Here is a 230,686-nt window from a genome sequence, read left to right as displayed (position 1 = left end):
GAATTTTAACAAAGGCCACTTCACCGGCAGGGCCGCTTTATTAAAAGAAAAACAAGCGGGTAAACATAGACGCTTATTAAAACTGGATATAGAAGGCAACAAAGCCGCCGAAAGCGCCATTTTATACCGCGATGCGGCCTGCCAAAAACAAATTGGCTATGTCACCTCGGCCATGTGGTCGCCGGTGGTTAAAGCCAATATCGCTTTGGGATTGGTAGAAGGGAAATATGCCGACGGCCCTATTTATGCCGAGGTGTATCACCAAAAAGAATTACGTTGGATACGTAAAGTGTGCAAATGCACTAAAAAAACAAAACCTTTTTGGGCCCCCGCTAGAGCCAAGCAAACGCCGCCTGCGGATACTTAAGCCAAACAGCAACAATGGTCACTCTTTGCCCGCATCAGTTTTACTATGCGGGCTTTTTTTGGTTTATCAATAACCATGATGCTAACCGGTAGCTGCAGGCCATTACCTACCGCATAGCACTTAACCATGGTATTGCTTTATTAAAGCGGCCAAAGCCTGGTGATCTATAGCTGGCAATATATAGCCTGCCGGTTTAACCACCGCCATAGTCTCAGCGGCAACCATGGCATTAATAATGGCCTCTTCTACTGCCTGTACTGCCGCTAAATATAAGCTATCTAAATATTCTTCATTGAGCACATCTAATTTAAAACTGGCCGGTTGCGGCTGGCCCTGCTTGGGCAGCTCTAAACCATTGGCTACGGAAAAGGCCAGCACCAAATCGCCAGAGTGATGGCCACCGGGTGAGCCAGTTCTGGCTATGCCCATAGCGCCGCGTTTAGCGAGTCGCTTAAGCTGCGATGAGGACAGCGGCGCATCGGTGGCGATATTGACAATAATAGATCCCTGCTCGTGGCCCATGACCTCACTTAGCCAGGCCCCCTCGGTTAAATGCTCACCTACCGGCACCCCAAATAAATTACACTCACTGCGCATACCAAAATTGGATTGCACCAATACCCCTACAGTGAATTGTTGCGCTGCCGCTTTAAAAACGCGCGAGCTGGTGCCAGTGCCGCCTTTAAACTCATAGGTTTGCATACCCGTGCCGCCGCCTACGTTACCTTCGGCTACTGGCCCGGTAGCGGCGCTGTTAAGCGCATCCATAACATGCTGCGCGTTAATATGCTGGCCGCAAATATCATTGGTGGGGCCATCATAGGTTTCAGCCACTACCGGCATGGCCCAGCCGTGACCAGCAATAAACATGTCGGGGTATTGCTGTATCATCCATTTGGTCGTGGCGTGATGCACCATGCCTACGCTGTGAGTATTAGTAATGCAAACCGGGCCAAAAAAATAACCGGCATCGTCTATCCAGTGGCTGCCGGTCATTTCACCATTACCGTTTAAATCAAAGGTGGCCGCCCATACCGGCTGGGGATTTTTTTCGCGGCCGCGGGGTAATATGGCAGTCACGCCGGTATTAATAGGCCCTACCCCCACCTCTAAATGCGGGTGAGATTTTTGTACCGTGGTAAAACCTACCTCTACCCCAGCCACATCGCTGATGGCATTGTAAGGCCCAGGTTGACCTTTAAAGGGTAGGCCCAAATCGCGGGCGCGTTTTTTTGCCTTCGTAGTTTGTTGCTTAACCGACATAGTTTGCTCACTTATCCTGTTTTTATAGCTATCAAATAACCGCTAGTGTTTTTTTGCCCAGAGCAAAGGCCATTACAAAGCAACACAAGCTCAATAACACGGAAACCGTAATCAACCACAACACCGCGCTAAAATCACCCTGCACCATTAATAAGGCCGCCAACCCAGGCCCCAGTGCCGCCCCCATAGAGTGAAAGGCAGGTGCCACTGCAACACTGCAGCCCGAACGATCTACCGCATTTACTGCCGCATACTGATAGGCCAGCGAATAATTCCACACAAAGTTATACAAGGCTGCACTGGCAATAAATAGTGCCTCAGTAATCACCCCCGCCAACATTAACACCGCAATCACCGTACCCACCGCACCTATGGCTAAAGGGATACCACGGCCATAGCGTTCGCCCTTCCATGCCGCTAATAAAGCACCGGCAATACCCACTGCCACACCTATAGACAAACCCCAGCCCATAAAGCTAGCAGCCAAACCAGACGCCGCCCCCATGCGCTCTATATAGGTCCAGTAGCAGCCGACATTAAAAAAGAAAAAGAAGCAGCCCATTAAAGCTAATAAAGAGCCGGGCTGCATAATGCTACTTAGCTTTATTAACTGCGATACTGTTTTGCCAGCGCCAGGTAATAACAACACCGCCAGCATAGCCACAAAATCTAACAACAATAGCACTGTCAACAAACCCAACAAGCCCGTTTGCGCAATTAGCCCCGGTAACAGCGCCAAACCTAACACCTGAAAAGCCACTTGCGCTGCGATGGAAAATCCAAAATTTCTATCGGGCTGGCTGCTGTCCGAGAGCACCGTCAACATTAAAGAGTAGGCTGAGCCACCACCAAAACTGGCTAGCGCTAATGCCAGCACGGTAAGCATTGCCTGTTCAGAAAAAATAGCCACACTGTGGCCTAATATCATAAACCCAAAAGATACTGCCCCCGCTAAGCGCCAATTGATTTTTCTCACCCAAAATACAGCCCCTACCGAACTAATGGCAGAAGCCAACAATACAAATGAAGATAAATAACCTAACTCCTTATCATTAAACGATAAGGCGCTGCTAACTGTACCCACCAATAAAGGCAGCAACAAAAAACCTGCAGCAGAAACTACCGTCATAAAAACCACTGCAGCAATCACTAGCGGGGATTTAATAGCCAAGGCTTCTGTACTCATGGTGATCAAGCTCTATTTATTATCTAGCTTTCAGTTGCGCCCTAATACGCTTGTATTATCATCTATCTCTGGGTATTAATATTGACCACAGATGACAACATTGGCACGTAGTGTGTAGGGGCTCTTAAACAACATGGCTAAAAATAACAAGCGCCCTCTACCCCTTAGCAGCTCACTTACTACGCCTACCATTAGCAGCCGTTTTCTGGTACCGGTTTTTCGCTATTTGCATAAGCACCACCCGATACAGGCTAAGCAATATCTCAAGCTATACGCATTAGCTGAAGAAAGCTTTGCAAGCGAGGGCGATATTACTATGGAATGTTTTCAAAACATTCTGGAGCAAGCCGCCATAGACTGCCAAGATCCTAATATAGGCTTACACATTTACGAGGAGCTAGCATTTAGCGACTTAGGGATTTTAGGCTATGCCATTAATAGTATCGCCACTGTAGGCCAGGCCTTAAAGCTACATACCCGCTATTACCATTTATATCAATCTAATATAGAGGTAGCGCTGAACATTACTAGCGATCTGGTTCAACTGTCCTATCGTATCCTATCGCAGAACCTCAGCTATAGCCGCCAAGATTCAGAAATCAGCTGCATGTATAGCGTTTACCTAATTAGAAAATTAGCGCAGGCGGACTGGCGCCCACTGGCAGCGCATTTTCAACATGCAGAACCCGAAGATACCAGTGAACATAAGCGCCTTATTTGCGAGCAACTACTGTTTAACCAAGCTACTAATAAAATCATTTTTGACAAGTCCACCTTAGACTTAAGCATTATTAACGCCAATGAGCCATTGGCCAATACGCTGGAAGAAGCACTACGCCGTATAGATAAAGTCACCGACAACAGTGAAGATTCTTTAATAGAAAAGGTGCAGCAAAGCATAGTAGCTTCATTACCCGAAGCACTACCCAGTATAGAAGATATGGCCAGCACGCTACATCTTACAGCCAGAACCTTGCAACGCAGGCTATCAGAACAGGGCTATAACTACAGCCAACTGTTAGACGCCACCCGAAAAAGCTTGGCCACTCATTATTTAACCAACACCAGCTTAGCCGCAACAGAAATAGCTTATTTGTTAGGCTATTCTGAAAGCAGCGCCTTTGACCGAGCCTTTAAACGCTGGTGCGACATGACGCCGATAGAGTACCGGCGCAGCAACAGCTAAACACAAACAACCATTTATTTTAAATCAACAGCAGCTACAGGGCTGTTATTTTTATAAAACTTCTTGATCAAGCTTAGTCAGCATCTCTGTGAAAACAGTCTCTAACTCTGCGTAGGGTTTGGGCTTAGAAAATAAATAGCCCTGATAATAGTTACAACTATTACCTTCCAAAAAACGCAACTGCTCTTCGGTCTCCACCCCTTCGGCAACCACTTGTAGATGTAGTTTTTGAGCCATAGAAATTACTGCCGCGGTGATTTCCATATCATTATTATCTTCTGGAATATCCTTCACAAAAGAGCGGTCTACCTTCAAGAAATCTAAGGGCAAACGTTTTAAATAACTTAACGATGAATAGCCTGTACCAAAATCGTCTATGGCGATGACTATACCCATTTTCTTTAGCCCTTTAAGGGTGTTAATGGCTTTTTCTAATTGCGAAATCAACATAGACTCGGTGATTTCCAGTGTTAAGAAACGACCTGGCAAGCCCGTTTTATCCAACACGGATTTAACTTTTTTAACCAATTCCGGGTTTGAGAATTCTCCCGCAGTTAAATTGACCGCCATCTGAACCTCAGGGTGGGTCTTATGCATTTGCACTAGATCTGTACAGGCCTGCTCCAACACCCAGGCTCCTATACCTTCTATTAACCCCAGCTCTTCGGCGACCGGTATAAATACCACCGGTGACAACAGGCCCTTAGTGGGATGCTGCCAGCGTATTAGCGCCTCTAACTTATGGATACGATGGGTTTTAGCATCGATAATGGGCTGGTAATACAGCACAAATTCTTTATTAACCAGGGCTTGCCGTAAATCATTTTCCATATCCAAATAATCAGCGCTAAACATATTAATGCGCTCATTGTAGATTTGGTAGTTATTGCGCCCCTCGCTCTTCGCGTGATACATGGCCATATCTGCCATTTTCATCAACTCTATAGAATCTTTTTCGTGATCAGGATAAAGGCTAACGCCTATACTGGTCGTGGTGGATAATTTTTTACCTGCCACAGCTATTGGCTTTTGAATTACGGCAATGATTTTTCTGGCTAAGGCCTCTACATCAGAGATATTTTTTATATCGGGGACCAGCACGGTAAACTCATCGCCACCTAATCTAGCCACGGTGTCTTGCTCGCGCATGGAAGTCTTTAGCCTATCAGCAATAGCCACCAGTAGCTGATCACCTACATCATGCCCCAAGGTATCATTAACCACTTTAAATCTATCTAAATCCAAGTATAAAATGGCTGCCTGGGTACCATGGCGCTTGGCAAAACTAATATGCTGCTTTAAACGCTCTTTAAATAAGCGCCTATTGACCAAGCCCGTTAACGGATCATAGAAGGCTAGCTGCTCCATCTCTTGGTGAGCTAACTTAATATTACTTATGTCTTCACACACCCCCACATACTCTATAACGCCCCGCTCATTATTAACTACTGGGGTAATTGAAAACAAAATCCACAAGGCATGGTCGTGTTCTCTTTTAAATTCTAACTCGCCGCGCCAGGCTTCGTTTTTAGCAATGGCATTAAGCATAGCAACTGCATCATCAACTGAGCTATCTGAAAATGGCAACTCGTTAACCTTTAGCCCTAATATTTGCGAGGCATCTTTGTTTAATAATTTTAAAAACTGATTATTACAGTAATTAATACGCCTATCTTGCTGTGCAATAAAAACAGCACTGGAGCTATTTTCTACCGCGCGCGACAGCATATGTAGCTGGTGACTGGACTTCTTGCGCTCGTGATTTAAAACCAGCAAAGAAACTTGGTTGCTTATATCCGAAAGCAATCCTTCCTCTTCTGAACTCCACTGGTGCAGCTCACAGTAGTCTATACATACACCCCCTACGAGCTTGCCGTATACATACACCCCCACGCTGGCCGAAGAGACAATACCGTCTGCCATTAACAGGGTATCCGCAAAATCACTGTAGGCCTCACTTTCATAAACATTCGCACTACAGATAAGGCGATTTTTTTCCAAGGCTTTAATATAATTAGGGTAGCTTTGCAGCGTATAATCATAACGTGCACTATTTTTATCGTGCGTTTTTTGTGTAGCCAGATAAGCACTCACACATTTCATGCTGTGATCATCACTGGCTAACAGCCATATACAAACCGAATAAGCCTCGGGCGCCACTTGCTCACCAACCACTTTGGTTATTTGATCACAGCCCTCTTGTATAACACCTTCGGCTATAGACTCATCATGCATCAGGGTGAAAACCGCATTATGATGCCGTTGCATAAGCTGATTCTTTTGATCAAAACTTTCTTGCATCTTACGGTAGTTGCTGTTTCTTACCGTTAGCATAATTAAATCGGCAACCTGATTGTGAAAGCTGATTTCATCCACAGTCCAGCTTCGTTCTACAATATCCTCGCTGGTGATCACACCGATAATTTCGCCATTTTCAATGACTGTGCTTTCTATAGACGACTTAATATTCCACTGCTTACGTTCTTCATCAAACTCTTGCTGGGTAGCATAGTTAGACTCGGTAACCGTATCGTGCACCAAGGATCTGCGACCTTCAAACTCGGCAAACCAGGCTGGAAACTCTTCTGCAGAGTATTCATATTCAGGTTCGTGTAAATCCTGGCTCAACACATATTCATCTATACAATTGAGGTAATTCTTATCTTCATTCAGCAACCAAGCCCCCGTAAATTCTGCATGTAAAACCTGTGAGGTTGTTTTACATATTAACTGCACGGCCTGCTCTATATAGCCGTTGATAATGGCATCGGATTTAGCTAGCTGCCGTAGTGCTTTTTTCTGCAAGGACTCGCGCTGACGGCGTAAATCTTCATCTGGCCCCTGGCTGTATTCATTGAGTAGGCACTGTATATTGAGGGTGTTGAGCAGTATTTCCAGCTGCGCTAGCGACAGATTGTCTAAACCTTGTTCAAAATCCTGCACTTGCTTAAGCTCTAGCCCGCACATATGCGCTAACTGCCCCTGACTGAGGCGCATAGCAATACGCTGCGAAGTACAGATATCGACGATATAGTTAGAAAAATTTTTACGGGGTTGGGCCATAGCAAGCCAATACCTAAGTTAACATCCAAAAATAATGAGTATAGCGGCTAACTAATACCTAGGCAGGCGCGCAGGCGCCGCTTAGGACTATAGTAAAGCCATTAACATTTTAGACTATATAACTTATACCACTATAACCTTAATGGTATATATTGGGCTGCAACAGCAAAGACAATAATAGCAAGGCCTGGGCTTAGACTAAGAGCTAGGCCAAGCTCACAGGGCAGCAGGCATTGCCAATACTAGCGTTAATAGCACAGCAAGCCACCACCTATCACTAGTGGGCAGCCTGCCATCTCCCGCATTAACTGAAAAGCAAATAATGAGGGCTTAGCGCAACTGCGCCCTCACCCAGTTTTGAAAATCATGCACCGCATACTCCTCGGGCATTAAGCTGCCTTTTTTATGGCGTATAGAGCGCATACCCGCTTGGTTTAACTCCGAGACATGGGCATCTTCGGCCATCACCTGTTTCACAAAATCTACTGCGGGGGCAATATCTACGTTTGGGTCATTTAAAGTTTCTTCCATAAACAGCCACTCGGCCTGTATTTCGGTTTTCTCTGGGCCTAGCGGCATAATGCGCACAATACGCATATAGTCGACGTGGCCGACAATAAAGGCTGTTGGCTGCACATCCACATAGGTAAAGGCGCGCGCTCTTTCCTCATCACTTAAATTGGGGAATACATTGCCTATAGGCTGACCATCTGTAGTCCAGGTTTGCGCCCCAGTACGCATACCACCACGCAGAGCAGGGTCGTCGCTAGTGAGGTTTTGTTGCCAGTTAGGATCGTCATAGGGTGTCATGTAGTTGCGGCGGTAAATGGGTACCAGTTTACTTAAATCTTTGTGTACGCCGGGGCAGTGTAGGCACTCATTATAATTTTCCCAAAATACTTTCCAGTTGCAGTCCATGGTTTTGCTATAGCTGGCCCCCACTTTTAAATCTGCCGCCGGCCAATTGGCAAAGGCATTAGCGCCTGCACCTATGCATTGCTCTATAGCTTGGGCATCTTGGCCCGCTAAATTAACAAACACAAAGCCATTCCAGTCCACCACGGCTACGTCATACAGTGAGTGTTCAGCCATGTTGAATGCGCTAGGGCACTGCTTTGAAGGGGTACGAATTAATTCACCCTGCTGGTTATAGGTCCAATTATGATAGGGGCACATAATATTTTTAGAGCGCATCACACCTTCGGTTTCTGTTACTAATACCGAACCTCTGTGGCGACAGGTATTGTGGAAGGCTTGCAAGCTGCCCTCTTCGGTACGCAACACTAAAATATTTTGGCTACCAATTTGCTGGGTGCGAAAAGCGCGAGGCTGAGCCAAGGCGTCAGCTCTGCAGACGTAAACCCAGTTTTTATACCAAATCACCTCCAGCTCACGCTGGTAGTGTGCTGGGTCAAAATACCAGTCTACCGGCAGGGTTTCTTTGAGTTCGGTGAGGCCGTTGTATCGCAATTCTTGTTTAGACATATTTCACTCCCCTAACTGACTTTAAGCATGCTAGGCACAGGTTTGATAATCAATAGTAGAATATAAATTAACTAGGGCTATGTCTTACTAGCGGGAGCGGGTGTAAAAAATAATTGGGCTTTATAGCTGTTGCATATAAAGTTTGGGGGTTAAATCGGTTTTTTGTTTAAAAAACTTATAAAAAGTCGTCATAGAACTAAAGCCAGACTCCGTCGCTAATGCGGTAATATTGCGGCAGGGCTGCTGTAATTGGCTAATAAAATAATCAACTCTGGCGTTATTAATATATTGATAAAACGACAAGTCAAAAACCTGGTTAAACACATAAGATAGCTGATTACGGCTGTAGCCTGTGGCCTTAGCCACATCGTCTAAACTCAGCTCAGGGTTTAAGTAGGGCTGAGTTTTAAAATACGCCTGGGTGTCTCTTACTATCGCATTAATGCTAGCCTCATCTAAGGCGATTTTACCCAAATCACTGCGCCCGCCCTCTTTGCCCAGCTCAGCAAAAGAACTGTATTCGTGCACGCGTATGATTTTGCCATCGCGTATAGTCATCACGTCACAGCCACGGCAACTACTTTTTTTGCCACTAATGGGCGAGATATAAACAAAGCTATAAGTAGAAAAAGCAGTATCGCCATCCACTCTTACTTCATCGTGATAAATATAATCTAGCAGTGCGGTAGGCAAGGAAATTTTAACGTAGGTTTGCACGTCTTTAGCGCGCACTTGTTTGGCCCCAGAAAAGGTAATGTATTCGGCATTGGGTGAGAGTATAGAGAGTATGCCGTCCAGATCGCCCTGCTGCCAAAACTTACGGTATTGCTGGGCAACTTTGCGGGTTTGTTCGGTTAGAGTGGTCATTAGGAAAGCAGCCTCTTTGAGGCTGAGCTGTAAGTATTAAGCTTTAAGCGGCAAGAATGTAAAAGCAAAAACTTTAACTCCGGTCATGCCCAAAACATTCACTTTGCTTATGGGGCAGGCTCTGCCGGGCTACTACCCGGCATCCACGAAAACATAAACATCCGAATGGAACACATCTAGCTATATGGCGCAGGATTAAAATAGTTAGTTCTATCCTGTACATCCTATCCTTTAGACTCCGGCTTTCGCCGGAGTGACCTGGAAGTTTAAACCGCTCGTAAATACCACTCGTAATCCACATTGGATACGATGGCACGGAAGGCATCGCATTCATCGCGGCGTATCTGCGAAAACAAACCGCAGTATTCCTCACCCAAATAGCCCTTAACAATAGTGCTGGCATCAAAGGCGTCCAGTGCGGCTTCCCAAGTGATGGGGATGTCTACATCCATCTCACCTAAAAATTCACCCCCTTGCACCATCTCGCCATGGGGCTGGCATTTATTTTCCATGCCGTAATCTATGCCCATTAATACACAGGCCATGGCGAGGTAAGGGTTGGTGTCGGCACCGGCTACCCTATGCTCTATGCGTAAGTCTTTGCTGCCCGATGTGGGTATGCGCAGCGACACATCGCGGTGGTTGTAACCCCAGGCGGTAGACACCGGCGCATAGGCACCCGGCACCAAACGGCGGTAGGAGTTGGCATTAGGCGCAAACACCGCCATGCAATCCGACATGGTATCGGCCAGGCCACCAATAGCGTGGCGCATGGTATCGTTTAGTGGTGGCACTTGCTCTGAGCCGGGCTCAACAAAAATATTATTACCGTCTTTATCGTACACGCTAACATGCATGTGCATGCCATTGCCCGCTAGCTCGGCATAGGGCTTGGCCATAAAGCAGGCCGCCATACCGTGTTGTAAGGCCACGCCTTTAATAATGCGCTTTAGTAACACGGCGTGGTCACAGGCTACCAGTGGATCCTCTACATGATGCACGTTAATTTCTAACTGGCCGGGCGAAAACTCGGAATGTATGGTGGTCATAGGCACGCCCTGCAACTCACAGGCTAAGCGTACGTCATTTAAGAACTCGTCGTTTTCCCACAACTCATCGGCCATGGCATATTGCACGCCCTGCTGTTTTAAACCGGTGCCATGTATGCGGCCTAGCTTAACTCTGGGCTTGGCATCATCACTTTGCTCCAGCAAGTAAAATTCCATTTCGGTTGCCACTATGGGTTTTAAACCTTTGGCGTAGAAACGGTCTTGCAATAGTTTTTCTAAAATATTTCTGGGGTCATACATGCCCGGCGTACCATCGAGGTTAGTAATGCTCGCCATCACCTGACCGGTGGGCGATTTTAACCAGGGCACAGTTGCCAGGGTATTGGGTATGGCCTTCATGGATTTATCAGGGTCGCCACTGAGGTACTCTTTGCCTATATCGGTGTTGTAATCACCCATAGTATTGACTAACGGCATAGTGGTAACGGCTTTTAAGTTTCCTTTAAAGAAGGTCGCAAACTCCAAGCGAGGTATACGTTTAGTGCGCAAAATACCGTTCATATCCGGTATTAGCACCTCCAGCATTTGTATCTCGGGGTTGTTCTCTAAAAAAGCCTCTAACTCAGGGTTTGCTGTTTTGCTCATAATTTTTTAACCATCACATACGTATAAAATGCAGCCGCTCTCAACAGAGCGGCTCGCTAAACCACAACACTGGGCGCCGCTATTAAAAGGGTGCCGGCGGTGTTGCTCTTCTTCTTGGGGGATCGTACATAGGCCCTTTTACTACCACGCTTTTAGCTAATACCTTAGTCCAGTGTAGCTCACGCTCGTAATATATCTCGGTAATTAACTCTTCACCTATCTCGCCGTACTTGGCATCCACCTGCCCAAAGGCCACATTGGCCTTGGCGCTGGGGCACCAGCCTGCCGAGGTGACAGTGCCTATGACTTTACCTTTTTTGTTGAGTATAAAAGAGTTGTTAGCCGGCTTATTACCTTCAATATCTAACATCACAAAACGATAGCGGGAACCGTTTTCTTTCTCTTTAAGCAAAGCCTTGCGGCCATTGAAAAAGGGCTTGTTAAAATCCACCAACCAACCCAAGCCTATCTCAAAAGGCGAGCGGGTTCTGCCTACGCGCACCTGGTCTTCGGCGGGCACAAAGTCTACCGCGGCCTGTATAAAGCCAGCCTCTTTGCGCGCCATATCCAAGGCGTATAAACCAAAGGGGCGGATCAGGTATTGCTTACCCGCGGCAAATAACTGATCCCATAGCGCTTCGGCTAGTGCAGGCTCTACCCATAGCTCATAACCTAAGTCACCCGTAAAACCGGTGCGGCTAACCATTAACTCACCGCCTTCAAATGGGAAGGTGGTGAGACCAAAAGGCTTAAGATTTTCTATACCTTCTAAACCCATGGCCATTAGGCAAGAGCAAGAGGTGGGGCCTTGCACCGCCAGTGCGGCTACCTGTTTGGTTTCATCAACTATCTCTACATCAAAGCCTTCGGCCGACCACATTAACCAGTCTATGCAATGGGTGTAGGAGCATAAACGGTACTCATCTTCCGCTAAGTGAAAAATCGTGCCGTCGTCCATCACCTGGCCATCAGAGTTACACCACACGGTGTAGCCTACGCGGCCCACTTTAATTTTAGTGACGTCGCGCGTCACCAGCCGATTTAAATAAGCTTCTGCATCGGGGCCGGTGATGCGGTACTTGGTCATGGGGGTTAAGTCCATAACACCGGTTTGGCTGCGTATGGCAAAGTACTCTAACTCATAATCATCGTATTCATGGGCAACCATAAAGCCTTTCCAGTTTTCCCACGAGTTCAATTTGTTTAAGGCTGAAGAGCGCGAATGAAACGGTGTATGTATTAACATCGTTTCTCTATCATTAGCTTGTTGAACGCTGACCTCACTCATGCGGAACCTCCTCTTTTTATAATTTCATTGGCAGCATTTTTACCCGCCAAGCCCATCACATTACCACCCGGATGTGCACCAGCACCGCAAAGGTAGAGGCCATCAACTGGCGTGCCGTATTGCTCCGAGCCTGGGAAGGGTCGCATCATGACTACTTGATCCAAGCTAATATCACCGTGATGCCAGTGGCCATCGGTCATATTGTATTCACCCTCTAAATCAGCAGGGGTTAACAATTCGCTGGCAATGATTAGCTCTTTAATACCGGGGGCATAATCAGCAATGGTATTGATGGCTAATTCTTTAAAGGCATTTTTAGTTGCTTCCGTCCAACCTGCTTTTAATTGCCCCGGCGCAAACTGCACTATCGCCGACAACACATGCTTACCCTCAGGCGCCAAACCTTTATCGTGCACGGTGGCTATGCTGATATCCAACACCGGCGCCGTGGAAAACTCACCATACTTCGCACAGTTAAACGCGCGCTCTATGTGATGCATATCCGGTGCTATCACTAAGCGGTTGCCCACTTGCCCAGCGCTTAGGCCGGTAAACTCTGGCAAGCCATCTAACGCTAGATGTAATTTGGCGGCACTAGCTTTGGTGCGGAAGTTTTTAACCCGGCGTACGGTATTCGTTTCTAGGTTGCGTCTACCCACTAAGTTATTAAAGGTGGTTTTAGGATCGGCATTGGATACCACTAGGGTAGCGCTAATGCTTTCGCCATTTTCTAAGGTTACGCCGCTAGCGCGCTCGGCGGTTAGGTCTATGCTTTTTACTCTGGCGGCACTGCGTATTTCTACGCCGGCAGCCGTAGCAGCATTGGCCAGGGCCACACCTACGCTACCCATACCACCTTTTACTAAGGCTGGGCCGTTAAAGCCGTAAACATCACCCATGTGGCGGTATAAGTAACCGTAAACCGTACCCGGTGAGCGCGGCCCCATGTGTGCGCCTAATACGCCATCAAAACTGATTAATGATTTTAATAGTTCATCATCAAAAGTTTCTTCCATCACATCAAACATATTGATTAAGCCCAGACGCAGTAACTCGTACATGTCGGCCTTGCCTAATAACTTAACACCTAAACCTATTTTTAAAAGGTTGATGCGGTCGGTCCAATTGTTTTCTATCACTTTCGGTGGGCGCACGGTAAAGAGCTTATCTAATAATTTAGAAAACTTGCCCATTTTACGGCGAAATTCCCTGTAGGCGGCTTTATCTTGCGCCGACACACCTTCCACTCCGCCTTCACCGGTAATGGTGACGTGCTTAGCATCTTTGGCCAAAGCGATAGAATGTAAATTTTTAGCCGCGTATTGCAAACCATGGCTAGCTAAATTTAAATCCTTGGCAATGGTGGGGTTTAGGGAGTACATCCACTGCGCACAAGCCGACACTGAAAAGCCCGGGTGAAATTCACGGGTAGCAGCACCGCCGCCCAATTGTTCATTGGCCTCTAACACCAATACTCGGCGACCGGCTTTTGCCAAATAGGTCGCACAAATTAAACCGTTATGGCCACCACCGACCATCACGACATCGTATGATTTAGTCATCTGCATAGCCCTCTGGAACTGTATTATTTCGTTTTAAATCTATCAGTATTTCACGCGCGGCATTGGCACCAGGTGCCGCCATTACACCACCACCGGGGTGGGTGCTGGAGCCACACATATACATGCCTTTAACCGGGCCTCTATACTGACCGTATCCAGGGAAGGGTCTATTTGAGAACAGCTGATCGAAAGTTAATTCACCTTGGAATATATTACCTTCGGTTAAGCCTATCTCGGCTTCAATTTCACGGGGGGTACGAACTTCCGCGTGTAAAATTAAATCTTTAAAATCGGGGCTGTAATTCGCGACCTGGTCAATAACCGTTTGGCCAAAGGCATCTCTATCGGCATCCGTCCACTCACGGCCCTGTATTTTAGGCGGACAGTACTGCACAAAACAGGTCATCATATGCTTACCCGGAGGCGCCATGGTGGGGTCTGTTAAAGTGGGGATTAAGGTATCCACATAGGGGTCGCGCGAGAAGTTACCATCTTTCCAATCGTCGTAGGCTTTTTCCATACGCGTTAACGAATCGGTAAAGTGAAAGTCACCGGCCATCAGTGGCGTGCCCTTGGGGAGCGCAGGGAAAGTGGGCAGGCCATCTAAGGCAATATTAACCTTGCCGGAAGAGCCCCGCGACTTAAAGTTTTTGGCTCTTTCTATTACGTACTCAGGCAGGTCTTTCTCATCCATAATGCCCAAGAAGGTACGCTTGGCCTCTAGGTTAGACACCACGATGTCGGCGTAAAACTCCGTGCCATCCTCTAAGGCCACACCGGTAGTCTTACCGTTTCTAACCATAATTTGTTTTACTTTGGCATCGGTACGTATCTCGCCGCCAAAGGATTTAAAAGAGCTAGCCAAAGCATTGGCCACCGCGCCCATGCCACCACGGGTAAAACCCCAAGCGCCAGCGGTGCCATCTACGTCGCCCATATAGTGATGCAGCAATACATAAGCTGTACCCGGCGAGTAAACCCCCAACGCGGTACCGATGATGCCGGTGCCGCCTAAGTGGGCTTTAATAATGTCGGACTCAAAATACTCATCCAAAAAGTCGCCCACCGACTTGGTCCAGTACTTTAGCGTATCGCCAAAGTTAACATCGGTTTTCATATCCATCACGGTTTTGGCCAGCACCATCATCTCTTTGATGTCGCTCATTTTCCAAGAGGCGGGATCGGGTGGCGTGCGCAATAAAAATTTACGTATAAGGCGGGTTTGTTTGGTTACGTCGGCGCCGTAACGCTCGTAAGCATTGGCATCGCGTACTGAGTGCCTGGCCATTTCACGGTGCTGGCGATTATGGTCAGAGAAGTTGCCATAGTAGTCGCCATTTTCCATAAAGGTCACACCGCCACCATAGGGCACGACTTGCAGGCCGTGACGGGGCAATTCTAGGTCGCGGTTAATTTCGGGCCTTAACAGACCGCACACATAAGAACAGTTGGTGTACTTCCAATCTTTGTGCAGCTCACGGCTAACCGTGGCACCACCGATGTAGGAGTTCATCTCCAACACCAATACATCTAACCCAGCCTTCGCTAGGTATGCTGCATTGGTGAGGCCGTTATGCCCTGCACCGATGACTATAGCATCATATTTTTTCACTCTTTGGACTCCTTTAATTCGGGCCATTTAGTACGTTTTGTAGTTATTAGTTCTAACGCGATAAAGCATGCCACGACTTTTTTTAGCTGTCTACAAGTTAATGAACGTTCATTCATTGATATATAGAGCAACATTAGCTATACAGTGTATTGTTTCCACACAAGCTACCCCCATTAGCCCGATGATCGGATATAATGGCCGCTATTTGCGCCCTATTGGCCTATAGCTTTATTACCTAATAACAACTGGACCCGGACCAGCCACACATGACTAAAACCACCGCCAGCCCTAGCCGCAAGCGCCGCGCCATGCCTAAACAGGACCGCCGCATACAGTTGATCAAAGCCACGATTAGCTGCATCGCCAATAAAGGCCTATCCAATATCACCATGGCCGACATCACCACCGAGGCAGGGCTGAGTCTAGGCATAGTCAACTTACATTTTCAGAGTAAAAACAATCTATTAGTAGAAACCCTGCGCTTTGTGGTGGACGAATACAATGAAGGCCAAGCCAAGATACTCAAGAAGCGTAGCACTAAAACCACGCAAGAGATTTTAGAAGATCACCTGGCTTTCGACTTTAGTGCCAAGGTCTGCCAAAAAGATAAACTGGCGGTGTGGTTTGGCTTTTGGGGCGAGGCCAAGTCCCGCCCCACTTACCAAAAAATCTGCGCGGAATCAGACTCCGCCACTGAGTCCTCTATTAGTACCCTGTTTCAAGAGATTATTGAAGAAGGCAACTACCAGGGCCCCGATGCCGACACTGTTACCAAGGGCTATACCGCCATAGTCGAAGGCCTGTGGTTAGACCTATTAATCACCCCCGCCGCCTTTAATCGCAAAAATGCCAAACGCGTGGCCAGAGCCTATTTAGCAGCGATGTTTCCGCAGCACATAGACTTATAAAGCACACAGCACAGGCTCCATACCATGACGGATAAATACGACCCCATTACCGGCAAGCCCAGCGCCGTCTTTTTTCGTTACGCCATACCCTCGGTGCTGGGGCTACTCTCTATCTCCTCGGCGCAAATGATAGACGCCATGTTTGTGGGCAACTATGTAGGCAAAGAAGCACTGGCCGCCATTAACCTCACCATACCCGCCTCCACCCTTATCTATGCCATAGTCTTTATGTTAGCGGTAGGCGGCTCAGTGGTAGCCGGTAAATTTTTAGGCGAGAACAATCCGCAGGCCGCCTCTGATAGTTTCACTAAAATCATACTCACGGTACTGCTGCTTAGCCTGATGCTATGCCTACCCGGCATGATTTTTATCAACCCCGTCGCCAAAGCCCTGGGAGCCACTGCCGAGATACTACCATTAGTCGATACTTATTTATTTTTACAGTTACTGTTCACCCCCATGATTATGGTGGGCGCAGCGCTAAGCTATTTTGTGGTAGCCGATGGCCGCCCCTTACTTAGCTCTAGCGCTTTTATGATTAGCGCCGCACTCAATGTGCTATTGGACTGGCTGTTTATAGTAGTAATGGATAAAGGTCTGGCTGGGGCGGCACTAGCTACCGGCCTATCGGGCTGCATTATTATTTTTATACTGCTGCCACACCCTTTTTCAAAAGCAGCCAAACTCAGATTTGTTAAACTGCAAGGCTCTTGGATGCCGGTGCTAAAAGCCGCCATCAATGGTATTTCAGAATTCACCAACGAAGTCTCGGTAGGCATAGTCACCCTGCTATTTAACTGGATAATCATCACCCAGCTAGGCACCGAGGGTATAGCCGCCTTTACCGTTATTATTTATGTACTGTATTTAGGGGTAATGATCTCCTACGGTTTTAGCGAGGCACTGCAGCCCACCATTAGCAAAAACTTAGGCGCAAAAAACTACGGCAATATACGCAAGTACCTCAACATAGCCATCTCCTCATCTATTATTGTGGGTGCAGTTTTCTGCCTGGTGCTACTGCTAAGCCCAGACCCTATCATTGCGTTATTTCTACAAGCTGATGAAACCCAGACCATAGCCATAGCAAAAACTTTTATTGGTTATTTTTGGCCTACCTTTTTATTTGTGGGCGCTAATATTGCCTTTACCTCTTACTTTACTGCCATACACCAACCCACACCTTCGGCCATACTAGCACTGGCCCGCAGCTTAATATTACCTGTGATATTTTTGTTTACCCTGCCACTATGGCTGGGCAACAAGGGGATTTACTTGGCCATACCGCTAGCCGAAGCGATAACCTGCCTGTTGGCTATAGCACTGCTTTCACGCTGCAAATACGCCAGGCACCAGCACCAGCCCGTAGAGCTATAGCTTACACAAGTACCCTAGCTATTCAGTTGCTATCGTTTTATTATCGGGCTAATGCATCGCAAGCAAACCTGTAGATGCGACACAATAACGATAAAAATACGTACCACACCCTGCAACAAAACCGAGAAGTAGCCCATGCAAACTACCGCCTCCCAAGAAGTTTTTAATGAAGCCATCGAATATCTCAACACTGGCAAGGCACAAAAAGCCATAGACTTATGCCTGCGAGCCATAGAGCGTAATAATGAAGACGTCAACATGATCGCTCTACTGGGGGCGATTTATCTTCAAATCAATGACATAGAAAAAGCCGAGCGTAACCTAAAACAGGCTATAGATTTAGCTCCTACTTTTGCCAAGCCCTATGAAGACTTAGGAATATTAATGGTCACCGAGGAGCGCTTTGATGAAGCCTTATCTTACTTAGAAAAAGCTGTGCGCTTGGACCCTAGCCTGGCAGATGCTTATTTTAACCTAGGCAAAACACTAGCCAACTTAGGCCGAGGCAGAGAGGCGGACAAAGCTTACGAACAGGCCTTCAACTTATCGCCAGAACGAAAAGCCATGGCGAAAGCCGCTAAAGCTCAAAAAGAAGGAAAACTCGACGATGCCGAGAAAGGCTATCGCCAAGTGCTTAAAAAAAACCCAAATAATGTCGATGCCCTACGCTTTTTATCACAGATTGCAAGCACTCAAAACCATTATGATGATGCCGAGCGTTTTCTAAAAAAAGCGATAAAATTAGCGCCGGATTTTTTATTAGCCGTGATGGACTTAGGAAAGCTATACAAAGATCAAAACCGTTATGCAGAAGCCATAACTCAGTTTAGGCATGCCATCAGTATAGCCCCCAATCGCCCTATGCCCTACATGCAACTTGCTAGCACGCTGGCCCCCATTGCCGAGCTAGATGAAGCCATAGCTATGTATAAAAAATGTCTAGAGCTGGCCCCCAACCACCCAGGCGCCTTATTAAATTTAGGGCATAACTTAAAAACTATAGGTCAGCTGCAGGAGGGCATAGCCGCGTATGAAAAATGTATAGAAGTATTACCCAGCAGCGGGGAGACTTACTGGAGCTTAGCTAATTTAAAAACTTATAAATTTACCGACCCTCAAATAGAAACAATGATTAGCGAAAGTAAAAAAGAGGACCTCAATCCTGTGTCTAGAGTTAATTTTTTATTCGCTCTAGGAAAAGCTCACGACGATAGAAAAGAATATAACAAAGCGTGGCACTATTATCAGTTGGGTAATAGCGAACAAAGAAATTTAATTAACTACGACCCAGTTCACACCGAGGTTACTAATGATAGAATTATTCAAACCTTTAATGCTGAGAATATTAATACATTAAGCCAAAATGGAAATTCAGATCCAGCGCCTATTTTTATTGTAGGCCTACCGCGCTCGGGATCCACACTACTAGAACAAATTATAGCCAGTCATAGCATGGTAGAAGGCACTGCTGAACTCCCCTACCTAAATAGAACAGCGCTGTCTTTAAATAAGAATAGAATAGATGGCGTCAACTACCCCGAAGCCGTTATGGAGCTGCAAGAACGTCATCTAAAAAAGCTAGGGCAAGATTACTTAGACGCAGCGCAGACTCATCGCCTAGAAAACAAACCCTATTTTATTGATAAAATGCCTAACAACTTCCCACACCTAGGTTTTTTACACTGCATATTACCCAACGCCAAAATAATAGATGCCAGGCGTAACCCCATGGATGCCTGCGTAGGCAACCTGCGCCAGCTCTATGCAAACGGCCAGACTTTTTCCTACGATCAAACCGACATAGGTGAATATTACCTACAATACCAACGCCTAATGGATCACTGGCATGAAGTAATGCCCGGTAAAATATTAACCTGCCAATACGAAGAAACCGTGGCCGATTTAGAAGGCCAGGTACGCCGTATACTGGATTATTTAGAACTGCCCTGGGAAGACGCCTGCCTAAACTTCCACAACACTGACAGAGCCATACGCACGCCCAGCTCCGAACAAGTACGCCAACCCATATACACCCGCAGCATAGGCAAATGGCGCCGCTATGAATCAGAACTAGGCGAGCTTAAAGAGGTATTGGAGGATATATTGCCTAGGTATGAGAAATATCTAGGCTAGTCGCTAGTTCATAGCCTCTAGTCGCTAGAAAAAACTAGAGACTTTGAACTAGCGACTAGAGACTGCTAAAACGGCCACACTTCCAAACCATGTATAGCATTACGTATATCCATGGTTAGGTTAACCTGCGCAAAGGTCTTACGGGTATCGACGTTATGCAAGGCAATGGTTGACGGTGACGAGCCAGCCGCTATCACTCCGTTACCCACATCACAGAGGCCGCGACCAAAGCCTGCCCTAGCTATGCGGGTGTCATCCATCTCGGTGTTTAATAATTTTTCTGGGGCATATTGCGGCACTTTAAAACACAGATGCTCATCATCTTCTATCACGTAACGCACTACATCTGAGGCAGTATCATTGAAAATGACGCCATTGCGATACGGTCTGGCATTGTGCATACCTTTGGGTAGCGACATAATTTTTTCTACCCGCCGACCATCAAAGCGTAAGAGGCCGCGAGTTTTTAAGCCGCTAAGATACAAGCCTTTAGCATCACAATACACATTATTAAAATGCAGCTCATTACTTTGTGAAACTGCCTTGGCTAAGTTGGGATTAAAAGTGCCGCCGCCATAGCCGCCACCATTGGACAACTCTTTTATTTGTAAGCCAAAACAAAACTGGTTGTTATCTAAATCGAAAGCCAAAATCGCATCAAAGCCAGTAGAGGTTAAATACAAACGGCGCTTATATACAAAAATCTCATGGCAGTGCATTAGCGCCGGGCATTTATAGGAGGCTACTTGTTTAAAGTCTGGGGTGTACTCAAATAATTCATTACTGGCGGCAATAAAAACTCTGTCACCATCAAAGGCTATGCCGCGCAAGCCCCTATCCCAACCACGTCCCTGCCAATCTATATCGGCAGTATTCCAATCTACCACCTGCACGGTTTTTTCATTATCAAAATCTACTAAATAGACACCGCCGTGGCTTTCACCCTGATGACTGCCACGCACTACCGAGGTAGCAATTAATTTAGTCATAATACTCTCAAATCTGGTTTATATATTATTGGCTGGCCTGTTGCATTTGCTGCATTCTTTGCAATTGTTCTGGAGGTACATAATCAAAAATGAAAGTAATTCTATCTTCCTTACCCTTGTTCATAACGCTGTGCTGCTTTTGATTATTGATTTCATAGGCGTTGCCCACCGCTAAACGATTAGGCTTGCCGTCTATCATAAAACGCACCCGCGAATTAGTGGTAATGGGAATATGAATTCTATGCCCCACATGAAAGGAAGGGTGGGCATCAACATGGGGCTTAATAACTCCGCCTACTAACAGTTTGGCAGCCATAGCGCGGATAATCGTACCACCCGGTGGGTAATGCCGTTCAATTATTTTATGCATTAAGGGCATAGCCACGTCGGCCAATAAGTCCCACCCTGACTCTTTGGACACTTCTATATTGGGCCAGCCTTTACCATCGGTAAAAATCATCACCACCGACTCCGTCAACGTATGGACGTCGTATTGCTTTTGCCTATAAGAGTTCTCTACCCATGCTTGCTCATCAAACCCCAATACGCGTTCGATTAGGGCAGTGCTATCCACTTGGCCTAAATCCCGCAGCGCAACACCTATATCCATCACCTTTCTCCTACTCTTTATTATTATCACTGCCAAAACCATAATCACCGCAGCCAGCCAGGTCAACTGTAAATTACTAAGCGCTATTAAAACTATCCATAGCTATATGAAAAAATTTCATAGCTAGCGGAATACGGCCCAGTTTTGGGCTCTATGTACCTCTGTAAATACAGTGTTTCCAACGATTTTACTGACTGAACAGGCATTCACTATGTTTATTTAATACTCTGCTATTGGCAATCAAAAAATAATCAACTAAGGTGAAAAAAGGTACGAACCTATAACAATAAATGCACACTGGAGATATAATGAAAGACAAGCTCCCCCCTACTAACGCCCTACCCTATAGACGCAAGACCCTAGCCGCACTTATATCTAGCTCGGTCTTTGCTTTACAAACCGCCCACGCCGCTCCGGTACTAGAAGAAGTGATCGTAACTTCGACCAAGGAGATGCAAAACCTGCAAGATGTACCGCAGGCGATTACTGCGTTCACTACAGCTGATATTGAAAAACAAGGGTTTGTAGGCATAGATGAATATGCCAAAAAAATCCCGGCTCTATCTTTTTCACGGCGTGAACCCGGTGGCACCTCGGTAGTGTTCCGCGGTGTGGCTACCTCCCCTATTTCTTTTGGCACTAACTCATCCAGCTCGGTGTATTTGGATGAGCAGCCCATCACCTCTGACGGTGCTAATGCCAACCCACGCATGATTGATATAGAGCGCCTTGAAGCCTTGAGCGGCCCACAGGGCACGTTATTTGGAGACTCTTCACAATCAGGCGCGCTTCGCATTATTACCAATAAGGCAGATCCCTCCGGCTTTAGTGCCTGGATCGAAGGCGAACTGGGTCATGTAGAGCACGGCAGTGACGAAGGTGGCATTAGCGCCATGGTCAACATACCAATTAATGACAATATGGCCATACGCCTAGTTGGCTTTAGTTTTGAAGAAGCTGGCTATATAGACAATGTCTTACAGAGCAGCCCTGGGGGCCTATACAGCCCCGGCGGCACGTTTGACAACCGCGACAACCTTGAAAAAAATATCAACTCTGGCACAGAAAGCGGTGCTAGAGCCGCCTTACACTGGGATATCAACGACGATTGGTTAATGGATGCCATGGTGGTATACCAAAAAACCGAGCTTGATGGTTTTGGTGACACCAATCTAGATGTAGGCGAACTTGAGCATGTACGCTATAACGATGAATACTCTGAAGACGAGTGGTATCAAATCGGCTTAACGCTTGAAGGCGACTTAGGTTTTGCTGAACTAGTAGTCAGTGCAGCTTATTTTGAGCGCGACAGCTTTTATCAAGCAGACTCTACAGATTACTTTGCAGACTTTCAGAGTATTTCTGACCGGGACCAAGTTAATTACAATACAAGCAATCCTCCCGCCTATTACGATGTCGATTTCATGTTTTATGATTTTGGCAATATCAATAATTATAGCCCAACGGATTTTAGCGGTGATCCTAGAGGTAAGGCGACTGAAGACTCCGAAGAAGATCGCTTTAGCCTAGAGGCCCGCTTAAAGTTTGAAGGTGACGATGGTGAGTGGAATGCCATAGCTGGTATTTTTTATAACAAGACTACCAGCCGTACGGTATTTAGATCAGGCGTCAATGAAGGTTTTGAAGATACTAAAGCATTCTACTATCTTAACAATCTTGCCTGTGCCGAATTTGAACGTGACTCCAACGGTGATAGGATTGGGGCTAATTACGACGCCACACCAAACGCCCACCCCGCTTACTATGCGTGCGAGCAACACTCCCTCAATGGAAAGGATTACGGATCTTGGAGTAACACCAACAATTGGTTCTTTGGTGTTTATGACTCTGAAATCGAAGACATGGCAATATTTGGTGAAGCCAATATAGACCTAACTGAAGACTTTACCGTTACCGTAGGTGGTCGCTGGTACGAAAACAAACGTGACCGTAAACTATTCCAAGGGGGCTTAGCCCCTGATGACAGGGACCCAATTTTTTCCGAAGATTTAGTTAACAACGTCGGAGACGACAAAGTATCTGAAGACGGTTTCGTTGGAAAACTAGGTGTTAAATACTATATAGACTACGACAAAATGGTCTTTGCCACTTACTCTGAAGGTTTCCGCAGTGGTGGCGGCAATTCGGTCAAACAACGATCGGTGATTCCTGATTCATATGACTCTGACTTCCTGATCAACCATGAAGTCGGCTTTAAAACGTCATGGATGGATAACCGACTGCGCGTTAACATGACCTATTATCAGATGACTTGGGAAGATATACAGCTGCAAGTGGATGATCCGCAAGAAGATGTATTCTCCACTGGCGTGATAAATTTTGCTGAAGCCGAGATTGAGGGGCTAGAAACTGAAATTATTTTTGCCATCACTGAGGGCCTAGAGGCCAGCTTAACTCACTCCTATCTTGACGCGGCCTTATCGAAAGATGATACCGTTATTTCGCAAATTGATGGCGCACCTGTTGTTGTTGCACAGGTAGAAGATGGCACCAGACTGCCAATTTCACCGGATCAAAAAGGTAGCTTAGGGCTAGAGTATAACTTCCAAAACCAATGGTTTGGTATGGACCCCTATGTGAAGTTTGATTACAGCTACTATGGTGACTCCGTCAACTCTATTGAAGGTTTAGGCGCCACAGCAATTAAAGGCTCAGTGGTTAAGCAAGAAAGCTATGAAACTATGGACTTTGCCATAGGCATGTCCAACGAGGAGTGGAGCGGCAGCCTTAAACTGGAAAACATCACCGATGAGAGGGCTCAGCAATTCTTTAACCAACGCTGGGGTACTACGCAACGGGTTTCTATCAACAAACCCAGAAACCTAACCTTAACGGTAAGGCGTAGTTTCTAATATTTACCCCTGACTAAAAACCAAAAAACCCCTTATCAAAGGGGTTTTTTTTCATCTGCTATTTTTACCTTGCGACTCTACCCACAAGCAGTTAGGACAAAGCCGCGATCAACCTACGCATAAAAGCATTCATGGCAGCCACCTGGTCTACGGCGATAAACTCATTGGGCTTATGGGCCTGCTCTATATTACCGGGGCCGCATACCACCGTAGGTATGCCTAAGCGCTGGGTGAATAAACCGCCCTCGGTACCAAAGGTGATTTTCTTTAGGCCTTGCACATCACTTAAGCTTTGCACAAAGTTAACCACTTCGGCATCGGCCGGGGTAAACATACCGGGGTAACCGGATAGTTGCTCAAACTCAAAGCCACAACTGGCATCCAGTTTTTTCATTTGCGGTTCTAACTCGGTAATAGCAAATTGCTGTATGCGTTCAAATAAGGGCTGCGGGTCTTGGCCGGGGATGTTGCGTATTTCAAAATCAAAAGTGCATTGCTTGGGCACTATATTTAAAGCGGTGCCACCAGCGATTTTGCCAGTGTGCAAGGTGGTATAAGTCACCTCAAAGCCCTCTTCAAAAGGCCCTTGTTCAGCTAAATCTTGCGCCAAGCGGCGGATAAATACCACCAGCTCGGCAGCATAGTCCACAGCATTAACGCCTATATGTGGCAAACTGGAATGCGCCTCCAAGCCATTAACTGTAACCCTGTGCGCCAGCTTGCCTTTATGGGCATTAACCACCTGCATGCTGGTAGGCTCACCCACTATGCACATGGCGGGGCGCAGCGGCATATCCTCCATCATTGTTAATAAATGCCTAACGCCTACACAGCCTATTTCTTCATCAAAAGAAAAGGCTAAATGTATAGGCGTTGTTAAATTAGCACGCTGCATTTCTGGCACAAAAGCTAAAGCTATGGCGATAAAGCTTTTCATATCCGCGGTGCCGCGGCCGTAGAGCAGGCCATCCTTTTCTACCACGGTAAATGGATCGGTATGCCAGTTTTGGCCGGTAACCGGCACCACGTCGGTATGGCCGGATAGCATCACGCCGGGTTTATCTTGCGGCCCTATGGTGGCGTATAAATTAGCTTTGCTTTGCTCGGGGTTGTATACCAGTTGCGACTCTACGCCAAAACTGAGTAGATAATCGCGTACAAATTCAATCAGTTCTAAATTGGATTTATAGCTGGTGGTATCAAACTGTATCAACTTTTCTATTAATTCTATGCTTGCTATATCGGCCATATTATCTCTTAACACTTAAAGGCTGTACCTGTGATGTGCTTAAGCCGGATCTCCGGGCACACCATAGGGATCTGAGTTTTCAGGGGTTACTGAGCGGACTATGTAAGCTTGCATTTGTGGCAGGTAATTGCTCCAAACGCTGCGCAATTTGGCAATGGCATAATCGGGCTCGTCTTCCCAATCCACTCGCAAGTTAACCACCGGCCAGCTCATATCGGCGGTGGCAACTAATAAACCGGCAGAGTGTATGGGGCCGGCCTCCCCACCGGCTGCCAAACCAGCCTCTATACCCATTAATAAACGCTCTGCTAATGTGCCTACCGCTTGCTCAAAAGCTGCCACCATGGCTGCGGGTATTTCGGTATTGGCTAGCATATTACCCATAGCCACACAGTCTTTACCCTCTGCCATGGCGTGTATGCCTAAAGTTTCGCTGCCACTAAAGCAAGCCGTACCACCGTTTTTATCAACCACACCGAGCTGGCGCCATTGCACTTTTTCGGTCTCTTTCACTACCTGCGCCATGGCCTCTTGGGCAGATAAACCCTGCTCACATAAATCCAACAATCTGGGGCCTAACTCGGGGTCGGTAATGTTTTGGCTTTGCGCGGCACCCACCGCAGGCCTTACAAAAGAGCAGCGGCTAGCCACACAAATACTGGATGAAGTTACCACAGTGCCAAACATACCGCTGTCGGGGCATCTCGCGACTAAAGAGAAGGTCATATCAATTCCTATAGCTTGTAAACACAAAACCAGGCGATGCAAATAATGGCCTGGTTAGGGAGTTAATTATCCACAAATGTTTAGCGTGGACTCTATTAATCGGGTATTACCGCAATCACATCGATTTCCATCAACCATTGGGGCTGAGCTAAACCCGACACCACCAATCCAGTAGAGATGGGGTATACCCCTTTTAACCACTTGCCCACTTCACCGTAGACATCTTCACGAAAACGCGGATCTGTAATATAGGTCGTGGTTTTAACAATATGAGTTAAATCAGAGCCAGCTTCTTCCAACAGCTGCTTAACGTTTTTCATGGCTTGCTCGGCCTGGGCGGCAGGATCGCCCAAGCCAACCAAGTTTCCTTCAAAGTCTGTTCCTACTTGGCCGCGGACGTAAACGGTATTTCCCGCCCTAACCGCCTGACAGAGATCATTATCCAACTTTTGGTTGGGGTAGGTCTCTTTAGTATTGAACATTCTTATCCGTTCGTGTGTAGGCATTGCTGTTTCCTCTAAAAATTAATGCTGGGCAGTGCCGCTATTAAATGACTCAGTAGCGAGCCTGCAAATTCGCATCAAATTGGACTGGCAACATGCAACTCGCAGGCTAGGTTTAGCAGCCGGTTTGCATGCCGCGGTTGTTATGACTTGGCGCAAGAATAAGTAGCTGCAGTTAATTAATAAAATATTATTAACTGATCAATTAGATAACCTTAGCTAATTCACCAGCTAACGCCAGCTATACCCTAAACCGTAGCTTAAAAACAACAGGGCTTAGCGCTTATCTATACCCATATGTATTGACTTTAAACCCAGCCATCTCTGGATTACTTTTTTTAATACACTTAGAAAGTTAATGATATTTTACCAATGCAGCATTTCCTCATAAGCTAAATCAGCAATCAAAGCAGGCTATTACCACTATCTACTTGCCACACCATAAGCACTCTTCGAGCTGCATATAGGCCTAGATAGAACGGCAGCCCAGTGATGACCATACCGGCCGCCTAACGCTAGTTTGCAAACAAGATTAACCGCATACGGCGCCATTAAAACGCCCTATGCAAAAAACATTTACGCCAGTATTAGCTTGAAAAATAGATAAAGTACTTATAAAGGACACAGACATGACAGTTGAAAAAACAGATACACTTGTTGTTGGCGGCGGCCAAGCCGGTGTAGCCATGAGCGAACACTTGAGCAAGCTAGATGTGCCCCACATCGTTTTAGAACGCAATCGCATTGCCGAAAAATGGCGCACTGGCCGCTGGGACTCACTAGTCGCTAATGGCCCTGCCTGGCATGACCGTTTTCCCGGTTTAGATTTTGACGACGTAGACCCCGACGCTTTTGCGCCCAAAGATCGTATTGCCGATTATTTTGAAGCCTATGCCAAAAAGTTTAACGCCCCCATACGTACCGGCGTAGAGGTTAAAAAAGTTGAACGCAATGTTGGCAAGCCCGGCTTCACGATTGAAACCTCAGAAGGCGTTATCGAAGCCAATCGCGTGGTGGCCGCAACAGGGCCTTTCCAGCGCCCAGTTATCCCACCCATTGCGCCACAGTATGACAATATTCAACAAATACACTCGGCAGATTATTACAACCCCGAGCAGCTACCAGCGGGTAACGTGATGGTAATAGGCGCGGGGTCTTCGGGCGTACAAATCGCTGACGAACTGCAACGCGCAGGTAAAAAAGTTTATCTTTCGGTAGGCCCTCACGATAGACCCCCACGCGCTTACCGCGGCCGTGATTTTTGCTGGTGGTTAGGTGTATTAGGTGAATGGGATGCAGAAGCAATGAAGCCTGGCACCGAGCATGTCACCATCGCCGTCAGTGGCGCCCATGGCGGCAAAACCGTAGACTTCCGCGAGTTAGCTCACCAGGGCATTACCTTACTGGGTATGACTAAATCTTTTGATAACACCCGCGTGACTTTACAGCCTGACTTGGTAGAGAACATAGCCAACGGCGACAAAAATTATTTAGAGTTGTTAGATGCCGCCGATGCTTATATAGAGCGCAATGGCCTAGATCTACCCGAAGAGCCCGAAGCCAGAAAAATGCTAGCCGACCCCGACTGCCTAAGCAATCCTTTACTAGAGCTGGATCTAGCCGAAGCCGGTGTAACCAGCATCATCTGGGCAACAGGTTATGCTGTTGATTACAGTTGGTTAAAAGTAAACGCTTTTGACGAACAAGGTAAGCCTAAACATCAGCGTGGTGTTTCTAGCGAGCCGGGAGTTTATTTTGTGGGCCTACCCTGGTTATCACGCCGTGGCTCAACTTTTATCTGGGGTGTTTGGCATGATGCTAAACATATTGCTGGCCATATCGCCACGCAACTTACCTACTCCAACTATAAAGATCCCTCACAGCGTTAAGCTGTAGTGATTGGGATTGGCAAAGGGTGAGCCTTATGGCTCGCCCTTTTTTTGCCTAGTGAAATATCTGTTGCGCAATGCTAGTGTGAGGGTCCATCTTCTCTCTCTAATTTCTCAATCTATTTTCTCTATCCGTTTTCTCTAGCTAATCTAAATCAAACTATGCCTTGCAATACCAGTATGGTTAAACCTTTACTGTCAGGTATTTACTCCAACAAAGTGACTCCTTAGCGCAGTTATAAAAATCACCTTCAACGCACACAAAAAAGGCCTGCATACCTTGGTATACAAGCCTTTTTAATCAACTAACTTTTTACCGTTAGCAATAGACCACTAAGTCGTTAGCGTTTGCCTACGCGGCTGGGTCATATTTTCTGGCTTCAAAATATCCGCCAACTGCTTATCAGTTAATAAGGCGTCGCGCTTAATCAAGTCAATAATATTGGCCCCAGTATCTAGGGCCTCTTTTGCTATGCGTGTTGACGTTTGATAACCCAAGTAAGGGTTAACCGCCGTCACTATACCTATGCTGTTATACACCATGTTTTTGCAGTGCTCTCTATTAGCAGTAATACCGGCTACGCATTTAGCCGACAGGGTATTTAACGCATTGGTTAAAAACTGCATAGAGCGCAAAATATTAAAGACTATAACCGGCTCCATCACATTTAACTCTAACTGCCCTGCTTCGGCGGCCATGGTCACGGTTAAATCGTTGCCTATAACTTGGTAAGCAACCTGATTCACCACTTCGGGGATTACCGGGTTAACCTTGCCCGGCATGATGGATGAACCAGGTTGCATAGCAGGTAAATTGATTTCATTTAAGCCCGCCCTTGGGCCACTGCTCATCAAACGTAAATCATTACACATTTTTGAAACTTTAATCGCCGTGCGCTTTAACAAGCTAGACAGCAGCACAAAGTCACCCATATCACTGGTAGCTTCTATCAGGTTACTAGCCTTGATAAAGTGCATATCAGCTATCCAGCACAGCTCTTCTATAGCCAAGCTGGAGTACTCAGGGTCGGTATTAATGCCGGTACCTATAGCGGTAGCGCCTAAATTAATTTCTCTAAAACTGCCCGCCACTTCTTTAAGCTTTTCTAAATCTTCTTTTAAGTTGGCGTAGTAGGCCTCAAACTCTTGGCCTAAGGTAATGGGCACAGCATCTTGCAACTGGGTGCGGCCCATTTTTATCACATCCGAAAAATCTACCGCTCGCTGCTTGCATTGATAACCTAAACCCGCAATAGCTTCGTATAACTCCGGCGCACTTAAAATTAAGCACAGGCGTATAGCCGTGGGGTAAACATCGTTAGTAGACTGCGACAAGTTAACATGATTATTGGGGTTAACTATGTCGTAGCGGCCCTTCTCATGCCCTAGTATCTCTAGCGCTCGGTTGGCAATCACCTCATTGGCATTCATATTGGTGGAGGTGCCTGCTCCGCCTTGTATCATATCCACCACAAATTGATCGTTATAGTGACCAGCAATAACATCGTCGCAGGCACTGGCAATGGCCGTGGCAATTTTTTTATCGATTAAGCCCAGTTTTAAATTAGCTTTAACACAGGCCTTTTTTACCATGGCTAAAGCTTTAACAAAGTGAGGAAAGTCTCCTACTTTGATATGGCTAATCGAAAAGTTTTCTACGGCGCGCAGCGTTTGCACACCGTAATAGACATCCCAAGGTAGCTTGCGCTCACCCAAAAGATCAGACTCAACACGAATATTGGATTTTTTCTTAGACACAATAACCTCTTACGATACACGTAATTATAAAAAACACATTCACAACAAATCATCAAAGGCTGACTAGAAGCGCCAGCCTGTTTATCAATACTGGCTAGTCGTTTAGCGCTTCGCTTACGGTGCTGGGCTCAAATAGCCCTCGCTTCATCACCAACTTCACCCATAAGGCAGCCAACACACAACCTATTAACAAAACTGAACCGGCTATCATCATAATTTGAAACTCCAACTCTTCAGAGGGAGCCGCATAAATAATGCCGTAGATCATGCCCGCTATGCCCAATATCTGTGGCAGCGGATAAAAAGGAGTTTTAAAAGGACGAGACTGATTAGGCAGGCGATAGCGCAGCACGATAACATCCACATGGGCAATAATATAAGCCACTAACCACGAGATAGCCGCACCGGTTAGCAACAGTAAAATCGCATCGGCATTGCGACCATAAATCAATATGGGCAAGCCAGTAACCGCCGCAATAAACACAATTGCAATCCAAGGGGTTTGATACTTTTTGTGTAAGGTTTTAAATGCGGAGAAAGTTTGGCCGTTGTGGGCCATGCCGTAAATCATGCGCGGCACAGCTGCCAAAGAAGTATTAACCGTGCTGCAAGTTGCCGTAATAGCAGCAACGGTTAAAAACACCAGGCCTTGCTCACCAAATACGGCTTTTACAAACTCTAAGTGTGGCAAAGCGGCAGAGGCCAAAGTTTCACCGGGCACAAATAACATGGCCCCCAAGCAATATAAAATATAAATCACAAAAATAATGCTAACCCCAGCCAGCATAGACCTGGGGACATTTTTTTCGGGCTGTTTGGTCTCTTCCACTAATGGGCAAACAAACTCTGCACCCACAAAGCCCCACACGGCCAAAGCCACTAAAGATAAGACACCTATGCCCATGGGGTTGATGTTTTCAGTAAGATTAATACCCGCCTGCGGCTCCGCTATACCACCATAGGAGGCGACACCACCGATTAATAACAAAAACAGTATCATGGTATAGGCCAGCACCGATTGTAACTTGGCGAAGATATCTACCCCTTTAATGTTTAGCAGCGTAAATAGCAGCAACATACCAAAGGCCACCACATAAGGTGGTATTAAGCCGGGGAATAAATGCTCCAGTAATAAATCTATCAACACTAGCTCGGCAGAGGTGGCAAACATAGCCACCACTACATAACCAGAAAACACTGAAACTATGGCGGGGAAATGCCCTATGGCTACTTCGGTATAGGTACTTAAGGTGCCCGCGCGCGGAAACATTAAAGCCAGCTCCGAAAACGAAAACACATAGGACACTGCCAGCAAATAACCTATAGCCATGGCAATAAAAAAACCCAGCCCTGCAAAGCCTGCACCCTGCAGCATAATCACCATCACACCCTGTGATACCACTAACCCTATGGCTACGGCTAATAAAGCCTTAAAGCCCAGGGTACGTTTAAAACTGTCTTTTTTTATTATGGTTTCTTGTTTCATTTTCATACCCTGGCTGCGCTTAGCTTAACTAAAGTCTATCCAAGTGGTTTTCACTTGCGTGAACTTATCAAAAGCATGTATCGATAAATCCCTACCTATGCCCGACTGTTTAAAACCGCCAAAGGGGGTCATGGGGCTTAGGGCGTCAACGGTATTGACCGACACCGTACCGGCCTTGATTTTTTTCGCGACTCGATGCGCTCTATTTAAACTATCCGTCCATACCGAGGCCGCCAAACCATAAGGTGTGTCGTTGGCGATGGCGATGGCTTCCTCTTCGGTGTCGAAACCTATCACCGATAATACTGGGCCAAAAATTTCTTCGCGGGCTATAGTCATATCATTATTAACACCATCAAAAATGGTGGGCTGCACATATAAGGAAGAGCCGTTTATGCTGCTATTAGTACCGCCTGCCACTAGCTTGCCGCCTTCTTTTTTACCTTGCTCTATCAATGACAGCATGCGGTCGGCCTGCTTGCGATTGACTATAGGCCCCATGGTGGTTTCTGGATTAAGTGGATCACCTAATACTACCGCCTTGGCGCGAGCTACCATTTTTTCTACAAACTGATCTTTAATCGAATTTTCAACCAATAAGCGTGAGTTAGCTGAGCACACTTCGCCCTGATTAAAGAAAATACCAAAAGCCGCTTTATCCGCCGCTTTATCTAAATTCTCACAGTCGGCAAAAATAATATTGGGGCTTTTACCGCCGGTTTCTAACCACACGGGCTTCATGTTTGATTCGCTGCTATAACGTAAAAATAGTTTGCCCACCTCAGTAGAGCCAGTAAATGTGGCAACATCTACATCGTTATGTAAGCCCAGCGCCTTACCAGCCACATGGCCGTAGCCGGTGACCACGTTAAATACGCCCTTGGGTACACCCGCCTCTATAGCCAGCTCCGCTAAACGCAGCACCGAATGGGGTGACTGCTCCGCAGGCTTAATAATCACGCTGTTGCCCGCAACCAAGGCTGGGCCTAGCTTCCAAATGGCAATATCTAGGGGGAAGTTCCAAGGCACTATAGCCGCCACTACGCCTATGGCTTCGCGGGTCATGGTGGCTAAAGCGGTGTCGCCGGTAGGGGCGATTTCGTCGTAAATTTTATCTGCTGCTTCGGCATACCAAGCCAGGATGGCAGAGGCACCCATTACATCAACATTAAGGGCATCCATGACAGGCTTACCCATATCTAAGGTTTCTAACAGTGCTAATTCGTCTTTATGCTCAAGAATAAGCTGGGCCAGCTTTAGCACCACCGCCTTGCGCTCAGCAGGTGAACGGTTTGCCCATACGCCGCTATCAAAGCTGCTGCGGGCACAAGCTACCGCGGCATCCACATCCGCCTCATCACAGGCACTAACCTGCGCGAGCAACTCTTCGCTAGCCGGGCTAATAACATCGTAAGTTGCACCCGACTGGGCGGCACGGTATTCACCGTTAATAAAAGACTGGTTTTTGAATTGGATGTTTTTGGCTTGGGTTTGCCAATACTCGTAGCTGTAATCGGACATGGACAGGCTCGCTCTTTATTATCTTGCGGTAATAATTGGGCTGTTAAACCCTTGATGCATCGAGTGTGCGTGATTTGCTAGCATATTTAAAATATAAAAAGATGTTGTCATAGATAACTAAAAACTATTTAAATCCTGATCAAAACACCGCCCACCCAGCGTTTCTCAGCCAGGCACAATTATCGGTAAAGGGAAATAATCCTTTATTATCAATACGATAGAATAGCGATTGAGCAAAGATGCTGCCCAACCCTCTATATACCAAGACTATTTTACTTATTCTTAATTTAGCGGCATGTTTAAACAACTCACCCCTGCAGTGCTAGCAAGTCAGAACAAATTTCCTTAAACGCCTCGGCCTTACGAGATAATCGCAAGCCCTCTACAGCTGCCAACACCACCGCAATATCAGCACAGGGGTTTTGTAATGCAACACATGCAACCTCCCCCTCGCCATAATAGGTTGTGGCATGCTGGGGACGCATAGCCAGAACAGAATAGCCTTGCTCCGCCGCCACCATAGAGCGCACCAACTCATAACTACCCGTACGCATAAAAATATTAGGGATAATATCGGCAGCATCAAAGATAGATAAAAAGTACTCTCGGCTTAATGGCAAATCTAACAGAATATAGGGCATGTCCTTCAGCTCACTTAGCTTTACTTTTTCATTTTGAGCCAGGGTATGATTTGCAGGAAGCACAACATAGGGCGGCGCTACCTTCTTAACTTTAATATCCAGGCTGGGGTTTAAAGCCAGGTCATACATAAGCGCCAGCTCTATATCGCCGTTCATCAGTGCCGCTTGCAACTGCTCAGCATTACCCTCTAGCACTTTCAAACTAACCTTGGGGTACTGCTCTTTTAAAGCTTTCATTAAACCCGGCAGAAGAAAAGGAGCCAAAGTAACAAAACAACCAATAGAGAGCTCTCCACTTAACGCCTGCCCCAAATCACGCACTTGATTTTCAACATCCTCAGCATAACTCAGTAATGCTTTCGCCTTTACGGCAAGATCTTTACCGGCCTCGGTTAGTGATACCCCTTTAGCATGAGAACGAATCAATAGCTGAACATCCAGATAATCTTCCAACTGTTTGATTGCATTCGATATTGCTGGCTGGGAGATATATAAGTTCTGGCTAGCCTTAGTGACATTGCCCACTTCTACCACCGCCAAAAAATAGCGTAATTGCTTTAAGTTCATAGTCATAATTAAAATTTATCGCAGGACTGATTATTTAATATTATACAAATGACTGGGCAGTCAGCAAACTAAGTTTTCAATACATCACCAACCATAAGCCAAACAACAGGGCTTATAGAGTAACGACGATAAAGGTGTCGATGACAATGAAAACTAGCAGTGCAGCCAACAAACCACTACAGCAACTACTTGATGAGATTAGTGAAAACGCCAATAAAAATATCCAGAAAGCCCACTCTCTTTCCCCTCAAGCGTATACCTCACAGGCCTTTAATCAGCTGGAGCTTGAAAAGATATTTCGAACAGACTGGATATGCATAGGCCGCAGCTGCGAGCTACCCGAAGCTGGCGACTATCTAACCTCCGAGATCGCAGAGCAACCCATTTACACCATACGTAACGCTGATAATGAAATTCGCAGTTACTCCAATGTTTGCCTGCATAGACTGATGGTATTGCTGGAAGGCAAAGGCAAACAAACCCGGCCCATTGTATGCCCCTATCACGCCTGGACTTATCAAACCGATGGCCAGTTAGTGCGCGGCCCAGAAATGCATTGCCGCGAGGGCTTTGACCCCAGCGAACATCGCCTGCCCGAAGTTAGAACTGAACTATGGGAGGGCTGGATATATGTCACCTTGAACGACGATGCCTCAGCCATCAGCGATCAGCTAGAGCCCTTACGTGAAATACTGGCTCCCTACCATATGGAAAACTATGTACAAATAACACAGTCCGACAGCACCTGGGATACTAACTGGAAATGCCTGGCCGAAAACTTTATGGAAAGCTACCACCTACCCAGAGCGCATAGGGGAACAATAGGGCCTATATCGCCTCTGGCAGATATGGAAATGACCCCAGGCACAGAGCATTTTAATTATCACCTGATCAGAAAAAAAGAAGGCGTTGCCGGCATAGCCCATCCCGACAATACAGCCTTAACAGGCCAGTGGCGCAACACTACCGTTCTCGCCAGCATTTATCCATCACATTTAATTGCTGTAGCCCCCGATTATTTTTGGTACCTATCGCTACAACCCAAAGGCGTAGACAAAGTACAAGTGCGCTATGGAGTTAGCATTGCCCCTGAAGTTTTAGCCGAAAAAACCGAAGAAGATAAAAAAGACTTTATAGAAAAAACTATTAGCTTTTTCAACTCTGTCAATGAGGAAGACAAACTTGTTGTAGAAGGTATTTTTAGGGGAGCCAAGGGTATGCTATCTGGCGGCGGGCCTTTATGCAGACTGGAAGAGTCTAACCTGGAGTTTTATCAATATTTAGCAAGAAAGCTAAATTAAAAATGCCTGATTAAAAACAGAAATACCGTCTATCGACAACTGGCGATAGACGGTATAAAAACCAAGGTCTGTCACATGAACTACAAAAACACAGCTGATCTTAATAGCAAAATATCCATATTAGTAATAACCACATTATGCTCCATACCCTTTGTAATCATTATTATGGTTCCCGTACTGGTTTCTGGCATTGTTGAATCTTACAACGTCAGTCCGCAAAAGGCAGGATTTATTGCCAGTGCTGATATGGCCGGTTACACCTTGGGTACATTCTTATCTTTTTTAATAATGAGAAAGCTTTCATGGCGTTCTTTATGTACAAAGGCCCTATTATTAATGGCCTTAGCTAATGGTTTGTCTATTATTTGTAACGACTATTATCTGATAATGGCTGCCAGATTACTTTCTGGCTTAGGGGCTGGCACTGTCACTGCAATACTGCTAGCCACTATAGGAAAAATGCATGATTCTGATTCAGCTTATGGCTGGTGGCTAGTCGCACAAAGCATTATTTCTGGGATGTGTTTCTATTTATTCCCAAGTATTAACCAGCACTACGGCATCGACGGCATTTTTCTATTGTTTAGCCTTTTATGTATCACAGGTTTATTATTTATGGGTTACGTGCCCAGCAACAGATCACAGCAAGCAACACCACACGCACCGTCAAAAAAAGCAGGCAACTATAAAATCGCAGCCTGGGGCATGCTGGCACTCTTTTTATTTGAATGCGGCCTGATGGCCCCCTACACCTATGCAGAGCTATTAGGCCGAGCAGGCGGGCTAAGCATTGATAAAACCAGCTTAAGCCTATCACTATCCATGATAGGTGGAATATTAGGTGGGCTAATTGCTGCCAAATTAAGCACTAGATACGGCCGCATGCTTCCCATTTTATTGGGTAATGCTGTACTAATAATCTCTTTGCTAATGCTTAAACTGGAGCAACAAACTTTTTACAACTATGCCACTGCCATATTTTTATTATTTGGTGTATGGAACTGCGTACTACCCTATCTTTTAGGCATACTGTCAGACTCAGACCCCAGCGGCAGCTCTCTAGCCTTAGGCAATGGTGCAATAGGAATAGCTTTAGTAACTGGGCCTTTTATAGCCGCCCTGCTCGTTGGTAATAATGTCAACCAACAATTAACTAGCCAATCTTATCACCCCGTATTGTTTTTTGGCATGGCGCTACTGACCGCCGCAACGATTTGCATTTCGCCAGCGCTATACCAATTCAAAAAAATCTACCAATCACCTTTAGTTAGATAGCAACAATAATCACTACCGATAATTATGGAGCCTGTTTTAATGACTCAACTTAAATATAACACGGAAGCTTTACGCAAAAAGGATAAAGACCACTTTATACATCCATTTACTGATTTCTCAACCTTTAACAAGGAAGGGTCGTTAGTTATGGCTGACTCTGAAGATATCTACGTTAGAGATTCTGATGGGAAAAAGTATATAGATGGAATTGGCGGGCTATGGTGCGTTAATGTTGACTACGGCCGTAAAGAAATCGCTCAAGCAATGGCCGACCAGGCACTAGAACTTTGTTTTTATACCCCTTTTGGTCATGTTACAACCCCGCCAGCAGCAGAGCTTGCTGCCAAGCTTGCCGAATTAGCGCCCGACACTCTCAATCATGTTTTTTATGGCTGCGGAGGCTCAGTCGCCAATGACACCGCTGTGCGCATTGCTCACTTTTACTTTAACCAGCTAGGTAAAACATCGAAGAAAAAAATCATATCACGCATAGATGGCTATCATGGTAGCACCTATATGACAATGTCTATTACCGGCGTCAAATTTGATCACATAGGCTTTGACCAACACGAAGACTTAGTGCATAACATTTCTTGCCCCAACCCCTACCGACGACCAGAAGGTATGAGCACCGAAGCTTTCTGCGATCATTTAGTACAAGAGCTAGAGGACAAAATATTAGAATTGGGGCCTGATAACGTGGCATTATTTTTTGCCGAACCTATATTAGGCGCTGGCGGTGTTATTGTGCCGCCACAGGGTTATCATAAACGTACTTTAGATGTCTGCCGAAAATATGATGTTCTTTATGTTTCGGATGAAGTGGTTACAGCTTTTGGTCGGCTGGGTCATTTTTTCGCCTCAGAGGATGAATTTGGCATAGTGCCAGACATGATTACCTGTGCTAAAGGGCTAACTTCTGGCTATGCCGCGTTAGGAGCAACGATTCTTTCCGATAAAATTTATGATGTTATTAGCGTACCTCAAGCAGAAGGCTCACTTTTCACTCATGGATTCACCTACTCCGGTCATCCGGTATCTTGTGCTGCAGCACTAAAAAACATCGAGATTTTAGAAAAAGAAAGCATCTGTCAACATGCAAAAAATGCCGGCGACTACTTTGAAGAAGAGCTGAAATCCTTAGCTAGCCTACCCATCATTGGCGATGTACGAGGAAAGCGCTTTATGATTTGTCTTGAAAGCGTTGCCAACAAAGAAACTAAAGAGCTATTTCCTCCGAAAGCAGCTGTTGGCGATAGAATTTCAAAGCGCTGCCAAAAAAGAGGGCTAATTGTTCGACCTCTCGCACACATGAACGTATTATCTCCTCCGCTCACCATGAGCAAAACTCAAATAGATGTACTAGTCTCTATTTTAAGAGAAAGTATTATTGAAACCACTCACGACCTAAAAGAAGAGGGCTACCTATAATACTATCCCCCCTCGCTCTATTAACAACCTCAAACATAGAGGCCGTTAATAGAGCGAGCCACCAAACTACAAGTTTATATAAACACAGAAAGCGGCTATATTCTTATCCATACCCCCCCTAATATTGGGATTCAGGAATATAAATTATTAGCCCATCCATATCTTCTGTTACTTTTATTTGACAGCTTAGCCGACTCCCACTCCTAACACAGCCAACCATTTCTAAAGTTTCTTTCTCTATCTCATTTGCATCAGCGACTTTCTCCAACCACTCTTCGCCCACATAGCAATGGCAAGTTGCACATGCACCAGCACCACCACATTCAGCAACTATCCCCTCTATCATATTCGACACAGCTCCTTGCATAACTGTATTTCCAGCAGGAATATCAACATCACACTCAAAACCATCATGCTGAACATATTTAACAGCAACCATAATTAGCACCTTAAGCATTTATAATAAAAACAAGAAAATTCAGCATCTAAAAAGCCACATAGCTTTTCACTAAAAAACATTAACAACCATAAAATCATTCTGCTTTTAATAGAGATGACTGAAGAAAGGAAATTATCAATAGATAACACAGGACTGTAAAATATTATTATCTTTTTATTGCAATAATAACTCTTTATCAACAGGCAACACATAAAGATAAAGAAAAGTTATTACACAACATTTATTTTAATATTATACAAACCCAAAAACATAAAACACAATACAAATAACCAATCAAAAAACCAACTTCAACAAAGAGAACAACATGCTTAAAACATGCATTATTATAGGAGGAAGCCACACCGCATCTCAGCTAGCCTCCAGTCTTATACAAGAGGGATGGGAAGGCAACATCACTATAGTCAGCAACGAATCACACCCACCTTATCACCGCCCGCCTCTTTCTAAAGACTTTCTTTTAGGAAAGAAATCACCTAAAGACATACTGATAAGACCAGATGAATTTTATAAAAAAAATAATATTGAAGTAAGACTAAACTCAACCGTAAAAGCCATTGACAGAAAAAACAAGACGGTGACACTAGAAAACGAAGAAAAACTTTCTTATAACAAGCTAGCCATTTGCACTGGCTCAAGAGCTAGAAAATTTAACATCCCTGGATCTAAGCTAAAAGGCGTCGCCTATCTTCGCTCCATTGATGACGTCAACGTAATTAAAAACTCTATTGACCAATATCATAAAGCCATTATTGTAGGTGGCGGCTATATAGGTTTAGAAACTGCCGCCATGCTAAAAAGCATAGGCCTTGATGTTACCGTATTAGAAATGGCTCCGCGCATACTCGCTCGCGTTGCCGCCCCAGCGCTATCTGAGTTTTACACCCGCATTCATGAAGAACAAGGCGTAAGCATTAAAACAGGCGTTACTGTTTCTGCTTTAACAGGAATTGACAGAGTCAACAAGGTTATCTGCGAAGACGGCCGCGTATATGACGCAGATCTTGTTATTATTGGCATTGGAGTAACTCCTAACATAGAGCTAGCCAACGAGGTGGGCCTGGAGATAATGAATGGGATAGTTGTTAACCAGCACTGCCAAACCATAGACCCAGATGTGTTTTCTGCTGGTGACTGCGCCAACTACTTTAATCCTTTTTATCAACAGTACACACGCTTAGAGTCAGTAGCGAATGCTAATGAGCAAGCCAAAACAGCTGCATCAAGCATATGTAATAACCGCAATATTCATAATACCGCCCCCTGGTTTTGGTCAGATCAATATGACTTAAAACTTCAGATGGTTGGCCTTAATCAAAACCATGATGAAATGGTGTTACGCGGAAACCCAAATACCAATCGCAGCTTTTCAGCCTTTTATCTGAAAGAGGGAAAAGTTATTGCCGCAGACTGCGTTAACAGGCCTCAAGAATTTATGCTTGCCAAGCAAATAATCAATAAGAATCTTTCTATCCCGCCAAAACTACTTGCCGATGAAACCATTACACCGAAACAACTAATGGACTTTGCGGAATAAGCTTCCCCCCCCCAGTCGGTTATCAGCACCGGCTGGCCACCCCCTCTCAATCTGACTAACGAAATATTGCTCTTATATACCACATTAACTGCCCCCTCGGGGCAAGAGAAAGCCTTTCCCAGGCCAATAGGTGAGCTGCTCATAGGATGATACTTATTTACCACATTTTGCTGCCCATAAAAAAAACCGAGCCGGCTCTGAGTCTTAGCGGGCTCGGTTAACGGGCAACAATACTGAGGCACTAATGTCGCTTATTGACCAAACTGATAATTAACACTTAGGCCTATGTAACGAGGCGCACCGGGCTTAACTTGTTTGGTACCCAAAAAGTCCAGCTGAAAGCCCGAGCCATAGTACTCTTTATCCGTTAGGTTTTTGGCAAACAAAGCGGTAGTCCAGCGGCTATCGGCCGAGCGGTAGGACACCCGCGCGCCCCACAGGGCGTAGGCATCTTCTTCTAAAAACTTCTCATTAGTAGGCTGGAAATAGGTTTTGCTCTGCCAGGACACATCGGTTTGCAAGGCCACTATGGCCCCGCTATCCAGCTCTATGTCGTAACGCACCAAGCCTGAAAACTGCGATTTTGGTGTCAATGAAATTTGATTACCCGAGTTATCGGGCTCAAATTTATCGTATTCAGCATCCAACCAACCGGCATTAAATTGTAAATACCAGGCATCATTAGGTGTTGCTATCACCTCAATCTCCATACCGGGCATTTTAGTTTCACCGGCATTAGTCAGCGAGGTGGTATTACCGCCACCCGCCGCCGCGCCAGGTACGGGGATTAGGTTGGTGTTTTGCTGGTCGGTGTATTCGTAATAAAACACCGCGCCATTAACGCGCAAGGCACCGTCCATAAAGTCGCCTTTAAATCCTATTTCTATAGCATCCAATAATTCAGGATCTACCGGCTCCAGCTTGGCATTAAAAGCATCTACCGAACTTTGACAGCGAGTAGAGCCTGCTGCGGTTGGGTTGATGGGGTCGCCAGCACTACAGCCATTAACACCTGCGGGTACATATTCATCCATAAAAGCCGCACCATTAACATCGCCGCCCTTAAAGCCTCTAGCTATAGAAGCGTAGATTAAGTGCCCCTCTTCGGTGTTGTAATCCACCGAAATACGGCCGGTAATTTCGTCCCAATCTTTGGCGGTAGGCGTGCCCACGGTCACACCGTGAGACTCGTCTATACCACCGGCAGCACGGGCATCGGCCAATGAAAAGATAGGGCCATCGCCCTCGTTACCGGGGTTGTTAATAAAGGGTAAAAAGCCATTGTATTTATGTACTTCTTTTTCTTCATAGCTCCAACGCAAGCCTATGGTCGCCCCCCAGGTTTCATTAAAGTCATAATCGTACTGGCCAAACAGGGCATAGCTGGTGGTTTCTATTTCATGCTCGTTACCTTCGCCGGTGCCAAAGATAGGGTTAGTCCACAGTTGCGCACCATGTACTTTTTCGTTGTAGTAATAGGTACCCAAGTGCCACATGGCGGTATCACTTTGGTTAGCTATACCCAGCTCTTGGCTATACCAACGAAAATCATCGGCGTAGTAATCATTCTCTAAACCAAAGGGGCCGTCATCGGTGTCATCATAGCGGCGCAGCGAGGCTTCATCGTAGGAAGAGGCCGAATAAAGCGACATGTCGTAATTGATTTCATAATCTATACGTACCAATAACCCTTCGGTATCCACATGCTCAAAGTCATCGGCTTTTTGAGTTTTGAAAATATCACTGTCTTCCACAAAGCCGGTATAAATATCACTACAGCCCGTGCGGCCCACACCGGGGTTAGCACAGGGCTGGGAGGGATCGGCGGCATCTTGCAGGCTCAATTGTTTAAAGGGCGCGGTATCGGGCTCGGCCTTACCGTAGTGGTAATTCGTTAATATGGTTAGGCCCTCGTTATTATCAAATAGCAACTGAGCGCGGGCGGCAAAATCATCTATCTGGCCCGCCTCGCCATTGCTTTCAGGGTTGATATTATCGAAAGGGCCATCACTGGTGGCGCGCAGCACCGATACGCGACCAGCAAACTGATCACCCATACTAAAACCAAAAGCACCTTCAAAGTTTTTGGTGTCGTGGCTGCCGACTTCTACATTGATATAACCTGAAGGCTCTTGACCTATCTCAGGCTTAACAGAGATAAAATTAATTAAACCACCGGTAGAGTTACGGCCATATAAAGTACCTTGCGGGCCTTTTAACACCTCTACCCGCTCTACATCAAAGGTGGCAAAACCTTGCGCAATATTAGGGCCTATAAACACACCGTCTTGATAAATGGCGATGGGGCCGTTGTTAATAGGGGCAAAATTATTGGTGCCTATGCCGCGCATATAGGGCTGCGGCGAGGCGCGGCCAAACTCGGTATGCCAAGTAAAGTTGGGCGTATATAAGGCGATGTCGCCTGCCTCACTCACCCCTAAGCTGGTCATCATATCGCCGGAAATGGCGGTAACGGCTATGGGTACATCTTGCGCTGTTTCGGCCTGTTTACGGGCAGAAACGATTAACTCTTCTAGCGCTAATGAATGGGCCAGTGGTGCCAATAGCGCCTGCGCGCCTAGGCCCACGGCAACGGCTAGCGGTAATTTTTTATTGAGTACTTTATTTATCATATCCCCACCCTTTTAATTATTATGCAGTGGCTTATAGCGATACCTTAGGAAAGCTTTAACGCTAAGGAATGCGCTTAACCCATGTGTACTACCTGAGAGTGCATGAGATGGGGGGATAGTTAAAATACAAAATAGATAGGTATAAGATAACTTAAATTTATCTTAATATTGACCGCTATTGCTAGCGGCTGTGAACATGAGTAGCCGCTCAAACACCAGCTATCACTTATAAAAAAAGGGGCTAGGGTTGACGCCCTCACAGCAACTACCCTAACCCAAACACCTTACTCTTTATTGTCGACTATCTAATCAGCTAATACGGCTGCTCAGTATTAGCCCCCAAATTTATAGTCCACACTTAAACCTATATAGCGAGGAGCGCCGGGTTTAAGAGCAAGGTAGCCCAGTGAGCTAACATCAAAGCCAGAACCGAAGTACTCTTTATCACCCAGGTTTTTGGCAAACAGCGCTGTAGTCCAGCGATCATCCGAAGAGGTATAAGAGAAACGCGCACCCCACAGGGCATAAGCGTCTTGCTCTAAGTGCTCTTTATTAGTGGGCTGGAAGTAGGTTTTGCTCTGCCATGACACATCGGTTTGCACAGCAATTATGGCACCGCTCTCCAGATTAAAGTCATAGCGCACCAAACCAGAGAACTGTGTTTTAGGCGTTAATGAAATCTGGTTGCCGGTGTTGTCGCCAAAATCATCGTATTCGGCATCTAACCAACCACCGTTAAACTGCAAGTACCAATTCTCTGTGGGAGTGGCGATAATTTCAAATTCCAGGCCGGGCATCTCGGTGCTGGCCGCATTAGCCAATACCGTGGTGCTGCCCTGAGGCCCCGTTACGCCAGGTACCTGAAACAGTATGGTGTTTTGCTGATCTTGATAATCGTAGTAAAACACCGCACCGTTAACACGCAGGTTGCCATCTAAGAAATCACCTTTAAAACCGATTTCAAAGGCATCCAATAGCTCCGGGTCTACCGGCTCTAGCTTGGCTTGGAAAGCCGCTACCGAATCGGCACAGCGGGTAGAACCTGCCGCCAACTCACAGCCGGGGTTAAGACCATTATCGCCAGCTGTAGTGGGAATATAATCATCTAAGAAGGCCGCGCCATTTACATCGCCACCTTTAAAGCCGCGCGATAGCGAAATATAAACCAGGTTGTCGTTATCGGTGCGGTAATCAAACGAGATACGGCCGGTAATTTCGTCCCAGTCTTTGGCGCGCGGGGTACCTACAGTAATACCGTAAGACTCATCTATGCCACCAGCGGCTCTAGCTTCAGCTAAAGAATATAAAACACCGTCACCGTAGTTACCGGGGTTGCTAATTAACGGCATAAAGCCATTGTATTTTTTGATGTCTTTTTCTTCGTAAGTCCAACGCAGGCCACCGGTAAAGCTCCAGCGCTCGCTTAGGTCGGTACCGTACTGGCCAAAAAAGGCATAGCTGGTAGTTTCAATCTCGTGCTCATTACCTTCACCGGCACCAAAAATGGGGTTGGTCCAAATTTGAGTACCTTCGGCGGTTTCGTGGTAATAGTAAGCACCGGCATGCCAAATGCTCTCATCAGTGTTGCTGGATAAACGCAACTCTTGGCTGTACCAAGTAAAATCATCAGCGTAGTAATCGTTCTCTAAGCCTATAGCACCATCATCAACATCATCAAAGCGACGCAGCTCGGCCTCGTCATAAGAGGTGATAGAGTGCAGCGATTTTTCACCATCGATATCGTAATCAACGTTAACAAATATACCTACCGTTTTAACTTCTTCAGAGTCATCAGCCTTAGAAGTTTTGTACAGGTCTTTGTTGTCTACAAAGCCGGTGTACAAATCCGTACAACCGCTACCCAGTCCGGGATTGGCGCAGGGATCTTCAAAAGAATAGGTAGCCGGGTTATAGCTGTTAGGGTCTTGCAGGCCTACATTTTTAAACGGCGCAGTATCGGGGTCAGCCTTACCGTAATGCACATTGGTTAATATGCTCAAGCCATCGGCCGCATCAACCAATAACTGGGCACGCAGCGCTATATCATCGACTATGCCAGCATCGCCGCTGCTTTCAGGGTTAATGTTTTTCGTGTAACCGTCATTTTCAGCACGTAAAAACGAGACACGGCCAGCAGCAGAATCGCCCAAGTCAAAACCAACCGCACCCTCAATATTGCGGGTGTTATGGCTACCTATCTCGGCGTTAACATAACCGGTGACACCCGCGCCTATCTCTGGTTTCACGGAAATAAAATTAATTAAACCACCAGTAGAGTTACGGCCATATAACGTGCCCTGCGGGCCTTTTAGCACCTCTACACGCTCTACATCAAAGGTAGCAAAACCCTGCGCCACATTGGGGCCTATAAACACGTTATCTTGATAAATAGCGATAGGGCCGTTGTTAATAGGGGAGAAGTTATTGGTACCTATGCCGCGCATATAAGGCTGTGGTGAAGCGCGGCCAAACTCGGTATGCCAAGTAAAGTTAGGGGTAAACAAAGCTATATCGCCGGACTCAGAAACCCCTAAGTCGGTCATTAAGTCGCCAGAGAAAGCGCTAATCGCAATAGGCACATCTTGCGCTGACTCAGTTTGTTTACGGGCAGTAACCGCCACTTCTTCCATTTGCAAGGCATGAGCCAGCGGCGTTATCGCGGCTTGTGCTGCAACGGCCATAGAAACTGCCAGCGACAGTTTTTTTAAATTCACTGTATTTTTCATTATCTATCCCACATTATTTTTTATTTATAACTCTTGTCATAAAAGATGATTACAGCTTTTATAAAACACCTTTAACACGATGCAAAACAAACCTAAAAGTAAACTGCACCTTGCTTTGCAATCATTTCAGACTACGGATGGATAACGATTATTTAAAATACTATTTTATTTAAGACTAGATACATTAAACTTATGTATGCATCTTTTTACATAACAGCGGCTTGTCAGAAAAGCTTAGAGTGTGTTTATACTGCGGCATAGCCCCTAACAAAAAGATCAGAGCATGAGTGATGTATTAAAGCTAATTGATAATGGCGAACTAGAAGCTGCCTTGTCACAGCTGCAAAGCGAGTTACAAAAACACCCCAGGCATGCCCCCAGCTGGTTTTTAACCGCTATAGTGTACGAACGCCTTAATAATTTAGGCAAAGCCTATTTCTGCCTAGAGTCAGCGATAAAACTAGCAGCCAATAACAAGCACTACCTAGCCTACCAAGCCAAGCTGCTTAGCCATGGCAATGCCATCGTTAATATTTCATGCCACGCCCTGAGCATGGCTAAAGAAATTGTCGATGATTTAGATATAAACAGCATAAACACCACTGAAACCCTAATACTTATTGCCACCACCTATAGAAAACTCAAAGATTTTAAGCAGGCCTTAGCGTTTTATAGCAAAGCCGCCAGCCTTAGCAGCAAGCATCAAGCCCCTGCCAATATTCACAATGACTTAGGGGTGATATACCAGCTTTATAACCAAAACAAAAAAGCGCTTAAGCATTTAAACCTAGCCATAGAGCATAATCCCCAAGACTATATGGCCTGCTGGCAGCTCAGCCAATTAACGCTAGACACACCAGAACTGACTATTAAACAGTTAGAAAAAAAGCTAAGCGATAATAGCAACAATGCCAATGCACAGATTTACCTACATTACGCCCTAGCTAGAATCAAAGAAAAACAACAGGACTACCGCAGCAGCTTTCAACACTTGCAGCAAGGCAGCCTGGCCTATCAACAACTACACCCTTATGAGGTAGAGGATGACTTAGCTCTTTTTAAACACCTCGCCAGCAGCTATACACAAGCGTTTTTACAGCAGCCCGCAACTAACCACAGCCATCCGGCCCAGCCCATTTTTATTGTAGGCCTGCCTCGCACCGGCACCACCTTGGTAGAACAAATTATCAATGGCAGCCCACAGCTTAGTACTGCTGGCGAGCTACTACACTTTAATCGTTTTTTTGAAGCCGCCTGCAGCCAGCTTAATCCACAACATAGCGGCATAGAGCGCTACCAAAATCTTGCAAATGTGAATCACGCACTACTGGGCAAGCTCTACTTACAAAGCTGCATCCCCCTAGCGGGCAACACCCCTTATTTTATAGACAAATACCCTTTTAACTTTATATTAGTAGGCGCAATTGCCAAGGCCATACCACAGGCCAAGTTTGTGCATATTAGGCGCAACCCTATGGATGCCTGCTTTAGCAACTATAAGCACCTGTTTCGCTTTAACTCGGCCAACTACAGCTATTCACTAACAGACCTAGGGCATTACTACCAAGGCTACAAAGAGCTTACTGACCACTGGCAGCAGTGCCTACCTCAGCGGTTTTATACCCTGCACTATGATGAGTTGGTTAGCGACCCCATTGCCCAAAGCCAAGCGCTAATGCGTTTTTTAAACTTAGACTGGCAGCCACAACTACTGGACTTCCACCAATCCAAACACGCAGTCTCTACCCCCAGTGCGGCACAGGTAAAACAAAAAATTTACCGCAGCAGCCAACAGCACTGGCGACATTACGAAACAGAGCTAGCGCCCTTAGTGAAGTTATTTGAGCAATAAGCACCCGCTAACTCACCAAGCAAAATATTTAAAGCGGTATAAAAAAGGCCCATAAGTGCAACACCTATGGGCCTGACGAACAGAAGCTATACTAGCCTTTCCACAAGCCTTCGCGAATCAACTCATCCTGCACATCGCAAATACCTTTGTGTAGGGTTTCTACGATAGTATCCACCTCTTGCACATTTAAAATTAATGGCGGAGACATAATGTTTTTGTGCGCTAAGGGGCGTATCAACACACCTGCCTCTTCACACTTGGCAGCTATGCGGTTACCAATTTCAGCTTCTGCAGGTAGCAGCTCTTTAGTTTCTTTATTGGCTACGTTTTCTACGCACATCATAAAGTGACTACCGCGAACATCGCCCACTATAGGCAAGCTAGAGATTTTTTCTTTAAGTTGGTTTTCAAAATACTTACCCACTTTTTTAACATGGTTACATAAATCCATGCGTTCCATAATCTCTATATTTTTTAAACCTACTGCACAGCTAACCGGGTGGCCCGAGTAAGTGAAACCATGAGTAAACATAGCGCCCTTAGCCTGCGGCACACTGATAACATCGTAAATTTCATCGGAGATTAAATTAGCCGACAGTGGAATATAACCTGAAGTCAAACCCTTGGCACAGGTGATGATATCAGGCTGAAAACCAAACACGCTTTCAGAGCTAAACATTTCACCTAAGCGGCCAAAAGCGGTAACCACTTCATCCGACACCAAAAATACTTCGTATTTTTTACAGACGTCGGCAATGCGCTTGTGGTAGCCCGCAGGTGGAACTAACACACCACCGGCACCCGCTATAGGCTCAGCAAAGAAAGCCGCTACCCGCTCTGGGCCTATGGCTAAGATTTTTTGCTCTAGCTCGTCTACTAAAAAGTCACAAAACTCAGCTTCGGTCATACCATCTGGGCGGCGGTAAACATTGGGGGCCGATACGCGGTGTACTAAGTCCGGGGCCAAATCAAAACCGATATGGTCGTATTCAACACCCGTTAAGCTCATGGCCAAGTAAGTGCTGCCGTGGTAACCGTCGGTGCGAGTAATGATTTGTTTTTTATCTTTTTTACCTAGGCGGTTAAAGTAAAAATGTATCATACGTACGGCGGTGTCATTAGACATGGAGCCGCCAGTGCCATAAAACACATGGTTTAAATTACTAGGCGCTAGTGATACCAGCTTTTCTGACAACTCTACCGCAGGTGGGGTAGTTAGGTGACCAAAGCTAGAGTAATAGGGGATACGGCGTGTTTGCTCGGCCATGGCCTCGCCCATTTCTTCGTTAGCGTAGCCTATGTTTACACACCAGAGCCCAGCGATACCATCCAGGTACTTATTACCTTCGGTGTCATACACATAGGCACCTTCAGACTCAGCCATAATCAAAGAGCCTTCCTCTTTAAAAGTGGCAAAATCGGTAAAGGGGTGCATATTGTGTTTTAGGTCTTTGGCATGCAGCTCTTGGGTTTGATACTTAGAAAAGTCTTTCACTTGTGTCACCTAATATTGGTTAATCATCATCTATCACCCCTTAGTTCACAGGATGAAATCAAAATCTGTAACCGAGTGTGAATACTGTGACTAAATCTGTAAAATATTTTATTTATCTACCTTAAATAAGTTTTTATTATGCAAATCTGGCTAGCTAAATCCCTTGATAGATAATATTCTTTGATCATATCTGTTCAAGAAATAACTAATTATTATGAAATTTACCCTCAAACAACTACGTTATTTCCTCGCCGTGGCGGAATACGGCAATGTCACGACTGCCAGCGAACACCTGTTTGTATCCCAGCCGGCCATCTCCAATGCCATCAATCAACTGGAAGAATACTTTGGTGTACAGCTACTTATACGCCATCACGCCAAAGGGGTATCGCTAACCCAGGCCGGCAGCGATTTGCTCACTGAAGCCACCCAGCTACTGCGCCATGCGGAAGACGTGCAAACCCATATTAAAGAGCATAGCCAGTCGCTATCGGGGGAGATTAACCTAGGCTGCTTTGTGACTTTAGCCCCGTTATACATACCCAAGCTCATAAACCAGTTTAATGAACTCTACCCCGACGTTAGCTTTGTACTGAATGAAGGCAATATAGAAGAGATCAGCCAATCGCTACTCTCGGGTAAAACCGAGCTGGCCTTTGTGTATGATTTGGGCCTAGGCGATAGAATTAAAATACATGAGCTGGCGCAGCTCACCCCCAAGGTATTACTACCCGCCGACCATGAGCTAGCGAAAAAGAAAAGCTTGAAGTTTAAAGACTTAGAGCACGAAACCATGGTGCTACTCGATTTACCCCATAGCCGAGAGTATTTCCAATCGCTGTTTGATGGCCACGGCTTTAAGCCGCAAATTCGCCACCGCACCGGCAGCTATGAGTTAGTGCGCAGCTTAGTGGGCAATGGCTATGGTTACTCTATAGTGAATTTATCGCCGCAAACCAATATATGCTACGACGGCTCCAGCATCGTCGCTATACCTCTGGCCGAAAATGCCAGGCCCTTATCACTGGTAGTCGCTAGGGCTGCCAATGTGCGCCTACCCAAGCGCTCGGAAGTTTTTCTGGAATTTTGTAAGGAAAACTTTCACGCCTAGCCTTACAAATTGCTGACATTGCCAGGGTTGATACTTAGCTCACCCTCTATGCGGCCTTGTAGCAAGCTATTCATATCATCAACACCGCAGGGGTGAGCATACAAAAAGCCCTGATAATATTCACAGCCGTGCTGGCTTAATATATCTTCCTGCGCCTGTTGCTCTACCCCTTCGGCGATTACATTAAGCTTTAAGCTATGGGCCATATCGATAACTGCTGTGGTTAAATCACAGTCATGCTTATCGGTGTGTATATGCTCAACAAAGGTTTTATCTATTTTTATATTATCTATAGGCAGGCGCTTTAAATAACCCAGCGATGAATAACCCGTACCAAAATCATCTATAGATATAGACACCCCCTGCGCGCGGATATTGTGCAGCACTTCTACGGAGTGTTCTATATCCTGTATCAACATGCTTTCGGTAATTTCTAAAATCAGCGATTCACCCGAGACCTCGGCAGCCAATAAAGCCTCAGCAATTTTCTCTACAAAATTTACCGCATTAAACTGACTGGCCGCCAAATTAACCGACATTTTCAGTTGCGGCTGTAATTGCTGCATTGCTTTTAAATCAGTACAGGCCTTTAGCAATACCCAGGCACCAATATCATTAATAATGCCTATGTCTTCGGCTATAGGGATAAAATCTAAGGGCTGAATTAGGCCCTTGCTAGGATGCTGCCAGCGTATTAAGGCCTCTACCGAGGTAATACGCTGGGTTTTAGAATTAATAATAGGCTGGTAGTGAATAATAAATTCTTTATTGTCTAAAGCCTGCCTCAAGTCATGCTCTAAACCCAAGCGCTCTTTGCTGAATATATCTAAATTTTTGTGGTAAAAATCAAAGGAGTTTCTACCTTTGGTTTTAGCGTTATACATGGCCATGTCAGCCATTTTCATTAACTGCGAGCCTTCCTCACAATTTTCGGGAAACAGGCTAATGCCTATGCTAGTGGTGACGCTAATGGTTTCTTGCCCTATAACTATAGGCGAGCGCACCGCCGCAATAATTTTTTTGGCGGTTTCTATGACTGCATCTCTACCGGCCACATCATTCAGCAATATGGTAAACTCGTCGCCACCTAATCTGGCGACGGTATCGCCCTCACCCACACAAGACTCTAAGCAGCTCGCCACCTCTTTTAATAGTTGATCACCCACCTCATGCCCCAGGGTATCGTTAATTAACTTAAATCTATCCAAGTCTAAAAACAGTACCGCCAACTCTGTTTGATAGCGCTGAGCTGACAATATACTTTGTGATAAACGCTCTTTATAAAGGCGGCGATTAACCAAGCCTGTTAAAGAGTCATAAAAAGCCATGCGCTCCATTTCTTTATGGGCGGCCTTCAACTCGCTAACATCATCACAGACCAACACAAACTCATTAACTGTATCGGCCTTGCTGTTCATAGGCGATAGCGTGGCTAATAACCACCTGCTTTCACCGTCCTTGCTCATTAACTCTAATTCACCGCGCCAGTTTTTCTTTTTAGCAATCGCGTTTAATAGGTGAAAATGTTCAGAAGCAGAGTCTTTAGACACGGCAATATCGCGTAAACTTAACCCTACTAAACTTACACCCTGCCTATCCAACAGCTCCTGCGCCTTGCTATTGCCATAAATCACGGCCAAGGCATCGTTTACCACTACCAATGCCGAAGTTGAGCTTTCTACCGCGCGGGATAGGCGGTACAACTGATGCTCGGCCTGACGACTTTTTTGATTAGCCAAACACTGTGAAATTTGCTCTGTTACTTCGCCAATAAAAGTTTGCTCATCACTATGCCAAGATTTTTGCACATAGGAGTCCACCGTTAACACGCCAACTAACTCACCGCCCTCACGCACACCGGCATCTACTGAGGAAATAATATTTTTATCTATCATTTCTATATGGGCCAATTCAGCATAGCGCGGGTCATCATTAACATTGCTGGCGGTAATAAATCGATCATTTATTAACGCATTTTTATACACGGGCACATCAGCTAATGGCAGGTCATAGCACTGTTTTTTCGGCAATAAACCCTGGCCATTATGATCATAGGCAGATCGCGTAACTAAAACATTGCTTGCTTTATCTATCAAACCTATAGAGACACTGCTTTGCAATAAACGAGATACGTTAATACAAATATAATCAAAGGCCTTATCTATATCGCCAGCCACCACCGCAGGGTGGCGAATAATATCCATGACCAGATGCTGCTGCTTACTGACTCTTTCGCGCTGATCATTTAATTGCTGGCTTAACTCTCGGCTTTTCTTATTTGTAAGCACCCGTGAAACCAAATCGGACAGCTGGGTATGAAAGCTAATTTCATCACCATGCCATTGCCTAGGCTTATTATCTTCATTGGCTATAATTCCAACGATTTCACCTTCAAAAAAAATATTGGTCTCTATGGTAGCTTCTATGCCCCACTTCTCGCGCTCTTCGTCAAACTCATCATCTTCGTAGTTGTTAATCGTGGAGTCTGTAATTACATTGCGCTGGCCATTAAAGCTTTTAAACCACTCAGGGAATTGATCTTTGTTGTAATGATCCTCTGGCTCATGGCTATTTCTACTGAGCACATACTCATCTATAGCCTCTAAAAAATCCCGCTTATCATTTAACAACCACACTCCGGTAAATTCGTTTTGCATGGTTTTGGCTGCAGTTTCACAGATTAGCTCTATGGCATTTTTGAGATCGCCTTGGTTAATAGCATCATGTTTGGATAAAAAACGCATAGCCTCGTTTTGTTTAACAATTCTTTTTTGTAATAGCTCATGATTTTCATTATTACTGGTAGGTAGTTTGCTATGACGTTGCGACTCCAAAAAGCGGCTCATTCTTTTTACTTCATCCTCACTAAGAGAGTCTTTACCCTTCTCAAAGTCTTTAATTTTAACTTCAGCCACATCAATAAACCCAGATAACTCAGCAATGCTTAGGGGCACCGACAAACGTAAAGCACGCAGGGCATGGCTTAAACAATCAACATAGACAGAATCTGATTTCGACATATGGAATGTACTGGAGGTGCTCAATCAATGAGCCACTCTATCCCTATAAAAATGGCTAATAATAGTATAGAAAGCTGTTGTTTCTATCTTAGCTTAGAAACTCGCTATGAGGTAATTAGAAATAACTGTGCGAGCTAAACAAAATTAACACACGCCATCACAGGCAGCTCAAAACTTATACAGCGTTTATTTAAACCGCTAAAAGCAGTCTATTACTGCGCATTGGCAATAGCAGGAGCAGAGCGTTTTAAGATGGAATACACCAACAAATACAGTATAAATGCGGCGAAACTCCCCAAAGCTCCCATGATCATCACCGAACCGTAGCCCATATTGGCGGCCAACATGCCCCCCGCCATACTGGGGCCTAAGGTTTGGGCAAAGCCTTGCGCGGCAGGCACTAAGGCCACATAGCGACCACTGTGATCGATATTACTCAAAGTGCCCAATTGGTAGATATCGGTAAACAGCCACATAAAATTAAACAACATGGTGCCAGCTATATAACTTAGCGCATTTATCCCTGTAGCTAACATTAGCAGTGTTAGCGTCATACCCAACAACGCTGCAATTAAGGGCTTGGATTGCCCCAGCCTAGTGCTTAGGGCAGTAGCGGCAAAACAGCCTAATAAGGTGCACACCGTACCTGCGGTTAACACATTGGCGATAAAACTATCACTCAAGCCAGCATCTACCCCCGCCCGCTCTATAAACGACCAATAAGAACCTATGGTGATATAAAAACAAGCTACCGCTAATAGGCATAGCCAAGGCAAATAAACCGGCACCACTGGGCCTTGCTTATCGCCCACCGCAGCCAAAGATTGCTCGGCAGCACGTGCCGGTAACCACCCAATAAAGCACAGCGCCAATATAAAGGAGCCAGCAAAAGCCAGGAATATGCCATTCACCCCCCAGTGCGCCGACAATATAGGGAAGGAATAGAGCTCTAGGGCATTAATTGCCACCAAGGCAAACATTAAAATACTGAAATTGCGGCCGGTGTTATGGCTACCCGCCAAGCTGGCCACCCCGGTGGCATAACAAATACCACTGCCAAAGCCCGCCAACACCCGCAATGAAACCAAACTCTCAAAATCGTGAAACAGGCTAGCGGCATAGTTAGCCAATACCGCTATCACCACCCCCAACGCCACTAAATAGCGGCGATTAACCCTAGCCACCAGCAGTGAAGTCAGTATGGAAGAGGCACACATACCGCCTAAATCTGCTGAGGCCAGCCAGCCCACCTGCTGCTCAGTAAAGCCCAAATTATCGGATAGCGCCCCTACCAGCATAGGCATACCCATAAATACGGCATTGCCGATAAAGCTAAAGACTATGGCAGCAGTAATGGCCTTGGCAGTATCAAACTCAGCGGTATTATTCTTCATTATTAAACTCAACATCTAAAGCGAGGCGGCGCGCTATAACCAGTAGCCAGACAATGTAAAGCCAGGGCCAGCCCGCGGGTATAACCCCTTAGGGTGACATCCCAGGCTTTAGTGCAGCCATAGGCCAGTGCTATCATGCCGCTATCACCCTACGAGCCCCAGACCATGAGCCAACTGATACGCGACCAGCTCTGCAGCCCCCAATGGTATCAACATATAGCCAACACCACCCAGGCTATAGGCAGCGCCCAGTGGGGCAAACAATTGCTAGATGCCATAGGCTTTTTGGTGGCAGTCGATGCGCCGGTGCTTATCATCTACCCCCATAATAGTGCACCCAGCACGGTTTACCTGCCCGATAACGATGGCCCCTGGGCGCCAGCCGCCAGCTTAGCTAATTATTATGAAGGGGCTTATTTGCTAGACCCGTTTTACCAAGCCAGTTGTAACGGCTGCGCCACTAAGCTGTATCGTTTGAGTGAGGTAGTGCCTGACTTATTTCATAAGAGTGAATATTATTTTAATTATTATCAGCACTGCCAATTAGTGGATGAGTTTAATTACCTAGTGCAACTGCCACAGCAGCAAACCGCTTCGCTGTCGCTGGCCAGCAAAACCCCTTTTAGTGACGAGCAGGCAGAGATACTGCACATCATCGCCCCTTGGGTAACTAGCGTAATAGCACAGCACTTTAGCGCCCAACCACAACCCCAGGGCAAACCCGGTTTTCATCAAAATATTGCCTCGGCATTTACTCACTTTGGCAGCAGCGTGCTTACCGCCAGGGAATGTGAAATTGCCCAGCACATACTGCATGGCTACTCCACTAAGGCCATGGCCAACAAATTACAAATATCTATGGAAACCGTAAAGGTACACAGACGCCACCTGTATCAAAAGCTGGATATTAGCTCGCAGCCAGAATTATTTTCTTTATTTATAGGCTCACTGGCCTCAGGCGAAAAACAATTAGGGGTAGACCCGCTAAAAGATTATTTTTGATACTTTCCTCTCGCCCTATTCATAAAGATTTAACAGTCTATTGGCATACTAAATGAACCTGATACACTAACGCCACACAACCACAGGGTGCAAAATGACTTTAGCTTTTTTACAAACCTTCCATTGGAGTAACGCCCTAAGCTTGGGCTGGTTTTTATTATGCTGGGTGGGCTACAGCTATTTTGCCCACTATATGGCTAAGCGTACCCATAGCTTATCGTCGGTATTACACGATCACCGGGTAAACTGGATGAAGGCATTATTAAACCGCGAAGCTTTGGTGGCTGATGCGGCATTAATTTCCAATATTGAACGGCAGGTAAGTTTTTTTGCCTCCACCACCATACTGGTGCTGGCGGGTTTATTGGCAGTTATCCCCAATATCGGCACTATTAACCTACTGCTGACTGAGATACCTTTTTTTGAAAAAACTAGCGAGTCCGAAATACAGCTGCGCGTGATGGTGCTGTGCTGTATTTTTGTATACGCCTTTTTTACTTTTACCTGGGCCATGCGCCAGTTTGGTTTTTCTAGCGTACTGATGGGCGCCGCGCCACTACGTAAAGATGAAGGCAGCTCGCAAAAACAGCGCAATCAATACGCACGCTATACCGCCAAAATGATAGACCAAGCCAGCCACACTTATAACTACGGTTTGCGTGCCTATTATTTTGCCATGGCCATATTCCCCTGGTTTATCAGCCAGTGGTTATTTGTGGGCGCTACCGCGCTGGTTGTGGCGGTGCTCTATCACCGCGAGTTTCACTCTAAGCCCTTGGTGACCTTACGGACTTTGGCAAAGATGAATAAAGACTAAGTAGTAAGAGCTAGGCAGATATGGAGATCACGCCAATAACTCAGCAATTATTCAGTACGCTGTGGTACCTCATCCCACTGGCAATAACAGCGGGGATATTACAGTCGCCGTGGTTTAAAGGCCTTTTTGGCGAGTTACAGATCAACTTATTGCTTAAGCTCTTTTTATCCAAAAATAAATATCATCTTTTTAACAATGTCACCTTAGCTTCGGAGGATGGAAGCACGCAAATTGACCATCTTTTGATTTCAAAATACGGTGTCTTTGTTATAGAAACAAAAAACATGAAAGGCTGGATATTCGGCTCTGCCTATAAAAAAACAATGGACTCAGAAAATATATAAGCGTTCATATAAGTTTCAAAACCCGATTCATCAAAACTATAAACACCTAAAAGCTCTAGACCATCTTTTAAACATTCCTACTGACAGTATTTTTTCAATCGTGGTATTTATTGGCGACAGCAGCTTTAAAACAGCAATGCCTAGCAATGTCACTTATGCAGGAGGCTGCATTAAATATATCAAGTCCAAAAACACTGAAACCTTGAGCCAGCAACAAGTACAAGCAGCCATCATGGCCATAGCGCACGGTCGACTCAAGCCAGGCCTAAAAACTAATCGTGAACATGTGAACCACGTTAAAGACATTATCAGCGTAAAAAATACCGCTAACCCCTGCCCCAAGTGTGGTTCTGATATGGTAATAAGAACCGCTAAAAAAGGCGCTCATATAGGCAGTAAGTTCTGGGGATGCACAGACTACCCAAAATGCAGGGCTATTTTTAACATAAGCCAATGAACCAGCCAAAAGTATCACTGCGAGAGTAAAGCCACTGCCCCGCCCTATTCGATTTGGTTTTAGCGCCCTAGAAAAAAGGAAATCAGCACATCTATAGAGCGACTCGCAAAACGACTGTCGCAAGATTAAGCCCTAGCCAAACCACACACTCACATGGCTAAGCCAGGGTAAATGCCCAGTACCTTGTTGCAGGCTTTCTTGAAACTCTACCCTATCAAAGCCCTGATCAGTTAACACCTCGGCGGGCATAAACACCTCTGCCTGTACGCTGTCGCGCAGGTAGTGCAGATTAATTTTTTTAATATTTTCGGTGTAGGCTATGCCATCCCAGGTTTCATTAAGGGCGGCCATTACATCACCGCGCAGGGGTAACAACACCACCTTGCCCTCTATGCGGGTGTCGTCGTTGTCGTCGTCTTCTGGGTCTATATGAAAGGTGACATCGGTAATACTCTTGACATTTTTTAACAAGCTATCGGTAACCCACACGCCTATATTATGGCCCTCGGATACGCTGACTTTAGAGCCCACTTGTATATGTATATCCAGCAAGGCATCGGCACCCATTTTGCGACTGCGCAGCTCATGCACGCCTACCACACCTTCAATTTGCATAATTATATCTTTCATCTCGGCCACTTCTTCAGCCGATAAGGCGGTGTCTACTAGCTCCTGTACACTCTCCCAGGCTAAGTCCCAACCTATTTTGGCTATCATAATGGCCACCACTAAGGCGGCGACACTATCCAACCAACTAATACCCAGCATGGCGCCAGCCACGCCCACCAAAACCACTATGGAGGAGATAGCATCGCTGCGGCTGTGCCAGGCATTGGCAATAAGCATTTTGGAATTATATTTTTCGCCCACGGCTTTGGTATAACGATATATCCACTCTTTACTAACAATGGACAGCCCCGCCACGACTAAAGCCGGCCAAGCAGGCACTGGTAATTGCTCGCTATAGAGCAACCTATAAATACTGTCGTAAGCCATAGCGCCAGCCACTGCTATCAATAGCGCGCCCAAGACTACGGTAGCAAAGGTTTCAAAGCGGCCGTGGCCATAGGGGTGATCTTCATCGGGGCCGTGGTGTGAAAACTTGGCCACCACTATCACCATGGCATCGGTGAGCAAATCTGAAAAAGAGTGTATGCCATCGGCTATCAAGGCATGAGAGTTAGCCAACACACCGACTATGACTTTAGCCACACCCAGCACGGCATCTAACACTGCGCCTATAAGGGTGACTTTTTGAATTTCTTGCCGACGTTGCTGAGCTTGTGCATCCATAGTGTTGCAAATTAGCCTTGGGATAAATAAAAGCGTATTTAAGCACAGTCCGCCTTTAATGATTAGTAAAAACGAAAATGCCGGTGCAAGCCCGGCATTTTTCAACAATATATTAGACGGCGAAAACTTAGCCGGCAGCCGACAACTCGGTTACGTTGCTATCAGCCTCACTGTCACCCTCACCTAAGCTGAGCAGTACCTCAGGCTTGCCTTTACAAGCAGCAATTAATTGCTCTTTGTTTTTGGATAGTAATAGGCCTATGGTTTCAGCATCTTGCTCGCTAATACCTGCGGCATGCTTTTCTAAAAACTGGGTAAAGCTTTCGGCCAGCTCCAGCATTTTATCGTAGGCATCGGCGTCTTTTTTGTTATCAAACATACTGTCATCCCGGTCACATTTCCACATTGCCACAACGGCCATAAGCTCACCTTCTATGTTTATAGTTAGTCGTCAATAAAACGCGGTATTTATTCTTTTATAAAAACGCCAATAACTGTATATAAATACAGTTAATTTGGCAATAACTAATTCCATAAAAAAGGCCGGTGTTACCGGCCTTAGTGCTTACTCGTTAATGCTGCGCTGCCTGTGCAGCTCTACCGCTTCGGCCAGCAGGCCTCTATGCTCCTCATCAAGATGGGGGCTGAGTACGCTTACCGCTTTTTTCAAGGCGGCAGAGCAAGTGGCATCAATATTGATATGGCCCAGCTTGCGGCCAGGACGCACCTCTTTGCCATACCAGTGGTAGCTTACTCCGGGCAGGCTGATACAGGCGGGGGAAAATTCGCAGCCAATTAAATTCAGCATTAATGTTGCCCTGCAACTTTGGCTTTGCGGCAGGGGCAAACCAACTAAAGGTAATACCTGCATGGCGAACTGGTTGGTCACCGCACCCATTTGAGTCCAGTGACCAGTGTTGTGTACCCGCGGGGCCAGCTCATTGACTAATAAGCCCTGCTCGGTGACAAAACACTCCATGGCCATAATACCCACAAAGTTTAGATGCCCCAGTATGCTGGCTAAAGCTGCTTCGGCCTGCTGCTGCAGTGCCTCATCCACTGCTATATTGGCCAGGCTATAACGCAAGATGCCTTCTTTGTGTACGTTTTCAGCCATGGGCAAAAAGTAACAGTGGCCGCTGGCATCTCTAGCACCAATCACTGACACTTCGCGCTGAAAGGGGATTTTTTGCTCGGCAATTAATTGCCCAAACATAGCTTCGGGTAATTGCTCGCCGTTATCGGGGTTAACCCGCCACTGGCCTTTGCCATCATAGCCACCGGTAGTGGACTTAACGATTAGGGCATCACCTAATTGCTGATGAGCTTGCGCCACATCTGCACGCTCTGCCAATAAGCACCAAGGCGCGGTGGGCACCTGTAGCTGATCCAGTAAGGTTTTTTGGCTAAAACGGTTGGGCAGCAACTCAAAAGCTAGGCGGTTAGCCCACTTATCGGAAGCATAAATACGATCCAACCACTCGCTATGGGGCAGATGCTCTATTTCGGCGGTAATCACATCGTAGCTGGCGATTAACGCATCAGCATCTATGTTTAGCCGTTGTGCGGTAGTACCACGCAGCAACTCACCGGTTTGCATATCTAGCCTATCAACCACTAAGCCTAAACGAGCGGCTTCGGCAGCCATCATTAAACCCAGTTGGCCGTGGCCTAATATCAGCAGTGACTTCATCTTAAAACTCTATTTATGCAGGTAAACGCGGATCGGCGTTGGCTAATACAGTATCGGTTTGCTGCTGGCGGAAGGCATCGATTTTAGCCGCCACATCAGCATCACCCAAGGCAATAATTTGCGAGGCTAATAGCCCGGCATTGGCCGCACCGCTGGCACCTATAGCCAAGGTACCTACCGCAACGCCTTTGGGCATTTGCGCAATAGACAATAAGCTGTCCATACCGTTTAAGGCCTTGCTTTGCACGGGTACGCCTAATACCGGCAATGCGGTGCTGGCCGCTATCATGCCCGGCAAATGAGCGGCGCCACCGGCACCGGCAATAATCACTTTTAGGCCGTTATCTTTAGCGCCATTGGCAAAAGAAAATAGTTTTTCAGGCGTGCGGTGAGCCGATACCACATCAACGGTATAAGACACACCAAAGGTATCTAACATTTCACAGGCTGCAGACATGGTTTCCCAGTCACTGCGCGACCCCATAACTACGGCGACGACTGCATCAGTCATAATTGCTTCTCTCAATAAGCACCGAGGATAACCCTCGATAGTGTGGCCCCAAACACTATGATCAGGGGGGCTCAGAAAAGCGGCCAATTGTAACAGAGTCACGGGCTGCCTGTGAATAACCCCCAGACCGCTGATAATGTAGCCTATTTTTTCACCAGCACGCATGGCGATATAAAAAGAAAATATTTGCGCCATGCAGCAAAATCCACATTCGTTATAAGCTATCATTAGCTTTATTCCCCAGCAGCGAGTAAGGCTAACGCCAGCATGTATAACCACTACCAAATGCAGAGTTTTCTCAACACCACCCTAGAGCACCTTAAAAAACACAAGCTGCACCCCATCCCCGAAAACTACAAGGTATGGTACGAGTACACCTGCACCAGTAATACTGAGCTTAATGAGGAAATTGATGCGCTAATGGCCCAGCAAACGGCGATTAGCGAAGAAATTTGTCATAAGCTGTTAAAAAAATATTTTGTGAGTAACGAGCAAAAAGACTTCGATGCAGCCCGGCTGGCCTTTAGCCACCTGCTCAATGTTGTTATTAGCCAAATCTCTAACTGGAGCAGTAACCACGGCAGCTTTTGCCAAGCCTTAGAAAAATGCACCCAAAAGCTCAACAGCGACCCCAGCATCAGCGAAATCAAAGACATTATTACCGACCTCACCCAAGAAGCTAAGAGCATGGCAGACGCCAGCAACGATATTAACTCAGTGCTGGGCTCGCTAAACAACGAAGTAAAACAGCTGCGTAAAGATTTAGAACAGGCTGGCAGCGAAGCTGTCACCGACAGTTTAACCGGCGTTAGTAATAGACGCGGTTTAGATGAGCGCTTGCGCAACGCCATAGCTGAGGCCCAAAACCAGCACAGCGACCTGTCGCTGATCATGATAGATTTAGACCATTTCAAAACCATCAACGATAGTTTTGGCCATAATACCGGGGACAAAGTCCTAAAACTGGCTGCCTCTATTATGAAGAAAAACCTGCGCAGCAGTGATTTTTTAGCGCGTTATGGTGGCGAAGAGTTCACGGTTATATTACCTAACACCAACTTAAAAAGTGCGGTTAAAGTTGCCGACCATCTACGCAAAGCCATATCCGCTAAGCAGCTATCTACTGGCAGAAACGGCCAGATTATTGGCCGCCTTACCATCTCGGCAGGGGTGACTCAGCATCGTCCGCAGGAGAACGCCGAGACATTACTAGACCGCGGCGATAAGTACATGTACAAGGCCAAGCACAGCGGCCGCAACCGGGTAATAAGCGATAGCGATTTGTCTAGCTATTAAGCACAAAGCTAAGAATCTAAGTCTAAAACTTAGCCTTAAAAAAAAGCCCCGCATTGCGGGGCTTTTTTTACAATCAATTACGCTAAGGCTTAATCAAAAGCGTGACGCAATACGATGGTTTCTACCCGGTCCGGGCCGGTAGAAATAATATCTATAGGTGCACCTACCACCTCCTCTATACGCTTGATATAAGCGCGAGCTGCTGCCGGTAAAGCGTCTAAGCTCTGGGCACCTAAAGTAGATTCCGTCCAACCGGCAACTTCCTCATACACAGGCACCAGCTTGGCGTAATCATCGCTATCCACAGGCGCTGGTGCAGGGTTGCCATCGGCATCGTTATAGGCCACACAAATTTTAATCGTCTCTAAACCATCTAACACATCTAGCTTAGTCAGGCATAGACCAGAAACACTGTTAACGCGCACAGCTTGGCGCAAGGCCATAGCATCAAACCAACCACAGCGACGAGCGCGGCCAGTGGTGGCACCAAACTCATGGCCTTTTTCGGCTAAGTGCCTGCCTACATCATCAAATAACTCGGTGGGGAAAGGGCCAGAGCCAACACGGGTGGTGTAAGCCTTGGTAATACCTAACACATAATCTAAATACAGCGGGCCAAAACCACTGCCCGTAGCGGTACCACCGGCCGTGGTGTTGGATGAGGTTACAAAGGGGTAAGTACCGTGATCTATATCCAGCAGTGAGCCCTGCGCACCTTCAAACATAATGTTTTTACCGGCTTCGCGGTAGTCGTGCAAAATGCCGTTAACGTCGTCTATCATGGGTACAATTTGCTCGGCCATTTTCATGGTTTCGTCATGCACTTGCTGATAATCAATGGCGTCGGTTTTATAGTATTGGGTAAGCTGGAAGTTATGGTATTCCATCACTTCTTTTAATTTCTTAGCAAAACGCTCGGGGTGTTTTAAATCGCCTAAGCGTATGCCGCGTCTGGCCACTTTATCTTCATAGGCGGGGCCTATGCCGCGACCAGTGGTGCCGATTTTTTCTTCGCCCTTGGCGATTTCACGGGCTTGATCCAAGGCAATATGGGTAGGCAAAATCAATGGGCAAGCAGGGCTTAAACGCAGGCGCTCACGCACGGGTACGTTTTTCTCTTCCAGCTCGGCAATCTCTTTTAGCAGAGCGGTGGGGCAAACCACCACGCCGTTACCTATTAAACAGATAACGTTTTCGCGCAAAATACCGGAGGGGATTAAGTGCAATACGGTTTTTTCGCCGCCTATTACCAAGGTATGGCCAGCATTATGACCACCTTGAAAGCGGGCCACGGCCTGCGCTTGATCGGTTAGCAAATCAACGATTTTGCCCTTGCCTTCGTCACCCCACTGGGTACCTAGTACAACTACGTTTTTACTCATGCTCATTACTCAAGTTTTCAAATTCACAGGCAGTTGCGCAGCACTATAGCGGCTTTACAACCCATGTACCCTGCTCTAACACTAATTGACGGTCACAGGCTGCAACCGCGGTTTGCTCGGATAAGGTTTGCAGCACGCGCTCACCTTGGGCACGCAACTGCTGTATGGCCTGCCATAGGGCAAGATCATCGCTATTGGGTGCTGCTATTGCTTTATGGCTTTGCGCTGCGGTCGCTGGTAATAATTGCAGCAGCGCTTTTAGGTCGGTACTAAAACCAGTTGCCGGACGGGCGCGGCCAAAAACCTTGCCCACATCATCGTAGCGGCCACCGTTGGCAACCGCCTGGCCCAAGCCTGGCGCCAGAGCGGCAAACACTAATCCGGTGTGGTAGTGGTAGCCACGCAGCTCACTTAAATCAAAATAAATGTTCACATCGGGCATTCTGGCGGCGATGCTATCAGCCACTTTACCCAGCTCGGCCAGTGCCAGCTGTACTTGCTCGCCGGCAGCAGCCAACACAGTGGCGGCTTCGCTTAACACTTCACGGCCACCGTTAAGCTGAGTTAGCGCCTGCATCATGCTGGCCACTTGTGGCTGGCAGACATGAGCGGCGATCAGGGCGTTAATTTCTGTGCCTGACTTGCGCTGCAAGGCATCAAACAAGGCTTGCTTGGCCTCTTCCTCTAGGCCAGCCTCGGCCAGTAGCGCGCGGTAGATGCTAACGTGACCTAAATCCAAGGTGATGTTTGCTATACCGCTGGCGCGCAGGGTCTCTAGCATTAGGCTGATAATTTCTATATCGCTGTCTATGCTGCTATCGCCATAGAGCTCTGCCCCTAATTGTATGGGCGAGCGTGAGGCCATCAGTGTTTTGGGGCGGGTGTGTAATACACTGCCGGCATAACAAAGGCGCACTGCACCATCGCGCTTAAGGCAATGGGCATCGATGCGGGCAATTTGGGTGGTCATATCGGGGCGTATGCCCATGGTGCGACCGCTGAGTTGGTCCACCACTTTAAAGGTTTGCAGGTCTACGTCTTTGCCTAGGCCCACTAATAAGGAGTCGGTAAACTCTAGCAGTGGCGGCATTACCAGCTCGTAACCCCAGGTGTGGTATAAATCTAATAATTTTCGACGTAGGGCCTCGACCTGTTCTGCCTGTTCGGGCAACAGCTCTTCGACACCATCGGGCAACAGCCAGCGATCAGCTATGGTCATGAATAACGCCTTTGATAGTAAAATTAGATTCTATTTCAATAGTGTTAGCAGGAATAACCCCGCCAGCATACTCGCCAAGCCCATGATACGTAGCTGCCGCTCACTGAGCTGAGCTACTTGCATAATCATGTCACGCCATGAGCGAGGGCTTAAAAATGGCAGTATCCCCTCGATCACCAACACCAAGCTTAGTGCGATGGCCAGATCCTGCCACATAGTCACCTCTATCGGTATGCTTGAGGCCTAGTGCCCCAATGTTTACACATAAAAAAACCGCGCAACCCTATGCTCTCGCATAATGTTGCCCGGTTAGCGCATTCTACCATAGAAAAACCCCGTAAACCTAGTGGCTATGAGCAGCTAGGCCGGGGCTATACAGCTTACTTGGCAGTGCTGCTCTTTAGGTATTTGAAGAAGTCACTTTCAGGGTCGACTATCATCATGTCGCCCTTATCCTTAAATGCGGCCTTATAAGCCGTTAAGCTGCGCACAAAGGAGTAAAACTCTGGGTCACGATTATAGGCGCTGGAGTAGATAGCCGTTGCTTTGGCATCACCTTCACCGCGTATTTTCTCAGAGTCTCTATAAGCCTCAGCCTCGATAACGGTACGCTTGCGATCGGCATCGGCGCGTATCACCTCGGCCTGCTCTATACCTTTAGAGCGATGCTCGCGAGCCTCGCGCTCACGGCCGGTGCGCATACGGTCAAATACCGCGCCACTCACCCGGTCGGGCAGGTCTATGCGCTTAACCCGCACATCGATGATCTCTACACCTAGCTCACCTTGCGTCAGTTTATTGAGGGTATCTACCAACTCATGCATCAATTGGTCGCGCTCACCGCTAACCACTTCATGCAGGGTACGCTTACCAAACTGGTTGCGCAGGCCTTCATTAGCACGCTGGGCAATCAGACGCGCAGCACGCACCTCCTCACCATTGGTAGCGGTGTAATACTTACCCACATCGATAATGCGCCATTTAACAAAGGAGTCTACGCTCATGCCTTTTTTCTCGGCATTCAGAAACTCTTCTGGGGCCGCATCAACGGTTAAGATACGCGCATCAAACTTACGTACTTCATTGATTAAAGGCTTTTTAATATGCAAGCCCGGCTTAATATCGGACTCCACCAAGCGGCCAAACTCTAACAATACCGCACGCTCGGTTTCTTTAATGATATAAAGCGTGTTGGATAGCACTATCAACACCAAGCCTATAATGGCCAATACGACTATAGATCGATTAGACATGATTATCTGGTCTCCCTACGACGACTGTTAGTTGAGGCTTCCCTACGCAATTGGCTAACAACTTGCTCGCTAATTTCACGTATAGAGTCAGAGGAAATAGACTGGCCGCCACCGCTGCTACCAATAGCAGAGCTAGCGCCCGCTGTAGACTGCATGATTTTGTCCAAGGGCAAATACATCATGTTATTGCCGCCTTCAACATCGACCAAAATTTTAGAGCCGTTAGTCATCACCTCTTGTACGGCATCTAGATACAAACGCTCTCTAGTTACCCTGGGTGCCTTTTTATACTCGGCCAGTAAGTTTTCAAAACGCTGGGCTTCACCTTCAGCTCGGGCTATCACTTGGTCGTGATAAGCGCTGGCTTCTTCCAGTACCCGCTTAGCCTTACCGCGTGCCTCTGGAATAATGCCGTTGGCGTAGGTTTCGGCCTGGTTGCGATAGCGCTCCTCATCTTCACGGGCCTTGTTCACATCATCAAAGGCGTCCTGCACTTCTGGTGGAGGCGAGGTTTTCTCTATGTTAACCGTGGTTAAACGTATGCCGGTTCTATAGCTATCTAAGTAATCCTGCAAACGACGCTGCACTTCTATAGCCACCTGGCTACGACCTTCGGTTAACACGCTGTTCATAATACTGGAGCCTACGACATGGCGCAGTGCCGAATCGGCGGCCTGCTCCAAGCTGCGCTCGGGGTTAACCACCGCCAGCAAGAACAGTTTGATATCGTCTATGCTGTACTGCACCGACAACTCAACCTCTATAATATTGAGGTCTTCGGTTAGCATACGACCTTTGGTGGAATACAAACGTAGACGCGTAGTATTTTCTATAATCACGTCATCAATTAAAGGCGGGTTCCAGTGCAGGCCAGGCTGCACCACGGAGTGGTACAAACCAAAGCGCAACACCACGGCGCGCTCTTGTTCATTGACCTGGTAGATACCAAACAGCGCCCAAATAATAACCGCAATACCTGCAAGGGCAGCAAGAAAACCACCGCTAATGCTGGGCGATGAGCCGCCACCATTGCCGCTAGGCTTACCGCCAAAAATGCCGCTGAGTTTTTCTTGTAGCTTACGTAGGGCTTCATCTAAATCAGGAGGACCTTGGTTTTTATTGCCACCACTGCCCCACGGATCTTTATTGTTGCCACCACCCGGTTCATTCCAGGCCATTATTCTCTCCTATGTTACCTGCGCCCGTAATGGACGGCATGAGTCATACATCAATGATTGCCGCGAAGTCTAACAAACTTTTAGTTGTTGCGTCGCTATTAACTCGGCGGCGTTGAGATTTTCGGCAGCGGCCAAGCGGTTGAAATCGCTTTTTGGTAAGCGAATTTCCAACTCGCATAAGCCCTGCTCGTTATAGTGCTCGGCTGAGACTACATCTAATTCATACAAAGCTGCCCGCAAGCGCCCCTGCTGCGCGGTTAACGCTAAAGTGCCCGCCACCAACTCTTCGCCTAAGCGCTGAGCCAAGGCCTCTAGCAATAAGTCTATACCTTCGCCCGATTGCGCGGATAGCCAAACCCGCTGTGGTTCGCCCACATCGTTGTAATCTATACGGGGCTGGGCGATAACCAGGTCGACCTTGTTATACACTTCCAGGCGTGGAATTTTATGGGCACCGATCTCTTTGAGTACTAACTCCACCTGCTCTATATTGGCGGCCCTGTCCTCATCGGCACAATCTATGACATGCACCAAAAAGTCGGCCTGCGCCGCCTCTTCTAGGGTAGCCCTAAAGGCTTCTACTAGCTTATGAGGTAAGTGACGAATAAAGCCCACGGTATCGGCCAGCACTATGGGGCCTAGGTCAGGCACTTTTAAGCGCCTAAGTGTAGGGTCTAGGGTGGCAAACAGCTGATCGGCGGCGTACACCTCAGAGTTGGTCATATTATTAAACAGCGTCGATTTGCCCGCATTGGTATAGCCCACCAATGACACGGTGGCTATTTCATTGCGGCTGCGGCTGCGGCGGCCCTGCTCGCGCTGGCCGCGTACTTTGGCCAAACGCTTGGTAATGGACTTAATACGCGCACGCAGTAAACGGCGGTCGGACTCTAGCTGAGTTTCACCCGGGCCGCGCAAGCCTATACCCCCTTTTTGCCGCTCCAGGTGGGTCCAGCCCCGTATTAAGCGAGTAGACATATGGTGCAACTGGGCCAGCTCAACTTGCAGCTTACCCTCGTGGGTGCGGGCGCGCTGGGCAAAAATATCCAGTATTAGGCCGGTGCGGTCCAATACTCGACACTCTAGTGCCGCCTCTATATTGCGCTCTTGGCTGGGGGACAGGGCGTGATTAAACAACACCAGCTCGGCATCGTGATCGATGATTTGCTGACGTATTTCTTCTAACTTGCCTGTACCCACAAAAAATTTGGAATGAGGTGCATCACGGTGACCACTGACATATGCCACTGGGTCACCGCCTGCCGATAGAACTAACTCTTGAAATTCGCTGAGGTTTTCTCGTTCATCTTCCCGTCTCAAATCTAAATGAACTAAAACGGCCCGTTCACCGGAATCTGGACGCTCAAATAACAATTAAATACCTCAGTTTATTCTTCATCCGGACCCGGCTGTGGCATGCGCACAACACGAGAGGGAACAACAGTAGAAATAGCGTGCTTATAAACCATTTGGCTAACAGTGTTTTTTAGCAAAATAACAAATTGGTCAAATGATTCAACTTGGCCTTGTAGCTTAATGCCATTCACCAAGTAAATTGATACTGGAATGCGCTCTTTGCGCAAAACATTTAGATAAGGGTCTTGTAGCGTATGCCCTTTTGACATGTGACTCTCCTTCTAAGCCCAACTCGGGCCATAAATATAATGTGTGAGACCTTATAGTTATCCAGAATATTATTGTGCATAACTATTATTGTTGGGCTTGCCAATATGGCGACCCGAATATCGCAGCCTGGTGTGGCTCAAAGCGCGGCCACAAGTACCAGACGAAGCTAAGTATAACTCAATTCACCGTGAGTGAGATATTTTGTCTAGATATTTTATCGCCAAGGCTATGGGCTTTTGGCCCTCTAAGCCGGCCGCCGCCATAGCCGTTTCAGGGCTAAGTAGCAGGCGATTTTCAGCATCGGTATGTATCCAGTTAAGATCAGGCCAGTTACGCAACCACGTAAACTGACGTTTTGCCAGCTGCCGAGTGGCAATAATGCCCCGCTCCACCATCTCCTCTTCGGTCCATAGGCCATCCAAATACTCCCAGGCCTGCCTATACCCTACTGCCCGCATGGAAGGTAAATCCAAGTGCAAATCCCCCCGCGCGCGCAAAGCTCTGACCTCATCAATAAAGCCTTGTTCCATCATTTTTTGAAAACGTTGCGCTATACGCCTATGCAACACCGCTCTATCTAAAGGCGCTATCGCCAATTGGATAAGCTCATAAGGGAACTGCTGCTGCGCCTCGCTAGCCTGCTGCTGATGCAGCTCGGTCATGGTTTGGCCACAGCTTCTATAAATATTTAACGCCCGCTCTATACGCTGCGAGTGATTGGGATGTATACGCGCCGCCGAAGCCGGGTCTACCTCTGCCAGCTCGGCATGCAGAGCTGGCCAGCCCTTTAGCTCGGCCTCGGCCTCTATTTGCGCCCGCAAAGCCAAGTCGGTTTCAGGCATATCAGCTATGCCCTCTAACAAGGTTTTAAAATACAGCATAGTGCCACCCACCAATAAAGGGATGCGGCCGCGGCGGCTAATCGCCTGCATTTCACCCAGAGCATCGGCCCGGAATTCCGCCGCGGAATAGGCCTGTGCGGGGTCGCGCACATCGATTAGCCTATGCGGCGCCAGAGCTTGCTCTTGAGCGCTGGGCTTGGCGCTGCCTATATCTAAACCCTTGTACACCAATGCGGAATCGACACTGATAATCTCGCAGGGCAACTGCTGACACAGGGCTATGGCCAAATCGGTTTTACCCGATGCGGTAGGGCCCATTAAAAAAATGGCGGGGGGTAATTGGCTATCACTCATGGGCGCATTGTAACTCATCGCCAGCCATAAAGTACGCAAGCCTCTATGAACTTAGGCTATGCTGTAGAGTCTATAAAACCGCAGCCAATTGCCTAGACTGGCCTGCACACTAACAGCAACAATAAAAACTGTTTTTCCGGGAGCAAACACAATGTTGACCTATTACGGCGCGAAAGACTCGTGCAGCATACCCGCTCAAATTATTTTAGAAATGAGCGGCCAGCCTTATGAAAACGTATACCTCAGTTTTGACCAAGGCCTGCCCGAACACTATCTCAGCCTCAACCCCACCGGCCAAGTCCCTACCTTAGTAGAGGACGAGCAAGTCTTCACCCAGTGTGTGGGCATCACTACCTACTTGGCCGACAAATGGCCCCAGCTTAATATGACCCCAGCCCTGGATTCGCCACAGCGCGGCCATTATTTAAAGTGGATGCACTTTTTAAACTCCTCCATGCACGAAGCCTATTTACGCGTGTACTACCCCAATAAATACGCGGTATCCAAACAAGCCTGCGATGAAGTACGCGAAATGGCCAAGCAAGCCATAGACAAACACTACGACATAGTTAATAGCTGGCTAGAACCCGGCCCCTATTGCCTGGGCGAAACCATACAAGCTTGTGATTTATACTTGGCCACACTGATTAGCTGGCAGGAAGATAGAGAAGCTTTATTTACACGCCTGCCGCGGCTGCAGCTGTTGTTTGAAAAAGTAACGACACATCCAGTGGCGAATAAAGTGTTTGTTGAGCACGGCGTGGCCCTGTAAAAAGACTGAAGCCGGGCTAGGCCCGGCAAGACTAGGTTGCTATCGTCGCCCTCAAAACACTAGCGACTGACAATCACTGCCCTCTTAAAAACAATTTATCCAACTCATCCAAACTCATTTGCGTCCACGTAGGTCTACCGTGGTTGCACTGGCCGCTGCGTTCGGTTTCTTCCATGTCGCGCAATAGTGCATTCATTTCTGGAATGCTTAAACGGCGATTGGCGCGTACCGAGCCATGGCAGGCCATGGTGCCGAGAATTTCGTTGATATGCGCTTCGATTCTATCGCTGCTGCCGTGCTCTATAAGATCAGCCAGCACGTCACGCACCAACTGCTCCACGTTGCCGTTTTGCAAAATAATAGGCACCTGCCGAATCATTATGGTTTCGGGGCCAGCGCGTTCAACACTTAAACCCAGCTGAGTAAATAGCTCCGTGTTTTGTTCGGCATAATCGGCCTCGCGCTGGCTCACTGCCACGCTTTCGGGCACTAATAAAGGCTGGGCTTTAATGCCCTCACCGGCGCGCGCTTGTTTCATGCGCTCATAAGTGATGCGTTCGTGGGCGGCATGCATATCCACCAATACCAAACCGTTAGCATTTTCGGCGAGGATATAAATACCTTTTAACTGGGCAATGGCAAAACCTAAGGGCGGGATTTCGTCAGTTTCTAAATCACTTAAATTGATTGGCGATGCGTTGCTGTTAGCCGTGGTAAAAGTTGTGGGCGAATAAGCACCTCTATCGCCTGCACTAGGCGGCGCTGACTGCAGGTTACTGGCGTCGGCAGTATTGCGACTATACAGCTCGCCATAACCTGCCAACTGCTCTTGCACCTGCCCCATACTGGGACGAGCATCATCGCGCAAAGACATAGCCGACTGGCCAGCAAACTCGCCAGCAGCTATGCCGCTCACCGCGGGCTGGGCGTTATTGTCACCGGTGGGCATATGCTGGGCATCGGGGCGCACGTCGGCTAATAAGCGATGCAAACTGCGAAATAAAAAGTCGTGTACGGTGCGGCCATCTCTAAAACGCACTTCGTGCTTGGTAGGGTGCACATTGACGTCGACTATGGCGGGGTCGCACTCCAAATATAAAACAAAGGCCGGATGGCGGCCGTGAAACAATACATCGCGGTAGGCTTGCCTCACCGCATGGGTGACTAACTTATCGCGTATTACCCGGCCATTAACATAAAAGTGCTGCAGGTCGGCCTGGCTGCGTGAAAAAGTCGGTAGCGCCACCCAGCCCCACAGCCGCAAGCCCATGGCTTCGGTGTCTATGTGTAGAGCATTTTGCATAAAGGCAGGGCCACATACCGAAGCGACTCTGCGCTCTTGCTCTAACTGGCTATCACAGTTTTTTAAGGCGTGTATCACTTTGCCGTTGTGGCGCAGGTGAAAGCCCACATCAAAGCGCCCTAACGCCTGCCGCTTAATCACTTCTTCCAAATGATTAAATTCGGTTTTTTCGGTACGTAAAAATTTACGCCTTGCTGGAGTATTAAAAAACAAGTCGCGTACTTCTACGGTGGAGCCTTTGGGATGCGGCGCAGGGCCTACCTCTACCTGCATATCGCGGCCTTCGGTTTCAGCTTTCCAGCCCGCACCCTGCTCTTGGGTGTTGGATAAAATACACAGCCGCGATACTGAACTGATAGAAGCCAGGGCCTCGCCTCTGAAGCCCATGCTTACCACTTTTTCCAAATCGTCCAGCTCATAAATTTTGCTGGTAGCGTGGCGGCTTAAAGCCAATGGCATATCTTCTTGGGCTATGCCGCCGCCGTTATCGCGCACCCGCATGAGTTTTACGCCGCCGCTTTCTACATCCACATCGATACGGCTGGCACCGGCATCCAAACTGTTTTCTACCAACTCTTTGATAACGGAAGCGGGGCGCTCGACCACCTCACCGGCGGCAATTTGGTTAGCCAGTCGCGGGCTTAATAATTTTATACGTGACATTCAATTTTCTATGCTATGAGGATGGGATAATAATTTTTTGCCCTACTCGTATAGAGGAGGAGGCTAAACCATTGGTTTTTTGTATATCGGCGACGCTCACACTAAAGCGCTTGGCAATGCCGGATAAGGTATCACCGCGGCTAATGGTATAGGCCACTGTTTTATTGCGCTGATTTTTTTGCCAGGCGATCAAGGTTTCTGAAGGCGGGCTGGCCGCGAAAAATGTTTTTATACCATTAAAAATAGCCGCAGCCATTTTACGTTGATAAGCGCTGCTTTTTAAGTTGCGCTCTTCAGTGGGATTAGAAATAAAGCCCGTCTCTACCAAAATGGAAGGAATATCTGGCGACTTTAATACCGCAAAGGCCGCCTGCTCCACCCGCTTGCTATGCAGATGTGCTATGCGCCCCATTTGCCCCACCACTTTACTGCCTACTTGCAGGCTGGAATCCAAGGTAGCGGTCATAGAAAGGTCGGCCAGCACCCCTGCCAACAACTCATCTTTTTCACCCAGATTAACGCCACCCACCAAGTCGGAGCTATTGGCCTCATTGGCTAAAAATTTTGCCGTAGCACTGGAGGCTCCACGGCTGGACAAGGCGTACACCGAGGCACCCTTGGCACGATGGTTTTTAAAAGCATCGGCATGTATAGAAACAAATAAATCAGCCTGGGCGCTGCGGGCTAGCTTGCGGCGTTTTTCTAAGCCCACATAATAATCACCGCTGCGTATCATCACCGGCTCATAGCCCAACTCTTTTTCAAACAGGGCATTAAGCTCTTTGGCGATAGCTAGCACTACATGTTTTTCGCGCACCTTAGTGGGGCCGGTAGCACCGGGGTCTTCACCGCCATGTCCGGCATCTATGGCAATAATAATATCGCGTTTTTTGCCACTGTTATTCACGCGTTTAACCGCTGCTGGCTGCTGACTATCCATTAAATCGATAACCAAGCGGTCGCCATACTCGCCACTGGCTTTAAGCATAAAACTGCGCGGCTTTACCGCACGATTAACATCCAACACTACCCGCAGATTGGTTTTGTCTTGCACGCCGCTGCGCACACGGGTAATAGGGGTATTGGCTAAATCTATAGTCGAGAGTTGGGTTTGTGATTTTAACGCTGTATTGTCTATATCCACCACTATGCGGTCGGGCTTACTGAGCAACATCACCTTGTGCTCTACCGGCTTGGACAAATCCAATACCACGCGGGTGTGATCGGGCGCTCGCCATACGCGCACATCGTTCACACTGGCGGCTTGAACCGCTAGCGACAATAATAGGCTGGCGATAAGTAGCGTCTGCGGCAATAACCGGTACAACATGTTTTATAAGGCCTATTACTTTATTGAATAGTTTCACTAAATTATTTTAACTTAATGCTTAGGGCTGAATCTGCTGGCAAGCATCATAGCACTGCGCCAACTTATTGTTATTGCAAGTACCCATTACGCGACCAGTTTGGCAATGATACTGCGGCCCTTATCGCTGTGCGCGTTCAGTTGTAGCTGACGGCCATCCTGACCACCTTGGTGTAAAGCTATCCTAACGATTAAATCTGCCGGGGGCAAAACTCCCTGCCCTTTTTCGGGCCACTCTACCAAGCACAGTTTTTGATCGCCAAAATAATCGCGTATGCCCATATATTCCAACTCTTCGGGGTCAGCTAAACGGTAGAGGTCGAAGTGATAGGCCTCGCGCTCGCCCAATAGATAAGGCTCAACCAAGGTATAGGTGGGGCTTTTGACCGCCCCTTGGTGACCCAAGCCCTGTAATATGCCGCGGCTAAAGGTGGTTTTACCCATACCCAAATCACCCTCTAAAAAGATCACCGCGCCCCCCTCGCAAGCTTGCGCAAGCTGACGACCAAAATCCACCATAGCCTGTTCGCCTACTAAGGTTTGCTGCAAGCTCTCTACTGCCATTTACTGTATACCTCCGTTAATGATGCGCCTGAGCACTGGTATTAAATCGCTGGCCATTGTGCCACACATGCCCTGCTGTGCGGCAATATCTCCAGCATAAGCATGTAGGCAAACACCCAATTTTGCCGCCTCAGCCACCGTTAAGCCCTGCGCCAATAAAGCACCTAACACGCCGCTAAGCACATCACCCATGCCCCCTGTAGCCATACCTGGATTGCCATAGCTGCATAAGCTCAGCGCCGCTTCGTCACTGGCTACTAAAGAGCCCGCGCCTTTTAGTATCACGGCACCGCCATAGCGCTGCTGTAACTCGCGCACGGCGGCAAAGCGGTTGGCCTGCACCTGCTCGGTGCTACAACCCAGCAATCTAGCAGCTTCTGCCGGGTGAGGAGTTAGTAACCAATCACTACGATAAGGTTTTTTCAACACCCTGCCCGCGCTGATCATATTCAGGGCATCGGCATCGACCACCATGGGTTTGCCACTATTATAAGCTTGCTGTAGCAACTGCTCGCCCCAGGGGCGCTTACCTAAGCCCGGGCCCAGCACCAGTACACTGGGGTGTACTAATAAGGGCTCTAGCTCCTGACCCGAGACTACCCCGTTGGCCATAATTTCAGGGCTGCGGCTAATAAAAGCCGCCGTATGGTTGGGCTGAGTCGCACAAGAAACCAGGCCAGCACCGCACCGGGCTGAGGCCTCGGCAGCCATAATTGCCGCCCCGCCCATGCCGGTATCGCCGCCTATAACCAGCACATGGCCGTGGCTACCCTTATGGGAGGATAGCCTGCGCCCAGGCAGAATAGACAAGCACTTTGACAACAGTAAGCGCTCACATTGATGATCGACAGCGGCATAGGTAGGCGTCATCGTACCCAGGCCATCAAAGTAAACATCGCCGGCCACATCTGGGCCAGCCGCTGTCAGCAAGCCCTGCTTTAAGCCTATAAAACTGACCGTGATATCCGCATTGACGGCCTCACCCAAAATTTGGCCGGTATCGCTGCACAGGCCTGAGGGAACATCCACCGCCAGCACCGGTAATGACAGCTGATTAAGCCAGTTTATGGCCTCAAGCTGCGGCGCGCGCACCGGGCCATTTAAGCCCGTACCCAAGATCGCATCTACGACTACCGCATCCTCTAGTACTATCCCGGGGGTAAAAGCTTGCACGCTCACCGCATCCTGCAGGGCACGCTGCCTAGCCAATAAAGCATCACCCTGCAAACGACTGGCATCGCCTACCTGCAGCACTGATACCGCTAAGCCGTATTGTTTGGCAAGGCTGGCCATAACATAACCATCACCCGCATTATTGCCACAGCCACATACAATGACTATGGGCTGCCGCCGACCCGCCTCAGGCCAACAACGCAATAACTGCTCAAAAGCCGCCCGCCCAGCACGCCGCATTAAGGTAAAACCGGCAATACCTTGCTGCGCCATAGCTAGGCGGTCCAACTCGCGCACCTGAGCTGCGGTGTATAACGCAGTGGGTAAATCATCGCCGCAGCGTAAAGGCTTAGTAGTATTCATAGGGTTCCTGTTATTAATTGCCGGGCATAGCCTATGTTGCCATGCTAATAATAAGCTAGGCCGTGTTATTATGCGGCCAAGCAGCCTACTGATTTTAAATTATAGGCTGGCCAACACTAAGCTACCACGCCTTAGGCTGATGCCCGCAAATTTTAGACCGCCATAAGCAACCTTAATGAGTCATACCGTGAGCGAAAATGCCCCCACAACCTTGCAGCAATTACCCGCGCTTATACGGCAGTGGAGCGGTGAACTGGGCTTTGAGCAAACTGGCATTAGCGATGTGGATTTAAGCCAACACGGCCAACACCTGGATGATTGGCTGGCCAAAAACTTTCACGGCGAAATGGATTTTATGGCCAAGCATGGCAGTAAACGCTACCACCCCGAACAATTACTGCCCGGCACGCTAAGAGTTATTAGTGTACGCTTAGACTACCTACCCAACGAAGATCAACTACAGGCCCAGCTAGACAATCCCGACCAAGCCTATATTTCGCGCTACGCCCTAGGCCGCGACTATCACAAGTTGATGCGCAAAAAACTCGCTAAGCTGGCCGACAAAATTTCCGCCGTTGCCGAACAACATCAATGCCGTGCCTTTGTAGACAGCGCGCCAGTATTAGAGCGCGGCCTAGCAGAAAAAGCGGGGCTGGGTTGGATAGGCAAAAACACCATGCTGATTAATGCCAGCGCGGGCTCTTGGTTTTTTTTAGGGGAGATCTACACTAACCTGCCGCTGGCCGCCGACCCCGAACAAGAAACCATGCACTGCGGCAGCTGCACCGCCTGCTTAGACGACTGCCCCACCGGCGCCATAGTAGCGCCTCATCAGGTGGACGCCCGGCGCTGTATATCTTACTTAACCATAGAGTTAAAAGGCAGCATCCCCACGGAGTTACGCCCATTGATGGGTAACCGCATCTATGGCTGTGACGACTGCCAACTGGTCTGCCCTTGGAATAAATTTGCCCAGCATAGCCAGCAAGATGATTTTCAGCCGCGCCACAATTTGGATAGCGCCAGCCTGATAGAATTATTTAACTGGAGCGAGCAAGAATTTTTACAGCGCACCGAAGGCTCGGCCATACGCCGCATAGGTTATGAGCGCTGGCTGCGCAATATAGCAGTGGCCTTAGGCAACGCGCCTAGCAGCATACCCACCATAGAAAGCTTAAAAGCCCGCCAACAACACCCCTCGGCCATTGTGCGCGAGCATGTAGAGTGGGCCTTGCAACAACATCAGGCCCATTAAACCGCCCACCCAAGCATAAAAAAGCCCAGCGCTATTCAGCACTGGGCTGGTCTTGAGCTAGCAGCAATGTTATTAGGCTATAGCGGCCTCTAGAGCCTCTATACCTGCCTGTGCCACATCCTCATCCTGATCGGGGCTGCCCGAGCTGCAGCCTATACCCGCTACTATGTCACCATTAACAAACACCGGCAGGCCACCCGCCACTATCATAAAGCGACCTTGATGTGACACATTCAAACCAAAGGTAGGCTGGCCGGGGCCACTGGTTTCGCCGTAGGCTCGGGTAGATTTACGAGCAGCGGCAGCCGTAAAGGCTTTATCTATAGCAATGTGGATACTGGTAATGCGGGCACCGTCCATGCGTTGGAACATCAATAAATTCCCGCCGTCATCGACTATGGCTATATCCATGTCTACACCTATGGCCAAGGCTTTTTTTTCTGCCGCGGCCATCATTATGCGGGCATCATCCAAGGTTAATTTAGCAACCGTCTTCATTGATTAACTCCCAAGCTTGTTAAATGTTTTATTAGTATCGCCTAAAGGTGTGTTGCTAAGCCGCTATAGCTATGCAGCAATCACTTTACGGTCTCACTTAAAAGAAAGCAAAAAACAAATTATGTTCACTGAGAGACAATTAATTGCCAGACTTAAATTTGCTTAGACTCCATGGCATTAATCACCGCCACTAAATCACTACCTGACACTGGCCGGCTGTAATAATAACCCTGGGCAAAATTACAATCGTTTTGAATCAAAAAACTTTGCTGCGCTAACTCTTCCACACCCTCAGCAACAACATTTAAATTAAGTTTATGAGCCATAGCGATTACCGCGGCGGTGATCTCCATGTCATTTCTATCGCCGGGTATATCACGCACAAAAGAACGATCAACCTTAACCGTATCTATGGGCAGCCGTTTAAGATAGCTTAACGAAGAATAGCCCGTACCGAAATCATCTATAGACAATGAAAAACCTAAGGCCTTTAAACCTTTCAGCGTCACAATCGCGTTTTCTACCTTGTCCATCAATAGACTTTCGGTAACTTCCAGGCCTAACTGCCCCGCCTCCAGACCAGCATCTTGTAGATACTGCGTCACCATGGCCAGTAAATCGGGGTCGTGAAACTGCCTGGCCGAAAGATTCACCGCTATTTTTATATTGCCCAAGCCAGCCTGCTTAAGCTTAGCGGCCTGCTCGCAGGCCATCACAAAAATCTGCTCACCCAGCGGGATGATCAAACCGGTATCTTCAGCAACGGGGATAAACTCATCAGGCGGCACCAAGCCTCGCTCGGGGTGGTGCCAGCGCACCAAGGCTTCAACACTCACGCAACGTAAACTGCTTAAATCAATGATGGGCTGAAAATATAACTCAAACTGCTTTTGGCTCAACGCCTGTCGCAACTCTGCCTCCAGTTGCACACGCTTGGAAATTTCCGAGTCTAAATCCTCGGTATAAAATTGAAAGTTATTGCGCCCCAAGGCTTTGGCTTTATACATGGCCAAATCGGCATTTTTCATCAGCAATGTACTGTCCACCCCATCCTCGGGGCACATAGTAATGCCTATGCTAGGACTAATTATAAGTTCTTGATCGTTTAGCCTAATCGGTTTAGTAAACACATCAATAATTTTTTCTGCTGCCCGCTTAGTACCCGGCCTACCCTTCACCTCGGTTAATAATACGGTAAACTCATCGCCACCTATACGGGCAACGGTATCATCTTCACGCACACAACCCAGTAAGCGATCAGCAACGATTTTTAACAAGGTGTCACCGGCGTCGTGCCCTAGTGTATCGTTAACCATTTTAAAATTATCAACATCTAGGTAAAGCAAAGCCACAGGCTTACGTTGCCTATGTGAGGTTTTGATCGCGTGCTCTAGCTGCTGTTTAAACAGGGCTCTATTTTCTAAACCAGTCAGTGCATCGTAAAAAGCCATGCGCTGCATTTTTTCTTTAGATTCTAGCAGTGATTCTTCTATCACTTTTCGAGAAGTAATATCATGTATCACCGAGTAGTAACGCAGCACGCCGTCATCTTCATCACGCACAACTTGCGCCAATTCCTCTATCCAGCGCGCTTCGCCATCTTGGGTTAATAGGCGGTATTCAAAGCTGAGCTTGTCTGTATTTTTATCAACTTCAAACTCTTTTAGCCTGCGATCCACCTCTCTGGCATCATCTGCGTGTATGCGATCAAAAAAACTAACACGGCCCTGGTAAAAATCATCTGCCTCATAGCCAAACTGGCTAATACTTTTGGAAATAAACCGAATCTTCCAGCTTTCACCTACCCAATCTATCAACACAAACTGGCCGTGATTAACCATATGCTCCAGTTCTTGGCGCCGTTTAGCCACGCTTGCATAGGCATCACTTTCTCTACGCATTTCATCGGCCAGCATCACCTGGGCAATATGGTCTGCCACTGTGCCCATATAGGCCATTTCATCTTTGTGCCATTCACGCTGTTCGGTATGCTCAACATTTAACACCCCTACCGAAACACCATTAACTCTAATCAAGGTATCGGCTGATGCCTGCACGCCATCCTCCTCTATATAGGAAAGCCCCTTAAGTCTTTCATCATTTAAACAATCGCTAGAGGTTAAGGTTCTATGCTCTTCTAGTTCACGATAATAATCCTGCGCTTCACTAATGGCATATATATCTTTTTCTGTCCAAAAAACCTGACTAGACAAACTATAAAGCGACTCGGAATACAAATGTTCTTTTTTATCATCGAATAAGTACACGCCTGCGTACTCAACCTGCAGCACTTCCGCAGTTAACTTACATACTTCTTCTATGGTTTTATGCCTATCGTTATCAATAGAGGCCCTACCTTTTAGCAGAGTTAAAACAGCCTGGTTTTGTAATTTTTCACGCTGTAGCTGCTGTTGGTATCGTTGCTCTGCTTGATGCTTTTCATTTTTAGCTAATATATGGCTAATTTTTTCTGCCGCACTGATACACAGCGCCACCTCTTCATCTAGCCATTGCCGCGGTTCTTTGATGTGCTCAACTGTCAGCATGCCCACCATGTCATCCCCCTGACAGACGGCCACTTCAATCAAAGCTCTAATGTCTTGTTCACGGTGCGATTCGTCAAACTCAGCAAAACGCTTATCATTTTGGCAGTCATGACAAATCATTGCCTTCTCTTTGGCTAGCAAGCGATAGTATTGCTGGCCTTCTTGCCACTGATAATTATTAGGGTAGGAAAAATCTTTTTTAGAAAGTTGATACAACGCCAGCCCATTGATATTGTTTTTCTTGGCATCCAGGAGATAGGCACTAACAAACTCAGCCTCTAAAACCCCCGACAACAGACGGCACACCTCCTCTATACTTTTGCGATAATCCTCCTGCTCATACAAACTATTAACTAACAAGCTTTTAGTTGCTTGTTGGCAGTTTTTTTCTATGGTCTTACGACGTTTGCTACTGATATCTTTTTTAGCATGGTTATAATTAATCACCAGCTGTGAAACTTGTTCAGAGACCTCACCGGCAAAGGCAATTTCATCTGGTTGCCAGTTTTTGGGCTCACCCACATGTTCAATAGACAGCACGGCCACGGTTTTGCCCTGCGCTCTAACTGCCACACAAAGTAGCGATGAAATCCCCTCACTGGTAAACAAAGCCATATCTTCATTTACCCGTATATCCGAGCGCACATCATTAGCAACAACTACCCGCTCCTGCTCTATGGCTTGAAAAAGTCTAGGGAATTTTTTACGACTATAATTTTGCGGGCGCTGATGCTGTTGGTCATCGCTATGATATTCATCCAAACCTAACAAAGTATCCTGACTAGGATTCATCAACCAAATATCAACGACGGCAACTTTTAAAACTTGTGCAACCCTTTCAGTAATAACCGGGACAGCAGTAGCGATATCGCCGTTAATTATTGAATCCATACGGGATAATTCGAAAATAGTGCTGTGATACAAACGCTGTTTTTCCAGCAATATAAGTCTGCTGGCTTTGCTCTCGGCATTCATATAAGCCAAGGTAATAATATTAGCGACCTCTCCGTGAAAAGACACTTCATCACTGTGCCAAAGCCGCTTGTCACCCACGTGCTCAGTAAACACTATGCCCAAAGGCTCATCGTGCAAATAAATGCTTGTACATAAAGCAGCGCTTGCCCCCCAACATGTAAGCTCTTGCTGACAGAACTCACTAATAACAGGGTTAGGTTTAGTAAAATCTGCTACCCGCGTACGTTTGCTACCAGCATGTTTAAAATAATCGGGAAAGTTTTTTAGACTATAAGCTTCAGGTGGAGCGGCCGCCGCTGACAAACTATAGGCAGCAGCGCAAAATAACGACTGCTTACCCTCATCAAACAACCATATCCCGGCATATTCCGCCGCTAATGTTTTAGCCAACTCAGCTACAATAATGGCCGCTGCTGCATTAAAGTCGCTATCATAGATAGCCTTTTGACTCACCAAGCTATTAATAACTAATTGCTGTTGATTAATGCGGGTAATTCTCTGGCTGTATTGATCGAGGTTGCTTTTATGAAACTGCTCGGGAAAGACCACTTCTAGCAACTGCAAAACATTCGCCACTTCTATTGCAATTGTTTGCTCATCCTCCAAGGCATAAACCAACTCAGCGGGCACATTGGCCAAAATGGCCAGCTCATCAACGGTTAAGCTTTTATTTTGACGGCAGGCCTTGATTGCTGTCGCTAAATAATGCGGATCTAAGAGGCCGTCTAAAGCTGATGGTGTGGTCGTAATAGCCATATAAAAATGAATACTAGCAATGCATGAATGTATATTTTAGTGAGCTGTAGTTTAGACGCGGTTACGTCTTATGAATAGCCTTGCTGGCTTTTTAATTAAATTAAAACAAGGATTTAGCCTTGCCAATTGCCTCATGCACGCCACATTAAAAAGACAGCCACAGCTAATATTTTTGTTTTCTATTCCACTATCAGCTCTCCTATAATATGCTCCTTACCTTCACACCTCGCTAGGATAAAACCATGTTTGAACAACTAGCCCTGTTACCTGATGACCCTATTTTGAGTTTGATCGGCGCTTTTTTGCAGGATAATAATCCACTAAAAGTCGATTTGGGTGCTGGCGTTTATAAAGATGAAACCGGCATAGCGCCCATTTTAACCACCGTAAAAGCGGCCGAACACAAGTACCTCAGCGAACAAACCAGCAAAACCTACACCGGCATAGCGGGAGATATGGAATATAACCACTGCATAGAGCAGCTTATTTTTGGCCAGCAACACCCTGCATTGCAGGCACAGCGCATCAGCACTATACAAACCCCTGGCAGTAGCGGCGGCTTATACCTGGCTGCGCAGCTAATTGCCCGCAGCAACCCCAACAGCAAACTATGGTTAAGCCAACCTACCTGGGATAACCACTACGCTATTTTTGCCAGCGCAAACATAGCCACGGCAGCCTACCCCTATTACCGTATAGGGCAACAGACTATAGACTTTGAGCAAATGCTAAATACGCTCAGGGACGAAGCCAAAGCAGGGGATGCCGTATTACTGCACGGCTGCTGCCACAACCCTTCCGGCGCCGATTTATCGCCACAGCAATGGCGTGATTTAACGGCCTTAGTTTTAGAAAAAGATCTAGTGCCAGTAATAGACCAGGCCTACCAAGGCTTTGCCCACAGTCTGGAAGAGGACGCCTACGGCATACGCTATATGGCCGAGCATTTGCCTGAACTTATAGTCAGTGCCTCCTGCTCTAAAAACTTCACCCTGTACCGCGAGCGCACCGGCAGCATTAGCGTGTTAAGCAGCAACAGCAAGCAAAACCGCTCTATAGTCAGCCAGCTGCTGGCCATTGCTCGCGCTTGCTACTCCATCCCTCCCGCCAATGGCGCCGCCATTGTTAAAACTATTTTAATGGATGAAGCGAGTCGCCTAGCCTGGCAGGCAGAGGTTGAGACCATGCGCCAGCGCCTTTTAGCTATGCGCACCCAGCTAGCCGAGCAGCTACAGCAAAAACAGCAGCAAGTAGATTTTAGCTACTTACTTAAGCAACACGGTATGTTTTCATTTTTGCCTTTAAATACAGCACAAATCACCGCGCTGCGTGAACAGCACAGTATTTATATGGTGGGCTCGGGAAGAATCAGCTTTACCGGTTTAACAACAGCCAATATAGATTACGCTGCCGACGCTATAGCAGCGGTGATCAAATAAGATCAAAGCTGCAAGCTTCAAGAGCGAAACCACAACACCTGAGCCTTACCACTTGTCGCTTGCAGCTTGCCACTTAAAGCTTAACCTTTATAATTTAAAAAAGTGCTCACGATAGTATTGCAGCTCGGCGATAGATTCGCGTATATCGTCCAAGGCCAAGTGAGCACCTTTTTTGGTGAAGCCCGCCTCTAAATCGGGGCGCCAGCGTCGCATCAGCTCTTTAGGGGTGCTGACATCCAAATTGCGATAGTGAAAATAAGCCTCTAGGGCTTTCATTTCGCGCACCATAAAACGCCTATCTTGGCCCACGCTGTTGCCACACATAGGCGACACCCCAGGCGCCACATATTGCTGTAAAAACGCTATGGTTTTTTGCTCGGCCTCGGCAGCAGTAATAGTACTTTTGCGCACCCGCTCAGTTAGGCCAGAGGCGCCATGGTGGCTGGTATTCCACTCATCCATAGCCGCCAGCACTTCGTCGGGCTGATGTATGGCCATCACGGGGCCTTCGGCCAAAATATTTAAATTGCTATCGGTCACAATAGTGGCAATTTCAATAATATGATCGGTATCGGGCTCTAAACCGGTCATTTCTAGGTCTATCCAAATTAAATTTAAGTTATCAGACATGCATCTTTCCCAGTAATTGTACGCTTAAGCAATTAAATCAGGCCTAAGTGTAGCAAAGCACGGCTTGAGGATTAATAATAGCCCCACCTATTTTTGCAATGAACTCTTATGTCTAAGCGCAAACTCAATCGCCGCCAAAACTGGCGTATACAAAAAATTCAAGATGAACGCAGCGAGCGGGCCAACAAACGCGCCCAGCGCATAGACGAGCAAATCAATGAAGGCGAGTTAGGGCCAGAACAAAACGGTTTAATAATCGCTCACTACGGCCAGCAAGTAGATGTAGAGCCCTTAGATCAGCCCGGCCCGGCACAGCGCTGCCACCTACGGGCTAATCTAGGCTCGTTAGTCACCGGCGACAAAATCATTTGGCGCGAGGGCAAACCCACCGGCGTGGTGGTGGCCACCAGCGAACGCAGCAGCGAGCTATCACGCCCCGATAGCCACGGCAACCTGCGGCCAGTTGCTGCCAATATAGATTACATCGTCATCGTGCTGGCTCTGCACCCCGAGCCCCATGCCAATTTAATCAACCGCTACTTAGTCGCAGCCGAAGCGGTCAATATAGAGCCGTTAATTTTGCTCAACAAAGTCGACTTATTAGATGAAGCAGGTCGCCAACAAATGGATGACTTGCTCAAGATTTACCCGCAAATAGGCTATAAGATTTTAGAGGCCTCTACTAAAAGCCAGGATGGGCTCAGCGCTTTAAAATCCACCCTTAAAGATCGCACCAGCGTATTTGTAGGGCAATCGGGTGTAGGGAAATCCTCTTTAATCAACGCTTTACTACCTGGCGTGGATATTAAAGTGGGAGAGCTATCACAGGCTCGCAACAAGGGCACCCACACCACCACCACCGCCAAACTGTTTCACTTCCCCGAGGGCGGCGACTTAATCGACTCACCGGGCATACGGGAATTTGGCCTATGGCATATGAGCCGCGAGCAAGTGGCCGATGGCTTTGTGGAGTTTCGCCCCTATCTAAACAACTGTAAGTTTAGAGACTGTAAACACGAAGGTGAGCCCGGCTGCTCGTTGCAAGCAGCCATAGCAGAGGGGAAGATTAGCCCTGAGCGCATAGCGAGTTATGCGTCTATTGCTAACTCTCTAGAGCAGTTATAAGCACTAACTTTAGTGCGTATTAACGTCGAAAGTGACTGTGCCACTGGCGGAACTAACCGTACCTTTAATGCTGTTGACCGTATTATTTTGTAATGTAATTGCAACGCTTTCGTCATCAAGATAATAATTTAACGGCGTATCCACTTCGACTAAGCTTGCAGCCTCACCATCGACATCCACCTCAAAAGCGGTAAACGAAGCAAGGTCAAAAGAATCGTCATAACCATCAATAAACAGTAGCTCTGCGCTAACCGGCACTAAAGTCCCGTCTATATAGTCCTCGCCCGACAAGCTGACTTGCTCATAACAGCTCACTGCAAAGCTTTCAGAGCTAGGTTCAAAATCTAAAGTGCCAAAATCGACCCATGGCCCAGAATCATAAGATTCCAGCTTATGTAAAGTCACTGTACTGCGTAAAAACTCAGCACCATCACTCACGCCAGTAAAACTACCTTCTATATGGTTATTATTAACGGCAGTGCCATTAAAGGTGTAAGCACCTACATTAAACGAGACATCATCAGCACTTAAATTAATACCGTAATCTTCTGTATAAAGCCCGCCATCCATACAATAAAAAGCATCAACCCCATACTCATCATCATATAAATACACCAAAGTACGTCGATAATACTGCAGCTCAAAAAAGCCTTCTAATGATGAAAAGTCATCCAAGTCAAACTGCAAAGTAGAGTTTTCTATTAATACCCAAGTACCCTGCAGGCTACCGTCATAGACTTCAGAATTTATATAATTATCAGGCTTATAAATTGCAGGCGTAGAATCAATAGCAACACTAGCCGCAGCTTCAGAGCTACCGCCGCCACCGCCGCCGCCACAAGCAGAGGTGGCAGCTACGACTATCAATAGGGGGATAGATAAAAATAGAGTCTTCATATTGCTTCCTTTCTAAAAGCGTCCTAGATTGGGAACGATAATAGCGGAATAGCAGCGAACAACTCAGCAATTATTTTTGGCAATATGTCACAAAACTATTGGCGATTAGCACTTTACAGCCACTACTAAATAGGGCCGGCTAATTGCCTTCATGGCATAACTCATGCAACTCGCACTCCACCATTTCGGCAAAACTTGCTAACAAGGCCTTGTTTTCAACATCAAAGCTGCGAGGTTTGTCGTCAATAATACAAAGGGTGCCCAGCTTATAACCTTGGGCGGAATTCAAAGGGCAACCGGCATAAAAGCGTATATTGGGGGGGCCTGTCACTAGCGGGTTATCTCTAAAGCGCTCATCCTCTAAGGCATTTTCTACCGCAAAAACGCTGTCGCCTAAGATTGCGTGACCACAAAATGAAATATCTCTAGGGGTTTGCTCCGCATCCAAACCGCAGCGCGACTTAAACCACTGCCTATCTTTATCAACTATGCTCACCAAAGCGATAGGCACCTTAAAGGTGCGCTGGGCTAGGCGTGTGATGCGATCAAAGCGCTCCTCCGCCTTGGTATCCAGTATATTATGCGCGACTAAATCTAATAGCCGTTGGGCTTCGTTTTCCGGTATCTCTGGCGTTTTCATGTACTCTCCCTTTACCTGCTTAGTGACCATAAGCTGCAAAAACTTAACTGCATCCCTGTAATATAAACCACCACCAGCTATTCGCCAGCGCCTTTGCATGTGCTTTTAGGGTGACATTTAGTACAATCCCCCTCCTTATTACCCGTCGCTATGACCCAAGGACTCTTTGTGAAAATACTTTTTATTATCGCTCAATACCTTACCCCCCAGCATTTACTATCCCGCCTAGTGGGCAAGGTCGCTGACTGTGAGTGGCCCTGGGTAAAAAACACCTTTATTACCCGCTTTATCAGCCATTATGGCGTCAATATGAGCGAGGCCGCCGACCCCGAGCCGCTAAACTATAAAAACTTTAATGCCTTTTTTACCCGCGCCTTAGCACCCGATGCTAGGCCCATAGTTGCAGGTGATAACACTATAGCCTGCCCCGCCGATGGGGCGATTAGCCAGCTGGGCGATATTGAAAATGGCCGTATCTTTCAAGCCAAGGGTCAAAGCTACAGCCTGCTAGAGCTATTGGGCGGCGATGTAGAAGCCGCGCAGCCTTTCGAGGGCGGTAAATTTGCCACGGTTTACCTATCACCAAAAGATTACCACCGCGTGCATATGCCCATGGCGGGCACTCTCAAGTCCATGACTTATGTGCCTGGCGACTTATTCTCGGTGAACGGCACTACCGCCGACAATGTGCCGCGCCTGTTTGCGCGCAACGAACGCGCCGTGTGTATCTTTGACACTGACATAGGCCCCATGGCCGTGGTGTTAGTGGGTGCCATGATAGTGGCTGGCATAGAAACTACCTGGGCAGGCCAAGTCGCACCGATTAAACGCCAAATTCAAACCCACCATTACCAGCAAGACGGCCAAGCAGCGCCGCAAAACATACGCCTAGAAAAAGGTGAGGAGATGGGCCGCTTTAAGCTGGGCTCTACTGCCATAGTGATCTTCCCCAAAGGCGTAATGGAGTGGGATGACAAGTTCTCGGCCGATTACCCTACGGTAATGGGTGAGCTATTCGGCGAAATCACTTCTGCATAAACAACAGTAAACTTAGGTTGTTATTTTGGCAGAACTCAGTGATCTGCAATACGGGCTTATCGCCCTAAGCTTTGTTTGGAGCGGTTTTGTACGCTCCGGCCTGGGTTTTGGCGGGGCGGTGTTATCACTGCCCTTTATGCTATTAATACACAATGATCCGCTGGTTTACTTGCCGCTAATTTCGGTTCATTTATTATTTTTTTCTGCCTTAAGTATTTGGCTGGATCAACGCCAGCTTAAACACAGCGCCAAGGCCGCACCTTCCAACACAACGCATACCAGCACCATAGACTGGGCCTATTTAAAAAAATCCATGGCGATCATGATAGTGCCCAAGCTGGTAGGCGTGTTTGGCTTGATCACCTTACCCGCCAATATACTCAGTGGGATTATTTTTATTATCGTGGCCTGTTATGCGCTGAGTTATATTATTAACAAACCTTTTAGCAGCAAAAATAAATGGCTGGATGTATTCTTTTTATGTTTGGGAGCCTATGTCAGCGGCACTTCGTTAATAGGCGCGCCTTTAATTATTGTCGCCTTTGTGAATCACGTTGCCAAAGAGCAGCTGCGCAACACGCTGTTTATGCTGTGGTTTATTTTAGTAGCGATAAAAATGGCTGCGTTTATTTACGCAGGGGTAGACTTACAGCTGATCCATCAACTCTGGCTATTGCCTTGCGCAGGCTTGGGCCACTGGCTGGGTTTACTGTTACACAAAAAATTATTACAGGCCGAAAGCCAAGTGTTTTTTCGCTTAGTGGGCAGCGCCTTATTATTAATTAGCCTCATCGGCCTATGGCGCATGTTCGCCTAATATTTCTTTTTCTTTCAACTTGCAACTTGCAACTTGCAACTTGCAACTAAAAACTTAAGCCTTATCGCTAGTAAAGCTCAACACCTCATCGATGCGCTCACACTGCAGGGCCAGCATCACCAAGCGATCAAAGCCCAAAGCCACACCCGCACACTCAGGCAGGCCCGATTCTAGAGCCGCCAATAAATAAGCATCGCTAGCCATCGCAGGCTGATTCAATTGCTGGCGCTGTTGCTGCTCTTGCTGAAAACGCCGCGCCTGTTCAGCGCTGTCGGTTAACTCAAAATAACCATTGGCCAACTCTATACCCTGCACATACAGCTCAAAGCGTTGCGCCACAGCATGGCCGTTAGCGTCTGTGGCGAGCCTTGCCAGGGCTGCCTGGCTGGCGGGGTAATCGTAGATAAATAGCGGGGTATCAAAGCCCAGCTTGGGCTCTATCACTTCGGCTATTAACAGATTTAACCAATCGTCACGCTGATCACTGTGCATTTGTATATCAAGCTGCTGACGGGCCAATTGCTCTAATTGCGTTGCGGTTGCGGTATGGGGGTTGATACCCAAGTGCTGCTCAAATAATTCCCCATAAGAAATCTGTTGCGCCGCAGGCACAGCCATTAGCGCTATTAATAAATCCGATATTTCGTCCATTAATTGGAAATGATCAAAGCCCGGCCTATACCACTCCAACATGCTGAACTCAGGGTTGTGACGGCGGCTTTGCTCACCGCCCCTAAAGGCTTTACACAATTGGTAAATAGGGCCGCTGCCCGCTGCCAATAAACGCTTCATGGCATATTCGGGGGAGCTTTGCAGATAATAGGGCTGCTCGCCCAATAAGGGGTTATCAGCCGCCAAAATGGGCATATGGGGGTCGGTAACTGCGTGCTGGCATAGCAACGGGGTTTCCACTTCCAATACCCCGCGCTCAGCAAAAAACTGCCGCGTCTGCGCTAATAATTGCGCTCGATGCTGTAGTCGTGAGATAGCCGCGGAGGGTTGCCAAACTGACATAGGCTGCACTAACATGAATACATAAAAACAATAACGGCCCTGCTAAATCAGCAGAGCCGTGTGAGGGAGTTTAGCCTTTAGCGCGGCTAACATATTCGCCAGTACGTGTATCTATACGCAAGACTTCACCAATATTAATAAATAGCGGTACGCGTACTACCGCACCCGTGCTAAGGGTCGCCGGCTTGCTGCCACCTTGGGCGGTATCGCCTTTTTCACCGGGATCGGTATCGGTAACTTCCAAGTCTACGAAGTTGGGCACTTGTACGGCTAGAGGCGCTCCATTAAATAGAGTAACCACGCACTTATCTTGCTCTTTTAGCCAGTCTTTAACATCGGCTACCGCATTGGCATCGGCCTGATACTGCTCATAAGTATTGGGCTCCATAAAGTGCCAAAACTCACCGTCGCTGTAGAGGTACTCGGCCTCTATATCCAGTACATCAGCGCCTTCCAGCTTTTCGCCAGACTTTAAGGAGCGCTCCCACACTCTGCCAGTTTTTAAGTTGCGAAACTTAACCCGGTTAAACGCCTGACCTTTACCTGGGCGCACAAACTCGTTCTCAAGTATGGTGCAGGGGTCGCCCTCTAACATCAGCTTGAGACCGTTTTTAAACTCATTAGTTGAATACGTAGCCATTTCACATACTGCCTTTACAGATATATTTGTAGTTTAGATAAACTGTTGATTTATAACAGCTTATTGGTAAATCCTGGTATTAGCCCTAATCCCAAAGCTGTCACAGGCAGGCACTAAAAACACTTAGCGACTATAAAACCTGGGCATAGCGGGCTGGAGATACAAAGAGATAAAAACCCCTGGGGCTAGCTAGTTGCGGGCGATTATACCGCAGTCTTGCCTTGAATTTAACCAAGGCGGACGCAGCATAGGTTTATTTAAAGGCGGGGGCTAAAAACACAGGCGCAAGGGCAAGAGTGGCTCTCACGCATATAGGGGCAGGCTAACGCGGTATTTGGCTGTAGTACTCCGCCACATCGGCTATCTGTTGATCACTAAAACCCTTAACGATGACCTTCATAATTTCGCTATGACGGCTGCCATCGCGAAAGGCGGTTAATTGCTTGGCTAAATACGCCTGTTGCTGGCCGTTAATATTGGGCCACTGCGAGTTTACCGGCTTGCCTTCCATGCCGTGGCAGGACACACAGCGGGCGCGTATATTCATACCCGCCAGGTTTAGTTTGGCTGGGGCAGTATTGACCGCAGGCTGCAAACTGGCATAGTGAGTGGCCAGAGCGGCGATATCCTGATCGCTGAGTGACTTGGCGCTGGGTGACATCAATGGATCGACTCTGCTGCCGTCACGAAAAGCCTGTAGCTGCGCAATTAAATAGTCTTTGTTCTGACCCGCCAAATTAGGCCACTGGCTATTGCTGGCGATGCCATTAGCGCCGTGGCAAGCGGCACAGGTTTTAGCCATATCCGCCGCATCTGCCGTTGCGCTATTCGCGGTTATCAGCGCACTCAACAGCATTATTATTGTTACGTATTTCATTGTGATTAACCTTTTAGCTTTATACCCATTAGTAGCCGCACTAGGGTGAAGATAGCGCTAAGCCCTCTTGCTTCATCAACGCTGCAACCAAGGCTTTGCGATAAGCCAGGACTTCCATCAAGGGCTGTTGCCGGTAGCCTGCCACTTCGCTGGCCTGATAAGGTTGAAACGATGCCTGCAAACTATCTTCTGCAAAATTTAACAGCATCCAGTTTAATACCTCAGCCAGCTGCTCATCATCCAACACCGAATTAGCCGAGCCGGGTACGCGCACTAAATATTCACGGCCCACCTGCGAGCTAAGAAAATGCCCCATAAAACCTTTTAGCTGCGGTACCCCCCTGCCCCCCATACCATCTTGGGTATGGCAGCCCTGGCAAAACATTTGATAATTAAATTTGGCACGACGCTCATTGCTTACCGCTTCAGCCATAAGCTGGCTGGCTGGCCATAGCAACGCAATTAGCAGCAGTGCCCGTATCATTGCTCAAACGCCACGCCCACCACTATCGCGGTAGAGCAGTGATAAACATAACTCTTGGAGCCCAAACACCAATTAATATCGTTGGATTTGTCAGATCTATATAAGGGCCGGTCGCGCTCATCGCGCTGACACAGGCAAGTGCCACATTGATTAACGCCGCAGCAATCGTTATAGGAAATCACATAGCTGCGACCATCCACGGGGTTGCGACAAGTGCCCACCCAGGTAATGGTGGACATCTCTGTACCCGGCGGGCAGGAGTTATAAGTGCCGCCACAACACTGGCAGAGAAAACCATCCACCGCGCAATAACGCCAATATTCACAGCTGGCCGGATCGCCCTCTTCCGCAGGCATTTTCGGTGCGGGCTCAGCGGCTCTGGCTACCGGTAATAAGGGTATGCTGGCACCGCCCACTAATGCTGCACCTAAGTTTTTTAACAAACCGCGCCGGGAAGATTGCTGCGCCACCGATCTGGCCGTGCGCTCAAAAAATTTATCCAGTATTTTCATTGTTATAAACCTTAGTGATCTCTAGTGGCCAACACGATTGCTTAAATAATCTTGTATGGAGGCAACCTTGCGCTCCTTAGCTTCAAACAAACTCTCCAAATGTTCGCGTGAATTGATAATACCCATAGAGGCTATCTTGCCCTGCTCATCTATCACTACCGCATAAGGCAGTTTGGCCACGCCATAGGTTTTACCTAGCAATTCAGAAACAATATAAGGGTGCCCTTGTAAATCGTACTGTTTTACATAAGCCTGATGGTCCAACTCCATACCATCACTGGCCAGTACTAATTTAAGCCAATCGGACTCGGCCTTGGCGGCGCTTTTTAACGCGGGCAATAAGGTTTTGCACACCGGGCATTCCGGCGACACCCAAAACAGTAACTGTGAACGTCCATCCTCAGATGCACCGCCGACATTAAGCAATTGATTATCCATAGTCTGCAACGACAACTCCGGCGCGACCTGCCCCACTTTCAAGTTTTGATTAACCGCCAAAGCCCCTGCCGGAGCCACTCTTTCAAAGAGCACCCCTATTTGTCTGGTTAGGGCAAAAATCACAACTGCCATAATCACTACGGCAATCCACAACACAATATTTGAAATCACAAGTATGTCCAAGCTTAACCCCTTTGTATTAATTGAATTCTTTGCGCCGTTACCATGAGTTGTTCGCCGCTTAAATACACCAGTATTAAAACAGTGGCCGCTAATACCGATATTAGCCAAGGCATCACGCCAACTGTAACTACCGCCTGCCAACAAAACACAGCCAGGCTCAACAACACTAAATTTCTTAGCAATAACGCTGGGCTAATTTTTATTTCGCCATCAGGCCCAGCACAACCACAGTCCATGCCTGACTTACCTTGCAATAACTGTAATAAAATCAATAGTGCATAAGCCGCCAAAATGACAGCCGCAGCGGCAGCGCCCCAAGGTCGCAAGGCCGGCACCAATAACAGCATCCCCACTACCACTTCAATTACACCGACTAGCTTAGGCAGTTGCTGCGCTAAAAATGCGGATTGAATACCGTAGCCAGCAAAAATCACTTCATAGTATTCGCTATTATTGCTTTGTAACTTATGCGAGCCCGCAGCCACAAACAGCCATAATAAAAATAGCGCTGCGGCATTCACTAGTACTGAAACTAATTCCATTCCCTCAACCTCCAACACGGTTTAATAAGACTTGTGTATTAACAAGGGAGTTATGTTATTAAAGTCCGTAACCGTGTGTATAAAGCTGCCATCTTTTGCATTAAAGATGTCCAGATTCATTTCACCATTGGTAATCACCAATTTGGGATTATCGCCACGAGTCACTGCCAGCGACACCGCCCAGTTAGGCACCTCAATAATGCGCAAGCGTTTTTTTGTTTTCAAATCAAACACCCATACCTGGCTACCCCCATGGGTTTGTGTACCTTCGTGGCCATCGGGCTGCATAATAATATAGAGGTGACCGGCATCATCCCTGTCGGTAAGGGCTAAGCCACCTGGGCGCCAGTTTGCTGCGCGCTCCTGCTTATTGGTTAAGCTCCACTTTCCCTGATACTCAGCCACCTCACCGCTAAAATCTATTACGTGTAAATCGCCGTGAAAACTGGGGAAATAGGCCTTGCCGCCCACCAACACTGGCCATTCAAAAACAGCGCTGTCGTCGGTATCAAAAAAAGACGCCATGCGATGGCGGGACTTTAACGTACCATCATCATTTAACACCGTGGTCAGTAAGCCGCCATTACTACATATAGACACCACCCTGCGCTTGCCCATGGGATAAGTCAGTACACAACCCGGCGTGCCTATAGTTTCTACAATTTCTCTGCTATCTAAATCCACCACAGTAAAAGAAGCCGCGGGATTAAAATTAGACACATACAGCAAGCGCTCATCGGCAGACACCGACATGGAGTAACGCTCAGGCAAAGATTGCAAACGATCGGTGGGCCAGAGGATTTCTTTTTTAATATTTAAGGTTTGCTTGTCATAAATAACCAGCACATCAAATTTTTTCCCGCGTGAACCGCGCTCGTGAAACGACTCTATAATGTAATACTCACCGCGCTTAGCAGATTGAGTAAAATTGCCCAACATGCTTTTACTCAACATGCCCTTCATGCGTTTGGGGTGATCTTTTTCAGCCACATCTAAAATAATAACCTTGCCGCCATACATATTAAAAAAGCTGGACTCATCGATAAGCACCCAATCTTCTGGGTAACTGGCCGGCAGCTTTTCTATACGGCCAATTTCTTCTATGGCCAAGGGCGGCATTTCTGCTTTAGCGGCATAGCTGCTAGCAGCCACAACTGAAGCCAAGCAAGTGACAACTATTCGCGCTAAAAAATGAAACGTTTTTGTACGGTACATGGTTTTATCTCTTTTTCCGTCTTGATCAACAGTGGCCTGTATCCTATTAAGCCTAGCGCTGGTTTACTTGGGAATAAAAACTGACTGTATAGAGGTGTATTCCTCTAAGCCCTCGCTGCCAAACTCCACCCCAAAGCCGGACTGTTTAACCCCACCAAAAGGCACGTTGGGCTGTACCGCCGCGTGGTTGTTTATCCACACTGTGCCACATTCCAAACGGTTTGCCAGCTGCGCGGCCAGCTTGATATCGCTGGACCAAATCGAGCCACCTAAACCACAGGCGTTGTTATTGGCTCTGCGTATGGCATCGTCTATATCGCTATACTTGATTATAGGTAAGATTGGGCCAAAGGGTTCTTCATCCACTAAACGACAGCCGTCCGTCACATCGGCCACCAGTGTAATGGGGAAAAAGAATCCGGGCCCTTGCGGAGCATGGCCGCCACTGAGAAAACGGCCGCCCTGCTGCTCGGCATCCCGCGCCAAGCTTTCTACAATTTTTAACTGCGCAGGGTTTTGTACAGGGCCAAAATCCACACCGGTATCTAAGCCATTGCCCAGTGTCGTGCTATCCGCAATTGCCTTTAATGCGGCACACAAAGGCTCGTAAACATCTTCGTGCACATACAGGCGCTTTAACGCCGCACAAGTTTGGCCAGCGTTAATAAAAGCAGTGGCAAAGATACCCATGGCTACAGCATCGACATCAACATCTGGCAATACGATACCGGCATCGTTGCCACCCAGCTCTAAGGTTAAGCGTTTTAAATTACTGGCGGCACCTTGCATGATTTTTTTGCCGGTTGCGGTAGAGCCAGTAAAAACCATTTTATTAATGCCCTCATGCGCACTCATATACGAGCCTATATCACCACCACCCGTCACGCTATTTAATACACCGGCGGGCAGTACTTGATTAGCCAACTCAACAAAGCGCAGTGTCGCTAAAGGCGTAAACGGCGAAGGTTTTAGCACAACGGTATTACCGCTGCGTATGGCGGGGATTACATGCCAAATGGCAATTAGTAAAGGCCAGTTCCAAGGCGTGATAGAACCCACCACTCCCAGCGGTTTGCGGTGCAACTCAACGCGCTGAGTCTCGTCGTCCTGCAACACTTTTACCGGCAAATCTAACTCGGCGGTGGTTCGACACCAAGCTACTGCGCCAGCGAGTTCAAACTCTGAGCCCAAACCGGCAAAGCCCTGTAGCGGTTTACCCTGCTCTTGGGTAATTAAGCGTGTTAGTTCAACAGCATGCTCCTCCAGCAAGTCGGCAATTTTATGCACGGCTGCTTTGCGCTCTTGATCATCAACCTGACTCCAATCCGTAAACGCCGCCCTTGCGGCAGCTACCGCTTGATCTACATGAGCCTGGCTAGCTTGCGGACACTGGGCAACGCTTTGTTCTGTGGCGGGGTTGATAACATCAAAGCTCTCTGCTGTAGCTACCCGTTTGCCGTTAATAATCAATCCTAGGCCACTCATCTTTTTTACTCCTAAAACAGCGCCATCATCTTTTTAATACGCAGTGCTTGCTCTATTCGTTAGCAAGCACTGCTAACTGGCTACTTTAAAAATTGTAGGTAGCCGTGACACCGGCCCAACGCGGTGGCGCATAAACCTCTTCACTAATACCCAGTAAGCCCAGATCCAAGTTGTACATGCGGTATTCTTCATCGCCTACATTTTTCACCCAGGCTGTCACTTTCCAGGTTTCATCTAAAGAGGCATAAGAGACGCGCGCATTCCACACTAGGTGAGCATCTTCTTCGGAAATTTGTGAGTTGGTGGCTTCTATATATTGATCATCGTTCCACACACCATCGGCCTGTACAGCCACGCGGCCGCCCAGTGCCTCCCACTGATAGCGCGCTAATAAGTTAACGCTAAGTTTGGGCGCATTGGGGAACTCTGTTTTTACGGTGCCGCCAAATACATCGGGCACGGCATCAACTTCAGAATCTATATAGGCCAAGCCCAATAGCAGATCCATGCCTTCTATTGGCGACATAGTCAGCTCTATCTCACCACCATAAGAGCTAGCGTCGGAATTAGTTACCTGTGGCGTTAGGTTCAATAAAGAAAATGCCTGGTAATCATTGTAATCGTAGTAATAAATGGAGCTATTCAACCGCGCCCAATCGCTCAAGTCTGTTTTGACACCTAGCTCATAAGACAGCAGCACTTCTTCATCATGTTTTAAGTTTGCGGGGTCGCCTGCAGCCACACCGCCCACAGGGTCTACCGACCAGTTGCCGCCTTTAATACCGCGATTAATAGAGCCATAAAATAAAGCGCCCTCTTCGGTGGTGTAGTTCAACTGTAAGCGGGCGGCATAGTCTTGGTAATCTATGTTATCGATATCGTTAATTGGCACGGCGGCGATATCAAATAGCTGCGTGCGAGGCGTGCCTGCCCCCAGCTCTTCGTAAAATTGTGCGAAGTCTATGCTTTTGTCATCTTCCGACCAGCGCAAACCGGCAATCAATGTCAGCTGATCGCTAAGGTCGAATTCCACCTGCCCAAACACCGACCAGTTTTTGGAATCCAAGCTGGCAATGCTATCTTGTAGCGCTGTTTCCGTTGCAGCCCCCAATATGGCCGCACCAGCAACCCGCTGAAAATTATCTGTAGTCATGTCCAAATAATAGAGCCCGGTTTGCCAGCGTATGCCCTCATCGCTGCCCGATAAACGTAGCTCTTGTGAAAAACTATCAAACTCGGTGTTGACGGTATAAGGAAAGAAAAACAAACCGCCGCCGGCATCTTCTAAATAATCTTTTTCTAGCTCCAGGTAATTCGTAATAGACACCAACTCCATATCATCAGCCAGCGACCAGGTTAAGGTGCCGGTAAAGTTAGTCATATCACGATCGAAGCTGCCCTCTATGCTGGAAGCATGTTCTAAGCCATCCGTTAAACGGCCCGGTGCCTGCACCCCCAAACCCGTGTTAGGATCCGCGCTGGCAAAATTTATTGAGTAAGTGCCCGAAGGCACATCGCTGTCTTCTGCCACGCCTAATCGTAAATCAGCTAGCAAGTTGTCAGTAATATCAATTTCAAAAGCACCGCGTAGGCTGTAACCATTGGCACCGTGGGCATCGCGTATACCCGGTGTTTGTGACTCCACATAGCCATCGTGCTCCATCCAGCGCCCGGCAACACGCGCGCGCACCGAGTCACTGATAGCGCCACCGACTGCACCTTCTACGGCGCGCATATCAAATTCACCCGCCGTCACTTCCATATAGCCATTTAGCTCTTGCGCGTCGGCACCGCGGGTAAGGTAATGCACTAAGCCACCGGTACTGTTACGACCAAATAAGGTGCCCTGCGGACCACGCAAAACTTCTACCCGCCCCACATCAAACAGCTGGCCGTTAATGGCATTCATGCTGGGCACATAGGCACCATCAACATAAACCGCCACCGGCGCTTCTAAGTTGTCTTGAAAATTATTTTGGGAGATACCCCGTAAGTTGATAATGGTGAAAGCGGGGGTAAAAGTTTGCAGTTGCATGCCTGGTATTTGTTGCACGATTTCAGTGCTGTTAGTCACACCCAAATCTTTTAGCTGGTCGCCGCTGAATGCAGAAACGGATATACCTACATCTTGCAGGCTTTGTTCGCGCTTCTGAGCGGTTACCATGACTTCTTCCAGTACCGCTGCAGATACGGGCAAGGTCATAGCGGTAGACAATAGCCCTGCGATACTGCAACTTAAAAATTTTTTTTGACCTTTTACATTTGGCATCGATCTCTCCTTTACCCTTTGATACTCATAGCGTTGGCATGAATAGGGTGCATATTATTTTTGTTATGATTTATTTGGGCGCGGCCCAAATCAACCAAAGCTGTTTCACTTTAGTAAAGCTAGTAAAGCAAACAAAAGCCAACAGCGATGGCACTAGAGAGAAAAGAAAAATTGACTGAAAGCGAAATACACAGGCCCTGATGAAATGCAAAGCTAAAAGGCATTACAAAGCTTGCGCATAGATCAATAAAAAATTAGTGGCAGTAATAAAGATCAATAACTATAAGCATTTACGGTATTGACCTGGCGAAACTCCAAACATTGCTTTAAAGCTACGGCCAAAATGCGAAGCATCATTAAAGCCCCAGTGATAAGCAATTTCTGTAGCGGTGAGCGCGCTAAGCTCGGGGTTTTCCAAAGAGGCTTTACAGCCTTGCAAGCGTTGCTGCTGTATATAGCGGCCTACCGACACCCCCTCAGGCTTAAACAACATGTGCAAATAGCGGGTGCTAATCCCCTGTGCTTGCGCAATCATTTCGGGAGATAGCCGGGTATCTTTAAGGTGTTTATTAATAAAGTTTTTCACTCGATAGATATGCTCAGCGCGCAACTCTCTATCCACACGCTGCGCGCTAGGCCTACTATAAGTTAATGAGGTCACCAGCAAGTCCAGCATATTTGCCTCTAAACGCTGCACCAATCCAGTCTCAAAATTATCTATAGACTGCAGCAACGACATCACAAACTGGCTGCAAAGGCCATTCGTGCCTTGGTTGCTGGCCATATGCCTACCCAGGTACTGCTCGGGGTCAGCTAACTGGTCTTGCAAAATATTTTGCGGAATGGCTAACACCGCTTGGCGATAATGCTGGGGAAAATGCAACTCATAGGGCTCGACCGTGCTGGCCAGCACAAAGTCCCCAGGCATTAGCACAGCCTCGCGCCCCAGCTGGCTAAAAACACCTACACCTTCGACTTGAAACTTAACCAAATAGTAATCATCACTCACTTCAGCAATATGGGGTTTGCGCCTGTAAATATCCAAAGGCGCACTTTGCACCTGCGCTAAGTGGGTACGCTCAAGCTGGGTAGACGCTAAATGGCCGTCAAAATTACTAGTCAGCACCCCAGTTCTCTCACAGGCAACCGCGCTAAAGGTCTGATTTACCGCATGGCTCCAAGACTCAAACTGCTGTTGCGTGCTGTCGGCACTAGAGGGGCTAACTATAATCATGGCATGCGGCTCCTGAAAGCTGATAACAAAGCAATAACGGCCCTTATCCTCATTCCCTAACCGGCTGCCAGTAAACCACTAAGCTCAACCCAGGCCTATAACATGTCTATGCTTAAACCTGCCAACCGTGTCAGCGACAATAACAGAGCAAACGACACAAAACCAGACGGCATTGGAATTATGGCGTATCATTAATAATCCCCATACCAGCCCCTGCTTTTTCTAGCCGCTACTAGTCCCTGCGCTAATCTTGGTATAATGACCAGCGTTTAAGCCCTAACCCTGGCCACCGCTGGCCATGAGCAGTACACCTATGACAGCCCCTACCGACCTAATTTGGCAGAGCAAAACCCCGGCCACCGCCAGCTGGCAGCAACAGCTTAAAACGCTAATACGCGAGCCCGCTGAGCTATTTGCCCGCCTAGACCTGCAAGCCGAAGACATGCCCGCGCACCTTGCGGCCTGCCAAGATTTTGCCCTGCGAGTGCCCAGCGCCTTTGTGGATAAAATGCAGCGCGGCGACTGGAATGACCCTCTGCTACTGCAAGTGTTACCGCAAGGGGCTGAGCTATTAGCGCAAACAGGCTTTGTTGCCGACCCGTTAGAGGAGCAAAGCAGTAACCCTCACCCTGGTTTAATCCATAAATATCACGGCCGGGTGCTGCTGGTAGTCAGCGGCGGCTGCGCCATAAACTGCCGCTATTGCTTTAGGCGCCATTTCCCCTATGAGGATAACAACCCCAGCCGCCAAGAATGGCAAAACGCACTGGACTATATCGCCGCCGACAACAGCATTAGCGAAGTGATACTCAGCGGCGGCGACCCGCTGGTAGCCAGCGATAAACAACTAGCCGAATTAGTACAGCGCATAGCCGCCATACCCCATGTACACACCTTGCGCGTACACAGCCGCCTGCCTCTGGTTATACCCGAACGCATCAGCGATGAACTGGTAGCCCTGTTAACCGGCAGCCGCCTGCAAACAGTGTTTGTGATTCACTGCAACCACCCCAATGAACTGGACGAGCGCGTACAGCAGGCCATGGCCAAACTCAAAGCTGCAGGCGTCACCCTACTCAACCAATCCGTGCTGCTGGCCCACATCAACGACGACAGCGCCACCCTGCAGGCACTGAGCGAAAAACTTTTTGCCCAAGGCGTGCTGCCCTACTACCTGCATGTGCTAGATAAGGTACAAGGGGCTGCGCATTTTGATGTGGCTGAAGAGCGCGCCATTGCACTACTGGCAGCGCTGCGCGACCGGCTGCCCGGCTACCTAGTGCCCAAACTGGTACGCGAATTGCCCAACTATGGCTCAAAAACCCCCATCCCCGCCTTTTAAGCTTGTATATAAGCTAGAAAAAGAGGATTCTTCTATCGAAATATCAACAAGTTAGCGAACTCTGCTACACTTGTTGCTTAACCAATAATCACTAGATGTTATTACAACCGCCCTATGAGTAGTGAAGGACAAATAAGAATCAGAATCCCGCGTCAGGACCTGGACGGATCCAGTTTCTTTGCATGCAAAGAAAATGCGGTGATCGAATGGGTAGACCAGCTGCCCAAAGCCAATATAGGGCAAACCACCCGTCAGCTATTTCAAGCCATTAGCGAGCTTAATCGGGTGCGCCTGCTACCTGAAGAGCGCTATAAAATATTGGAGCAATTGCGGGCGCAGATCCACTTTGTCAGCCGCTCGTTAAGCAAGCATTATTTAAATCAGCCTATTATCCTGCCCAAACAAGCCAAGCAGGTGGCCAACCTCAGCCAAACCTTGCACCAGCAAATGATTACCGGCTACACCATAGTCGCCAGCCACGCCTCGGCGCTGGGTAAGCGCATAGTGGGTGGCAAACCCGATCAGCTTATTGCCAAAGCGCTGTACCGCGCTATTACTGAGAGCACGGTCAATCTTATCCGTAACTTTCAATTATACGAGTCATCTGACAAGCATTTATGGCAACAACTGCATCAATTTTATTTGCTAGGCCAACAACACAACGCGCTTAGCATAGACGTCAACGATAAAGAAATAGGCGATGGCACAGTGCTATCGGCCTATATCAGGGTGCTGCTATTAGGTGCATCCAAACCCAAACAGTTGCGACAGGAAGATTTTAAACAACTACTGGCGCCACTCACCAGCTGGAGCCAGTACTGCCAAATTGAACACGCCGATCAAGACAGCTTATTTGTAATCAACCCGCTATCAGACTCCCCCCCGCTGTATCGCGAAGCCTATGAGTCAGCCATAGACAGCAGCTGGTTAAGCTTGGATACCAGCCGGTTAATACATCACTTTGAAGCCTTACGGCAGCAACAAGAAAATAATCTGATGTTTACTGACGGCCAGTTTATTATCTCTAACGACCTGCTAGGCCATTTATTTTTGGCCTGGAGTGAAATGAGCAAGCGCACCTTTATGCGCCTAGAGAGCAATGACGAACTCAATATCAGCATGGGCCTAAGTTCCACCCACCATTTTGCCTCTGGCGAAATGAGCTTTGAGGCGCTACTGTCAGATAGCAACTCGGGCTCTATAGTGATGGAAAAGTCCAACCGCTTTATGCGCCCCCCCACTATAGAAGCCAGGCAAAAAGACGTTTGGGACAGCCCCTACGAATCCAATGTAGGGCAAACCAATATCGCCATGGAGTCTATCGATTTTCACATCAGCAAAAGCTTGCAAGACGATAAGGAAACCTCCAAGTATCGCAATCATCAGGTTAGCGCCCTTAACTCTAGCCCGCAGGGCTATTGCATCAAATGGCCCGACGATGACCCCATTACCATTAAGGCAGGTGAAATTGTTGGCATTCAGGAACCGCACGGCCACAACTGGAGCATAGGCGTGATACGCTGGATAGATCATCAGCACGACCAAAGTACTCAGCTAGGCCTAGAACTGATTAGCCCTACCGCCTCGCCCTATGGCGCACGCATAGTACAAAAAACTGGCAGCCCCAATGAATATCTGCGCGCCTTGGTACTGCCTGAAATGTCCAGCTTAAATATACCTGTTACTTTGATTACCCCCAGAGTACCCTTCAAGGAAGGGCAAAAGGTAACCTTGAACCAACAAGGCAAAGAGGTGCAAATCCAGCTCACTAAAAAACTAAATGAAACCGGGGCCTACAACCGCTTTGAATTTAGAAAAATTGGCTCAGTAATGGATAGTGACAACAGTAAAAAAACGACGCCTAGCCCCGATATTGATGACGGCTTTGACTCTTTATGGAAAAATTTATAAACACAGCATCAAAAAACTTTTAAGCGCTTCTACAAAGAAGCAAGGCTTAACGGATAATGTTTTTTAACGGTGGTTATTAGAAATTATGGCAAGAAAAAGCACAATCAAGCTGCTACTGGTTAACGAGTCTGACAATGCCGGCGAACACTTAGTCAGCATTTTTCGCAACGCAGGACGCGTCGCCAGAGCGCATAGAGTCGCTTCCGCTGAAGAGCTGTTTACTGCCTTTAAAAATGACGACGACTGGGACTTACTCATCGCCGATGACTTCCATCCCGAAATCAAGCCTGAGCAATGTTTGGAGCAACGCAAAAAATCCAAACTACAACTACCGGTCATAGTCATACGTGAAAATTGCAATAGCCTAGCCAAATTATTTGAGGCAGGAGCCAGCGATGTTATAGACCCTGCCGACCAGGCCAGGCTCTGCCACGCCGCCTTTAGAGAGGTGGACAAATACAATATCATTCGCAAAAACCGCCTGCTTAACGAGCAACTAAGCGAAGCCGAACAGCGCTGCGAAATGTTGCTAGACCAATCACAAGATGCCATAGCCTACATTTCTGACGGCATGATTATAGGCAGCAACCAACTGTTTGCCGAAACCTTTGGCTATAGCGCTGCCGAAGACCTAGACTGCTTCCCCATCGTCGATATGATAGCCGATGAAGATCAGGATAAATTTAAAGGCCTATTAAAAAATCAATTAACCAGCGATGACAGCACCCAGTTTAATTTTTCTGGCCGCAAAGAAAACGGCGAGCAGTTTGACAGCCATGTGCAACTCAGCTGTGCTACCTATGACGACGAACAATGCGTGCAACTTACCATCAGCCAACGCAGCAATGGCGGCGAAAGCGTCGCCAGCATGGATCACGACCCGGCTACTGGCTTATACAGCCATGATTATTTTATTGCCCAACTAGACTCGCATATTAAACAAGCTGCAGCAGGCACCACTATTAGCACCGTGATGTTTATTAGCATCGATCAGTTCGGCTCGCTGCGTCGCCGCATAGGCATTAGCAGTATAGAGGCGGTCATTGCAGACATTGCCAAACATATACAAAGCCACACGCAACAAGATAGCTGCCTAGCCCATTACTGTGACGATGGCTACACCATACTACTATCTGATACCGGCGCCCAAAAAGCGCTAGAGCTAGCTCAAGAGCTGTGCAAAAGCATAGAGTCACACATAGTTGAAGTACACAAGCAATCACTGCAATGCACCGTAAGCATAGGTGTGGTGGCACTGGACGGGAAAGTAACCGACCCCTATCGCATTATTGATGGCGCCTATGAAACCTGCGAACAAATCCGCATCGCCGCCGATAACAAACACATAGGCAATAGCGCGCAAATTCATATTCCAGAACGTGAACGTAAATCCTTAGGGGATGCCAGTGGCGATGCTGAGCTAGACCAAGTTTTAGAAGAAGCATTAGAAGATCAATTATTTTCGCTACTCTTCCACCCCATCGTCAGCCTGCGCGGCAGCAGTGGCGACCATTACGAAGTATTAGTTAACTACAGCGATGAAAACGAGCAACTGCTATCGGCTAATGAGTTTATTGGCCAGCTTAATTTTCAAGCGGTTAATACTCGCCTGGACCGCTGGATTATTTTAGAGGCCACCAAGCTACTTTCCGCCGAACGCGACAAAGGCCAAAATATTAACCTGCTTATTAATTTAACCGCTAACGCGTTACATGATGAAGGCCTAATCCCCTGGCTAAGCGTAGCCTTAAAAGCTGGTGGCCTACCGGCAGATACCATAGCCTTTCAATTTAGTGAACAGGATTTAAATAACAATCTCACCGCCGCCATCAACTTTGCCGAGGCACTACAAAAATCTGGCTGCCGCTTTTCAATTACCAACTTTGGTATGGCCGATGAACCCGTCAAACTACTAAAGCATGTTAAAGCCAATTACGTACGGCTCAGCAACGGCTACACCGAACAACTACAAAACAGCAATGACACCGAGGCGCTAAAAGCCCTGGTTGGCAGCATCAACGAAAACAACAGTAAAGCCATAATCCCCGACATACAAAACGCCTCCGCCCTAGCGGTGCTATGGCAAATAGGCGCGGACTTTATCCAAGGGGATTATCTAGCAGGCCCCAGCAAAACCATGGACCATGAGTTTACGGATATAGCTTAGCGCCCGTAGGGCGCTAAAGAGACAAGAGACAAATTAATAGCCACTCCGGTGAAAACCGGAGCCCAGCTTTTTCTTACAGCTTGCCGCTTTCTACTTGCGACTGCTCCTTTATAGCGTAGCGATCCCCTATACCCAGCAAATACAAAATCCCATCTAAACCTAAAGTCGAGATAGATTGTTTAGCCGATTCTTTGACTAAGGGCTTGGCTCTAAAAGCTATACCCAAACCCGCTATGCTCAACATAGGCAAGTCGTTGGCGCCATCACCTACGGCTATGGCTTGATCTAGGCTAATACCTTCGCGCTGAGCAATTTCACGCAGCAACTCAGCCTTGCGGGCACCATCAACTATAGTGCTGTTAACATTGCCGGTCACCTTGCCATCAACTATCTCTAAGTCATTGGCATAGACATAATCTATACCCAGCATTTTCTGCAGGTATTGACCAAAGTAATTAAAGCCGCCGCTTAAGATAGCGGTCTTATAGCCTAACTGCTTTAACGTGCTAACCAGCTTTTCCGCGCCCTCAGTAACCGGTAGATTTTTAGCGATGCCTGCTAGCACGCTTTCATCTAAACCTTTTAATAAGGCTACCCGCTCTCTAAAGCTAGCTTGAAAATCCAGCTCGCCCTGCATCGCGCGCTCGGTAATTTCTGCTACCTGCTCGCCAACACCGGCCGCTTTGGCTAACTCGTCTATGACCTCGGCCTCTATCAAGGTAGAGTCCATATCAAATACCACCAAGCGACGGTTGCGGCGGAACATATTATCTTCTTGTATGGCCACATCCACATCGTGCTGGTTGGCCAATTGCATCAGCTCGCTGCGAAAGCTGGCCATATCTGCCAAACTGCCGCGCACCGAAAATTCTACACAGGCCTTACTCTTTTCGCTGTTTTCATGGGTGAGTGACACCCGCCCCGATAGGCGCTCTATGCGATCTATGTTGAGACCATGCTTGGCCACGATGTCGGTAAGCGCCGATAAATGCAGCGCCGTAATTTGCCGCGATAACAGCGTAATAATATGGCGGGCCTTACCTTGGCCCTGCACCCAGTGTTCGTAATCTTCTATATCTATAGGGGAGAAGCGCACCGAAAAACCCAGCTCATGCACCTTAAATAAAACATCTTTTAATATGGGCGAGGATTCCGCCGCTGCTGGCACCTCTACCAAGATCCCCAGCGAGAGCGTGTCGTGAATAACCGACTGGCCTATGTCCAGTATATTAACCTCATAGGCAGAGAGTATTTGGGTAATAGACGCCGTTAAGCCGGGCTTATCATCGCCAGCAATATTAATCAGAATGATTTCTTTCACAGGGGGTTCCAATACAACATAGAGAATGTCGCCATTGTAGCGGCCAAAGCTAAGGAAACAAGCGCTATCCGCCAAAAAATGGCTGCCCCAACATAGGGCTTGGTTTATACTGCCGCCATAACAATAAATTTCCGCAGCAACTGGTTGTAGCATTATTTTGATTAAATCACCTCTTCAACAACCCTTTATACGCCAACTCCCCTTTGCCAATAAACTGGCTGCCTGCTGCGCCGCACTGTGTCTGGGCAGCTGCCTAATACTAATTGCCGCCAGCCAGCAATCCATCAAGAGCATAAATAACGCCAACCTAGAGCAGCTGGGCAACCAGCTCAGCCAGCAGCTGGCCATTAGCGCCAGACCCGCGCTAATCCAAGGCGACACCCTCAGCCTGCAATCACTACTGGTAGAGCTGGCCAGCAGCACAGCCATACACCAAGCTGCCATTTTTAACGTAGAGAATAAACCCGTTGCCGAGGCGGGCGAACGCATAGAAGGCAAGGCCTATATGGCCCCCATACACTATCAAGACAGCATTGCTGGCCACAGCCTAATCATCATAAATAACCAGCCCCTAAACACTCGCATTACCGGCCTACTGCTACAGCAACTGCTGCTCAGCCTATTGCTCAGCGCCTGCTGCTACGCCCTATGCCTGTGGCTGGGCGGCAAGCTCAGCCAGCTTTTTGAGCAGTTACAAGCACTGATTGCCGCCCCCAATTACCCCAATAACACGCGCCGAAAAAGCCTGCCTTACCCAGGCCAAGATGAACTGCAACAACTGATAGAGCAAACCCTAAAAGGCCCCAACCCCGCACCGCAAAAAAATATTAATGCTGAGCTGGCCCTACTGCAGATCAATTTTGAACATCAAGACACAGCCCCCAGCCCCGAACAGCTAAAACACTATCAACAGCAACTCAACACCATAGGCAAACTTTACGATGGCCGCGTTGAAGTCAGCCGCCCCTATAGCTTTAGCGCCCTGTTTTATCAAAACAAAGATGAGAACGACCACCCGTTTAAAGCGCTGTGCTGCGGCAAAATTATCGAGCAATTATTTTCCTGCGACAGCAACAGCCTGGCCTTTAACGCTGTTGTTACCATGACCAGCCATAGCGACGACTTTAGCAAGCAACAACTAATCACTCAGGCCTGCGCCCCCCCCCACAGCAAAGGCTTATATGTGGACCCCAGCATACTCGCACACAGCAGTGTTAGCGGCCGCATAGATGGGCTAAATCACAGCGAAGGTGAGATAGTGTTTAACGCCCCCTATAACGAACTAATAGAGCGACAATTCAGCGCCCTGCAATTACAGCTAGAGCGCAGTTAAGCACTCATACCCGCACAAAAAAACAAGCCCAGGCTTAGCGATTAACCAACCTCAGCAGCAATGCCGAAACCGCAAACTTGAGATTATTCATCACCTGTTCACCATTGGCCACATGCCGCACGTACACATCTATCAACACATAGTGAGTCATAGTGAATAAGGTTTGTGCCAAAGCCTGCACCTCCACCTCATCTGCCTCTGGGTAGAAATGCTTAAAGCCCTTAGCCGATGCCTCCACCACAAACTTATCATGCATCAAGTCATGCTGATGCAGCTCTGGGCTAGTGCGCAGCACATTTAGCACCTCGGGCAAGCCCGGCTGATTGGCATATAACTTCACCGTACCCGCCGCTACCTGCTCTACCCAAGCCATGCAATTATCATAGTGCCGCTCGCTGGGCGAATTGCTTAAAAAATTCTGCTTATGAGCATCCAACCACTGGTCGGCAATCACATAAATAATCGACTCTTTATTGGGGAAATACTCATACAGTGACCCCTTAGACATACCCAAGCGCTCCGCCACTTTTTTCATGGTAAAGCCCTCGGCTCCTTCGCTTTGCAATATCTCGCGGGTGGCCTCCAAAATCCGCTCCACTGTTTTGATACCGCGCGGCTGGGAGGGCTGCTTTCTAATTTTTATCTGCTTAGCAGGCTCATCCACTACTACTTTACTCAACTTTGCATCCTCTTCTATCGACAACTCCATAGCACATCTACCTTCAATAACCCCTTACTTAGCCCGTCACAATACTGCCCCATAAGCTACAGCAAAGCCAAGTGGATAAATCTAGAGAGCCCTTGTTAGACCTCAAACCTGCTGCTTTAGGGAACAAATACCACCACAAAAACCCGACCAACAGTCAAATAACAAAATAAAATAACCTAAAAAATCATTTAAACACGTAAAAACACCAATAAAAACCCCTTTGAAAAAGCACATTGACATACAAACAACGAATCAGTATAAATATCACCCGACCAATAGGTCGGAAAACTGGTGTTGTTATACGTTGTAGCACCTAAGGTTTCAATTACCCCGAAAACAATAACGATAACAGGAGGCAATCATGCCTAAACAGCCGCGTATGGCGTACTCACCCATCACCAACATTATCCGCAAAGTGCTGGATGTAGGCGCTAATAGCCATCAGCAAGGCACCCCCCTAAAAGAAGCCTTGGAAATGCACGATGAGCAAGCAGCCACTCTCGCCAAACAACAAAAGCAACTAGCCTTAGAAAGCCAGGATCGCAGGGCCTTTTTGCAAAAAACCGGTGTCGCTGCCGCCGTAGCCGCTGTTAGCACCAGCGGCGTCCTATCCTCCCGCTCCGCCATGGCCCAGGGCGGGCCGCCCTCATCTGGCGTCAAGGTTGCCGTAGTCGGTGCCGGCCTAGCAGGCTTACGCTGCGCCCATAGGCTCAACCAATTAGGCAGCGGTTTTGATGTCACCGTCTACGAGGCCTCTACCCGCTTAGGTGGCCGCTGTTATACCGCCAGAGGTTATTTTGATGACGGCCAAATCACCGAATGGGGCGGTGAATTTATTAATACCGACCAAACCGAAATTCGCAACCTCGCCAATAAGCTAGGGCTCACCTTAGATGACGAACTAGCCTCCCCCCCTGATGGCAAGCAATGGATGGGTTATGTAGACGGCCAATATTACACCGAAAGCCAAATTAATAATGACTGGGATATAGAGCTAATCCTCACCCTCAACAATGCCCTTAAGGCCGCCCCCAACCCAGGCCAAGTCACTTACGAAAACTATAACGCTGAACATCTGCGCCTAGACAATATGCTAGCCGCCGACTGGATGGATGAAATAGGCCTAGGCCGCAACAGCTCTATAGGCCGCTTAATGCTGGGCTTAGGCGTTAGTGAGCTAGGAGTAGACCCCGATCAACAGTCCGCCCTCAATATGCTGGGCATTATGTCATCTAAGCCCCACCCCGCCCCCGAGCGCTTTCGCATCAGAGGCGGTGCCGACCAGTTAATTACCGGCATGGAACAAGAGCTACCCGCTGGCTCGGTAATTACCGATAAAGCCCTAACTGCCATCCAAGGCAGCGCCAACGGCCCTTATACCCTCAGCTTTAACGATGGCAGCAGCGCGGTATGTGACGCACTGGTACTAGCCCTACCTTTTACCACCCTGCGTGATGTTGATATTGCTCCCGCTATTTGGAATGCCTTTAGGCCACAAAAACGTCAGGCCATTAATGAACTGGGCATGGGCCACAACGCCAAAGTGCAAGTGCAATGTAATAGCCGCACCTGGCACAACCCCATTACCGCTAACGGCGAATTGATCACCCCTAACGGCAACACCCTAACTGACCCCGATAGCCACATTGTGAGCTGGGACCCCACCTCTAACCAGGCGGGCAGCAAAGGTGTATTAGCCAACTACCTGGGCGGCAGTAAAGGCATCAACCTTAGCAGCACCCAGCCCTTTCAGGTGTCACATGCCAATGACATCAATAACTTTTTAAACAGCATAGAAAACGTTTTCCCCGGCACCGCCGCCGCCTTTAATGGCAAGGCACTGACTTCAGCCTGGGAAATAAACCCTTGGTCTAAAGGCTCATATTCCAGCTTTTGGCAAGGGCAATACACAGCCTTTGGCGGCGCCGCAGCAAAACAAGAAGGCAATATCTTCTTTGCCGGCGAACACACCGACAACAAAGATCATGGCTACCTTAACGGTGCCGTGCGCTCTGGGGAGCGAGCCGCGATAGAAGTGTTACACACCTTCTATTAAGGCCTTAAGCGTCACTAAACAAATTTTTAACAAAAAAGAATCAACTTTTAGGCCTGTTTAGTGGCGCTCTTTTTTAAGCCCAACACAAACAAAAGAAGTTACTGATTTATGCAAATGTATATAAACGGCCAGTGGCAAGACGCCCACGATGGCGACCAAATTGAAGTGATCAACCCCGCCACCGAAGCCGTACTAGACACGGTACCCAATGCCTGCAGCGTCGATGTAGACAAAGCCGTCGCCAGCTCAAAATTAGCCTTTCAGCAATGGAGAAAAACCGTAGTGCCCAGCCGCAGCCTTTTGCTACACGGCATGGCCAGAAAGTTAGAGCAACACAAAGAGCAACTGGCTCAGCAATTAACCCTAGAGCAAGGTAAAACCTTGTTTGAGTCACACTGTGAAATCGAGTGGTCAGTAGAGTGCATAGACTACTACGCCGAACTGATTAAAAACGGCATAGGCCGAGTACTCCCCCCCATACACGAATCAGCTTTTAACTTTGTACTCAAAGAACCTTACGGCGTCACTGCCTGTATTACCCCTTTTAACTACCCCTTATTACTGTTGTTTTGGAAAATTGCCCCAGCGCTAGCCGCAGGCAATACCGTCATTATTAAACCATCTGAAAAAACACCGCTGACTACGCTAATGCTGGCCGATAGGGTGTTTGATGATTTTCCTAGCGGAGTTATCAATATCATTACCGGGCTGGGTGAAAAAATGGGCGATGCACTTACCTGCCACCCCGATGTACCTACCATAGCCTTTACCGGCTCCAGCCGTACCGGCACACGCATCGCACAAAAAACCGCGGGCATGGTAAAAAATTTACATCTAGAACTGGGCGGTAAAGATGCCGCTGTAGTCGCCCCCGATGCCGATATTGCCTTAGCCGCCCGAGCCTTTGGCAGCTCCTCTATATGGAACGCCGGGCAAATATGCACATCAACCGAACGCATCTATGTACCGCAACAACATTACCCATTATTTATAGAGCAGTTATTAGCGGTTTATCAATCTATCAACATAGGCCCCGGCGATAACCCCAACAGCCAAATGGGGCCACTATGCGATGAACAGGGCCTTAAAAAAATTGACCTGCACGTACAGGATGCCATTAGCAAAGGCGCTAAAGTTTTATGCGGCGGCGAGCGTAGCAAACATTTACAGCAAGGTTATTTTTACCCGCCCACACTTATCACCAACGCCAATCACAGCATGCTATGCATGAGCGAAGAATCCTTCGGCCCCATAGTTGCAGTAATGCCCTACCAAAGTTTTGAGCAAGCCATAGATTACGTTAACGACAGCATTTATGGCCTAGGCGCCTGCCTTATGAGCAATGACGCCCAATTGATACGGCAATTTTTTCAAAACGTTAAAGCTGGAACCATCTGGATCAACGACCCCCTACCTGACAATGTTGCCGGCCCCTTCGGCGGCATGAAACAAAGCGGAACCTCAGCCAGAGAGTTAGGCCCCGAAGGGTTGGAAAGTTTTTTAGAAACTAAACACGTGCACTGGGAGTTTGACCCCCAGCAGCGGCAAGAGAATTGGTTTGGCGGCGAATAAAACCAAACTAGTAGTAAGCGCAATAAAGTAACAGCAAAACCACAATAATAATGGATAACAGACTGGAGAATGTAATGAACAATAAAAAACGACTAGTTACAGCCATCGCTACCGCAGTGGCTATTAATGCCAACCTCAGCTATGCCGCTGTACTAGAAGAGGTGATAGTTAGCGCCCAAAAACGTAACGAAAGCTTACAAGACGTACCCATCGCCGTGGCAGCCTTTTCACAGGAAGATTTAAAAAAATCCGGCGCCAATGCAGTGCAAGATTTAATTGAGTTTGTACCCGGCGTAGAACTGTTTGACGACCGCGGTGCAGGCCAACCCACCTGGGTTATACGCGGCGTAGGCTTGGCAGATTTTAACTCCAACAACACCCCAGCCTCTGCCATTTATTATGATGACTTTTACCTCACCTCCAATGTCATGGGCGGCATAGGCTTATTTGATATAGAACGGGTAGAAATACTAAAAGGCCCACAAGGCGGCCTCTATGGTAAAAATACCAGCGGTGGCGCCGTACTCATACACTCACAAGCCCCCTCACTGCAAGATGGTAACAACGGTTACTTAAAAGCCTCTTATGGCAAATGGAACAGCAGCACCCTGGAGGGCGCTGTAGGCACCGCCCTTAGCGACAAAGTTGCCATACGCTTAGCGGCCACCACCCACCAAGGTGGCGGCTGGCAAGACTCCTTAGCCACTGCCAAAGATGACGAATGGGGCGACAGTGATTTTAGCGCCTACCGTGCACAATTATTATTTCAGGCCAATGACAATGTCGATGTGCTCTTTAAAGTGGATGGCGGCTACGACCGCTCCGAAACCACACTGCTATACAATCAGCCGGTATACGATGCCATGGGTAATTTCTGTCAGGCAGCCCTCAATGGCAAAGCCGATGAAGACAGCTGCTTTACCTTTGGTAACGTACTAGACCCCAGCCTACCGCTGCCCTCAGAGCAAGATAGAGACGGCACCAAAGTATTAGCACCGCCCACCAATGAGCTAGATAATTCATGGCAGGCTTTTGCCATGCATATCAACTGGGATATGAGTTTTGCCACCTTTACCGCCATCACCGGCTATATCGATTACGAAAATAAACAAGAGTTTGACTTTGATGCCGAAGCGCCCAACTTTTTAAATGAAAGAGAAGGCGATGCCGAAATTAAATCTTGGTCGCAAGAATTTAGACTGACCTCTAACGGCAATGGCAAACTGGATTGGTTAATAGGCTTTACTTATGCCGAGGACGAAATCAGTGATAACCGCAAAGGTGACTTAACCGATTTTCCATTTTTCCAAACCTCTAGCGAAAGAGGCTTTGAGCAAGAAAACGAATCCTGGTCGGCCTATGTACAGTTAAAATACCAAATCAATGACTACTTAGCTGCCAATGGCTCACTGCGTTACACTGATGAAGAAAAAGAAATTTTTAACGTATTTCATTTCGACGAAGATCCTCTTAACAACTTTGGCGGGCCTAGCTACATTCTAAATAATATAAAAACCGACTATAAATTAGAGCACAATTACTCCGGCCACTTAGGCTTAGATTGGACGCCTACCGAAGATATATTAGTTTACGGAAAAATAACCCAAGGCTTTAAATCCGGCGGTTTCTTTGGCGGTTTCTCCTTTTATGAAAGTGACGTACAGCCCTATAAAGAAGAACATGTACTTTCCTATGAAGTAGGCTTTAAAAGTAATTGGCTAGACAACACCCTACGCGTTAACGGCGATGTCTTCTTTTACGATTACCAGGAAGTGCAAGGCTTTATAGTCATAGAAAGTGATGTCACCAACACCCAGCTATCGAAACTAGATAATATGGGTGACGCCGAACACTTAGGTTATGAGCTAGATATTATTTGGCTGCCCCAAGCAGTAGAGGGCTTAAAACTATCCGGCAGCTTTACCTGGCTAGACGCCGAATTTACCGAAGCCAAAAAAACCCCAGTGTTTGACCCCGCAGGTAATACTCAAACCCTAGATGGTTTAGACAGAACCTTTGCACCTGACTTTAGCTATACCCTGCAAGCCAATTACAGCTGGATGCTTAGTGACGCCTACGAGGCTGAAGCTGAGCTGGGTTATAACTGGCGCGACGATATAGTCTCCAAAGACTCCACTATCAGCCCACTGGATCACGCCGCCAAAGGCCAAGATGGATACGGCCTGTTAAACGCGCGCTTTGCTATCGCCGATGTGGAGGGACGCTGGGAACTTGCGCTGGCGGGTAAAAACTTAGCCAACGAAGAGTATGCCGCCCGTGTTACCACAGATGATGTTGTGACCTACCCGCTAGTACCAGGGCAACCTCGTAGCTGGTCTATAGAGGCGTTATACAACTGGTAGCAAGCTCTATGTAAAAACCTAGCTGCATTTATTCTGCCAAAGCTATAGGCATATAAATGCAGCTTCCTAACAACCACTGTGCCGCTTATCACGGCATAGTCGCCTACGGCTAAGTTATGAATACATCTTATCTTGAAGAAACAGTTGCCAGTAATCACAGTACTAATGAGACTAGCCTGTTCCGCCCGCGAGCTATCGCCGCAGCGCTATGGCTTAATCTTATAGGCTCACTCATGGTGCTAATTCAGCCCGTCATTATCGGCGCCAGTGCCAATCAATTTAGCCTCAATAATCAACAGCTGGGTTATTTTTCTGCCGCCCTATTATTGCTATACAGCCTTAGCTCTACCTCTGCACTATTTTGGGTAAGGCGCTATAACTGGCAATACAGTGCAGCAATTAGTTTAGCGCTATTTATTATTGGCTGCTTTATTGGCTTTTCTTCCCAACTATATATCAGCAAACTCATAGGGTTTGCCTGCATAAGTTTGGGCAGCGGTGCTTTGTATTCACTTAGCCTGATTATTTTATCTGATACTGCCAACCCCGACCGCGCGTTTGGCTATGCAGTTTCTTTACAAGTCACAGGATCCAGCCTGCTAATTTTTCTTACCCCACAAGCCATCAACCTATGGGGCTTCGATAGCATATATAGCTTAATGGCAATTTTAGCGCTATCAGGGCTGGCGGTTATTTATTGGCTGCCCTGCGCTGGCAGAGCAGTAGCTGATCTTAGCCCCAGTGCATTGGGCGTGCTCGCCAATCCTAAAGCTTTACTTTCTGTTGCTGCCTGCTTTTTATTTTTCTTCAACATAGGCAGTGTCTGGACCTATATAGAAAGAATGGGCGTAGCTTCCAACTTAAGCACCGAAAGCGCCAGCACCCTGCTAGCCATAGCCGCCATGATCGCCATCATAGGCTCTTTGGCCGCATCCTATTTAGGCGATCGCTATGGCAGGATTAGACCCTTAGGCTTAGCAACCGCTGGCATAGTGTTAGCTGTTTATGGCTTGTCTTTTACTATATCGGCAGAATTTTATTTTATGGCCGCACTGCTATACGCCGCCATGTGGAATTTTTCCATGCCCTATCAATATGCCGCAGTTAATCAATGCGATCCATCCGGCAAAGCGGTGGCGTTAACGCCAGCTTTTCAAACCCTAGGCGGCGCAATGGGCCCAGCCGCCGCGGGCTTATTAATTTCTAATAGCAATTTTATTGCCGTGGGGCATTTAGCCACCGGCGGCGTAGTACTGAGCTTATGCCTGTTTGCCCTAGCCTTAAAAAACACGGGCAAAACAATTTAATTTTTACCATCAAAACACTTATGTATTAAAGGAAAGCATTATGTCTAATGAATTGTGTTATTTGTCGGCGGTAGAGGCCATACAATTATTTAGCTCTGGAGAACTATCACCGGTAGAGTTATTACAGGCGCAAATCGAGCGCGCCCAACAAGTAGAGCCCGAAGTAAACGCTTTGGTATATACCTTTTATGACGAAGCCATGGACATGGCCAAGGCTGCCGAAAAAGCCTATCAAAATGGCACCGCCAGACCCTTAGAGGGCATAACACTGGCAGTAAAAGATGAGCTTGCCCACAAGGGCAAACCCAACTCTCACGGCTCATTATTATTAAAAGACCATGTATCCGACAGCAATGCACCTATGATGCAGCGCTTGCTTGATGCTGGTGCTATTCCTCATGCCCGCACTGCCACACCTGAGTTTTGTATGCACTCGTGTACTATGTCGAAATTATGGGGGGTTACTCGCAACCCATGGAACTTAGCTTATAGCCCCGGCGGCTCATCGGGTGGCTCGGGTGCGGCATTAGCCTCAGGCACAACCACTATAGCCACCGGCAGTGATATTGCAGGCTCTATACGCATACCCGCGTCACAAAACGGCATAGTCGGTTACAAGCCGCCTTTTGGTCGCGTACCGCAATCACCGCCCTGGAGCTTTGACACTTACTGCCATGAAGGCCCTATGGCTAGGACTGTAGCCGACACCATTTTATTCCAGAATCAGATTAACGGCCCCCACCCCAGTGATATTGCCAGCCTAAGCCCCAAGCTTATCCTGCCCAATAGCTATGACAATATCGCCGGTATGCGCATAGCCTACAGCTTAGATTTTGAACATCGCGAAGTGGATAATGACATACGCGAAAACACCTTAATGGCCTTGCAGAAATTCCGCGATCTGGGCGCCATAGTTGAAGAAGTCTCTATAGGATGGACCAAGCGCTGCCGCCAAACTTATTTAACCCACTTATATTTTTATGCCATGGGCATATTGAAAAAATCTCTCACCGATGCTGTGCAGTACGAGCAGCTCACCAGCTATGTACGCTTTTTACTAGAGCAATCTAATGGCGTTAGCATCCCCGATATTATTGACGCCAAGCAACATGAAGGTGAAATGTACCAGCAGTTTACCCAGGCCACCGCCGACTATGATTTATTTATCTGCCCCACCATGGCTACCGCCAGCTTTGCCGCCGACTGGGATTTTAGTACCACGCCCTTAGAAATAAACGGCAAAAAAATAGAGCCTATGTTTGTAACGGAAATGCTGACCTATTACTTCAATATACTCAGCCGCTGCCCGGTATTAAACATGCCAGCAGGTAAAGATAGAAACAATGTACCCACCGGTATACAAATCGTTGGTAAGGCTTACGACGAACACACAGTGTTTAGAGCAGCTAGCGCCTATGAAGCGATTAATAAACCATTCTTTGCTACCTGTGATTATCCAAAGCTTTAATGTCTAGCTAATCGTGAGCGTAAGGTTATTCAATAATGTCTGAAGAGCTTTGCTATTTATCGGCAACAACGGCCATCAAACACTTTTTATCGGGCGAACTATCGCCCGTAGATATTCTGCAGGCACAAATTGCCAGAGCAGAAAAAGTGGAACCTTCTGTTAATGCCTTAGCCTTTCAGTTTTATGATCAAGCCTTACAGGCCGCGCAAGCGGCCGAGCTCGCTTATAGGCAAGGTCGCGCCAAACCCTTAGCAGGTATCACCCTAGGGGTAAAAGATGAGACCGCACAACAAGGCAGGCCTTGCACGCAAGGTTCGCTATTATTAAAAAACGCTATCGCCGATAATACTTCGCCTATGTTACAGCGCTTGCTAGACGCAGGCGCTATTGCCCATGTACGCACCACCACCCCTGAATTTTGCATGCACTCCAATACTGTTTCCAAGCTATGGGGCGTTACCCGCAACCCTTGGAATAAAGCCTATAGTGCTGGCGGCTCATCGGGCGGCTCGGGTGCAGCACTGGCTTCAGGCACGGCGACCTTAGCTACCGGCAGTGACATAGGCGGCTCTATTCGCATACCGGCCTCACACAACGGCATAGTCGGCTATAAACCGCCCTACGGCCGAGTGCCACAATCACCACCGTGGAATTTTGATACTTACTGCCACGAAGGCCCTATGGCCAGATCGGTAGCAGATATTATTTTATTTCAAAACCAAATTGCAGGCCCTCACCCCAGTGATATTTGTAGCCTCAGCCCTAAACTTATTTTGCCCAACAGCTATGACAATATTGCCGGTATGCGCATAGCCTACAGTTTAGATTTAGGTCACAGGGAAGTGGATAGAGATGTACAAAAAAACACCTTGACCGCAGTTAAAAAATTTCAAGACTTAGGCGCCATAGTAGAAGAAGTCGCTATAGACTGGAACGAGCAATGTATAGAGACCTTTTTTACCCACATCTATTTTTATGCCATCAATATTTTAAAACAGCAGTTTGCCTCGCCTGCACAACTAGAACAGTTAACGCCCTATGTACAGTCGCTATTTGCCGACAGCAAAGTGATTAGTATAGATGATTTACTCAAGGCCAAAGCCCATGAAGCTGAAATGTATAATGCCTTCAACCGCGCCATGGATTCTTATGATGTATTGATATGCCCCACTGCAGCCACCGCAAAAGTACCCGCCGATTGGGACTATAGCGTTAACTCGCTAAGCATTAACGATAAATTGATTAGCCCTAATTTTGGCTCTGATTCCATGACCTATTATTTTAATAGCTTAAGCCGCTGCCCGGTGCTGAGCATGCCCTCCGGCAAAGACAGCAATAATGTTCCTACCGGCATACAAATTGTGGGCAAGGCCTACGACGAGCACAGTGTATTTAAAGCCGCCAGCGCCTATGAAACACTGCAACCGCCTTTTTTTGCTGATGGGGACTACCCTGTTTTTTAAATCCACAATGAGCAGGGCTAACGCTCAACTCGAAAAAACCTAGCCAAAAGATAGCGCCATCAATAAAAAGCGCCAGCTGATTATTTGCTAATCACTAAATTAACCAGCCGTTTAACCAGCGGCGAGATAACAATAATCGTAGGAAAAGCAATTACAAAAGAAATACCCCAGGCCCGCAACCAAATAGCAAAAATATTTTCCACCAGCCCCACATTGAGTAAACTCACCACCATAGACATAATGGCAGACATTAACAACGACATAAAAAAAGAAAATACATAAGTCGTATATTTTTTGGAAATCACTCTCTGCTCTCCTACTCTTTAATGCACTTTTTCTAATACTATAGAAAGCTAGTCACTGTTAGCGTATTAGGCCAAAGCGCTATCATCGACCTCAGGCTGATCACCTTCCATTAACTCAGCGATTAACATACCTGCGATAATAAAGCCCGCACCCAGCCAAGCATAGCTGCTCAAGGTTTCTGACAAAATCCAAAAACCGCCCAGTGCCGCAAATAAAGGTTCAGTGGCATATATCACCCCTACGCGCCAAGCATCCAAATATTTTTGGCCTATGGTCTGTGCCACATAGGCCAAGCTAGTCCCTACCGTGCCGCCTAGCAACAACGCTAGCCATAGGGTTTGCCCCACTTCAGTGTTGGCATTGCTAATCAGGTGTTCGGGTAATGCCAGTAAAGATTCCTGCTCGTAATAAGCCGCTGCCAGCAGACTTAACAAAGTTACTGTAATTAATTGCACCTGCGTTAGCGCCAGCGGATCTACCTCGCGCACATAAACGCCGGTATACACAATATGCACCGCAAACATCAATGCACATAACAACACCAGCAACTCACCGCTACCAAAACCCGATAAGCCACCGGTCAGCAGCAAGGTGCCCACTACCGCCAGTGCTACCCCCAGCCACACAAACCACTGTTGTGGCTGCTTTAGCCATAGCAGAGCAATAATAGGCACCAAAATAACATTTAAGCCGGTAATAAAACCGGCATTGCTGGCCGTAGTGTATTGCAGGCCTATAGTTTGCGCCGCAAAGCCCGTAAACAAAACTGCCCCTAAAATAATGCCATGATGCAACACTGATTTGTTTAGCTTGGCCCACAAGGGCTGCCTTAGCAGAATAAAGTAAAGTGACAAACTGATAACAGCAATGCCAAAACGCAAGGTATTAAAGGTATTGGGGCCTAAGGTATCCAGCGATTTATGTACCAGGGAAAACTCTATACCCCAAACAAAACTCACAAACAGTAACACCCAACCCCAAAAATGTGCTTTTGACTGCATAAGACGACCAACAATAGATAATAAAAGGAAGCGCAGTTTAACTGCTGCATAATATTTACACAAAAAGGATTAGGGCAAAGCTTTATATTTAATCAGGCATTAGCGTGGGGGCGTTTAACGCTAGCAGCAGGCTGCGAATACATCCCTGTAATTCGCCGCTGCGGTGTGACTTTAAAATTACTTAGCAGCGGCCCTAGGCTCAATTTTAAAATCTACTGTCAGGTCAGCCCTATACGCCACCTCATCAAAGGAGGCCTCCGCTGTAGCCTGGGGCTGGCCCATATAGCTCATGGCGGCATCCTGTACACTGCGCTTTACTTTTTTAGCGCTTAATACTACCTCTTCTAACATAGCAGCACCGCGGGTGGCAGCATGAACAGTTGCGCCCTCACGAAAATTAACCGGAGTTAAACTCACCCCCAAAGAATTTTCATAAAAGGTTTTTTGCTGCATCACTTTATTAAGTGCCAACTGTTTAACCTTATTATTAAACTCGTCTTTTTGACTGTGCTTAAAACTGGTATCCGATAGCTCTATGGCCGCGCTTTCATCGGCCACTACCGCCAGGGATTTTAAGTGTGACTCTTCTGATATTTCCACCGCCATACGGTTTATCACTTTATAGCTGCTGGGTTTGCTACCAAACCAGCCAAACTGCGGCGAGGTTGCGAATTTAGCACTGTTAATATGCTTAGCCGCTATACCGGCGGCTAGTAATTTTTGCTTAACTTGCTCACGCAGCGAGCTGTTTTTAGCCAGTGCATCCGCCAGGTTTTTCTCTTCGGTAGTAAACACTAAACTGACTATGGCGGTATCAGAGTAGGCTGTTTCTTCGGCACTGGCGTGTATGCTAACTATGCTATCTTGGGGGTGTAAAAAGCGGCGCAGTTCTTCAGGGCCGCCTTTGACTTCGGGCTCTGCTATGGCAGCCATGCTAAATAATATTGCCGCCACGCTCATAGTGATTATCTTCATATTAAGTCCTTATTAAAAAATCAGAAAAACCTAAGGCCTGCGCTTAACGCAGCGAGGCCCAGATATCCTGTAAATAGAAAAAACTAGATCCTAATAGAAAACCCGGTTTACGTAATAAAGTTCCACCGGGAAAGCTATAATGTTTGATTTGCTGCCAGGCATCATAGCGCTCTGTGCGGCCCATCACTTTTTCTGCCAAGACTCGCCCGGCAATATGGGCAGGCACCACACCGTGGCCAGAAAAGCCCTGAGCAAAATAAACATTGGCCTCGTACTCACCCACATAGGGCATACGGTTAACAGATAAATCGATATGGCCGCCCCAGGCATAATCAATTTTGACATCTGCCAATTGCGGGAAAACTTTTAACATATCCTTACGCATAACCTTAGCGATATTTTTAGGGTCTACGCCGCGATAAATGGTTTTACCACCAAACAATAAACGGCCATCGGCCGATAGGCGAAAATAATCCAAAATATGGCGCAGGTCGCACACGGCAGCATCGGTGGGCAGTAACTGCTTAGCCCGCTCCGCCCCTAAAGGCTCGGTAGCAATAATAAAAGTGCTGGCGGGCATGATTTTCTTCTGCAACTTGGGTGCGGTTTTACCCAAATAACAGTTGCCCGCTAAAATTACTTGCTTGGCTTTAACACTGCCCTGCTCGGTATACAGCTTAGGCTCGTCGCCAGCATCCACTTTTATGACCGGCGAGTGCTCAAAAATACGCACCCCCAAACTAGCTGCGGCCTTGGCCTCGCCCAGGGCATAGTTTAAGGGGTGAAAGTGGCCGCTGCCCTCATCAAATAAACCGCCTATATACCTATCGCTGGCCACATGCTGTTGCATGTCTTGCTGTGATAATACCGTCACCTTGTGAGGGTAGCCCCACTGCTCTAGCTCTTCAGCGTAATGCTGTACGTCGGCCAAATGCGGCTTATACATGGCGGCAGTGACATAGCCTTTTTTAATATCTGCCTCTATGCCGTATTTTTCGGCACGCTGATAAATAATTTGCTTACCCTCTTCACTCATCTCAGCAAAGAGGGTGGCGGTATCGCGACCAAAGCTATTGGCCAAGTCATCATAACCAGCATTCCAGCCACCGATGATTTGGCCGCCGTTACGGCCCGAGGCTGCCCAGCCCATTTTTACCGCCTCTAACAACACCACACTATGGCCTTGTTCGGCCAGCTCTATAGCTGCCGACATGCCAGCATAGCCGCCGCCCACTACGCAAACCTCAGCCTCTATATGCTCGCTTAGCGCGGGGAAGTCGGTAGCGCCATTAGCACTGGCTGCGTAATAGGAATTAATATGTTGGCCTTGGGCCTGTTCAAAAATATTCATACCTTAACCTCTATATTTTGCTGCACAGCAGCACTACGCTATGAACTAGCATAGCGTAGGCAAGCTGCAGTATTGAAAATAATTTTTGGGTAGCACTCGTTATCCGTCTTTTAACGGCTAACGGGTTTAAGCACTAAAGCGCTACCAAAGAATAGAAAACATGATGGCCCACAGGGTGGCCGTCATGTTGAGGTAGGTTTTGGCGATAACAAAACCCAGATAACGTATGGGAGTATTTAGCTGCATAGACTAGCTGGGTGCTGGATTAATCCAGCACCTCTATACGGTCAACTTTCTGAAAACCACGGGGTAATTTATTACCGCGGCGGCCACGCTCACCGGCATAGTGGTCCAGCTCGTTAAATTTCATATTTAGGTAACGCTTGCCAGCATGTACCCGCAAGCTTTGGCCTGCGCGTATCACCTGTACGCCCACCATAAATTCTTCACGGGCTTGTAAGCGCGCCGAGGGTATGCCGATAATTTTATTACCTTTACCGCGCGCCATCACCGGCAAGTCGGCAATGGGAAACAACAGCATACGGCCCTCATTGCTCACCGCCACGACGTTAGCACCTTCGGCCTCACCTACCGGCGAAGGCTGTAGCACGCGGCCACCTTTAGGTAGGGTTAACGCTGCTTTACCGGCTTTATTTTTACTCTGTAAATCTTCGTACTTAACAATGAAACCGTAGCCAGCATCAGAGGCAAGCAAATACAAATCGTCAGCCTTACCCATTAATAAGCCTTCAAAGCGCACTCCCGAAGGCGGGTTAATGCGACCGGTTAGCGGCTCGCCCTGGCCACGAGCCGAGGGCAGGCTATGGGCAGCAACAGTATAAGAGCGGCCACTGGAGTCCAGTATGACCACCGATTGGTTAGACTTACCTCGGGCGGCTAAGTGCAGGTTATCCCCCGACTTATAACTCAGCGCGGCAGGGTCTAACTCATGGCCTTTACCTGAGCGTATCCAGCCTTTTTCTGACAGCACCACGGTTACCGGTTCGGTGGTCATTAATTCTTCTTCGCTAAAGGCGCGAGCCTCAGCACGGCTGACTATGGGTGAGCGTCTATCGTCACCGTATTCGTCCACTACCGCTTGTAGCTCTTTTTTCACCAGAGTTTTTAGTCGTCTGGGTGAGCCTAAGGTGGTTTCTAGATTTTCGCGCTCTTTGTTTAGCTCTTCCTGCTCGGCGCGTATTTTCATTTCTTCCAAACGCGCTAATTGCCGCAACTTGGTATCGAGTATGTAATCGGCCTGCACTTCACTTAACTCAAAGCGGGCCATTAATACTTTTTTAGGCTCGTCTTCGGTGCGAATAATATGGATGACTTCATCTATGTTGAGGAAGGCAATTAATAAACCGTCTAATTTGTGTAAGCGCTCCAGCACTTTATCCAAGCGGAACTGCAAACGGCGAGTGGTAGTGTCTATTCTAAATTCTAACCACTCACTTAAAATACGATTAAGCGGCTTCACCTGTGGGCGACCATCTATGCCTATCATATTCATATTGATGCGATAGGTGCGCTCTAAATCGGTAGAGGCAAACAGGTGGTTCATCATGGGCTCTACATCTACCCGATTGGAACGCGGCACTATCACCAAACGGGTGGGGTTTTCGTGATCTGACTCATCGCGTAAGTCCGCTACCATGGGCAGTTTTTTGGCCTGCATTTGTGCGGCTATTTGCTCTAATATTTTTGAACCCGATACCTGATGCGGCAAGGCGGTAATAACCACATCGGGGCCTTCTTTTTGCCATATCGCCCGCATACGCATGCTGCCTTTGCCAGTTTCATACATTTTTTGTATGTCGGCGGGGGCAGTAATAATTTCTGCTTCGGTGGGGTAGTCGGGACCCTGCACAAACTCCATTAGTTCCGTCACGGTGGCTTTGGGATTTTCTAACATGTGTATGGTGGCGCCTATCACCTCCCGTACATTGTGCGGGGGGATATCAGTCGCCATGCCCACCGCTATGCCAGTAACACCATTAAGCAATACCGAGGGTGCTCTTGAAGGCAGCACCTTGGGCTCGTCCATGGTGCCATCAAAGTTGGGCTGCCAGTCTACCGTGCCCTGGCCTAGCTCTGATAACAACACATCGGCAAAGCCATGTAATTTAGATTCGGTGTAACGCATGGCGGCAAAGGATTTAGGGTCATCCTGCGAGCCCCAGTTACCCTGGCCATCGATTAGCGGGTAGCGGTAGGAGAAAGGCTGGGCCATTAACACCATGGCCTCATAGGCGGCGCTATCGCCATGCGGATGGAACTTACCTATTACGTCACCCACGGTACGAGCAGACTTTTTGTATTTGGCTCCGGCCTTGAGGCCCAGCTCACTCATAGCATAGATAATACGGCGCTGCACCGGCTTAAGGCCGTCGGCTATATTAGGCAGGGCCCGGTCGAGAATAACGTACATGGAATAATCGAGGTATGCTTTTTCGGTGTAATGCTTGAGGGAGAATTGCTCTACCCCATCTTCACCAATAATAACCTGCTGTGACATAGAGGGTTCCTGACTTACGTAGTGCTAAGTGTGTTACTGCTGTGCATACAAGGGCCAACACAGCAAAAAATTAGCCACGATTATCTCTGAGAAATCAGCCCGTTACCAGCCATCATAGGTGTTTTACGCAGGCTGGGATGGGTAATTACTTAGTTTCACGCGGCCGCTTAAAACTTATACTGTACAGCAATTAAACAACGCCACTATCACTCCCCAGGAACCACCCCATGCCACCGATTAGCAATGTTGTCGAACTAGAGCGATTTCGCAGCCCCAACCCCGCCATGACTGAACAGGAGCAAATCGATGAGATAGGCGCCAGTGCATTTTTATTGCTGCGCGACCGCGCCGAAGCCCATAATCTTTCAGTCAAAAAGGTCATAGCCGAGCACATGCTGGGACTGGCCATGGTAATAGAGTCAGTAGAAGGTGCCGACGTGGTGCGTCAGTTGCTAGCCGATATAGAAAACAAACTCACTCGCTAAGCCCATAGGCCGCACGACTACAGCCGCTCAGCGCGGCGCCCGCCCCTTACAAGCCCCCTCTAAGTAATAAATAACCTGCCCATCCGCACAAGCTGTACAGGCATTGCCATAGGTTTTTGCCAAGCTATTAGTTTGCACCCCACAGACCGGGCGGTACTCGCGGGTGCAGATTTCCGGCCGTGGCTCTGCGCAGCGGCCAGCCGCGTCAGGCACACTGCGCTCACTGGCAGCACAGGCCACCAATATAACTGCGGCAACACATAGCATTATCGTTTTTATCACGGTGTATCTCCTACCCTGGTTAAGCTAGTAAAAGCGCAACTACAGCGCCTTGATTTTGATTTTATGGCAGCGCTCGCAGCGATACTCGGTCACCAGCTTGCCCTGCTTAACATCAAACTTGCGCTCGGTGGCTATACGCCATTTATGATGGCCCTGCCTACACAGGGTATGGCCCTTAAATTTTTGTTTTAACGGTACTTTCTTAAACGGTAAAATGTCGGCCACGGCGGCCTCCGGCTAGCTATTCAGGCTGGTTAAAAACACGTACCATAGCGCCCCTTTAATCGTAAATCACCCACTATTACCTACTATTGTTGAGTTTTATCATGCAAGCCACCAAAGACAGCGTAGTGAGCTTTCACTACAGCCTATACGACGCCCAAGGCGAACAAATTGAAAGCAGCCTAAACGGCGACCCCAGCCTATTCCTATTTGGCCATAACAATGTGCTAGCGGGTGTTGAAAACGCCATAGCGGGCAAAGTTGCCGGCGACAAAATAGAAGTAGAGCTAGCCCCAGAAGATGCCTTTGGCGTACGCAAAGAGGGCATGCAACAGCGCGTACCCGCCAAATACTTAAAGCATGAAGGCAAAATGAAACCCGGCCAAACCGTGCGCATTAACACCGAGCAAGGCATGCAAGTAGGCACCGTGGTTAAAGTGGGCAAATTTAATGTAGACGTAGACTTAAACCACCCCTTAGTAGACCAAACGGTGCGCTTTGATATAGAAGTAATGGACGTGCGCCCCGCCACCGAAGAGGAAATCACCCACGGCCATGCTCACGGCAAGGGTGGCCACGAGCATTAAGCAAACCAGCCCCTGCACTTAAGGGGCGACTAGCTCACCTGCCGCAGCCTGAGCAAAAAACCGCAGTAAATACTTGCGGTTAACGGGCTGTTGAAAGGTGGCGATATGCGGGCCATCGTATTGCAGTAACTGTTTAGGCTGGCCCGCCCTGTCATAGAGCTGCTGAATTTGCTGCGCCGAAATAATGTTATCGTGACGGCCATGAATCAGCAGCAAAGGGGTTGGCGGTATTTGCCCAATCACCTTCTCGAGATTGTATTCATCCCCCAACAGGCTATGCACCGCCCACTGCCAAGGCCACGTTAGCCAATGCTTGGCGGCCGCCTCTTTCGCCACCTGCGGATAGCTGGCAAAACCCGCATCTAGCGCTACAGCCGTCAGGCTCTTTTTTAACTCTGGCTCGGTGGCCACCACATAACCCGCCATAGCTGCACCCAAACTCTGACCTAAAATATAAAGCGGTACTTGCTGTACCTGTGGCTGCTGCAACAACCACTGCCAGCCTTTTTTAATATCCACCAAGACCTCGGGTAAAGTAGGCACGCCGGTAGATAGACCATAGCCGCGGTAATCCAACATAAATACTTGATAACCACGTTCAGGTAACCAATAAACGCTGGCGATATGGGTGCTGATGTTTTCGGCATTGCCGTGTAAAAAATACACCGTGCCTTTGGCCTCGCCCTGGGCCGGTAAAAACCAGCCGTGCAAGCTCACCCCATCACTACTGGCTATGCGCACATCGCTATAGGCCAAGTCTATATCGGCGGGGCTGCGCACATGCTCCTTCATGGGGTAAAAAAATAAACTCTCACAGCCCGCTAAGCACAGACTCAACGCGAGTAGGCCTAGGCGCGTGCGGGAGTTAAAAATAATATCTATAAGAAACACTGGCTTCACTCACATCATGCGACTGCTGCAGGCGGCGGTTAAACATCAGGCGTAAAGCATGGTTCACATCCCATGACCAGTTATAGCCTACACTCAAACTATTGCGCTCCACCCCATCCAAAAAACGGTAATGCTCGGCGGCGACCAAAGCTTGATGCTTACCATTGCCCCACAGCAAACCCAAAGCCGCACCGGGAGCAAGATCAAGATTTTTTGCCAAGCCTTCATTGTATTCCAAGCGCAGGCTGGCCAAGGCGTAGCCTGAAAGATCACCGTACAAACTATAGGCCACGCCGGCACCGCCATTGACCTGGCTGGCCAGTTCATCCTTTTGCCCCACCCACTGGCGCTCTAAGCCGGCATTAACCCGCCACGACAGGGGTTTAAAAAATTCATCTCTAGGCGCTAATGAGGCTATCTCTATTAAATCTAGGCGCTGCAATTGCACAGACTCATCGGCCTTGGCGCGAAAAATGATGCGCCCCATATTAAGCGAGGCCTTGGCGGGGTAACCGTTTTGGTTGTCCAGCAGGTCGTGATAACTCATATGAAATTCTACATCGGTATAAGCCTTACCGTCCTCCTCACCCAGTGCCAAGGCCCACATCTTGGTTTTATGACCCTGTTCTGGCGCCACTGGCTGGGTTATAGCGGGAAGTTTGATAGGCGCTTGCCCGGCTTTAATCGCCCGCAATAAAGCCAAGTTTCTACGGCTTACTGCTGCGTCGCGAGGCAGGCTATTGGTTTTATAACGCAGGTAACTGTAAGCGGTGTGGGCAACTAATTGCTGGCGCGCTGCGGTTAATTCACTATAGGCCGCACTTTGCAATAAGCTTTCATCTTCCGCCAAGGCCGCGGCTAAGCGTTGCTCCTGCTCATTTAGCGCTGCCAGGGCATGCTGCAGTTTTACTTGGTTAGAGGGGCGATAATAAACATCGTTTACCAATCCCGCTTCGGTTACCACTCGCACCGTGTCTATGGGTATGGCTACATCGGTAAATTTTGCCGCCAGCTCCAAACCGGGGCGGGCTATATCTAATAATTCCATTAAGCGCAGCGCGCAGTTTTCATCAAAAAAATAATAATCAAAATTAACCAGATTTAGCTCCCAGGCGTGAGCCATAAACAGGGTTAACTCCTGCTGATTAAAATCTAAGCGATACTCCCATAGGTCACGGTTATCCATGCGCGAGTATTCTTTAACCTTTTCATAATAAGGCTTGGCATCAAAGGTGCCGGGGTAGCCGCCAAACAAACCTCTATAGGCGTATAAAAAACCATTTTCATGCTCGGGTATATTGGCACCAAAACTCAAGGCATAGGAAAGCAAGGTAGTGCCCTGCTCTATATTGCCAGGGTCTACCCGCAAAAAGGTATGGCCGTACATGGACGAGGGGCTGTTGATATAACTAGAGGCAAACACCAAAACCAATTGTTGAGCATCTATGTTTTTGCGCCACTGTTCATAGTCGGCACAGTCTACTGCAGGTAATTGCTCAGCCAATTGCGGGTGACGATTTAACAACCATAGTTTTCTAGCGGGGTATTTGCACTGGCTGTTTGCGTCTTCTACAAAAGCCTTAATCGTTGCCCGTAATTCAGCCACAGGATTACTGTAACCGCTAGGGCTTAAAAAAAATGTTTTATCATCAACATAGCTGTGAAAATTATTGCGCCAAAAATTATTGGGGTCTTTGGATTTATAATGCAATAAATTTAACCACTGGCCATCCCTAGCAGATTGTTGCAGGGCTTGCTCAGATAATAGCTGCTGCTCTGCCAACGCCAGCGTACAGCCGTAGCACAGGCCAACAACGACGAGCCATTTCACAATGCTCATACGTATAAGACTCATACGTCACAGTTCCTGGAGAATATAGTATTAGAAAATAGTGGCGGCCAGAACGGCCGCCACGAATAGCTTAGGATGCGTACTTAGCTAGTTGTGCATCAGACTGCATTACCGACCACATAGAGGCTAATACATGCTCAGTAGTCACATCAGCTGATGGAAAAATTTTGTCAAAGTTATTGTGCATGGCTTGCTTAAATACCACTCTATCTTCGGCGCTAACACCTAAGGATACTGCTACAGCGCTTAATACTTCACCGTCGCCACGGGCTACGTCTTCACTAAACTCATCCAATAAAGCCCCCACATTAATCATTTCTTTACCGCCGTAAGTCAGCGTGCCAGAAGTGCTACAGCCGTTGGTGCCAGAAGTCATACCAAAAGTAGCGTTACCACTGGTGCCATTGGTAATTGATGCCACTATGTGAGAAGGCAGGCCAGACTGGCCTTCAAACAACATATTACCCCAACCACAGTTTGGGCCACCTGGTGCCTCGGCCATGGCCACTGTTGAGCCTGCTAATAACATTGCACTTACTATAATCCGTTTCATAATTGCCCCCTATGGGATGGTATTGATATCAATTCGTTAACGCTGAATATTAAGGTAGCAAATCAGCGCCACAAAAAGACTATCACAGCTTACTCAAAGATCAATGAATAAGAATTTTTATTCTATACCTCTAGCAAAAATGTGACGGGGCCATCATTGGTTAAACTTACCTGCATGTCTGCGCCAAACTCACCGGTTTGCACTGCAACGGCTTTGGCTTTTAGCGCTGCTATCATATAGCGGTATAAATCTTGTGCTAGCTCGGGAGCGGCGGCCGTTGAAAAACCGGGGCGTAAGCCTTTTTTGGTTTCTGCCGCCAAAGTAAATTGCGACACCAGCAATAACCCGCCATTGATATCGTTTAGGCTGCAATTCATTTTGCCCGCCTCATCGGCAAAAACCCTATAGGCGATTAATTTCTCTGCCAGCTTATCGGCCTTGGCGGTGTCGTCGTCGCGCTCCACCCCCAGCAATACCAATAAACCTTGTTGTATTTCGCCTACGGTTTCACCCGCCACTGTGACTCGCGCCTGAGTCACGCGTTGTATTAATGCTTTCAAAAAATTAACTCGTAATAATTAGGGGTTATCTTCGGGACGTAATCTAACAGCCATATCTTCAGTGGCACGCACTAAAGCATCGGCTATGCTGGGCTCGCTAGCGGAATGACCGGCATCACGAATAATATGTAGCTCGCTGTCTTCCCAGGCATCGTATAGTGCAACTGCGCTATCCAAAGGGCAGACCATATCGTATCGGCCATGCACAATAATTCCGGGGATACCTGCCAGCTTATCGACATTATCGAGGATTTGATTATTTTCAATAAAGGCGTGATTAACAAAATAATGCGCCTCTATACGCGCCATGGCTAAAGCCTTATGGGGCTCGCCAAAACTCTCGGCCAAATCGGGATTAGGCCGCAGAGTGGAGCAGCGCCCCTCCCATACTGACCATGCTTTGGCCGCCTCCATGCGCTTGATTTCATTGCTACCCGTTAACAGCTCGTAATAGGCACTGATAAAATCATCGCGTTTATCAGCAGCTATGGGCCTGATGTAGTCTTTCCAGTAGTCGGGGAACACATGATGAGCGCCGCTTTGGTAAAACCATTGCAACTCCTGCGGCCTGCATAAAAAGATACCGCGCAACACCAAAGCCAATACCCGCTGCGGATAGGCCTGGGCATATAATAAACTCAACGTTGAACCCCAAGAACCACCAAATAACATCCATTGATCAATAGCTAAAAATTCACGTATAGCTTCTATATCGGCAATCAGATGCTGGGTGGTGTTTAAGCTTAATTCGGCGTGTGGGGTAGAGCGCCCCGCGCCACGCTGATCAAAGGTGATAATGCGGTATTTTTCAGGGTCGTAAAAACGGCGGCTATTGCCATCGCAGCCGCCACCGGGGCCACCGTGCACAAACAACACGGGTATGCCATCGGGGCTACCGCTTTCATCAACATAGAGTACATGAGGCTCATCAACCGCAAGCTGATGGCGAGCATAGGGCTTAATTTCGGGGTACAGAGGCAGCACTGCTATATCCTTATTAGAACGAACTGACTAAGTATCGCCCATAATAGCTATATTGCCCATAACTAAGTCACTTAGCGCTAGGCATAGACTATACAGTCGCGGCCTTTATGCTTAGCTTGGTACAAGCAGTGATCTGCCTGGCAGATTAAATCTTGAACTTTTTGATGCTGATCACCTGATACTACGCCAAAACTGAGAGTGGGATAAATAGCGTGGCCTTCATACTCTAGGGTGAGCTGCGCTACGGCTTCACGCAGTTTTTGCGCCACCAACCTAGCATTTTCACTATCGGAATCCGGCAGCACCACTAAAAACTCCTCCCCTCCCCAGCGCGCCACAACATCCTCGTCACGCAGGGTATTACGCAGGGCATCGGCGACTTGGGCAATCACGCAATCACCACAGTCATGGCCAAACTTGTCGTTAATCTGCTTAAAACGATCTATATCGGCCAGTATCAAACCATAGCGCTCCTGCCGCTGCTGGCAGCGACGCTCCTGCTGCGACAAACACTCACGCATATGATGACGGTTAGCTAAGCCAGTCAGCTCATCGGTACTAGCTTGTACCCGTAACTTGTCACGGCTACTAAGCAGTGAATCAATCACCCGGCTGCGGTCGTACTCCACCAAAAAACTATAGGCCCCCAAGAGCAGAAACACGCCTAAAAAACGCTCTTTGGCAACAAAATCGCCCTCTATTAAAGGGGCGGTAATCAGTACTGACACGGTAGAAGGGGCAAAAAATACGACTATGCTAATCACTAAGGCCAAAGCGAAGCACACACCACCCCAGAAATGCCCCAACAAAAAGAAAAAGGCAGGCGCCATGGTTAAGGCCCACAACACATCCCCCTGTAGCTCGCCGCCCTTAAATAATAGATAGCTGTATAACAGCAATATAGCGGAAGCCACAATAAGCTGAGATGGCCAGTTAAGCTTAGAGCGCAGCTGCCTGCGTACCACCAGCACGGGCAAAACCATTAACAGCAATAAACCCGCGCCCTCTAAGTGGCGGCCAGCAACTAGCAACTCAACGGCTAAAAAACCACAGTATAGGGCCATACCTATTAATAGAGCTGCCGCTAGCTGACGCTGTTGGTCTAATTTAAGGCGCCAATTACTAAGGCTGGAACTAGCCGCATGAACAGGGCTGGGACGCCGTAAATAATGGGATAGATTATAGGGGCTGGTCGCGGCGCGTCGGGCTGCGGCATCCTCTATAGATAGGGGGCTAAACTTATGTACTGTCACCTCAAAACCTCTATGTTCTGGGGGTAGCCTTACCGCAAATAGGCTTCCATTGTTTTTATTTTGGCCGTCTACCTGACAGCCTTTTTATAATCTAACACTTCAACAAAGTGTGACGGCGTTCACATCACCAGAAACAGCATAGAGGCTGTAATGGTGCCAAGCAAGCGTTCGCTTAGCACCAATTGCACTATCAAATACGCAAATTATCCTTTTGGTTATTTGGCGCGTTTACGCTCATTTTCCGTCAATAATTTTTTGCGTATGCGTATGCTTTTAGGCGTTACTTCTACTAGCTCATCGTCTTCGATAAACTCTAACGCTTGCTCTAAGGTGTGCTTGATGGGCGGCACTAGAGTTAGCGCCTCATCAGTACCCGAGGCGCGAACGTTAGTAAGCTGCTTACCTTTGATTGGGTTAACCGCCAAATCGTTAGAGCGCGAGTGTATGCCTATGATTTGGCCTTCGTATACATCTACCGCATGGCCCAAGAACAGGCGGCCACGGCTTTGCAAGTTAAACAGGGCAAAAGCGGCTGTTTTACCTTTAACCATGCTCACCAATACACCGTTTTGACGGCTGCCCACATCACCCATTTTTACCGGGCCGTAGTGGTCGAAGATACTGGTCATAATGCCCGAGCCAGAGGTCATGGTTAAGAAAGCGCCGCGGAAGCCAATTAAGCCACGCGAAGGCATAATAAATTCTAAGCGCACACGGCCTTTGCCATCGGGCTCCATGTTAGTCATTTCTGCTTTACGCAAACCTAACTCTTCCATAATGGCACCTTGATGCTGCTCTTCAACATCAATCACCACTTGCTCGAAAGGCTCTTGAATTTCACCGTCAATTTCACGCTGCACAACTTCGGGGCGAGATACGCCTATCTCAAAACCTTCGCGGCGCATGGTTTCAATCAATACTGATAAGTGCAATTCACCGCGGCCAGAAACCTTAAATTTGTCAGGTGTATCGCCTGGCTCTACGCGCAAGGCTACGTTGTGGATTAGCTCTTGGTCTAAGCGGTCCTTAATATTACGGGTGGTCACAAACTTGCCTTCGGTACCGGCAAAAGGTGAGTCGTTAACAATAAAGGTCATGCTTACTGTGGGCTCATCTACCGATAGCGGTGGCAAAGCTTCAACAGCCGCAGGGTCACACAAGGTATCTGAAATACTTAAGCCGTCTATGCCGTTTATACAAACGATATCACCGGCAGAAGCCTCATCGGTTTCTACCTGCTCTAAACCCAGGTAGCCTTTTACGTTTAAGACCTTACCCTTACGCTCATCGCCATTGGCACTTTTTACGATAACTTGCTGGTTGGGTCTTAATTTACCGCGCGTAATTCGACCTACACCAATAACACCTACGTAGCTATCGTAGGCTAGGGCAGACACCTGCATTTGGAAAGTGCCTTCTGGATCTACCTGCGGGGCAGGCACTTTCTCGGCTATCATTTCGTATAAAGGGGTCATGTCTTCAGCCATATCTTCCGGATCAGTACCGGCTATACCATTGATGGCTGAGGCATAAATAACGGGGAAGTCTAATTGCTCATCGGTGGCACCCAAGGCATCAAACAGATCAAATACCTGATCCATTACCCAATCAGGGCGAGCACCGGGGCGGTCGATTTTATTGATAACAACTATGGGACGCAGGCCTTGCTCAAAAGCCTTAGAGGTAACAAAACGAGTTTGCGGCATGGGGCCGTCTACCGCGTCTACCAGTAGTAATACCGAATCGACCATAGACAGTACGCGCTCTACCTCACCGCCAAAGTCGGCGTGCCCTGGGGTATCGACGATGTTGATGCGGTAGTCGTTCCACTTAATCGCGGTGTTTTTAGCGAGTATAGTGATTCCGCGCTCTTTCTCTTGGTCATTAGAATCCATGATGCGCTCAGAACCTTCGTCTTTGCGATCAAGCGTACCCGACTGACTTAATAGTTTATCAACCAAGGTAGTTTTACCATGGTCAACGTGGGCAATAATGGCGATATTACGTAGATTCTCAATCACAAGAGGTTACCTGAAGCTGGTCAAAAAGGGCGCAAATTATACACGAAAGTTTGTTAACAGACAGCGTTTATTCACCAATACAGCACCTGACTGCGGCGCTACACTTCTGCCCAGGCTTTATTACCGTTAGAATACGCAGCAAAACCGCTGCCATCCCATAATAAAGAAGTGCCTAACATGTCCAACCCTGTACGTATGCGCCTAGTCATTATTGCCTTATTAGCCCTGGTGGCCGCGCTATTTGTTTATACCAACAAACAAGAAGCCCACTACCGCGCCATAGCCCCCGATCAAATTCACGCCATGCTGCAAGATATAGACAGCTGGCAAGCCGCCGACCTCAGCCAGTACCTATCCAGCGCGGCTAAAAGCGTGGTTAGCCCTCAGCAACTGAGCAATGTTTTAGATCTGTACCGTCCCTTAGACCGCTACGAGGGTATAGTCGAACTGCACTTTTCGCGACTGGCCAGCGCCCTAAGCCTGCTAGGTGACAAATACATTAGCTATAGCGGCATAGTGCAATACAGCGGCGGCCAGGCCGAACTCACCATTACCTTAGTGCATGACGAAGCCGCACCGGAAAGTGGCAAATTAAAAATCTCAAATATTAATATGAGCAGCCCTAGGCTTGGACGTTAAACGCCTAAACGTAAAAACCATTCTTGTGATACGCCAACAAGTATTGCACTACGGCCTGTTATTGGGCTTATTGTTGTGCAGCGCTGCTATGCTATGGCCAGGCATTAGCGGGCCGTTTTTATTTGACGATGAAAGCAATATCCCCAAGTCCTTTATTCAAGCATTTACTTTTGATGAATTAGCCGCCGCCACTTGGGCCAATACCAGCGGCAGCTTAAAAAGGCCTGTTGCAGCGCTCAGCTTTGCTCTTAGCCAGTACAGCAGCGGGCCAGAGCCCGATGGCTTTAAACTACATAATATATTGATACACCTGTGCATAGGCATAGTGTTATTTTTTACCGCGCGCCGTATTTTTTCAGCGCTGCACTTTAACCATAAGCAACAGCAATGGGCCGCGCTATTAAGTGCTGCCTTTTGGTTATTACACCCCTTACATATCAGCACTGTGTTATACCCAGTGCAGCGCATGGCTCAGCTCTCAACTTTGTTTTCACTGCTAGCAATGTACAGCTATTTACGCGCCAGGCAGCAGCCACAACAGCAAGGCTTTTGGCTTTTTTGCGTACTGCCTACATCATTACTGTTGGCTTTATTTAGCAAAGAAAACGGCGCATTAATTCCAGTATTCCTACTACTGCTAGAAGCACTACTGTTTCGCTTTAATAAAAACAATGCCAGCAAAATTCTGCAATTAAGCTGGTATCTATTTATTGCCACCCCTTTGCTGCTAGGCGCAATTTACGCCCTAAGCCATCCGGGCCTCATTAATTACAACAACCGCAGTTTTACTCTGGTTGAGCGCTGCTACACCCAGCTTTGGGTAGTCGCCTATTACTTAAAAATGATCATACTCCCCAACATCAACGACATGGGTATTTTTCATGATGATCTCAAAATAATCGGCAGCTGGTCTCTGGCCTTACCAGCAGCATTAATACATATAGCACTAGCAGGCAGCGCCATAATCAGCTTACGCAAACTACCACTTATCTCACTGGGTATAGCTTGGTTTTATTGCAGCCATCTGATTGAATCTACCGTGCTACCACTGGAAATGATGTTTGAACATAGAAACTATTTAGCTGTGGCGGGCATAGCTTTTATCTTTGCTGGCTGCATAGTTAAACTCAGCCATAAAAAAATATTTATTGTTATTGCCGCTCTTTTTATTAGTCACCTAGCGCTAAGCAGTTACGAACGTTCCAGTTTGTGGGGTAATGAGTTAAGCCTCTACCAGGCTAATGCCGCCAACCACCCCCGTTCAGCCCGCAGCCATGTTGCCTATGCCAATCAACTACTACTGCGTAATGAGATCAGTTTAGCCTCGCGGTTACTCACCCGCGCAGCTGAACTCAATCCCACTGATGCAGGGCCATTATTGCACTTAATTAAAGTAAGCTGCTTTGGCCCCATGAGCTTTAGCAAAGACTTTTACCCCCACTTACTAAAGCACTATAGCCAGCACCCCTTAAGTGCCTACGGCCAGCAATCCCTACACCAAACCAGCAAGCTTTTTGTAGATGGCCAGTGCCAGTCATTAGATCTCAATAACTTCATCCAACTACTAGATACTATAAGCGGTTACGCCGATCGCCGAACAGCCGAAATACTATTAATCAAAGCGCGGCTCGCCAGCCGCAGCGACATGAACACTGCCCTCAGCTACTATAACAAGTCCTATGCACTTGCCCCCGACCCTAGAACCCTCTCAGAACAAGCAGCCATGCTGATAAAAGCACAGCGCCTTGATGCCGCCATCGCAGTAGTAGAAAAACTATTGGCCATAAAAAACTCCCTCAACCCCACCAGGCTGAGAGAGTTTAATGCTTTATTTAATTGGTATAACAAGCAACTAGAAACTACAGCGGGCGATAGACCTTAACATTGCCATACCCCTGCTCCACCAAATGCGAAGCATGCAGGCGGCTCATTACCCCCTTATCGCAATATAATAAATAAACTTTGCTTTTATCCAGCTCGGCAAATTTACTGTGTAATTCGTAAAAGGGAATTTTTTCTATAGCCACATTTTTAATCACCAAAGGCTTGCGTTCTTCTTCGCTGGGGTGACGCACATCAATAATAATGCCGTCTTGTATGGGTACGTTTAGCACCTCCACTTCGGTGGTGGCCATTTCAGCCAAATCGATTTTATCAATATTAACAAACTGCGCTTCAGCCACAGCCTTGTCGATCAAATCGAAATCAAATTTTTGCTCTTGGTTTTCTATTCTATCCATTTTGGCGCGAGTGGTGGGCTTCACCGAAATCACACCGCAGTACTCGGGCATGGCGGCGGCAAAGGGCTCGGTGCCAATTTGGGCAGAGAGCTTAATAATATCGCCCTTATCCATGGTGATTAATGGCCGCAGCACCAGCATATCGGTGGCGGCATCGACCACGGTTAAATTAGTAAGCGTTTGGCTGGACACCTGCGCCACACTGTCACCCGTTACCAGCGCCTGTACATTTAAAGACTGCGCCACTTTGGCACCGGCACGCAACATCATGCGCTTTAATACCACCCCCATTTGCGAGTCATCTATATTTTTTAAAATTTCTGACACCACCCCTTCAAAAGGTACTGTCACAAAACGCACCCGCGAGCTGGCACCGTATTTCATCCACAAATACAGGGCTACTTCTTTTACCCCTATCTCGTGATCGCGGCCACCCAAGTTAAAAAAGCAAAAGTGGGTGCGCATGCCGCGCTTCATAGTGAGGTAGGTAGAGACGGTGGAATCAAAACCACCCGAGATTAAACTCAGTACTGGGTCTATGCTGCCCAATGGGAAACCACCCAAGCCTTCATGCCTGTCGTTAACCACATAGAGCTTATCGTCGCGCACTTCCAAATTAACTGTCACATCGGGGTCGCGCAGTTTTACCCCTGCAGCATCAGTATGCTGTAGCAGCCCACCGCCCACATAGCGCTCTAAATCATTGGAGTTAAAGTCGTGTTTACCGGCGCGTTTACAGCGCACCACAAAGGTTTTACCCGCCAGCCGCTGCCCCCAGATTTGCTGCGTTTTTTCAAATACATCGTGCATATCGCCTAGGGGGAATTCCACCACATCCAAGAAGTAGGCTATGCCGGGGGTGCAAGCCAGGGTATCTATCATTTGGCCGCGCAGCTGCTCATCATTAGAGTCGCAATGCACTACCAATTTATCCCAATCTTTTTGTATGCGCACAGACTCGTGCAAAGGCAGCAGTAGCTTTTTAAGATTATCGCTAAGGTTCTTCACAAACTGCTTGCGCACAGGTTTGCTCTTAATGGTAATCTCAGGGAAAAACTTGACGATAAACTTCATAATGTCACTGACTCTGCACACAGGGTAAAAAATGGTCGGCAATTATACCCAGTTTAGCCAACAACAAAACGCTTACTCACAGCACTAGCGAACTTATGCCACCCCAATCTTTCACAACAACGCACCAACACAGGGCGGATCAGCACCAGAATGGTGCGCAAGAATTTAGCCGCTGCCCAAATTTAAAATAAACCCCTTATTTTTCAAATAGTTAGCCAGAACTCCAAACTGGCACAGCGCTTGCTATTAGCTACCCATATAGTGATAGCGACTGCGCTAAGGTAAGCCACGGCAAAACCCTATATACTCACTCGCAATCGAAACAACTGCAGCTATAGTTGTAAACCATATTAATTAACAACCTTCATTAAGAGGAAGCTCAACATGTCAGAGAACACTCTGAACTTAATTAAAGACAACGATGTTCGCTGGGTAGACCTACGTTTTACCGACACCAAAGGCAAAGAGCATCACGTTACCCTGCCCGTGTCAGAAGTAGACGAAGGCTTTTTCGAAGAAGGCAAAATGTTTGACGGCTCTTCTATCTCAGGCTGGAAAGGCATTAACGATTCAGACATGATTTTAATGCCTGATGACTCCACCGCCATTATCGACCCTTTCACTGACGATGTTACCCTAAACTTGCGCTGCACCATTGTTGAGCCCACTACCGGCCAAGGCTATAGCCGCGACCCACGCTCTATCGCTGAGCGCGCCGAAGCCTATATGCGCGCCACCGGCATCGCCGACACCGCATTATTTGGCCCAGAGCCTGAGTTTTTCGTATTTGACGATGTTAAATGGCATGCCGAAATGTCTGGCGTAGGCTTTGAAATCAACTCTGAAGAAGCGGCCTGGTCTTCTAACAAAAGCTTCACCGATGGCAACACCGGCCACCGCCCCAGCGTTAAGGGCGGCTACTTCCCCGTACCTCCGGTTGACTCTTTACACGACCTGCGTGGCGCCATGTGTAACGCTATGGAAGCCATGGGCTTACCCGTAGAAGTACATCACCACGAAGTGGGCACTGCCGGCCAGTGTGAGATAGGTGTAGGCGCCAACACCATCGTGCCTAAAGCTGACGAAGTACAAATCTTAAAATACTGCGTACACAATGTAGCTCACGCCTACGGCAAAACTGCCACCTTTATGCCCAAGCCAGTAGTGGGTGATAACGGCTCAGGTATGCACGTACACATGTCTTTATCTAAAGATGGCAACAACCTCATGTCTGGTGATGCCTACGCTGGCATGTCAGAAGATGCCCTGTATTGCATAGGCGGCATCATCAAGCACGCCCGCGCTATTAACGCCTTTGCCAACCCTTCTACCAACTCTTATAAGCGCTTGGTACCCGGTTTTGAAGCCCCAGTAATGCTGGCCTACTCTGCCCGCAACCGCTCGGCCTCTATACGCATCCCTTATGTACCCAACCCTAAGGCTCGCCGTATAGAAGCACGCTTCCCTGACCCCGCAGCCAACCCATACCTATGCTTCACCGCGCTATTAATGGCGGCCTTAGACGGTATACAAAACAAGATACACCCTGGCGATGCGGCCGATAAAGACCTATACGACCTACCTCCAGAAGAAGCTGCCGAAATCCCAACAGTGGCCTCTAGCTTGGAGCAGGCTTTGGATGCCTTAGACGTTGACCGTGAGTTCTTAACCGCCGGCGGCGTTATGGACGACGACATGATCGACGCCTATATAGAGCTGAAGAAAGAAGAAATCCAGCGCTTAAACATGACCACTCACCCCGTTGAGTTTGCCATGTACTACAGCTGCTAATCAGCGCTGTTAAGTGCTAAGCTAAAGCCCGCGCCATCTTGGTGCGGGCTTTTTTTTGCGCCATACTTTTGTAGCGTACAAACAAACCATGAACCCCACAGGCAATAACGGGTCTATACCGCTATGCTAATAGCCTTAGCGCCAGCTTAGAGCAACTTCATTAGTGTTTTAATAAAGAGAACAGCCATGCACAAAACTCTAGCCCTGATCTTTTTAGTCACCAGCCTAGCCAGCATCAGCTATGCCGAGGTATACAAAACCATAGACGAGCACGGCAACCCGGTTTTTAGCGACCAGCCCCAGCCCGATGCCCAACCGGTAGAAATCAAGCAAACCAACACTGTCAAACCCATAGAGCTAGCTGCGCCTAGGCCCGATACCAAACCGCAAAAGCCCAATACCATCTACAGCCACTTTGCCATTACCAGCCCCCGCGACGGCGGCCACATAGGCAATGGTTTATCACCTTTTAACGTCACCCTTAGTGTGCAACCTAAACTATTACAGGGCCATAAAATTCAGCTGTTTATCAATGGCCAATTACATAGCTCGGGCAGTGGCTTAAGCCGCCAAGTAGCCAGCATAGAACGTGGCGAGCACAGCCTAAGCGCCACTATTATCGACCCCAAGGGCAAAGTCATTATTAGCAGCGCGCCAGTCAAACTCACCGCCCAGCGCCCCAGCCTGCTCAACCCCAATAGAAGCAATTAAGCCCGCCTCCTGCCCACGCCAAACGATAGCGCTAGCAAACCCATCATAATGCACTAAAATGGTGCGTTATGATTTATACTAGCGCTACTCCCTGCTCTGCTCAGCAGTAATCCCGCGGCCTGCCGCCTGATTGCCAAGCTGGATTGAATATTGCAAAGCAGGCTTAACTCATTTAACCGCAGCACATACAAGCACCCAACCCTATGTCGGCAGCTCACCTAGACATTAATATTCTCGATAACCTCACCACCGCCATAGTCGTGGTGCGACCCGACTTAACCGTGAGTTATATCAATACCGCCGCCGAGGTGCTGCTGGAAATTAGCGGCCGCAGGGTAATAGGCGAAGCTATAGACAGTTTGTTTACCGAGCTAGATAGCAGCGACAACGGCCTGCTGCAGGCCATACACAGCTACAGCACCTGCACCAAGCGCGAGGCCAAGCTGCAACTTAATAACCGCAGCCTGATTACCGTGGATTGCGTAGTCACCCCCACTTATGAGCAAGAGCAAATCAGCGCCCTAATCGTAGAGCTGCAACCCCTAGACTTAGTGCTGCGTATTAACCGCGAAGAAGCCCTGCTGGCCACCCAAGAAAACGCCCACACCTTAGTTAAAGGCATGGCCCACGAAATCAAAAACCCACTAGGCGGACTGCGTGGTGCCGCCCAGCTACTGGCCAAACAATTACCCAGCAACGAGCTGCAGGATTACACCAATATTATTATTGATGAGGCCGACAGGCTCACCAAACTGGTAGATCGCATGCTGGGCTCCAATACCCTGCCCAAACTACAGGCCATCAATATTCACGAAATTTTAGAGCATGTAAAACAACTGATAGACGCCGAAACCAATCAGCAAATTGCCCTGCTGCGGGACTACGACCCCAGCACCCCCGATATTACCGGCGATAAAGAACAGCTAATCCAAGCCGTACTCAACGTCGCCCGCAATGCCATGCAGGCGCTGCAACGCCAAAGCCAGCCAACACAGCCACCGCAAATCACCTTTAAAACTCGGGTGCTGCGGCAATTTACCCTAGGCAGCCATCGCCACCGCTTGGTCTGCCACGTAGAAATTATTGATAACGGCCCCGGCATAGCCGAGCCCCTACTCAGCCGTATTTTTTTACCCATGGTTAGCGGCCAGGCCAATGGTACCGGCCTCGGCTTATCGCTGGCACAAACCATAATCAACCAACACAAAGGCCTGATTGAATGCCACAGCCAAGCTGGCGAAACCGTATTTTCATTGTATATACCCATAGCCCCCACAGCCTCACAGGGAGACACTAAATGATTGCCGATGGCACTGTTTGGATAGTGGACGACGACCGCTCCATACGCTGGGTATTAGAAAAAGCCCTAAACCAAGCCAATATCAACAGCCAAAGTTTTAGCTGCGCTGAAGATTTATTACAACAATTAAGCCAGCAGCAACCGCAGGCCATCATCAGCGATATACGCATGCCCGGCTTGGACGGCATCGCCCTGCTGGATCAGCTCAGCAACAGCCACCCCCACCTGCCAATAATTATCACCACCGCACATTCAGATTTAGACAGCGCCGTAAGCTCTTACCAAAGCGGCGCCTTTGAATATTTGCCCAAGCCCTTTGATGTGGACGATGTGGTCGCAGTAACCCAGCGCGCCCTGCAACACGCACAACAACACAACCAACCCTTGGCCGCCCCCAAGCAAAACAGCGCCGGAAAAATTATCGGCGCCGCCCCCGCCATGCAGGAAGTATTTAGGGCCATAGGGCGCTTATCGCAATCCAATATCACCGTATTAATTAATGGCGAATCAGGCACCGGCAAAGAGCTGGTGGCCCACGCCCTGCATGCGCACAGCCCGCGCGCCCAACAAAGCTTTATCGCCCTTAATATGGCAGCCATACCCAAAGACTTAATGGAGTCGGAATTATTTGGCCACGAAAAAGGGGCCTTTACCGGTGCCAATAACCTACGCCAAGGCCGCTTTGAGCAAGCCAATAACGGCACCTTGTTTTTAGATGAAATTGGCGACATGCCCGCCGATACCCAAACCCGTTTGCTGCGAGTATTAGCCGACGGCATTTTTTACCGTGTCGGCGGCCACACCCCCATACAGGTTAACGTGCGTATCATTGCTGCCACTCATCAAAACTTAGAGCAGCTAGTCGCCGAAGGAAAATTTCGCGAAGATTTATTTCACCGCCTCAACGTCATACGTATACACCTGCCTCGCCTTAGTGAAAGGCGCGAAGACTTACCGCAACTAATAAAACACTTCTTACAGCAAGCCGCTAAAGAGTTAGATAGCGATGTTAAAACCCTAACCCCGCAGGCCGAAGCCCTGCTGTGCTCACTGGACTGGCCCGGTAACGTGCGACAACTGGAAAACACCTGCCGCTGGATTACCGTGATGGCCGCCAGCAACGAAATACAGGTGAATGACTTACCCCCCGAGCTCACCAGCAAGCAAAACAACAAACTAAACAACAGCAACAACGACAACTGGCAACAAAGCCTAAGCCACTGGGTGCAACAGCAACTGGCGGCTGGCCAACAAGACATACTTAAAAAAGCCATGCCCGAATTTGAAACGCTGATGATTAATGCCGCCTTACAGCACACCCACGGCAAAAAACAGGAGGCAGCCAAATTACTGGGCTGGGGCCGTAACACCTTGACTAGAAAGCTGCATGAGCTAGATATTAGCTAAGCCACTAATAAACCTTAGCCAGCGAGGGATTAGCCATGAAGGCCTTACTCTGCAGCCTATTAAGCCTAGCCAGTGCTAGCGCCCTAGCCGCCCCGCCCATAGCCAAGCCTTATTATGCCGGGCTAGCGGTAGGCCACAGCCATTACGATGACGGCGCCAGCTTTGAGGACTTAAACGTCAGCCGCAGCAAAGCCGCACTAAAGCTCTATGGCGGCTATCATTTTAGCCCTTATATAGCCGCAGAGATCTCGCTCACAAACTTAGGCGAACATGAGGCTAGCGCTAATAGCGTAGATATAGACAGCCATTTTAGCGCTTTGATGTTTACGCTTATTGGCCAGTACCCTATAAGCTCTGCACTGAGTACATACGGGCAACTGGGTATGGGGGTAATGAGCGTGCACCAGGAATTTCATTACATCACTACCGACATTGCCCTGGCTGAGCACGAAAAAGATAACAGTGATTTTGCCTTAACAGCAGGGGCGGGTATTAGCTATTACTTCAAACCCATCACAGTACGGCTAGGCTGGCAACGCTACTTCCATAACATCACCTTAGTCACCGCTAGAAACGGCTTTATTACCAGTGTGGATGAAACCCAACACATGGACCTTGTGTACCTGGGATTAAATTACCGCTTTTAAATTTTTATCAGCTCTTTTTACGTCGGTCGCTGCACTCACGGCGCTCATCATGCAGCTCTTGGCTAAGGCCAAAGCTTAACCGCCTATCTTCTTCGCGCCGGTCATCGTGATGCTGGTAACGGCAGGCACAGCGCATCATGGCGCAGCCCGGCAATGGCAGGGATGGTACCTCCCCAGCCAAATAACGCTTATCCTGATTGGCCACTGCCGCCGCACAGGCATGTTGTTCACAACAAATACTAATGGCATGGTAAGGGTTAGCCTTCGCTTTTTCAGCGGGGCTAGCAGTCTTATGCTTGTGTGACTGTAGATTTTTTGTAACGGGGGCTCTAACGTTTTTTTTATTATTTAGTGTAACCAACAGCGCAACCGCTACGAATACACTCAGTACAACTAACCACATACTGCATCCTTATTTTTATTATTGTTTGTTTTATTGCGGATTTATTATTTACAACTGTAACTATTAAGGTATTTATTTTACTTAATTAACACAGTTTTTTTAAATATTTTTTGCCTGTACTTCTATAGTGCGAGAGGCTTCATCATCTGTTGGGCCACAAACACCCGTGCTGGTAACCGTATAATAAATTTCGGCACCTATCTCTCTATAAATACAATCGCCGGTAACTGCAGCACAGCCTTGAAACCCAGAAAATGTGAAGCTGAAATTTTTAGCACTATTATTACTATCCGCACAGGCTGTTTTAGTGCCAGTACTAATATTATTTAACATACGCTGGGCACCACTTTCGGCAGCCATAAACGCACGCGCCGATAATACCTCACGCGCCACCGAGTCACTACTAGCGGTAAGCACCTGCACCATGGCCGCGGCCAAAATACTTAGCGCCACTAAAATAAATACTACGATAATAATGGAGATGCCGCGCTGCTGTTGTTTGTTTTTCATCATTCAGCCTCGCGCCAGTAAATAATTTTATCGTGGCCGCGGTAAGAGCCAAAGGTTACTCGGGTGCTGGGATTATCGGTAAAAGTACCATCGCTATCCCAATCGTATTGCAACCAGCTATCAACGGTAACGGTAATATCTAAACTGCCCGTTTTGCCGCTACCCGGCCTAGTAATAATAATAGGCTTGCTACTGTCGTTAAAACCGCCGCTCACCAAGGCAGGCGCGCCGGGTACGGTAACGGGGGCATCTATACACGCCAGGCTATCGCTGCCATCGGGGTCGGCACAAGCAGCGCTCCAACCATCGTAGGGGCTAGAGTTGTCATCGCTGTTGATAACAAAGGCACTGCCATCCCAGTATTGCAGCTGCATCGGTATTGCTAAATCACCGGCCGGTGTTTCGGGGCCATACACTGGCGGGAAATAGGCTCGGCCATAACGCAACTCACCGGGTGAGCCTGATAGCTGCAGGGCATCATTACCCGCCGAGCTACTGTCTACCTCTAAATCTAAACTGGCAAAGCCGACGTTATCACTATCCTGAACATTTAAACCGATTTGCACAGTGCTAAACGGGCCGTCTACCACTGCATCCCTATCAATGCTCATCGGTAAATCTAACATAATCGCCACACCGTTAAGCCAATTGACTGCCGGGGCCGAACCTGTTGTGATGCGGCTGGTAAGCTCGGTGGCACTGCTGGCATCAACGGCACCAAAACCTACGTTGGCAGTCAGCCCGTCGACGTCGCCTAAAGCGCCAATATTATTCATATCTAATTTGGCGTAAGCGCCCGTATAATTAGTGACGGTATTACCATTAACATCAACAGCGACTAAAGTGTAATCCACCAAAAATTCCTGCCCCAAATAGCTGTAGGGGTTAGCCCCCGCCTCTGCGGGTGTTACCGCTGAACTAGTGACAATAAAATTAGCCGGTATAAAACGACCAACATGGCTTAGGGTGCTGGTCACATTACCGCTAGACAAATAGTCGCCATCGGCAACCGCCGCGGTTAAAGCAATAATCCCCACCTCATCCCACTGATACGTACCCGTGTAAGTACCATCGGCTGTTTTAGTTAAAGACCCCGTTAAGTTGCCCGCATCACCACCAGCAGGCCCCACCAACGCATGGCTAAGATCAACAGCTTCAGCGGCGCTTTCATTGCCATAGTTAGGAGTAATATCGCCTTCGGCATCTAACACTTGTACTGTCACTGCAAAGTTACTGCCGGCTGCGATAAACTTCGTGCCGCTTGCACTGGTAGCACCGGGGTTGCCCGCCACTTGTATATCAAAGCTGGCTGGCTGTACCACAAAGGGGTTACTGCTACCTACAGTGCCGCCCTCGCTAACACTTAATTGTATTTGGCCTACGTCTTTATATTTTTCTGTTACTACCGCCTGCCCGTTAGTAAACGTCACATCAATAGCCGAGCTAATAGCACTGCCATTAATTGTTGGTTGCAAGGTTCCCGTTGCCGGGTCGTTATAGTTGTGAGTAAAGGTTAAACTTTTAAGCCCTTGGTAAGACTCAATCACCCCGCAACTAGGGTCAGTAGGTGTTGTGCCGTAAGCAGCAATATATACGGCAAAATCACTGCCTGCGGTTTGCGTGGCCACAGGTAAATTGGTATCTATGGGGTTGGGTGGATTATTGACTAAGGCACTGCCGGTGAGGGTAAAACCACTTTCCGAAAAACTAAGATTGCCCTCCAAATCATCATCATTGGCACTGCCATCATCCACTGAAATATTGATGCTTAAAGGTACGGTGGTATCGGTGTCACCGTGATACAAATTAAACACGGCCACACCATTATCATCAGCGCCGATAATATTGCTGTAAGTGTAGGTGGCTATGCCGTCGTTGGGCGTTGCATCGTTAAAACTGCCAGTGCCTGTTAGCAGTGTCCAGGTCCCCTTGCCGCTCTGGGTGTTTAAGGTGATGCTGCCGTTGTAATCTTCATAGGTTGAATTATCTAACTGCTCGGCTGTCACTGTCACCGGGGTGTTTAAACAATAAATGGCGTTGCCGTTATGGTCTATATCAAAATGATCCAAGCTAACAACAGCTGTGCAAGGGTGTGTTTGTTGACGTAAAAAATTTATCCCTTGCTGATCAAATGCAGAGCTAAATATTTTAACCTCATCAATCATACCATTAAGATTTCGAGAGCCCACAAAGTTTAAGTCGGTACCGATTAATAAAGGGTCACTGTTCAAACGTAGATTCCCACTATAACTAGAAGAACCTCGCTCTACACCGTCAATATAAACTTTTTGGCTACCACTGCTATAGGTTATAGCCACGTGATACCAAGTATTTAAACTTAACGCCGTACCACTAGTAAAAATTTCTCTAGTGGTGCCAGCACTATCATTCCACCACCAATTAATTTGACCACTAGAAGTTAGATGAAACTCGTAGTTTTCATCTTTCGATAGAATGGTATGTAAATCCGAACTAGGAAATGCGCGGGGGTATATCCACACCGAAACAGTTAAGTCACTGCTTAGGTCTAATAAATTATTATCGGCAATAGATACATACTGGTTATTACCATCAAATTCAGCAAAACGGCAGGTGCCGGGGTCGCCAGTAATCGCCGCTCCAGGCGGGCTAGTGTTTGAGCTATTTGCGCCATTGATCGCTCGCCCGTCTAAGCCATTACCACTACTATCTATCACTTCGCCCGCAGTGCCATTCCATAGCTCTTCAAACTGATAATCGGCTACGGGCCTAGCGTAAATATTACCCACTGCAATTTGATCAATAATTGATGCATCGCGGGCATTGCTCAGCAATATTTGAAAACTACCACTGCCTGTACTTGCTGTAGCTACCGTGATCGTAGCTGTTAAGCTGCCTGCAGGTATCGTGACAGTTTGGGTTGACCCTGTTCCTGTATAATCAGTACCGGCCACTGCAGTGCCATCAACGGTCTTGTAATCAATACGAATATCGCTGCCATACATCGCATCTAAAGTAAGGGTAAATACAGCATCATCACCAGCAAAAACACTGGCATCACTAATGCTCAAATCTGGAGCATTTGGGTCTATATCATCGTTAGTGTCATCTTCTGTAGGCGGAGCAGATGCTGACGTTGCACTATCCCAATCACCAATACCATCGGGCTTTCTAAATATAAATTTATCACTTGCTCCCGGCGCACCTGTTTGATAATCATAAGGCAGGCTCGCACCAGTACAGCCAGCCTGCTCGAGTACGCTATGGCCGTCTACCTGTACATAATCAATCACATCACCATTAGCATCTTTTAGAATGGCATCAAAACCGGTTTTGAAATTAACATAAGTTCCGATATTGCCGTCTTTTAGTACTATCCAAGGCAGCGTCTTATCGGTAAATGAGTTAACCGATATAACAGGACTACAGCCATCATTATCATTGTTATTACCTGACTCATCATCTTCACAAACTTGCAGCGTCCAGTTGCTAAACACGCTGGAGGCAATACTATTATCCAATATTTTGACTTCTACAAAATCATCAGCATCGTTTCTTTGATTAGTTCTATCTTTAAAAAATTCATTCAGTGTTGCCATACCCATGTAAGGCGAACAACTAGACCCTACAGACCAACTAGCACTAAAGCCTGAGCGCACAACACTGCCATCGCTGGTGAATCTCACCAACATGCTACCCGAGCTTGCCACTACGGCACTGGGTATAGAAGTACCTGTTAAAGTGGCTAACAAGGGCGCCGATGTACTGGTGCCATCATAGATGCGCACATAATCGTAATTATTTTCGACATTAAAAGCCGAGAATGACAGGGTGATAGTGCCACCGCCACTAGGCTGTATTAAAAAATTGCAGCTTTCATTATTACTATAATTGCTACCGGCACCGCCGGAGTCATATAAGGAACCACTACTCGCGGTAGATGAAGTACTTGAACACAAGTTTAAGGCCCAAGCGGTTTGCGCAACGCAGGCTAGCAATAATATGGTTAATAGCCTTAACATTTTCACGGCACGTTCCTCACAAACACTTCGTGGCTAAAGCGCACCCATTCATCGCTGGCCTGGGCATTGCTAAACCGAAAGTCTATATGCACCACTGCGCTACGTGCCAACACGCCAGGCGTATAGGTGAATGGTGTCACTGTACCTGAATCACTAAGTTGTATATCAACTGCTATGGGGTAGCCAGGCCCTAAACTGGCCACGGCCGTGGTTTGATTTTGTATCCAACCGTAGCCATCGTGGCGTATTAACTCATTATTGCGCACACAAAAACTCACCGGCTCGTCAATAATATAAAAGCGTTTAGAGCTAGACTCGCTGCGAAATTTATGGCCGGGCGGGGTGTAGTTAGTAAAATTAACCTGGCGCTGTAAATCGCTATCACTACCGGCAACTGAGGCTAAATCCACCACAGCTTTACGGCTATAATTGTAGACGTCTTTGCTTTCTATACTGTGCACCGCTACTCGCTGATTAGAGCCTGGAGTATAGTTAAAGCCCGCCGCCTGTAGGTTGGTATAGTGACCATCGGCCACAAAATTCAGATAAGAGGAGGCGGCCGCTATGGGCGCAAACTCTATGCACTCATCCAACACTCTAATGCTGCCCGGCAGCGCATTACGCAATTCACGGCTCACCCGCTCAACCGCAAAGCGGCCTTGTTGGCTTAATTCGGCACGGCGCGTGTTGTCGTTATAAATACGCACGCTGTCGCCTATAAACAAAGTGGCACCGGCAGAGAGCAGCCCCAGCAGTACTATCACTGAAACCATTTCTACTAAGGTAAAGCCCTGCACTTTGTTTAAGGGGCGCATTTAAAAATTCCCCTTGTACACTTTAAAGGTGATGGCAGAGCCGGTACCGGTTACACCTGGCGGGAATACGTCTACGGTAATTAACTTGGCATTATGATTAGTATCGGCTGCGCCGTCATAATCACCGTCATAATCGACGCATATACTCATTTTAAAGCGGCCGAAATCTTCCAGGGCATTGCCCGCATCGGCCTCGGTATTGCCTAGGGCATCCTCAATATCAAAAGGCCCGCCGCAAAAAACATTGTAGTCATCCACATCATCATAGTCAGCGCGATTGGTTTCACCATCTAAGCCCATGGCTGTGGTGCATGCGGGGGCACCAGCGGAGTCACAGGCGGGCACACCACCTAAGGGAGTATTTTCATCAAAGGGGCGGCTTAGTATTTCATCCACCAAAGCCTCGCCTAATTTAGCGGCGCGGGTTTGAAAAATAGGTTCTATTGCACGTGGCGCTTGATTAAAGAAAAAACTCGCCAAGGCGGTAAATGCTAAGGCCGTTAGCACCATAGAAGCTATCACCTCGATTAAGGTAAAACCCTTATAGCGATTCATAGGCGGCCTTTTAGCAAGCATAAATATATCCCGCAGGATTAACACATACCGCCAAACCCGCAGCGCCTATAGTAATGGTTTGTACGCCCGCTAACGGTGCACCGCTGCCAGGGCAGGCATCTATGGCGTTACCTAGGCCATCAAAAAAAACTTGGGCATCGGCTATGACCACATCGGCATCCACCGCTATGCCATTACGCCACTCTTCCGTAGGGCCTATAGTGCCAAACGAAGCACCCGCTATGCGTATCACGCTAATATTATTGCTGGCTATATTGAGAAAATAACAAGAACCCGCAGCTCTATCATACATAGCCCTTTGCTGCGCCATACGCGCGCCGGTAATAATTTGATCTTGTGCGGAATAAGCGGAGAAATCGTCCGAGCCGGTAAAGGTGGGAATTGCGGCAACGGCTAAAACACCTAGCAACACCATCACCGAAACAAGTTCGATGAGGGTGAAGCCAGAGTTTTTAACCTGAAATAAAGACATGAGTAAGCAGCCATCCACATTGCATCACAACGTAAACCTTTTCCTAACAAACGTATAAAAAAGCCCCGGAAATAATTATTACCGAGGCTTTTTTGGTTTAACAAGCCTAAAAGGCTAAAAACCTACTTAGCAGCTAGATATATCCGTAGTGATAACCGGCAAAGCACCGCTACCAGCAGATTCAGTGTAAATAACATGGCAGGTAGCGCTATAACCAACTTCGACAGTTGTGACCGCAGCCGCATTACTTGCATCTTCGTTAGAGTACGTTAATTCTGCTGTGTCGCACTCTATAACATCCACAATATTCTAGCTAAAACTAACAGCCTGATGTCGTAGTAGCATCAAGTGTAACAATGGGCTGTTGCCCGGCACCGGCTGAGTCTGTGTACAATACATAACAACGAGTAGCGGCAACGTCGCTCACATCGTATCCAACACGTAAGGTAGTCGCATCTGCCACTTCATTATCAACTATGTCAGCAGAGTTAATATCCAACAAATTTCTAACACCAACACCATCACCTGTGCCGCCTGTTTCATCATTTGCTGCAGGAAATCCATTTTTAACAGCCACTGCCGTATTGGCACCATTTATTCTTATTGTCACAGCAGCTTCTGCAACGTTTTCAACACCATCAATTAAAGACTTGGCATAGACTTGAGTGATTGACCCTTGCATAGATGCCCGCACCCCTTCTAATACCGCAACACGCGCATCTGTTTGCAAATTCACAAAACGCGGTAAAGCCGTAACAGCCAATATACCTAGCAGCACAATAACGGCTACCAATTCGATTAGGGTAAAACCCGATTGTTGTTGTTTCATGGTGTTCCTCTCTTTCTTATAAAAATAATAAAACAGTAATACTAGTTAAGGTTGGGCTTGGTGATAGTCACCTCGCCATCGGCTAAATCATAATCAAAGTAATGGGTAGCCACTGCACTGGGCTTAGCATTAACGATTAATTCGTAGCGGCATATATCAGCGGTATTGCCGCTGTCGTCACCACCGGCCTGATCAATCACCGAGGCAAAATATTTGGCATTAACCCTGTCGTTGGGGTTGGTGGTAATGGCCGGGGCGGTTTGCATCACGCTTAGCCACACTTCCACACACTCGGTAGCGGTTTGGCTGTCTTCCGATGCATCGCTGGCGGGGTCGGTATTAACTGGCCAGCCTGACTCGTTCATATAAATAATTTTGCCATCCAGGTTTATAGCCGTTTTATTACTGGGCGAGGTGTTGTTGCCACTTTTATAGCCATCAACCAACCAAGTCGCACGGGCAATATTAATGCCGGTAACAAAGCCGCCTGCCATACCCTCTAAGCTGGCGATCTCCGCCTGCTCAGTAAAGCTTGAAAAACGCGGCATCGCCTGAGCCGCCAATAAGGCAATCAGCACGATAACCACGACTAGCTCGATAAGGGTAAAGCCCGCCTGTTTGCGGCCTTTTTGATTCATATTTTTATTCATTATTTCATTGTACTCATCGTAATATTGCAAGTATAGACAATAATTTAGGTTTTACTTCTCATACTTCACATTAATTCAGTCTCTAGTTCCTAAAATTTTCGCTAGCAACTAGAGACTGTCATCTAGCGACTGATTTTATTTCCCCTGCATCACGCTCATCATGTCCCACATAGGCAGGAAGATGCCCAGCGCCAGTATCATCACTATGCCAGCGATGCAGACGATTAATATAGGCTCTATCATGCTGCTGAGGTTTTTTAGGTCGTAGTCCACTTCCTCTTCGTAATACAGCGCCACTTCACTGAGCAGCTCATCCACTTGGCCGGTTTCTTCGCCTACTTGCAGCATTTGCAGTACCAGTGGCGTAAACATAGCTGATTGGCTAGAAGTGCGCAGCAGGCTTTCGCCCCTTTGTATGCCATCGCGCATGCCGCTGATTTTTTCGCCTATATAGCGGTTGCCCACCGCCTTGGCGGTTAAGTCTAAGGCCTGTATCAGCGGCACCCCTGAGCCTAGCATCATGGCAAAGCAACGGCTAAAACGTGCCAGCATGGAGCGCTCTAAAATACTGCCTATCAATGGTATGCGCAGCTTCTGCCTATCCCAGCGGCGCTCGCCATCATCAGTTTGTAAGTAATAACGTACCCCAAAAGTCGCTAATACTAAGCCTACCAATAATAAGTGCCAGTAATTAACAAAAAACCACGAGGTGCCTATCAATACCTTGGTTGCCCATGGCAGGTCGGCGCCAAACTTGGCAAACATGTCGGCAAACACCGGTATCACAAATAGGTTTAATACCACTATGGCAATGCTAATGGCGATAAGCACAAATACCGGATAGCGCACGGCGGTTTTAATACGGCGACGGGTATCTTTCTCTAAGGCCAAGTATTGCGCCAGCTGCTGAAAAGCTAAATCCAACCTACCGGTGTTTTCACCTACTTGCACAATATTGACGTACAAGTCGTCAAATACTTCACCGTGGCGACGCAGGGCATTGGATAAGGTCACCCCGGTGTTAAGTGTATTACCCACATCCGTCAGCACCTGGGCTAGGGTTTCGTTATTCACCGAGGCGGCCATGCCTTTTATAGACTGGTTAATGGCAACACCGGCGCGGTTTAAGCTGTACATTTGGCGGCTGAACATAATCAGCTCTTCTAGGGCGACTTTTTGCTTAAACAGCTTGGGCAGTTGCAAGGCCTTTTTCTCTACCGCTTCGACCACGGCAATAGGCGTTACCCCACGCCCCTGCAGCTGGCTGGCCACCGCGTCTACCGATACGCCTTCTAAGGTGCCGGTGACTAGTTCACCGCCGCGGTCGCGGCCTCGGTATTGAAACTGAGCCATGGCTTAGGCCTCTGCCTCGGGTTGTTGCTGTACCTGCTCTATCACTTTCGCCTCACCTTCTTCGGCTATTTGTTCGGAGACCCGCAACACTTCTTCTATAGAGGTAATGCCTTGGGTGGCGTATTCCAAGGCGCATACGGTGAGCGGCTTAAAGCCTGGCTGTTTTCTAGCGGCGGCCGCAAAGGCGATGGGATCAGACACACGCAGGGCATCGGCCATTTCGTTGTCTATTTCCAATAATTCAAAAATACCAATACGGCCTCTATAGCCTGTGTGGTTACAGTGCGAGCAGCCCCGCCCTGAGCTAAAGTTTACGTTATCAATATTATCGGCCAATGCATTTAACCACTGCTTCTCTTGGGCAGTGGGCTGATAGGGCTGACGACAGCTTTCGCAGATACGACGCACCAAGCGCTGCGCCACTACTGCTCTTAAGGAGCTGGCCACTAAATAGCCCTCCAAGCCCACATCTATTAAGCGCATGGCCGAGGTAATGGCATCGTTGGTGTGCAAGGTAGAGAGCACCAAGTGACCGGTTAGCGAGGCGCGCACGGCAATTTCGGCGGTCTCTTGGTCACGGATCTCACCCACTAATAAAATATCGGGATCTTGTCGCAGGGTTGAACGCAGTACCTGGCCAAAGCCCAGACCAATTTTTTCATTGACCTGCACCTGAGTAATACGCGGCAGGGTGTATTCCACCGGATCTTCTACGGTGATAATTTTCTTTTCCGCTTTATTGAGCTCTTGCAGTGCGCCGTAAAGCGTAGTGGTTTTACCACTACCGGTGGGGCCGGTTACCAATATCAAACCATGGGGCCGGGTGACTTGATGGCGAAACTTGGTCAGCAAGTTTTGGGGCATGCCTACATGGTTAAGGTCTATAGCGCCGTCACCTTGGTCCAGCAAACGCATAACCACCGACTCGCCAAACTGTGCCGGCAAGGTAGAAATACGTACATCTATGCTGCGGCCTTTTACCGCGATATTAAAACGGCCATCTTGCGGCAAACGTTTTTCTGAAATATTTAAACCCGACATTAGTTTTAAGCGCAGCACTAGTGCAGGCGCGATACGCTTTTCGTTCATCACGTGTTCTTGCAACACGCCATCCACCCGCTGCCGTATACGCAACACGGTTTCGTCGGGCTCTATATGTATATCCGAGGCCTTAACCTGCACCGCATCTTCAAAAATAGAACGCAGCAGTTTAACCACCGGCGCATCTTCGGCACCGGTGGCCTCTAGGTAATCAACGTCGCCATCGTCATCGCCCAATTCATCTTCCAGCTCTTCCGCCAGCGATGAAATCTCTTGGGTACGTCTATAGAGTATGTCTAAGGAGTCTAATAATTCAGACTCACGCACCACGGCTAAATCTAAGGGCTGCTGTATGATGCGCGATAATTCATCAAAGCCAAAAATATCTGTGGGGTCGGCCATGCCTATTAATATATGGCCGTTTTGTTCTTTCAACACAACCGCGCGAAAGCGGCGGGCATAGGTTTCAGGCAGGCGCGCGGTAAGCTCAAAATTAAAGTCGTAGTTACGCAGCTGTATAAAAGGTACATCCAACTGCTGTGACAACAGGCCCAGCATGGCGTCTTCTTCGATAAAGCCTAAATCAATTAACGCCCGGCCCAATTTTTTGCCGCTGGTTTTTTGCGAAGCCAGGGCATCGCCCAACTGCTGATCGCTAATTAAACCTTCGCCAACCAGCAGATCACCTAAGCGGATTTTTTTTACTTCTTTCTTATTCGCCATTAGCACCCTCTGCTGACGATGATGGGTAAACATTAACGGCGCCGGCCAAAGCATCATAACGGCTGCGAGCATAGTCACGCAGCGATGGTGTAATACGACCCGCGCGCATAGCTTGTAAAAAATCTGCGCGCGCGTCGGCCTTTAAGCCCATTAATTCTTCAGAGATAGCCAAGCCTACCCACCAGCTCCCTTGGCCCGCATCAAAACGCAGCAGGCTTTTGTACACCTGTACCGACAAGGAATATTGCTGCGCACGCTGGGCAGCCATAGCCAGCAACTCATAATAAGGCGTTTCCGATTTAATATCGGGCTGTTTACTAAGCAGTAGCTGCACCGCTTTTTCTGGATCTTTATTTAGCACCAGTAAGTGTGCCTGCAGGCGGCGCAAAGCACTGGACTGTGAAATCAGGGCGGGCTGTGTATCTAATAACGTTTGCGCAGCAGCCAAACGGTTTTGCTTAATCAGCAACTCTATCAATAAGGTATTAGCAGCGGGTGCCTCGGGGTAACGCTGCAAAAAGCGTTGTAGCTTATCTTCGGCTGCAGCTTCGTCACCACTGCGTATTGCCGCTGTTGCCTCTTTGACCACCAAGCTGTCTTGCTGACCTAAGGTCAGTGGCGTACTGGTTTTCATCGGCGGGGTGGCCGCGTTTGTTTTATTCACCGCTGCTGGCAACGGCATCGTAGCCACAGATTTGGCAGCCACAGGCTTGGCAGGTGCAACAGGCTTTGCGCTAACTACCGCTGGTTCAGGCGCTATTAGCAATTGTAATTGGCCGTTATTAATACGCTCGCTTTTAATAGTGATGGCACGCTGTAAATCAAACAGCAATACCATACCTTCGTTTTGGGGGCGAAAAGACACTGCCTTAATCGGCGGCTGTACTGGTGCTAACTGCTGGGGCAATTGTGCTGTGACTTTATCAACACTGATTTCCAGCTGCTGCGAGCCCTGTGTAATTTGATAATCCACCGCCTGCGTGGCGTTAATGTGTATTAACAAGCCTTGCGCGTTTTTTTCAAAGTCAATTGCGCTAATACGAGCAGGCTCAATACTAGGGCTGGGGGCAGCATCAGTGTCAGCGTCAGGCGAGGCTATTTCATTAACCACAGCCGTTTTAGCCGCCATATTGCCATGTTGTGTTAATAATTGTTGGGCCACAGGCAAACTAGAATTAAGCTGGTACTGTTGCAGCAATAAAACGCTAACCACCACTAACGCGAGTAGCAGCACTGCAATATATAGGGGCCGCTTACTTTTTTTCTGAGCAGGTGCCTGGCCGGTTAGCCACTCTAGGTTTTCACCTTGCGCGGGCTGCTCCAGCCGGCGCTTTTCTAGATCGTTGAGCATGTCGTTAACTAAACTCATGAGCTCATGCTCCACAACCAACGCATAAAGGGATTGGGCAAGCTGGCATCTTCGGTATCATTAATCGCGGCTAGCACATGCACTCTGTCTATTTGCCTTACCCCTTTGCCATAGGCACACATTAAGGACTTATGGCATAGCATATTGATTAACCTAGGCACCCCTCTGCTGGCTTTGGCCAGCAAGGCCACAGCATTATTATGAAATAATTGTTCGCCGTGATAACCAGCGGTGTTTAAACGATGCTGTATATAGCTGCTTACGCCCTCTTTATCTAAAGGGGTAAGCTGACAGGAAAAGGTAATACGCTGTTTTAATTGCCGCAATTCATGCTGGGCTAAAATACGATCCAGCTCAGGCTGACCAAATAAGATAATATGTATCAGCTTACTCGTTTCGGTTTCTAAATTAGAAATTAAGCGCAAGGCCTCTAAGGTTTTTTCCGGCATGGTTTGCGCTTCATCTATCACCAGCACTACCCGTTTACCTTCGGCCACCAACTCAATTAAACGCTCATTAATCGACTTTTGAAATTCATTAACGCCATCGCGGGTTTTGCATTTCACCCCCAGCTCTTCTGCCAAAGCTTTGTACAAAGCTACAGGACTAAGAAAGGGATTGGGTATATAGGCGCTATAATAATCATCGCCCAAACTATTTAATAATTTGCGACACAATAGGGTTTTGCCAGTGCCGACCTCACCCACGACTTTGATAAAACCCTCGCCATTGCTTAGCGCTACACGCAGCATGTTAAAAGCTTCGCGATAAGCTCTTACATTGTAAAAGTACGAGGTATTGGGCGTTAGGCCAAATGGCTGCTCTTTTAACCCAAAGTGTTCGTTATACATAGTCGTTGCCGCTTAGCGATACGATTAGCTTATTGCCGCCCAAAATACATGGGTTCCATGGCTTCACGAAACTGATCAAAACGTCGCGCTGATTCATTCAGTGATTCAGACATGCCGTCGGCACCCACGATAACGGGCTTGAGTAAAATCACTAGCTCGCTTTTTACCGTTTTGTTGCGCTCTTGGGTAAACAAATGCCCCAATAAAGGCACATCCGATAAGCCTGGCATACCGGAATTATCTTCTACCGTGGTGTCTTGCATTAAGCCGCCCAGCACTACCACGTCGCCGCTGCGAGCATAAACAATGCTGTCGGTCTCACGTATGGTGCTTAAGGCTAAAGGCAGCTCTACCACAGAGTTGCCTAGGCTGACGGTCTTAACCTGATCCGTCACCTCACTAATAGAAGGGTGTATATGTAAAATTATTTCGTCTTCACCGCTGATTTGCGGGGTAACATCCAAGGCTATGCCCGAAAAGAAAGGCGTTAACTCAACCTCGGGGCTACTTGTAGTACCGCCCGAAGAAGTCGTAGTGGTATTAGAAACCTGCGTCACAAAAAACTCATCCTGGCCGACTTTAATCACCGCCTGCTGATTGTTGACCGTTGATATTCTGGGGCTGGATAACACCTGCACATTACCCTGCGTTTCCAATAACTGTATCACGCCAAAAAAATCACCGGTGTCGTAGGCCAAGCTAAATACACCGCCAGCGGCAGTCGCGGGTGATGAACCGCTAAGGCCAAAGGCTAAACTATTATTGCTGCCGGGATCGGCTAAGGCCGTCCAGTTAATGCCGCTTTGATAGCCATCAGATAATTGCACCTCTAATATTTTTGCCTCTAGCACTACCTGCCTGCGCATAATTAGCTCAGTGCTGCGCAAATACTCTCGCACCACTTCCAGCTCGCCGGCATCCGCTTTCACCACTACCACGCCTGCCTGCGGAGTCACCACCACATTACGGCCTTCGCCCACACCTATCAGCATACTTAGGGTTTGTTTTAATTCACCCCAAAAATCTGACTCGGTGGTGGTTTCTATTAAGGTGCCCACCGCGGTAGTGCCGCCATTGCGACCACCGCCACCGCGATTATTCTTTTTGCTTGAGCTATTGCTGTTATTGCTGCCGCCACTATTACTACTGCCAGCGTTGGTCACTTGCCCAGCGCTCACTTTGGTTTCGGATATACCACGGCGCTTTAAGCTGAGGTAATCTATTTTAAATACTTCTGACTGCAAACCGCCGGGCAATACTTGATAGAGGTTACCGCGCTTCTTATAGGGATAACCGTAAACCTCACGCACTACATCCATGACCTCGGCCACGGTGACATTGCGCAACTCTAAACTAATGCTGCCGCTTACATCCGGGTGTACCACCATGTTGTAATCGGTGTCCTTAACCAAGCCCATAAAAAAGCTGCGTGCATCTACGCCATCAACATACACCTCAAAGCGCTCTTCTTCGCCACCTATAGCAGCTAGTTGGGTGCTAATACTGGGTAATAACGCATCGCTAATCGCCGCTGGCGGCTCACCCGCCGCAGCCTTTTGCTGCGCTGCATCGTGCAGGATTTGCTTGGCACCATCTACGGTAGCAGTATCCCGTGTTTCCATGGGAGTCCATGCACAGGAGGTTAATAGTGTCAGTACACTAGCGCTTATTATTTGCCGACCAACCATTTATTTTTCCTGCCTTATTGAAGCTCGTTTTGGCTTTAATTCTATAATGCGCCCGTTTTTATCTAAACGCACCAGAGTGTGAGTAATTGACAGCACTGTGGCGCCATTAATCGTTTCACCTACAGATAGCGCCCTGCCATTAATAGTGGCCACTTTACGTGTATCCGACAGCAATACGCTATTTAAATGATATTGCGTCTTGGCAATGCGCGCATTACCAAAACCCGGTGGGCGAGTAGGGTCTGCCGCCAAGGCAGAGCTAACTAAGCTACTTGCCACCATAAAAATGTAAATTGTTTTAAGCCAGCTCATATTAAACACCTATCCAGTCTTGCGATAAGCTCACTGTATGTACTTCTAGGGTGATATTGGCTTTAGGGTATTGTGTCACTTCGTAATGCATAGCATCCCAATTAAAACGCCAAGGCAACTGCGATAAGGCCTCAAAATAATCTATAGCGGCAGGGTAGCTGCCCTCTAAGCGCAAAATAAAGCTGTGTTTGTACAAGCCCTGTTTTTTATCTGCCTCTTTATTCGCTTCTTTATTCGCGGCGGCTGCCATGCGCGGCTTATTTTGTGCGGCCTGCTGCTGATCAATTAAGGTCTCTACCGGTTTATTCTCTAAAGATAATAATTTTAATTTAGTGTTCTCAGCTAACACCTTCTCTAATACCTGCGGCATTAGCTTGGGAGGGATTAGTGTTAAGATAGATGCCTGTATATTTTTATCCAAGCGCTGTAGCTCGGCATTGAGTTTATCGCGCTGGGCCAGCTTAGCCTTGTTGACACCGGCAGCTAATATCATTTCTAGCTGCTGTTTTTCTAATTGTTTTTGCTGCTGCTGACTGACCAGCTGCTGTTGCTGACGCGCCATTAATTGGTTGTTTTTTAACACCGGCTCCAGCAATAGCCATTGGAAAGCAAAGCCCAATACCGCCAGTACCATAACAAATACCATCACCCGCTCGCGGGTTTGCAGGGCATCTATTTGCGACTGCCAGCCAGTTATGCGCTCTTTTAGGGCATCACTCATAACTTTTCATCCTTAGCCGCAGCTCGCATCTCAAAACGCAGGGCGTTGCGCTGTTTTTCAGCCTGCGCCATACGCAACACATTAAACTGCTGGCCATTAAACACCTGCTCTTGCGATAGACGCTGCACATATTGCGGCAAGTATTCGGGCTTTAAGGTATAGCCCACTAAGGCCATTTGCCCGCCCTGCTTGCCTAAAATAATTTCGGTAAACCACAAGCCCTGTAATTGCTGGCGCGCCAAACCATTTAAGTGCTCGGAAAACCCTTTTTGCTGATACTGATCATCCGGGTCTATGCTGGCCAGCAGTTGGCGCCTAAAGCGTATCGCTGACTCTAAGCTGGCCAACTCATTGATTAAGCTAGAGTTATTTTCGGCGGCTTGTTTTTTAGCATTTAAGGCGTCTACCACCTTTACCAGTTCAGCCTGCTCGGCGCGGCGCTGCTGTAAATCTTGGTTAAGTCCTGCTTGCTGCCATAGCAAGCCCGCATATACCAGCACCAGCAATACCATGAGTGCAGCCAATAAGCCGGCCTGCTGCCGGGCTGAAAATGGCGGCTCTACTACCCGGTCTAACTGGGAGACAAAATTAATATGCTGCATTAACGGCCTCCGCTGTCTGCTCTGCATTGGCGTCTTTTTGCTTACCGGGACCGGTAGCTGCGCCTATAGCGGTAATAGCCGTGGCCAAGGTTTCGGCGGGCAACTCACTTTGTAGCAGGCCTTTAACATTTAGCGGTGCCACATTTAAACCCAGCTGCATAGCCAGAAACTCGCCCATTGCGACGGTACGTTCAGTTGCAGGTGAGTAGTACAAATTAGAGATAATGCCTTTACCCAATTGGCTTTCGTAAAAATCCAGTGAGCGCTGAATTTCTAATAACAGCGCTTCAAACTGCTGCAGGTGATCACCCTCACCGTCAAATGACGCCAAACCTATATCCAGCTTACGGCTGAGGTAAATATTGCCATCCTCAACTAGGTTGATAAAACCTTCGTCTTCTAATAAGTGCAATATGGCTACACCGCCCCGCACTTCGGGTAGGGCGTAACATAAATTATGCAAAGCCAGCTCGGATATCTCTATAGCCTGCAGCACTAAGCCCGCCTGTTCTATGGTTTCAGCCAAGCCCTGCAAGCTATTTTTGCGCATAACCGCCGCATATAGCATGGCTTTACGACCGCGATAAGCGTCATCGGGCAAGGTGAAGAAATCAACCGCGGCATCGGCCAAGGGGTAATCAACAAAGTCTTTTAAGCGCCAGCGCACGGCTTCGGCCATCTCGGCCGCTTCAACCGCCGGTGACTCAGCTAGCGTCAGCTGGTAATAAAGAGGGTGCAATACCAAGCTACAGGGGCAGGCATGCCAGCCCTGCTCGGTGACTAAGGAGCTGAGTAAATCGGCGCTATCGCCGGGCTGGGGGTAGTTTTGGCAAAAATCCACCACTCCCGCCGCGTTGATATGGGCAACGCTTAGGCCATCTGGCCCCATAGCCACGCCCACTCGCCCCGATACCGTATTGTTATTTTTCAACCAGGGAATTGTTATTTTCATTCGCCCTGAGTTTCTCCCTCAGCTATTAAAATACCTGCTAAACGCCACCGCATTGTTGCAGATTTGCCTATAACTTCACAGTTTACTTGTTATTTTTTTTGTAAGCCTCTGCTTTTTATAGCAAATTTCTGTAATAAATCGAGCTTTAACCCCGCTATTTATCGCCTATGTTGCAAACAATAGCCAAGCCCAGAAACACCGCCCAATAATAAAATTATACATAGGGCCAAAAATCAGCCAAAATTTAGCTCATATTTCTAACCGCCCAACCCAAGGGAGCACACAATGGCTGCAAGTACGCCAGACAATGTCGGTAAAACCATCAAAGGCAACAGCAAGCGCCAGCAAATACTCTGCATCGCCAGGCAGATTATTGATGAGCAGGGCTACCAGGAGCTGAGCTTTAACCACATTGCCAGCCAGCTAGGGGTGAGGAAATCCAATGTGCAGTATTACTTCCCCTCCAAGCAATCGCTAATGAACGCCCTCATAGACGAAGCTAGAAACTATACCGATAAAGACCTGTTTCGCGGCGAAACCGACTTCAGCATAGATCCCGAAAAAACCTTTATGCGCTATGTTAGTGACTGCGTGGGCAGCCTGTTTAAATCCTCGGACCGCAACTTCTTCCGCAACCTGTTCTGGCTGGCCACCTACGACGATAAAATAGCCGACGATGTAAAAGAGCTATACCAAGTGTATATAGATGACCTCACCCGCCTGGTCACCCTGCTCAACCCCTATATCAGTATTGAAGAGTGTCGCGCCAAAGCCACGATTATCGTGTCTTTATACGAGGGCCTAGGGGTGGTGGTAGATACTGATTTGCAGCTTAGCTCCTCGCAAAAACTGATAGAAGCCACCCATCAAAGCGCCCTAATGATAGCCAAACAAGCCTAAATCCAGCGGCAAACCGCTGCTACAACGCCATCTTTTAGACGGCACTTACCGCACCCTCCCCCCTCATTCCGCGGGCCCTACAGCACATTTTTGGCCCGCAACCAAATATATTGGTAATAATTCGCGCTTTATGCCAGACTGCGCCTGCTTTAAAAAGTTAGTTAAAGCTTGTTTTTACAAAGAGATCAGATCCCAGCGAGCAGCATAACCATAACAACAGCTCGCCTCACGATGTATTTTTTGGAGACACCATAATGAAAAAAAGCAGTTTGGCCCTAGCCATAGGCGCCACCCTTAGCACCCCGTTTGCACTAGCACAAGAAGTGCAATCTTGGGCTATAGAAGAAGTTATTGTTACCTCGCAAAAGCGCATGCAAACGCTGCAAGATATCCCCATTGCAGTATCGGCCTTTACCGGTGACTTTATCGCCGATGCCAATATCACTGATGTAAAATCCCTAACCACGCTAACCCCAGGGGTAACTGGCGATTCTGATGACAGTTTCCTGGATACCATCAATATACGCGGGATAGTTACTAACGATTTCGGCGTGGGTGCCGAGCCCTCTATTGGCCTATACCAAGACGGCGTATACCTAGGCCGTACCGGTGGTGCTGTTACCAGCTTCTTCGACATAGAAATGGTTGAAGTAGTAAAAGGCCCACAAGGTACACTGTTTGGCCGCAATTCTTCTGCTGGTGCGATCAGCATGTCCACCAAAAAGCCCAGTGAAGAACAAACAGGCTCTGTTGCCTTAGGTTTAGGCGAAGACAATCTGGTTTCTTTTGACGGCATGATCAACATTCCGCTAAACGACGAATTTGCCGTGCGTGCGGCGGTCTATCATGAAGAGCAAGATGGCTGGCTGAAAAACATTGAAACCGGCAACAAATACGGCGGCATCAATATAGATGCCATGCGCCTATCTTTTGGTTATACCGGCGAAGCTTTAACCGCTGTACTGTCTTTGGAATATGAAGATAGAGAAGGCGACGGCACTGTATACACCGTACAAAACGCTGACGGTTCAGCCTTTAATGGCTGGAACGCACCCACCTCAAAATATGACGAAGTTGCCAGCGATTTAGGCGATGCCAGCCACGACGAGGCCGATGTTTGGGGCGCAACCCTAACCTTAGAATATGACCTAAGTGATGAATACGCCTTAACCTCGATTACCGGCATACGCGGCCATAACTACTCTTATTTAGAAGACTTCGATGGCTCAGCATTTGCCATAGATCACTACAGCCAAAACCAAGAGCAAAAATACTATAGCCAAGAATTTCGTATTAACTACGAAGGCGAAGGTAGCATCACTTGGTTTGCCGGTGTTTCTTATTATAAAGAAGAGCTAGACGCGGTTATTGGCGACAGCTATGACGAAGAAACCCAGTGTAACTTTGCCATCGCCAGCTACTATGGCCTTAGCGATATAGATCAAGGCGGTTGCGCCAGCTATTACTATTTTGCCTACTACGGTGGTGGCGCTGCTGGTGCAGGTTACGTTACTGAACGCCGCGAAGTCGATGCCGAGTATGATGGCTGGGGGGTATACGGTGATATTACTTGGGCCGCTACCGAAGACTTAGAAGTTACCCTAGGCGCTAGATACACCGAAGACAGCCGTAACTTTGGCCTGTGGATGAAAGAAGATGTAGGTTTCAACAACCCCTCGATTTTCAATGGCGCAGCCTATACCGATGGCTTTATTTATGCGGATGAAAGCTGGAGCAATTTATCACCTCGCCTTGCAGTGAATTACTATATTAACTACGACATTTCTGTTTACGCTAATATTTCACAAGGCTATAAAGCCGGTGGCTTCAACTCCAGCGACCTAAGCTACAGCGACGGCCTAACCACCACTGACTTCTTAATTGATGCGCTTACCGGTGGTGACGGCAACGCCACAGACTACGCGATGATTGAAGAGTTCGACCAAGAAGAAGTCACCAACACCGAAATTGGTATTAAATCAAAATGGTGGGACAGCCGCATAGAAGCCAAAGCCAGCGTCTTCCAGTACAGCTTTGACGACTACCAGGTTAACTTCTTTGACGTCGATGCTAATGCCACTAAAGTCGCTAACGCCGGTGACGCCGAAGGCCAGGGTATAGAAGCTGATATACGCATACTGCCTACAGCCAATTTGGATATTTACTTGGGCGTAGCCTTTTTAGATACCGAGTTGACCAAGTTAAAAGCCGCCGCGGTATGCGACACCGACTGTGAAGGCAACACCTTGCCCGGCACCGTTAAATCCAGCTATGCCTTGGTAGGTACTTACACCCTACCACTAGAGCGCAGCGAAGTGCGTTTCACAGTTGAAAACTTCTATCAAAGTGACGCACCAGTGGATTTTGATGGCCGCAGAGACTTGCGCGCCGACAGCTACAGCAAAATCAACTTGCGCACGGTTTACTCGCACGATGATGGCTGGACTGCCGAAGCTTATGTTGAAAACCTAACCAATGAAGAGTACTACAAAGGCGCAGCCTACGGTGACTTCAGCATAGGTGCACATAAGTTTTCACCAGCCAGACAACGCACTGTTGGTGTTAACTTACGCTACGACTTCTAAACAAAGTTAAGGCAATACCATTAAAAGGGCTGGCCATGGGCCGGCCCTTTTTGTTTTACTAGTATGAGTTTTAAACGAGTGAATCAACTATGGCCATAAACCCTAGAGAAATATTCTTCCAAGCCCTAAACGCATTTAAAACCGGCCAGGTTGATGAGGCAGAGTCGCTGTGTAAAAAACTACTGCAACTCAACCCTAAAGAAGTCAATACACTCAGGCTATACGGCCAAACCCAACAACATAAAGGCCAGCTACAAGAAGCCGAAAAAGCCTATACGGCCGTTATACAGCTAGCCCCCGATTATGCCCATGCCTATATGGATTTAGGTCTGGTCAAAAAAGATCAAAATGATTTAGCCAGCGCCGAACAATATTTACAAAAAGCCCTGCAATTAGACGCTAAATTAAACCCTGCCCTACGCGCGCTGCACGAAGTATTACTCGCACAGGGCAAAACCGAACAAGCCCAAGCCATGAGCGGCCACTTCCAACAACGCGAACAAATCGCCGACTGGGTACAACAAGCACTACAACAATTTCGCAGCGGCGATTACCAAGCGCTGGAAAAAACAGGCCAAAGCGTATTAAACGCCGACCCTAACAACGTCCCCATACTGCTAATATTAGCCGACTATGCCAGCTCTAAACTACAACCCCAGCGCGCCGAAAAATTCTACCGCGATATTTTAGCCAAAGCTCCAGAAAACTGGCGAGCATGGAATGGCCTGGGCCGCGCCCAATTACTGCAAGACAAAACCGATGCGGCCGCTGAAAGCTTAAAGCGCAGCTTAGAAATCAACCCCAATGCCGATGAAACCCAAATCATCAAAGCCGAAAGCCACATAAAAAACCATCAGCACGAACAGGGCATAGCGCTGTTAAAAAGCCTGCTAGAAAAATCGCCTGCATTAAACCCCGCCCGCGCCCAACTAGGCCTAGCCTTAAAAACTCTGGGGCAACAGGAGCAGGCAATCGAAGAGTTTCTAAGCTGTATTAGCCACAATAAATACTACGGCGAAGCCTATTGGGCGCTATCGGACATGAAAACCTTTTCGTTTAGCGACCAGCAAATAGCCGCCATGCAAGAAGCCTTAACACAAGACGAGCTACGTGAAAAAGATCAGGTTTATTTAGGCTATGCCTTGGGCAAAGCGTACGAACATAAAAAGGAGTACCGCAGCGCTTTTAACTATTACCAACAAGCCAACCGCGTGCAAAAAACGCTAGTACACTACAGCGCCCAGGAAAACAGTGAGCAAACCGATAAAATTATCGCCACCTACAATGCCGACTTTTTTGCCCAACTAAACAATCACGCTAACCATGAGGTAACCCCTATTTTTGTGGTCGGCCTGCCCCGTTCCGGCTCTACTCTGCAAGAGCAAATACTGGCCAGCCACTCACAGATAGAAGGCACTCAAGAACTACCCTACATGCCACGCATCGCTAGCCGCATGGACAGCCTGCACCCCAAAAGCAAAAATCCCAGCGACCCCGCCAGCCATCTAACGCTGAGCAATATTCAAAAAGCCGCAGCACATTATTTAAAACAGGCTGAATTTCATCGGCAACAAAAAACGCCGTTTTTTATCGACAAACTGCCCAACAACTTTGCCCATATCGGTTTGATTTTAGCTTTATTCCCCAACGCAAAAATCATTAACGCCAAACGCCACCCCATGGACAGCTGCCTGGGCTGCTATAAACAATTATGGGCCATAGGCCAACACTTCACCTACGACTTAACCGACCTGGGCTTATATTACCGCGACTATGAGCGCCTAATGCAGCACTGGCATAACGTATTGCCCGGTAAAATTTTAGATGTGCAGTATGAAGATGTGGTAGACGATGTGGCCAGCCACGTGCAGCGCTTACTCGAATACTGTGAACTGCCCTTTGAGCAAGCCTGTGTTGATTTTCACCAAACCCAGCGCGCGGTAAAAACTTCCAGCTCCGAACAAGTACGCAAACCCATTTACCGCTCGGCTCTGGCGTACTGGCAAAATTTCGGCGACTTGCTAGACCCCTTGCAAGAGGCACTGTCTGAGAAATAAGTACGAACTGTAGTTATGGATTGCTGTCACGATGCCCCTCGCACATCGTGCCAATTTTTTAAATCGCCAAAATTCGAACGCTCTGCGATCGCAGGGAATGCCCCAAGGTTCTTGCGGAATATAAAAGATGAGCGCTGAGTGAACGGATGAGACCGGCTTTCCCGCAGGGCGGGCTCAGCAGGGAGTGAAGGCAGCCCGGAGGGCCGCCATCATGGAGCAAGAACCTTGGGGCATTGCCGAATTAAGAACTTCTCATTATCTACACCAAAAGAAAAGCTTGGGTTAATACAGTGGTTTATTAAACCCGATGGCTGAGCCGGATGCCGCCGCTACATGGTCCGGCCCCTCCGGGGTGCCCGCGTCCGCTACTGAGCCTTAAAACGCTGCGCTGTCTCATCCGCTACCACGGCCAGCCCTTTTATATTTCGCGACAGCACCCGGCTCAGCCCTCTTGCATCGTGCGAATGCTGATTTTTCGATTTAAAAAACTGTACTCTAATGCCACCGCCATTGCCGAGTTAAAAAAAATCCACCTAACAAACAGCAAACTTTGAATAGATTTTGTTTTTCTTACAGCTTGCCTCTTGTGGCTTGCATCTCAGCCTGAAAGGCTGATAAAAACTTAGCTCTTGCAGCTTAAAGCTCGCCTTTCACGGCAACAATCATACGCCGCCAGCAAAGCCCTGTTGCCGCCAAGCCTCATAACTAATAATCGCTACCGAGTTAGACAAATTCAAACTGCGACTATTAGGCTGCATAGGAATACGCAGGCGGTTTTCTAAGGCTATGCTATTCATCACCTCATCGGGCAAGCCGCTGGTTTCTGAACCAAACAACAATACATCATCAGCCTGGTATTGCAGCTGATCATGGGGCCTGCTGCCTTTAGTGGTGCATGCCAATATGCGCCTATCGCCCATCGCCTCTTTAAAAGCGGCGTAATCGGGGTAGCGCGTTACGCGGCTTAAGTCGCTATAGTCCAGGCCAGCGCGGCGCAATTTTTTCTCTTCAAAATCAAAACCCATGGGCTCAATAATATGCAACTGACAACCGTTATTGGCTATCAAGCGAATAATATTGCCCGTATTAGGGGCTATACGCGGTTCGAATAAGGCAATATGAAACATAAGGCTCTCTCAATGTACTTTTTGGCTCGCCCTAAACTAAAAAACCGCAGCTAATCACTGCGGTTTTTTAGTAGCGCTTTCAAACTTAGTGCGCTTCGGGTGCAGCCGGTGCTTCAGCTTGTGCTTGCTGCTCAGCGGCGGCTTTTTGCATGGCTTGCATGTATAAAGCTTCAAAGTTTACTGGCTGTAAGCCTATGGCGGGGAAACCACCTTTAATCGCCAGGTTATCTACGGCTTCGCGCACATAGGGGAATAGCAGGTTAGGACACATAATGCTAACCGCACGGCGCAACTGCTCATCCTCTAAACCTTTAATAAGGAATATGCCTGCTTGATGCACTTCAATTAAAAAGGCCACGCTATCATCTAGCTTGCCAGTGATGGTTACCGACAAAGTCACTTCGTATTGGTCATCAGACAGCTTGTTATTTTTGCTACCTAAATCTACTTGTATCTCGGGCTGCCACTGTTTGGTAAAAACTTCGGCACCTAAAGGCGCTTCAAAAGATACGTCTTTAACGTATAAACGTTGTACTGCAAATTGTTGTTCATTCTCAGCCATGCTGACACCTCTTCTTTATTGTATTTACACTAGCCAGCACACTGTACTAATGCGTCGAATTCCCCTGCGCGTTCCAGCGCAAACAAATCATCACAACCACCGACATGAGTATCACCTATCCATATCTGTGGCACGGTGTGGCGGCCGCTCTTTTGCATCATCTCTTGACGCAATTCAGGGTTGCCGTCCACGATTAACTCTTTTATCGCTACGCCCTTGCTCTGTAATAACTGCTTAGCACGCATGCAAAAAGGGCAGTAATTAGAGCTATACATTAATACTTCTACAGCCATTATGATACCTCGGGTAACTGCATGCTTTTCCACTCCATCATACCGCCGCTAAGCCTAAACACCTGCTCAAAGCCCGCCGCCGATAGCTGCTTACCTGCAGCCCCTGAGTGTTGACCCATTTTGCATACCAGCACTATAGGCCGGTCACGGTAAGGCTCTAATTCACCTAAACGAGTCGCAAAGCTACTGGAGGGGATATTAATGGCATCAACGATATGGCCAGCTTTAAATTCAGCCTTATCCCGCAAATCAATAACCACCGCCTGCTCTTTATTAACTTTATTGATCATTTGTTGCGGTGACAAGCTGGCACCGCCTTTTTGTGATTCATACTTCATTAGCAGAACAAAACACACCAAAACAGCGCTGGCGAGCATCCACTGTTGCCCTAAAAATTCTACAAACAATGCCATATCTATGTATTACCTAAACCAGTATTCAAGGGCTAGCGCCCACCACAGCAAGTTGCTGCGGCTATATGCCCTAGCAAAGCTGGCGATTATACACAGCCTAGGCGCTTTTCTCACGGCTAAATCGCCACTCTCAGATTAGCCGCATCGCTATTAGCCAAACCCAGCCAATACCGGTAAAATTCGCTGCCTTAGAGATAAGGGCAAAAAGCCAGTCTTCAAGCCCTTACTGGGATTAACAGCGCCCTTGCGAGTTGTCACCATCATTTATCGCCGCCATTTATCACCACTATAGAGACATTATGAATACTGAAAACCCAAAAAAGCCTGTCGTTTTAGTCATTCTGGATGGCTGGGGTCATCGCGAAGCCCCCGAAGACAATGCCATATACCACGCCCACACACCCAACTGGGATAACTTGCTCAAGCAATACCCCAACACTTTAATCTCAGGTTCAGGCCCCGACGTAGGCCTACCCGAAGGGCAAATGGGTAACTCAGAAGTGGGCCACATGAGCCTGGGAGCCGGGCGTGTGGTTTACCAAAATATCAGCCGCATAGACAAGGCCATAGCCGACGGTGATTTTTTTCAAAACCCCGCGTACATCAACGCCATAGACAAGGCTCAAGCCCAAGGTAAAGCAGTACATATTTTCGGCCTGCTTTCAGCCGGTGGCGTACACAGCCATGAAAATCATATTGCCGCCATGGTGAAGATGGCTGCCCAACGCGGTGCCGAAAAAGTCTATGTACATGCCTTTTTAGATGGTCGCGACACGCCGCCGCGCAGCGCGCTGCCCTCACTACAAGCATTAGACCAGCAATTTAAGCAGCTAGGCTGCGGCCGCATCGCCAGCTTGGTGGGCCGCTACCACGTCATGGATAGAGACAATCGCTGGGAGCGCGTACAACCCGCCTACGAATTGCTCACCCAGGCTAAAGCCGCCTACCGCTACGACAATGCCAGCGCAGCCTTAGCCGCCGCCTATGCCCGCGACGAAAACGATGAGTTTGTCGCCCCCAGCGTCATACAGGCAGAGGGTGAAGCCGAAGCCAGCATTAACGATGGCGACAGCGTAATTTTTATGAACTTTAGAGCCGACCGCGCCAGAGAAATCACCCGCGCCTTTGTCGACAGTGACTTTGCTGGCTTTGAACGCGCTAAAACCCCAGCACTGGCCAGCTTTGTAATGAGCACCGAATACGCTGCTGACATTAAAGCCGACTGCGCCTTCCCCCCCGAAAAGCTAACCAACAGCTTTGGCGAATTAATGGCGAAGCTGGGCAAAAAACAACTGCGCATAGCCGAAACTGAAAAGTACGCCCACGTCACCTTCTTTTTTAGCGGTGGCCGTGAATCCCTATACCAAGGCGAAGACCGCGAGCTCATCCCCTCACCGGATGTAGCCACCTACGATTTAAAACCGGAAATGAGCGCCCCTGAAGTCACCGAAAAACTCTGCGCCGCCATGGCCAGCGGTAAGTACGACGCCATTATCTGCAACTATGCCAATGGCGACATGGTAGGCCATACCGGCGTATTCAGCGCTGCCGTTAAAGCCGCCGAAGCCATAGATGCCAGTGTTAAAGCCGTCACCGATGCGGCCCTAGCCCATGGCTTCGACTGCCTAATCACCGCCGACCACGGCAACTGTGAGCAAATGCACGATCACGAGTCTGGCCAGGCCCACACCCAGCACACTACCGAGCATGTGCCTTTTGTCTATGTAGGCAAGCGCACCGTGAGCATAGCCAAGCCAAACGGCCGCTTAGCGGATGTTGCCCCCACCATGCTAGCGCTAATGGGGCTAAAGCAACCGGCAGAGATGACGGGCGAATCACTGTTAAACATTGCAGATTAAGCCCCTCACTATAAAGCGGGCTGCCGAGCCAGCCCGCTTTATAAAAAGCTAAACCAGATGCTGAACCAAACAGCCAACACCATACTCTTATAGCCCGCACAACATTGATAATAAAAGAGGCTGCTCCGCCATGGCCAATATGCGCCTACCGCTAGCGATATTTGTTTTACGCCGCGCTGTTTACCTAGCCCTGTGTGCCTGCCTATGCCTGAATATTAGCGCTGCGCTAGCCGATGACAGCCGCGCCAATAAAGCCCAGCTGCAACAATTAAGCAAAGAAGTGGCACAATTAAAAAAACTATTGTCGGGTTTTCAATCACAGCGCTCCGAATTAGAAAACGCATTGCGACAAGCCGAAATCAATATAGGCCAGCTGCAAACTCAAATTAGCAAAACCCAGCAGCAACTTAATAGCGAACAAAAAGCGCTGCAACAACTGCAAAGCCAGCGCCATGCTCTACAAGGCCAAAAGCGGCAGCAACAGCAGCAAATCGAGCAGCAAATACGCTCGGCGTTTCAAATCGGGCAGCAGAAAAAACTCAAGGTCTTGCTGAACCAAGAAGACCCAGAAAAACTCAGCCGGGCACTGGCCTATTACGATTATTTTAACCGCGCCCGCGCCCAGCAAGTATCGGCCTATGCCGACACCATAGCCAACATCAACAAACTAGAGCCCGCGATACAGCAAAAAACCGAAACGCTAAAACAAGCTAAAGCACAGCTGCAGCAAGAGCATAAAGCCCTGCTCAGCAATAAAAGCACCCGTGAGCAAAGCCTGGCCAAAATTAACAGCAGCATTAAAAGCAAGCACCAGCACCTTAGCAAACTCAATCAGGATAGAGCAGAACTGGAACGCTTAATCGAAGCGGTAGAGCAAACCATTGCCAACATCAGCATACCCACAGATTACCGCCCCTTTGCACAACTCAAAGGCAAACTACCCTGGCCTCTGGTTGGCAAAGCCAGCAACAGCTTTGGCAGCCGCCGCAGCAACAGTGAGCTGCGTTGGCAGGGGGTAAACATACGCGCCAACGCTGGTAGCAGCATTAAAGCCATACACCATGGCCGCGTAGTTTTTTCCGACTGGCTGCGCGGCTACGGCTTGCTTATTATTATTGATCACGGCGATGACTATATGAGCCTATACGGCCACAACCAAAGCTTATTACGCGAAACTGGCGACTGGGTGAGCAGCGGCGAGATCATAGCCACCACCGGCAACAGTGGCGGCCAACAACAAAGCGGCGTTTATTTTGAAATACGCCACAACGGCAAACCCAGCAACCCCGCACTGTGGTGCAAACGCAGCTAAACTGACACCAGCCTATAAGCCAGTTACAATCAGCCCCATGGCTTAAACATCACTAGCCCAGCCAAACCAATAAGGACTATTCATGACGCTACTGCCTTTTTCACTGGCCACCCTACCCAGCTTAACCCTATGCGCAGCACTGCTGTCCTTTGCAGGCTTGGCGCAAGCCCAAAACGATGATGAGGCCGAGCATAGCGCCCCTACGCAAAATGAAGAGCAAATGGGCAAACTGCCCTTAGACGAACTGCGCACCTTTGCCGATGTATTCAACCACATACGCTTAAGCTATGTAGAAGAAGTGGATGATGAAACCCTATTGGAATACGCCATACAGGGCATGTTAGAGGGCTTAGACCCACACTCTAATTATTTAAACGAGGACTCCTACGACGACCTGCAAGTCAACACCTCGGGAGAGTTTGGCGGCCTGGGTATGGAAGTGGGCATGGAAAATGGCTTTGTTAAAGTCATCACCCCCATAGACGACACCCCCGCCGATAAAGCGGGCATAGAACCTGGCGACCTAATTATTAAATTGGGCGACCAGCCGGTTAAAGGCCTAAACCTAAGCGAGGCGGTCAAGCTAATGCGCGGCCCCAAGGGCAGCAAAATCAATATCACCATAGTGCGCGAAGGTACCGCCCAACCTTTTGATATCACCCTTAAGCGCGACATCATCAAAGTAGCCAGCGTCAAAAATAAAGAGCTAGAACCCGGTTACCAATATGTGCGCATAGCCCAGTTTCAAGCCAATACCGGGCAAGAGTTTCAAGACATACTGAAAAAAACCCACAGCGCCAACAAGCCTCTTAAAGGCCTGATTATAGATTTACGCAACAACCCCGGCGGCGTCCTGCAAAGCTCGGTAGAAGTGGTAGATGCCCTAGTAAAAGAGGGGTTAATCGTTTACACCCTGGGCCGCATAGAAAATGCCGACTTCCGCCACTCCGCCACCGGCAGCGACTTAATAGATGGCACCCCAGTAGTGGTATTAATTAACGGCGGCTCGGCCTCAGCCTCAGAGATCGTAGCCGGCGCCCTGCAAGATCATCGCCGCGCGGTCATTATGGGCACCAACAGTTTTGGTAAAGGTTCGGTGCAAAGCGTGGTCCCCATAGCTGAAAACCGCGCCATTAAACTCACCACCGCCCGCTACTACACCCCCAGCGGCCGCTCTATACAAGCACAGGGCATAGCCCCCGATATAGAAGTAGAGCGCGCCAAAATCGAAACCATTAAAACCCGCGGAGGCATTACCGAAGCCGACCTTAAGGGCCATTTAAAAAGCGGCAACGGCGAAGAGAGCACCAGCAAAGAGCGCCGTAAAAAGTTGGATACCGCCCTGTTTAACCGCGACAACCAACTCTATGAGGCCCTCAACCTACTCAAGGGTTTAAACATTTTAAACGCTGGTAAAACCCCGTTAGAACATAGCCAACCCGCATCAGCCAGCAAGGCTTTATAGTAAAACCCTATGAAAGCACTGCTCGCCCTAATCATGCTGAGCTGCTTAAGCCTAAGCAGCCATGCCAAACAACCTACGGTTATTATCGTTATCGATGATATAGGCCACAGCTATGAGTTGGGGCAACAAGCCATACAGCTGCCCGGCCCAGTTAATTATGCGGTGCTGCCCCACAGCCCCAACGGCCCAAAGTTAGCCGAGCTGGCCCACCAGCTGGGTAAAGAGGTGCTACTGCATGCCCCCATGAGCACCATAGACGGCACCTCGGCAGGGCCTGGGGAACTTGCCCCTAACCTTAACGAGCAACAGTTCACCAGCCGCTTGCAACAAAACCTCGAGGCCATCCCCCATGTGACAGGCCTTAACAATCACATGGGCAGCCTGCTCACCCAAATGCCCAAGCCCATGGCCTGGCTGATGGCTGAGCTAAAACGCCAGCAGCTGTATTTTTTGGATAGCCGCACCAGCCCCCTCACCGTGGCAGAGCAAACCGCCAAGCGCTATCACATCCCCCATTTAAAGCGCGATATATTCTTAGACAACCAACGCAACCCTGCCGCCATTAGCCGCCAGTTTGAAAAACTGCTGCGCCTGGCCAATAAACAGGGCTATGCGGTAGCCATAGGCCACCCCTACCCCGAGACCATCGCCGTGCTACAGCAGGCGCTACCGGCCCTGAGCTTGCGCGGTTATAAGCAGCAATTAGCCTCTAGGTTTTTATTGCCTACTAGCCAGCCCTGCCAGCCACAGCAGGCTCTGGAGCAACTGCTGTTTAAACCGTGCAGCAGTAACTCCCATTCCAGCCCGGCACTGGCGACAATTAAATAACACCAAAACTATGTCGCAGCGCCAAAAAAATTATGGACTTAGTTTTTATTTCGACAAATACACCAAAACAGGGATAAACGGCCAAAAAAACGGTTCCATATCATAGAAATCACGCTAAACTATTGGAAACTTAACAAGAGCTGAGACTGAATCTAGCCATGAGCGATATGATGCAAAGATCCGAAGATGTATACGGTGCACCTATCCCTGTCAGAACCGATCGTTTTTTCGCAGCGCAGGGAGCCTGGTATTTTTCCACAAGGGAAGGTTCATCTATAGGCCCATTTGAAGATAAAAACGAGGCCAAACGCGGCCTTGAAGATTTTATCGAATTTATGACCTTAGCCGAGCCTAAAACGTTAGATCAACTGCATAACGCTTTAGCCAGCTAATTATATTCTTCACAGCGATTAAGCGATTGCTGCTAATAACACAGCGGCTAATTTATTTGCCTTGCGTTTTTAGCCGCATAAAAAAGCCCAGCATCAAGCTGGGCTTTTGACGTTTTAGCGCTAGCTTAAGTTATAAACGCACTTCTACGCCTTGCTCGGCCATAAAGCGCTTGGCCTCAGGCACAGTATATTCGCCAAAGTGAAAAATGCTGGCCGCTAACACCGCATCGGCACCGCCCTCTTTCACGCCATCGACTAAGTGCTGTAAGTTGCCTACACCACCAGAGGCGATCACCGGCACACATACCGCATCACTAATCGCCCGCGTTAGCGCCAAGTCAAAACCCAGCTTAGTGCCATCGCCATCCATGCTAGTTAATAAAATTTCACCGGCACCATAGTCAGCCATTTTTTTCGCCCACTCTACCGCATCTATGCCCGTAGCTTTGCGACCGCCGTGAGTAAATATTTCCCAGCGCAGTGGCTCACCGGCAGCGCTGACTTTTTTCGCATCTATGGCCACCACTATGCACTGAGCACCAAATTTTTCGGAAGCCTCTTTAACAAAATCGGGGTTATAAATCGCCGCCGAATTAATACCAATTTTATCGGCCCCGGCATTTAACATCGCCCGTATATCTTCCACCGTACGTATGCCACCGCCCACGGTTAAGGGGATAAATACCTGCTCGGCAATTTGCTCTACGGTATGTATGGTAGTGGCGCGGCCTTCGTGAGTGGCAGTAATATCCAAAAAGGTAATTTCATCAGCGCCCTGCTCGTTGTAGCGCTTGGCCACCTCTACCGGGTCGCCGGCATCGCGTATATCAACAAAGTTAACCCCTTTGACCACGCGACCGTTCTCTACATCCAAACAGGGGATTATGCGTTTTGCTAAAGCCATACTATTTACTCACGCGCCTGACAGGCGTTATAAAAATCTACTCGACTAGTTTTAACTTTGGCCATCCCAGCTTAAAAAGTTTTGCAGCAACTGCAGGCCTGCGGTGCTGCTTTTTTCGGGATGAAACTGCGCGGCAAAAACATTATCTCGACTAATCGCAGCATTAATATTAACGCCATAGTCGGTAGTGCCCATCACCATATCGCTATCTTGTGCCTGTACATAAAAACTGTGCACAAAATAAAAGCGCTCGTCCTGGGCAATATTAGCCCATAGAGGGTGCGGCTTTTGCTGATGCACATGGTTCCAGCCCATGTGCGGCACTTTTAGCTTTTGGCCGTTGGCATCTTGTAAGTGCTCGCCAAAAAATTTGACCTCACCGGGGTAAAAGCCCAAGCAATCCACACCGCCGTTTTCTTCGCTGCGCTGCATTAAGGCTTGCATGCCCACGCAGATCGCCAACAAGGGCTTAGTCTGCATAGCCTCGGCCACCACTTGATCTATGCCTAAGCGCAAAATTTCTGCCATGCAATCGCGTATTGCCCCTACGCCAGGAAACAGCACTCGATCAGCTGCTAGAATTTTTTCGGGATCACCGCTAACCAGCACCTCAACATTGTCACCCACATGTTCCAGTGCGCTAGCCACTGAGTGCAGATTACCCATGCCATAATCAATGACCGCAATAGTAGATTTTGCCATGAACCAGCCAGCCTAAATAAAAGTGTCTATAAAAATAAAACGGTACAAGAATAACGCCGCGCTTTAAGCTAAAGAACGGCGTATACAAAAATCACAAAGCGCCTTTAGTGGAAGGCATAATACCTGCCATGCGCTCATCTGGTGTTAACGCCATGCGCAGGGCGCGACCAAAAGCCTTAAAGACTGTTTCGGCTTGGTGGTGGGTATTTTTGCCGCGCAGATTATCGATGTGCAGAGTGACTTGCGCGTGGTTTACAAAACCGTGAAAAAATTCTGAAAATAAATCCACATCAAAACCACCTACGCTGCCACGGGTGTAAGGCACGTGGTACTCCATACCGGCGCGGCCAGAAAAATCGATTACCACCCGCGACAAAGCCTCGTCTAAGGGTACATAGGCGTGGCCGTAACGGGCTATACCTTTTTTGTCGCCTACGGCTTTGGCAAAGGCCTGCCCCATAGTAATGCCTATATCTTCAACGGTGTGGTGATCATCTATGTGCAGGTCACCTTTGGCCTTAACATCCAAATCTATCATGCCGTGACGGGCAATTTGGTCCATCATGTGGTCAAGAAAGGGCACGCCCGTTTCAAACTTGCCTGTGCCGGTGCCATCGAGGTTAATCGATACCGTGATTTGGGTTTCTAGGGTATCCCGTGAAACAGTGGCCTTGCGGTCCGCCATAGTAGTCTCCAATCGACTGTAGCCTCAGCGCGATTAAAATAATCCGCAACCGAGTATTTGCCTGTAAAGTTGGTTATTATAAAAAAACCGCAGCATGATTACACCCACTCATTTCAAACAGCCCAGCTTAATAAGCCCCAGCAACTTATGCCCAAAGCCTTTAACTTCAGCCTAGCCGTGCTCAAATGGTTTGATCAGCATGGCCGCAAAGACCTACCCTGGCAGCACAACATCACCCCCTACCGGGTTTGGGTGTCGGAAATCATGCTGCAACAAACCCAAGTCGCCACCGTAATCCCCTATTTTGAGCGCTTTATGGCCCAGCTACCCACCGTGCAAGACTTGGCCCAGGCCAGTGAGGATGAGGTGCTACACCTGTGGACAGGGCTGGGTTATTACAGCCGCGCCCGCAACCTGCACAAAAGCGCGCAAATCGTCTGCAATGAGCTGCGCGGCGAATTCCCCAGTGATGTGGCCAGCCTCTGCGAGCTGCCCGGCATAGGCCGCTCCACCGCCGGAGCCATTAGCGCCATCGCCTTTGGCCAAGTTGCCGCTATTTTGGATGGCAACGTCAAACGCGTGTTGGCCCGCTGCTACGCCATAGCCGGCTGGCCGGGCAAAGGTGATGTATTAAAAGCCCTGTGGCACCAAGCCGAAGCGCTCAAACCCACTAAGCGCATCGCCGACTACACCCAGGCGATGATGGATTTAGGCGCCACCCTATGCACCCGCAGCAAGCCCCAGTGTGAACGCTGCCCCCTGCAGCAACACTGCCTAGCCTACGCCCAGCAGAACCAAGCCGACTACCCCGGCAAAAAGCCCAAAAAAGCCCTGCCAGTAAAGGCGACTTGCATGCTGATTCTGGAAAACGAACAGGGTGAGCTATTACTGGAAAAACGCCCCAACAGCGGCATCTGGGGCGGGCTGTGGATATTCCCACAATTGGAAACGCCCCAACATATAGACCAACACCTAGCGGATGAAAAGCTCATCACCCTAGATAAACAGCAGCAGTGGCCCAGCTATCGCCACACCTTTAGCCACTACCACTTAGACATCACCCCCGTACATATCAAAGTGCGCGCACACAGCCAGCAAGTAGCCGAACGCCAGCAGCTCTGGTATAACAGGGCGCAACCGGCCAATGTGGGGCTAGCCGCGCCCATTAAAAAACTACTCGCCCAGTTAAACTAATCTTTTGGAGCCCATCATGGCACGCACCGTATTTTGTAAAAAATATCAGCAAGAATTACCCGGCCTCAATGCCCCCCCTTACCCCGGCCCCAAAGGCCAGGAAATTTTTGAGCAGGTTTCGCAACAGGCCTGGCAGGAATGGCAAAAACACCAAACCATGCTGATTAACGAACGCCACCTCAGCATGATGGACGCCAAAGACCGCAGCTTTTTGCAGGAGCAAATGGACAAATTTCTCAGCGGTGACGACTACGAACTAGCCGAAGGCTATGTACCCGAAAACAAATCCTAACAAGGGCTTGACTCATCGCGGCTGAAACTGTTTAATACGCGCCTCTTGTAGCCCAGCTGAGTTGATCACGGGTTATACAGCAGGCCCGGTTAGCTCAGTCGGTAGAGCAGGGGATTGAAAATCCCCGTGTCGGTGGTTCGATTCCGCCACCGGGCACCATTATTCTTAAAGAAAACCCGCATTTGGCAACGAGTGCGGGTTTTCTTTTTTCTATCGCAAGGAATCGATCCACAGTGGTTCGATGCATGAATGCCATCCTTGGCATTCACCCTACGGGCAGCCTAACGGCTGTGTTAAACGGCTTTCCTGCCGTTTAATCCGCCACAACATCATTTATTTTAAAAAAGCCATATTTGGCAACGAGTGCGGGTTTTCTTTTTCCTATCGCAAGGAATCAAACCACTGCGGTTCGATGCATGGATGCCATCCTTAGCATTCACCCTATGGGCAGCCTAGCGGCTGTGTTAAACGGCTTTCCTGCCGTTTAATCCGCCACAACATCATTTATTTTAAAAAAGCCATATTTGGCAACGAGTGCGGGTTTTCTTTTTCCTATCGCAAGGAATCAAACCACTGCGGTTCGATGCATGAATGCCGTCCTTGGCATTCACCCTACGGGCAGCCTAACGGCTGTGTTAAACGGCTTTCCTGCCGTTTAATCCGCCACAACATCATTTATTTTAAAAAAGCCATATTTGGCAACGAGTGCGGGTTTTCTTTTTTCTATCGCAAGGAATCAAACCACTGCGGTTCGATGCATGGATGCCATCCTTGGCACTCACCCTACGGGCAGCCTAGCGGCTGTGTTAAACGGCTTTCCTGCCGTTTAATCCGCCACCTGCATTAGTATTTTTAAGTAAGCCTATATTTAAAACATCGAGCGTGTTTTTTAAAACGCAAGAAAGCAAACCTTCACTGCCCAATTTATGAATAACATTTGCACAGTCCACCCCACAGCTTTACCATGCCCGCCTCAAGATTTTCTGCACTTGCTGCAATCCACACATCATCCCCTTGCAGCTCTGCTTGATGTATTAAGGTAAGCCCGTGTTAAAAACATTCACTCACTTTATAGGCCTGGAGCACAGCACCACCAGCCATAAAGAAAAACTCATCTCTACACTTGGCGCACTGTTAGGTATAGCTGCAATTTATGGCCTATCCACACTGCTATTTACTGGCTGGGCGGCCACCTTGATTGTGGCCTCTATGGGAGCTACTGCGGTGCTGTTATTTGCGGTACCACACGGCACTTTATCGCAGCCCTGGGCGGTGGTGATGGGGCATGCGGTATCGGCATTTATAGGCATTAGCTGCCAAAAATATTTGGGGCAGTACGCCATTGCACCGGCCTTGGCAGTGGGCCTAGCGGTGGGCGCCATGAGTTATTTGCGCTGTATACATCCACCCGGGGGTGCCACAGCGCTAACAGCCGTGATTGGTGGACCAGAGATAGCCGAGCTGGGTTATGCTTATTTGCTCAACCCTATAGCTTTGAATGTACTGGCAATTATGACTATCGCCTTTATTTTTAATAATTGTTTTTATTGGCGCCGCTACCCTCACGCCTTAATGGCGGCCCCCGCTAAAGCCAGCACCAGCCCACAGCCCCTGCACTTAAACCACGAAGATTTATCGGCTGCCATGCACGACATGGATACTTATATAGATGTTAGCTCAGAAGAGCTGGCCTTATTATTTGAAAAAGCCTGGGCGCATTCACGCCTCAGCCGCAGTAAGCCTATAGATATAGGGGTAACGCGCTGCTACAGCAATGCCGGCATAGGCAGGGAGTGGTGTATACGGCAGGTGTTAGACATGCCCACCGAAAACTCTGACAAAAATGCCCGTTTAATTTATAAAAACTTAGCGGGCCACAACGCCAATCAATCAGGCATATGCACCGTGGAAGAGTTTGCTCAGTGGGCCAGCTTTGAAGTGGTATTAGAATTAGGGCGCTGGGTTAAAGTAATTCCCAAATAAACTGTTTATTTTTCGCGTCAAAAAAAGCCCGCCTAGTAAGCGGGCTTTTGCACAAGGGCAACCACCCCACGCTGAAATAAACTTAGTACTCTTGCTGATAACCCAATAATTTTAAATAGGTAAGATGGGAGTGCTGCAAGCCCACTTCCTCCAACCAGCTATCGTTTAGTGATGGCGTACCTTGCAGCGCCCTGCCCTCGCCTTCGTGCACATGCTCATAGCCATGCTCAAACTCCCATAATATGCCCTTCACTATTTCTAAAGGCGCATCAATTAACAGCGGAATCGCAGGGCCAGGGTTAAACGAAGCCTGTACCGCATTAATGCCCGCCACCGACCAAAACTTAGGGATATTATCCAGCGTGTTATAAGTGCGGGCAAAGTACATGCCGGCAAACTGATTATTCATATAACGGGCAAAGGGAATATTACCTATGGTGGGCGCGGCAAAGGTGTAGGGCAAGACCCAATGCGAAGTTTGTTTTTGCAAGTGCAAGGCCAAGCCAGTGGCTAGCGCTGCGCCCAAACTGTGACCGTTAACCATCAACATATTGGGCATTAGAGTGCTGAGATAATTGATTAAGCTAAGCGACGTTTGTGTATCTCGCATAGCAGTTAGCTCCAATAACCCCGCTGCCGAACCCGCTGCGATTTTGACATTAGCAGGCACGGCATCATTGGCATAGGGCCAAGGCACTTGGTGAAACACCCGTATATTAAGATCCAACCAGTCCACCCAAAAAGCCTCGGTGGCGGGGTCTATCACCGAACCGCGTATGGCCACAAAATTCGCTGGCGAACCCACCGGGTTGGCCACATACATTTGCGTGCCCGCCCCTTGGCCAAACCAACTGAGCTCAAAGCCTTCGGGGCCTAATAAGGTGACGTTTTTTAACTGGCTTTCTATATCTGCGCGGCTGGTTTCATAGGCTATGGACGCTAACAGCATATTTAGCTGCAGCATGAGATCATCATTGAGCGTGAGAGTATTCATCATTCATCCTTAAATTTTTAGAATTAATCCATTACAGCAAAGCTGTACCCTCAAACAGCCTAGCCGCAATGAGTGATAGCACAAGAATTACGCGCAAAAAAAAATGATGGCACAGGGCCATCATTTTTTTAGTTTTATCACAGCGTTTTAATAAGCGCTGCAGTAATAAGCTTAGCTTAATTTAACTTAGCTCAGCCCAGCAAGCTCAATGCTAGGTTATCAATTTTCACCAGCAGAGCTTCAAAATCAGCGGTGGTTAAGCATGGATTGAGTATGGTGAGTTTTAGTGCCGACTTATCATCAACACGGGTTTCACCTAATACTGCCACGCCTTTTACCAGGGCCTCCAATCTTAACTTGCGGTTAAGCTCATCCAAGTCACCGGTGCCGCGTACACAGCGGAACAATACCGTTGATAGCGCGGGTTTAGCCAATAACTCAAAGCCTTCGGTGTTAGCCACCAACTCGGCTACTTGCTGCGTTTGCGCTAGCAAATGATCATACATTTCACCTAAGGCTTGCGGGCCAACATTTTGCATAGTCATAAACACTTTTAAGGCATCAAAGCGTTTGGTGGTCGCAATAGATTTATCGACCAAGTTGGGCAAATTGTCGTGCTCGCGATTTAGGTAATCGGCATGGTGCAACAGGTATTTAAACTTAGCTTTATCTTTTAACAATAGCGCACCGCAGCTAATGGTTTGATAAAACAGTTTGTGAAAATCTACGCTAATAGAATCAGCGCGCTCTATACCTGCCAAGCGGTTTTTATGGCTGCTTAACATCAGGGCACCGCCGTAGGCGCCATCCACGTGCAACCATAGCGATTCTTGCTGGGCGATATCGGCCATGACACTTAGGTTATCAATGGCACCATGGTCAGTAGTACCCGCCGTGCCTATAAGCGCAAAGGGGATTAAGCCTTGAGCGCGCAAGTCGGCAATAGTCTCAGCCAGCAGCTCCGTTTTCATAGTGCCGTCGCTGTTAGTTGCTATGCCACAAACCGCAGCTTCACCTAAGCCTAATAACGATGCCGATTTTTGTACTGTAAAGTGTGACTTTTTAGAGCACACAATACGCAGCTTAGCGGCGTACTCTGGCAGGCCCAATTGCTGCACACTGTGCTGGCTGATTTTATCGGCCATCCAATCGCGCGCTAGCATAATACCCATTAAATTACTTTGGGTGCCGCCGCTGGTAAAAATGCCATCGGCCTCGTCGCCCAAGTTGTAAGTATCACAAGTCCAATCAATTACCTTTTGCTCTACATAGGTTGCCGAGGAAGATTGATCCCAGGAGTCCATAGACTGGTTAAGCGCAGCTATCATTGCCTCTGCCGCAATCGCGGGCATTAAAGGCGGTGTATGCAAATGCGCTATGCAATCGGGGTGCTGCACAAAAATAGAGTTTTTCACCACTAAATCGGCGGTCTCATCTATTACTTGCGGCAAGTTTGCGTTGCTTTTGTTTAGGTCTACTTGCTGTATGGCCTGCTCTAATAAAGTGGGCTGCATGCCTGAATAAGGGGCGTCCACTTGCTCAAACACTTTTTTAATCGCCTGAGTGGTGTGGTTCATCACCTTGGCAAACTCATCACTGCCCTGCGGGCCGGTGTGCATAAAATGCTTGCGCCAAGCTTGCTGCGGGCCAGCGTCTGCACGCAGGCCGCCGCCAGCTGCCAAAATAGCTTCTTCGATAACCTTTAGGGCAAAGTCGATTTGCTCGTAGCTAATAATTAGCGGCGACAAGAAGCGGATGACCGAACCATCGCGGCCACCTTTTTCTACTATCAAGCCACGCTCTAAAGCAGCGCGCTGTATGGCTAAGGTTAATTTAGGTGCAGACATAGGCTCGCCAAATTTATTGCACTCGCCACTGGGCTGTACAATTTCCATGCCCAGCATTAAGCCTTTACCGCGTACTTCTGCCACACAGTTAACCCGGCTTTGAATTTTTTCTAAGCCTTGACGCAAGTACAAACCGGCATCGCGTGCGTGTTCTACCAAGTTGTCGCGCATAATAATTTCTAGCGCTTTAGCACCAGAAACCATAGCCAATTGGTTGCCGCGGAAAGTACCTGTGTGCTCACCTGCCTTCCAAGTATCTATGGATTTATTAAAGGCCAAGATAGACATGGGCAGGCCACCACCTATGGCTTTTGATAAGCATAAAATATCGGGCATGATGCCAGACTCTTCAAAAGCAAAACGGTAACCCGACTTGGCCACGCCGCATTGGATCTCATCAAAAATTAACAGTATGCCGTGCTCGCTGGTAATTCTGCGTAACTCGCGCAGCCAAAAGGCGGGCGCAGGGATAACACCGCCCTCACCTTGCACAGGCTCAACGATAATAGCGGCGGGCTTCATAATGCCGGCCTCGTCATCGTTAAGCAGGCGCTCTATGTAACGTATACCTTGGCGGGCACCCTCATCACCACCGGCACCAAAGGGGCAGCGTAAGCTATAGGGGAAGGGCATAAAGTGCACGTCCGACATTAAACCGGTGCGGCGGGCTTTGGTATTTAAGTTACCCATCATACCCATAGTGCCATTGGTCATGCCGTGGTAAGCACCACGGAAGGCAAACATGGTATTGCGGCCGGTGGTTTGTTTGGCCAGCTTAATGGCTGCCTCTACGGCATCGGCACCCGATGGGCCACAAAACTGTATGGCACAGGTTTTGGCAAACTCAGCAGGTAAAAACTTTTTCACTTGGTGAATAAAAAGTCTTTTCGCCTCGGTAGTAATATCTAGGGTTTGGTAGGGCAGGCCTGAGTCCAGCTGCTCTTTTAAAGCCTGATTAATTTCTGGGTGGTTATAACCCAAGGCCAAGGTGCCAGCACCGGCCAGGCAATCCAAAAATATTTGGCCACGGGTATCTTCCACTAAAGCACCATAGGCGCGTTTAATGGCTATAGGTAGGCGACGCGGGTAAGAGCGCACTTCGGATTCATGCTCAGCTTGATCCAATAATATCTGGTCAGGCGTCAAATCATACACACCATCCAAGTGCGGGATTTGAGTTGAGATAGCAGTAGCGATATGAGATTCGCCAAACTCAAGCGTAGTAGTCATTTTAATACCCTAAATAGTAGGCATGGCGTATGCCCTACACATCAACATATGCGTAGCGTATACAGATCAATAAACCCGCATGGGCAAGCTATGCCAAAACGGAATTCAAAACGGTTTAACAGTTAAGGAAATTTATGATCGGATGATCAGAACTGTGCTCAAGGCTCAGTAATAATGCTGCAATTAGGAAGAGCGAAGCGGATGCGTAAGTTTAATGTGTTCAATGTTGGGGCCCATATGTATGCCGACTTTACGGCTAAAGTATCCCGTCTACTAACTAAGGGGTTAGCTAGTACCTACAATGTGTGCCAGCACAACTTTTGGCTGCCTGGTACATCACTTTCAGAATCGTTCAAGGAACGAACAAGTACTGAAATCGGGCGGCAAAATACTTAAATTATTAGGCTTTGGCAAGCCTTTTTAAAACTATTTTTAATGCCTAGGCTGCAGCGCTTTGACTAAGCCCAAAAACCTTACTGCTTACCAGCCCTATTAGCTGCCGTGGACCCCGCCAGCCATCTCATCAACGCAACTATTGCAGCTGTTGCCAGCCCCAACAAATGTGACTCAGATCTCATCGCTTAGCTGAACCATGTTTTATGATGAAGCTTAGCCATCCCCAATAATATGCTCTAAGCGCCCCAGCATTATGCCTCCTAGCAACAGCGATATTTTTGTCGATAGACGTAAAAGCCAACAACCCCATAGCCAGCCTTGCCGCAGAGGGGGCTCTACGGCTATGGACTCACGGCCCTGGTGGTTAAAGACCACTTATGTTAACCCGCCTACGCCCAATAAATCGGCAGCCCTCGGCGACAAGCCCAAACAACCTGATGATAAACACTGATTATTTTTGTTAACTATTTACACTTTCTGCCAGCTAATAGATTGATATAACTTTAACTACATTTATTAAGCACTTAATTTAGTTAGTTTTTTGCCTCTCCCCCACAATAACACTGCAAAATTCCCTACCTCTCGGGGCTACGTTGGCTGCACATTTCTGCTAAACTTGCTGGCCTGGCTTTAGCAATAAAGCCCAAATAAAAACTCGTAATAATAATGGAGCTCAGTTTGAAAAATCTTACAGGTGACATGTTTGGCGATAGGCGCCTAGACAGTGACCGCCGCTGCCAAGATTTACCCATGCCAGCTGGTTTAGATAGGCGCACAGGAATGCGCCGCGAGAAAGGCTTTCAAAATAAGCCTTGGTGGTTGAATGTTGATTATGCTGAAGAGCTGGTTAGCCTTAAGGCTAGCGAAGTACTCACCCGTGAAAATATTCGGGTACGCAGCAACCATAAAAAAACCAGTAACGATTAGGGCCTACACCCCCTTCGGAAAAACGCCAGCCGCCGGCCTAGTTATCTAACTCTTTATAAAAGGCTTTGCGGCTGTGTATCATTTCTTTGTAGGTTTGCATCATAGAAAAGTCTACGGCGTCACCCGCCGCCTTGAGCCGCTCCATTTGCGCCTCTAGTTCTACCAGCTCTTCCAGTAACTGCGCTTTTACCAAACTCGTATTTTGTAGCCCCACGCCACCTAGGGTCTCATGCTTACATGCGGGTTTCCCTAGCTTCAGCGATCCAATTGCTTTGCCCATACCGTATACCTCGGCTTTTTGATTTTTTTAAAGAGGTATAACTCACTGTAGCCAAAGTCGGGGCTTAACACCCAATGCAGCCAAAAAATAAAGCCCGATTTTACAAAATAATCTAAGCAGCGTTTTTATTAAGCTTTAATCAAATAAAAACGCTGCGGAGTATTCAGGCTATTGCACCTTATTGCGCTCTTTTAAACGCGGCTCTGCCACGCTACTAAACTGGCCCTGGCTGTCGACGACTATGGCCTGGGTAGAGCCATAGGGCCATAGGGTTTTGGTGGCATGGCCCTTGGCCTCTAGGCCGCTGCGTATGGCTGGCGGCATGGTTTTTTCTACATAGAGATTATTAGGCTTCCACTGGTGATGTATACGCGGCATGGCTATGGCCTCATGTAGCGGCTCTTGCAGATCTAAATGATTAATTAAACCCTGCACCACCTGGGTGATAATAGTGGGGCCGCCAGCCGCGCCTATAGTCATCACTGGCTTGCCACCTTTTAAAACTATAGTCGGGCTCATGCTAGACAGCGGCCGCTTGCCGGGCTGTATGCTATTGGCCTCGGTGCCTACCAAACCATAAATATTGGGCACGCCGGGCTGCGCCGAAAAATCGTCCATCTGATTATTCATCACCACACCGGTGCCGGGGATAATCACCTTGCTGCCAAAATCGGTATTCACCGTGGTGGTGATTGCCACCCAGTTGCCCGCCTTATCGGCTGTGGCGATATGGGTAGTGTGCTTGCCAAATAAATCGTATTCAGCGCGCGGTGGTGTGCCGTGGCTAGCCACAGTTAATACCTTGTTCAGGCTTATGCTTTTAGCAAGGCCCTGAGCGTAGCTTGGGTCTATCAAACCTTTAGGTACTTTCACATAATCGGGGTCGCCCAGCCAATAAGCGCGGTCGGCAAAGGCCAGCTTCATGGCCTCGGCCACCACATGGTAGCGCTCGGTGGCGGGTAGCGCTGTTAAATCAAAGTGCTCTAAAATATTAAGAATTTGCGCTACATGCACTCCGCCAGAACTGGGAGGCGGAAATCCTACCACTGTATAGTCGCGGTACTGGCTTACTACCGGCTCGCGCAGCTTGAGTTGGTAATTTGCCATATCCTGCTCGGTAATCAAGCCGCCATTGGCCTTCATCCAAGCGGCGGTTTTTTTGGCAAAGTCGCCTTGGTAAAAATGCGCTGCCCCTTCTTTAGCGATAGCGCGGTAAGTCGCGGCCAAATCTTTTTGCACCAGCTTATGACCCACCGGCCAAGCCTGACCATTGGCGTCTAGCAAGACTTTAGCCGAAGCTGGAAACTGGCTGATTTTCTGCTGCATGCCTTTTAAACGGCGGGCATAGATATTATCTATGGCAAAACCCTGCTCGGCGAGATCCGCTGCCGGCAACAGTGCGTCGGCATAGCTGAGTTTGCCGCCCTTTTTAAGCAGATATTCAAACACCGCTATAGAGCCGGGTACACCTATAGCCAAGGGGCCGGTTACACTTAGATCACCATCGACCTTGCCATTGCGTAAATACATATCGCGGTGCGCGGCAGCGGGGGCCATTTCACGGCCATCTATGGCCTCAACCCTGCCATCAGCCCAGTGCACCACCGCAAACAAGCCGCCCCCTATACCCGAGTTATGGCTATCAACCACCCCCAAAGTTAAAGCCGCGGCTACCGCAGCATCCACAGCGTTGCCGCCCTTGGCCAAGGCGTTAATGCCTGCCTGCGTGGCTAGGGCATTCACCGTGGCAACCGCGCCGTCACCCTGTTCAGTTAGCGCCGAGTATCCCCCGGCCTGCGCCAGCATGGCTGTCGATAGCGCAATCGCCGCTAAGACTGGTTTTAAGGTTTTGATCAACAAAGTCATTAGAACTCCTGTAGGGTGCTAGCTATGCCATAGCCCGTGAAATTACAACAGCGAAAGACTACCTGTTTTGCGGCGCGCATACAAAAACTACTGTTTTTCTTAACAATCTACAGCCGCACGGGGATAATAAGCCCTTTAGCGAGCCACTAGCGCAGCCCAAAAATCAGGCCCCCAATATTCACATGATTAACTGGCACACCATAGATACCGTTTTGCTAGACATGGACGGCACCCTGCTGGACCTGCACTACGATAACCACTTTTGGCTGGAGCACCTGCCCCGCCGCTATGCTGATAAACACCAGCGTCCGCTGGACGAAGTCAAAACCGAACTGCTGGCGCAAATCATGTCGCAAAAAGGCCACTTAAATTGGTATTGCTTAGAGTACTGGAGCCAGCGTTTAGATATGGACATCATCGCGTTAAAACACGAAATCAAACACATGATTGCCATACGCCCCCATGTGGAGGAGTTTTTACGTCAACTCAGGCACTCGCATCACCAAGTTATTTTAGTCACCAACGCCCACCGCGCTGGCCTAGAACTAAAGCTGGCACAAACAGGCTTAGAGCCCTGGTTTGATCAAGTCGTCGCCTCCCACGACTATCAAGCCCCCAAAGAGCAACAACAGTTTTGGCAACAGCTACAGCAACAGCACCCCTTTGACCCCGCCAAAACCCTATTTATAGATGACTCCCCCAGTGTGCTGAGCTCGGCCCAGCAATATGGCATTAAGCACTTACTTACTCTGCTGCAGCCCGATAGTCAGCAGGCAGCCAGAGCCAAAAGCGAGTTCCCCGGTATATTGCACTTTGACGAAATCATGCCCCTACCCACCAGTACAGTAACTACAAGCCATGAGTAAACAATCCAGCAACACCAGCAGCGGCAAAATCCGCCTAGACAAATGGCTGTGGGCCGCTCGCTTTTACAAAACCCGCAGCATCGCCAAACAAGCCATAGAGGGCGGCAAGGTGCACTACAATGGCCAACGCGCCAAAGTCAGCAAAGAGGTGGAAGTAGGCGCCATGATTAACCTGCGCCAGGGCTTGGACGAAAAAGAGGTAGAGGTTATAGCACTCTCGGACCAACGCCGCGGAGCCCCCGAAGCACAGCTGCTATACCAGGAAACCGAGCAAAGCATAGTAAAGCGCGAAGCCAGCGCCAGCCAGCGTAAAGCCTTCCACGGCCTGGGCCTACCCAGCGTACGCCCCACCAAAAAGCAACGCAGGCAGATACATAGGTTTAAAGAAGACGCTAGCAAATAGCCGCTAGTCTCTAGCTAGCGGCTATTGACTAGCAACTAGCGACGCCCCATATAATCACCAACAAAACCCCAACACAGAGCCCTCCCATGCCCGACCATATACAACGCTTTATCTTTGACGACGCCGATATACGCGGTGAGCTCATCCAACTAGAGCAAAGCTACCTAGCGGCGCTCAGCAAACACCAATACTCGGCGCCGGTGGCGCAGCTGTTAGGTGACTTTTTATGCGCCGCAGCGCTGCTGGCACAAACCATAAAATTTGACGGCACCCTGATACTGCAAGCCCGCAGCGAAGGTGAAATACCCCTGATTATGGCTGAGGCGACGTCCCAGGGGCATGTGCGTGGCATCGCCAGGGACGCGGACGAAGCGGTGAGTGAGGACTTCCAAACTCTATTAAAAAACGGCCAACTGAGCATTACCATAGATCCCGCACAAGGCAAGCGCTACCAAGGCATAGTGCCCCTAGATGGCAATGATTTAGGCGAATGCCTAGAACATTACTTTAGCCAGAGCGAGCAGCTATCCACCCGCATCATCTTAGCCAGTGACGGCCAGCAAGCGGCAGGCATGTTACTGCAAGAGCTGCCCCTTAGCGCCGAGCACGGTGCCCAGGACCGCGCCCAGCAGTGGGAGCATGTCACCCATCTAGCCAATACCCTAAGCCCGCAGGAACTGCTCACCTTAGACTTTCACACCCTACTACACCGGCTCTACCACCAAGAGCAGGTGCGGGTGTTTGACCCCAGTGCGCTAAAGTTTCAATGCAGCTGCTCACAACAGCGCACCGAAAAAGCGGTACAGGCACTGGGCCGCAAAGAGGCTGAAGCACTGATTGCCGAGGCTGGCGAGATAGCCATACACTGCGAGTTTTGCCACCATGATTACCGCTTTGGCAGCGCTGATCTGGCCCGTATTTTTGAAACGCCCCTACATTAAATAGCAATAGATATAAGCCGCAGCTCACAACAGGGTAAACCTCTTATCAACAGGGCTGTGGCGGGGTTTAAACCTGAAAAAAAACTCCAGGCAAAACAAGGTTTTTGTAGTAGTTTTACAGAATTAAAAAAGCGGTAAAATTACCGCTATTCTCTCGCCAACTTGCTGGCCTCACTGGGTGATTTTTGCCATAATTGCGCCCCCTTTGAAGGTCGGCCCAGCCTATGCCCAAAAAGCACAGCTGATAAATCCGACGACTAATGTAAATGGTATACAACCAGGAACTGAGAGCATGAGCACGACATACAGCAATTTGACCCACGCCCAATTCATTGAGGAAGCACTGAAACGCGGTGAGGGTACCTTAACTGACACTGGCGCTTTATCAATTACCACCGGCAAGCGTACCGGCCGTTCACCTGCCGACCGCTTTGTCGTTAAAGAACCTTCAACAGCTGACGCTATTGAATGGGGATCAGTAAACCGTCCTTTCGACGCTGACAAGTTCGATGCTCTATGGAACCGCGTAGAAGATTACCTCTCTCAAAAAGATCGCTTTGTTTCTCAGTTGCACGTCGCTGCTCACGACGAGCACTACCTACCCGTTGTAGTAAACACCGAAACAGCCTGGCAAGGTTTGTTCGGCCATAATATGTTTGTTCGCCCCGCCGAAGGCAAGTACAACCCTAAAGGCAAAGAAGAGTGGACTATTTTAAACGTTGCCAGCTTTGAATGTGACCCAGAGCGCGACGGCACCAACTCTGAAGGTACAGTTATCCTAAACTTTGCTCAGCGCAAAGTATTACTAGCGGGCATGCGCTACGCCGGTGAAATGAAAAAAGCTATGTTCTCTGTGCAAAACTTCTTATTGCCAGAGAAAGACGTTATGCCTATGCACTGTTCAGCTAACGTAGACGAAAATGGCCAAACCACTTTATTCTTCGGCCTTTCAGGCACAGGTAAAACCACCCTTTCTGCCGATCCCGCTTGCTACCTCATTGGTGATGACGAGCACGGTTGGGCCAAAGGCGGTGTATTTAATATTGAAGGCGGCTGCTACGCAAAAACCATCAACCTAAGCCAAAAGAACGAGCCCATTATTTGGGATGCGATTCGCTTTGGCGCCATCGTTGAAAACGTAGTACTTGACGACAAAGGCCACGCCGATTACGACGACGTTTCACTATCAGAAAACGGCCGCTGCTCTTACCCATTAGAGCACGTAGAAAAGCGCGTGATCGAAAACGCTGCTGGCGAGCCGAAAACGGTTATCTTCTTAACCTGTGATGTTTCTGGTGTTATCCCACCTATCTCTATCCTGTCTAAAGAAGCTGCCGCATTCCACTTTTTAAGTGGTTACACTGCTCGTGTAGGCTCAACTGAAATGGGCGCAGAAGCGGGTATACACCCAGCCTTCTCAGCTTGTTTTGGCGCACCGTTTATGCCTCGCCCTGCTGGCGACTACGCTGAGCTGTTAATGAAGCGCATCGAAGACTTCGGCTCGCGCGTTTACCTGATCAACACTGGCTGGACTGGCGGTTCAGGTGGCGAAGGTGGCCAAGGCTCACGCTTCCCCATCCCTGTTACTCGCGCAGTAGTTGCAGCCGCGCAAAACGGCTCACTAGCCGATTGTGAAACTGAAACTTTAGAAACGCTAAACCTAACTATCCCTAAAGCGATAGCAGGCGTAGACGCTAAATACATCAACCCACGCGAAGCCTGGGAAGATAAAGCCGCCTACGACGAGCAAGCAGCCAAACTAGCCAACTTGTTCCAAGAGAACATCAAGAAGTTTGATATTGCGCAAGCGATAGTTGATGCCGGCCCTAAAGCCTCTTAAGCATTAACGCTTAGCGAAAAAGCCGTTACCTTTACCGGGTAACGGCTTTTTTTATGCGCTTAGTTTTAGAACCAAGCCTTAAAATGACGACTGTGATCGCCACTGGTAGGGCTGGCTGGGCTTATATTCAAAAGGCAGGTAACGCTTGCCCATCAAAGCTTCTATGCTGCCATCTTTGTGCATAGCCTGTAGCGCCTCAGAAATTTTATTAACAAACCACCGGCCCTCTGGCGTATTCCTCGCGGTCATGGTGTCGTAACCCACGTGCAGAGCAAAACTCGCCTCGTAGTTTAACTGTTTAAGATGGGGCAACCAGTCGGGTAAAAAACCGATAATGACATCTAAGTCGTGAGCAACAAATTGCTTCATTTGGGTAAGCTCGCTGGATACATAAATAATATCTATCCCCTGTGCTATTAACTCACTGTAATAAGCCTCATAGCCACTCACCCCACCGACTTTTTTACCTAGCAACTGCCTGTAACTAGTGATCACCGGCTCCCCCTTACGAGTAAACAGATGCAGTTTATAAGCCCCCATAGGGTAGCTGGTGATTATATTTTCCTGGCCTAGCTGGCTGATTAGCGCCTCGGTCATGCCGTAGATGGCTAGGGATTGTTTATTAACTACGGCCATTATCGCGTTTTTTAACGGCCCCACCTGCTCATTGATAGTAATCCCTGAGCGCCTGGCAGCCTCCCGTAAAATCAGCTGGTAGGCGCCATCGTTACGCTTATTGATAAGCCCGCCAATAAAAATACCTGCAGACACCGTAACCGGCTGCGCGGGGGGCAGTGGCTGCGCCGACAGCGACAGCCATGGCAACAACAAAATGAGAAAACATAAACGCTGCATAAAAAAAGTAAACCTGCGGTATAAAGACTAGGGGGAGTATAGAACAAATTTATACTTCATCACTTAATCTATTTACTGCAATGCAGCATCGCAATGCAAACAAGGCTAATTAGCCAGCTCAGCAAATGAAATTAACTAAAACTCATACTCCAATAACAATCTGAACGTGGTATCTGGGGTTTCATTGTCCAAGCCAAAAATTAGCCCTGCCTCCCAGTTAAGCCGCTGCTTCTGCCAGCGCAGCTGCCCCATGCAAACTGGCCCTAGGGCCTTGCTGTCCTGGCTCATATAAAGCTCTAGGGCTGGTTCAATAGCTGCGCTATAGCGGTAGCGCGCTTGTAGGTTTAGTTTACTTTCAAGCTCATCATCAATGTCATCGCCCCACTCCGAAACAATAAAAGCGTTGAGCGTAGCGCTCCAGCGCCCCCATTCTTTTTCAACGATTAAAGCAGTTGCAAACTCCCATATATCTTCATTTTTTTGTTTTTCTAACTCAAATAACAAAGCGTAGTCAGCGCTGTACTCGCCCTGTTCAGTGAGCTGCCGTTTTAACTCTAGCTCATAGGCCTCTAAATCTAAGTTATCCCCAGCTAGTTTTTCAGCCACTAAATACACTTCCGCAAACCACTGTTCGTTCAGCGATTGTCCATAGGCCAATAGGTATTGCTGCACACTACTAGCCTCTCCCTCGGGCTCAGCGCTAATAAAACGCAACTCTATTTCTTGTTCTAAAGGCTGCACATAAGGGTGATAAACCTTATCTACCCCCAAACCATCCGCCAAAGCCTGATGCTTTACACAACTTACCAATAAGGTAAAAGCTAGGCACGCATAAAACCACAAGCTATTCATAACTGCTGCGCCTACTATCCGCCAACATAGTAATCATTAGCACAGCGGCAATGCCGATGAGATACGCCAGGATTTGCAAGCCGCTAGGAGTGGCCTCATAGCCAATTAATGAATATAAAATATGGCCGCTGATGGAGTGCTCAGCAATCCAAGAGGAAGTATCCCAAAGCGGCTGCGCAGCCGGTAGCCAATCAGCTTGGATTAATTGTACGCAAGCCTGCGACAACATATTGCCGCTAAAAATTGCCAGCAATACTCGGTACAGCTGCAGTTTATAACTCAGTGATATATTGACCAGGCCATAATACAACAACACGCCAACGCTAATGCCTATACCAAATCCTAGACCACTACCTATCATCACCGCTAAGTACGCCTCATGGCTGGCAGAAAAACCTTTTAAGTATAAAAGTATCTCGGCACCTTCTCGGCAAATAGAAAACACCACTGCCGCCGCACAGCACATCATTAGATTTTTATGCTTAACATTATCCGCCCCGCTATAAACCTGCCAGGCAAACAGCATAAGTAACACTGCAATCATGGCCTGTAAAAAAGCATTTACGACTTCTTGGCCCACATAATTAAACCACTCCGATATGTCCGCCATGGTAGCGGCATAAAGATACGCACTGGCAAAACCCAATAAAAAACTATACAACAGCCAACGCTTGGAATTTAACCATAGACCTGTCATTGCCAATAACATACTAATCAACAGGGCGGCTTCTAAGGTTTCTTCTAATATCAATGCGACCGAGTTAATCAGCATATGTTTGGCCTATTATTAAACGCATATTACTTAACCCGAATAACACCCTGGGCAGTTTTAGGATAAAACTCACCAAAAAAGGGGTAATCGCCCGCAGGCAAGGGGCCGATAAAAATGACGACTTTACGCCCGCCCTCTATGACTTTTTCACGGTTGAGTTCATAGCTCTCAAATTCTTCGGCACTGGCATCTTGGTTGTGAACCAACAGCTTTACTTTAGTATTAGCGGGTATTTCAAAGTCTGAAGGAAAAAACAAGTGGTCTTTAATAACTAGCTTAAAAACAGGAACCTCTGCATAAACAGTCGCTATAAACGAAAACAGAAACAAAGAAAAAGCCATCAACTTAACTTGCATTCAAACCTCGCCCTGACTATCAACATCAGAAAAATAAACACAAAAAGCAGTGCCTGAAGCCATGCTGGAGTCCGTTAGTTCTATGCGCGCACTATGTGATTCGGCAATATTTTTAACTATAGCCAAACCCAAACCACAACCCAGCTCGCCGGAGCTATGACTATCGCCCCCCACCCTGTAAAAACGTTCAAACACCCTAGTGCGCATAGGCTCACTTATGCCAGCACCTGAGTCCTCTATACACAGCTGTATCGTACTCGCCTGCCGCTTAACGCTAACATTAATAAAGCCATGCTCAGGGGTATATTTATGGGCATTGCTTAGCACGTTTTGCAACAGGGTTTTTATTGCAAATTCATCACCCCGTATATGGGCAGCCTCACCCACATAGGACAGTTGCTGCTGCTTTTTATCAAGTCGCTCACTTTCATCGGCCAATACCTGCTGTACCAGCGAATCTAAGTTTAGTCGTTTCATCCTAGCGTTATATTGGTCGGGGGATATGCGGTGTAAATTCAAAATCTGATCCACTATATGGGCCAAGCGCTCAACCGTAACATTGATATTAACTAATTCTTGCTGATGCCTAGGTAGCAGCTCAGCTATATTATATAACTGCACTTTTAAGGTGCTAATAGGCGTACGCAGCTCATGCGCGGCATCAGAGGAAAACTGCCGCTCACGCAACAAAGCGGTTTTCAAACGCCCCAGTAAGCCATTTAAAGAATTAACAATTTGCACCAACTCTTTACGTGAACCTTGAAAGCGCAGGCTGCTTAAATCATCTGGCTGCTTATCCGCCAATTCGGCGGCCAGTTCTCGCAATGGGCTCAAACCTTTAGACACGATTAGCCATATTAATAAGGCTAATACCGGCAAACTAATCACCACAGGCATAATCGACTGTAAAATAACATTTTCGGCGAGTATAAATCGCAAGTCACTGCGCTCTGCGGCCATCACCCAAATATTTTTTTCAGCTTGATAATAGGCCACCGTGCGCCAGCGATAGCCATTAAAATTATTGTAATTAAAGCCCTGCTCCCGCGCCTGTATAGCCGTATCAGGGGCATTGGTAGAAGCAGCCAATAGCTGTTGGCCGCGCCATACTTGAAAGGTAAAATTATTATCAACCGTTACTGCCGCCAAAGCCTGCTGGCTTTGTATACCACCCATTAGTTTTGCGGTATCCAGTAATTGCTTATCAAATAATTTATCGGCTGCAACCATACTGGACTGATAACCGCGTAAGGCTGCCACAAAGCTAAACAGCATGACCAAGGCTAAAATAATGCTGACTAAAAAAACGCGTATAGACCTCACGGCAGATTAACCTTGTAGCCCACGCCGCGCACAGTTTTAATAAAATCAGCCCCCAGTTTTTTGCGCAAGTGATGTATGTGCACCTCCAGCGCATTACTGCTCACCTCTTCACCCCAGCTATATAACCGGGCCTCTAAAGTGTCGCGTGTTTGTATGCGGCCCGCATTTTCCATAAGGCTTTTAAGCAGCATGTATTCGCGCCTGGACAACTCTATATCTGCGGACTGAAAGCTAACGGTGTTTTTTTGTATGTCCAAGCTAACATCACCAATGGTGATTTCCGAGCTTTTATGGGTAGCCAAGCGGCGCTCCAATACCCTGAGCCTGGCAAATAATTCGGCAACGTCAAAAGGCTTAGCCAAATAATCATCTGCGCCACAATCTAATCCATAAATTTTATCATCTAGCTCATTTCTGGCAGTGAGTATTAACACTGGCAAATCGGCCTTTTTTTTTCGCAGGCGCTTTAGCACAGCAATACCATCCATATCGGGCAGCCCTAGATCTAGTATGACTATATCGGGCGGCTCGGTATTGACCACATGTAAAGCCGCTTCACCAGTGCTGACGGCATTGACTGCATGCCCCTGCTTAGCCAGTGCCTGCTGTAAACCTTTAGCCAGCAAATGATCATCTTCAACCAGCAGTAATTGCATACCAACCCTTTTATAAACTTATCATTTACCGTAGTTTAGCGGCCTTATCATACACCGCTACCCTGTATTTTCGTTGGCATAGCGAAAAATAATAGGCAGTTTTTTGACCAGTGCTTTATGTACCAGATTAGGGCATAGCGCATTTAAGCGCACAAATATTTTTTCTGGCCAGCCCATAAATTGTTGGCCATTATTGGCCTTTAATGACGCTATTAGCATCTTAGCGACCTGCTCAGGGCTATCGCTGCGATTACCTAGCGCCTCATTTAATTGCTTGACTGCATGAGTATTTAAAGCTGTGCGTGTTGCTCTAGGCGAAAAATACAATACCTGCACTCCGCTACCGGCCAGCTCACGCCGCAAAGCTTCGCTAAAACCTCTTAAGCCAAACTTGCTAGCACAATACACTGCAAAACCTGGGTGGCCTATGCTGCCAAAGGTGGATCCTATATTGACTATAGCTGCACTGCTTTTTTGAGTGAGCAAGGGCAGCAATAATTGGCATAGCATCATAGGCGAAAGTAGATTGGTATTTATCATCTGCTCTATCTTGACGCTCTCTTGCTGAGCCAACAACTGAAAGTCCATCACCCCTGCGGCATTAATATAGATATCTATAGCCTGCTGCTGACATTGCGTAACAATCTGCTGCCTACCTGCAGCGCTGTTAATATCTGCTAGTAGCAAAATATGCCTATGACTTAAGCCAGCGCTCAGCTGGCGCAGGGCTTGCTCACTGCGCCCTACTAATAATAAATGAGCATTAAGCTGATCCAATTGCTTTGCTATGGCAGCACCTATTCCGCCTGTGGCTCCCACTAACAAAATGGTTTTATTGTGTACTTCCATACCTTACTCCAAAACTCAGGCTGCCAAGGCTATGCCATGCTGCGCGGTGAGGGTACGGAAAATATCGCCGTATAATTGATAAAATACTTTTGCCGAATTAACAATCTCTGCCTGTTCTTGCGGGCAGGTAATTTGATCCATCAGGCCTTGAAAAAACTTAACATGCTCTATATCCAAGCCACCATGTGAGTAAAGATAGCTAAAAGCCGTTTTAGGCAGAGATAAGCCGTTGCGTATTGCATCAGCGGCATTATCGGCAGTACTGATACTGGTGCCTTCCAGCACATGCACCATACCAAAAAATCCCAATGGGTTAAGCCGTTGGATTTTGTCATAGGCGTAACTCACCATTAACTCGGTTGCGAGACTGGGACGGCTATTTCTTGCAGCTTCTTTATCGTAACCACAGGCCGCAATATCATTGAGTATCCACTCTTGGTGGCCTAACTCCTCTTCTATATATTCGGCCACCGCATTGCGCAGCCACTCTTTACTTTCCGGTAAACGTGCGCCCACTGCCATTAATAAGGGTACGGTATGTTTTACATGGTGGTAGGCCTGGGTTAAAAAGGCTACGTACTCATCTAGACTCATTTCACCCGCTAAGGCCTTTAAAATCATAGGTGCTTGCAACAGTTGCTGGCGCTCACGCTGGGTTTGCAACTGCAAAGATTCAAAAAAACTCATAGGACTGATTCCTCTACGACAGACGGATATAAAGATGCGATAAGCTCAGCATAATATTGACCGATCGCATCACGCTTGGGCCGGCCATTAGCCGTCATTAAATTTGGAGTATGCCTAAGCGGCTGGGGTAACAGCCGCCAATCTCGTAACCGAGCATAATCTGGCAACTGCTTATTCAGCCTATCAATATACTGCTGAATAAGCGCAGTAGAGATTGTTGATAAGCGCGGCGATATTAATGCCACACAGTAAGGCTGGGCATCACCAAAAACCACGCACTCGTCTATGTCTGGGTTAGCTAATAATTCGCTCTCTAACCATTCGGGGCTAATATTGCGGCCATAACTGGATATCAGTAAATTTTTTTTACGCCCTTTAATTTGTAAGTACCCTTGCGTATCTATAGAAGCTAAATCACCCGTAGCAATTTTTTGGGGGTACCAACTCGCTGGCTCATTGGCATAGCCCAGCATGCAATTGCCCGTCACCACCAACTCATCCTGTTCTATATTCAGCTGCAGCTGCGCTAAGGGTTGGCCTACTGTAGTTGGCTGATGTTGCTGAGGCGTATTTAAGCTGACTACCGAGGCACACTCTGACAAGCCATAACCCTCATAAACGGGTATATCCAAGGCTATTGCTTTATCTAATAACTGCTGCGCCATCTTGGCACCGCCCACCGCTACAAACTTTAACGAGCCAGGCGGCTGCCAATCGCTTTCAGCCGCCAGTAATAAGCACTGCAATAACTGTGGTGTAACAATCAAGCTATGCACTTGATGCTTAGTAATGAGGCTGCATAAGCTCTTAATATTAATAGCGCAGCTGCCGGTAAAGCCCAAGTCTTGCAAACTGGGCACTATCAGCTCGCCGCCCGCCAATAAAGTGGTATATACCCCTGCCACATTTTCTAACAACGTACTTAGCGGCAATACACATAAATGCCTGTGCTGACCAAGGCCAGTGCGTTGATTAAGTGCTTTGGCTTGTTGAATTAATTGATCATGACTTAAGCATACACCCTTAGGTCTACCGGTAGAGCCTGAGGTAAACGTGACCTTGCCGGTATTTTTGGGGTAGCGTTGCGAGTTTGGCTGCTTATGATTTTTGTCTAAAGTGATTATAGACAAAGCCCCATAGGCTTGCGGCTGACTGGTAGCTGGCAGAGCTAAGCTTGATAGCAACGTCATAAAAAAATCTTTACGCTCACAAACTATCGCATCGATATTATTGCTCTGCACAATATGGCTAAGCTGCTGCTGCGAAAAAAATGTAGGCAGTGGAATAATACAAATACCTGCCAGCTGGCAGGCCAAATCCAGCAAGACCCAATCTATGCTGTTATCGCAACACAGCGCCAGCACTTTAATATTATGCGCCTGTAATTTGGCAGCATAAACTTGACACTGGTCGCGTATCTGCTGGTTATTAAGCGAGTGGGTTGCGCTGCGAAGCGACGCATTAGCATCAAGCTGCGTCAGTATAGTTTGCATTTTTTACACCTACGCCAGCCTGCTGATTAAGCAATTCGTCTGCACATAGCCTTGCCGCACATTGCTGTATAGCTATTTGATAACCCTGAAAGTAATTTGCTAATAGCTCATTACCCTGTATAGCCGCTAAAGCCTGGCCTATATTGACGGCTGCAATATTGGGCTGTCCCGCGTAGTAACTACCCCAATCAGCACTATTACTCACAAGTTTTTCTGGCTGGGCAGCCCCAACTATATGTAAATCAAAACTACAGCGCGCCATAATGGTTTGCACCTGTTTAGTCGCTGTAAAAACTACCCACTGCAAAGGGCTATGGCTTAACACTAGGGTGAGGTATAAAAAAATAAGCTGGCTAGATCCTCTATGCGTGGCCGCCAAATTACCAATTTCGGCAACACTGTTGCGGCTAACAGTTACAGACAACAACTCGGCTAACTGCCGCTCTATAGGCTTAGCTAAATACTGCTCTAAAAACAACGTATGGCTAGCCGCCACACGTATACCCACTACTGCACTTAGCTGCCTCTCACAGCGCAGACTTAGCAACTGCGGCATAAACTCGCTAATATACGCGCCGTATACCGCCCTAAACTGCTGCTCGATATAGGTCTCTACCGCTAGCCGATCGTCAGATCCCTGTACCAGTAAATCCAGCTCAGGCCGCAGCTTTAACAAACGCTGCAATACCGCCGCTTGGCGGGAGCGTTTCAAGCAGTAGGGGTACTGCAGGGTAACATCAGTATTCATAGCCCAAATCCCATAATGGTATGACTTGGGCATAGAATAGGGTGTGAACCTTAAGGTAATCTTAATACGTAGAATATTTTTATCCCTACCAGCCCCCTATTTATTAACAATCTTGGGAAAGCATTAAGCAATAGTGACCATAAGATTAATCCACAGCGCCAGCACACAAAGCAAACCAGCCCCGAAAGCATACATTCTATAGCTCACATTGTTGCAGCCGAGATGTATATATGCCTGTATAGCCCTGCACAACACAAACAGCCATGCTACCGCTATAGCCAAAGTACTCACTAGGCCAAGTGCCACATATAAACAGCAAACCACGTAGAAAAGCATGGGGACTTCAAACATATTGTTTAAACAGCGTGTACTTTTAATAACGGTATCGGGTGGCTCGTAACCCTGCATTAGCTGATAGTAACGTCGATCGACCTGCCCCAAACGCACACTGCGCTTTCTAGCTCTTACAGCAACAAACCCTATAACTGTAGTTAACATAACAACGGCAAACATGGCATTAATCATTAGCTCAAATCCTTTTATTAATTATCACTAAGCGTTGATACTAGCGACTTTCAGTATATGATAAAGGTCATATTTAATTATTTTGAGCCTGCCATGCCCTACTCACCCCAACACAAGCAGCAGTCACGCCAGAAAATACTTGCTAGTGCTTACCGGCTGTTTACGCTTAATGGATATGAACGTATTACCATTAATCAAATAATGGCAGACTGCCAGCTCACTCGCGGAGGGTTTTACGCACATTTTTCTAGCAAGAGTGAGCTCTATACCGAAGCTTTAAAATTTGGCACTACTGCTAGCCCATTAGTGCTAGGCAACCTCAAATCATTGAGCACCCAGCACTGGCTCACTGAACTATTTGATGGCTATCTGAGCATTGAACATATACGGGGTATTAAACCCTGCCCTTTAGCTTTTTTATCTGCTGATATTACAACTAGAGATAGAGCAGCGAAAGCTGCTTATAAAAATGCATTTTTAGGAATGAATAAAAGACTGCTTGCACTAGTCAAACAGGTGATGCCATTTACCACAGAGCAAATGTTTGCCCTAAGCAGCATGATGATAGGCACGGTTGCCATTGCCAAAACCATCAACGATGACAAAGTAGCCCTGCAGCTATTGCGTGCCACTAGAAAAACTATACGGTTAACTTTAAACGGCATATAACTAGCCTCTACCGCGCTTAACGCAATTCTCGCAAAGCGCCTTTAACCACCCGCCACGACGAGCTTAATAGCAGCACCGCCAACAGCGAGGCGATAATAATATCGGGATAACCCGATTCAAAAAACCACACCGCCGCTGCGGCAAGTAGCACGGACAGATTAGAGGCTATATCATTGCGTGAACACTCAAACACCGAACTCATATTAATATCTTCGTGGCGATGCCGCCAAAGCAAAAGCAGGCATAAGCCATTCGCCAGCAAGCCCGCAAGGCTAAATAAACCCATTACCTCATAAACTGGTACTACCGGGTTAAAGAGTTTGTAGATCACCTGCCCGATAACAAAACAAGCGGCAATAAAGATCAAAGCACCTTTGAATAAAGCCGCTTTTGCCTTGGCCTTAGCGCCCCGGCTAACCACATAGAGGCTAATCGCATAGGTAACAGCATCACCAAAATTATCTAAGCTATCCGAGAGTAAAGCGGTGGACTGGCCGTAAAACGCAGCAGCAACTATGGCAACAAACATTAGCGCGTTTATCCACAACACTTTAACCAAGGTGCCACGCTGCTGCGCCATTAAGCCTTCGGCTACGCAACTATTTTCGCAACATGATCCCATAACTACTCCTCACCGTATTTTGACTAGCCAATATAAACTAGCGCTGAAATTCCCCACCTTCTAGCCCCGTCGCTAATAACAAATCTTGCAGTAATTGCTGCACAAAGTTTTTGTTGAGGGGGCTTTGCATTAACCACCACAAGCACTCTAAATAGCGCACTTGCAGTTTAGCTTGTTGTAAAGCCAGCAAATCCACCGATTTTGTATAGCTGCCAAGAAACAACTGCTCGTTCTCGGCATTAAGCTGCTGGTTAATAATCACCGCCGCCAAATCGAAATAGGGATTACCCATGGCGGCATACTCCCAATCTATTAGACGCAAGCCCTGCTCGCCTAACAAAATATTTTCAACCACCAAATCATTATGGCAAAGTACTGGCGGCGCTAGCACTGGTAGTTGCTTAAAGTATTGCTGCAAGGGTGCTTTATACTGCAAATAAATAGCCGCAGCGGGAAGCTGTGCTATTGCCTGCCAATAATGCTGGGCTTTTTCACTAACAATTAATTGCGGCAGTTCAATATCGATGTGAATGCTGTGCAGCTGCTGTAAGCATTGTGCCAAGCGCTGTAATTTTTCTGCCCGGCTTAACGCACTGTGGTTAAATAATTCTGCGTCAAGGTAGCGGCTAATAGAATAGCTATGATCGGGCGCTAAATAAATAGTTTGCGGCGACAAGCCCTGCTGTGCCGCGATAGAGGCGATGCGATATTCTGCCTCACGGTTGATATTAAGCTGTTGGCTATGAGGTGAAAATAGGCGCAGCACATAGCATTCATCCGCCAGCTGCAACAAAAAAGATTGATTGGTTAAACCGCCCTCTAGCTGGCGTAATAACTGGGGCTTAGCACTGCTAGCCAAACCCCAGCTGGCGTAGTTTTGTAAGATAGTATTTATGCGGTTGCTGGGCACAGGCCTTGCTCATTGCGGTATAGTGCCCGCCATTGTACATAACCTATTACCACTATCACCACATAAACGGCCATTAATAATGCGGTGAGGTACAAACCTCTATCCACATATAAAAATGCCGCAATGCCGTCTATCACTATCCAGTACAGCCAGTTTTCCAGGACTTTTTTTGCCACCATATAAGTGGTTACTACTGCACCCCAAGTGGTGAATGAGTCTAGATAGGGCCAGGCTGCATCGGTGTTGTTTTGTAATAGCCACCCCGACATAAACGACAGCCAGATTGTACTGGCAATCACTGCGCTGTGGGTTTGCCAACTCCAACGGCTAATCGGCAGCTCTGCTTTACCGCTATTATCTTTGCGCTGCCATTGGTACCAGCCATAAACCGCCATAGCCATGTAATACACTTGCAGGGCTGAGTCCATCAGCAGGCTAACATCCCAAAACAGCACGGTATAAATTGCCGTACTGCCTAAGGCTGCATACCAGCAGCTGATTTTTTCTTTCATCGCCAGTAATAAATACGCTATGCCCAACAACACCGCGGCCAGCTCCCATAGTGACATGGCCTGCCAAGCGGCAACGATAGCTTCGCTAAACGCCATTACAGCGCCTCATAACCGGGGATAAATTTAGCGACAAACACCCCCATGCCATACTCTTCCCGGTGAGTTTTCATTTCTACTTTTAATATATCCATTACCCTGTCGTACTCCCCCATAATAATGGTGGCCGTAGGAAAGGTTTTAACCTCTACATCATCGTATTGGTTTAGCCGCGCGATAAAATTATCTATAGGGGGAATAAAATTTTCGTTGTTGGGGTATAGGCTGATTTCAGCGGTGAGTATCATATTCATTCCTTAATATAGTCATGCCGACCTGGGCCGGCATACAGATATGTGTAAAACTTAGTAAGCATAGACTCCGGCTTGCGCCGGAGTGACGAACAAGCAACTCGCAACCAATGCCGTGCTCAATCATGCCGGGCGTGACCCGGCATCCATAACTACAGTCTAACTGAGGCTAAAACTTTAAAACTTATAGCTTGCGCTGACGCCATAAATTCTAGGCTCGCCTAACTGAGTATAGGTTTCACTCTCATAGAAGTTTTGCGGGTTATTACCAAAACCACCAAAGCCCCTGACTGCATAATCTTCGTCTGTTAAGTTACGCCCCCATAATGACAGGCTCCAACTATCAATAGCATAGCTGACCTTAGCATTGATCAAGTCCTGCTTATCGGCTCGTGAATCATGGCTATCCGAGAAATAATATCCGTCCTTACCTTCGGCTTCTAAACGCACACTCCAAGCATCACTAATATCGTATTGCATAGCAACAGAGTATTGATAGTTAGGCGCATGGGCTTGGTCACGGCCAGACACCGATAAGGCGTCATCTTCTATTTTGGTTTCTAACCAGCCTAGCGCGGCAGCGACTTGCAACTGCTGTGTGACTTGATAAATTGCCTCAAGCTCTAAACCGTAATTTTTACCTTGGCCTGCATTAGCAATAAAATCTGTAAACGTTGTGCTGCCATCATTGCGAGGCGCAGAAAAAGAGGCTTTAACCTGCTGGTCTTTACGCTGGGTGTAAAATAACGCCAGCCGAGTTTGTAAGCGATTGTCTAACAACGAATGCTTGGCTCCCAGCTCATAAGCCCACTGGTACTCAGTTTCAAAGTCTCTATCTTTAGCTGTCAGAGTACCATCGGTGTTAACGCCGCCTGCCTTATAGCCTCGGGCTATGCTGGCATAAATCATGGCGTCATCGTTATAGGCGTAATCCAACACTAACCTGCCACCGTAAAGCGTTTCATCACTCTCTATATCTAAGGCGTTGGCGTCATCATATTGTGCCTGCCAATCTTCAACTCGCAGCCCTACTGTTAGCGTTAGCTTTTGGGTAAGCGCAGTTGCAGTTTCAGCAAAAATAGCCTGATTAGTGGTATCAAAATCGCTGGTAAAGTTGCTGCTTAAATAGGTGTATTCTCTTTCCAGTTCTTCGCTTTGGTCTCTTAAATAAAAGCCTAGTAACCACTCTGTGCTGTTATTAAATATTTTACCCGTTTCACCGGATAGTAATCGAAGCTCTACAGTGCCCGTTTCACGTTCACGCAAATAATTATCAAAAGAGGAGTATTCCCAACCATCACAAGGCGCACCGGCACACAGGCCTACATAGCTCCAATCCTCATCATAACCGTACTCTATATCGCTACTTGAATAACTAGCTATTATTTCGGATTTCAAAGCGCTGGAAATAACCCAATCAGCCTTAATCGCAAACGCATTAGTATCTTGTTTATCGTGACCAGGTTGGTCGGCAATACTGTTGCGAGAATTATCAAAGGTGAATGCATCGTAGCCATTATCTATATCGGCTTTAAACACACTCATATCAATGCTTAAATCGTCGCTGGCTATCCAGCGCAGCTTGGCCCTGGCTGTCAGCTCATCAAAATTATTGCTGTCTTCCTTATTTAAAAAGACGTTATCCATATAGCCATCGGACTCATGCTGCTGCACGGCTACGCGATACAATAACTCATCACTGATTGGGCCGCCTACAGCCGCACCCACTGAATAGCTATCATATTCCGCAACGGTAGCTTCTATATAGCCATTCAAGGTTTCACTGGGCGCCTGTGATTGGATAGCTATCATGCCGGCTAAGGCATTTGCGCCGTAGCGAGTACCTTGTGGCCCGCGTAAAATTTCTACCTGCTCAACATCAAACATAGTGCCCACAGTACCTATGCCAGTAAAATCCACATCATCAATAATGACACCTACTGATGGATTAATCGGCTCTATAAACTGTGAACGCTCACCTATACCTCGTATTTGAAAGTATCTGGCACGCGAGCTACCACTGGCAAAGTTAACGTTGGGAGCCATCGCCAGTAATTGCTCTAAATGCTGAGCATGGCGTTGCGCTATAAGCTCCGCAGAAAAAACACTGGCACTCACTGGTGCCTGCTGCAGATTGGCCTCACGAAAATCCGAGGTCACAACTACAGTTTCTATTTGCGTATTAGCAAATGCAGAAGCACTGATAGACAGCGCCAATAAAGATTTACAAAGAGTTTTCATAATTGGTCTCTAAAAAAGCATAAGAGACCCGGAAACGGACGTGCAGAAGGGTACTATGTAATCACTAGGCTGAGCTAGTATTTCCCATCCCTACGCCGGTATTAACCGGATCAGGTTCAAGGGGTTCGTAAACGTCTCAGGCCTAACTCGACTTATGATCAAACAGGCCACCCCCAGGGTGAGTTTTGCGCAACCAGCAGGGTTACTGCTATTGGTACTACGCGCAACGCGGGCTATTATAACCAAACTTTTTTAAAAGCAAAGATTTACCGCACCGTGCCGATACACTATTCATCACCTCATCGCTCTTGGAGACAAAGCTTGTCCGTTAGACCTAGCCAAATACAGCGCTTAAATGTTGCCGACCTCAAAATAGGCATGAGCGTAGTGGAACTAGATCGCCCTTGGCTAGAATCTCCCTTCACTGTGCATGGTTTTAAAATCAAAACCCCGCGCGAACTAAAACAGTTACAAACGCTATGCCGCTATGTTTATGTGATAAACAAAAAGCCCAAGCCGGTAGATCCATCTGGCGAACAGTTTGTACGCCATAAATACCGCAACACCCTCACCTTTGAGCACGCCCTGCCACAGGCCAAAAGCGCACACCGCCAAGCCAAAAGTATTATTAAGGGGTTTTTTAATAATATGCGCGCAGGCCGCAGCTTTGATGCCACCGTCGCCAAAAAAGCCGTGCAGCAATGCGTAGCCGCAGTGATAGCCAACCAAGAGGCCATGATATGGCTGGGGCTATTAAAAGATGTGGACGAATACACTGCCGAGCACAGCCTTAACGTTGCTGTTTATGCCATCACTTTAGGCCGCGCCGAAGGCCTGTCACCCGCCGACCTAGAAACCCTGGGCTTATGTGGGCTGCTGCACGACATAGGCAAGGCCAAGGTGCCGCTGGGCATACTAAATAAAGAAGCAGCACTGACCGATGCCGAATTTATCCTGCTCAAAAAACACACCAGCCACGGCTACGAAATGCTAATGAGCAAACACGACGTACCCGAAATCGCCGCCGAAGTCGCCCATAGCCATCACGAGCGCATCAACGGCCGCGGCTACCCACAGCAACTAAGCGGCGATAAAATCTCTTACTTCAGCCGCATAGTCGCCATAGCCGATGCCTACGACGCCATAACCAGCACACGCATATACAGCCCCGCCAAAACCGCCTTAGAAGGTTTACGTATTTTACTGGGCGCACAAGGCAGCCATTTCGACAGCAAACTGGTAAACAAATTTATCAACACCCTGGGCATATACCCCGCTGGCAGCGTTGCCGAATTAAGCACCGGTGAAGCCGCCCTAGTACTGCCCACCCCACAGGCCAATAACAACAAACCCCGCATACTGATAGTACGCGACCGCAACAAACAACCCTGCGCCAAGCGCCAGCTAGACCTAAGCCAACACCCCAAAGACGAAAACGGCGACATCATCAGCATACGCCACCTGCTATCCAACGGCTCCTTCGGCATAGACTTGGCGCATTATCACGATAAGATTACGGAATAGGCTGACTTTGTCAGCAGCTACAAGTGGCAAGCTTTAAGCGACAAGCCCAAGCTCTTGCAGCTTGCCACTTGTGGCTGCCCTTCCCCTAGCACTTTTTTTTTACCGCAACAAGCTGCCCAGCGCCCTATGATTTCTGCATAATGCGCCTCTATTCTCCATGCCTAATAACAGAGTGTCAGTATCCTCATGAGCAGTATTTTTCAACGTATCTCTGAAGAACTATCCATACAACCCCAGCAAGTCAGCGCCGCCGTAGGCCTATTAGACGAAGGGGCCACGGTGCCCTTTATCTCCCGTTACCGTAAAGAGGTCACCGGCGGGCTGGATGACAGCCAAATGCGTAACTTGGAAGAGCGCCTGCGCTACCTGCGTGAAATGGAAGACCGCCGCGCCGCCATACTGAAAAGCATAGAGGAGCAAGGCAAGCTCACCCCAGAGCTGGCCGCCGATATCAACGCCGCCGACACCAAAAACCGGCTGGAAGATTTATACCTGCCCTATAAAAAGAAGCGCCGCACCAAAGGCCAAATCGCCATAGAAGCAGGCCTGGAGCCTCTGGCCGACGCTCTGCTCAACGACCCCAATCTAGCCCCCGAGGTAGAAGCCGCCAACTATATAGACGCCGACAAAGGCGTGGCCGACATCAAAGCCGCTCTGGACGGTGCCAAATACATATTAATGGAGCGCTTCAGTGAAGATGCCAACCTCATCAGCCAGCTGCGCGGCTATTTATGGGACTTTGGCAAACTCAGCAGCCGCATGAACGAAGGCAAGGAGCAGGAAGGCGAAAAATTCCGCGACTACTTCGAGCACGACGAGCCGCTGCAACAAGTACCCTCGCACCGCGCCTTGGCCATGTTCCGCGGCCGCAATGAAGGCATGTTGAATTTAAGCATTATCGTGGGTGATGCCGACGAGCAGGCCAACGCCAAAACCGCCATACACCCCTGCGAGGTGATGGTAGCCAAGCACTGGAATATAGAAGACCAGGACCGCGCCGCCGATAAATGGCTGCGCGAAGTGGTGCGCTGGACCTGGCGCATCAAGCTATACACCCATTTAGAAACCGACCTAATGGGCCAGCTGCGTGAAAGCGCCGAAGAAGAAGCCATTAAAGTTTTTTCCAACAACCTAAAAGACTTATTACTAGCAGCCCCCGCCGGCCCCAAGGCCACCATAGGCCTGGACCCCGGCCTGCGCACCGGCGTAAAAGTAGCGGTAGTCGACGCCACCGGTAAAGTGGTAGACCACACCGCCATTTACCCCACCCCGCCGCAAAACAAAATCGCCGAGTCAGCCGCGGTGCTGATTAAATTTGCCGAAAAACACAAGGTAGAATTGATCGCCATAGGTAACGGCACCGCCAGCCGCGAAACCGATGCCTTTGTGGGTGAGATTATCAAAGCGCGCCCCGATCTGGGCTTGAAAAAAGTCATCGTCAACGAAGCCGGCGCCTCGATTTATTCGGCCTCGGAATTCGCCGCTAAAGAATTCCCCGACCTAGACGTAACCATACGCGGCGCAATTTCTATCGCCCGCCGCCTGCAAGACCCGCTGGCCGAGCTGGTAAAAATTGAGCCCAAAGCCATAGGCGTAGGCCAATACCAGCACGATGTTTCGCAAACGCAATTAGCGCGCTCATTAGATGTAGTTATAGAAGACTGTGTAAACGCCGTAGGGGTAGACCTCAACACCGCCTCTAGCCCACTGCTTACGCGCGTATCGGGCCTAAGCAGCAGCCAGGCCAATAAAATAGTCGACTACCGCGATGCCCACGGTGCGTTTACTAAACGTGAAGACTTAAAAAACATCAAAGGTTTTGGCGACAAAGCTTTTGAGCAGGCCGCTGGTTTCTTGCGCATTATGAATGGCGACAACCCACTGGATGCCTCGGCGGTACACCCTGAGTCTTACAGCGTGGTAGAAAAAATTGTCAACCAACATAATGTGCCGGTTAAAAATATTATGGGCGACAACCAGTTTTTAAAGACCCTGGACCCCGCTCAATTTACCGATGAAAAATTTGGCCTGCCCACGGTTACCGATATTATCAGCGAGCTAGCCAAGCCCGGCCGCGACCCGCGCCCCGAGTTTAAAACTGCCGAGCTAAAAGAAGGCATAGAAAAAATCTCTGACCTCAAGCCCGATATGATTTTGGAAGGCACCATCACCAATGTCACCAACTTCGGCGCCTTTGTGGATGTAGGTGTACACCAAGACGGCCTAGTGCATATCTCAGCCCTGTCCAATACTTTTGTAAAAGATCCACGCGAGGTGGTAAAAGCGGGCGACATAGTCAAAGTAAAAGTCATGGAAGTTGACGTACAGCGCAAACGCATAGGCATGAGCATGCGCTTGACCGACAAGGCGGGTGAAGACAATCGCGCCGAACGCGGCAGCAAGCCAAACCAAGGCGGCGCTAGCGCTAAAACCCAACGCCAGCAGCAACAAAAGCAAGCCCCCAGCAGCACCATGGCCGACCTGTTTAAAAACGCCAAGGTTAAACAGGGTAAACGCTTATAATCTAAGCGCTAAAAAATCGCAGCGACAAGCTGGGCATCTTAATACCGATAAAGCTCTTACTTAGGTAAGGGCTTTTTTATTGCTTGAGAAATCTACCGCTGTAGGTGTGGCTTACTGGCACCGATGGCTGAGCCAGATGCTCTGGCTACATGATCTGGCCCTCCCTCCCCCTTACCTAAAAAGACGCCCTCATCCGCTACCACGGCCAGCTCACCCCTTTCACATCGTGCTAAATTTTAAAATATTAAAAGCTGGACACCCTACGATCGCAGGCAATGCCCCAAGGTGCTTGCGGAATATAAAAGATGAGCGCTGAGTGAACGGATGAGACCGGCTTTCCCCGCAGGGGCGGGCTCAGTAGCGAGCGAAGGCAGCCCGGAGGGCCGCCATCATGGAGCAAGGACCTTGGGGCATTGCCGTATTTAAAGCACTTAACCCTGACAATAAAGCAATGCGCTTTTTAATTTTCGATTAGGGAAAGGCAAATTCGGGCTGCAATTACAGATTACTACTACGATGACTGAGCCGGGCGCACTCGCTACATGGGCCGGCCCTTCCCCCCTTTACCTAAAAGGACGCCCTCATACGCTACTGAGCCTTAAAACGCTGCGCTGTCTCATCCGCTGCTTCGGCCAGCCCTCTTATATTCCGCGAGCACACCCGCCTCAGCCCTCTCACGTCGTGCCAATATTTAAGATATTAAAAGCTGTGTTCTCTACAGCCGCAGGCAATGACCTTGCGCCATTGCCGGATTTAAAAAATAAATATCAAAAAAACCTAGCGACTAGAGACTTACAACTAGCGACTGCTAACTATTACTCAAAAACGCCTTCACTTTAGGGTCAGCCAAGGCGCGCTGTAAAGTTTGAGACAACACTTTATTAATCAATTTTTCATTAGTCCCAGCTGTAGGTTTAATCACTAACTGCTGGCTGATGGCGCTTTTATAAACACCGCTATGTGTTTTTTCTGCCACGTTAATTTCAACACGCAACACCGCCATCAAATTTACCTTGGCGGTAACAGTATCTTTATCGTTTTCATAATTTAGCGTATCCACAATAACTTTAAATGTGGCTACCGGCGGCTGGTTTGAATCTACCGAAAAACCCTGTTGGCGCAAACCCGCTTTAGTGGCCTTAACCATGGCTTCACTAATATCATTAGCTGGGGTAATTAAACTCGTATCTGGGTAAGCACCGCCACGGCTGCCTATGGCCTTATTGCTACGCTGATCCTCGGCCTGCACCGTCACTATGCGGCCCTGGCCGTAAACATCGTCAGCCACATCTAGCTCGGGCTGTATCATGACTTGCTGCGGGCTATAAGCGCAGGCTGCCATTGCCAATGCTGCAGCCAATACCATTAATTTTTTTACTAAAAACATTGTTATACCTTTTATCTTTTCGTAGTTAAAGCTTGCCGATTAACCCTTGGTTAATAACTCACGCAGCTCGATAATAGAAGCATTGGCGCGGGATATATAAGAAGCCATCACCAGCGAGTGATTAGCTAACACACCAAAGCCACTACCATTTAAAATCATGGGACTATACACGGGCTCTTGTGTGCTCTCCAGCTCGCGTATAATTTGTTGCAAACTCACCCGCGCATTTTTCTTGGCCAACACATCGGCAAAGTCACGCTCTACCGCTTTTAAAAAGTGTATTAATGCCCAGCTGGCACCACGCGCCTCATAAAAAACATCATCAATTTTTAACCACGGGGTTTTCACCTCCATCTCATGTGGGCTGTAGGTGGATTGCTTAGCCTCGGTAGAGCCTGCCAAATCAGTATTTAAACGACGCTTACCTACACTGGCACTTAAACGCTGCGATAAGCTACCCAAACGCGACTCTACGGTTTGCAGCCAATAATTTAAATTATCGGCGCGGGCATAAAATTGTGCCGAAGGCTGATTAGTGCTTTGCAAACTCCGCAAATACTTTTCTAGCTGCTTAATGCCATTACGATATTCCGACTCCGATGCTGGCACCGCCCAACTATTGCTGGAAAAGTTTAAGCTGGGCTCAGCCTTGGCCAAAAAGGTGTTTTCGGTAGACTGCGTTTGCGAACGGCTAAAACTTTCACGCATGGCCTTGGCCAAATCGCGCACTTGAATCAATACCCCGTACTCCCAGTTGGGGATATTATCCAGCCACACCCCGGGGGGCAGTATGTCATTGGAGATAAAACCACCGGGTTTAGATAGCAAGGTGTCGGCGACATAAATTAAACTTTCGGTGGTGGCGGTGCCTACCACGGCATTACTCGCCCCCTGCTCAGGCAAACGCTCTGGTTCTGATGACCAAAAAAAGCCCACTACTATTGCCGCCAGCAGATAGACCGCCAGCAATAGCGGCGCAAAACGTAACAGGCCTTCACCAGTAGCTTCTAGCGCTCGTTCTTTTTGTCTCTGTAAAGACTCTTTAACACCCTGCCAATTCATAATTTACCCTAACTTAATGGTGATGCTGATGCTGTTGTGCTGCCGGCTCATTTAATACACTGCGTACTGCTAGTTTAGCGCTAGTTTGCGAGCCATCGCTAAAACTAAACTGCAATATAACGCTGTCACCCTCAGCCAGTGGCTGATGTAAACCCAATAGCATTAAGTGATGACCACCAGGCTGCAGCACCACTGTCTCTGCGGCAGCTATTTGTAAGCTATCCAGTTTTTCCATATGCACCATGTCGCCATGCTGGCGGCTGGTGTGCAACTCTACGCTCTGCGCTGCTGGCGAGCTAATCGCTGTTAGTGTTAGCGGCTGGGAGCCGGTATTGTTTAAGCTCATAAAAGCCGCAGTGTTAGGCTGGCCGGGTGGCAAGCCGCGCACATAAGCCTGCTCTATCTTTAACTCTGCCTGTACCCAGCCTGCCATCATTAGCAGCAGGCAAGTCACTATTATTCGCACATCACGCTCCTTGCTTTAACTATCGCTGGCCTGCTCAGGCACGGCTGAGCCCGGCATATCGATAAACACGATTTTAGGCACACGCCCCAGTTTAATATTACCCCGCAGCCGGTAACCCGCCACCGAATCGCGCATCTGCTTGTATATCCAGCGCCCTTCTCTATCGGACCTAGCCACTATTAATAACCGCGAAGGCAGGGCTTTGGCGCGCAGCGCCAATTGCCCCAGCTGCTCTATCACGCGCTCATTTTTTTGGGATAAATCAGCCAGCGGTAAAGCAAACTCATTAGCCGCTACTGCCGGTGCCGGGTAACGCTGGCTCAATGCCGCGGCTTGCGCTGGTGACAGCGATACATACTGGCCGCGCTGCAACATTAACTCCGCCTCAGCCCTATGACCTGCATTATAGGCCTGTTGCGCCAACGCCAAATAAGCCTGGCCAATTTGGCGCATGCCGGCATGCGCCTCAGGCTGCCGACCATCTATGCTTAGCGCCTGCTGAAACCACTCGTAGGCATTATCACCCTTTGGCCATAATAGCCGCTGATCGGCAAGAGCTTGCTGCCCCTGTAATAAATAATAGTGTAGCCGCCGCAGCTCAGCTTCGGCCAATGCTGGCTCTGCCTGCTGCGGCGTAAATGTATCGCCTGCCGCCCAAACCGGGCTGGCCGTAAACATCATCAGCTGCACAAGCATAAGTACGACTAGCGCACTGTTTTTGACCAGCCTAGATGAAACTTTGAGCACGATAGCCTGCCTCAGTTGAAATTGCTATACAATAAACCTTCAATGGATAGCGCTTATTGCCTAAAAACATAAGCCCTTATCATAAATCAGCACAGCGGGTGTTTCATGCTTTTTAAACTTTTCTTTGCGCTTAGCTTTAGTACTTTGGGCTTAATCACTCAGAGTTTTAGCCAATTCGATGAAGCCGAAACCTTTTTGCCCGTAGAGCAAGCCTATCAACTCAGCGGTTTTTTTAATCAAGACCACAGCCTGCAACTGCAATGGCAAATCGCCCCGAAGTATTACCTTTATAAACACAGCTTTAAATTCGACTTAACAGACCAGGGCCAAGCCCTAGCCATTAGCGCCGACATAGAGCCGGGACTGGCTAAAACTGATGAATTTTTTGGTGATGTAGAGGTGTACTACCATAGCAGCGCCGTCACCCTCACCGATATACCCAAAACTGGTAACTACCAACTCACCGTCACCAGCCAGGGCTGCGCCGACGCCGGCCTATGCTACCCCCCGCGCAAACAAATCTTTACCATTAATGCCGATCAGCAAAGCATAGACGAAACCCTAATTACGCAACAAAACCCTTTAAGCAACAGCGCGGCGATCCCCCCGTCTGCAGCCAGCAAGGGTAATGAAAGCAGCCATATCTCTTTACTCTACGCCATCCTATTCGCCATGCTGGGCGGCGCCATTTTAAATTTAATGCCCTGCGTTTTTCCGGTACTCAGCTTAAAAATACTCAGCTTTACCAAAGATAAAGAGCACAATCATTCCTTGCACGGCCTCAGCTACAGCGCTGGTGTCATTGTCAGCTTTGTAGCCGTGGCCGCCACCTTAATTAGCCTGCAAGCGGCAGGCGAAGCGGTAGGCTGGGGCTTTCAATTGCAAAGCCCTTGGTTTGTTGCCGCCTTGGCCTACTTATTTTTTGTGATGGGCTTAAGCCTGTCAGGGGCTATAGAGCTAGGTCAAAGCTGGATGGGGGCAGGTAGCCAGCTCGCCGCTAAACAGGGCTATAGCGGCAGCTTTTTTTCCGGCGTATTAGCCACCGTAGTCGCCAGTCCCTGCACCGCGCCTTTTATGGGTACCGCACTGGGCTATGCCATCACTCAGGATGCGCTAACCGCCTTGCTGGTTTTTGCCGCATTAGGCTTAGGCATGGCACTGCCGGTGTTAATCATGGCCCACAGCCCCAAGCTGCTAAACAAGCTCCCCAAGCCCGGCCCTTGGATGGAGCAGCTAAAGCAGTTTTTAGCCTTCCCGCTATACGCCACCACGCTTTGGCTGTGCTGGGTAATAGGCAAACAAACCGGCGTGACCGGTATGCTGCTGGTATTAATCGGCTGCCTGCTTATCGCTTTGGCGCTATGGCTGTGGCAACAACATTGGCTGCGTAAGCTACTCAGCCTAAGCTGTCTGGCCGCTGCAGTATGGCTAATAGGCAGCCCTATGCTTAGCCCCAGCAGCGAACAAACTAACGAACAAGAGTGGCAAGCCTATAGCCCCGAATTACTCAGCCAGCTACGCCAACAACAGCAGCTCATTTTCGTTAACCTTACTGCCGACTGGTGCATTACCTGCCTAGCCAACGAGAAAATCACCTTAAGCACCGAGGAAGTTAAAGCCAGTTTTAAGGCCAATAATGTGAACTACCTCAAGGGCGACTGGACCAATCACGACCCTGCCATCAGCGCCTTACTAAAAGAACATGGCCGTACTGGTATTCCGCTGTACCTGCTATACCCACCCAGCGCTAATAGCCGGGCAATCATCCTGCCGCAGATCTTAAGCAAGTCGCTATTATTGGAACAAATCAGCCTGTACAGCCAGCAAAACTAGGCACACAACAGAAAAACCTAAAGATACCGCAAGTTAGCATCACGTTTATGGATATTAGCCGCAAACTCCTCGAAAAAAGCTTAAGTCCCAGTAACGGCCCGCAAAAGTGGCGGCATTTGCCGCGAACGTGCCCAAAAAAAATAAGGCCAAAAGGCCAAAAATAGTCGATCTTGCAGTTAAAATCTGCAAATTTGTCGCTAAATGCATTGAAGTTAACAAATATTGGACTACATTATTTTTTTAAGGCAGAATCCCCACTGCCTTAAATTTAAGCACCCCTTAATTTTAAGCCCGCCCAGCAAAATAAACGGCTACAGCCCTTTTGCCAGGCACAGAGAAAATACCGAGAGTACTATGGCATCACTATTAGTTTTACATGGCCCCAACCTCAACCTGCTAGGCAGCCGCGAGCCTGAAGTTTATGGCTCCGCCACCCTTGAGGATATTAACCGCGAGCTCACCGACGCAGCCCTAAGCAGTGGCCACCACCTGCTGGCCATGCAGAGCAATGCCGAGTATGAACTAATAGAACGCATACACTCCGCCAAACAGGAAGGGATAAACTTCATCATCTTTAACCCCGGCGCATTCACCCACACCAGCGTAGCCCTGCGTGACGCTTTGCTGGGCGTGCAAATCCCGTTTATTGAAGTTCATATCTCTAACATTTATACCCGCGAGGCCTTTAGGCATCACTCGTATTTTTCAGATATAGCCGAGGGCGTGATTTGCGGCCTGGGCACACAAGGCTATTTACTGGCCTTTCAAGCGGCGCTGAGCAAGCTGTAACGCTCACCGCCCTTGAATCCCCTCACTCACCATACAGCTAATAGAGAATCATCATGGATATACGCAAAGTTAAAAAGCTAATCGAATTACTAGAAGAATCTAATATCGATGAGATTGAAATAAAAGAAGGCGAAGAGTCTGTGCGCATCAGCCGTAATGGCGCCGCATCTGCCCCTATAGCTTATGCGCACGCCCCCATGCAGGCCCCCGCGCCAGCCCCAGTTGCTGCCGCCGCGCCAGTTGCTGAGCCAGCCGCCGCAGAAGCCGCACCAGCCCCCGCTGGCCACTTAGTGAAGTCACCCATGGTAGGCACCTTTTATGCCGCCCCCTCACCTGGCTCACCAAACTTTGTAGAAGTAGGCAAGTCTGTAAAAGTCGGCGATGTTATCTGCATAGTAGAAGCTATGAAAATGATGAACCAAATCGAAGCCGATAAAGCCGGTGTTATTGAAGCCATATTAGTTGAAGACGGTCAGCCCGTTGAGTTTGACCAACCCTTGGTCACCATTGTGTAACCCCAGCTGATGCAACTACTTCAATTAATAGGTACTCCTAATAGGTACACCCCATGTTTGAAAAAATAGTTATCGCCAACCGCGGCGAAATAGCGCTACGTATATTGCGCGCCTGTAAAGAAATGGGCATTAAAACCGTAGCCGTACACTCGCAAGCCGACAAAGACTTAAAGCACGTACGCTTAGCCGACGAGTCTGTGTGCATAGGGCCAGCCCCCTCATCACAAAGCTACCTAAACATACCGGCCATTATCAGCGCCGCCGAAGTGACCGATGCCAGCGCCATACACCCCGGCTACGGTTTCTTAGCTGAAAATGCTGATTTTGCCGAACAAGTTCAAAAAAGTGGCTTCACTTTTATTGGCCCAGACCCCGATGTCATACGCATAATGGGGGATAAAGTTGCCGCCATTGAAGCCATGCAAAAAGCCGGTGTACCCACCGTGCCAGGCTCTAACGGCCCTCTACCCGAGGACGACACCGAGCGCTGTATGGCCATAGCTCGTGACATCGGCTACCCCATTATCATTAAAGCCGCCGCCGGTGGCGGTGGCCGCGGCATGCGAGTAGTGCACACCGAAGCTGCTTTAATGAACTCCATACACGTAACCCGCTCAGAAGCCGGCGCTGCCTTTGGCGATGCCACGGTTTACATGGAGAAGTTTTTACAAAACCCACGCCACGTAGAGATACAAATACTCTCCGACGGCCAAGGCAATGCCATACATTTATATGATCGCGACTGCTCTTTACAGCGCCGCCACCAAAAAGTACTGGAAGAAGCCCCCGCCCCCGACATTAATGAAGAGGCCAGACAAGCCACCTATGCGGCCTGTATCAAAGCCTGTAACGACATTAAATACCGCGGCGCAGGCACCTTCGAGTTCTTATACGAAGACGGCAATTTCTACTTTATAGAAATGAACACCCGTATACAGGTTGAGCACCCCGTATCAGAAATGATTACCGGCATAGACCTAATCAAAGAGCAAATCAAAGTCTGCGCAGGCATCCCCTTAGCGATTAAGCAGGAAGATGTACCGCTACGCGGCCACTCCTTTGAATGCCGCATCAATGCTGAGGATCCAAAAACCTTTATGCCCTGCCCCGGCACCGTCACCATGTATCACCCCCCCGGCGGTTTAGGCGTAAGAGTAGACTCACACTTGTACTCCGGCTATACCGTGCCCCCCACCTATGACTCTATGATCGCCAAGGTGATTACCTGGGGTGAAGATAGGGAGGCCGCTCTTGCTCGCATGCGCAGTGCGCTGGACGAAATGGTGATTGAAGGCATACGCACCAACATTGCCCTGCAACAAGATTTAGTGCGGGACTCGGCCTTTATGAAAGGTGGTGTTAATATCCACTATTTAGAAAAGAAACTGGGACTCTAATCCCCCAGCGCTCTTTTTTAAAAACGCCTCCTTTGAGGCGTTTTTTTATGCTCAGGATGAACGCTAGGCCACGCTCGCTTGGATGCGAAAAAGTGGCGAAATCACCACATTAAGGAACCCACATGTCCTGGTTACAAATTCGCGTACAATGCCAACGCTCACAAGCCGAAGCCATCGAAGATGCCCTACTGGCTGCCGGCGCCGCCTCCGTAACCATGGAAGACGATGCCGACCAACCCATACTCGAACCCGGCGTGGGTGAAACCCCGCTTTGGGACAACATCAAAGTCACCGGCCTGTTTACCGCCGATACCGACACCACCCAAGCCACCTTGGTCGCCACCGCCACCTTAGGAAGCTCACTGCCCGCTTATCGCTGGGAAATCTTAGAAGACAAAGACTGGGAGCGCGCCTGGATGGACAACTACCACCCCATGCGCTTTGGCCAAAATTTGTGGATATGCCCCAGCTGGCAAGAGCCCCCCGAACCCGACGCCACCAACCTGATGCTAGACCCAGGCCTGGCTTTTGGCACCGGCACCCACCCCACCACCGCTCTGTGTTTAGAGTGGCTGGATAGCGCCGAGCTTAAAGACAAAGTGGTCATAGACTATGGCTGCGGCTCAGGCATCTTAGGTATAGCGGCGCTGTTACTGGGCGCCAAGCAAGTCATCGCCGTAGACAACGACCCACAAGCGCTAATCGCCACCTTGGACAACGCCCAAAACAACAATATCAAACCCAAGCGAATAAGCACTTACTTACCCGAAGATACCCCCGGTATCAAAGCGGATATTGTATTGGCCAATATTTTAGCCGGCCCCCTCACCGAGCTCGCCGAAACCCTGAGCCAACACTGCTTGGCCGGTGGCGATATCGTCCTGTCCGGCCTTTTAGATATACAGGCCGAAGACCTCAGCCAACACTACCAACAGTGGTTCAACATGCAGCCCTCTGTTAACCAGCAAGGCTGGATGCGACTCAGCGGCAAACGCAAAACCAGCTAAGCTTGGATTCACTTCACAAACACAGTATAAGTCCTCGTTTTTTCTGAAAAAACAGATACACTTATTGGCACTAATTGATCATAATTTGGCGGCTGCTCTAGGCCGCCGCTAACTCATAGGCCTTGGCACTTATTAATAATGCTAATCAGTAATACGCCATTACAAGGAATAGAGTATGTCCAGTAGGGTTACACAATGCCCTAAATGTCAGACCTCTTTTAGAGTCACTGACGCTCAGCTAGACATCGCCAACGGCGCCGTGCGCTGTGGCTCCTGCCTACATATTTTTAATGCCCCCGATCACTGGCTGGGGGAAAACAAACCCGCCGCCAGTAGTGAGGCCATCCCCGCCACCTCTATAGACGACAGTTTTGACGACTTAGACGATGACGACTTTCTTATCGGCGACGATATAGATACCGAACAACTCTTTGCCGACGACGAAGAAACCGAAAGCCCCTCGGCAGCCAGCGAGCAAGACGATAGCGACGAGCTCATCTTTGTGGACGATGACGAGCCCGAAAGCTTGATCGAAACAGCCGATGACGACGAGCTCATCTTTGATAACACCAGCCAGCAGCCCCTGCTAGAGCCTGACGACGAAACCTTGTTCGCCGAGCAAGACTTTGAGCTAGACAGCCACTTAAGCGACAGCTTTTTAGATATGGACAGCTGGGAGTCCAGCCCCAGCGCCGTCTTTAAAGATCTAGACGAGAACGGCGACGAAGACGACAGCAGTGAAGACGACTGGGCCGAAAAACTATTAGAAGAAGACGAGGACGAACCCGCCCCCAAGCCCAAACCCGCCTTCGACCTGCACCCTGAGATGCTAGAAGAAAGCATAGCCTCGGTTAGCAAGCCCGGCCCAGAGCTAGACCCCGACTTGGTCGCACTGCTCAATGAAGCCCCCGAAAACAACTATGACCTGCACTCGCAATCGCTCACCGGCGAACACGACTCCGTAGACGAAGCTGACTTGGCACCGCAGCCCTCAAGCTTTGCTGCCGGCGACCGCATAGGCCACGCCCCTGCGCAAGGCAAACCGCTGCTTTCTAATATAGAACCCGAACCCGTAGAAATAGCCAGCAGCACTATCAGCCAAAACAGCTATCGCTGGCTGTGGCGCGCAGCCATACTCGTCGCCGCCCTAGGCCTGCCTGCACAATATATACAATACAACTTCGACAGCCTGGCACGCCATCAGCAGTACCGGCCATTATTCCAAACACTGTGCCAAGTTAGCGGCTGCCAGCTACCCGCCCTGCATGACATAGGCCTGATTCGCTCCAGCAACTTAATGGTGCGCAGCCATCCCAAGGCCCAAAATGCCTTAGTGGTAGATGCGATGATGACCAATTTGGCCAGTTTTCAGCAGCCCTTCCCGCTACTGGAATTACAGTTTACCGACATAGACGGCCAGATTATTGCCGGCCGCCGCTTTAGCCCCAGCGACTATCTCGCTGGCGAGCTTACCGGCCGCAGCATGATGCCCGCCAAGCAACCCATACACATCTCTTTAGACATAATCGACCCCGGTTCGGCCGCAGTTAACTACCAATTGCGCTTTTTACCGCAATAAACCCCCTCGCCCAATACCATACTATTGGGCAAATTACCGCAAAAAAATTGTATAAAAGTTGCACGATAAAGCTTTAACCCCGCGCGGCTTAGCATTATCATAGCGCCCTCTTTTTGGGAGGCCCTAAACAGCCTCGCAAATGATTAGCGCGACGCGACTCTGGCAGCCAAACAACGCCACGAAACAGCACGCCACACTTGCTCGGAATAACCCTAAACCCATGTTGCAAATCGGCCACTATCAATTGGACAGCCGCGTTGTTCTAGCCCCTATGGCTGGCGTAACCGACCGCCCTTTTCGCCAAATGTGCAAAAGCTATGGCGTGGGTTTGGCCGTATCCGAAATGGTGACCAGTGATAGCTCGCTATGGCATAGCCGCAAATCGCAATACCGTCTCAATCACGAAGGTGAGCAAGGCTTACGCTCGGTACAAATTGCCGGTGGTGATGCCGAGATGATGGCGCAAGCCGCCAAACTCAATGCCGCCATGGGCGCCCAAATTATTGATATCAATATGGGCTGCCCGGCAAAAAAAGTCTGCAAAAAAGCCGCAGGCTCAGCATTGATGAAAGACGAGGTACTGGTTAGCGATATTTTGCAGGCCGTGGTCGCCGCCGTAGACATACCGGTGACCTTAAAAATACGCACCGGCTGGTCGCCGGAGCAACGCAACGGCGTCAGCATAGCCCGCATAGCCGAAGACCACGGCATCGCCGCTCTTACCGTACACGGCCGCACCCGCGCCTGCGCGTTTAAGGGCGAAGCCGAGTACGACACTATTGCGGCTATTAAAGCAGCGGTAAATATACCGATTATTGCTAATGGCGATATAGACTCGCCCGCCAAAGCCAAGCAAGTGATAGAACACACTGGCGCAGATGCCGTTATGGTAGGCCGCGCCGCTCAAGGAAGGCCGTGGATCTGTCATCAGATAGATCAATTTTTGTGCAACAATGTTATAGTAGCCGCTCCCGACCAGCACCAAGTGCGTCACACGCTACTACAACACCTGGACGCGCTATACGCCTTTTACGGCGAATTTATGGGAGTTAAAATAGCCCGCAAACATGTGGGCTGGTACTTAAAAGAACACACCAATAACGGTAACTTCAGAAAGCTCTTCAACCAGTTAGACAGCGCCCATGACCAGCGCCAGGCTATTACTGAGTTGTTTGCCAGCGATTTGATGTTGCCGTTGAATACAAAGGAAAAAGCAGCATGAACCCAAGTGACTCAACTTTCGGCAATATTACAGCAGCAGCACCGGCAGCCGAGGCAGTCTCAAGCACCGACCAACAAAAGCAACATTTGACCCATGCACCCGTTGCCCAGGCTCAAACCTTACGCGACAGCGTGGCCATTGCTTTAAACAATTATTTTTCACACCTGGATGGCCAAGACGTTACCGACGTTTACGAAATGGTACTGTCAGAGGTAGAGGCACCACTATTAGAAGAAGTGATGAAGTACACCCGCAACAACCAAACCAAAACATCACAGCTGTTAGGTTTAAACCGCGGTACTTTACGCAAAAAGTTAAAGCAGTACGGCTTACTATAAGCCCTGCGTATTAAGGCCAGAGCTAATCGGTCATATGCTCTGGCCTTTTTTATTAGCGCCCCTCTCACGCCCTAACCTTTAACCTCTAAGAGTTTTGACTAGCGATATGAGCAACGAGCAAACATTTCTTCCCATTAAACGCGCCCTAATCAGCGTCTCCGATAAATCCGGCATCGTTGAATTTGCCCAAGCCTTAAACCAACAAGGCGTAGAGATTTTATCTACCGGCGGCACATACAAATTATTGTGCGACAACAACATTCCGGCAATAGAGGTTTCTGATTACACCGGCTTCCCCGAAATGATGGATGGCCGCGTAAAAACGCTGCATCCCAAAGTACACGGCGGCATCTTAGGTCGCAGAGGCCAAGACGACAGCGTGATGGCCGAGCACGGCATTAACGCCATAGACATGGTCGTGGTTAACCTCTACCCCTTTGAACAAACCGTTGCCAAGCCCGATTGCTCATTAGAAGACGCCATAGAAAACATAGACATAGGCGGCCCCACCATGGTGCGTGCGGCAGCTAAAAATAATGCTTTTGTAAACATCGTAGTTAACGCCAGCGACTACAGCAGCATTATTGAAGAAATGACAGCCAACAATGGCTGCACTTCACAGGCCACTCGCTTCGACCTAGCAATTAAAGCCTATGAACACACCGCCGCCTACGATGGCGCTATCGCCAATTACTTTGGCCGCATGGTTCCCGGTGGCAGCGCAGACTTCCCACGCACTTACAACAGTCAGTTCAATAAAGTGCAGGACCTGCGCTACGGTGAAAACTCACACCAAAAATCTGCATTTTATGTAGAAAAAAATCCACAAGCTGGCTCTATTGCCACCGCCACCCAATTGCAAGGCAAAGAGCTTTCGTACAACAACATCGCTGATACCGATGCCGCGCTTGAATGCGTCAAGCAATTCGACGAGCCCGCCTGCGTTATTGTTAAGCACGCCAACCCCTGTGGTGTAGCCGTAGCCGACAACATCTTAGCAGCCTACGACCTGGCCTTTGCCACCGACACCGAATCAGCCTTTGGCGGCATTATCGCTTTTAACCGCGAGCTGGATGCCGAAACCGCTACCGCGATTTGCGAGCGTCAGTTTGTAGAAGTCATTATCGCTCCTTCTATTAGCGACGCCGCTAAAGCCGCCGTTGCCGAAAAGAAAAACGTACGCCTATTAGAGTGCGGCGCCTGGGGCGAAGCTGTTGCCGACCTGGACTACAAACGCGTCAACGGCGGCCTGTTAGTACAAGACCGCGACCTAGGCAGCATCACCGCCGCCGACTTAAAAATCGTCAGCAAGCGCCAGCCTACTGAGCAAGAAATCCGCGACCTATTATTCGCCTGGAAAGTAGCCAAGTTTGTTAAATCCAACGCCATCATCTACGGCAGTGGCGGCCGCACCATAGGCGTAGGCGCCGGCCAAATGAGCCGCATCAACTCAGCCCGCATCGCCGGCATCAAAGCCGAACATGCCGGCCTAACCGTTAAAGGTTCAGTCATGGCCAGCGACGCCTTCTTCCCCTTCCGCGACGGCATAGATAGCGCCGCAGAAGCAGGAATAGCAGCGGTTATACAGCCCGGTGGTTCTATGCGCGACGATGAAGTAATAGCGGCGGCCGACGAAGCCGGCATGGCCATGGTATTCACCGGTATGCGCCATTTCCGCCATTAAATAACTCGAGGGGATCTTTTCCGTCGATGCTGCGTTGGAACCGTTTCTGCGCTGCTCACTTATAGTTATAAGCTGCGCTGCTCAAAACGATTCCGCCTTGCCTCAACGAAAAATCTCTCCCTCTCCACATCGGAGAGGTTTTATTGTTACTAAAACAAACTTTGGCGCATAGTAGATACATCTACGAAGCGCCATACTCCCCTTGGGAGTCGCCGAGCAACGCAATAAAGTAGCGGCGCGAAGCAGCGAGGACTGTTTGAGCAAAATAAAAATTAAGTATTTTTATTTTGTGAGTTCCGCAGCGGCCGCTAGTTTATGAGTAGCGCAGGGTATCGGCGTAGCCGACGACGGACTAGGGGTGCCCTTTCTTTTGGTTCTGTTTTCTTTGGGCAAACAAAGAAAATGAACTCGCCCAAAAGGGCGAAACCTTTACTAAAGTATTTGCACATTAATAGTAAAGAACATAAAAAATTAAGCATGTTTTCCCGCCGTTGTGAGAATGGCAACAAGACATGGATACCGGCTTACACCGGTATAACAAGCACATACCAGCTACCATAACACTGGACTCCCGCCCCGCGGGAATGACAAAAGACATACAACAGTAGAGACAAAACATGAACGTTCTAATAATTGGTTCCGGCGGCCGCGAGCACGCCCTAGCGTGGAAAGCCGCCCAATCTCCCGATGTAGAAACCGTTTTTGTTGCCCCAGGCAACGCCGGCACCGCCACTGAAAACAAATGCGCCAACGTCGCCATAGACGTTATGGACTTTGCAGGCTTAGCCACTTTTGCCGAACAAAACAATGTAGGCCTGACCATAGTCGGCCCCGAAGCGCCGCTAGTTGAAGGCGTGGTTAATTTTTTCCAAGAGCGTAACTTACGCTGCTTTGGCCCCTCTAAAGGTGCCGCGCAATTAGAAGGCTCCAAAGCGTTCACCAAAGATTTTTTAGCCCGCCACAATATCCCTACTGGCTACTACCAAACCTTTACCGATACCGACCAAGCCCTAGCCTATATTAAAGCCAATGGCGCACCTATCGTTATCAAAGCCGACGGCCTGGCCGCAGGCAAAGGCGTTATTGTCGCCATGAGCGAAGCCGAAGCTGAAGAAGCAGTACGCGATATGCTAGCGGGCAACGCCTTTGGTGAAGCTGGCCACCGCGTGGTGATAGAAGAATTTTTGGATGGTGAAGAAGCCAGCTTTATCGTCATGGTAGACGGCAAAAACGTACTAGCCATGGCCACCAGCCAAGATCACAAGCGCGTAGGCAATGGCGACACCGGCCCCAACACCGGCGGCATGGGAGCATACTCACCAGCACCGGTAGTTAGCCCCGACATTCACGATCGCATTATGAAAGAAGTGATAGAGCCCACCGTGGCTGGCATGGCTGCCGAAGGTAATGACTACACTGGATTTTTATACGCAGGCTTAATGATTAACAGCGATGGCGCACCTAAGGTCATTGAATACAACTGCCGTTTTGGTGACCCCGAAACCCAGCCAATTATGCTGCGCTTAAACAGCGATTTAGTTGCCTTGTGCAACGCCGCTTTAGATAAAAAACTAGACAGCACTAGCGCCGAGTGGGACAGCCGTGCCTCTGTAGGTGTAGTACTGGCCGCCGGTGGCTACCCCGCCGATTACCAAAAAGGCCAAGCCATTAGCGGCATACCCGCAGGCAATGACAGCGAAAAAGTTTTTCACGCGGGCACCAAATTGGAAAACGGCCAAGTCGTTACCAGTGGCGGCCGCGTACTGTGCGCAACCGCTTTGGGCAACACGGTTACCGAAGCACAGGCAGCCGCTTATGCTCAGGTAAAACAGATACAATGGGATGGCGTGTTTTATCGCGATGATATAGCCTACCGAGCTATAGCCCGCGAAAACAGCTAAGCACAGCGACCAATAAGGAAAGCTAATGCAGCGTCTTTTATCCCCCCTAGATAAACTGATTGTTAACGCCGATCAGGCGCTGCGCACCTTAATCCCTAGCGCCGCTACTGCTGCGCGCAAAAATCCCGCCGACGCTTGTGAGCCCGCCACGTTTGACGACAGTACTCGCAAACACATCGCAGGCCTCATGCGCATTAACCACACCGGCGAAGTCTGCGCTCAGGCCTTATATCAAGGCCAGGCACTTACCGCCAAGCTGGACGATGTGCGCAAGGAAATGGAACACGCCGCCGAAGAAGAGATAGACCACTTAGTGTGGTGTGAGCAGCGTTTGCAACAACTGGGCAGCCATACCAGTTTTTTAAACCCTGCCTTTTACGCCATGTCGTTTAGCTTAGGCGCCTTAGCCGGTTTGGCCGGCGATAAATGGAGCCTGGGCTTTGTCGCCGCCACCGAAGAGCGCGTGTGCCAGCACCTAAACGATCACCTGCAACAATTACCCGAACAGGATACTGCCAGCCGAGCCATTTTAGAAACCATGCTAGTCGATGAACAGGCTCATGGCACTAGAGCCTTAGAAGCTGGCGGGGTAGACTTTAGCGACAGTCTAAAAAACTTTATGTCGGCTACCTCCAACTTAATGACTAAAACGACTTATTATATTTAAACGGGCCTACCCGCTTAAATAGCGGCAAGCTGTAAGTGCTAAGCGACAAGAACAAAGAATAGATAAGACTATGGAAATATATTGTTTAATTGATAGCCATGATTTTGCTGAGGAAATTGCGCCCCAGCTAGCGGCAATAGAAAACGCCATAAATGCCTGGCTAAGCGAAAGCCGCAGCAGTGCGACCGTCTATAAAAACCTGGATAGTGAGCAGCCTTTTATAGGCCTGCGCATAGACACCAACCGCAAACTCACTTTAAAAAAGCCCATAGATTTGCTCTACAGCCTAAGCCAAGAATATAAATTTGAATGCGTGGTAGGGCTGATAGTAAACAATGAGCACGAAGATGTTTGTTACTTCGGCGCCGAAGAAGGGGCGCCGGATATTAACGAAATTGCCAGTTACTTAGGCTTAGAAAAGTAATCAGTCTCTAGTCTCTAGTCTCTAGTCTCTAGTCTCTAGTCTCTAGTCTCTAGTCTCTAGTCTCTAGTCTCTAGTCTCTAGTCTCTAGTCTCTAGTCTCTAGTCTCTAGTCTCTAAAATCTTTTCCTAGCGACTAGCGACTGTCAACTAGAGGCTATCTTTAATCTCATAACCATGAGTCACGTCTACTCCAGCCGCTTCCATCATAATAGAGGCCGAACAGTATTTTTCTGCCGATAGTGATACCGCACGTTTTACATGGGATTCTTTTAAGTTGCGGCCTGTTACCACAAAGTTCATATGGATTTTGGTGAACACCGCCGGTACCGCGTCGGCCCGCTCGGCCTCTAACTCGGCCACACAGCTCTCCACATCTTGGCGCGATTTCTTAAGCATAGTGAGCACATCAAAAGAAGCGCAGCCCCCCATACCCATAAGCAGCATTTCCATAGGCCTAGGGCCTTTGTTTTGACCGCCTAAATCCGGCGGGCCATCCATAGTGACCCTGTGGCCAGTCTCAGACTCGGCGATAAAGCTAACACCCTCATCCCAACTCACTGTTGCTTTCATAATATTTGCACAACCTAATTGATCAAAATCGAAAAAATGCGAGTTTAACACAGCAGATAAAGGCATTCTTATAAAAAAATAGCCTATGGCCTACTACATTTTGCCCTAGACTGTAGCGATTATCGCCATTTACGGCCATACTTAGCGTCACAATAATGTCACTACAGCAAGATACAGAGAAGGTGCCCCGTGGTCAGCGTTGCTTTAACACCCCATATAAAAAATGTTGATGTATTCCTCAACCACTGCCATAGACGCCGCTATCCCGCCAAGAGCACGATGATTTATGCCGGCGATTCCAGCGACTCGCTCTACTATATTATTGATGGCTCCGTCACCGTGTTAATAGAAGACGATGAAGGCAAAGAGATGATAGTGGCCTACCTCAACAAGGGCGACTTCTTTGGCGAGATGGGACTGTTCGACAATGAAGAGTCACGCAGCGCCTGGGTAAGAGCAAAAACCGAATGCGAAGTAGGTGAAATCAGCTACGCCAAGTTTCACGAACTCAGCGAGCAAAACCCCGAATTCCTAATGGCCATAGGCACGCAAATGGCCAAGCGCCTGCGCGAGACCACCCGCAAAGTTGGCGACCTAGCCTTTTTAGATGTCACCGGCCGAGTAGCCCGCACCCTGTTAGACCTATGCAAACAACCCGACGCCATGACCCACCCCGACGGCATGCAAATCAAAATCACCCGCCAAGAGATAGGCCGCATAGTGGGCTGCTCAAGGGAAATGGTAGGCCGCGTATTAAAAACGCTGGAAGAACAAGGCTTGGTAGACGTAAAAGGCAAGACTATGGTGGTGTTTGGGACGCGTTAAAGGCCGAACTGCAAGCTGCAAGCTGCAAGCTGCATGGTGTGACCCCAAAAGAACGGACACTTTTCAAATGAAGTAATTGAGAGGTGTTTATGCAATACAAACCCAATAAACGATACACGGAGGCTTTTCGGCTTGAAGCCGTCCGGCGCTCTATTGAAACC

General features: G+C 48.2%; 198 protein-coding genes, 1 tRNA gene and 1 riboswitch (1 of these 200 cut by a window edge). Of the genes, 77 read left to right on the top strand and 122 right to left on the bottom strand.

The features are described from left to right. A protein-coding gene (locus tag NO559_RS10340; RefSeq protein WP_258331750.1) for an aminomethyltransferase family protein crosses the window boundary here: on the top strand, positions 1–367 show its end. It extends 857 nt beyond the left edge of the window; the window shows 367 of its 1,224 coding nt (coding positions 858–1,224); the start codon falls outside the window, past its left edge; it ends in the stop codon at positions 365–367. A gap of 120 nt (positions 368–487) precedes the next feature. On the opposite strand, the gene NO559_RS10335 is transcribed toward NO559_RS10340, so the two are convergent. Together NO559_RS10335 and NO559_RS10330 are read right to left on the bottom strand one after the other, a co-directional pair. Continuing rightward, the gene (locus tag NO559_RS10335) at positions 488–1,630 is read right to left on the bottom strand and encodes a P1 family peptidase (RefSeq protein WP_258331749.1); all 1,143 of its coding nucleotides are present in this window, start codon (positions 1,628–1,630) and stop codon (positions 488–490) included. A 31-nt stretch (positions 1,631–1,661) separates the two neighbouring features. Continuing rightward, on the bottom strand, positions 1,662–2,816 hold the full coding sequence (locus NO559_RS10330) for an MFS transporter (RefSeq protein WP_258331748.1): 1,155 nt from the start codon (positions 2,814–2,816) through the stop codon (positions 1,662–1,664). 133 nt (positions 2,817–2,949) lie between these two features. Between NO559_RS10330 and NO559_RS10325 the strand changes: the two genes are divergently transcribed. Further along, positions 2,950–4,002: an AraC family transcriptional regulator gene (locus tag NO559_RS10325; protein ID WP_258331747.1), complete on the top strand. Its 1,053-nt coding sequence runs from the start codon at positions 2,950–2,952 to the stop codon at positions 4,000–4,002. A gap of 51 nt (positions 4,003–4,053) precedes the next feature. Here NO559_RS10325 and NO559_RS10320 read toward each other — a convergent pair whose 3' ends face one another. The 7 genes from NO559_RS10320 to NO559_RS10290 form a co-directional block, all read right to left on the bottom strand. After that, entirely contained in the window at positions 4,054–7,065 is a 3,012-nt protein-coding gene (locus NO559_RS10320; protein WP_258331746.1) for an EAL domain-containing protein, read from the bottom strand. 330 nt (positions 7,066–7,395) lie between these two features. Beyond that, on the bottom strand, positions 7,396–8,550 hold the full coding sequence (locus tag NO559_RS10315) for an aromatic ring-hydroxylating dioxygenase subunit alpha (protein ID WP_258331745.1): 1,155 nt from the start codon (positions 8,548–8,550) through the stop codon (positions 7,396–7,398). Between the two features lie 120 nt (positions 8,551–8,670). Further along, positions 8,671–9,417 (bottom strand): helix-turn-helix domain-containing protein, encoded by a 747-nt coding sequence (locus tag NO559_RS10310; protein ID WP_258331744.1) that lies wholly within the window; start codon positions 9,415–9,417, stop codon positions 8,671–8,673. A 266-nt stretch (positions 9,418–9,683) separates the two neighbouring features. After that, complete coding sequence (locus tag NO559_RS10305; protein ID WP_258331743.1) at positions 9,684–11,072, bottom strand: glutamine synthetase family protein; 1,389 nt, start codon at positions 11,070–11,072, stop codon at positions 9,684–9,686. Between the two features lie 82 nt (positions 11,073–11,154). After that, the gene (locus NO559_RS10300) at positions 11,155–12,360 is read right to left on the bottom strand and encodes an aminomethyltransferase family protein (RefSeq protein WP_258331742.1); all 1,206 of its coding nucleotides are present in this window, start codon (positions 12,358–12,360) and stop codon (positions 11,155–11,157) included. After that, positions 12,357–13,922, bottom strand: a complete 1,566-nt coding sequence (locus NO559_RS10295) for an NAD(P)/FAD-dependent oxidoreductase (protein ID WP_258331741.1) — start codon at positions 13,920–13,922, stop codon at positions 12,357–12,359. The genes NO559_RS10300 and NO559_RS10295 overlap by 4 nt, the downstream gene beginning before the upstream one ends. Then, positions 13,915–15,534, bottom strand: a complete 1,620-nt coding sequence (locus NO559_RS10290) for an NAD(P)/FAD-dependent oxidoreductase (RefSeq protein WP_258331740.1) — start codon at positions 15,532–15,534, stop codon at positions 13,915–13,917. Before NO559_RS10290 ends, NO559_RS10295 begins: the two co-directional genes overlap by 8 nt. A 266-nt stretch (positions 15,535–15,800) precedes the next feature. Here NO559_RS10290 and NO559_RS10285 point away from each other — a divergent pair, with 266 nt between their 5' ends. From NO559_RS10285 to NO559_RS10275, 3 genes are all read left to right on the top strand, one after another. Beyond that, positions 15,801–16,442: a TetR family transcriptional regulator C-terminal domain-containing protein gene (locus NO559_RS10285; protein WP_258331739.1), complete on the top strand. Its 642-nt coding sequence runs from the start codon at positions 15,801–15,803 to the stop codon at positions 16,440–16,442. 24 nt (positions 16,443–16,466) lie between these two features. Continuing rightward, a complete protein-coding gene (locus NO559_RS10280; protein WP_258331738.1) occupies positions 16,467–17,819 on the top strand; it encodes an MATE family efflux transporter in 1,353 nt (450 codons plus the stop codon). A 135-nt stretch (positions 17,820–17,954) separates the two neighbouring features. Beyond that, on the top strand, positions 17,955–19,952 hold the full coding sequence (locus NO559_RS10275) for a tetratricopeptide repeat-containing sulfotransferase family protein (RefSeq protein WP_258331737.1): 1,998 nt from the start codon (positions 17,955–17,957) through the stop codon (positions 19,950–19,952). Positions 19,953–20,017: 65 nt separating this feature from the next. On the opposite strand, the gene NO559_RS10270 is transcribed toward NO559_RS10275, so the two are convergent. Then, positions 20,018–20,941, bottom strand: a complete 924-nt coding sequence (locus NO559_RS10270; RefSeq protein ID WP_258331736.1) for a hypothetical protein — start codon at positions 20,939–20,941, stop codon at positions 20,018–20,020. A gap of 25 nt (positions 20,942–20,966) precedes the next feature. Further along, positions 20,967–21,551 (bottom strand): aspartyl/asparaginyl beta-hydroxylase domain-containing protein, encoded by a 585-nt coding sequence (locus NO559_RS10265; protein ID WP_258331735.1) that lies wholly within the window; start codon positions 21,549–21,551, stop codon positions 20,967–20,969. Positions 21,552–21,859: 308 nt separating this feature from the next. Here NO559_RS10265 and NO559_RS10260 point away from each other — a divergent pair, with 308 nt between their 5' ends. After that, positions 21,860–24,424, top strand: coding sequence for a TonB-dependent receptor (locus NO559_RS10260; RefSeq protein WP_258331734.1), 2,565 nt, complete (start codon positions 21,860–21,862; stop codon positions 24,422–24,424). Between the two features lie 91 nt (positions 24,425–24,515). On the opposite strand, the gene argE is transcribed toward NO559_RS10260, so the two are convergent. The 3 genes from argE to NO559_RS10245 all read right to left on the bottom strand — a co-directional run bounded on the left by argE (position 24,516) and on the right by NO559_RS10245 (position 26,905). After that, the gene (gene argE / locus NO559_RS10255) at positions 24,516–25,673 is read right to left on the bottom strand and encodes an acetylornithine deacetylase (RefSeq protein ID WP_258331733.1); all 1,158 of its coding nucleotides are present in this window, start codon (positions 25,671–25,673) and stop codon (positions 24,516–24,518) included. A gap of 39 nt (positions 25,674–25,712) precedes the next feature. After that, positions 25,713–26,399: a DUF1028 domain-containing protein gene (locus NO559_RS10250; RefSeq protein WP_258331732.1), complete on the bottom strand. Its 687-nt coding sequence runs from the start codon at positions 26,397–26,399 to the stop codon at positions 25,713–25,715. Between the two features lie 95 nt (positions 26,400–26,494). Next, entirely contained in the window at positions 26,495–26,905 is a 411-nt protein-coding gene (locus NO559_RS10245; RefSeq protein ID WP_258331731.1) for a RidA family protein, read from the bottom strand. 626 nt (positions 26,906–27,531) lie between these two features. Here NO559_RS10245 and NO559_RS10240 point away from each other — a divergent pair. Next, positions 27,532–28,791, top strand: coding sequence for an NAD(P)/FAD-dependent oxidoreductase (locus NO559_RS10240; protein WP_258331730.1), 1,260 nt, complete (start codon positions 27,532–27,534; stop codon positions 28,789–28,791). A 333-nt stretch (positions 28,792–29,124) separates the two neighbouring features. Here the strand turns inward: NO559_RS10240 and aspA are convergent, their stop codons facing one another. The 4 genes from aspA to NO559_RS10220 all read right to left on the bottom strand — a co-directional run bounded on the left by aspA (position 29,125) and on the right by NO559_RS10220 (position 34,770). Beyond that, on the bottom strand, positions 29,125–30,549 hold the full coding sequence (aspA, locus tag NO559_RS10235) for an aspartate ammonia-lyase (RefSeq protein WP_258331729.1): 1,425 nt from the start codon (positions 30,547–30,549) through the stop codon (positions 29,125–29,127). A 94-nt stretch (positions 30,550–30,643) separates the two neighbouring features. Continuing rightward, a complete protein-coding gene (locus NO559_RS10230; protein ID WP_258331728.1) occupies positions 30,644–32,035 on the bottom strand; it encodes an APC family permease in 1,392 nt (463 codons plus the stop codon). A 24-nt stretch (positions 32,036–32,059) separates the two neighbouring features. After that, complete coding sequence (locus NO559_RS10225) at positions 32,060–33,556, bottom strand: aldehyde dehydrogenase (protein ID WP_258331727.1); 1,497 nt, start codon at positions 33,554–33,556, stop codon at positions 32,060–32,062. A gap of 308 nt (positions 33,557–33,864) precedes the next feature. After that, entirely contained in the window at positions 33,865–34,770 is a 906-nt protein-coding gene (locus NO559_RS10220; protein ID WP_258331726.1) for a LysR family transcriptional regulator, read from the bottom strand. A 140-nt stretch (positions 34,771–34,910) separates the two neighbouring features. On the opposite strand from NO559_RS10220, the gene NO559_RS10215 reads away from it, so the two are divergent. The 3 genes from NO559_RS10215 (at position 34,911) to NO559_RS10205 (ending at position 38,771) form a co-directional block, all read left to right on the top strand. Beyond that, a complete protein-coding gene (locus NO559_RS10215) occupies positions 34,911–36,065 on the top strand; it encodes an aromatic ring-hydroxylating dioxygenase subunit alpha (RefSeq protein ID WP_258331725.1) in 1,155 nt (384 codons plus the stop codon). Positions 36,066–36,140: 75 nt separating this feature from the next. Then, positions 36,141–37,340: an MFS transporter gene (locus tag NO559_RS10210; protein ID WP_258331724.1), complete on the top strand. Its 1,200-nt coding sequence runs from the start codon at positions 36,141–36,143 to the stop codon at positions 37,338–37,340. Between the two features lie 39 nt (positions 37,341–37,379). Continuing rightward, entirely contained in the window at positions 37,380–38,771 is a 1,392-nt protein-coding gene (locus NO559_RS10205; protein WP_258331723.1) for an aminotransferase, read from the top strand. Positions 38,772–38,889: 118 nt separating this feature from the next. Here NO559_RS10205 and NO559_RS10200 read toward each other — a convergent pair whose 3' ends face one another. Further along, entirely contained in the window at positions 38,890–39,210 is a 321-nt protein-coding gene (locus tag NO559_RS10200) for a 2Fe-2S iron-sulfur cluster-binding protein (RefSeq protein ID WP_258331722.1), read from the bottom strand. 325 nt (positions 39,211–39,535) lie between these two features. Here NO559_RS10200 and NO559_RS10195 point away from each other — a divergent pair, with 325 nt between their 5' ends. Then, the gene (locus NO559_RS10195; protein ID WP_258331721.1) at positions 39,536–40,765 is read left to right on the top strand and encodes an NAD(P)/FAD-dependent oxidoreductase; all 1,230 of its coding nucleotides are present in this window, start codon (positions 39,536–39,538) and stop codon (positions 40,763–40,765) included. Between the two features lie 251 nt (positions 40,766–41,016). Here the strand turns inward: NO559_RS10195 and NO559_RS10190 are convergent, their stop codons facing one another. Next, positions 41,017–43,398 carry a TonB-dependent receptor gene (locus NO559_RS10190; protein ID WP_258331720.1) on the bottom strand — a complete coding sequence of 794 codons (2,382 nt, stop codon included), beginning with the start codon at positions 43,396–43,398 and terminating at the stop codon, positions 41,017–41,019. A gap of 332 nt (positions 43,399–43,730) precedes the next feature. Next, a complete protein-coding gene (locus tag NO559_RS10185) occupies positions 43,731–46,124 on the bottom strand; it encodes a TonB-dependent receptor (protein WP_258331719.1) in 2,394 nt (797 codons plus the stop codon). Between the two features lie 283 nt (positions 46,125–46,407). Between NO559_RS10185 and NO559_RS10180 the strand changes: the two genes are divergently transcribed. Continuing rightward, a complete protein-coding gene (locus tag NO559_RS10180) occupies positions 46,408–47,976 on the top strand; it encodes a tetratricopeptide repeat-containing sulfotransferase family protein (protein ID WP_258331718.1) in 1,569 nt (522 codons plus the stop codon). A 91-nt stretch (positions 47,977–48,067) separates the two neighbouring features. Here the strand turns inward: NO559_RS10180 and NO559_RS10175 are convergent, their stop codons facing one another. Beyond that, positions 48,068–49,471: an aminotransferase gene (locus NO559_RS10175; protein WP_258331717.1), complete on the bottom strand. Its 1,404-nt coding sequence runs from the start codon at positions 49,469–49,471 to the stop codon at positions 48,068–48,070. 214 nt (positions 49,472–49,685) lie between these two features. Between NO559_RS10175 and NO559_RS10170 the strand changes: the two genes are divergently transcribed. Continuing rightward, positions 49,686–50,582, top strand: coding sequence for a LysR family transcriptional regulator (locus NO559_RS10170; RefSeq protein ID WP_258331716.1), 897 nt, complete (start codon positions 49,686–49,688; stop codon positions 50,580–50,582). Positions 50,583–50,584: 2 nt separating this feature from the next. Here the strand turns inward: NO559_RS10170 and NO559_RS10165 are convergent, their stop codons facing one another. Beyond that, positions 50,585–53,602, bottom strand: coding sequence for an EAL domain-containing protein (locus tag NO559_RS10165; RefSeq protein WP_258331715.1), 3,018 nt, complete (start codon positions 53,600–53,602; stop codon positions 50,585–50,587). 212 nt (positions 53,603–53,814) lie between these two features. Next, on the bottom strand, positions 53,815–54,996 hold the full coding sequence (locus tag NO559_RS10160) for an MFS transporter (RefSeq protein ID WP_258331714.1): 1,182 nt from the start codon (positions 54,994–54,996) through the stop codon (positions 53,815–53,817). A 165-nt stretch (positions 54,997–55,161) separates the two neighbouring features. Between NO559_RS10160 and NO559_RS10155 the strand changes: the two genes are divergently transcribed. The 4 genes from NO559_RS10155 (at position 55,162) to NO559_RS17035 (ending at position 57,616) form a co-directional block, all read left to right on the top strand. Then, on the top strand, positions 55,162–55,998 hold the full coding sequence (locus tag NO559_RS10155; protein ID WP_258331713.1) for a helix-turn-helix transcriptional regulator: 837 nt from the start codon (positions 55,162–55,164) through the stop codon (positions 55,996–55,998). Positions 55,999–56,092: 94 nt separating this feature from the next. Further along, entirely contained in the window at positions 56,093–56,815 is a 723-nt protein-coding gene (locus NO559_RS10150) for a DUF599 domain-containing protein (protein ID WP_258331712.1), read from the top strand. Between the two features lie 20 nt (positions 56,816–56,835). Continuing rightward, the gene (locus NO559_RS10145; protein ID WP_258331711.1) at positions 56,836–57,159 is read left to right on the top strand and encodes a nuclease-related domain-containing protein; all 324 of its coding nucleotides are present in this window, start codon (positions 56,836–56,838) and stop codon (positions 57,157–57,159) included. Beyond that, on the top strand, positions 57,122–57,616 hold the full coding sequence (locus NO559_RS17035; protein ID WP_375542738.1) for a topoisomerase DNA-binding C4 zinc finger domain-containing protein: 495 nt from the start codon (positions 57,122–57,124) through the stop codon (positions 57,614–57,616). The genes NO559_RS10145 and NO559_RS17035 overlap by 38 nt, the downstream gene beginning before the upstream one ends. 132 nt (positions 57,617–57,748) lie before the next feature. On the opposite strand, the gene NO559_RS10135 is transcribed toward NO559_RS17035, so the two are convergent. The 4 genes from NO559_RS10135 to purE all read right to left on the bottom strand — a co-directional run bounded on the left by NO559_RS10135 (position 57,749) and on the right by purE (position 61,113). Continuing rightward, on the bottom strand, positions 57,749–58,909 hold the full coding sequence (locus tag NO559_RS10135) for a cation diffusion facilitator family transporter (protein WP_258331710.1): 1,161 nt from the start codon (positions 58,907–58,909) through the stop codon (positions 57,749–57,751). 127 nt (positions 58,910–59,036) lie between these two features. Further along, positions 59,037–59,330, bottom strand: coding sequence for a YebG family protein (locus tag NO559_RS10130; protein WP_258331709.1), 294 nt, complete (start codon positions 59,328–59,330; stop codon positions 59,037–59,039). Positions 59,331–59,474: 144 nt separating this feature from the next. Then, on the bottom strand, positions 59,475–60,602 hold the full coding sequence (locus NO559_RS10125) for an ATP-grasp domain-containing protein (protein ID WP_258331708.1): 1,128 nt from the start codon (positions 60,600–60,602) through the stop codon (positions 59,475–59,477). Positions 60,603–60,615: 13 nt separating this feature from the next. Continuing rightward, positions 60,616–61,113, bottom strand: a complete 498-nt coding sequence (gene purE / locus NO559_RS10120) for a 5-(carboxyamino)imidazole ribonucleotide mutase (protein ID WP_258331707.1) — start codon at positions 61,111–61,113, stop codon at positions 60,616–60,618. Between the two features lie 267 nt (positions 61,114–61,380). On the opposite strand from purE, the gene NO559_RS10115 reads away from it, so the two are divergent. Then, positions 61,381–62,409 (top strand): GGDEF domain-containing protein, encoded by a 1,029-nt coding sequence (locus tag NO559_RS10115; RefSeq protein ID WP_258331706.1) that lies wholly within the window; start codon positions 61,381–61,383, stop codon positions 62,407–62,409. 89 nt (positions 62,410–62,498) lie between these two features. On the opposite strand, the gene NO559_RS10110 is transcribed toward NO559_RS10115, so the two are convergent. The 8 genes from NO559_RS10110 to miaA form a co-directional block, all read right to left on the bottom strand. Further along, the gene (locus NO559_RS10110; protein ID WP_258331705.1) at positions 62,499–63,791 is read right to left on the bottom strand and encodes an adenylosuccinate synthase; all 1,293 of its coding nucleotides are present in this window, start codon (positions 63,789–63,791) and stop codon (positions 62,499–62,501) included. A 43-nt stretch (positions 63,792–63,834) separates the two neighbouring features. Then, positions 63,835–65,010 (bottom strand): ATP phosphoribosyltransferase regulatory subunit, encoded by a 1,176-nt coding sequence (locus NO559_RS10105; RefSeq protein ID WP_258331704.1) that lies wholly within the window; start codon positions 65,008–65,010, stop codon positions 63,835–63,837. Positions 65,011–65,040: 30 nt separating this feature from the next. Next, the gene (locus NO559_RS10100) at positions 65,041–65,226 is read right to left on the bottom strand and encodes a DUF2065 family protein (protein WP_258331703.1); all 186 of its coding nucleotides are present in this window, start codon (positions 65,224–65,226) and stop codon (positions 65,041–65,043) included. 164 nt (positions 65,227–65,390) lie between these two features. Next, positions 65,391–66,263 carry a protease modulator HflC gene (gene hflC / locus NO559_RS10095; RefSeq protein WP_258331702.1) on the bottom strand — a complete coding sequence of 291 codons (873 nt, stop codon included), beginning with the start codon at positions 66,261–66,263 and terminating at the stop codon, positions 65,391–65,393. A 2-nt stretch (positions 66,264–66,265) separates the two neighbouring features. Then, a complete protein-coding gene (hflK, locus tag NO559_RS10090; RefSeq protein ID WP_258331701.1) occupies positions 66,266–67,441 on the bottom strand; it encodes an FtsH protease activity modulator HflK in 1,176 nt (391 codons plus the stop codon). Between the two features lie 69 nt (positions 67,442–67,510). Then, the gene (hflX, locus tag NO559_RS10085; protein ID WP_258331700.1) at positions 67,511–68,815 is read right to left on the bottom strand and encodes a ribosome rescue GTPase HflX; all 1,305 of its coding nucleotides are present in this window, start codon (positions 68,813–68,815) and stop codon (positions 67,511–67,513) included. Positions 68,816–68,829: 14 nt separating this feature from the next. Continuing rightward, positions 68,830–69,066 (bottom strand): RNA chaperone Hfq, encoded by a 237-nt coding sequence (gene hfq, locus NO559_RS10080; protein ID WP_258331699.1) that lies wholly within the window; start codon positions 69,064–69,066, stop codon positions 68,830–68,832. 183 nt (positions 69,067–69,249) lie between these two features. Continuing rightward, on the bottom strand, positions 69,250–70,281 hold the full coding sequence (miaA, locus tag NO559_RS10075) for a tRNA (adenosine(37)-N6)-dimethylallyltransferase MiaA (protein WP_258331698.1): 1,032 nt from the start codon (positions 70,279–70,281) through the stop codon (positions 69,250–69,252). Positions 70,282–70,414: 133 nt separating this feature from the next. Here miaA and NO559_RS10070 point away from each other — a divergent pair, with 133 nt between their 5' ends. Further along, positions 70,415–71,035, top strand: a complete 621-nt coding sequence (locus NO559_RS10070) for a glutathione S-transferase family protein (protein WP_258331697.1) — start codon at positions 70,415–70,417, stop codon at positions 71,033–71,035. Between the two features lie 73 nt (positions 71,036–71,108). Here the strand turns inward: NO559_RS10070 and mutL are convergent, their stop codons facing one another. The 4 genes from mutL to NO559_RS10050 form a co-directional block, all read right to left on the bottom strand. Next, complete coding sequence (mutL, locus tag NO559_RS10065; RefSeq protein WP_258331696.1) at positions 71,109–73,001, bottom strand: DNA mismatch repair endonuclease MutL; 1,893 nt, start codon at positions 72,999–73,001, stop codon at positions 71,109–71,111. Between the two features lie 13 nt (positions 73,002–73,014). Continuing rightward, complete coding sequence (locus NO559_RS10060; protein WP_258331695.1) at positions 73,015–74,331, bottom strand: N-acetylmuramoyl-L-alanine amidase; 1,317 nt, start codon at positions 74,329–74,331, stop codon at positions 73,015–73,017. 123 nt (positions 74,332–74,454) lie between these two features. Continuing rightward, positions 74,455–74,931, bottom strand: a complete 477-nt coding sequence (tsaE, locus tag NO559_RS10055) for a tRNA (adenosine(37)-N6)-threonylcarbamoyltransferase complex ATPase subunit type 1 TsaE (RefSeq protein WP_258331694.1) — start codon at positions 74,929–74,931, stop codon at positions 74,455–74,457. Then, positions 74,932–76,467 carry an NAD(P)H-hydrate dehydratase gene (locus NO559_RS10050; RefSeq protein WP_258331693.1) on the bottom strand — a complete coding sequence of 512 codons (1,536 nt, stop codon included), beginning with the start codon at positions 76,465–76,467 and terminating at the stop codon, positions 74,932–74,934. It lies immediately after the preceding gene. A gap of 175 nt (positions 76,468–76,642) precedes the next feature. Here NO559_RS10050 and queG point away from each other — a divergent pair, with 175 nt between their 5' ends. Further along, complete coding sequence (gene queG, locus NO559_RS10045) at positions 76,643–77,722, top strand: tRNA epoxyqueuosine(34) reductase QueG (RefSeq protein ID WP_258331692.1); 1,080 nt, start codon at positions 76,643–76,645, stop codon at positions 77,720–77,722. Positions 77,723–77,794: 72 nt separating this feature from the next. On the opposite strand, the gene NO559_RS10040 is transcribed toward queG, so the two are convergent. Both NO559_RS10040 and NO559_RS10035 read right to left on the bottom strand, forming a co-directional pair. Continuing rightward, on the bottom strand, positions 77,795–78,220 hold the full coding sequence (locus NO559_RS10040) for a heme-binding protein (protein WP_258331691.1): 426 nt from the start codon (positions 78,218–78,220) through the stop codon (positions 77,795–77,797). Between the two features lie 152 nt (positions 78,221–78,372). Continuing rightward, entirely contained in the window at positions 78,373–82,497 is a 4,125-nt protein-coding gene (locus tag NO559_RS10035) for an EAL domain-containing protein (RefSeq protein ID WP_258331690.1), read from the bottom strand. Positions 82,498–82,739: 242 nt separating this feature from the next. On the opposite strand from NO559_RS10035, the gene NO559_RS10030 reads away from it, so the two are divergent. Continuing rightward, positions 82,740–83,936, top strand: coding sequence for an amino acid aminotransferase (locus NO559_RS10030; protein ID WP_258331689.1), 1,197 nt, complete (start codon positions 82,740–82,742; stop codon positions 83,934–83,936). Positions 83,937–84,023: 87 nt separating this feature from the next. Here NO559_RS10030 and orn read toward each other — a convergent pair whose 3' ends face one another. Beyond that, complete coding sequence (gene orn, locus NO559_RS10025; protein ID WP_258331688.1) at positions 84,024–84,566, bottom strand: oligoribonuclease; 543 nt, start codon at positions 84,564–84,566, stop codon at positions 84,024–84,026. A 108-nt stretch (positions 84,567–84,674) separates the two neighbouring features. Here orn and rsgA point away from each other — a divergent pair, with 108 nt between their 5' ends. Continuing rightward, the gene (gene rsgA, locus NO559_RS10020) at positions 84,675–85,691 is read left to right on the top strand and encodes a small ribosomal subunit biogenesis GTPase RsgA (RefSeq protein ID WP_258331687.1); all 1,017 of its coding nucleotides are present in this window, start codon (positions 84,675–84,677) and stop codon (positions 85,689–85,691) included. A gap of 9 nt (positions 85,692–85,700) precedes the next feature. Here rsgA and NO559_RS10015 read toward each other — a convergent pair whose 3' ends face one another. Then, positions 85,701–86,588 (bottom strand): hypothetical protein, encoded by an 888-nt coding sequence (locus tag NO559_RS10015; RefSeq protein ID WP_258331686.1) that lies wholly within the window; start codon positions 86,586–86,588, stop codon positions 85,701–85,703. A gap of 139 nt (positions 86,589–86,727) precedes the next feature. Beyond that, positions 86,728–87,228: a GAF domain-containing protein gene (locus NO559_RS10010; RefSeq protein ID WP_258331685.1), complete on the bottom strand. Its 501-nt coding sequence runs from the start codon at positions 87,226–87,228 to the stop codon at positions 86,728–86,730. Positions 87,229–87,396: 168 nt separating this feature from the next. Between NO559_RS10010 and asd the strand changes: the two genes are divergently transcribed. Both asd and NO559_RS10000 read left to right on the top strand, forming a co-directional pair. Next, a complete protein-coding gene (gene asd, locus NO559_RS10005; RefSeq protein WP_258331684.1) occupies positions 87,397–88,266 on the top strand; it encodes an archaetidylserine decarboxylase in 870 nt (289 codons plus the stop codon). 25 nt (positions 88,267–88,291) lie between these two features. Next, on the top strand, positions 88,292–89,083 hold the full coding sequence (locus NO559_RS10000; RefSeq protein ID WP_258331683.1) for a TSUP family transporter: 792 nt from the start codon (positions 88,292–88,294) through the stop codon (positions 89,081–89,083). Between the two features lie 54 nt (positions 89,084–89,137). On the opposite strand, the gene epmA is transcribed toward NO559_RS10000, so the two are convergent. The 11 genes from epmA to NO559_RS09945 all read right to left on the bottom strand — a co-directional run bounded on the left by epmA (position 89,138) and on the right by NO559_RS09945 (position 99,976). Beyond that, on the bottom strand, positions 89,138–90,097 hold the full coding sequence (gene epmA, locus NO559_RS09995) for an EF-P lysine aminoacylase EpmA (protein WP_258331682.1): 960 nt from the start codon (positions 90,095–90,097) through the stop codon (positions 89,138–89,140). A 70-nt stretch (positions 90,098–90,167) separates the two neighbouring features. After that, positions 90,168–90,737: an elongation factor P gene (efp, locus tag NO559_RS09990; protein ID WP_258331681.1), complete on the bottom strand. Its 570-nt coding sequence runs from the start codon at positions 90,735–90,737 to the stop codon at positions 90,168–90,170. Between the two features lie 322 nt (positions 90,738–91,059). Next, on the bottom strand, positions 91,060–91,614 hold the full coding sequence (locus NO559_RS09985; protein ID WP_258331680.1) for a cytochrome c: 555 nt from the start codon (positions 91,612–91,614) through the stop codon (positions 91,060–91,062). Positions 91,615–91,654: 40 nt separating this feature from the next. Next, positions 91,655–92,098, bottom strand: coding sequence for a cytochrome c (locus tag NO559_RS09980; protein WP_258331679.1), 444 nt, complete (start codon positions 92,096–92,098; stop codon positions 91,655–91,657). After that, entirely contained in the window at positions 92,095–92,610 is a 516-nt protein-coding gene (locus NO559_RS09975; RefSeq protein WP_258331678.1) for a methylamine dehydrogenase light chain, read from the bottom strand. Before NO559_RS09975 ends, NO559_RS09980 begins: the two co-directional genes overlap by 4 nt. Positions 92,611–92,631: 21 nt before the next feature. After that, positions 92,632–93,219 (bottom strand): redoxin domain-containing protein, encoded by a 588-nt coding sequence (locus NO559_RS09970; protein WP_258331677.1) that lies wholly within the window; start codon positions 93,217–93,219, stop codon positions 92,632–92,634. Positions 93,220–93,233: 14 nt separating this feature from the next. Further along, entirely contained in the window at positions 93,234–93,773 is a 540-nt protein-coding gene (locus NO559_RS09965; RefSeq protein ID WP_258331676.1) for a MauE/DoxX family redox-associated membrane protein, read from the bottom strand. A gap of 21 nt (positions 93,774–93,794) precedes the next feature. After that, positions 93,795–94,925 (bottom strand): amine dehydrogenase large subunit, encoded by a 1,131-nt coding sequence (locus NO559_RS09960; protein ID WP_258331675.1) that lies wholly within the window; start codon positions 94,923–94,925, stop codon positions 93,795–93,797. Positions 94,926–95,051: 126 nt separating this feature from the next. Then, a complete protein-coding gene (locus tag NO559_RS09955) occupies positions 95,052–96,473 on the bottom strand; it encodes an aldehyde dehydrogenase family protein (protein ID WP_258331674.1) in 1,422 nt (473 codons plus the stop codon). Between the two features lie 85 nt (positions 96,474–96,558). Then, entirely contained in the window at positions 96,559–98,742 is a 2,184-nt protein-coding gene (locus NO559_RS09950; protein ID WP_258331673.1) for a TonB-dependent receptor, read from the bottom strand. A 280-nt stretch (positions 98,743–99,022) separates the two neighbouring features. Beyond that, complete coding sequence (locus NO559_RS09945; protein ID WP_258331672.1) at positions 99,023–99,976, bottom strand: helix-turn-helix domain-containing protein; 954 nt, start codon at positions 99,974–99,976, stop codon at positions 99,023–99,025. Between the two features lie 313 nt (positions 99,977–100,289). Here NO559_RS09945 and epmB point away from each other — a divergent pair, with 313 nt between their 5' ends. From epmB to NO559_RS09930, 3 genes are all read left to right on the top strand, one after another. After that, positions 100,290–101,318: an EF-P beta-lysylation protein EpmB gene (gene epmB, locus NO559_RS09940; protein ID WP_258331671.1), complete on the top strand. Its 1,029-nt coding sequence runs from the start codon at positions 100,290–100,292 to the stop codon at positions 101,316–101,318. A gap of 198 nt (positions 101,319–101,516) precedes the next feature. After that, positions 101,517–103,229, top strand: coding sequence for a hypothetical protein (locus NO559_RS09935; protein WP_258331670.1), 1,713 nt, complete (start codon positions 101,517–101,519; stop codon positions 103,227–103,229). A gap of 85 nt (positions 103,230–103,314) precedes the next feature. Continuing rightward, entirely contained in the window at positions 103,315–105,396 is a 2,082-nt protein-coding gene (locus tag NO559_RS09930; protein ID WP_258331669.1) for an EAL domain-containing protein, read from the top strand. 73 nt (positions 105,397–105,469) lie between these two features. Here the strand turns inward: NO559_RS09930 and serB are convergent, their stop codons facing one another. Beyond that, positions 105,470–106,717: a phosphoserine phosphatase SerB gene (serB, locus tag NO559_RS09925; RefSeq protein ID WP_258331668.1), complete on the bottom strand. Its 1,248-nt coding sequence runs from the start codon at positions 106,715–106,717 to the stop codon at positions 105,470–105,472. Between the two features lie 157 nt (positions 106,718–106,874). Between serB and NO559_RS09920 the strand changes: the two genes are divergently transcribed. Next, positions 106,875–108,050 carry a hypothetical protein gene (locus tag NO559_RS09920; RefSeq protein ID WP_258331667.1) on the top strand — a complete coding sequence of 392 codons (1,176 nt, stop codon included), beginning with the start codon at positions 106,875–106,877 and terminating at the stop codon, positions 108,048–108,050. Between the two features lie 34 nt (positions 108,051–108,084). Here NO559_RS09920 and NO559_RS09915 read toward each other — a convergent pair whose 3' ends face one another. Continuing rightward, positions 108,085–108,759: a TetR/AcrR family transcriptional regulator gene (locus NO559_RS09915; protein WP_258331666.1), complete on the bottom strand. Its 675-nt coding sequence runs from the start codon at positions 108,757–108,759 to the stop codon at positions 108,085–108,087. 361 nt (positions 108,760–109,120) lie between these two features. Here NO559_RS09915 and NO559_RS09910 point away from each other — a divergent pair, with 361 nt between their 5' ends. The 6 genes from NO559_RS09910 to NO559_RS09885 all read left to right on the top strand — a co-directional run bounded on the left by NO559_RS09910 (position 109,121) and on the right by NO559_RS09885 (position 118,988). Further along, entirely contained in the window at positions 109,121–110,815 is a 1,695-nt protein-coding gene (locus NO559_RS09910; RefSeq protein ID WP_258331665.1) for an NAD(P)/FAD-dependent oxidoreductase, read from the top strand. A 108-nt stretch (positions 110,816–110,923) separates the two neighbouring features. Next, positions 110,924–112,387 carry an aldehyde dehydrogenase gene (locus NO559_RS09905; RefSeq protein WP_258331664.1) on the top strand — a complete coding sequence of 488 codons (1,464 nt, stop codon included), beginning with the start codon at positions 110,924–110,926 and terminating at the stop codon, positions 112,385–112,387. Between the two features lie 74 nt (positions 112,388–112,461). Beyond that, positions 112,462–114,750, top strand: a complete 2,289-nt coding sequence (locus NO559_RS09900) for a TonB-dependent receptor (RefSeq protein ID WP_258331663.1) — start codon at positions 112,462–112,464, stop codon at positions 114,748–114,750. Between the two features lie 116 nt (positions 114,751–114,866). After that, positions 114,867–116,057, top strand: coding sequence for an MFS transporter (locus tag NO559_RS09895; protein WP_258331662.1), 1,191 nt, complete (start codon positions 114,867–114,869; stop codon positions 116,055–116,057). 40 nt (positions 116,058–116,097) lie between these two features. Then, positions 116,098–117,525 carry an amidase gene (locus NO559_RS09890; protein ID WP_258331661.1) on the top strand — a complete coding sequence of 476 codons (1,428 nt, stop codon included), beginning with the start codon at positions 116,098–116,100 and terminating at the stop codon, positions 117,523–117,525. A gap of 35 nt (positions 117,526–117,560) precedes the next feature. Beyond that, positions 117,561–118,988, top strand: a complete 1,428-nt coding sequence (locus tag NO559_RS09885) for an amidase (protein ID WP_258331660.1) — start codon at positions 117,561–117,563, stop codon at positions 118,986–118,988. An 80-nt stretch (positions 118,989–119,068) separates the two neighbouring features. Here NO559_RS09885 and NO559_RS09880 read toward each other — a convergent pair whose 3' ends face one another. From NO559_RS09880 to parC, 5 genes are all read right to left on the bottom strand, one after another. Further along, positions 119,069–119,293 carry a DUF2798 domain-containing protein gene (locus tag NO559_RS09880; protein WP_258331659.1) on the bottom strand — a complete coding sequence of 75 codons (225 nt, stop codon included), beginning with the start codon at positions 119,291–119,293 and terminating at the stop codon, positions 119,069–119,071. Positions 119,294–119,359: 66 nt separating this feature from the next. Next, complete coding sequence (locus tag NO559_RS09875; RefSeq protein ID WP_258331658.1) at positions 119,360–120,295, bottom strand: DMT family transporter; 936 nt, start codon at positions 120,293–120,295, stop codon at positions 119,360–119,362. Between the two features lie 177 nt (positions 120,296–120,472). After that, positions 120,473–121,270: an SIMPL domain-containing protein gene (locus NO559_RS09870; protein WP_258331657.1), complete on the bottom strand. Its 798-nt coding sequence runs from the start codon at positions 121,268–121,270 to the stop codon at positions 120,473–120,475. 43 nt (positions 121,271–121,313) lie between these two features. Next, positions 121,314–122,621, bottom strand: coding sequence for an FAD-binding oxidoreductase (locus NO559_RS09865; protein WP_258331656.1), 1,308 nt, complete (start codon positions 122,619–122,621; stop codon positions 121,314–121,316). 265 nt (positions 122,622–122,886) lie between these two features. Continuing rightward, positions 122,887–125,139, bottom strand: coding sequence for a DNA topoisomerase IV subunit A (gene parC / locus NO559_RS09860; RefSeq protein ID WP_258331655.1), 2,253 nt, complete (start codon positions 125,137–125,139; stop codon positions 122,887–122,889). Positions 125,140–125,366: 227 nt separating this feature from the next. Here parC and NO559_RS09855 point away from each other — a divergent pair, with 227 nt between their 5' ends. Then, the gene (locus tag NO559_RS09855) at positions 125,367–125,624 is read left to right on the top strand and encodes a hypothetical protein (protein ID WP_258331654.1); all 258 of its coding nucleotides are present in this window, start codon (positions 125,367–125,369) and stop codon (positions 125,622–125,624) included. A 27-nt stretch (positions 125,625–125,651) separates the two neighbouring features. On the opposite strand, the gene NO559_RS09850 is transcribed toward NO559_RS09855, so the two are convergent. Together NO559_RS09850 and NO559_RS09845 are read right to left on the bottom strand one after the other, a co-directional pair. Next, on the bottom strand, positions 125,652–125,906 hold the full coding sequence (locus NO559_RS09850; RefSeq protein WP_258331653.1) for a hypothetical protein: 255 nt from the start codon (positions 125,904–125,906) through the stop codon (positions 125,652–125,654). 39 nt (positions 125,907–125,945) lie between these two features. Then, complete coding sequence (locus tag NO559_RS09845) at positions 125,946–126,131, bottom strand: hypothetical protein (protein WP_258331652.1); 186 nt, start codon at positions 126,129–126,131, stop codon at positions 125,946–125,948. Between the two features lie 101 nt (positions 126,132–126,232). Here NO559_RS09845 and NO559_RS09840 point away from each other — a divergent pair, with 101 nt between their 5' ends. Continuing rightward, positions 126,233–126,715: a peptidylprolyl isomerase gene (locus tag NO559_RS09840; protein WP_258331651.1), complete on the top strand. Its 483-nt coding sequence runs from the start codon at positions 126,233–126,235 to the stop codon at positions 126,713–126,715. An 18-nt stretch (positions 126,716–126,733) separates the two neighbouring features. Here NO559_RS09840 and NO559_RS09835 read toward each other — a convergent pair whose 3' ends face one another. The 7 genes from NO559_RS09835 to typA all read right to left on the bottom strand — a co-directional run bounded on the left by NO559_RS09835 (position 126,734) and on the right by typA (position 134,829). Further along, entirely contained in the window at positions 126,734–127,606 is an 873-nt protein-coding gene (locus NO559_RS09835; RefSeq protein ID WP_258331650.1) for an alpha/beta hydrolase, read from the bottom strand. Then, positions 127,581–129,461 carry a DUF4105 domain-containing protein gene (locus tag NO559_RS09830; protein WP_258331649.1) on the bottom strand — a complete coding sequence of 627 codons (1,881 nt, stop codon included), beginning with the start codon at positions 129,459–129,461 and terminating at the stop codon, positions 127,581–127,583. Before NO559_RS09830 ends, NO559_RS09835 begins: the two co-directional genes overlap by 26 nt. A 67-nt stretch (positions 129,462–129,528) precedes the next feature. Then, positions 129,529–130,011, bottom strand: coding sequence for a DUF3015 domain-containing protein (locus NO559_RS09825; protein WP_258331648.1), 483 nt, complete (start codon positions 130,009–130,011; stop codon positions 129,529–129,531). Between the two features lie 122 nt (positions 130,012–130,133). Beyond that, a complete protein-coding gene (gene dtd, locus NO559_RS09820) occupies positions 130,134–130,571 on the bottom strand; it encodes a D-aminoacyl-tRNA deacylase (RefSeq protein ID WP_258331647.1) in 438 nt (145 codons plus the stop codon). 18 nt (positions 130,572–130,589) lie between these two features. Beyond that, positions 130,590–131,555: a prolyl aminopeptidase gene (gene pip, locus NO559_RS09815; RefSeq protein ID WP_258331646.1), complete on the bottom strand. Its 966-nt coding sequence runs from the start codon at positions 131,553–131,555 to the stop codon at positions 130,590–130,592. Between the two features lie 77 nt (positions 131,556–131,632). Further along, complete coding sequence (locus tag NO559_RS09810; protein ID WP_258331645.1) at positions 131,633–132,808, bottom strand: GGDEF domain-containing protein; 1,176 nt, start codon at positions 132,806–132,808, stop codon at positions 131,633–131,635. A gap of 215 nt (positions 132,809–133,023) precedes the next feature. After that, on the bottom strand, positions 133,024–134,829 hold the full coding sequence (gene typA, locus NO559_RS09805; protein ID WP_258331644.1) for a translational GTPase TypA: 1,806 nt from the start codon (positions 134,827–134,829) through the stop codon (positions 133,024–133,026). Positions 134,830–135,006: 177 nt separating this feature from the next. Here typA and NO559_RS09800 point away from each other — a divergent pair, with 177 nt between their 5' ends. After that, on the top strand, positions 135,007–135,468 hold the full coding sequence (locus NO559_RS09800; protein WP_258331643.1) for a hypothetical protein: 462 nt from the start codon (positions 135,007–135,009) through the stop codon (positions 135,466–135,468). Next, the gene (locus NO559_RS09795) at positions 135,458–137,350 is read left to right on the top strand and encodes a hypothetical protein (protein ID WP_258331642.1); all 1,893 of its coding nucleotides are present in this window, start codon (positions 135,458–135,460) and stop codon (positions 137,348–137,350) included. The genes NO559_RS09800 and NO559_RS09795 overlap by 11 nt, the downstream gene beginning before the upstream one ends. On the opposite strand, the gene thiI is transcribed toward NO559_RS09795, so the two are convergent. After that, positions 137,328–138,782 carry a tRNA uracil 4-sulfurtransferase ThiI gene (gene thiI / locus NO559_RS09790; protein ID WP_258331641.1) on the bottom strand — a complete coding sequence of 485 codons (1,455 nt, stop codon included), beginning with the start codon at positions 138,780–138,782 and terminating at the stop codon, positions 137,328–137,330. The two genes, NO559_RS09795 and thiI, sit on opposite strands and share 23 nt — an antisense overlap. 384 nt (positions 138,783–139,166) lie before the next feature. Between thiI and glnA the strand changes: the two genes are divergently transcribed. The 5 genes from glnA (at position 139,167) to NO559_RS09765 (ending at position 144,638) form a co-directional block, all read left to right on the top strand. After that, positions 139,167–140,573, top strand: coding sequence for a glutamate--ammonia ligase (glnA, locus tag NO559_RS09785; protein WP_258331640.1), 1,407 nt, complete (start codon positions 139,167–139,169; stop codon positions 140,571–140,573). 186 nt (positions 140,574–140,759) lie between these two features. After that, positions 140,760–141,284 (top strand): DUF4124 domain-containing protein, encoded by a 525-nt coding sequence (locus tag NO559_RS09780; protein WP_258331639.1) that lies wholly within the window; start codon positions 140,760–140,762, stop codon positions 141,282–141,284. Positions 141,285–141,487: 203 nt separating this feature from the next. Then, positions 141,488–142,585, top strand: coding sequence for a nitrogen regulation protein NR(II) (gene glnL / locus NO559_RS09775; protein ID WP_258331638.1), 1,098 nt, complete (start codon positions 141,488–141,490; stop codon positions 142,583–142,585). Beyond that, positions 142,582–143,991: a nitrogen regulation protein NR(I) gene (gene glnG, locus NO559_RS09770; protein ID WP_258331637.1), complete on the top strand. Its 1,410-nt coding sequence runs from the start codon at positions 142,582–142,584 to the stop codon at positions 143,989–143,991. Before glnL ends, glnG begins: the two co-directional genes overlap by 4 nt. A gap of 35 nt (positions 143,992–144,026) precedes the next feature. Then, positions 144,027–144,638, top strand: a complete 612-nt coding sequence (locus tag NO559_RS09765; RefSeq protein ID WP_258331636.1) for an outer membrane beta-barrel protein — start codon at positions 144,027–144,029, stop codon at positions 144,636–144,638. A gap of 7 nt (positions 144,639–144,645) precedes the next feature. Here the strand turns inward: NO559_RS09765 and NO559_RS09760 are convergent, their stop codons facing one another. From NO559_RS09760 to NO559_RS09680, 17 genes are all read right to left on the bottom strand, one after another. After that, complete coding sequence (locus NO559_RS09760) at positions 144,646–145,041, bottom strand: hypothetical protein (protein WP_258331635.1); 396 nt, start codon at positions 145,039–145,041, stop codon at positions 144,646–144,648. A 99-nt stretch (positions 145,042–145,140) separates the two neighbouring features. Further along, a complete protein-coding gene (locus NO559_RS09755) occupies positions 145,141–145,554 on the bottom strand; it encodes a hypothetical protein (RefSeq protein WP_258331634.1) in 414 nt (137 codons plus the stop codon). Further along, the gene (locus NO559_RS09750; RefSeq protein ID WP_258331761.1) at positions 145,551–149,552 is read right to left on the bottom strand and encodes a DUF6701 domain-containing protein; all 4,002 of its coding nucleotides are present in this window, start codon (positions 149,550–149,552) and stop codon (positions 145,551–145,553) included. Before NO559_RS09750 ends, NO559_RS09755 begins: the two co-directional genes overlap by 4 nt. A 2-nt stretch (positions 149,553–149,554) precedes the next feature. After that, entirely contained in the window at positions 149,555–150,367 is an 813-nt protein-coding gene (locus NO559_RS09745; RefSeq protein WP_258331633.1) for a PilW family protein, read from the bottom strand. Beyond that, on the bottom strand, positions 150,368–150,922 hold the full coding sequence (locus tag NO559_RS09740) for a prepilin-type N-terminal cleavage/methylation domain-containing protein (protein ID WP_258331632.1): 555 nt from the start codon (positions 150,920–150,922) through the stop codon (positions 150,368–150,370). A 10-nt stretch (positions 150,923–150,932) separates the two neighbouring features. Next, positions 150,933–151,415: a Tfp pilus assembly protein FimT/FimU gene (locus tag NO559_RS09735; protein WP_258331631.1), complete on the bottom strand. Its 483-nt coding sequence runs from the start codon at positions 151,413–151,415 to the stop codon at positions 150,933–150,935. Positions 151,416–151,734: 319 nt separating this feature from the next. Further along, positions 151,735–152,244: a type II secretion system protein gene (locus NO559_RS16975; protein ID WP_309149064.1), complete on the bottom strand. Its 510-nt coding sequence runs from the start codon at positions 152,242–152,244 to the stop codon at positions 151,735–151,737. A 41-nt stretch (positions 152,245–152,285) separates the two neighbouring features. Next, a complete protein-coding gene (locus NO559_RS16970) occupies positions 152,286–152,882 on the bottom strand; it encodes a Tfp pilus assembly protein FimT/FimU (protein WP_268904968.1) in 597 nt (198 codons plus the stop codon). Between the two features lie 147 nt (positions 152,883–153,029). Beyond that, complete coding sequence (locus tag NO559_RS09720) at positions 153,030–154,247, bottom strand: type II secretion system F family protein (RefSeq protein WP_258331630.1); 1,218 nt, start codon at positions 154,245–154,247, stop codon at positions 153,030–153,032. A gap of 3 nt (positions 154,248–154,250) precedes the next feature. Continuing rightward, on the bottom strand, positions 154,251–156,011 hold the full coding sequence (locus NO559_RS09715) for a GspE/PulE family protein (protein WP_258331629.1): 1,761 nt from the start codon (positions 156,009–156,011) through the stop codon (positions 154,251–154,253). Beyond that, a complete protein-coding gene (locus NO559_RS09710; protein ID WP_258331628.1) occupies positions 156,001–157,380 on the bottom strand; it encodes a tetratricopeptide repeat protein in 1,380 nt (459 codons plus the stop codon). Before NO559_RS09710 ends, NO559_RS09715 begins: the two co-directional genes overlap by 11 nt. After that, positions 157,377–158,231: an ExeA family protein gene (locus tag NO559_RS09705; RefSeq protein ID WP_258331627.1), complete on the bottom strand. Its 855-nt coding sequence runs from the start codon at positions 158,229–158,231 to the stop codon at positions 157,377–157,379. Before NO559_RS09705 ends, NO559_RS09710 begins: the two co-directional genes overlap by 4 nt. Before the next feature lie 29 nt (positions 158,232–158,260). Then, positions 158,261–159,853 carry a pilus (MSHA type) biogenesis protein MshL gene (mshL, locus tag NO559_RS09700; protein ID WP_258331626.1) on the bottom strand — a complete coding sequence of 531 codons (1,593 nt, stop codon included), beginning with the start codon at positions 159,851–159,853 and terminating at the stop codon, positions 158,261–158,263. Positions 159,854–159,919: 66 nt separating this feature from the next. After that, positions 159,920–160,231 (bottom strand): hypothetical protein, encoded by a 312-nt coding sequence (locus NO559_RS09695; protein WP_258331625.1) that lies wholly within the window; start codon positions 160,229–160,231, stop codon positions 159,920–159,922. A 1-nt stretch (position 160,232) separates the two neighbouring features. Next, complete coding sequence (locus tag NO559_RS09690; protein WP_258331624.1) at positions 160,233–160,952, bottom strand: hypothetical protein; 720 nt, start codon at positions 160,950–160,952, stop codon at positions 160,233–160,235. Beyond that, positions 160,949–161,554, bottom strand: coding sequence for a PilN domain-containing protein (locus NO559_RS09685; RefSeq protein ID WP_258331623.1), 606 nt, complete (start codon positions 161,552–161,554; stop codon positions 160,949–160,951). Before NO559_RS09685 ends, NO559_RS09690 begins: the two co-directional genes overlap by 4 nt. Beyond that, on the bottom strand, positions 161,541–162,506 hold the full coding sequence (locus tag NO559_RS09680; protein ID WP_258331622.1) for a hypothetical protein: 966 nt from the start codon (positions 162,504–162,506) through the stop codon (positions 161,541–161,543). Before NO559_RS09680 ends, NO559_RS09685 begins: the two co-directional genes overlap by 14 nt. A 285-nt stretch (positions 162,507–162,791) precedes the next feature. Here NO559_RS09680 and NO559_RS09675 point away from each other — a divergent pair, with 285 nt between their 5' ends. The 3 genes from NO559_RS09675 (at position 162,792) to NO559_RS09665 (ending at position 168,048) form a co-directional block, all read left to right on the top strand. Beyond that, positions 162,792–163,406 carry a TetR/AcrR family transcriptional regulator gene (locus tag NO559_RS09675; protein WP_258331621.1) on the top strand — a complete coding sequence of 205 codons (615 nt, stop codon included), beginning with the start codon at positions 162,792–162,794 and terminating at the stop codon, positions 163,404–163,406. A 254-nt stretch (positions 163,407–163,660) separates the two neighbouring features. Further along, positions 163,661–165,991 carry a TonB-dependent receptor gene (locus NO559_RS09670; RefSeq protein WP_258331620.1) on the top strand — a complete coding sequence of 777 codons (2,331 nt, stop codon included), beginning with the start codon at positions 163,661–163,663 and terminating at the stop codon, positions 165,989–165,991. An 89-nt stretch (positions 165,992–166,080) separates the two neighbouring features. Then, positions 166,081–168,048, top strand: coding sequence for a tetratricopeptide repeat-containing sulfotransferase family protein (locus tag NO559_RS09665; protein ID WP_258331619.1), 1,968 nt, complete (start codon positions 166,081–166,083; stop codon positions 168,046–168,048). Between the two features lie 662 nt (positions 168,049–168,710). Here NO559_RS09665 and NO559_RS09660 read toward each other — a convergent pair. From NO559_RS09660 to NO559_RS09645, 4 genes are all read right to left on the bottom strand, one after another. Then, the gene (locus NO559_RS09660) at positions 168,711–169,175 is read right to left on the bottom strand and encodes a tRNA (cytidine(34)-2'-O)-methyltransferase (protein WP_258331618.1); all 465 of its coding nucleotides are present in this window, start codon (positions 169,173–169,175) and stop codon (positions 168,711–168,713) included. A gap of 85 nt (positions 169,176–169,260) precedes the next feature. Continuing rightward, positions 169,261–169,737 carry a protein-export chaperone SecB gene (gene secB / locus NO559_RS09655; protein ID WP_258331617.1) on the bottom strand — a complete coding sequence of 159 codons (477 nt, stop codon included), beginning with the start codon at positions 169,735–169,737 and terminating at the stop codon, positions 169,261–169,263. A 29-nt stretch (positions 169,738–169,766) separates the two neighbouring features. Continuing rightward, positions 169,767–170,030: a glutaredoxin 3 gene (grxC, locus tag NO559_RS09650; RefSeq protein ID WP_258331616.1), complete on the bottom strand. Its 264-nt coding sequence runs from the start codon at positions 170,028–170,030 to the stop codon at positions 169,767–169,769. Beyond that, complete coding sequence (locus tag NO559_RS09645) at positions 170,030–170,443, bottom strand: rhodanese-like domain-containing protein (protein ID WP_258331615.1); 414 nt, start codon at positions 170,441–170,443, stop codon at positions 170,030–170,032. The genes grxC and NO559_RS09645 overlap by 1 nt, the downstream gene beginning before the upstream one ends. Positions 170,444–170,742: 299 nt before the next feature. Here NO559_RS09645 and gpmI point away from each other — a divergent pair, with 299 nt between their 5' ends. From gpmI to NO559_RS09620, 5 genes are all read left to right on the top strand, one after another. Then, on the top strand, positions 170,743–172,302 hold the full coding sequence (gpmI, locus tag NO559_RS09640; protein ID WP_258331614.1) for a 2,3-bisphosphoglycerate-independent phosphoglycerate mutase: 1,560 nt from the start codon (positions 170,743–170,745) through the stop codon (positions 172,300–172,302). A gap of 130 nt (positions 172,303–172,432) precedes the next feature. Beyond that, the gene (locus NO559_RS09635; protein ID WP_258331613.1) at positions 172,433–173,614 is read left to right on the top strand and encodes a murein hydrolase activator EnvC; all 1,182 of its coding nucleotides are present in this window, start codon (positions 172,433–172,435) and stop codon (positions 173,612–173,614) included. An 82-nt stretch (positions 173,615–173,696) separates the two neighbouring features. Then, on the top strand, positions 173,697–175,079 hold the full coding sequence (locus NO559_RS09630; RefSeq protein WP_258331612.1) for a S41 family peptidase: 1,383 nt from the start codon (positions 173,697–173,699) through the stop codon (positions 175,077–175,079). Positions 175,080–175,088: 9 nt separating this feature from the next. After that, positions 175,089–175,907 (top strand): divergent polysaccharide deacetylase family protein, encoded by an 819-nt coding sequence (locus NO559_RS09625; RefSeq protein WP_258331611.1) that lies wholly within the window; start codon positions 175,089–175,091, stop codon positions 175,905–175,907. 158 nt (positions 175,908–176,065) lie between these two features. Next, entirely contained in the window at positions 176,066–176,299 is a 234-nt protein-coding gene (locus NO559_RS09620; RefSeq protein WP_258331610.1) for a DUF6316 family protein, read from the top strand. Between the two features lie 130 nt (positions 176,300–176,429). On the opposite strand, the gene hisF is transcribed toward NO559_RS09620, so the two are convergent. From hisF to hisB, 3 genes are all read right to left on the bottom strand, one after another. Beyond that, on the bottom strand, positions 176,430–177,203 hold the full coding sequence (gene hisF, locus NO559_RS09615) for an imidazole glycerol phosphate synthase subunit HisF (protein ID WP_258331609.1): 774 nt from the start codon (positions 177,201–177,203) through the stop codon (positions 176,430–176,432). 51 nt (positions 177,204–177,254) lie between these two features. Beyond that, positions 177,255–177,905, bottom strand: coding sequence for an imidazole glycerol phosphate synthase subunit HisH (gene hisH / locus NO559_RS09610; protein ID WP_258331608.1), 651 nt, complete (start codon positions 177,903–177,905; stop codon positions 177,255–177,257). A 91-nt stretch (positions 177,906–177,996) separates the two neighbouring features. After that, a complete protein-coding gene (gene hisB / locus NO559_RS09605; protein WP_258331607.1) occupies positions 177,997–178,590 on the bottom strand; it encodes an imidazoleglycerol-phosphate dehydratase HisB in 594 nt (197 codons plus the stop codon). 147 nt (positions 178,591–178,737) lie between these two features. Here hisB and mutY point away from each other — a divergent pair, with 147 nt between their 5' ends. From mutY to NO559_RS09585, 4 genes are all read left to right on the top strand, one after another. Next, positions 178,738–179,784, top strand: coding sequence for an A/G-specific adenine glycosylase (gene mutY, locus NO559_RS09600; RefSeq protein ID WP_258331606.1), 1,047 nt, complete (start codon positions 178,738–178,740; stop codon positions 179,782–179,784). 16 nt (positions 179,785–179,800) lie between these two features. Beyond that, the gene (locus NO559_RS09595; protein WP_258331605.1) at positions 179,801–180,076 is read left to right on the top strand and encodes an oxidative damage protection protein; all 276 of its coding nucleotides are present in this window, start codon (positions 179,801–179,803) and stop codon (positions 180,074–180,076) included. A gap of 83 nt (positions 180,077–180,159) precedes the next feature. Beyond that, a tRNA-Phe gene (locus tag NO559_RS09590) sits at positions 180,160–180,235 on the top strand. 888 nt (positions 180,236–181,123) lie between these two features. Next, positions 181,124–182,059 carry an HPP family protein gene (locus tag NO559_RS09585; RefSeq protein WP_258331604.1) on the top strand — a complete coding sequence of 312 codons (936 nt, stop codon included), beginning with the start codon at positions 181,124–181,126 and terminating at the stop codon, positions 182,057–182,059. Between the two features lie 82 nt (positions 182,060–182,141). Here NO559_RS09585 and NO559_RS09580 read toward each other — a convergent pair whose 3' ends face one another. After that, positions 182,142–183,053, bottom strand: a complete 912-nt coding sequence (locus tag NO559_RS09580; protein WP_258331603.1) for a hypothetical protein — start codon at positions 183,051–183,053, stop codon at positions 182,142–182,144. A 191-nt stretch (positions 183,054–183,244) separates the two neighbouring features. After that, a complete protein-coding gene (locus NO559_RS09575) occupies positions 183,245–186,130 on the bottom strand; it encodes a pyridoxal phosphate-dependent class III aminotransferase (RefSeq protein ID WP_258331602.1) in 2,886 nt (961 codons plus the stop codon). 649 nt (positions 186,131–186,779) lie between these two features. On the opposite strand from NO559_RS09575, the gene NO559_RS09570 reads away from it, so the two are divergent. Both NO559_RS09570 and NO559_RS09565 read left to right on the top strand, forming a co-directional pair. After that, the gene (locus NO559_RS09570) at positions 186,780–186,977 is read left to right on the top strand and encodes a hypothetical protein (protein WP_258331601.1); all 198 of its coding nucleotides are present in this window, start codon (positions 186,780–186,782) and stop codon (positions 186,975–186,977) included. 227 nt (positions 186,978–187,204) lie between these two features. Next, on the top strand, positions 187,205–187,453 hold the full coding sequence (locus NO559_RS09565; protein ID WP_258331600.1) for a hypothetical protein: 249 nt from the start codon (positions 187,205–187,207) through the stop codon (positions 187,451–187,453). Positions 187,454–187,490: 37 nt separating this feature from the next. On the opposite strand, the gene NO559_RS09560 is transcribed toward NO559_RS09565, so the two are convergent. Further along, positions 187,491–187,733: a hypothetical protein gene (locus NO559_RS09560; protein ID WP_258331599.1), complete on the bottom strand. Its 243-nt coding sequence runs from the start codon at positions 187,731–187,733 to the stop codon at positions 187,491–187,493. Between the two features lie 168 nt (positions 187,734–187,901). Next, positions 187,902–189,599 (bottom strand): gamma-glutamyltransferase, encoded by a 1,698-nt coding sequence (gene ggt / locus NO559_RS09555; protein ID WP_258331598.1) that lies wholly within the window; start codon positions 189,597–189,599, stop codon positions 187,902–187,904. Positions 189,600–189,781: 182 nt separating this feature from the next. On the opposite strand from ggt, the gene yrfG reads away from it, so the two are divergent. The 4 genes from yrfG to NO559_RS09535 all read left to right on the top strand — a co-directional run bounded on the left by yrfG (position 189,782) and on the right by NO559_RS09535 (position 193,649). Then, the gene (yrfG, locus tag NO559_RS09550) at positions 189,782–190,465 is read left to right on the top strand and encodes a GMP/IMP nucleotidase (RefSeq protein ID WP_258331597.1); all 684 of its coding nucleotides are present in this window, start codon (positions 189,782–189,784) and stop codon (positions 190,463–190,465) included. Beyond that, entirely contained in the window at positions 190,458–190,868 is a 411-nt protein-coding gene (gene hslR / locus NO559_RS09545) for a ribosome-associated heat shock protein Hsp15 (RefSeq protein ID WP_258331596.1), read from the top strand. Before yrfG ends, hslR begins: the two co-directional genes overlap by 8 nt. Positions 190,869–190,954: 86 nt before the next feature. Continuing rightward, entirely contained in the window at positions 190,955–191,809 is an 855-nt protein-coding gene (gene hslO, locus NO559_RS09540; protein WP_258331595.1) for an Hsp33 family molecular chaperone HslO, read from the top strand. A 292-nt stretch (positions 191,810–192,101) separates the two neighbouring features. Further along, complete coding sequence (locus NO559_RS09535) at positions 192,102–193,649, top strand: phosphoenolpyruvate carboxykinase (protein ID WP_258331594.1); 1,548 nt, start codon at positions 192,102–192,104, stop codon at positions 193,647–193,649. Between the two features lie 78 nt (positions 193,650–193,727). On the opposite strand, the gene NO559_RS09530 is transcribed toward NO559_RS09535, so the two are convergent. From NO559_RS09530 to NO559_RS09480, 11 genes are all read right to left on the bottom strand, one after another. Continuing rightward, positions 193,728–194,504, bottom strand: a complete 777-nt coding sequence (locus NO559_RS09530) for an ABC transporter substrate-binding protein (protein WP_258331593.1) — start codon at positions 194,502–194,504, stop codon at positions 193,728–193,730. A 135-nt stretch (positions 194,505–194,639) separates the two neighbouring features. Further along, positions 194,640–195,356, bottom strand: a complete 717-nt coding sequence (locus tag NO559_RS09525; protein WP_258331592.1) for a hypothetical protein — start codon at positions 195,354–195,356, stop codon at positions 194,640–194,642. Beyond that, positions 195,349–196,128, bottom strand: coding sequence for an FTR1 family protein (locus tag NO559_RS09520; RefSeq protein WP_258331591.1), 780 nt, complete (start codon positions 196,126–196,128; stop codon positions 195,349–195,351). The genes NO559_RS09525 and NO559_RS09520 overlap by 8 nt, the downstream gene beginning before the upstream one ends. A gap of 26 nt (positions 196,129–196,154) precedes the next feature. Continuing rightward, positions 196,155–196,484: a cupredoxin domain-containing protein gene (locus tag NO559_RS09515; RefSeq protein WP_258331590.1), complete on the bottom strand. Its 330-nt coding sequence runs from the start codon at positions 196,482–196,484 to the stop codon at positions 196,155–196,157. Next, positions 196,485–197,807: an ATP-binding protein gene (locus tag NO559_RS09510; protein ID WP_258331589.1), complete on the bottom strand. Its 1,323-nt coding sequence runs from the start codon at positions 197,805–197,807 to the stop codon at positions 196,485–196,487. Then, positions 197,804–198,463 (bottom strand): response regulator, encoded by a 660-nt coding sequence (locus NO559_RS09505; protein WP_258331588.1) that lies wholly within the window; start codon positions 198,461–198,463, stop codon positions 197,804–197,806. Before NO559_RS09505 ends, NO559_RS09510 begins: the two co-directional genes overlap by 4 nt. Before the next feature lie 57 nt (positions 198,464–198,520). Continuing rightward, positions 198,521–199,312, bottom strand: coding sequence for an SDR family oxidoreductase (locus NO559_RS09500; RefSeq protein ID WP_258331587.1), 792 nt, complete (start codon positions 199,310–199,312; stop codon positions 198,521–198,523). A gap of 15 nt (positions 199,313–199,327) precedes the next feature. Then, entirely contained in the window at positions 199,328–199,999 is a 672-nt protein-coding gene (locus NO559_RS09495) for a TenA family transcriptional regulator (protein WP_258331586.1), read from the bottom strand. After that, positions 199,996–201,492, bottom strand: coding sequence for an AMP-binding protein (locus tag NO559_RS09490; RefSeq protein ID WP_258331585.1), 1,497 nt, complete (start codon positions 201,490–201,492; stop codon positions 199,996–199,998). The genes NO559_RS09495 and NO559_RS09490 overlap by 4 nt, the downstream gene beginning before the upstream one ends. Further along, on the bottom strand, positions 201,467–202,240 hold the full coding sequence (locus NO559_RS09485; protein ID WP_258331584.1) for a thermostable hemolysin: 774 nt from the start codon (positions 202,238–202,240) through the stop codon (positions 201,467–201,469). Before NO559_RS09485 ends, NO559_RS09490 begins: the two co-directional genes overlap by 26 nt. Positions 202,241–202,363: 123 nt before the next feature. After that, entirely contained in the window at positions 202,364–202,765 is a 402-nt protein-coding gene (locus NO559_RS09480; RefSeq protein ID WP_258331583.1) for an MAPEG family protein, read from the bottom strand. Between the two features lie 93 nt (positions 202,766–202,858). Here NO559_RS09480 and NO559_RS09475 point away from each other — a divergent pair, with 93 nt between their 5' ends. After that, complete coding sequence (locus NO559_RS09475) at positions 202,859–203,434, top strand: TetR/AcrR family transcriptional regulator (protein WP_258331582.1); 576 nt, start codon at positions 202,859–202,861, stop codon at positions 203,432–203,434. 16 nt (positions 203,435–203,450) lie between these two features. Here the strand turns inward: NO559_RS09475 and NO559_RS09470 are convergent, their stop codons facing one another. From NO559_RS09470 to NO559_RS09450, 5 genes are all read right to left on the bottom strand, one after another. Then, positions 203,451–204,056 (bottom strand): cation transporter, encoded by a 606-nt coding sequence (locus tag NO559_RS09470; protein ID WP_258331581.1) that lies wholly within the window; start codon positions 204,054–204,056, stop codon positions 203,451–203,453. Positions 204,057–204,093: 37 nt separating this feature from the next. Then, positions 204,094–204,966 carry a choline/ethanolamine kinase family protein gene (locus NO559_RS09465; RefSeq protein WP_258331580.1) on the bottom strand — a complete coding sequence of 291 codons (873 nt, stop codon included), beginning with the start codon at positions 204,964–204,966 and terminating at the stop codon, positions 204,094–204,096. After that, positions 204,948–205,574, bottom strand: coding sequence for a nicotinamide riboside transporter PnuC (gene pnuC / locus NO559_RS09460; protein WP_258331579.1), 627 nt, complete (start codon positions 205,572–205,574; stop codon positions 204,948–204,950). The genes NO559_RS09465 and pnuC overlap by 19 nt, the downstream gene beginning before the upstream one ends. Beyond that, the gene (locus tag NO559_RS09455) at positions 205,574–205,822 is read right to left on the bottom strand and encodes a hypothetical protein (RefSeq protein WP_258331578.1); all 249 of its coding nucleotides are present in this window, start codon (positions 205,820–205,822) and stop codon (positions 205,574–205,576) included. Before NO559_RS09455 ends, pnuC begins: the two co-directional genes overlap by 1 nt. Before the next feature lie 180 nt (positions 205,823–206,002). Further along, the gene (locus NO559_RS09450) at positions 206,003–208,066 is read right to left on the bottom strand and encodes a TonB-dependent receptor (RefSeq protein WP_258331577.1); all 2,064 of its coding nucleotides are present in this window, start codon (positions 208,064–208,066) and stop codon (positions 206,003–206,005) included. 70 nt (positions 208,067–208,136) lie between these two features. After that, positions 208,137–208,251, bottom strand: a riboswitch (TPP riboswitch). A 136-nt stretch (positions 208,252–208,387) separates the two neighbouring features. Between NO559_RS09450 and NO559_RS09445 the strand changes: the two genes are divergently transcribed. Continuing rightward, positions 208,388–209,590: an HD-GYP domain-containing protein gene (locus NO559_RS09445; protein WP_258331576.1), complete on the top strand. Its 1,203-nt coding sequence runs from the start codon at positions 208,388–208,390 to the stop codon at positions 209,588–209,590. Between the two features lie 186 nt (positions 209,591–209,776). Next, a complete protein-coding gene (locus NO559_RS09440) occupies positions 209,777–212,113 on the top strand; it encodes a Tex family protein (protein ID WP_258331575.1) in 2,337 nt (778 codons plus the stop codon). Between the two features lie 808 nt (positions 212,114–212,921). Here NO559_RS09440 and NO559_RS09435 read toward each other — a convergent pair. From NO559_RS09435 to NO559_RS09420, 4 genes are read right to left on the bottom strand one after another with little or no spacing between them, the layout of a single operon-like run. Further along, complete coding sequence (locus tag NO559_RS09435) at positions 212,922–213,500, bottom strand: YajG family lipoprotein (protein WP_258331574.1); 579 nt, start codon at positions 213,498–213,500, stop codon at positions 212,922–212,924. A 39-nt stretch (positions 213,501–213,539) separates the two neighbouring features. After that, the gene (locus NO559_RS09430; protein WP_258331573.1) at positions 213,540–214,562 is read right to left on the bottom strand and encodes a DUF2333 family protein; all 1,023 of its coding nucleotides are present in this window, start codon (positions 214,560–214,562) and stop codon (positions 213,540–213,542) included. Positions 214,563–214,575: 13 nt separating this feature from the next. Further along, the gene (locus tag NO559_RS09425) at positions 214,576–215,028 is read right to left on the bottom strand and encodes a copper chaperone PCu(A)C (RefSeq protein WP_258331572.1); all 453 of its coding nucleotides are present in this window, start codon (positions 215,026–215,028) and stop codon (positions 214,576–214,578) included. Positions 215,029–215,043: 15 nt separating this feature from the next. Next, a complete protein-coding gene (locus NO559_RS09420; RefSeq protein WP_258331571.1) occupies positions 215,044–215,775 on the bottom strand; it encodes a hypothetical protein in 732 nt (243 codons plus the stop codon). 105 nt (positions 215,776–215,880) lie between these two features. Here NO559_RS09420 and NO559_RS09415 point away from each other — a divergent pair, with 105 nt between their 5' ends. The 12 genes from NO559_RS09415 to NO559_RS09360 all read left to right on the top strand — a co-directional run bounded on the left by NO559_RS09415 (position 215,881) and on the right by NO559_RS09360 (position 229,131). Beyond that, complete coding sequence (locus tag NO559_RS09415) at positions 215,881–217,608, top strand: protein-disulfide reductase DsbD (protein ID WP_258331570.1); 1,728 nt, start codon at positions 215,881–215,883, stop codon at positions 217,606–217,608. A 354-nt stretch (positions 217,609–217,962) separates the two neighbouring features. Further along, positions 217,963–218,397, top strand: coding sequence for a type II 3-dehydroquinate dehydratase (aroQ, locus tag NO559_RS09410; RefSeq protein ID WP_258331569.1), 435 nt, complete (start codon positions 217,963–217,965; stop codon positions 218,395–218,397). Positions 218,398–218,450: 53 nt separating this feature from the next. Continuing rightward, positions 218,451–218,912, top strand: coding sequence for an acetyl-CoA carboxylase biotin carboxyl carrier protein (gene accB, locus NO559_RS09405; RefSeq protein ID WP_258331568.1), 462 nt, complete (start codon positions 218,451–218,453; stop codon positions 218,910–218,912). Positions 218,913–218,965: 53 nt separating this feature from the next. Beyond that, positions 218,966–220,309, top strand: a complete 1,344-nt coding sequence (gene accC, locus NO559_RS09400; protein WP_258331567.1) for an acetyl-CoA carboxylase biotin carboxylase subunit — start codon at positions 218,966–218,968, stop codon at positions 220,307–220,309. Positions 220,310–220,431: 122 nt separating this feature from the next. Then, complete coding sequence (gene prmA, locus NO559_RS09395) at positions 220,432–221,316, top strand: 50S ribosomal protein L11 methyltransferase (RefSeq protein WP_258331566.1); 885 nt, start codon at positions 220,432–220,434, stop codon at positions 221,314–221,316. Positions 221,317–221,491: 175 nt separating this feature from the next. Next, a complete protein-coding gene (locus tag NO559_RS09390; protein WP_258331565.1) occupies positions 221,492–222,895 on the top strand; it encodes a DUF3426 domain-containing protein in 1,404 nt (467 codons plus the stop codon). Positions 222,896–223,115: 220 nt separating this feature from the next. Beyond that, the gene (gene dusB, locus NO559_RS09385; RefSeq protein WP_258331564.1) at positions 223,116–224,117 is read left to right on the top strand and encodes a tRNA dihydrouridine synthase DusB; all 1,002 of its coding nucleotides are present in this window, start codon (positions 223,116–223,118) and stop codon (positions 224,115–224,117) included. Next, positions 224,114–224,455, top strand: coding sequence for a DNA-binding transcriptional regulator Fis (fis, locus tag NO559_RS09380; protein ID WP_258331563.1), 342 nt, complete (start codon positions 224,114–224,116; stop codon positions 224,453–224,455). The genes dusB and fis overlap by 4 nt, the downstream gene beginning before the upstream one ends. 106 nt (positions 224,456–224,561) lie before the next feature. Beyond that, positions 224,562–226,139: a bifunctional phosphoribosylaminoimidazolecarboxamide formyltransferase/IMP cyclohydrolase gene (gene purH, locus NO559_RS09375; RefSeq protein WP_258331562.1), complete on the top strand. Its 1,578-nt coding sequence runs from the start codon at positions 224,562–224,564 to the stop codon at positions 226,137–226,139. A gap of 617 nt (positions 226,140–226,756) precedes the next feature. Beyond that, entirely contained in the window at positions 226,757–228,040 is a 1,284-nt protein-coding gene (purD, locus tag NO559_RS09370; protein WP_258331561.1) for a phosphoribosylamine--glycine ligase, read from the top strand. Positions 228,041–228,065: 25 nt separating this feature from the next. Further along, on the top strand, positions 228,066–228,707 hold the full coding sequence (gene coq7, locus NO559_RS09365) for a 2-polyprenyl-3-methyl-6-methoxy-1,4-benzoquinone monooxygenase (protein WP_258331560.1): 642 nt from the start codon (positions 228,066–228,068) through the stop codon (positions 228,705–228,707). A 70-nt stretch (positions 228,708–228,777) separates the two neighbouring features. Further along, positions 228,778–229,131, top strand: coding sequence for a hypothetical protein (locus NO559_RS09360; RefSeq protein WP_258331559.1), 354 nt, complete (start codon positions 228,778–228,780; stop codon positions 229,129–229,131). A gap of 146 nt (positions 229,132–229,277) precedes the next feature. On the opposite strand, the gene NO559_RS09355 is transcribed toward NO559_RS09360, so the two are convergent. Further along, a complete protein-coding gene (locus tag NO559_RS09355; protein ID WP_258331558.1) occupies positions 229,278–229,700 on the bottom strand; it encodes an OsmC family protein in 423 nt (140 codons plus the stop codon). Positions 229,701–229,889: 189 nt separating this feature from the next. Here NO559_RS09355 and crp point away from each other — a divergent pair, with 189 nt between their 5' ends. After that, positions 229,890–230,525 carry a cAMP-activated global transcriptional regulator CRP gene (crp, locus tag NO559_RS09350; RefSeq protein ID WP_258331557.1) on the top strand — a complete coding sequence of 212 codons (636 nt, stop codon included), beginning with the start codon at positions 229,890–229,892 and terminating at the stop codon, positions 230,523–230,525. Positions 230,526–230,686 lie beyond the last annotated feature (161 nt).

The sequence above is a fragment of the Dasania sp. GY-MA-18 genome, assembly GCF_024734385.1.
GTDB classification, from domain to species: Bacteria; Pseudomonadota; Gammaproteobacteria; order Pseudomonadales; family Dasaniaceae; genus Dasania; species Dasania phycosphaerae.
The sequence above is the reverse complement of the archived record's forward strand: the minus strand, read 5'-3'. Positions and strand labels throughout refer to the sequence as shown.

Bases quoted from the DNA above. Each gene is read 5' to 3' on its own strand.
- NO559_RS10335 (WP_258331749.1), bottom strand. From the start codon at position 1,630: ATGTCGGTTAAGCAACAAACTACGAAGGCAAAAAAACGCGCCCGCGAT.
- NO559_RS10330 (WP_258331748.1), bottom strand. From the start codon at position 2,816: ATGAGTACAGAAGCCTTGGCTATTAAATCCCCGCTAGTGATTGCTGCA.
- NO559_RS10325 (WP_258331747.1), top strand. From the start codon at position 2,950: ATGGCTAAAAATAACAAGCGCCCTCTACCCCTTAGCAGCTCACTTACT.
- NO559_RS10320 (WP_258331746.1), bottom strand. From the start codon at position 7,065: ATGGCCCAACCCCGTAAAAATTTTTCTAACTATATCGTCGATATCTGT.
- NO559_RS10315 (WP_258331745.1), bottom strand. From the start codon at position 8,550: ATGTCTAAACAAGAATTGCGATACAACGGCCTCACCGAACTCAAAGAA.
- NO559_RS10310 (WP_258331744.1), bottom strand. From the start codon at position 9,417: ATGACCACTCTAACCGAACAAACCCGCAAAGTTGCCCAGCAATACCGT.
- NO559_RS10305 (WP_258331743.1), bottom strand. From the start codon at position 11,072: ATGAGCAAAACAGCAAACCCTGAGTTAGAGGCTTTTTTAGAGAACAAC.
- NO559_RS10300 (WP_258331742.1), bottom strand. From the start codon at position 12,360: ATGAGTGAGGTCAGCGTTCAACAAGCTAATGATAGAGAAACGATGTTA.
- NO559_RS10295 (WP_258331741.1), bottom strand. From the start codon at position 13,922: ATGACTAAATCATACGATGTCGTGATGGTCGGTGGTGGCCATAACGGT.
- NO559_RS10285 (WP_258331739.1), top strand. From the start codon at position 15,801: ATGACTAAAACCACCGCCAGCCCTAGCCGCAAGCGCCGCGCCATGCCT.
- NO559_RS10280 (WP_258331738.1), top strand. From the start codon at position 16,467: ATGACGGATAAATACGACCCCATTACCGGCAAGCCCAGCGCCGTCTTT.
- NO559_RS10275 (WP_258331737.1), top strand. From the start codon at position 17,955: ATGCAAACTACCGCCTCCCAAGAAGTTTTTAATGAAGCCATCGAATAT.
- NO559_RS10270 (WP_258331736.1), bottom strand. From the start codon at position 20,941: ATGACTAAATTAATTGCTACCTCGGTAGTGCGTGGCAGTCATCAGGGT.
- NO559_RS10265 (WP_258331735.1), bottom strand. From the start codon at position 21,551: ATGGATATAGGTGTTGCGCTGCGGGATTTAGGCCAAGTGGATAGCACT.
- NO559_RS10260 (WP_258331734.1), top strand. From the start codon at position 21,860: ATGAAAGACAAGCTCCCCCCTACTAACGCCCTACCCTATAGACGCAAG.
- argE (WP_258331733.1), bottom strand. From the start codon at position 25,673: ATGGCCGATATAGCAAGCATAGAATTAATAGAAAAGTTGATACAGTTT.
- NO559_RS10250 (WP_258331732.1), bottom strand. From the start codon at position 26,399: ATGACCTTCTCTTTAGTCGCGAGATGCCCCGACAGCGGTATGTTTGGC.
- NO559_RS10245 (WP_258331731.1), bottom strand. From the start codon at position 26,905: ATGCCTACACACGAACGGATAAGAATGTTCAATACTAAAGAGACCTAC.
- NO559_RS10240 (WP_258331730.1), top strand. From the start codon at position 27,532: ATGACAGTTGAAAAAACAGATACACTTGTTGTTGGCGGCGGCCAAGCC.
- NO559_RS10230 (WP_258331728.1), bottom strand. From the start codon at position 32,035: ATGAAACAAGAAACCATAATAAAAAAAGACAGTTTTAAACGTACCCTG.
- NO559_RS10225 (WP_258331727.1), bottom strand. From the start codon at position 33,556: ATGTCCGATTACAGCTACGAGTATTGGCAAACCCAAGCCAAAAACATC.
- NO559_RS10220 (WP_258331726.1), bottom strand. From the start codon at position 34,770: ATGACTATGAACTTAAAGCAATTACGCTATTTTTTGGCGGTGGTAGAA.
- NO559_RS10215 (WP_258331725.1), top strand. From the start codon at position 34,911: ATGAAAACTAGCAGTGCAGCCAACAAACCACTACAGCAACTACTTGAT.
- NO559_RS10210 (WP_258331724.1), top strand. From the start codon at position 36,141: ATGAACTACAAAAACACAGCTGATCTTAATAGCAAAATATCCATATTA.
- NO559_RS10205 (WP_258331723.1), top strand. From the start codon at position 37,380: ATGACTCAACTTAAATATAACACGGAAGCTTTACGCAAAAAGGATAAA.
- NO559_RS10200 (WP_258331722.1), bottom strand. From the start codon at position 39,210: ATGGTTGCTGTTAAATATGTTCAGCATGATGGTTTTGAGTGTGATGTT.
- NO559_RS10195 (WP_258331721.1), top strand. From the start codon at position 39,536: ATGCTTAAAACATGCATTATTATAGGAGGAAGCCACACCGCATCTCAG.
- NO559_RS10190 (WP_258331720.1), bottom strand. From the start codon at position 43,398: ATGATAAATAAAGTACTCAATAAAAAATTACCGCTAGCCGTTGCCGTG.
- NO559_RS10185 (WP_258331719.1), bottom strand. From the start codon at position 46,124: ATGAAAAATACAGTGAATTTAAAAAAACTGTCGCTGGCAGTTTCTATG.
- NO559_RS10180 (WP_258331718.1), top strand. From the start codon at position 46,408: ATGAGTGATGTATTAAAGCTAATTGATAATGGCGAACTAGAAGCTGCC.
- NO559_RS10170 (WP_258331716.1), top strand. From the start codon at position 49,686: ATGAAATTTACCCTCAAACAACTACGTTATTTCCTCGCCGTGGCGGAA.
- NO559_RS10165 (WP_258331715.1), bottom strand. From the start codon at position 53,602: ATGTCGAAATCAGATTCTGTCTATGTTGATTGTTTAAGCCATGCCCTG.
- NO559_RS10160 (WP_258331714.1), bottom strand. From the start codon at position 54,996: ATGAAGAATAATACCGCTGAGTTTGATACTGCCAAGGCCATTACTGCT.
- NO559_RS10155 (WP_258331713.1), top strand. From the start codon at position 55,162: ATGAGCCAACTGATACGCGACCAGCTCTGCAGCCCCCAATGGTATCAA.
- NO559_RS10150 (WP_258331712.1), top strand. From the start codon at position 56,093: ATGACTTTAGCTTTTTTACAAACCTTCCATTGGAGTAACGCCCTAAGC.
- NO559_RS10145 (WP_258331711.1), top strand. From the start codon at position 56,836: ATGGAGATCACGCCAATAACTCAGCAATTATTCAGTACGCTGTGGTAC.
- NO559_RS10135 (WP_258331710.1), bottom strand. From the start codon at position 58,909: ATGGATGCACAAGCTCAGCAACGTCGGCAAGAAATTCAAAAAGTCACC.
- NO559_RS10130 (WP_258331709.1), bottom strand. From the start codon at position 59,330: ATGGCCGTTGTGGCAATGTGGAAATGTGACCGGGATGACAGTATGTTT.
- NO559_RS10125 (WP_258331708.1), bottom strand. From the start codon at position 60,602: ATGAAGTCACTGCTGATATTAGGCCACGGCCAACTGGGTTTAATGATG.
- purE (WP_258331707.1), bottom strand. From the start codon at position 61,113: ATGACTGATGCAGTCGTCGCCGTAGTTATGGGGTCGCGCAGTGACTGG.
- NO559_RS10115 (WP_258331706.1), top strand. From the start codon at position 61,381: ATGTATAACCACTACCAAATGCAGAGTTTTCTCAACACCACCCTAGAG.
- NO559_RS10110 (WP_258331705.1), bottom strand. From the start codon at position 63,791: ATGAGTAAAAACGTAGTTGTACTAGGTACCCAGTGGGGTGACGAAGGC.
- NO559_RS10105 (WP_258331704.1), bottom strand. From the start codon at position 65,010: ATGACCATAGCTGATCGCTGGCTGTTGCCCGATGGTGTCGAAGAGCTG.
- NO559_RS10100 (WP_258331703.1), bottom strand. From the start codon at position 65,226: ATGTGGCAGGATCTGGCCATCGCACTAAGCTTGGTGTTGGTGATCGAG.
- hflC (WP_258331702.1), bottom strand. From the start codon at position 66,263: ATGTCTAATCGATCTATAGTCGTATTGGCCATTATAGGCTTGGTGTTG.
- hflK (WP_258331701.1), bottom strand. From the start codon at position 67,441: ATGGCCTGGAATGAACCGGGTGGTGGCAACAATAAAGATCCGTGGGGC.
- hfq (WP_258331699.1), bottom strand. From the start codon at position 69,066: ATGTCAAAAGGGCATACGCTACAAGACCCTTATCTAAATGTTTTGCGC.
- miaA (WP_258331698.1), bottom strand. From the start codon at position 70,281: ATGAGTTACAATGCGCCCATGAGTGATAGCCAATTACCCCCCGCCATT.
- NO559_RS10070 (WP_258331697.1), top strand. From the start codon at position 70,415: ATGTTGACCTATTACGGCGCGAAAGACTCGTGCAGCATACCCGCTCAA.
- mutL (WP_258331696.1), bottom strand. From the start codon at position 73,001: ATGTCACGTATAAAATTATTAAGCCCGCGACTGGCTAACCAAATTGCC.
- NO559_RS10060 (WP_258331695.1), bottom strand. From the start codon at position 74,331: ATGTTGTACCGGTTATTGCCGCAGACGCTACTTATCGCCAGCCTATTA.
- tsaE (WP_258331694.1), bottom strand. From the start codon at position 74,931: ATGGCAGTAGAGAGCTTGCAGCAAACCTTAGTAGGCGAACAGGCTATG.
- NO559_RS10050 (WP_258331693.1), bottom strand. From the start codon at position 76,467: ATGAATACTACTAAGCCTTTACGCTGCGGCGATGATTTACCCACTGCG.
- queG (WP_258331692.1), top strand. From the start codon at position 76,643: ATGAGTCATACCGTGAGCGAAAATGCCCCCACAACCTTGCAGCAATTA.
- NO559_RS10040 (WP_258331691.1), bottom strand. From the start codon at position 78,220: ATGAAGACGGTTGCTAAATTAACCTTGGATGATGCCCGCATAATGATG.
- NO559_RS10035 (WP_258331690.1), bottom strand. From the start codon at position 82,497: ATGGCTATTACGACCACACCATCAGCTTTAGACGGCCTCTTAGATCCG.
- NO559_RS10030 (WP_258331689.1), top strand. From the start codon at position 82,740: ATGTTTGAACAACTAGCCCTGTTACCTGATGACCCTATTTTGAGTTTG.
- orn (WP_258331688.1), bottom strand. From the start codon at position 84,566: ATGTCTGATAACTTAAATTTAATTTGGATAGACCTAGAAATGACCGGT.
- rsgA (WP_258331687.1), top strand. From the start codon at position 84,675: ATGTCTAAGCGCAAACTCAATCGCCGCCAAAACTGGCGTATACAAAAA.
- NO559_RS10015 (WP_258331686.1), bottom strand. From the start codon at position 86,588: ATGAAGACTCTATTTTTATCTATCCCCCTATTGATAGTCGTAGCTGCC.
- NO559_RS10010 (WP_258331685.1), bottom strand. From the start codon at position 87,228: ATGAAAACGCCAGAGATACCGGAAAACGAAGCCCAACGGCTATTAGAT.
- epmA (WP_258331682.1), bottom strand. From the start codon at position 90,097: ATGTCAGTTTGGCAACCCTCCGCGGCTATCTCACGACTACAGCATCGA.
- efp (WP_258331681.1), bottom strand. From the start codon at position 90,737: ATGGCTACGTATTCAACTAATGAGTTTAAAAACGGTCTCAAGCTGATG.
- NO559_RS09985 (WP_258331680.1), bottom strand. From the start codon at position 91,614: ATGAAATACGTAACAATAATAATGCTGTTGAGTGCGCTGATAACCGCG.
- NO559_RS09980 (WP_258331679.1), bottom strand. From the start codon at position 92,098: ATGATACGGGCACTGCTGCTAATTGCGTTGCTATGGCCAGCCAGCCAG.
- NO559_RS09975 (WP_258331678.1), bottom strand. From the start codon at position 92,610: ATGAAAATACTGGATAAATTTTTTGAGCGCACGGCCAGATCGGTGGCG.
- NO559_RS09965 (WP_258331676.1), bottom strand. From the start codon at position 93,773: ATGGAATTAGTTTCAGTACTAGTGAATGCCGCAGCGCTATTTTTATTA.
- NO559_RS09955 (WP_258331674.1), bottom strand. From the start codon at position 96,473: ATGAGTGGCCTAGGATTGATTATTAACGGCAAACGGGTAGCTACAGCA.
- NO559_RS09950 (WP_258331673.1), bottom strand. From the start codon at position 98,742: ATGCCAAATGTAAAAGGTCAAAAAAAATTTTTAAGTTGCAGTATCGCA.
- NO559_RS09945 (WP_258331672.1), bottom strand. From the start codon at position 99,976: ATGATTATAGTTAGCCCCTCTAGTGCCGACAGCACGCAACAGCAGTTT.
- epmB (WP_258331671.1), top strand. From the start codon at position 100,290: ATGACAGCCCCTACCGACCTAATTTGGCAGAGCAAAACCCCGGCCACC.
- NO559_RS09930 (WP_258331669.1), top strand. From the start codon at position 103,315: ATGGCAAGAAAAAGCACAATCAAGCTGCTACTGGTTAACGAGTCTGAC.
- NO559_RS09915 (WP_258331666.1), bottom strand. From the start codon at position 108,759: ATGGAGTTGTCGATAGAAGAGGATGCAAAGTTGAGTAAAGTAGTAGTG.
- NO559_RS09910 (WP_258331665.1), top strand. From the start codon at position 109,121: ATGCCTAAACAGCCGCGTATGGCGTACTCACCCATCACCAACATTATC.
- NO559_RS09905 (WP_258331664.1), top strand. From the start codon at position 110,924: ATGCAAATGTATATAAACGGCCAGTGGCAAGACGCCCACGATGGCGAC.
- NO559_RS09900 (WP_258331663.1), top strand. From the start codon at position 112,462: ATGAACAATAAAAAACGACTAGTTACAGCCATCGCTACCGCAGTGGCT.
- NO559_RS09895 (WP_258331662.1), top strand. From the start codon at position 114,867: ATGAATACATCTTATCTTGAAGAAACAGTTGCCAGTAATCACAGTACT.
- NO559_RS09890 (WP_258331661.1), top strand. From the start codon at position 116,098: ATGTCTAATGAATTGTGTTATTTGTCGGCGGTAGAGGCCATACAATTA.
- NO559_RS09885 (WP_258331660.1), top strand. From the start codon at position 117,561: ATGTCTGAAGAGCTTTGCTATTTATCGGCAACAACGGCCATCAAACAC.
- NO559_RS09875 (WP_258331658.1), bottom strand. From the start codon at position 120,295: ATGCAGTCAAAAGCACATTTTTGGGGTTGGGTGTTACTGTTTGTGAGT.
- NO559_RS09870 (WP_258331657.1), bottom strand. From the start codon at position 121,270: ATGAAGATAATCACTATGAGCGTGGCGGCAATATTATTTAGCATGGCT.
- NO559_RS09865 (WP_258331656.1), bottom strand. From the start codon at position 122,621: ATGAATATTTTTGAACAGGCCCAAGGCCAACATATTAATTCCTATTAC.
- parC (WP_258331655.1), bottom strand. From the start codon at position 125,139: ATGTCACAGCAGGTTATTATTGGTGAAGATGGGGTAGAGCAATTCTCC.
- NO559_RS09855 (WP_258331654.1), top strand. From the start codon at position 125,367: ATGCCACCGATTAGCAATGTTGTCGAACTAGAGCGATTTCGCAGCCCC.
- NO559_RS09840 (WP_258331651.1), top strand. From the start codon at position 126,233: ATGCAAGCCACCAAAGACAGCGTAGTGAGCTTTCACTACAGCCTATAC.
- NO559_RS09830 (WP_258331649.1), bottom strand. From the start codon at position 129,461: ATGAGTCTTATACGTATGAGCATTGTGAAATGGCTCGTCGTTGTTGGC.
- NO559_RS09825 (WP_258331648.1), bottom strand. From the start codon at position 130,011: ATGAAACGGATTATAGTAAGTGCAATGTTATTAGCAGGCTCAACAGTG.
- NO559_RS09800 (WP_258331643.1), top strand. From the start codon at position 135,007: ATGTCCAACCCTGTACGTATGCGCCTAGTCATTATTGCCTTATTAGCC.
- thiI (WP_258331641.1), bottom strand. From the start codon at position 138,782: ATGAAGTTTATCGTCAAGTTTTTCCCTGAGATTACCATTAAGAGCAAA.
- glnA (WP_258331640.1), top strand. From the start codon at position 139,167: ATGTCAGAGAACACTCTGAACTTAATTAAAGACAACGATGTTCGCTGG.
- NO559_RS09780 (WP_258331639.1), top strand. From the start codon at position 140,760: ATGCACAAAACTCTAGCCCTGATCTTTTTAGTCACCAGCCTAGCCAGC.
- glnL (WP_258331638.1), top strand. From the start codon at position 141,488: ATGTCGGCAGCTCACCTAGACATTAATATTCTCGATAACCTCACCACC.
- glnG (WP_258331637.1), top strand. From the start codon at position 142,582: ATGATTGCCGATGGCACTGTTTGGATAGTGGACGACGACCGCTCCATA.
- NO559_RS09765 (WP_258331636.1), top strand. From the start codon at position 144,027: ATGAAGGCCTTACTCTGCAGCCTATTAAGCCTAGCCAGTGCTAGCGCC.
- NO559_RS09760 (WP_258331635.1), bottom strand. From the start codon at position 145,041: ATGTGGTTAGTTGTACTGAGTGTATTCGTAGCGGTTGCGCTGTTGGTT.
- NO559_RS09755 (WP_258331634.1), bottom strand. From the start codon at position 145,554: ATGATGAAAAACAAACAACAGCAGCGCGGCATCTCCATTATTATCGTA.
- NO559_RS09750 (WP_258331761.1), bottom strand. From the start codon at position 149,552: ATGTTAAGGCTATTAACCATATTATTGCTAGCCTGCGTTGCGCAAACC.
- NO559_RS09745 (WP_258331633.1), bottom strand. From the start codon at position 150,367: ATGCGCCCCTTAAACAAAGTGCAGGGCTTTACCTTAGTAGAAATGGTT.
- NO559_RS09740 (WP_258331632.1), bottom strand. From the start codon at position 150,922: ATGAATCGCTATAAGGGTTTTACCTTAATCGAGGTGATAGCTTCTATG.
- NO559_RS09735 (WP_258331631.1), bottom strand. From the start codon at position 151,415: ATGTCTTTATTTCAGGTTAAAAACTCTGGCTTCACCCTCATCGAACTT.
- NO559_RS16975 (WP_309149064.1), bottom strand. From the start codon at position 152,244: ATGAAACAACAACAATCGGGTTTTACCCTAATCGAATTGGTAGCCGTT.
- NO559_RS16970 (WP_268904968.1), bottom strand. From the start codon at position 152,882: ATGAATCAAAAAGGCCGCAAACAGGCGGGCTTTACCCTTATCGAGCTA.
- NO559_RS09720 (WP_258331630.1), bottom strand. From the start codon at position 154,247: ATGGCTCAGTTTCAATACCGAGGCCGCGACCGCGGCGGTGAACTAGTC.
- NO559_RS09715 (WP_258331629.1), bottom strand. From the start codon at position 156,011: ATGGCGAATAAGAAAGAAGTAAAAAAAATCCGCTTAGGTGATCTGCTG.
- NO559_RS09710 (WP_258331628.1), bottom strand. From the start codon at position 157,380: ATGAGTTTAGTTAACGACATGCTCAACGATCTAGAAAAGCGCCGGCTG.
- NO559_RS09705 (WP_258331627.1), bottom strand. From the start codon at position 158,231: ATGTATAACGAACACTTTGGGTTAAAAGAGCAGCCATTTGGCCTAACG.
- mshL (WP_258331626.1), bottom strand. From the start codon at position 159,853: ATGGAAACACGGGATACTGCTACCGTAGATGGTGCCAAGCAAATCCTG.
- NO559_RS09695 (WP_258331625.1), bottom strand. From the start codon at position 160,231: ATGAGCTGGCTTAAAACAATTTACATTTTTATGGTGGCAAGTAGCTTA.
- NO559_RS09690 (WP_258331624.1), bottom strand. From the start codon at position 160,952: ATGAGTGATGCCCTAAAAGAGCGCATAACTGGCTGGCAGTCGCAAATA.
- NO559_RS09685 (WP_258331623.1), bottom strand. From the start codon at position 161,554: ATGCAGCATATTAATTTTGTCTCCCAGTTAGACCGGGTAGTAGAGCCG.
- NO559_RS09680 (WP_258331622.1), bottom strand. From the start codon at position 162,506: ATGAAAATAACAATTCCCTGGTTGAAAAATAACAATACGGTATCGGGG.
- NO559_RS09675 (WP_258331621.1), top strand. From the start codon at position 162,792: ATGGCTGCAAGTACGCCAGACAATGTCGGTAAAACCATCAAAGGCAAC.
- NO559_RS09670 (WP_258331620.1), top strand. From the start codon at position 163,661: ATGAAAAAAAGCAGTTTGGCCCTAGCCATAGGCGCCACCCTTAGCACC.
- NO559_RS09665 (WP_258331619.1), top strand. From the start codon at position 166,081: ATGGCCATAAACCCTAGAGAAATATTCTTCCAAGCCCTAAACGCATTT.
- NO559_RS09660 (WP_258331618.1), bottom strand. From the start codon at position 169,175: ATGTTTCATATTGCCTTATTCGAACCGCGTATAGCCCCTAATACGGGC.
- secB (WP_258331617.1), bottom strand. From the start codon at position 169,737: ATGGCTGAGAATGAACAACAATTTGCAGTACAACGTTTATACGTTAAA.
- grxC (WP_258331616.1), bottom strand. From the start codon at position 170,030: ATGGCTGTAGAAGTATTAATGTATAGCTCTAATTACTGCCCTTTTTGC.
- NO559_RS09645 (WP_258331615.1), bottom strand. From the start codon at position 170,443: ATGGCATTGTTTGTAGAATTTTTAGGGCAACAGTGGATGCTCGCCAGC.
- gpmI (WP_258331614.1), top strand. From the start codon at position 170,743: ATGAATACTGAAAACCCAAAAAAGCCTGTCGTTTTAGTCATTCTGGAT.
- NO559_RS09635 (WP_258331613.1), top strand. From the start codon at position 172,433: ATGGCCAATATGCGCCTACCGCTAGCGATATTTGTTTTACGCCGCGCT.
- NO559_RS09630 (WP_258331612.1), top strand. From the start codon at position 173,697: ATGACGCTACTGCCTTTTTCACTGGCCACCCTACCCAGCTTAACCCTA.
- NO559_RS09625 (WP_258331611.1), top strand. From the start codon at position 175,089: ATGAAAGCACTGCTCGCCCTAATCATGCTGAGCTGCTTAAGCCTAAGC.
- NO559_RS09620 (WP_258331610.1), top strand. From the start codon at position 176,066: ATGAGCGATATGATGCAAAGATCCGAAGATGTATACGGTGCACCTATC.
- hisF (WP_258331609.1), bottom strand. From the start codon at position 177,203: ATGGCTTTAGCAAAACGCATAATCCCCTGTTTGGATGTAGAGAACGGT.
- hisH (WP_258331608.1), bottom strand. From the start codon at position 177,905: ATGGCAAAATCTACTATTGCGGTCATTGATTATGGCATGGGTAATCTG.
- hisB (WP_258331607.1), bottom strand. From the start codon at position 178,590: ATGGCGGACCGCAAGGCCACTGTTTCACGGGATACCCTAGAAACCCAA.
- mutY (WP_258331606.1), top strand. From the start codon at position 178,738: ATGCCCAAAGCCTTTAACTTCAGCCTAGCCGTGCTCAAATGGTTTGAT.
- NO559_RS09595 (WP_258331605.1), top strand. From the start codon at position 179,801: ATGGCACGCACCGTATTTTGTAAAAAATATCAGCAAGAATTACCCGGC.
- NO559_RS09580 (WP_258331603.1), bottom strand. From the start codon at position 183,053: ATGAATACTCTCACGCTCAATGATGATCTCATGCTGCAGCTAAATATG.
- NO559_RS09575 (WP_258331602.1), bottom strand. From the start codon at position 186,130: ATGACTACTACGCTTGAGTTTGGCGAATCTCATATCGCTACTGCTATC.
- NO559_RS09570 (WP_258331601.1), top strand. From the start codon at position 186,780: ATGCCTCCTAGCAACAGCGATATTTTTGTCGATAGACGTAAAAGCCAA.
- NO559_RS09560 (WP_258331599.1), bottom strand. From the start codon at position 187,733: ATGGGCAAAGCAATTGGATCGCTGAAGCTAGGGAAACCCGCATGTAAG.
- ggt (WP_258331598.1), bottom strand. From the start codon at position 189,599: ATGACTTTGTTGATCAAAACCTTAAAACCAGTCTTAGCGGCGATTGCG.
- yrfG (WP_258331597.1), top strand. From the start codon at position 189,782: ATGATTAACTGGCACACCATAGATACCGTTTTGCTAGACATGGACGGC.
- hslR (WP_258331596.1), top strand. From the start codon at position 190,458: ATGAGTAAACAATCCAGCAACACCAGCAGCGGCAAAATCCGCCTAGAC.
- hslO (WP_258331595.1), top strand. From the start codon at position 190,955: ATGCCCGACCATATACAACGCTTTATCTTTGACGACGCCGATATACGC.
- NO559_RS09535 (WP_258331594.1), top strand. From the start codon at position 192,102: ATGAGCACGACATACAGCAATTTGACCCACGCCCAATTCATTGAGGAA.
- NO559_RS09530 (WP_258331593.1), bottom strand. From the start codon at position 194,504: ATGCAGCGTTTATGTTTTCTCATTTTGTTGTTGCCATGGCTGTCGCTG.
- NO559_RS09525 (WP_258331592.1), bottom strand. From the start codon at position 195,356: ATGAATAGCTTGTGGTTTTATGCGTGCCTAGCTTTTACCTTATTGGTA.
- NO559_RS09520 (WP_258331591.1), bottom strand. From the start codon at position 196,128: ATGCTGATTAACTCGGTCGCATTGATATTAGAAGAAACCTTAGAAGCC.
- NO559_RS09515 (WP_258331590.1), bottom strand. From the start codon at position 196,484: ATGCAAGTTAAGTTGATGGCTTTTTCTTTGTTTCTGTTTTCGTTTATA.
- NO559_RS09505 (WP_258331588.1), bottom strand. From the start codon at position 198,463: ATGCAATTACTGCTGGTTGAAGATGATCATTTGCTGGCTAAAGGTTTA.
- NO559_RS09500 (WP_258331587.1), bottom strand. From the start codon at position 199,312: ATGGAAGTACACAATAAAACCATTTTGTTAGTGGGAGCCACAGGCGGA.
- NO559_RS09495 (WP_258331586.1), bottom strand. From the start codon at position 199,999: ATGAGTTTTTTTGAATCTTTGCAGTTGCAAACCCAGCGTGAGCGCCAG.
- NO559_RS09490 (WP_258331585.1), bottom strand. From the start codon at position 201,492: ATGCAAACTATACTGACGCAGCTTGATGCTAATGCGTCGCTTCGCAGC.
- NO559_RS09485 (WP_258331584.1), bottom strand. From the start codon at position 202,240: ATGAATACTGATGTTACCCTGCAGTACCCCTACTGCTTGAAACGCTCC.
- NO559_RS09480 (WP_258331583.1), bottom strand. From the start codon at position 202,765: ATGATTAATGCCATGTTTGCCGTTGTTATGTTAACTACAGTTATAGGG.
- NO559_RS09475 (WP_258331582.1), top strand. From the start codon at position 202,859: ATGCCCTACTCACCCCAACACAAGCAGCAGTCACGCCAGAAAATACTT.
- NO559_RS09470 (WP_258331581.1), bottom strand. From the start codon at position 204,056: ATGGGATCATGTTGCGAAAATAGTTGCGTAGCCGAAGGCTTAATGGCG.
- pnuC (WP_258331579.1), bottom strand. From the start codon at position 205,574: ATGGCGTTTAGCGAAGCTATCGTTGCCGCTTGGCAGGCCATGTCACTA.
- NO559_RS09455 (WP_258331578.1), bottom strand. From the start codon at position 205,822: ATGATACTCACCGCTGAAATCAGCCTATACCCCAACAACGAAAATTTT.
- NO559_RS09450 (WP_258331577.1), bottom strand. From the start codon at position 208,066: ATGAAAACTCTTTGTAAATCTTTATTGGCGCTGTCTATCAGTGCTTCT.
- NO559_RS09440 (WP_258331575.1), top strand. From the start codon at position 209,777: ATGAGCAGTATTTTTCAACGTATCTCTGAAGAACTATCCATACAACCC.
- NO559_RS09435 (WP_258331574.1), bottom strand. From the start codon at position 213,500: ATGTTTTTAGTAAAAAAATTAATGGTATTGGCTGCAGCATTGGCAATG.
- NO559_RS09430 (WP_258331573.1), bottom strand. From the start codon at position 214,562: ATGAATTGGCAGGGTGTTAAAGAGTCTTTACAGAGACAAAAAGAACGA.
- NO559_RS09415 (WP_258331570.1), top strand. From the start codon at position 215,881: ATGCTTTTTAAACTTTTCTTTGCGCTTAGCTTTAGTACTTTGGGCTTA.
- aroQ (WP_258331569.1), top strand. From the start codon at position 217,963: ATGGCATCACTATTAGTTTTACATGGCCCCAACCTCAACCTGCTAGGC.
- accB (WP_258331568.1), top strand. From the start codon at position 218,451: ATGGATATACGCAAAGTTAAAAAGCTAATCGAATTACTAGAAGAATCT.
- accC (WP_258331567.1), top strand. From the start codon at position 218,966: ATGTTTGAAAAAATAGTTATCGCCAACCGCGGCGAAATAGCGCTACGT.
- prmA (WP_258331566.1), top strand. From the start codon at position 220,432: ATGTCCTGGTTACAAATTCGCGTACAATGCCAACGCTCACAAGCCGAA.
- NO559_RS09390 (WP_258331565.1), top strand. From the start codon at position 221,492: ATGTCCAGTAGGGTTACACAATGCCCTAAATGTCAGACCTCTTTTAGA.
- dusB (WP_258331564.1), top strand. From the start codon at position 223,116: ATGTTGCAAATCGGCCACTATCAATTGGACAGCCGCGTTGTTCTAGCC.
- fis (WP_258331563.1), top strand. From the start codon at position 224,114: ATGAACCCAAGTGACTCAACTTTCGGCAATATTACAGCAGCAGCACCG.
- purH (WP_258331562.1), top strand. From the start codon at position 224,562: ATGAGCAACGAGCAAACATTTCTTCCCATTAAACGCGCCCTAATCAGC.
- purD (WP_258331561.1), top strand. From the start codon at position 226,757: ATGAACGTTCTAATAATTGGTTCCGGCGGCCGCGAGCACGCCCTAGCG.
- coq7 (WP_258331560.1), top strand. From the start codon at position 228,066: ATGCAGCGTCTTTTATCCCCCCTAGATAAACTGATTGTTAACGCCGAT.
- NO559_RS09360 (WP_258331559.1), top strand. From the start codon at position 228,778: ATGGAAATATATTGTTTAATTGATAGCCATGATTTTGCTGAGGAAATT.
- NO559_RS09355 (WP_258331558.1), bottom strand. From the start codon at position 229,700: ATGAAAGCAACAGTGAGTTGGGATGAGGGTGTTAGCTTTATCGCCGAG.